We start from the raw sequence: 227,525 nt of genomic DNA, 5'->3' as shown, positions 1-227,525 counted from the left end.
TGTGCCCCAGCAGATCTGCCGGGCGCTCGATCGGGCTGCGCGCCAGCAACGCCGGTGCAGCCAGGACGGTTGCTTGTTCATGGCGGATGGTGCGCACCTCAAGGCTCGGCCAGTGCGGGTATCCGTGGCGGATATCGACGTCGATCTGATGGCGGCCAAAGTGCAGCGCTTCATAGGAGCATGACAGGTTGATCTGAATATCCGGGTGACTGCTGCGAAATCGCTCCAGGCGCGGCAACAACCACAGCAAACCGAAACTTGGCGCCGAGTGCAGGCGCAGGCAATCGAAGCTGACATCACTGCCAGCCCGTTCGGTGGCCGAGGCCAGGCTTTGCAGGATGCCGGATACCTCGCGCAAGTACTGCTCGCCAGCTGGGGTCAAGCTGACGCCCTTGGCGCTACGCAGGAACAGCGGGCGGCCGATCAAGGCTTCGAGATTGGCGATCTGGTGGCTGACCGCCGAGGGCGTCAGGTTGAGCTGCTCAGCAGCGCGGGCAACATTGCCGAAACGAGCGGCCTGCTCGAAGGCCTGGATGGCTTTGAGGGGTGGCAGTTGGAGGGGCTTTTTGCCTGGGTCGTAGTTCATGGCGTCCTGCTTGTCCCGCGATGAGGCCAGCAGTGGAAGAACCGCTGCGGTCCTGCGCAGTGCTGAATTTTTTTCAGCATAGGCTGAAAGCCACTGCGTTGCCCATCCCCCGCTTGCAGACCAAGCTGTGCCCATCGGTTCTGCCTGGACCGAATGCTCACAACAACAATCATCTGGAGCACTGCTCATGCTACTTGAAGGCAAGATCGCAATCGTCACCGGCGCCGCCTCTGCCCGCGGGATAGGCCGCGCCACCGCCCAGGCCTTCGCCGCCCACGGGGCCAAGGTCGCCATCCTCGACCTTGACCTGGATGCCGCCATTGCCGCTGCCGCCGAGCTCGGCGACAGCCACCTGGGCCTGGCCGCCAACGTCGCCGACGAGGCCCAGGTGCGTGATGCCGTGGCCCAGGTCCTGGCCCGGTACGGGCGGATCGACGTGCTGGTCAACAATGCCGGTATCACCCAGCCGGTGAAGACCTTGGAAATCACTGGCAAGGATTACGAGCGAATCCTCGACGTCAACCTGCGCGGCACCCTGCTGATGTCGCAGGCGGTGATCCCCAGCATGCGTGCCCAACGTGCGGGCAGCATCATTTGCATGTCGTCGGTTTCTGCCCAGCGTGGCGGCGGCATCTTTGGCGGACCTCACTACAGCGCGGCCAAGGCCGGCGTGCTCGGCCTGGGCAAGGCCATGGCGCGTGAGCTGGGCCCGGATAACGTGCGCGTCAATTCGATTACCCCCGGCCTGATCCAGACCGATATCACCGGAGGCCTGATGCACGACGAGCGCCGTCACGCGATCATCGACGGCATCCCCCTGGGGCGTCTGGGCCAGCCAGGCGATGTCGCCAATGCCGCGCTGTTCTTGGCCAGCGACCTGTCCAGCTATCTGACCGGTATCACCTTGGACGTCAATGGAGGCATGCTCATCCACTGAGGTCCTGCCCATTGTGTTCTGCATCTGAGCCCCGCCACGGCGGGGCAATCGATAACAACAAGAGATCAGATCGACATGACCACCCTAGCCCTCGACGCGGCCAGCGCCGCGCGCAGCAATGCCTACCGCAAGACCGCGTGGCGACTGATGCCGTTTCTCATGCTCTGCTACCTGTGCGCCTACCTCGACCGGGTCAACGTCGGCTTCGCCAAGCTGCAGATGATGGACGACCTGGCCCTGTCCGAAGCGGTCTATGGCCTTGGCGCCGGCATGTTCTTCATCGGCTACTTTCTCTGCGAGGTGCCGAGCAACATCATCCTGCACAAGGTCGGCGCACGGCGCTGGATCGCCCGCATCATGATCACCTGGGGGATCATCTCGGCGATGTTCGCCCTGGTCGAGACGGCCTGGCAGTTCTATACCCTGCGCTTTCTCCTGGGTATCGCCGAGGCCGGTCTGGCACCGGGCTTGCTGCTGTACCTGACCTACTGGTTCCCGTCTTATCGGCGGGCCAAGATGACCGCCCTGTGGTTCATTGCCATTCCCCTGTCGGGGATGATCGGCGGGCCATTGTCGGGCTGGATCATGGAGCGCTTTGCCGGCGTGCACGGCTGGGCCGGCTGGCAGTGGATGTTCCTGCTCGAGGCCATTCCCACGGTGCTGGTCGGCATCCTGGTCCTGAGCTACCTCAAGGACGGCGTCGACCAGGCCCATTGGCTCAACGACGAAGAGAAGGCGCTGGTGCGCAAGGAGCTGGCCGAGGATGAGCAACACAAGGTCCAGCACAGTTCGGTGGGCGACTTCATCCGTGATCGGCGCCTGTGGCTACTGGCGGGCATTTACTTCTGCGTGGTCATGGGCCAGTACGCGATCACCTTCTGGCTGCCGACCCTGGTGCGCAATGCCGGTGTCGCCGAGCCCCTGCACATCGGGTTGCTGACCAGCCTGCCGTACATCTGCGCCATCGGCGCGATGCTGCTGGCCGGGCGTAGCGGCGACCGCCACCGCGAGCGGCGCTGGCACCTGGTGATCCCGATGCTCGCCGGCGCCCTGGGCCTGAGCTTGGCGGCGCTGCTGAGCAACCATCTGAGCGGCTCGATCCTCAGCCTGTGCCTGGCGGCGGCGGGCATCCTCTCGGCATCGTCGCTGTTCTGGATGCTGCCTACCACCCTGCTCGGCGGTGTGTCTGCAGCAGCGGGAATCGCCGCGGTCAACAGCTTCGCCAACCTCGCCGGCTTCTGCTCGCCCTACCTGATCGGCTGGGTCACCACCAGCCTTGGCAGCAACGCCATTGGCATGTACCTGATCACCGCCGTACTGGTGTTCGGCGCGCTGCTGGTCTTGCGCGTCCCGGCCAACCTGGTCAACCGTTAACCAACAAGGAGTCACCCATGACTGCTGTGCCTACCCCACAAGGCGCACTGCCCCTGGCTGTGCGCGCCCACAATATCCGTCGCCATGCCCTGCGCATGGGTCAAGTCCAGGGCCAGGGTTATATTGGCCAGGCCCTGGGCGCCGCCGACCTGCTGGCGGTGGCCTACTTCCATGCCCTGCGCCTGGACCCGGCCAACCCCGAATGGGAGCAACGCGACCGCTTCTACCTGTCCATCGGCCATTACGCCATTGCCCTGTATGCGGCGCTGATCGAAGCCGGGGTCATCCCTGAAGAGGAGCTTGAAACCTACGGCAGCGACAACAGCCGCCTGCCGATGTCTGGCATGGCCGCCTACACCCCCGGCATGGAGATCACCGGAGGCTCGCTCGGCCACGGCCTGGGGATCGCCGTCGGCGCCTGCCTTGGACTCAAGCGCAAGGGCTCGGCCAGCTGGGTGTACAACCTGCTTTCCGATGGTGAGCTCAACGAGGGTTCGACCTGGGAAGCGGTGATGTCCGCCAGCCACTGGCAATTGGATAACCTGATCGCGATTGTCGACGTCAACAACCAGCAAGCCGATGGCCACTCCAGCGAAGTGCTGGCGTTCGAGCCGATCGTCGAGCGCTGGCAGGCGTTTGGCTGGCATGTGCAGCGGGTCGATGGCAATCACCTGGCGGCCTTGGTCGAGGCGTTCGATCAGGCTCGCAGCCACCCGGCCAGGCAACCGCGGGTGATCATCTGCGACACGCGCATGGGCAAAGGCGTGCCGTTTCTGGAAAACCGCGACAAGACCCACTTCATTCGCGTCGATGAACACGAATGGGACCTTGCCCTACACGCACTGGACGCCGGGAGCCACCTATGAACTTGCCAACCACCGCCAAGAAACGCCTGACCACCTCGGCGATGATCGCCTCGATCGCCAGCGAAGGCCAACCAACCCGGCCCGCGCCGTTCGGCCACGCCCTGGCCGCATTGGCCGAGCAACGCGCGGACATTGTCGGCTTGAGCGCCGACTTGTCCAAGTACACCGACCTGCACATCTTCGCCAAAGCCCACCCGCAGCGCTTCTACCAGATGGGCATGGCCGAGCAACTGTTGATGAGCGCCGCCGCCGGCATGGCCCGTGAGGGCCTGACGCCGTTCGCCACCACCTACGCGGTGTTTGCCTCGCGGCGTGCTTACGACTTCATCTGCATGGCCATTGCCGAGGAAAATCTCAACGTCAAGATCGTCTGCGGCCTGCCCGGCCTGACCACCGGCTACGGCCCCAGCCACCAGGCCACCGACGACCTGGCGATCATGCGGGCAATGCCCAACCTGATGATCGTCGACCCCTGCGATGCCTTGGAGATCGAACAAGCGGTGCCAGCCATCGCTGCCCACCAAGGCCCGGTGTACATGCGCCTGTTGCGCGGCAACGTGCCGTTGGTGCTGGACCGCTACGACTACCGCTTCGCGCTGGGCAAGGCGCAGGTGCTGCGTGGTGGCCGCGAAGTGCTGGTGATCGCCAGTGGCTTGATGACCATGCGCGCGCTGGAAGCAGCCGAGCAGTTGCAGGCCGACGGGGTGGACGTGGCGGTGTTGCATGTACCGACCATCAAGCCGCTGGATGAGGCGACGATTCTGGCCGAAGCGCGCAAGCCAGGGCGCTTGGTAGTCACGGCAGAGAATCACTCGATTGTCGGTGGGCTGGGTGAAGCGGTGGCCGGGCTGCTGCTGCGCAACGGCGTGACACCGACCTTCCGCCAGATCGCCCTGCCCGATGCATTCCTCGATGCTGGGGCATTGCCGACGTTGCATGATCGCTACGGGATATCGACTGAAGCGGTAGCCCGCCAGATCAAAGCCTGGCTGTAGAGTGACCGGGGCTGCCATGCAGCCCCCTTTGCTGTTTTTGCATCCACCGCATCACCCATAACACCAGCAGTACGTTGACCAACGCCAACCCACACAACGTGCCCAACACCCCCATCGCGCCAAAGTGCTCGAACAGATAGCCACCCAGCAACGGCGTCAATGCCTGGCCTATCAACGATGGCCGCGACATACGCCCCATCAGCAACACATAGTGCGCAGGTGGCATCAGTGCCAGCGGCAACAGCCCGCGAACGATGGCCCGCAGGCCGTTGCCACAACCGAAGATCAACAGCCCCAGCGCGGTCATGCCTGGCGCAAAGGCCACCAGCAACAGCCCCAACGCAACCAGCGACACGCAAAACAGCGCGGTCCAGATCGGATGACGCTTGCCAGCAAGGATCTGCAGAACCCGCGACGCCACCTGGCTCGGCCCCAGCATCGCCGCCAGGCCGATGGCCGCTGGCAGGGAGTGCCCCAAGCCCTGCAACACCGCCACCAATTGCACGGCCACTGCAGTCATGATGATTGCGCCAAGGGCAAAGATCGCCGTCAGCAACAGGTACAGGCGCCGGTCCACCACGGCGCCCTCGCTCGCTGTGGCGAGCTTGGCCTGTTCGCCCTGACCGCCCTTGGGCAGCACCTTCATGTACAGCGGCGCCACCACCAGCAGCAAGACCAGCGCGTAGGCCACACAGGCCACACGCCAACCGAACTGCTCGATGAGCAAGGCCACGGCCGGCCACGACAAGGTCGAGGCAAAGCCTGAAATCAGGGTGATGCCGGTGATCGCCCGCCCGGCGCCCTCGGCGTACAACGCACCGAGGGTGGAAAACAGCGCTTCATACAAGCCCATCGCCATGCCCACGCCGATCACCGCCCAGGCCAGCAGAAACAACGCCAGGCTGTGACTGGCTGCCATGATCAGCAGCCCCAGTGCGACCACCGCGCCGCTGCCAGCCAGCTGCGAGCGCCCGCCGTAGCGCGCCACCAGTCGGCTGGACAGCGGCGCCAGCAGGGCCGCGACCATCAGGCTCAGCGACAGCGCGCCGTATACCCACTGGCTGGCCCAACCGGTCTCGCGCATGATCGGCTCGGCCATCACCGCCAAGATGAAGAACGAACCGCCCCAGACCAGGATCTGCAGTACGCCCAGGCCGATGATGGTTTGCGTGCTGGGGTTAAGGGGATCAACTTTCACTATTGGACCTTGTACAAGAAAAGCAAAATGAAGCGGGATCTGATCCCGGCTTCGCGGTGTTGCTGCAATGTAGTAGCGCCGCATCGCAGGCAAGCCAGCGCCTACAGTCAACTGCAAGGCCAAGCACCATGCCCGCCATCGATGAAATATCGCGACATATCATTCTGCGTGATAATAACCTTCGCCGCGTTCGATTCGTTCCTTGCGCGCACGAGCCGCAGAATCCGCCCACTATCCAATAATTGGCGGAGTTCTCCATGGAACCATCACTCAAACCCCTGCGCTATCCCCTCGCTGCCCTGGCAGTGCTGGTGATCAGCGCTTGCGGTCGAACCCCCGACGCCGTGCAGGCCCCCGCCGCGCCCAAGGTCAGTGTGGCCAAGGTGATCGAGCAGCCGATCAACGAGTGGGACGAGTTCACCGGGCGCCTGGAAGCCCCGGAAACCGTCGAGGTGCGTCCGCGGGTGTCGGGCCAGATCGACCTGGTGGGCTTCACCGAAGGCGCCCAAGTGAAAAAAGGCGACCTGCTGTTCCAGATCGACCCGCGTCCGTTCCAGGCCGAAGTCCGCCGACTCGAAGCACAGCTGCAACAAGCCCGCGCCACCGCCGTGCGCAGCGAAAACGAAGCGCGTCGTGGCGAGCGCCTGCGCGACAGCAACGCGATCTCCGCCGAGCTTGCCGAATCGCGCACCAGCGCCGCTGCCGAAGCCCGTGCCGGTGTCGCTGCGATCCAGGCCCAGCTGGACCTGGCCCGCCTGAACCTGAGCTTCACCCGCGTCACCGCGCCGATCAGCGGCCGGGTCAGCCGCGCCGAGTTCACTGCCGGCAACATCGTCACTGCCGACGTCACCCCGCTGACCTCGGTAGTGTCCACCGACAAGGTGTACGCCTACTTTGACGCCGACGAGCGCGTGTACCTCAAGTACACCCAGCTGGCGCGCGAAGGCCAGCGCGGCCAGAGCACCCCGGTCTACCTGGGCCTGACCAACGAAGCTGGCAACCCACACCTGGGCCAGATGAACTTCGTCGACAACCAGGTCAACCCACGCACCGGCACCATCCGTGGCCGCGCCGTGTTCGACAACCGCGACGGCCAGTTCACCCCGGGGCTGTACGCCCGTCTCAAGCTGGTCGGCAGCGCCAAGTACGACGCCGTGCTGATCAACGACGAAGCGGTCGGCACCGACCTTGGCAAGAAGTTCGTGCTGGTCATGGACAAGGACAACAAGGCCGCCTACCGCGCGGTGGAGCTGGGACCGAAGCTTGAAGGCCTGCGCATCGTGCGCAGCGGCCTGGGCAAGGACGACCGCATCGTGGTCAAGGGCCTGCAACGGGTACGCCCAGGCTCGCCAGTGACCCCAGAAGAAATCGCCATGGCCAGTGAGCAGACCCTCGCCACCCTGGCCCGTCAGCGCCAGGCGCTCGAAGCCAGCAACCCGGCGCCGCGCGTGGCCGGCTCCAGTGAGAAAGTCGCCAGTGCCCAGGCACCGCGCGGTTAAGGGACGACACCGATGAACTTCTCGAAATTCTTCATCACACGGCCGATCTTTGCCGCCGTGCTCTCGCTGATCCTGCTGATTGCAGGCTCGATCGCGCTGTTCCAGCTGCCGATCAGCGAATACCCGGAAGTGGTCCCGCCCACCGTGGTGGTGCGTGCCAACTTCCCCGGCGCCAACCCCAAGGTGATCGGCGAAACCGTCGCCGCACCGTTGGAGCAGGCCATCACCGGGGTGGAGAACATGCTCTACATGTCCTCCCAGTCGACCGCCGACGGCAAGCTGACCCTGACCATCACCTTCGCCCTGGGCACTGACCTGGACAACGCCCAGGTGCAGGTGCAAAACCGTGTCACCCGCACCCAGCCCAAGCTGCCGGAAGAAGTCACGCGCATTGGTATCACCGTCGACAAGGCCTCGCCCGACCTGACCATGGTCGTGCACCTGACCTCGCCGGACCAGCGCTACGACATGCTCTACCTGTCCAACTACGCCATCCTCAACATCAAGGATGAGCTGGCGCGCCTGGGCGGTGTCGGTGACGTGCAGCTGTTCGGCATGGGCGACTACTCGCTGCGGGTCTGGCTCGACCCGAACAAGACCGCTTCGCGCAACCTGACCGCCAGTGATGTGGTGGCGGCGATTCGCGAGCAGAACCGCCAGGTCGCTGCCGGCCAGCTCGGCGCGCCGCCCGCGCCAGGTTCGACCAGCTTTCAGCTGTCGATCAACACCCAGGGCCGCCTGGTCAATGAAGAAGAGTTCGAGAACATCATCATCCGCGCCGGTGCCGATGGCGAAATCACTCGCCTCAAGGACATCGCCCGGGTTGAGCTCGGCTCCAGCCAATACGCCCTGCGCTCGCTGCTGAACAACCAGCCGGCGGTGGCGCTGCCGATCTTCCAGCGCCCTGGCTCGAACGCCATCGAGATCTCCGATGAGGTGCGGGCGAAGATGGCCGAGCTGAAGAAGGACTTCCCTGAAGGGATGGACTACAGCATCGTCTATGACCCGACCGTGTTCGTCCGTGGCTCGATCGAAGCGGTGGTGCACACCCTGTTCGAAGCGCTGATCCTGGTCGTGCTGGTGGTGATCCTGTTCCTGCAAACCTGGCGCGCTTCGATCATCCCACTGCTGGCTGTGCCGGTGTCGCTGATCGGTACCTTTGCCGTGATGCACCTGTTCGGCTTCTCGCTCAACGCCTTGTCCTTGTTTGGCTTGGTATTGGCGATCGGTATCGTGGTGGACGACGCCATCGTCGTCGTGGAAAACGTTGAACGTAACATCGGCCTTGGCCTGAAACCGCTGGAAGCCACGCAAAAAGCCATGGGCGAAGTGACCGGGCCGATCATCGCCACGGCGCTGGTGCTGTGCGCCGTGTTCGTCCCGGCGGCGTTCATCTCCGGCCTTACCGGGCAGTTCTACAAGCAGTTCGCGCTGACCATCGCCATCTCCACGGTTATCTCGGCGTTCAACTCGCTGACCCTGTCACCGGCCCTGGCCGCGGTGCTGCTCAAGGAGCACCATGCACCCAAGGACCGCTTCTCGCGGCTGCTCGAGCGGCTGTTCGGCGGCTGGCTGTTCGCCCCGTTCAACCGTTTCTTCGACCGCGCCAGCAATCGCTATGTCGGCGGTGTGGGTCGGGTCATCCGTTCCAGTGGTATCGCCCTGTTCGTCTACGCCGGCTTGATGGGCCTGACCTACCTCGGCTTCTCGTCCACACCGACCGGCTTCGTCCCGGCCCAGGACAAGCAGTACCTGGTAGCGTTCGCCCAGCTGCCGGATGCGGCCAGCCTGGACCGCACCGAAGCTGTGATCAAGCGCATGAGCGAGATCGCCCTGGAGCAGCCAGGTGTGGCCGATTCGGTGGCCTTCCCGGGCCTGTCGATCAACGGTTTCACCAACAGCCCCAACAGCGGCATCGTGTTCACCCCGCTCAAGCCGTTCGATGAGCGCAAGGACCCAAGCCAGTCGGCGGCGGCGATCGCTGCCGCGCTGAACGCCAAGTTCGCTGATATCCAGGATGCCTACATCGCGATCTTCCCACCGCCGCCGGTACAGGGCCTGGGCACCATTGGCGGCTTCCGCCTGCAGATCGAGGACCGCGGCAACCTGGGCTATGAGGCGCTGTACAAAGAAACCCAGAACATCATTGCCAAGAGCCACAACGTGCCGGAGCTGGCGGGTCTGTTCACCAGCTATCAGGTCAACGTGCCACAGGTCGATGCTGCCATCGACCGGGAAAAGGCCAAGACCCATGGCGTGGCCATCAATGACATCTTCGACACCCTGCAGGTGTACCTGGGCTCGCTGTACACCAACGACTTCAACCGTTTTGGCCGCACTTACCAGGTCAACGTCCAGGCCGAGCAGCAGTTCCGCCTCGACGCCGAGCAAATCGGCCAGTTGAAGGTGCGCAACAACCTCGGCGAGATGATTCCGCTGGCAACCTTCCTCAAGGTCAGCGACACCTCCGGGCCTGATCGGGTGATGCATTACAACGGCTTCATTACCGCCGAAATCAACGGTGCTGCGGCCCCCGGCTACAGCTCCGGCCAGGCCGAGGCGGCCATCGAGAAACTGATCAAAGAGGAACTGCCCAACGGCATGACCTTCGAATGGACCGACCTGACCTACCAGCAGATTCTGTCCGGCAACACCGCACTGCTGGTATTCCCGCTCTGCGTATTGCTGGCGTTCCTGGTACTGGCGGCCCAGTACGAAAGCTGGAGCCTGCCGCTGGCGGTGATCCTGATCGTACCGATGACCCTGCTGTCGGCGATTACCGGGGTGATCATCTCCGGGGGCGACAACAACATCTTCACCCAGATCGGCTTGATCGTACTGGTGGGCCTGGCGTGCAAGAACGCCATCCTGATCGTCGAGTTCGCCAAGGATAAACAGGCCGAAGGCCTGGATCCGCTGGCAGCGGTATTGGAAGCCTGCCGTCTGCGCCTGCGTCCGATCCTGATGACCTCGATTGCCTTCATCATGGGTGTGGTGCCACTGGTGTTCTCCTCCGGTGCCGGTAGCGAGATGCGCCATGCCATGGGTGTTGCGGTGTTCTCGGGGATGATTGGGGTGACGCTGTTCGGCTTGTTCCTGACCCCGGTGTTCTTCTTCCTGATCCGCCGATTCGTCGAGCGTCGCCAGGCCCGCAAGGCTGCGCACGCCAAGCCGCTGGAGAACCATGCATGAAGCTGCTCAAACCCCTGACCCCGAGCCTGCTGGCGTTGGCCTTGGCGGCCTGCGCAGTGGGCCCGGACTACCAGGCGCCGAACACCGAACCGGCAAGGCTGGACACTGACGTACAGGCCAAGGCGTTCGATCGCAGCCGCTTTGAAAGCGTGTGGTGGAAGCAATTCGACGACCCGGCGCTGAACCAGTTGGTGCAGGCCTCGCTGCAAGGCAACCGTGACCTGCGCGTGGCGTTTGCCCGCCTCAAGGCCGCCCGGGCGATTCGTGAAGATGCCGAGAACGACAACTTGCCGGTGGTCAGCAGCCGCGCCAGCAGCGAGCTGGGCAAGGGCCAGATTCCTGGCCAGACCGAGCGCCGGGTCAATAGCGAACGCTATGACCTGGGCCTGGACATGGCCTGGGAGCTTGACCTGTTCGGCCGCATTGCCCGCCAGATCGAAGCCAGCGAAGCCCAGGAAGCGGCAGCCGAAGCCGACCTGCAACAACTGCAGGTCAGCCTGATCGCCGAGCTGGTCGATGCCTATGGGCAACTGCGCGGTGCGCAACTGCGCGAGAAAATCGCCCTGGCCAACCTCAAGACCCAGCAGGACTCACGCAGCATCACCGAGACCCTGCGCGATGCTGGCGTGGGCAACGAGCTGGACGTGGTCCGCGCCGATGCCCGGTTGGCAGCCGTCGAAGCCACGGTGCCGCAGTTGCAGGCCGAGCAAGTGCGTGCCCGCAACCGTATCGCCACCCTGCTTGGGCAGCGGCCCGACGCGCTGAGCGTGGACCTGTCGCCCAAGCAGTTGCCGGCGATTGCCAAGGCCCTGCCGGTGGGTGATCCGGGTGAGCTGCTGCGTCGTCGCCCAGACATTCGTAGCGCCGAACGGCAGCTGGCAGCGGCCACGGCCAATGTCGGCGTGGCCACCGCCGACCTGTTCCCACGGGTCAGCCTCAGCGGTTTTCTCGGCTTCACCGCCGCCCGCGGCTCGCAGATCGGCTCGTCCGCCGCCAACGCCTGGGCGCTTGGCCCGAGCATCACGTGGGCAGCGTTCGATCTAGGCAGCGTGCGTGCGCGCCTGCGCGGGGCCAAGGCCGATGCCGATGGCGCGCTGGCCAACTATGAGCAGCAGGTATTGCTGGCGCTGGAAGAATCGTCCAATGCCTTCAGCGATTACGGCAAGACCCAGCAACGCTTGCAGGCGTTGATGCGCCAGAGCGATGCCAGCCGCAAAGCCGCAGAGCTCGCTTCAGTGCGCTACCGCGAAGGCACGGTGGATTACCTGGTACTGCTGGACGCCGAGCGTGAACGGCTCAGTGCCGAGGATGCCCAGGCCCAGGGCGAGGTCGAGCTGTATCGCGGGATCGTCGCGATCTACAAGGCCTTGGGCGGTGGCTGGCAGCCTGAGACGGTGGCCAGTGTGCGCTGATTCTTGATACTGATTTAACGACTCCTTTGGTTGGCTCCTCCCCCAACCGTTTGCCCCGCTGGCCTTGGTCCGTGGGGCTTTTTTATGGGGTGTAAAGCGCAGGTCGTCAGCCGCACCCGCTGCTGTAGCGACGTTGTCATTACGGTGTGTGGCTTGGGAGGCAGAGGCTGCCTGACGCAGAGTGATAGCTGCTGAATGAACGCAGGTCCAGCGGGTGCAGGACATGCCTTGGGTAAAGCGGCTGCTGAGCAGCCCTGTGAATCGCCACCAGGTCCGGCTAAGGGTTGCCAAGGCAAAGGGTGAATCAACACCTCAGATCGGCCTCATAGCCCCATAAAAGCAAAACGCCCGATGCGATGCACCGGGCGTTTGAGGGTTAAGGCCTAGTTTGAACTAGATAGACAGCGCTCAGGCTTGCCCCATGTCCAGCACCACACGACCACCGCATGGGCATTCGTCCATGTAACGGTGCGCCTCGACCACCTGCTCGAACGGGTAGACCTTGATGATCTGCGGCGTCAGCAGCTTGTCGGCGGTGAACTGGTTGATATCGCGCAGCGCCCGTTGCAGCGCCACCTGGTCCTGGCTGATGCCCAGCTCAGGCTTACCGGTGAAATTGCCGATGCAGTGCACGTAGAACTGAATATTCTTCTGGAACGCAGCGCACGCCGGAAATGGCGTCTGGTTGCCGCCCTGCAGCCCATACAGCACCAGGCTGCCACGTGGTGCCAGAACATCGCCAAGCAGCGACATCTGCGGGCCACCGAGGCCGTCCAGGACCATATCGACGCCACGCCCATCGGTGTATTTACCGATCTGCATGAGCAGGTCCTGCTCTTCGGTGACGATGACCTTGTCAGCGCCCAGGCTCAGCAGGTAATCACGCTGCTCCGGCTCTTTGGTGGCGGCAAATACCTTCAGCCCCAAGGCCTTGCCCAGCTGTACGAAGGCCGGCCCTGCGCAGTGGCTGGCATCGGTCACCAATGCAGTCTGCCCGGCCTTGGCCCGGGCCAGGTCGACATAGGCGAAATAGGCGATCAGCAGCGGCGTGTAGTGAACGCTGGCCTCGATCGGCGTCAGGTTATCGGGGTAACGGGTTATGGCCGTGCGCGGCAAGACGATGACATCGCCATAGACCGGGTGATCATTGGCGCTGGTGGCCGGGAAGCTGGCCACCCGGTCGCCGACAGCAATATCGTCGACGCCTTCGCCGACTGCCGTCACCACACCGGCCATTTCATGGCCGATGCCTGCCGGCAGGCGCGCCTTGGACGGTGCCAGGTTCTGTCGCCAGAGCACGTCGTACCAGCTGACGCCGATCGCCTCGACGCGGATCTGCAGCTCGCCGGCGGCGGGCGACGGCTCGCCCTGCTCCTCGCAACGGAGCACATCGGCCGCGCCGAACGTATGGAATCGGATCATGCGGGACATCGCATACCTCGCCTGTGTGAACCTCGTATTACCATGGACTTTATCCGGGCTTTGAGCGTTAGACCATCAGTGGCCGTTAATAGTCGACATGCTTGTCATTGATTGGGCCCCTGGCAATTTCGCACATTGGCCCCCGGAAATCGGTGCAGGGTAACAGCCTTTGGCCTTAAGATTCACCCCTGCCCCACCTTTGGCGAATAGGCTAAGCGCATCGATGAACCGTAACGACCTGCGTCGCGTAGACCTCAACCTGCTGATCGTGTTCGAAACCCTGATGCACGAGCGCAGCGTGACCCGCGCCGCCGAGAAGCTGTTTCTCGGCCAGCCGGCGATCAGCGCCGCCTTGTCGCGCCTGCGCAACCTGTTCGACGACCCGCTGTTCGTGCGGACTGGGCGCAGCATGGAGCCCTCGGCCCGCGCCCATGAAATCTTCGCCCTGCTGTCGCCCGCGCTGGACTCGATCTCCACCGCCGTCAGCCGCGCCGCCGAGTTCGATCCCGCCACCAGCACCTCGGTGTTTCGCATCGGCCTGTCGGATGACGCCGAATTCGCCCTGCTGCCGCAGTTGCTCAAACGCATCCGCGCCGAAGCGCCCGGCATCGTCCTGGTGGTGCGCCGGGTCAACTACCTGCTGATGCCCACCCTGCTCGCCTCGGGCGAGATCTCGGTGGGCGTCAGCTACACCAGCGACCTGCCTGCCAATGCCAAGCGCAAGGTGCTGCGCCGCAGCAAGCCCAAACTGCTGCGCGCCGACAGCATGCCCGGCAGCATCACCCTGGACGACTTCTGCGCCCGGCCGCATGCGCTGGTGTCGTTTGCTGGCGATTTGTCCGGTTTTATCGACGAAGCGCTGGACGAGATCGGCCGCAAGCGCCATGTCGTGCTGGCGGTGCCCCAGTTCAACGGCTTGGGCAGCCTGCTGGCGGGAACCGATATCGTCGCCACGGTGCCAGACTACACCGCCGCAGCCCTCACCGCTGGCGGCGGTTTGCGGGCGGAGGATCTGCCGATTGAAGTGCGCAGTTTCGAGCTGCATATGGCCTGGCGCGGGGCGCAGGATAATGATCCGGCGGAGCGTTGGTTGCGTTCGAGGATTCAGATGTTCTTCGGCGACCCGGACAGTCTCTGAATCGGCACAACGTATCAACGATGTGGCTTGAGTGTTCATTCTCTTCGCAGTTGATCCCCAGCGTGTGAGGGTGACGACCACGTGGTTGACGTGCCAGGAGATCAGCTGGGTTAATTGTCTGCCTCCGGCGCCCGGAAGGCTTTACTGTAATAGCCGGACTGGTCGAAACAGCAAACCTGCTTCTTGCCGGTTGCAAGCATATCGCAGGCATCACCCATTCGCTTTTCGCGTGTCTTGAGTTGCTTCGCTGAAGTAATCCAGTGGATCCAGTCTACGCGCGCGATGGTCGTTGTGTTGTTCCAACCTTTGCGAGCCTCAGGCCAGGCTGCCAGTGCTTGCTCAAAATCTGCCGGAATATCAGGCTCGGGTTCCTTCTTCACAGGGGTTAACTCGAGGGTAACGATATCTCCAACGGCCACACCTGCGGCGTCGAGTAACTCTCGACCTACCTTCAGCCAATGGCTCAGCTGACCATCGGGCTCAAGGGTTGCGCGGAAAGGGTGCCCATTGATTGTGCCTTCGGCTGTCGTCCTTCCACGCCTCGGGAACCGTTCACTCGCGTCTCTTGGAAGGACTGCAAAAGCCCACGACGGATCATCACCGGGCTTTGCCGGACGAAGAAGCTTTGCTTCGAATCGGGACTTCACAGCGTTCGTCGTCATTGCAAGTCCTCCAACTGAGCGTCTAGTTAACCATCACCTCGTCCAGTGCTTGCTCAAGGATGTCGACTGTGCGATCGATGTTGTGCAGCTTTTCGAGCCCGAACAGACCGATGCGGAAGGTCTGGAAGTCGGCCGGCTCGTCACATTGCAACGGCACACCGGCGGCGATCTGCAGGCTGTGGTCGGCAAACTTCTTACCGCTCTTGATATCGGCATCATCGGTGTAGCTCACCACTACGCCAGGGGCCTGAAAGCCGACTGCTGCCACGCTCTTGATACCTTTGCCGGCCATCATTGCGCGCACCCGATCACCCAGGGCCTGCTGTTCGTCGCGGACCTTGTCGAAACCGTAGGTTTGCATCTCCTTCATCACTTCGTTAAATCGCGCGAGAGAATCGCTGGGCATGGTCGCATGGTAAGCATGTCCACCCTGTTCATAAGCCTGCATGATCTGAAGCCACTTTTTCAGGTCGCAGGCGAAGCTGCTGCTTTGCGTCTGCCCGATGCGCTTGAGGGCCAAAGCGCTGAGCATCACCAGGGCGCAGCAAGGAGAGGCGCTCCAGCCCTTCTGCGGTGCGCTGATCAGCAGGTCGACCGCGCATTTGTGCATATCAACCCAAAGCGCGCCTGAGGCGATGCAGTCCAGCACGAACAGGCCACCCTGCGCATGCACCGCGTCGCCTACCGCCCGCAGGTACTCATCGGGCAGGATGATCCCTGATGACGTTTCAACGTGGGGGGCGAAGACAATCTGCGGCTTGTGCGCCTCAATGGCTGCCAGCACTTCGTCCAGAGGGGGCGGAGCGTAGGCAGCCTGGCGCTCGGTGTCGACCGGTCGGGCTTTTAGCACCGCAGTGGCCGCCGGGATGTTGCCCATCTCAAGGATCTGGCTCCAGCGGTAACTGAACCAGCCGTTGCGTATCACCAAACATTGCTGGCCGTTGGCGAACTGGCGCGCCACCGCTTCCATGCCGAATGTGCCACTGCCGGGGACTACCGCAACCGCCTTAGCGTTGTAGACCTGCTTCAGGGTGCTGGAAATGTTCTTCATCACACCTTGAAACGACTGCGACATGTGGTTGAGCGAGCGGTCGGTGTAAACCACCGAGTACTCGACCAGTCCCTCAGGATCGATATCGGGATATATCTTTGACATGGTGTGACTCCTTTGGCAGAGATGTCCGTGGTATCGACCCTGCCCTAAGCGATTGCAAATGACAAGATTACTTGGATTGAGGTGCGATTTCTGTCGACGCTAGGGTGCAGATTACGACACAACTCAGCCGGTACGCCGGCGATGAGCCCCTAGTGGACAGCAAGCTGCTTGGTCATCACCTGAGCACCAAACCATAGCGGGTGAGCGCAAGCGGCTCACTGTTCTCTTCAATGACCCGCTGGCTCGCAGCCTGTGCAGTGAAACCGTGCTTGAGGTAAAAACACCTGGCGCGTTCATTGCCATCGAGCACCCATGCGCTGACCTGCCCATATCCATCGTCCTGCATAACCTGCTGCGCGTCTGTCCACAACGCGCTGCCAATTCCACGCATCCAGAACGCTGGGTCCAGGTAGATCGCCATCAGTTCGGCGGTGCCCGCTGCGGCGTCCTCGTCACGACTATGGCCGAAGGAAATCCAGCCAACCACCCGCCCAGTTAGTTCGGCCACACGAATGGAAGGACTGCCCGCTTCGATTGCCTGAGTCAGGAAGGCCACACGGCGTTCGACAGTCGTGTCCAGGCCGCTCAGGTAGCGTGCCGATAACAGCCCGTTGTAGGCGCTTTGCCAGCTGCGAATATGAAGTGTGGCGATGGCAGCAGCCTCTTTGCTGTTGGGCTTGCGAATGAGGAGTTCGGGTAGTCGGCTGGCGCGATCCATGTGATCAGACCTTGAAGTGGCATTCAGCACGGTAATTGCACGGGCCATGCCAGGGAGTCTCCAACGGTAAACTGGCGCTTTTGATGCCTAGCGGGGGGCTTCGCCGTGCGCGCAGTGGCGCAAACTGTTGGAGCAGTGTCTGCAGGTAAACAGCAAAGGCAAGCACTGCCAACACAGAGCAGTTAACGCTGTACCCAGGGAGGTCAAAAAATTGAAGCTATCGATGGCAAAGCTGAAATCCATTATTCACTCATTGGAGGAGCGTCTGCTAGAACGCCAGACTCGCCTTGACCCCAATGCACTAAATAGCCTGCTGGCTGCGGACTTTGTCGAGTTTGGTGCCAATGGTATGGCGTGGAACCGAGCCCAAATCATCGACGGGTTACAGTCTCAGGCTTTCGTTCGCCGCCAGATCAGCGCTTTTGAGATACGCGTGCTGGCCGATGAGGTCGTGCTTGCCACCTATACCTGCACGATCCATGGGCCGGATAGCAGCAGTGAGTCGCTGAGAAGCTCAATCTGGCGACGGCAGGGCCAGCAGTGGCAGATGGCATTTCACCAAGGGACAGCGAAGGCTGGATAAGGTTGATCAACTGTCAGCGCCGCGCTTGTAGAGGAGACCCACATTGGGTCGAAAGCAGCTGGTCGCGACTGACCGCTATCGACCCATTGCAGCCCTTCGCAAAGGGCAACAAAATGCCAGAAGCGCACATACGATGCGGACAAGGACGGAGACAACCTCTGGCTCTCGATTTCAGGACAGCAACACAGCATGCAATCCCGTGAGCAAATCAACGGATCGTTTACTCGGGAATTCCGGTCAACGTATGCACTACACGCATTGCGCAAGGCGGTCGAGCCCCTTCCGGGTCGAGCTGTTCGCATTTCTTCAGCAGCGGATAGGCATCGGCAAACTTCATAGCCGCCACCTGTTCGGCGTGCTGCTGTGAAACAAAGCAGTGCTCGAACCGGAAGGCGGCATACACCTCGGGCTTGAGTGCCGGAAAATCGTAAACCTCGTCGACGATACTCTTTAGCATCTTGGACATCTGCCCATTGGCTGCGGGGGAAATCCTGCTGAGCAGATCATCCTTGGCAACGCCCGCTTGCCTGGCCGCAATAGCTTGTTTCGATGCACCGATGGATGCCTGCATTCCCTGCGGAAACGGACAATCAGACGCTGCCAATGCTGAGGCCGAAGCCATGCAACTGAGTAAAGTAAGAACAGCGGCCATCCTTGTCATGGAACTTCCTTGTTTATAAAAGCATTGTCGAAATAAGCTGCGAATTCTAACCGATGCCCGTTGATGATGCACTCCATTGACCGGGTCCGCGCCGGGTCTCTAGCCCTGTATGGCACTCGTACCTTGAGACGTACCAAGGCATCACTGATCTATCGCAGGATGAAGAACTGCGGGCGGTTCAACTGCTGCTCGGCCATGCGAAGCTTGAAAGATGCCAGGGCTCCCCCGCTCATTGAACTTCAGCGCACTATGATTTCGTCTGGAAAATAAACACCCATTGAACGATTGCTACGTATCCCCAGCACCTCCCCTTGCATGCTCTGCACCACCGTCTGCCCGCCCTCTATGAGCGTTCCAGTGCGTCGATCCTGGGCGTGTGCGTCCGGTGGCAGGCTGAACAGCATTTGGCCTTCATAACGGCTGACCTGGATGTCGGCAGGATAGTGAACAGGACCGAACTCGAAGGGTTGGTTCGAGTAGCCTTCCCACGCGCGACCTTCCCCATAAGGCCGGTCGAGGATCATGATCAGTGAACGCAGTTCGATCCCCAGCACCCTGACCGGGCTTTCCTCGGACCTGGCCTGCCAGCTAGTGGTGTTGGAGAACACCCTTACCGGGCCTGGCCAGACAATGCCGCCCAGCTCGGTACCTGGCGCCAGCGTGCATCGGCGCATTTTCCATTCGGAAAACGTGAAATGAGCACCGAACGGGAAGCCGAACTCGACCTCCCCAGGCTCACATTTCCATCCCGCCAGGTCATGGACCGACAGGGTCTCGACCGTCGCGAAACCGTGGCCCTGCGCCAGTTCCAGACGACGCACGGGCATGCCTAAGATGTGACCTGGCGCGCGCTCGAAATCGGCCTGCTCCAGGCTCTGCATGCCATAGGGCACGGGATCGCCGGACAGGTCGTTGAAAGGCTCCAGGTTTTGCAAATGGACCCGCGTACCGGCCGGAAGCACCAGGTCACCGAGCACTTGCTCGTGCTCGAGGCGGGGATTGTGCGCACGCCAGTCCTGCCAATGCTCGTAGATGAACTGGACATACAGTCCGCTGCCTGCAGCCAGCAGCACCATGAGAATGCCGAAGCGCCAATGCCTGGCCAGCATATAGCGCCGGCAACGGGGGATCAGCAGTGCCAGCAGGCAGGCGATCAGCAACCAGAGAAAGACTTCGGAAAAGAGGTAGATCATGTAGCCGAGCAGCATGGCCGGCATGGAGACAGGAATCATGGGACCGTCCTTGTGCACCCTGATGGAGACGGCGCAGAATAAATCAAGCTCGGGGCTGTCCCAAGCCCTGATCCTTCAAGGAAACCACTCGGCATGATGCCCCATGAGTCAAAAGCCCACGCCGCAAATGATCGCTACTGATAGCTTTGGGCATCACCGAACATAAGGCCCTGCTACCTCATCGAAGATTGCATGACTGCATGACTGATTGCTTTCAGTTGATTAAGTAACCCTTAACGAATCGCACTGTGTTTTCCAAGGTGCGTGTCATGTCCGGATGCGTTAGCTGATACCTTTGTTCCAGTTGCTTGCTATGGCGCATATCGAAGCGCTGCGTCTGAATGAAATTCAATGACTCGGCGCTGATCGCGAATCGGGCCGCCAGTCCAGGAATCGACAAAAGCCACCTAAGCAGACCTATCGCTACATGGCGTCGGGGGGCCTTGACCCCCAGCATGTTTGCCAGCTGGCCAAGCATTTCCTGCAGATTTGGTGTGCGCTCATAGAGTGCCAGCACCTGCTGGTTGGCCATCAAGGGGTCGAACGCCACGCAGGTTATCATCGCCACCAGATAGTCGACACTGACCACTGGCAACCAGTGCTCGGGGGAACCGGGGACAGCTTTGAACCTGCCTTGTGCCAGATTTCGAATGAGTTCGGCCAGGGGTTGTCCTTCCAGAATGTGCCCACTCTCACTGTGGCCACACACCGTAGCAGGATGAACGATGGTGTAATCGGCGCCCGCTTCCTGCATGTAGCGCATAACTGAGAAATGGGACTCAAGCTTGCTGCCTTCGTAGCCACCCACACGGTCGTAGACTGCGGGCCAGTTTGTGTTTTCAGGGCGCTCATGATCAACCCCGATACTGGCAAGGTGGGTAAGGTTTTGCAGCATGTAGCCGCCCACCATCAGTAATCGGATGCGCTGGTTTGCCGCAAGCCTGGCGACCCTCAGCGCCCCCTGCACATTGACTGCGCGGGCGTGCTCCATGCTTAGCCCCCAGGTAAATTGCGCCGCGAGGTGGAAGGCAACTGCGGCCGAAGACACGCGCTGCTTGTCTGCCTCGCTGAGCCCAAGCGCCTCCCTGCTCATGTCGCCCTCAACGGCATGAATATATCTAGGGTTACCGCCCAGTTGCTCCACTTGTTGTCTGAGCCGCCCAATGTTTTCAGGGCTGCGCATAAGTACCCAGGTCTTGTGCCCTGTCGCAGTGAGACGGGCCAGCAGATGTTGACCCACAAACCCAGTGCCGCCGGTTACGAAGCATTCCACACTCATGCCTGACTCCTTGTTTGGATGATGGGTGCAGGCTAAGGTGTAGAGTCTGCTCTACAGTCAAGGAAATTTACTGTGAACATTGGAGAGTTGGAGCGCCGAAGTGGGATTGGCCGCCATGCATTGCGCTATTACGAGAAACTCGGGCTTATCGTGGCCCAGCGGCAGGCCAACAACTACCGCAGCTACAGCGATCAGACCGTTGTCGACCTGGGGTTTATTCAAAATGCCCAAAGCATGGGTTTTTCCCTTTCGGCAATCGGGGAAATCCTCGCGGCCAAACGGGGTAATACCATCGATTGCGCACAAGGCGCTGCCTTGGTCGCTAGCAAGATGGCTGAAATTCAAGTGAAGATCAGCAATCTGCAAGCCACGTATGGTTTTCTCGATGCAGAGCGTGTGAAGCTTGAAGCCAGTGCCATTGCCCAGGGACTGACTATTTCTTACCCTCCCCTCACTGGGCATGCATCGAAGCCGTAGCACTGTCCATCCTTAGCTCTCGACGCGTTTTACTCCTTCTTTTGGGAGGTAAGCACTGAGGGTCGTTACTCGGCACGGCCAAGCCAATCAGCCGCGGACTCAGGTGCAAGTGCATTTGCTAGAGGTGAACGAGCTACGGCCAAGGTATGCGGGCGGGGTGAGATGGCGGGCAAAAGAAAGCCCGCTGCTAGGCGGGCAAGGTCTATCACACGTAGGGATGGTGATAATGTCTCCCAAGCGATGTGAAAAATTAGTCAAGGAAACGTCCAAGCAATCTCATCGCCGCAACATTGAGCTAAGGCCAGCTGTGCAGCGGCTGTTCTGAGTCGCGCTATGACGGTGTAAACGATAAGACGGGCTGCTACCGCGTCAGTGACTATTCACCCAGTACAGATCGCACACCGCGTGAGCTACAGAATCCTGAGGCCATGCGGTGTAAGGATGTAGGCCTTCAATGCGTATCGCTCACTGCGTAATACACTGACCGGCCCGGTAAAGCCGATAGATTGCAGCTCGCGTTCCACTACGCAGGGCTCGGGATGAGCAATTTCCAGACGTTGCAGTTGACAGCCTTTGTCATCGAGTCTCTTGGCGGGATGCTCCGACTCGCCCCAATCGATCAGGCTAGGGACAGCCCCTTGCAGAGGCAGATGCCCGTCAGGCTGAATCGAAATTTTCCACGACAGACCTCCCCTGCTCATCGGTTCGATCTCTCCAAAAACCTGCCTGAGGCTCTCGTCTGCGCTATCCAGACGCTCCGTACGCGCCACCCAGTGGGCTAAATAGGGCGAAGATTGCGCACTTAGCTCATCCAGACCGAACCACCTAGGTCGCGTAGGCAAAGGAGCCTCACTGTCAGGAGCAATGACTTCAAGATAAAACGACTCTCCTAATCGTAGGAGCAGATTGTGAGTGCTCATGCGCATGTGCTTACCACCTGGCTGCAACTGCACTGCGAGTTGACGCTCGACGAATTGGGCCCCCAACGGCAGGGTCGGTGACACAATGACCAGATGATCCAAGGTGGAACGCATCATAGCCTGCTATCTCCCTAATCAAAGAACTCCAAGCGTTGCCGCCTTTTCACCCGACATGCTCGATTGCAGTACAGCTTCACATACACTGGGCAAGCTCACACGGTGACGACGTGAAGCCCGCCACCGACCCAGATAGTTGAAACTTTCCCAAACCGCGTCAAGTCCAGACCCCTATCGACCAATCAACGGGAGAAGGCAATGACGGGCACGGTAGGCGATTTTCTGGTAGAGCGCTTGTATCAATGGGGGGTACGGCGCATCTTTGGCTACCCCGGCGATGGTATCAACGGTGTATTCGGTGCGCTGAGCCGGGCCAAGGGCAAGATTGAATTCATCCAGGCCCGCCACGAAGAAATGGCTGCATTCATGGCCTGTGCCCATGCCAAATTCACCGGTGAGCTGGGCGTCTGTATCGCGACCTCCGGCCCTGGCGCTTCGCACTTGCTCACCGGTCTCTACGATGCCCGTATGGACCATATGCCAGTGCTGGCCATCGTCGGCCAGCAAGCCAGGGCCGCACTGGGCGGGCACTACCAGCAGGAGCTGGACCTGCTGTCGATGTTCAAGGATGTCTCCGGGGCATTTGTCCAGCAGGCAGCCACGCCCTCGCAGGTGCGCCACCTGCTTGACCGCGCGGTGCGCACCGCCATCGGCGAGCGGCGGGTAACCACAGTGATTCTGCCCAACGACCTGCAGGACTTGCCCTACCAGCAACCGGCGCATGCCCACGGCACGGTGCATTCGGGCATTGGCTACAGCAAGCCCAAGGTGGTGCCCTATGACAGCGATCTGCGCCGCGCCGCCGAAGTCCTCAATGCCGGGCGCAAAGTCGCCATACTGGTAGGCGCCGGCGCCCTGCAGGCCACCGATGAAGTCATCGCCATCGCTGACACATTAGGCGCAGGCGTGGCCAAGGCTCTACTGGGCAAGGCCGCCATGCCCGATGACCTGCCGTGGGTCACCGGCGCCATAGGCTTGCTCGGCACCGAACCGAGCTATCAGCTGATGAGCGAATGCGACACCCTGCTGATGATCGGCTCGGGCTTTCCCTACTCCGAGTTCCTGCCCAAGGAAGGCCAGGCCCGCGCTGTGCAGATCGATCTGCAAGCAGACATGCTCAGCCTGCGTTACCCGATGGAGGTAAACCTGGTCGGTGACGCCGCAGAGACCTTGCGCGCATTGTTGCCTTTGCTCGAGCCCAAGACCGACCGCCGTTGGCGTAAAAAGGTCGAAGGCTGGCGCGCACGTTGGGATAAAACCTTGGCAAAACGTGCGATGGTCAAGACCGACCCGATCAACCCACAGCGCGTGGTGTACGAGCTCTCCCCTCGCCTGCCCGACAACAGCATCGTGACCAGCGACTCCGGCTCCTGCGCCAACTGGTTTGCCCGCGACCTGCAGATTCGCCGGGGCATGCACTGCTCATTGTCCGGGGGCCTGGCCTGCATGGGGGCTGCCGTGCCCTACGCCATCGCCGCCAAGTTTGCCCATCCGCAGCGCGCAGTGATCGCGTTGGTGGGTGATGGCGCGATGCAGATGAACAACCTGGCCGAGCTGATCACCGTGGCCAAGTACTGGCAGCAATGGGAAAACCCGCAATGGATCTGTGCGGTGTTCAATAACGAGGACCTCAACCAGGTCACCTGGGAGCAGCGCGTGATGGAAGGCGATCCCAAGTTCGAGGCGTCGCAGACGATTCCTGACGTGCCTTACCACTTGTTCGCCATTTCCATCGGCCTGCAGGGCATTTTCGTCGACCGCGAAGACGACGTCGCCGCGGCCTGGGAACGCGCCTTGAGCGCCGATAGGCCGGTCTTGATCGAGTTCAAGACCGACCCCAACGTGCCACCGCTGCCACCCCACATCAAGCTGGAGCAGGCGAAGAAATTTGCCGGCACTTTGCTCAAGGGCGACCCGGACCAGGCCGGGGTCATCGTGCAGACGGCCAAGCAAGTCCTCAGTTCGGTGTTACCCGGCAAGAAGTGATGCACGCCTCGGCGCACAGGCTGAACGTTTGCACAGTCGGGTCGGTCGCACCACAGAGACGCAGCCGACTGTGCCAACCCTGACCGTGAGAACCTACCATGAGCGAGATCTTTCCCGAAGGCGGCCAACAGCACCCAATCGACCTGACCATAAACGCTCAAGCCCGATCGCTGCAGGTCCATCCCTGGACCACCCTGCTCGACCTGCTGCGTGAACAGCTGGACCTGATAGGCACCAAGAAAGGTTGCGACCATGGCCAGTGCGGGGCCTGCACGGTGTTGCGCGATGGCAAGCGCATCAATGCCTGCCTGACCTTGGCCATCATGTGCGATGGGGCCGACCTGGTGACCATCGAGGGCCTGGCCAGCGGCGACCAACTGCATCCCATGCAGCGCGCCTTCATCACGCATGATGCCTTCCAATGCGGGTACTGCACGCCAGGCCAGATTTGCTCCGCGGTGGGTCTGGCCCGTGAAGGCCATGCCGCTACGCCAGATGTCATCCGCGAGCAAATGAGCGGCAATCTCTGCCGTTGTGGCGCCTACAGCAATATCGTCGCCGCCGTGCAAGAAGCGCTGCCGCTGATGCGCGCTGCGCCACAAGCGCAAGGAGACCAGCAGCCATGACGCCTTTCAGCTATCACAAGCCTGCATCGGTCAGCGAAGCCGTCAACCTGGCAGATCCTTCTTCGCGATTCATTGCAGGGGGTACCAACCTCGTCGATTTGATGAAGGAGAACGTGGTACGCCCCGAGCACCTGATTGATATCACCCATCTGGGGCTGAACCGCATTGAGAGAACCTCGAGCGGCGGTGTGCTGATAGGCGCGCTGGTCAGCAATGCCGAGCTGGCCGCCGATTCGACAATCGAACAGCATTACCCGTTGTTGTCCGAAGCCATCCTGGCGGGGGCGTCGCCGCAGCTGCGCAATATGGCCAGTACCGGTGGCAACCTGTTGCAACGCACCCGCTGTTACTACTTCTATGACACTGGCACCCCTTGCAACAAGCGCGACCCCGGCAGCGGATGCCCGGCGCGAACAGGGCTGAACCGTATCCACGCCATCCTCGGTACTAGCGATGCCTGCGTCGCCACCCATCCATCGGACATGTGTGTGGCGCTGGCAGCGCTAGAGGCTGTGGTCCATGTCGAGGGGCGGTCGGGTAAACGCCAGATAGCCTTTGCCGAGTTTCACCGCCTGCCCCAGGACGCACCGCAGCGCGACAATCAGTTGGCAGTCGATGAACTGGTGGTCGCCATTGAGTTACCGCCCCCGGCCTTCGCCGACCATTACCGTTATTTGAAAATTCGCGACCGCGCGTCCTATGCCTTCGCGCTGGTTTCGGTGGCCGCTGCCGTACGCCTGGACAACAACGTAATCCAGCTCGCCCGCTTGGCGCTGGGCGGCGTGGCGCACAAGCCGTGGCGAGACCCGGCTGTTGAACGGATGCTGATCGGCCAACCCCCGTCACAAGCGCTGTTCACCCGCGCGGCTCAAACCATGCTGCAAGGTGCAACGCCGTTGAGCCACAACGGTTTCAAGGTGACGCTGGCGCAGCGGGCCATTGTGCGGGCACTGGGCGATGCTGTGCTCGGTGCCGCGGCGCGGGGGGCACGCCCATGAACACCAAAGTGCTAGTCGGAACACCTCTGGACCGCGTGGATGGCGTAGCCAAGGTAACCGGGCAGGCGCGCTATGCGGGCGAGTACCCCGAGGCCGACCTGCTTCATGGCAGCGTGGTATCCAGTACCATCGCCCGGGGCCGGGTACTGCGGATCGACAGTTCCCGGGCCCTGCGCGTGCCTGGGGTGATCGCAGTGCTCGACCATAGTCATCGTCCGCACATTTCCAGTTACGACGACGATTACAGTGACGCCGACTCGGCCGAAGGTTCGCCATTTCGGCCCTTGTTCAACGATCAGGTGCTGTACAGCGGGCACCCCTTGGCACTGGTGGTCGCGCAAAGCCTCGAGCTGGCAAGGTACGCGGGGTCGTTGATCGACATCCACTACGTCGAACAGGCCCACGAGACGGATTTGCTCAATGTACGCAACCAAGCCCATCAGGCACCCGCCGAAACACCTGAACCGCGTGGCGACTTTGCCGGGCAGTTCGCCAGCGCGCCAGTGCAGATCGATGCCACCTACCTGACGGCCAACGAGCATCACAACCCGATGGAGCCGCATGCATCGACGGTGTTCTACAACCCCGACGGCACCTTGCACATTCACGACAAGACCCAAGGTACGCAGAATTGCCAGGACTACCTGCACAAGGTCTTCGGTCTGCCCAAGGAGCACATCAGGGTTCTGGCAGCCTTCGTCGGCGGCGCGTTCGGCTCAGGCTTGCGCCCGCAGTACCAGCTGCCATTGGCAGTAATGGCGGCGTTGCACTTGCAGCGTTCGGTGCGCGTCACCCTGACCCGCCAGCAGATGTTCAGCTTCGGCTACCGGCCCCGCACCGAGCAGCGTTTGCGCCTAGGTGCAGACGCGGACGGCCGGCTGTTGGCAATCGCCCACGATGCACTTGGCCAAACATCACGCTTCGAGGACTTTACCGAGCATCTGGTCGAGTGGAGCGGCATGCTCTATCAGTGTGACAACGTTGCCCTGAGCTATCGCCTGGCTCCGCTCGATGTGTACACCCCGCTGGACATGCGCGCACCCGGCGCCGCTTCCGGGATGATCGCCCTGGAGTGCGCCCTGGATGAACTCGCCTGGGCCGCCCGGATCGACCCGGTCGAGCTACGCCGACGCAATTTTGCCGCCAGCAATGGCAACGAAGGCAAACCCTACTCCAGCAAGCAACTGCTGGCGTGCTATACCCAAGGCGCCGAGCGTTTCGGCTGGGACCGACGCAGCGCCGCACCGAGGAGCATGCGCAAAGGCACGCAGTTGGTCGGCTGGGGCATGGCCGGCGGCGTCTGGGAAGCGATGCAGATGAAAGCCAGCGCCAAGGCGCGCATCGATGCCCAGGGGCACCTGACCGTCAGTAGCGCCACCACCGACATCGGTACTGGCACCTACACCGTCATGACCCAGATCGCAGCCGACGCAGCCGGCGCCCGACTACAGGACGTCACGTTCGTACTAGGTGACTCTTCGCTGCCTCCAGCGCCGCTTCAGGGTGGTTCTTTCACCGTGTCGTCGGTCGGTTCGGCAGTGCGCCAAGCTTGCCTTGAGCTACGGAGCAAAGTGCTGGAACACGCGCGCAGGACCTATCCCGCAGTTGCCAGCACAGCCCTGGAACAGGTCGTGTTCGCAGACGGCTACCTACACGCAGGCAATCATCGCTTTGCCCTGGCGGACATCGTCGCCAGCGCCCCCAATGGTGTTTTCGAAGTACAGGTCGATGCCGAGCCGGGCGCCAAGCGCAAGCCGTTCGCCACTGCCACACATTCAGCGGTATTCGTCGAAGTTCAGGTTGATGAAGAGCTTGGTTCGATCAAAGTCACCCGGGTGGTCAGCGCTATCGCGGCAGGACGTGTAGTCAATCCAAAGACCGCACGTAGCCAGATCCTTGGCGGCGTGGTGTGGGGGCTGGGCATGGCCTTGCACGAAGAAACCTTAACCGATCATCGGCTGGGCCGCATTCTCAATCACAACCTGGCGGAGTACCACATTCCGGTGAATGCCGACAGCGGTGAGATCGAGGTGATATTCGTTGAAGAGCAGGACGACATCGTCAATGAACTGGGCTCCAAAGGGGTGGGCGAAATTGGCATCGTGGGCGTGGCGGCGGCGATAGCCAATGCTGTCTTCCATGCCACCGGCATACGGGTAAGAGCGTTTCCGATCACCCTCGACAAGGTGCTCTAGGCGCTAAGCCCAGATTGACTCGCCCCCTGTGCGACTGAGACGGGCGTTTGGAACCTCGTGTGAACTTTCGCCGGTTTGCACTGGCCTTCCGTTCAGGGGGCGCGAGTTACCAGGCGTCTGGCGAAGGCACAGGTTCCGCGCTCAGCCCGCTGCACGCAGCTTCAGGCCGCAAGCAGTCCCAGTAACGCCAAGCTCATAGGAGATCAGCTGATGAAAGATCTTGCCATGTACTACTGGATTGCCGTCGCGGCAATTGTCTTGCTCGTTGACCTGTGGGCCATCGTCAGTGTGTTCAGAAGCGACAAATCCGATGCGACCAAAGCGCTCTGGGCCTTGGTGATTCTCGCGCTGCCCCTGGTTGGCCTGGGTATCTGGGGTGTCGCCGGTCCACGCGGGATCAAACGCGGCACCGGACCGACTTCGGATGAACACAGCAAGGGCTGAACAATGTCTGCCGCCTACTGAAGAGGGGTGCACCATGCTCGATAAAGCGACCGGTATGAAACCAGGGGAGCGCTACTGCGTCGATAACATCGAGCGCACCCATCAGTTTCCGGGGTTCTTCCTAGACGGCAAGTACTACCTGGGGCCCGAGCTGCTGACCGCTGTGGGCTGGCTCGAAGGTAGGCAGTTCATCTACGACAGCCTGGATGCCCAGGGAGACCCGGTTTTTCCTGATCGGATAGCCGGGACCCTCGACGACCTGAAGCTGACCCTGATAGATGGAACGCGCCTTGATCTTTCAAGGATCGAGGCCCGTGCCACGCTGGCGAGTCAGACTACGCACGGCCAGCCGCAGCGTGAGCCGGAAACCGCGCTGACGCACCGCGAAGAGCAAGATCCAAGTGTCATGGGCGGTTGGCCAAACCCTAAAAGCAAGGCACCACTCATCATCGGCGCGGCACTGCTGGGGCTCGTCGCTGGGCTGTTCATCAGACGCGTGCAACGCAAACAGCGGTAGCGCGCTGACCGCTCGGGCGTTGCGCAGGCACTTTGCCGGCTACCGTTGCAAGCGCTGGGGCAGATACTGACAGCGCTAGGTAAATCCGACGTGGACCAGTAGAGCGCCCTGACGGCTTATCGATTCTGGGTGTTTGAGTGCCGCGGCTTACCTCGATTCGAGGCGGTGCCAGTCTTGACCAGCTCATCGATATGGGCATGACACGGCCCGTCTCGAATAGGTGTCCGCCTCACGCCCTGATGAGGCTAGCCACTGCTGTCGATGTCGACTCAGATCCAGACGTCATTCAGCGCTGTTCGCTTCCCGCCTTCGTGACCGGTATTCAACACGCCTCGCGGCTCGATCATCATCAGTTTTGTTTCCGTCTGTGCCGCCGTTCTGTGCTCAACACCACGTGGTACGACATACAATTCGCCTGGTTTCACATGAACGCAGCCCTCGGGGAGATCGATGCGCAAGAGGCCTTCGAGCACAAGAAAAGCTTCATCGGTTTCCGGGTGTGAATGCCAGATAAATTCACCTTCGATGCGTACCACCTTGAATTGGTAGTCGTTCATTTCCGCGACGACCCTTGGACTCCATTGCTGCTCGATCAAAGACGCTTTTTGAGTCAGGTTCACAGGCTGTGCTGTCAATTGCTGATGCATGCTGGACATAGCTGATCCTCTCTAAATTGGAGTGACCAGCGTATCGAACGGGAAGCGCGCTGTTCTTGTACGATCCTGCAACTTAGCGAACAGTGCGTAAGCGTTCCAGCCAACGCAGAGGCGGCACGCCGTAGGTGCGCGTGAAGTGCCGGGTCATGTGGCTCTGATCGTGAAAGCCCGCGGCGAGGGCGGCATCGACCAGTGTGAAGCCATCCAGAATCAGTCTGCGGAAACAGTCCAAGCGCCTTAGCGTGACAAAACGGTATGGGCTGGTGCCATAGAGGGCCCGAAAGTCTCGCGACAAGCTCCATTGCTCACGCCCACTCGCCTGTTCCAGCATCTCCAGCGTGATGCCCACGTGAAGATGCTCCATGATGAACGCCCTGGCGCGCTCGGCAGAGCGGTAATCCAGACGTTTGCGGCCACGCGGCTTGCCGCCGACTGCACGAAGCGCCATTGCCAAGTCATAAACGGCGTCCTGTTCCTCTAGTGTTTCCAGAGGATGATCCAGTGCCTGCACGAAAGCCTCGCTGGCGTGGTACAAGCGCGGGTCGCAGGATACTCCGCCAGCAATGAAAGGCAGCGCTTCTCCCCCGAGAACGTTCTGTATCAGCGACGGGTCGATGTAGGCCATCCGGTAGCGAAAACCCACATCCGTGCCAGCCATGCCGTCATGCACTTCGTCGGGATGCAGCACAAGCGTGTTGCCTGGCATGCCGTGGCACAGCGCGCCCTTGTAATGAAAGCTCTGAACGCCGGCAAGGGTACGGCCTATCGAATAGGTATCGTGCCGATGCGGGTCGTAGCCATGGCCGCCAAACCATGCTTCGATGCGCTCTACACTGCCAGGTGTTGTGCTTCGTATGACCCAATCAGTGGTGGCTGACGAGATTGCTTTGCGCTCCATGAATTGCTCACTGCTCGTGCGCCATTTTGAGTGTGAATAGTCCACCCTATTTCAGGATTACGCGAGCACCCAATCCATTTCCGCTTCCCTTTGGATCGATAGCTGCCGTTCGCGACAGACCGCTATCGACCCATTGCGGCCATTCGCGGAGGGCAATGAACGGCCTATAGCGCCCCTTCGACCATACCGCTCGATGGGTGTTCATGGCGTACTTCGATACAGACATGGCCTAGTTCGAAGCTACCATCTTGGCCCTGTGGGGCTATTCCAAGCGTTGCTACAGTGGGCTCCAACAAACTCCACCCACTGCGAGCAACTACCCATGAACAACCGCCTTGATTACTTCAAGCTGTCTCCCCAAGCGTCCAACAAACTGGTGGAACTCACCCTACAACTGAGCAAGAAACCGCCACTGGCCGATCTTGCCCACCTGATCATGTTGCGCGCTTCGCAGCTCAACGGCTGTGCGTTCTGCGTGGATATGCATGTGAAAGAGGCCATGATCCATGGCGAGCGCGAGCTGCGTCTTCACCACGTGGCCGTATGGCGTGAGTCAGGGCTGTTTTCGCCAGTAGAGCGGGCGGCGCTGGAGTGGACTGAAGCCCTAACCCAACTGCCGCCTCATGGTATCTCCAACAGCCTGTATGCGAGTGCGCTTGAGCAGTTTTCCGAGCAGGAGCTGTCGGATTTGTCGTTCCTAATCGTCGCCATCAATGGCTGGAATCGCCTCAATGTGGCCTTCCAGGCGATCCCCGGCTCGTCCGATGAGCTGTTCGGCCTGAACAAGGCCAACCTCAACTGAGTAACTTGCTGATCAACGCGCCAAGCTGCTCGCCTGGAGCCGTCGTGGCGCAGTTGGTAAAACTCAGGAGCAGACCTGACTGACGCTGCGATGACGCAGCCCAGCGCGACAACGCTTGTACCGACATACCCCTGGCCAGCACCTGCTCGGCCAGGGCGGTGTCGCTTACGTCCTCCGGCAAACGCAGTACTAAGTGCATGCCGCCTGGCGAGCGTTCCACCTGCAGACCCTTCGGCAAACTCCGGTCCAGTGCTTCGATGGTCAATGCCCGTCGCTCGTTGTAGAGGCGGCGCATGCGTTGGATATGCCGAGCGAAGTGTCCCTCGGCAACGAACTCCGCCACCAAAGCCTGGGTAATTGACGGTGACCCGGCAGCAAACAAGGCCCGGCCGACGCGCTCGAACGCTGCCACCTGCGCCTGCGGCACCACCAGATAAGCCAGGCGAATACCGGGAAACAGCACCTTGCTGAAGGTGCCGGCATACAGCACGCGCCCATGGCGATCCAAGCTGGCCAGCGCTGGAAGTGGACGGCTGACGTAGCGGTACTCGCCGTCGTAATCGTCCTCGACAATCCAGCCACCGGTGCGGGCAGCCCAATCGAGTAGCAGTTGCCGGCGTGGCAGCGACAGTGCCATCGACAGCGGGCTCTGATGCCCTGGTGTCACCATGACGACCTGAGCAGTCCGAGAACCCGCGATGGGGTGTTCTACGTTCATGCCTTCGGCATCAACCGGCACCGCTTCCAGGTCCAGGCCGAACTGGCGAAGCACCTGGCGCGTAGTGGGATAGCCCGGGTCTTCCACCCAGGCGCACTCGCCTGGCTGCAACAGGGTATGTGCGACTAAGGACAGGCTATTGCGCCAACCGCTGGTGATAAACACCTGATGGGCACCGCAATCGATACCTCGGGACACCTGCAGATACGAAGCAATGGCGCTGCGCAACGCTGCCAGGCCGTGGGGTGCCGGATAGTCCAGATCTCCAAGACGCATCCCACGGAGATACCGAGCACCGAGACGCGCCCATATCTTGCGCGGAAATGCATCCAGCGCCGGTACCCCCATCTGGAACGGCAACAGCTGCGGTGGACGCCAGAGCGAATCAGGTGCGTCTTCGATCACTTGGCTGCTGACTGGTAATGCGGTGGCCTCCGACACGGGCTTCTGCAGTTCAGGATTGATTACGGTGCCTTTCTGCCCGAGCGCCAGGAGGTAACCCTCGCTGGCCAGCAGCGAATAGGCCAATTCGACGGTGCCACGGGCCACCCCCAGCTCCTTGGCCATGGCGCGCGCCGACGGCAAGCGGTCACCGGGGGACAACGTGCCTGCGGCAACGGCGGCCAGTACGCGGTCGTACAGTTGACGATACAGAGGCAAGGCAGACTGCTCTTCCAAGGGAGCAAAAGGCGGCTTAGGGGAGGTCATCATGGCCTAGTTCATATCCCATTTCTTGGCTCAATCAAGTGGGTCAATGGTAGTCCAATATAGCGCCATCACCTACTCATGAGGGCAACTCCCATGACATCCCCTTTGCACAACTTCATACCCAGCGTGCTCGACCTGGCCGACACGTCCCTGCGCCCCCTGGACAGCACCCATGACCTCTGCAGCGCATTCCCGGTAATGCAGCAATTGCGCCCTCATCTGACGAGCGAAGCTGACTTCGTCAGCCGCATCGAGCGTATGCGCGTTGAAGGCTATCGCCTGATTGGTGCTTATGACTTAGGCGTTCTTGTGGCACTGGCTGGTTACCGCTTACAGGAAAACCTGGTCTACGGCGCATTCCTGTATGTCGATGACCTTGTAACCGCCGAGGCTCAGCGGGGAGGTCAGTGGGGCTCGCGCTTATTGCAAGCCTTGGAGCGACTGGCCCGCGCCAGCGGTTGTGCACGCCTGGTGCTCGACACGGGTTTGGCCAACGCCCGCGCGCAACGCTTCTACTTCCGTGAAGGCCTGTTGACGGGTGCACTGCGCTTTCAGAAACAGTTCGATACGCCATAACCCGCACGCACATCCAAGGAGGCGAACCTCATGACATCGTCACAACAGCCACTTGCTCCTTTGCGCATTCTTCGCCTGGTCGCCAGCCCCAATGCAGAGGATTCGGAAAGTCTGAAACTGTCCCAGCAGATCCTGTTTGCCTTGGCCAGTCAGGCCGGCAGAAGGGGTATCCAGTTGACCGATTTAGACCTCAACTCCTTGGCCCCAGTCGATGCGCCTTACGCCCAGGCGTTAGCCAATCAGCGCGTAGTCATAGCAAGCGGTCAGGAGGGTACGTTGAGCCGTTCCGACGAGTTGATCGACCAACTGCAGGCATGCGACGTACTGCTGATTGCCACGCCGATGCACAACTACAGCGTGCCCGCCCCACTCAAGATGTGGATCGACCAGGTGGTACGCGTGGGCAAAACGTTTCTGGGCACCGCCAAAGGCAAAGTCGGATCGCTGACGGATCGTCCGGTTTACGTCGCAATAGCTTGCGGGGGCTACATCAGCGGCCAGCATGCCCGTCAACCCGACTTTCTGCGACCCTACCTGTCCGCCGTCCTCGCCACCATCGGTCTCAATCACGTGTACTACTTCACCGTTGAAGGTACCGCCAAGGGTGTGGAGTCACTGAATACTGGGAGGGAAACAGGGTACGGTGAGGTGCAGACGTTCTTTGGTAGGGATAGCCATGGTGTGGATCAAGTCTGCAGCCCGCTTTAAGAACATCATCGAATTCAAGCGTATAGGTTTGCACATTAGCTGGGCGGTGTGCCGTCAAGCGGCAATCCGCATGTCACCCTCTTCATTGCTCAAAGACAGGAAAAGAAATCATGAGTCGACTCAATTGGTTTGAAGCTTCGCCTGGTGCAGCCAAGGCCCTTGGCGGGCTGCATCATTTCGTGACCACCGCGACAAATTTGCCAGCCCCGTTGATTCACCTCGTGTTTCTCAGGGTGTCTCAAATCAACGGCTGCGCCCATTGCATCGATCTGCACTCACGCGATCTGATCAAAGCAGGTATTTCAGTGGACAAAGTGCTGTTAGTACCAGTATGGCATGAAGCGCACTATTTGTTCTCGGATCAGGAGCGCTCAGCATTGGCCTGGGCAGAAGAAGTCACGCGGGTAAGCGAGACACATGTATCCGACGAAGCTTACGCAGCAGCATCGGCAATGTTTGCCGAAAAGGACCTTGTCGACCTGACAGCGGCCATTGCCGCAATGAACGCTTTTAACCGTATGGGCGTCAGCTTCCGACTCAAACCTGCCGCTAAAACGTGATGACCTATGACTCAACATGCAAACGCAGTACTTCAGAGACCGCCCTAGTATTGCCTACAGTCTGTTTCAGGCCTTTGCGGCCCCTTCTGAACGACGGGTATGAGCCGAAAGTAGTCTCTGACGGACGTCCGCAATGGGTCGAAGGCGGACGCTCGCGATTGACTGCGTTCAAAATAAGCTGGCATATGTCTCGGATTGAATGAGTGTGACTTACTCCCAGAATGGTGGGCAGACTAATCCCCTTCTCGTATCATTGCTCCTCCTCATCTGGAATGATTTTCGTGAATCCTTCACCTGGAAGTGTCTCGCCGATCCAATCGAATTCTAATGGACCGAAATGGGATGCCGGAGAAGCTGTAAGCCAGCTTTCCTGGGACGACTTGCGTATCATCAAAACGCTGAGTGACTGTAGCAACCGCGCGGCCACGGCCAAGAAGCTCGGCATCAATGTGTCCACCGTCTCGCGCCGGGTCGCGCAGGTTGAGAAGACGCTTGGGGTCGCGCTGTTCGATCATCGTAAGGCGGGGTATCTTCTGACTGCCGAGGGTGCCGAACTGCGTGCACTGGCCGAGCGCGTTGAACTGGACATCGTCAGTGTCACCCGCAGGGTTTCTCGCGCCGGCCAAGGCCCGCTGGGGAAACTGCGAATCACCACCAGCGACTCGCTGCTGCTGTACTTTCTAACGCCTATCATCGCGGACTTCAAAGCCCTCAATGAGGGGATCACCGTTGAGGTATTAGTCGGCAACCAGACGTTGAGTTTGGCGAGGGACGAGTCGGACATTGCGATACGTGCGACCAAAAAACCGGCAGATACCCTAGTGGGTCGCAAGCTCGCCAACATCGCCTGGGCGCCGTATCGCAGCGTCAAGCAGGCAGCGATTGCCGACCCCTTCGCTGAGGGGCAGTCGTGGGTATCCTACTCGGGAGGCCTGTGCGGATTGAAGGCAACGAGCTACGTCGAATGTCGGGTGCCCTCTGAGTTCATCTCCTACCGCACCGATTCCGTGGCGGCTGCGAGCGCGGCTATTGCAGCAGGTCTCGGTTTTGGCTTCCTCCCCTGCATGCTGGGCGACATTACCCCAGGATTGGTTCGGGCAGGCCAAGTAGTTCAGGAGCTTCAGGATGAGCTATGGTTGCTTACCCACCAGGACATCAGGAAATCCTGGCGGGTGAAAGCATTCATGACGTTCTGCGCCGCTGCCGTGGCCGACCTCAAACCGCTGGTCGAAGGTCAGCAGGCCATCCCGGTTTCATAGCGGAAACCGGGAGCACCGTTCATTTGGCGTGGGCGCCGATGACAGCTCGACACACGATCTCAATCAGCTGGGGACGCTGGGCGAGCCGCGATACACCAATGATATTGCTGGCCGCCTGCGGGCGTTCTGTGCCGTAAGCTGCCTTACGCACCTTGCCGACGACCGCAAAAGCAGCGTCCATGTCCAGCACATACAGCGTTTCCTCAACGACATCCTGCATCGTGGCGCCATACAGGGCGAGCAACTTGGCAATGTTGTCGTAGGAAACCCGCATCTGTTCGCCCATTGACGAAAAATCGCTCGGACGACCGTCAGCATCCAGTGGCGCCGGCGCTACCAGGTTGCCTTCTTCGTCATGGTTGAACTGCCCCGAGATGAAAATCTCGTTCCCGACTCGCCGCGCCTGCGGATAGCCGTAGCCCTCTTCCCATGGAACGCCCCAGTAGGCGGTGTCGTCGTTGAAAGGTCGTGAAGCGGCCATTGGATTCTCCTTGGCGAAAAATGGATCGACGTGATCCGACTGGCCGAGATCCTAGCACCGGATTGGACGCTACCTGTGGTGCAGTTATGCTCCCTCAAGAGCGCAAAAATGCGCCACCGTTTCGCTGAGTGTTTCGCTATCTTGTGCTGGCACTCGGCGACAACCCGCCGGGGAAACTCTCGCCACCGTTCAACAAAAGGGAAGAACAATGAGCAATCCACACACTGAAGTCCTCACCCCGCTCAACAGCCAACTGATCTTCATCGATCAGCAACCGCAGATGGCTTTTGGCGTACAAAGCATTGACCGGCAGACGTTGAAGAACAATACCGTGGGCCTGGCCAAAGCAGCCAAGATCTTCAATGTCCCCACCATCTTCACCACGGTCGAAACCGAGAGTTTCTCCGGCCATACCTACCCCGAACTGCTCGCGGTATTCCCTGATGCGCCGTTGCTGGAGCGCACCTCCATGAACTCCTGGGACGACCAGAAGGTTCGCGACGCGCTGAAAAAGAACGGTCGGAACAAGATCATTGTTTCGGGCCTGTGGACTGAGGTCTGCAACACCACCTTCGCACTGTCCGCCATGCACGATGCGGGCTACGAGATCTACATGGTTGCCGACGCTTCCGGCGGCACGACCAAGGAAGCACACGACTACGCCATGCAGCGCATGATCCAGGCGGGCGTAGTGCCAGTAACCTGGCAACAGGTGCTGCTGGAGTGGCAGCGCGACTGGAAAAACCGCGACACCTACGATGCGGTCATGGAACTGGTCAAAGAGCATTCGGGTGCCTACGGCATGGGCGTCGACTACGCCTACACCATGGTGCACAAAGCGCCAGAGCGTGTTCAGCACGGCCCTACCTTGGCGCCCGAGGCCGCATCGATCTGAGACCTGATCAGCCCCAAAGTTGATTTTATGCTCAACAAGCGGGGCCGGAACGAACCGATCCGGGCGATCAGTCATGACGGAGTGCTTGAAGCTTCAGAAGATGCTTCACCGAATAGTGCCGCCCGGATCAATTCATCTTCAGATTTTTTCAGGACGAATTGATCTCCATGAACAGTGCTAAAGGCATCGTTATAGCCTACGTCGCGATTAAGTCGACGGGGCGGCTTAAACCATGGCAAGTCAAAACGGCCAAGCAGCTGATGTTGGATCATCTGGATATCGGCATTTCGGTCACCGCACTTGCGGAAGCATGCGGACTGTCGCGCAGCTATTTCTCGCGCAGGTTCAAGGAATCCACACAGGTCTCTCCTCAGCAGTGGTTGCGTGAGCAGCGGCTGAGGAAGAGTAAAGAACTGCTAGAGACATCGACGATGATGCTCGCCGAGATCGCCCTAGAGTGCGGCTTCTACGATCAGCCACATTTCTGCCGAGCGTTTATGAAATCCGAAGGCCTAACGCCTCAGGCATGGCAGCAACAGGTGGCTTAGCCGGAACTGTGTGCCGCTAAATTCGGCGTGTACTGCCTTCGTAGATTTCGCTCGCTAGCTCTCCTTTCCGGCATAGGTGGGGTACTAAGGTACTACGGCTCTCCAAGACAATTTCCTGAAGGACCGCTATGGGTCGGAAGCGGCCGTCGGGCGTTTACGAAACCAGGAGCAACTCACCATCTTCGGAAATAGCGTGCTGCTCGTCGCCTCAGATCGCACGCTCAAACGTCGATGATGGAGCTTAAAGAGCTCAGGGGGCCAGAACTCTGACGTACGCTTGGCACGCCCGCAGCGCAATCAATCCTTGGTCGCCGGCGTCGGTGATGGCGATAATTCGTTGAGCATGCGCTGGGGCACATTGAGTAGTGCGGGCTACTCGAGTAACGCTGACCATGCCGTGGGCAGTTTCGGCGCGCAGCTGTGAATCAATGACTCTCGCCAAGCCAGGAGCACTTGCTTTTCAAGTATCCTGCTCAACGTGATCATCTACAAATAGGATGCGTGATGAAGTACTTCGCCATATTGTTGTCGACTGCAATTGCTTTCTCAGTAACATCATTGGCGTCAGCCGCTGAACCATCGCTGCGTCTGCAACGCGCTTCAGGTTTGTGGAAGGTTACTCCGTCCACCTCGCCGTTTTCGTGGGAAATATGCGTCGACCATGAGAAAGACAGGCTTATAGATGACGACCTGTGGAGTGACTTCGAACAGGAGTGCAAAATCGAATCTAAAAGCGGTAACGTCGATAGCTATAATTTCAAATCACGCTGCCCTGAAGCGATTATGGCCGGATCTTTCAAAGGCGACCTTGCGAAATCCTATGTACTGACGGCCGATACGTCGTTTGAGCTAAATGGAAAAACTGAAAGACAACACACAGTGATTAATGGCAGCTTTCAGGGCGCGTGCCCGGCGGATATGGAGCCGGGTGTAAAAAAAATGCACGGGGGAATGAAGATTAATTCCCCATACTCTAATAGATGAAAGGTTTAAAGCGTCATCGCTTGACAGACCTCGTATGCAGCTACATCGCTTGCCACGTATAACGCTCAATTGTGGCTAAGGTCAGTACCGTCGCGGCTTCCAGGCGTTGCATATATCCTTCGGGATGATCTTGAGCTCGCTTTCTTAAGCGTTGGTCTGTTGGGGTGACTCCATCGTAAGCGAGTCTTCAGTCTTGGCTTTTGGCCGATTGCTGCCCTTCGCGAGAGGCAGCTATGGGTCGAAAACAGCCGATCGGCCAGAAGCAGCTGTCCGCCAAAAGACAGCATCCGGCAAAAGCAGACATCAACCTGCCGCGATGCTACGCTCGCCAGCCCCACTCAAGGCAACCTGATGGACATACCGTCTCGGCTCATCATCCATGAATCCAGGCACTGGATTGTCAACCACCGCATGGACAGCGCGTTGCCGGGCTACCTGATGCTCAGTGCAAAACAAATGACCAACTCGCTGGCGGCGCTACCGCCCGAAGCGCAATCGGAGTTGGGGGTATTGCAGGCGCGCATCCAGAAAACCATTGAAACGCATCTCGCGCCCAAACGCTTGTATATCGGGCGGTTTGGGCATGACGCCGGCCACTCCATTCACTTCCACTTCATTCCGGTGTATGACTGGGTTGAAGCGGGTTTCTGGCAGGACGAAAGGTACAGGCTGCTGCAAACCTTCGGCTCGCTCGACAGTGCCCTTGCGCAAACCGATGGCGCCGAATTGATGCTATTCGTCTGGCGAGAGTTTTGTGAACGCCCCCTGCCGCCACCGGTACAAGGCCCTGGCGTAGCTGAAGTCGTTGCCACCCTGCGCAGCGCGTTCGACTCAAAGCTGCCCGGCTAGGCTGCGGTCGGAATGATAAGCGGGTCGCAATTTCACACTATTGTGCAATGCGAGTGAACCTATTGATCCCATAGCGTTCTAGGATACCGGCCCGGGCTGGTGGCAATGTGGCAGCAACTGTCCCAGCACGCCTCGCCACGTCGCGAAATCAGCCTGGATGGCATCGTTCCACTCAACTCTACAGGGATGTAAAACCCTCATGCAGCAGACTTCTACTGAAGTGCCAGTGACCGGTCAATTGGTCGGCACTTACCGCTACGGCAAGGGCCTGAAAATCTTCACGATAGTTTTCAGCCTGGCGCTACTGATCCTGGCCGGCCTCATCGTTTACTTCGCCACCACCTTGCCGGTGAACAGCAGCGGGCCTGTCACGTTCACCACCCCGTCAGGCTCGACGATGCGCTTCAATGGCAACGTCTCGATGCTCTATTACACCGGCGCGTTGCTGGCGTTCATCGCGGTGGGCATCGCGGCGCTGTATGCGTGGCACAGTCGCTATCGGCACAGCAGCTACGAGCTGTATGAACAGGGCATCGCCTACACCACCAAGGGCGTGCGCACCTACGTGCCGTTCACTGAAATCGAGCATTTGTACCTGTTCGCCTCGGGGCAGACGATGTTCAGCGGCATGATCACCAACCTGGCGTTCCGTCGCAATGCCAGCGAGCCGTTCCACCGGGTGATCGAACCGCTCAAGCGCTTCTTCGAATTCCAGCAACTGTTTCGCGAGCTCTACCTCGACGCCAGGCAACCTGCGGTCCTGCAGACCTTGCACAGCGGTGGCACGGTGACGTTCGAGTACGCCGACACCAGCCAAGTCTGGCGCAAGCGTGTGAGCGGCAACTTCCTCGATATCAAGACCCTGCCGATCGTGGTTTCACGAGATTACCTGCAGGTCCAGGGCAGCCAGGTATCGATGGCTTCGCTACGCAGCGTGGACACCAGCGCCTGGAGCGAGAAGGTGGTGATCAAGGATGCTTCTGGCAAGCCAGTACTGTCGACCGTCGCCACCGGCATCCTCAACATGGACCTGTTCCTCAACACGTTAGCCCTGTTGATGGAAACGTCTGTCGAGCAGACCGCTGAACACACTGCCTGAACACACGGGGGGTAGGGCTCAACGCCCTGCCCCCCGTGGTTATAAGTGCCCTACCCCGGATCGTCCCCTCTGACAGCAATTCCCCGCCAGCCCCTGAACATACCCCGCACCTCCCGAACACGCCGAAAACTCTCGTTTGAGTGCGTAAAAGCGCGCGCCAGCTACACATCATCATTCGCTTAAGCCTGGACCGTTCGGGTTTTGCACATGAACTTTGCCCGGTGCTGATGGGCCTCCTACTTCAGGTCTACTGATAAAGGAGCTAACCCCATGAGTGCACAATTGAACGGTAAGCGCGTGGCGTTTCTGGTCACCGACGGGTTCGAACAGGTGGAACTGACCGGCCCGCGCGAAGCCCTGGAACAAAACGGCGCGGTCGTCGACATTCTGAGTGACAAGCCAGGTACGGTCCGCGGCTGGAATCATGACAAGCCCGCTGACCCATTCACGGTAGATGCCACATTCGACAACGCCCAGCTCGACCTATACGACGCGCTGGTGCTGCCAGGCGGGGTGCAGAACTCCGACACGATCCGGCTGGTCCCCGGCGCGCAAAAACTGGTGAAAAGCCATGACTCAGCCGGCAGACCGCTGGCGGTGATCTGTCACGGCGCATGGCTGCTGGTGTCCAGTGGCCTGGCCAAAGGCAAGCGCATGACCAGCTACAAGACCTTGCAATACGATATTCGCAACGCCGGTGGCACCTGGGCCGATGAGCAGGTGGTGGTCGATGGCAACCTGATCAGCAGCCGCCAACCTGATGATATTCCGGCCTTCAATGAGCAGTTGATCAAGGCCTTGGCAGGCTGATTTTTACTCTTCCAACGAATACCACTGCAGGAGCCTTGTTCCATGAGCGACTACCCTACTCCGCCATTCCCCTCACAAGCGCAAAGCGTTCCAGGTTCACAACGCAAGATGGAGCCGTACCCGGACTGCGGTGAACAGACCTACACCGGGCACAATCGGCTCGACGGCAAGATCGCCCTGATCACCGGTGCCGACAGCGGCATCGGCCGAGCGGTTGCGATTGCCTATGCCCGCGAAGGCGCAGACGTTGCCATCGCCTATCTCGATGAACACGACGATGCCCAGGAAACCGCGCGCTGGGTCGAGGCGGCGGGTCGCCAATGCCTGCTGCTACCCGGTGACCTGGCGCACAAACAGCACTGCTACGAGATCGTCGACAAGACCGTGGCGCAGTTCGGTCGCATCGACATCCTGGTCAATAACGCCGCGTTCCAGATGGCCCATAAGACCCTGGACGAGATTGACGATGATGAGTGGGTGAAGACCTTCGACACCAACATCACGGCGATCTTTCGCATCTGCCAACGGGCATTGCCGTCGATGGGCAAAGGTGCTTCGATCATCAATACCAGTTCGGTCAACTCCGATGATCCGTCACCTAGCCTGTTGGCGTATGCCGCTACCAAGGGTGCCATCGCCAACTTCAGCGCAGGCCTTGCCCAGTTGCTGGCCAAGCAAGGCATTCGGGTCAACAGTGTCGCGCCTGGGCCGATCTGGACACCGCTGATCCCCGCCACCATGCCGGATGAGGCAGTAAGGAACTTCGGCTCGGGCTACCCGATGGGACGACCAGGGCAACCGGTTGAGGTTGCCCCGATCTACGTCCTGCTGGCTTCTGATGAAGCGAGCTACATCTCCGGCTCGCGCTATGCGGTAACCGGCGGCAAACCGATTCTTTGAGCACGACGCTGAGGCCCGCGGGTGCGGGCCTCAGTGCTTTTTCGACGGTTCTTGGCGAGCCGTCTTCTGCGCGGTCGAATCATGCGCGGTACCTGACGAGCCATCCGGTCGATGGGCATCATTGTCCCGCTCCTGTTCACCCTGCGGCTTGGCCGGTGGCGGTGTTTCAACGCGGTCTTGGCTATGCTTTTTCATCGCTTGCCCTGCTCCCTCTCGGTGTCCCGTTGAACAAGTGATGCCCTGACAGTCAATAAAGTTCAGGCCACAGCGCAAGCCGGCATTGCCACGTTTTTCCTGATTCAGGCAGACGTCAGTGGCGCTCGCGTGTAGCCACTGTCGACGAGCCGCATGATGCCCAGCGGATTGGCATCCTTAAGCGCATCCGGCAACAGCGCATCTGGGTAGTTCTGGTAGCACACCGGACGCAGGAAACGGTCGATCGCCAGGCTGCCAACCGAGGTGCCACGGGCGTCCGATGTGGCCGGGTAAGGCCCGCCGTGAACCATCGCATCGCACACTTCAACGCCAGTTGGGTAGCCGTTGAGCAGCAGGCGCCCGGCTTTGCGCTCGAGCTCCGGCACCAGCATGGCGAACTGCTGCAGGTCCTCGGGTTCGGCAATCAAGGTCGCAGTGAGCTGGCCATGCAACGCCCGCACTACGTCCACCAGCTGTGGCTCATCGGCCACTTCGACGACGAGGGTGCAAGGGCCAAAGACCTCTTCCTGCAACCTGGCATCGCCATCGAGCAGCAGCTGCGCATCCGCCTGGAACAGTTGCGGCTGCGCCTGCTGGCCTTGTTGCGCGCGGCCGGCCAGATGGCGAACGCCAGGATGGCCGTGCAACGCGGCGACGCCGTTACAATAGCTGTCCAGGGTACCGGCATTGAGCATGGTCTGCGCCGGCTGGTCGGCCATGCGCGCGGCAAACTGCTCGAGAAACTGGGTGAAGGCCGGAGCGCGGATGCCGATGATCAACCCTGGGTTGGTGCAGAACTGCCCGCAACCTTGCACCACCGAGGCAGTCAGTTGCGTTGCCACCGCCTCGCCGCGCTGGGCGATGGCAGCGGGCAGCAGCAACACCGGGTTGATGCTGCTCATCTCGGCAAACACCGGGATCGGTTGTGGCCGCGCCGCCGCCATGTCACACAAGGCGCGCCCGCCTTTGAGCGAGCCAGTGAAGCCCACGGCCTGAATCGCGGGGTGCTTGACCAACTGCTCGCCCACGCCAGCGCCGTAGATCATGTTGAAGGTGCCGTCGGGCATGGCGCAACGCTGCACCGCCCGCATGATCGCATCGGCGACCAGCTCGGCTGTGGCCATGTGCCCGGAATGGGCCTTGAATACCACCGGGCAGCCGGCGGCCAAGGCTGCAGCGGTGTCGCCTCCGGCGGTGGAGAACGCCAGGGGAAAGTTGCTGGCACCGAAGACCGCGACTGGCCCGACGCCGGTTCGGCATTGTCGAAGGTCGACGCGCGGCAGCGGTTGGCGATCCGGCTGGGCCCGGTCGATGCGTGCGCCGAACCAGTCACCGCGGCGCAGCACCTCGGCGAACAGGCGCATCTGGCCGCTGGTACGCGCCCGTTCGCCTTTGATACGCGCCTCAGGCAGCGCCGTTTCGCGGCAGACCACGCTGACGAAGTTGTCGTCGAGCAGCTCGATTTCCTCAGCGATGGCCTCAAGAAATGCTGCACGTCGATCGGGTGATGTATTGCGGTAGGCGGCAAATGCAGTGGCTGCCGCCTGTGCAGCGGCATCCACCTCTTCAGCGGTGGCCTGGGTGAAACGGTACGGCAGCGCCTGCGCGGTATGCGCGTCGAAGCTTTGCAACACTACCGCACCGGCGGCGCAGCGCGCGCCGCCAATGTAGTTGTAACCGAGCAAGTTGAGCATAACGACCTCATAAGCGTGAGCCGGCCGAGCCCGAGCCGGGCCGGCTTTCTGGCAAGCAAGATAACCCTAGAGACGGGCGACAGACCCCGGCAGGATCGGCACTTCGCAAGCGACGATGCCGTTGCGCAAAGGCGCGCCAAATTCATCCATGGCGATTTCGAAGGTGTCGCCAGGCGCCGCCTTGATGCCGTCGGCGAAAGACAACGTGGCAGTGCCGAAGTAATGCACGTGGACATCACCGGGGCGCAGGAATTGGGCGTACTTGAAGTGATGAAACTCAAGGTTGGCCAGGCTGTGGCACATGTTGCCCTCGCCCGAGAGGAATTCACCCTCCCACAGCACTTGCCCGCCGCGCAGGATGCGGCTATGACCTTGCAGGTGCGCTGGCAGCTCGCCGACCCGCAGCTCCGGGCCAAAGGCGCAGGCACGCAGCTTGGAATGGGCCAGGTAGAGGTAGTTGCGCCGCTCCATCACATGGTCGGAAAACTCGTTGCCCAAGGCATAGCCCAGCCGATGCGGCAGGCCGTCATCGCCGATCACATACAGCCCGACCAACTCCGGCTCCTCGCCAGCGTCCTCGGCGAACGCCGGCAGCGGCAGGTCACCCCCGGGGCGGACGACGATGCTGCCGTCGCCCTTGTAGAACCATTCTGGCTGCGCCCCGACCTGCCCCTGCGCAGGCTTGCCGCCATCGAGCCCCCATTTGAAGATGCGCATGGTGTCGGTCAGGGTCGCCTCGTCTGGCTCGCCCTGCTGGTGCATCTTGTCGCGTGTCGCGGCGCTGCCCAGGTGGGTCAGGCCAGTGCCGCTGACCAGGCAATGGGCCGGGTCTTCATGGTCCAGCGGTGGCAATACCCTGCCCGCCTGCAGCAGGCCGGCATAGTCCGGGCCGGCGTCACTGCCACGGGCCAGCACTTCTTCGACCAGGCCATGGCCGCTGCGGATCGCCGCCAAGGCCAGTTCGCGGGTGCTGCTGGTTGCTCGCAGCGTGCGCACCTGAGCACCTTCGATTACCCCCACGCGGCGCTGGCCGGCCTGGTCTTCGAATTGAATCAACCGCATGTGTCATTCCCCTTGCGCAAGGCCGGGCGCCAGCGCGTGGCGGCGCCCGACGCGATCATTCGATGATGTTGAAGTCGTTGAGGTATTGCTCGGAAATCTCCAGCCCCAGGCCCGGCTTGTCATCGTCCAGCTGGATGTAGCCGTTGACCGGTTGCGGCTCGCCCTTGAACACGTAGTAGAACAACTCGTTGCCGACCTCGACGTCAAACACCGGGAAGAACTCGGCCATCGGCGAGGCGGTGCTGGCCATGGTCAGGTGATAGTTGTGCATCTGCCCGGCATGGGGAATGACCGGCACCGACCAGGCTTCGGCCATGGCGTTGATCTTGCGCGCAGCGGTGATGCCGCCAACGCGGTTGGTGTCGTACTGGATGACGTCCACGGCGCGGCGCTCGAGCAAGTCCTTGAAACCATGGCCGGTGAACTCGTGCTCGCCGCCCGAGATCGGCATGATGCCCATCTTCTTCAACTCGATATAACCTTCGATGTCATCGGCGATCACCGGCTCTTCCAGCCAGCGCGGCTCGAATTCGGCCAGCTTGGGCAGCATCCGCCGGGCGTACTCCAGGGTCCAGCCCATGTAGCATTCGAGCATGATGTCGACATCCGGGCCGGCCAGCTCACGCAGCGCGCGCACCTGCTCGATGTTGCGGCGCATGCCGGCCGGGCCATCCTTGGGGCCGTAGCCAAAGCGCATCTTCAGCGCGGTGAAACCTTGGTTCAGATAGCCTTGGGCTTCTTCCAGGAACAGGTCGAGGTTGTCATTGGCGTAGAGCTTGGAGGCGTAGGTCCAGATCTTTTCCTTGGTGCGCCCGCCGAGCAGCTTGAACACCGGTTTATTGACGGCCTTGCCCATGATGTCCCAGATCGCCAGGTCGATCGCCGAAATGGCGGCCATGCCGATGCCCTTGCGTCCCCAGGCATGGGTGCGGCGGTACATCTTCTGCCAGATGTACTCGCTGTCGAAGGGGTCTTCGCCGATGCAGATCGGTGCCAGGTACAGGTCGATGATTTCCTTGGCGACTCGCGGCGCCAGGGCGCAGTTACCGATGCCGACGATGCCGGTGTCGGTTTCGATTTCTACCACCAGCCAACCATGGAAGCGGAACGAGCCCATGGCATCGCCACGCTCGAAGAGGATGTCGCTGGCGTTGGTGCAAAAGTGCGCCTGGGGCGGCACGACCTTGCCCTTCCATTCAAAGACACGGGTACGGACAGATTTGATTTTCATGGGTGAAGGTCCTCTCACTACAAGGGATGATCAGCCGGCCCGGGCAACTTCGAGCGGGGCTGGGGTGGGTCGGGAAGCTTTCAGTCGAGACAGCAGGCAGGCCCCCAGCACGCCGACCACGGCCAAGGCGAACATGCCAGCGCGGGGGTCGGCGAACAGGGTTTCGGTCAGGGTCTTGAGGTTCGGCGCAACGAAACCGCCGAGATTGCCCAACGAGTTGATCAAGGCAATGCCACTGGCGGCGGCGGCGCCGCTGAGGTAGCCGGTGGGCAGGGTCCAGAACAGCGGTTGCACGGCAACGAAGCCGGCGGCGGCGAAACAGAAGGCGACAATCACCAGTGCCAGGCTGCCAGCCAGCGCCGAGGCGGCAATACCCGCCGCAGCCATGGCCAGCATGACCACCGCCAGCTGCCGATGCAGTCCGCTACGGTCGGCGTAACGGGTGACCAGGCGGGTCACCACCAAGGCGCACGCCCAAGGGATGGCGGTGTAGAGGCCGACATTCAGGCTGACCTGGCCGTCGAGGAAGCTGGCGATGCGGGTCGGCAGGTAGAACACCACGCCGTACACGCTCATCTGCACGGTGAAATACACCAGGCAGAACTTCAGTACCTGGCGATTGCGCAACGCACCGAAAAATCCATGTGGTCCGTGGCCCTGTTTCTGCGCATCTTCTTCGGCCAGCTGCTGCTCCAGCGCCTGTTTTTGCGCGTCATTCAACCAGCGGGCCTGGGCTGGACGATCAACCAGGTAGAAATAGGCCGCAATCCCGACCAGCGACGCCAGCAGCCCCTCGACGACGAACAGCCACTGCCAGTTGGCCATGCCGAACACCCCCTTGAACTCCAGCAGCCAGCCCGACAGCGGCCCGCCCAGCACCAGCGCCAAAGGCAGACCGAAGTAGAACAAGCCCAGGGCCTGAGCACGGCTGCGGGCCGGGAACCAGTAGGTGAGGTACAGGATAATCCCGGGGAAGAAGCCCGCCTCGGCAACGCCCAGCAGGAAGCGCAGCACATAGAAGGTGGTGGCGTTGTCGGCGAACATCATCGCCGCGCTGACCAGGCCCCAGGTGACCATGATCCGGCACAGCCAGACGCGGGCGCCGAGACGGTGCAGCATCAGGTTGCTGGGCACTTCGAAACAGGCATAGCCGATGAAGAAGATGCTTGCACCGAAGGCGAACGCGGCGTCACTCAAGCCGGTGTCGGCTTGCAGGTAGGCGCGGGCATAACCGACGTTGGCACGGTCGATGAAGGCCAGTACGTACATCAGGATCAAAAAAGGCAGCAGCCGCGCACGACTGGTGGAAATGGCCGAGGCCAGAGAGCTGGCAGGGTCGTTCATGGAGGAATCTCCGCGTTTGCCTGGAGCGCTGGGTGCAGCGGCCAGGCAGGTTTTTATTGTTGGTGTTGGGGGCGACTTTAGAGGGGCCTTGCCGGCCTGGATAATCACTTATGCGTATCCATCGATAGCCTGAGGTAATACCTTTCGCTTGGTTGGTCGCGTTGGGGTTATCACCTGGACGTGCGGGTAGCAGGCTGTGCAGCCAACTGGCTGGAGAAGTTAGGAGCGTTGTTAGAGGCGGCCCTCCACGGGGCCGCCGGATGATTAGCTGGGAGGGGGTGGTGCGGCCTTCGCGGGCAAGCCCGCTCCCACAGGGCCCCGTACAAACCGTGGGGATTGAGTTGTGTCAGGCAAAGCCGCCGGGCACTCAGCGGGCGTTGCGGCCCATGCGACAGGCAATTTCGAAGGCCTGGCGGGTGGCACCGACATTGGCCTTGCCCTGCCCTGCGATGTCGAAGGCAGTACCGTGGGCTGGGGTGGTGATGGCGATCGGCAGGCCGCCCTGTACGGTGACGCCGCGCGAGAAGCCCATCAGCTTGATGGCGATCTGGCCTTGGTCGTGATACATGGTCACCACCGCATCGAACGCCTTGGCATCGCCCTGCACCTTGAGGAAGATGGTGTCGCCAGGATACGGGCCATCGGCATCGATGCCCTGCTCACGCGCCCGCTGCACAGCCGGGCCGATAATGTCCAACTCTTCACGGCCAAAGCTGCCGTTGTCGCCATTGTGCGGGTTCAGGCCGCACACCCCGATACGCGGGCGGACGAGACCGCTGCGTTTGAGCGCGGTGTCGATCAAGCCAATCGCTTCGAGCACTCGCTGCTGGCTGAGCAGGCCCGGCACCTCGGCCAGGGCCACGTGCGAGGTAACCCGCGAGGTCCACAACGCATCGAGCACGTTGAACTCGCAGAACGGCCCGGTGAAGTCCAGGTGCTCGGCAAACCAGTGCAGCTCGTCACTGTGGCCCATGCCTGCCAGGTGCAGCGAGGTCTTGTTCAGTGGCCCGAACAGTATCGCGTCGGTCTTGCCTGACTGGGTTAGCTCGAGCGCCACGGCCAAGGTATCCAGGCTGTAGCGCCCGCCAATCACACTGGCTTCGCTGCGCGCAAAGGCGCCCTGGGCCTGGCCGCGATACGGGTAGAGCAACGGCGTGTCATCGGCGAAGTCCAGGGTCTGCAACGAGTCGACCCGCCGATAGGGGAACTCGCAACCGGCGATCTGCATACCGCGGCGCACTTCGTCCTCATCGGCGATCAACACCACATGCGCCTGGCTGCGTACCTGCGCTTCGGCCAGCAGCCGGGCGATCAGCTCGGGGCCGATACCGGCCGGGTCGCCGAGCACCATGGCCAGGCGTGGAAGGGTTTGCTTGCTCATACGGGAGTCCTCATGTCGGGCGATAGCTGGGCATGGCGCAGGGTGTCGGGCACAGTGCGGTAGATCCGCCGTGCATTGCGCAGAAAAAGTTGTTCCTGGGTGGTAGGCGGCAAGTCGGCAACGATGCGCTTGAAGCCGCGGTAGATATCATCGAAGCTGCCGCACAGGCCATCGACCGGGAAGTTGCTGGCGAACATCGCCCGTTCGCTGCCGAACAGGGCGATGACCTGGCGCACGATCCAGGCGTTGTCCTCGACGCGCCACGGCTTGCCGGCCTGGCCAATGCCGGAGATCTTCACCGCGACGTTGTCGCAACGGGCGAAGCGCGCCATGGCCGCCTGCCAGTCGGCCAGGCCCTGGGCGCTGCGATCGGACGGCAGCCCGGCATGATTGAGAATCAGCAAGGTATTGGGGAAATCCCGCGCCAGGCGCGCCGCCTCGTCGAGGTTCCACCACGGCGTCTGCAGGTCGAAGTGCAGACCATGGCGACCCAGCTCGGCGTAGCCACGGCGCCACTGCTCATCGCTCATCAAGCTGTGCGAACGGCCGACCTGGTCGGGCTGGGTGGGCCCACCCGGTTTGTGCCGAACGCTGCGTACCCGCGCAAAGCCCGCTTGGGCTGCCAGCACCTGCGGGGCATCGTCGGCATCCAGCCAGGCCTGGGCAACCACCGCATTGGGCGTGCCGTAGCGGGCAGCCAGAGCATGGATGAAGCGGGACTCGCCGATGGGGTCGTTTGGGTCCCACTCCGTTTCCACGTACACCGTCTCGACCACCTGGTGCTCGCCCGCATCGGCAAAATAATCCTGCGGGAAGTAACGGCGCTTGAGCGCGCTGTAGTCGCCGTAGCGAAACGGGATATTGGCACTCGCCGCCAACCACGGATGCGGGTTGTTCACGGGGTCCCAGAAATGATGGTGGGCATCGACGATTGGCCCGTCGTACAACTCAGCCATGGTTAACCTCGGTCTTGTCCAGAGCGATCAACAACGTGCCGACGATGAACAGCGCCGAACACAGGGCAAAGAAGCCGAGCACCGCCGGGTAACCGCCCAGGTGCTGCAGCAGAACGCCAACCAGAATCGGCACGACGATGCCGCCCAGGCTGCCGGCGAGGTTCATCACGCCGCCGATCAGGCCTACCCGCGAGGGCGCGGCGAGCAACGCTGGGAAGCTCCAGTAGAGGCTGCCCCACATGAGGAAGAACGCCGTCAGCGACAGCAGCGCTACAGCGGCATAGGCATTGCTCAGGCCAGGCAGCAGGAGTAACGCGCACAGCGCCACCAGGCCGGAAAAGGTCAGTAGCCCCTTGGCCGCCAGGCCTCGGCGCACGCCCTTGCGGATCAGCATGTCGCACAGGAAGCCGCCGACCAGCGAACCCAGCGCACCGCACAGGAAGATGATGAAGGTGGCAGCGCCGATGCCTTTGATATCAAAACCGCGGGCATGGGCCAGATAGCTCGGCCCCCAGGTCAACAGGCCGAAGAACACCATGGCCCAACTGGCGCGCCCGAGCAGGATGCCGGTCAGCGAACGTGGCGCGATGCCCAGGCCTTTAGCCTGTTGCTGCGCCGCTTCAGCGGCTGGTACGGCGCGCCCACCATTGATTTGCTCAAGCTCGGCGGCATTGACCGAGGCATGTTCGGCGGGGTTGTCGCGCAAGTAGTGCCAAGCCAGCCAGGCCATGGCCAGGGTGGCGATGCCGGCGACGAAAAAGGCGATGCGCCAGGAGCCGAGCACAGCAATCAGGTAGGCAATGATCAGCCCGCCAAGCGCAGCCCCCAGCGGGCCGCCGCAGTCCATCAGCACGGCGCCGCGGCTGCGCTCGCTGGGGCCGAGCCAGAGCGAATTGAGTTTGCCGCCGGAGGGAAACAACGGCGCCTCCGCAGCGCCCAGCGCCACCCGCGCGAACATCAGTGACAACCCGCCCGTGGCGAATGCCGCGAGGGTCTGGAAAGCCCCCCATAAACCCGTTGACCAGCCGATCACCCGGCGCGGACCAAAGCGGTCGATCAACCAGCCGCCAGGGATCTGCAACAACGCATAGGCCCAGAAGAAACTGCTCAGAATCAGCCCTTGCATGCTCGGCGAAAGTTCGAATTCGGCGGCAATGGTGGGCATGGCGATCGACAGCGATACACGGTCGATCAAGTTGATCACCGTCAGTGCAAAGATGATGGCGAAGATGCGCCAGCGCACGTTGCTGGCCTTCAGCGCGACTGCTTTATCGGCTGAACGCGCAGCTTGCAGCACAGCCGTTTGTGCCTGAGCCATAGGAGCTACCTCTGGTTGTTATTGTTGTGATCCGGTCGTTGCCGGCACAGCGACTATGGCCGGCGCAACGATAACCGTCTAATCAAAGCTGCTCATACAGCCATTGCCTGAGGTTATCGCTCAGCTATAACCCAGGGCTATCGATGTATGCCTAACTTTGAATAGACGCTTATCGGTTCCCTTCGCACACTGCGGCTACCCATAACAAAGACAACAAGAGGTCACCCATGCGATACGCCTACGCGCGTCACCTGTCGTCGTTCCTGGCCACCTGCGCCCTGCTCAGCGCCCCCGCCCTGCCCGCCCTCGCCGAGGCCTGGAAACCCCAGAAGAACGTGGAGATCGTGGTCGCCGGCGGCCCGGGCGGCGGCACCGATCAACTGGCCCGGCTGATCCAGTCGGCGATCAGCCAGCATCAGCTGCTGGACGTCAATACCGTGGTGCTCAACAAAGGTGGCGGCAACGGCGCCGAAGCCTTTCTCGACATGAAGCTGGCCCAGGGCGATGCGCACAAACTGGTGATCGGCACCAACAATGTGTACCTGTTGCCGCTGGTGGCCAAGCTCGGCTACCAGTGGACCGACCTCACGCCAGTGGCAGCGGTGGCCGAGGACGACTTCATTCTCTGGACCTATCAGGATGCACCCTGGGCCGATGCCGCAGCGTTCAAAGGCGCGTTGGCTGATGGCGGCAAGCTGCGCTTTGGTGGCAGCCAGTCGAAAGATGTCGACCAGACCCTGGCCCTGCTGATCGGCAAGCAGGTCGGCAGCAAGCTCACCTACATCCCGTTCAAGAGCGGCAGCGAGGCTTCGATCCAGTTGGCCGGCAAGCACATCGCGGCCAACCTCAACAACCCCGCCGAAAGCCTCAGCCAATGGCGTGGCGGCCAGGTCAGGCCGCTGTGCGTGTTCAGCCACGAACGCATGATCTACCAGGAAAAGGTCACCGCCGAGCAGTCCTGGGCCGACATCCCCACCTGCCATGAGCAGGGCCTGGGCATCGATCAGTACCGCTTCCCGCGCACGGTGTTCCTGCCGGGAGCGATCAGCGAGGCGCAACGCAGTTTCTATGTCGAACTGCTGCGCAAGGTCAGCCAGACCCCGGAGTTCAAGGCCTATATCGAGCGTTCGGCCCTGGCCCCGACCTTCCTTGAGGGGCAGGCGTTGGTCAGCTACATCGAACAGGACCGTGAGCGGGTCATCCCGCTGTTCCAGGATGCCGGCTGGCTGCGCCAGTGAACCTTGCAAGGGAGAGCACCATGTCCAGCCCCTCAGACACACCGCTGGTTGCCACCCGCTGGGTGGAAACCGGCCTTGCCCTGTTCACCGGCGCATTGGGCGCCATCCTCATGCACGGCAGCCTGGCGATCGGCATCGGCTGGGGCGATGCCGGCCCCGAGGCCGGCTACTTCCCCTTCTACATCGGCCTGCTGCTGAGCTGCGCCAGCCTCGGCAATCTGCTGCTGGCATTGCTGCGCCGCCCAGCGGTTGCTGAATCCTTCGTCGGCCGCCAGGCGTTTCGCCAGGTGCTGGCGGTGTTCCTGCCGATCGTGGGCTTTGTCGCCGCCATACCGTTCACCGGTATCTACCTGGCCTCGATCCTGTTCATCGCCTGGTTCATGTGGCGCGCACGGCGCGCAGGTCAGGGCCATCGCTGGCTGACCATGGTGCTGGTGTCCTGCGGCGCCGCACTGGCCAGCTACCTGATCTTCGCGTTGTGGTTCAAGGTGCCGCTGCCAGCTGGCCTGCTGGGTGACGTGGCCAATGTGCTGGGAGGGCTGCGGCCATGAGTGAAATCGACTCGTTGATGCAAGGCATGAGCCTGATCCTCAGCGCACATCACCTAGGCCTGATGGTGGTCGGCGTGCTGCTGGGGATTCTGGTCGGCGTGCTGCCTGGGCTGGGCGCACCGAATGGCGTGGCGCTGCTGCTGCCGCTGACCTTCACCATGGAGCCGGTGTCGGCGATCATCCTGCTGTCGTGCATGTACTGGGGGGCGTTGTTCGGCGGCTCGATCACCTCGATCCTGTTCAACATACCCGGCGAACCGTCGTCGGTGGCGACCACCTTCGACGGCTACCCGATGGCGCGCAACGGCCAGGCCGGCGAAGCGCTGACCGCCGCGTTCACCTCGGCGCTGCTCGGCGCGCTGGTCGGGGTGTTGCTGCTGACCTTCCTGTCGACCCATATCGCCCGCTTCGCCTTGCAGTTCAGCTCACCGGAGTTCTTTGCCGTCTATCTGCTGGCGTTCTGCACTTTCATCGGCCTGAGCAAGAACCCACCGCTCAAGACCCTGGTAGCGATGATGATCGGCTTCGGCATGGCCGCCGTCGGCATGGACACCGTGTCCGGCGAACTGCGCCTGACCTTCGAGCAACCCTGGCTGCTCTCGGGGCTCAGCTTCGAGGTGGCGGTGATCGGCCTGTTCGGCATCGGCGAAATCCTCTGCACGGTGGAGGAAGGGCTGGTGTTTCGTGGTGAGCGGGCGCGCATCACGCCGATGGTGATCCTGCGCACCTGGGCCAAGCTGCCGCGCTACTGGCTGACCTGGCTGCGCAGTGCGCTGGTCGGTTGCTGGATGGGCGTCACCCCAGGCGGGCCGACCGCCGCCTCGTTCATGAGCTACAGCCTGGCGCGGCGCTTCTCGAAAAACCGCGAGCGCTTTGGCAGTGGCGAGGTGGAAGGGGTGATCGCCCCGGAAACCGCCGACCACAGCGCCGGCACCAGCGCCCTGCTACCGATGTTGACGCTGGGCATCCCCGGCTCGGCAACCGCCGCGGTGATGCTCGGTGGCCTGATGATCTGGGGGCTGCATCCAGGGCCGACGCTGTTCGTCGAACAGCACGACTTCGTCTGGGGGCTGATCGCCAGCATGTACCTGGGCAACGTCGTCAGCCTGATCGTGGTGCTGGCCACGGTGCCATTGTTCGCCTCGATCCTGCGCATCCCGTTTTCGATCATCGCGCCGATCATCATCATGGTCTGCGCTATCGGTGCCTATTCGGTGCACAACTCGATGACCGATGTCGGCCTGATGCTGATCTTCGGTGCGCTGGGCTATCTGTTCAAGAAGCTCGGCTATCCGATCGCCCCGCTGGTGCTGGCGGCAGTATTGGGCGACAAGGCCGAGGACGCCTTCCGCCAGTCGATGCTGTTCTCCGACGGGCAGTTGGCGATCTTCTGGTCCAACCCACTGGTGGCCAGCCTGAGCAGCGCGGCCCTGGTAATGCTGTTCTGGCCGCTGTTGGCCAAGGCCATCGCCGGTCTGCGTAGCGTGCTCGGGCGCAAGCTGGCCCGGCGCCCGGCATAACCTTGCAGTCGCCACCGCCTTGAGGGCGCACCTGCCCCGCGGCGGTGGCGCCCTCCTCCATTTCTTGTCAATCTTGGCCTCCCCTATGCCCACGAGCCAGACCATGTCCCGCATCCCCGACGCCAACATCATCCACAGCCGGCTGCGCCTGCGGCAACTGCGCCTGATGCTGGCCCTGGACGAACTCGGCTCGCTGCGCCGCGCCGCCGAAGAGATCGGCATGACCCAACCGGCCGCCACCAAGATGCTCCACGAAGCCGAGGACCTGCTCGGCGTCGAGCTGTTCGAACGCCTGGCCCGCGGTATGCGCGCAACGCCGTTCGGCGAGACGCTGATCTACTATGCGCGGATGATCTTCGCCGAGCTGTCGGGCATGCGCGAAGAAATGGTCGCGCTGGAATCGGGCAACCTCGGCCGGGTCACCATCGGCGCCATTCCTGCACTGGCCTCAGGCTTGCTGACGCGTACCATCGCTACCCTCAAGCAGAGCCACCCACGGCTGTCGATGAGCCTGCAGGTGGACACCAGCGATGTCCTGGTACAGGCCCTGCAACAGGATCAGCTGGATGTGGTGCTGGGGCGCATCCCGAGCAATGCGCGTACCGACGATTTGCAGTTCGACAGCCTCGGCGAAGAGGAGCTGTGCGTGATCACCGGCGCCCAGCACCCGCTGGCCAAGGTGAAAAAGATCGCCTGGACCGAGCTGCAGGAAATGACCTGGGTGCTGCAACAGCATCCAAGCCCGATGCGCACCATCGTCAACCAGGCGTTCCACAACGCCCGGATCGACTTGCCCAGCAGCATCGTCGAGACCACCTCGATCATGACCTTGCTGTCGTTGCTGCAGCAGACCGACATGATCGGCATCACCCCGCGCTCGGTGGTCGACGACTACCCAGGGCGGCACTTGCTGGCGGTGCTGCCGATCCAGCTTGAGCCGCGCCTGCCGCCTTATGGGTTGATTACCCGGCGCAATCGCGTGCAGTCGTCAGCGATGCAGACGTTCATGGCGGCGGTGCGGGCTGAGCAAGGGCGTTCGACCTGATCTTGGTTCAGGCCAGGCACCACTTAGGGTCATCTTCACAGGCAACGTCCGCCGCGCTCTGTTTTGATGCATTTTCAATAATGCCCAAGGCGTGGCAAAGCCGGCGACGCCCGGCCATTGGCCAGTAATCCACTCAATAGGTCCGCTTTTTTGATAGCAAACAGCGCACATCGGCTGTTTGTTGCACGTTCTGCACTTATCACCCCTGCCCCAAGCGTTTCGGCATCGTCATTGCAGTGCTGACTTGCAGCGCCCTGCAATAGCGCCGCCGACGATAAGAATGCCGACTAGACGTGGCAAGGAGTGGGTATGTCCCGAGCGTTTTTCAATGAAATGTATGAGGCTAACGGAAGTTGCCGCCCACATTATCAAGCCTTCGCCCGCTGGCTGGCGAACACCCCACTGGAGCTGCTGGAGCAACGTCGGCGCGAGGCCGACTTGCTGTTTCATCGTGCCGGTATCACTTTCACGCTGTACGGCGACAAGCAAGACACCGAACGCCTGATCCCGTTCGACATCATCCCCCGCAGCATCCGCGCCAGCGAGTGGCGCACCGTCGAGCGCGGCTGCATCCAGCGGGTACAGGCGCTGAACCTGTTCCTGCAGGACATCTACCACGACCAGCGCATCCTCAAGGCCGGCATCATCCCGCCTGAGCAGGTGCTGGCCAACGAGGGCTACCAGGTCGCCATGCAGGGCCTGCATCTGCATCGCGGCCTCTATGCGCATATCACCGGGGTCGACCTGGTTCGCGACAGCGATGGCACCTACTACGTGCTGGAGGACAACCTGCGCACCCCCAGCGGGGTCAGCTACATGCTCGAAGACCGCAAGATGATGATGCGCCTGTTCCCCGAGCTGTTCGCCGCCCAGCGCATCGCGCCCATCGACCACTACCCCAACCTGCTGCTCGACACACTCAAGAGCGCCAGCCCGCTGGACAACCCTACCGCAGTAGTGCTCACCCCGGGGCGCTTCAACAGCGCCTACTTCGAGCATGCGTTCCTGGCCCGCGAGATGGGCATCGAACTGGTCGAAGGCGCCGACCTGTTCGTGCGCGACGACCATGTCTACATGCGCACCACAGCCGGGCCCCAGCAAGTGGACGTGATCTATCGGCGACTGGACGATGAGTACCTCGACCCCTTGTCGTTCAACCCCGACTCGATGCTCGGCGTGCCCGGGCTGATTGCCGTTTACCGGGCAGGCAACGTGATCCTGGCCAATGCCGCCGGCACCGGGGTCGCCGACGACAAGTCGATCTATCCCTATGTCGACGAGATGATCCGCTTCTACCTCAGCGAGGAGCCGATTCTGCGCAACGTGCCCACCTGGCAATGCCGCAAGCCGCAGGACCTGTCACACGTGCTGGCGCACTTGCCGCAGTTGGTGGTCAAGGAGACGCAGGGCTCCGGTGGCTATGGCATGTTGGTCGGGCCGGCGGCGAGCGCTGCGCAGATCGAGGATTTTCGGGCCCGCATCAAGGCCCGCCCGCACGCCTACATCGCCCAGCCCACGCTGTGCTTGTCGACCTGCCCGACCTTCGTCGAAAACGGCATCGCGCCACGCCACATCGACCTGCGCCCGTTCGTCCTGTCGGGCAGCGAAACCCGCCTGGTGCCGGGCGGCCTGACCCGGGTCGCCTTGCAAGAAGGCTCGCTGGTGGTCAACTCGTCGCAGGGCGGCGGCACCAAGGACACCTGGGTGGTGGAGGACTGACCGATGCTCTCAAGAACCGCTTCCGATCTGTACTGGATGTCCCGTTACCTGGAACGCGCCGAGAACCTTGCGCGCATGCTCGAGGTCAGCTATTCGCTGTCGCTGATGCCCCAGGCCGGGCGTAGCGATGGCCACGCCGAGCTGGCCATGTCGCTGCTAGCCTCCGGCACCCTGGACGACTACATCCGGCGGCATACCGAGCTCGACACCGAGCGCATGCTGCACTTCTTCGCGCTCGATGCGACCAACCCCAGCAGCATCTACTGCTGCCTGCAGGCCGCCCGAACCAACGCCCATGCCGTGCGTGGCCGGATCACCGCCGACATGTGGGAAAACATCAACGCTACCTGGATCGAGATGCGCAATATTGCCAGCAATGGCCTGGGGCGCTACGGCATCAGCCATTTCTGCGATTGGGTCAAGGAACGCTCGCACCTGTTCCGTGGCGCGACCTCCGGCACCATCATGCGCAACGACGCCTACAGCTTCATCCGCCTGGGCACCTTCCTCGAACGGGCGGACAACACCCTGCGCCTGCTCGATGCGCGCTACGAGATGTTCGGGGAAGCCTCCGAGGAAGTCAGCGACGACTCCGCCCGCGGCTACTACCAATGGAGCGCCTTGTTGCGCGCGCTGACCTCGTATGAAGCCTTCAATGAAATCTACCGCGCCCCACCCAGCGCCCGTCCGGTGTCCGAACTGCTGTTGCTGCGGGTGGACGTGCCACGTTCGCTGCACGCCTGTATCGAAGAGCTCGACCTGATCCTCGCAGGGTTGCCCGGCAGCACCGGGCGCGCCGCCCAGCGCATGGCCGCCGAACTCAATGCCCGCCTGCGCTACACCGCAATCGATGAAATCCTCGAAGCCGGCCTGCACCTGTGGCTGAGCGATTTCATCGAGCGCATCAACCGGCTCGGCCAAAGCGTGCATAACTCCTATCTGGAGGTCGTATGAAACTGTCCATTCGCCACGACACCACCTACAGCTACGCCAGCGACGTGCGCAACAGCATCCAGTTTCTGCGCCTGACCCCGCGCAGCAGTGAGCGCCAGCGCATTCTCGAATGGCAGCTGGACCTGCCCTGCAAGGTCAACAGCCAGATCGACCCCTATGGCAATATCCTGCATGTGCTGACCCTGGACAAACCCCATGGCCACCTCGCCCTCACGGCCAGTGGCCGGGTGGAGATCGACCCGGATTGCGAATGGGAGGCTGGCAGTCAGTCGCCCTTGCCGTTCCTGCGCAGCAGCCACCTGACCCAAGCCTGCGATGCCCTCAAAGCCTTCGCGGTGCAGCACTGCGGCGAGCAGCGCGACCGGGCCGCACTGACCGCGCTGATGCAGGCCTTGGCCGAGCACATGCCGTATAGCCCGGGGGCGACTTCGGTGGGCACCACGGCCATCGAGGCCTTTGCTGGCGCTGCCGGGGTCTGCCAGGACCATACCCATGCGTTTCTGGCCTGCGCACGCAGCCTGGGTATCCCGGCACGCTATGTCTCCGGTTATCTGTGCACCGAGGACCAAGACCACCTGGCCAGCCACGCCTGGGCCGAAGCCTGGGTTGACCAGGCCTGGTACAGCTTCGACATCACCAACCGGCTGACCCGACCGGAACGGCACCTGAAGCTGGCGATTGGCCTGGACTATCTCGATGCCTGCCCGATCAGGGGCGTACGCCGTGGTGGCGGGGTCGAATCGATGATGGCCAACGTCCAGGTGCAGCGCCAATAACCCTCTGTCGCTGCACAAACAGATCCCGTCGCATCGAGCGCGGCGGGATCATCCAATCCAGATAACAAGGGAAACAGCATGACGTACTGCGTCGCTATGCACTTGGCGGACGGGCTGGTTTTCATCAGCGACTCACGCACCAATGCAGGCATCGACCAGATCTCCACCTTTGGCAAACTGTTCGTGTTCAGCGTGCCGGGCGATCGGCTGATCGTGCTACAAACCGCTGGCAATCTGGCCACCTCGCAATCGGTGATCAACCTGCTCGAACAACGGACCCGCGCCACTGGCAGTCACCTGCTGAATGTCGCCACGCTCTATGACGCCACGGTACTGGTCGCCGAAACCCTGCGTGAAGTTGTGCTGCGCGATCGCAGCGTACTGACCGAGGAGATCGAGCTGAGCAGCTCGTTCATCGTCGGCGGGCAGATCGCAGGCGCGCCGATGGGCATCTACAACGTCTACGCGCAGGGCAATTTTTTCCAGGCCACGCCAGACACGCCGTTCCTGCAACTGGGCGAGAGCAAGTACGGCAGGCCGATTCTCGATCGTAACCTCAGCTATTGCACCCCGCTGGATGAGGCGCTTCGCTGCGGCCTGATCTCGTTTGACTCCACTATCCGCAGCAACCTCTCGGTGGGCATGCCACTGGATCTGCTGGTGTATCGCAAAGACCGCTTGCAGGCCATGGAGCGCTTGCGCATTACCAGCGACGACCCTTACTACCGGCAAATTCGCCAGCAATGGAGCGATGGCTTGAAACAGCTGCTAGCCGAGCTGCCCCCTCCGCCACGCGACTACCTGGCAGAGTGATGCGTTCAAGGCTGCGCCTTGAACGCGGTCATGTCCTGCAAAAGCATGCTCAATAAACGACTGGCGCCGACGCTCAACTGCCGGCCCAGGCGGCTGATCAAGTGGGTTTCCGGGGAGCTGAACACTTCGCTTTGCAGCGCCAGGGCGACCAGATGGCCGCTGCGAATCTCTTCTTCCATGACGAAAGTTGGCATCAAGGTCACCCCGCCGTACATCGAAAAGCGCTTGAGCATGGCGAAGGTGCCGCAGGTCAGCGTTGGCTTGAGGGTGATGCCCAGGCGATGCTCGGCCAGGGTGACGATCTGGCGAATGCCGTAGGACACCTCTGGCAGCGCCAAACGATAGTTGTCCAGGCCCTTGAGCGGTAGCGGCGCGGTTTCCTTGGCCAGCGGGTGATCGGGGCTGACGGCCACGCACACCGGTTGCTGGGTGTGGGCATGGGAGCGAATCTTCGGATCGCCTGGCGGGTTGAACACCAGGCCCAGATGCGCTTCGTCCTCGACCACCTGGCGAATCACTTCATTGGTGCCGCACACGTTCACCTGCAGGTCGATGCGCGGATATAGCTCGGAAAACCGGCTAAGCGGCGCCGCCAAGCCATCGATGAAGCCCTCGCCCGCCGCCAGCACCACAGAACCGCTCTGCAAGCCGCGCAGCGCCTGCAGCGAATCGAGCAACACTTCCTGCTGCGACAGGCGCTGACGGTAGTAATGCAGCACCCGATCGCCCGCCTCCGTGGGCTTGACCCCACGCCGATGCCGTTCCAGCAGCGGGCTACCGAGTTCCTGTTCGAGCTGGGCGATCTGCCGGCTGACCGCCGACGGCGCCACGTCCAGGTAATCGGCGGCGGCGCGCACGCTGCCCAGCTTGACGGCCTCGAAGAAGTAAAGAATGCGGCGATCCTGGACGACGCTCATAAGGCTCCTGTGTGTTGCGCTAAAGGCAACAGAATTTCATTTCAGTGATTATTGCTGCGATCACAGAGGGCTGTCCATACTCGACCCATCAGCCCAGGGCGACGTCGGCAGCGCTTGCACACCGGCCCGACGGGGTTGCTTCACCCAATGCGGGCACATATTCGAGGATGAGTATCTCCATGACTTTGAAAGTAGGTGTGATCGGGCTTGGCAACATGGGCCGTGGCATGGCCGCGACCCTGGCGGGGAAAGGCTTTGACGTGAGTGGTTTCGACCTGTCGGGCGCAGCCCTGGCCCAGGCGGAAAACCTCGGGGTGAAATCGGTCGGCGTATGCGCCGAGCTGATCCCGGCGGTCGATGTGCTGATCCTGTCGCTGCCTAAAGCGGAACACGTCGAAGCCGTGTGCCTGGGTTATGACGGCATCCTCGAGCTGGGCCGTGCCGGCCTGGTGGTGATCGACACCACCACTTCTACCCCCGAGACCAGCCGCAAGGTGGCCGCGGCCCTGCGCGAGCAGCGCATCGGTTTTATCGACGCACCGGTCTCCGGCGGCCCCAAAGGCGCTGCCACTGGCACCATGTCGATGGTGATCGGGGCCGAACCTGGCGACCTCGCCAAGGCCACGCCGGTGCTTGAAGCCATGAGCGGCACCCGCGTGCATATCGGCAGTGTCGGCGCCGGCAACGTTGCCAAGATCGCCAACAACATGCTCGCCGCCGCGCACCTGATCAGCACCGCCGAAGCCGTCAGCATGGCGGCCAAGGCCGGCGTCGATCCCGAGAAACTGCTGCAAGGCCTGAACGCCGGCTCCGGCCGTAGCGGCGCCAGCCAGGTGATGTTCCCGACCTGGGTACTGAACAAGGCCTATGACTCAGGCTTCACCATGGGCCTGATGCGCAAGGACGTCGGCTTGGCCAGCGACCTGACCGCCAGCCTGGACCTTGACCTGCCACTGTCGCGCCTGGTCGCGCAACTGTGGCAACAGAGCAGCCAGACCCTGCCTGATTCCGACGATTTCTGCTGCATCGTGCAGCGCACCGACAACGCTTTGTTTGGCCGTGGGGAATAACCGATGAGCACTGAAACAATCAGCCAACTGATGCGCCCGTTCTGGGGCGATCGGCAAGTGATCGCCAGCTACGTGGGCGGTGAGTTCATCGAAGGTCATGGCCAAGCGGTAGAGGTGCGCAACGCCCACGACGATAGCCTCATGCTGAGCTTCCCTGACGCTGACGAGGCCTTGGTAGCGCAGGCAGACAGCGCCGCCAAGGCCGCCCAGCAACAATGGTGGGGCATGACCGGCCAGGCGCGCGGGCGCGCCATGTACCAGATCGGCGCACTGATTCGCCAACACGCCGACAACCTGGCACTGATCGAATCGCTGACCGCCAACAAGCCGATACGCGACGCCAAGGTCGAAGTGGCCAAAGTCGCCGAGATGTTCGAATACTACGCCGGCTGGGCCGACAAGCTGCATGGCGAAGTGATCCCGGTGCCAACCTCGCACCTCAACTACGTGACCTACGAACCACTGGGCACCGTGCTGCAGATCACCCCGTGGAACGCACCGATCTTCACCTGCGGCTGGCAGATCGCCCCGGCGATTGCCGCCGGTAACGCAGTCATCCTCAAGCCATCGGAACTGACCCCGCTGTCCTCGCTGGTGGTCGCAGTGCTGATCGAACGTGCTGGCGTGCCCAAGGGCCTGGTCAACGTGGTGGCCGGCTACGGCCACAGCATCGGCCAGCAATTGATCGCCAAGGCCGATATTCGCAAGGTGGTGTTCGTCGGCTCGCCTGCTACTGGCCGCCACATCGCCGTCGCGGCGGCGCAGCGCTGCATCCCTGCGGTACTGGAGTTGGGCGGCAAGTCGGCCAATATCGTCTTCGCCGACGCTGACCTTGAGGTCGCCCTGCGCGGCGCCCAGGCGGCGATTTTCTCCGGTGCCGGGCAAAGCTGCGTATCTGGGTCGCGCCTGCTGGTACAAGCGTCGATCTTCGACAAGTTCACCCAGGCCCTGGCCAAGGCGGCCCAGCAGTTCACTGTTGGCGACCCGAGCGACCCACACACCCAGATCGGCCCGATCAACAACGCCAAGCAGTACAACCATGTGAAAAACATGGTCGAACGTGCCTTGGAAGATGGCGCCCGCCTGGTTGGCGCAGGCGCCGAGCCGATCCCGGCCAAGCCTGGCTACTACATCAACCCGACCGTACTGGCGGGCAACAACGCGCTGTACTGCGCCCAGGAAGAAATCTTCGGCCCGGTGGTGGTTGCCATCCCGTTCGAAGACGAAGCCGATGCCATTCGCATCGCCAACGACAGCCGCTTCGGCTTGGCCGGTGGCGTCTGGACCCGCGACGTAGGCCGTGCCCACCGCGTGGCCAAACAGGTGCGCGCCGGTACCTTCTGGATCAACGGCTACAAGACCATCCATGTCAGCTCGCCCTTTGGCGGCTACGGTGAAAGCGGTTATGGCCGCTCTTCGGGCCTGGACGCGCTGCGCGAGTACAGCGAAGTGAAAAGCGTCTGGGTGGAAACCGCTGCGGTTCCCGCCGCAAGCTTTGGCTACGGCGCGAGCCTGGAGTAACTAACATGAGCATTTCAGCCAACTTGATCAAAGACGCCACCAGCTGGCGGCGTCAGTTCCACTCGGCGCCGGAGCTGGGCTTTCAGGAAGTGCAGACCAGCGACAAGGTCGCCGAGCTGCTGACCAGCTTCGGCATCGAGGTGCATCGCGGCCTGGGCGGTACCGGCGTGGTCGGTACCCTGCGCAACGGCGAAGGCCCCAGTATCGGCATCCGCGCCGATATGGACGCGCTGCCGATCCAGGAGCTGGGCCAGTGCAGCCACAGCTCCAACCACAAAGGTTGTATGCATGCCTGTGGCCACGATGGGCACACGGCGATCCTGCTGGCCACGGCACGCCACCTGAGCGAAACGCGCAACTTCAGCGGCACCGTGTATTTCGTGTTCCAGCCGGCCGAAGAAAACCTCGGTGGCGCGCAGAAGATGATCGAGGACGGCTTGTTCGAGCGGTTCCCGATGCAGTCGATCTACGGCCTGCACAACTGGCCAGGCGTCCCGGCCGGCAAGGTGCTGGTCAATCCCGGGCCGATGATGGCTTCGCTGGATACCTTCGAGATCACCCTGACCGGCAAAGGCTCCCACGCCGCCATGCCCGACCGCGGCTTTGACCCGATCGTCGCCGCCGCAGAGCTGATCCTGGGCTTGCAGACCATCACCTCGCGGCGCCTGTCGCCACTGGACAGCGCGGTGATCAGCGTGACCCAGGTCAATGCCGGCGAAGCGATCAACGTCATCCCCGAGACCGCCACCCTGCGCGGCACCGTGCGCTGCCTGCAAACGCCGGTACGCGAGAAGGTACAGCAGCTGATTGGCGAGTTCGTCGCACAGATGCCGAGCGCCTTCGGCGTCCACGGCGCGCTGACCTACAATGTCGGCTACCCGGTGACTGAAAACCACGTGCAGCAGGCGCAGATCATCAGCCAGGCCGCGCAGTTGGCGCTGGGTGAAGACAAGGTGCAGTTCGGCTGCCAACCGTCGATGGCCTCGGAAGACTTCGCCTTCATGCTCCAAGCGTGCCCGGGTGCCTATATCTGGATGGGCGTGGACGGCGAGCAGCCATCGGCGGCCCTGCATAACCCGTACTACGATTTCAACGACCAGGTCATCGAGCCAGGCGTTGCCGTGTGGACCGCTTTGGTCGAACAGAACCTGCCGGCTCGCTGAGCCTTCTGCATCAGGGCATGCGGCGCATGCCCTGATGACATCTTCACTATCCCTCCTTGAAGCAACCGAAATTGCTGCGTAGATGCCTGTGCTTTTCGCAGCGTCGGCTGGACCTGCACGTACTCAGATCAACAGCCAGCAAATCACCGAGATCTGGCGCAAGCTAAAGCCAACTTTTGATTGTCTATTTAGTGTTGCTTGACCCGGCCTCTTCGCGGGCAAGCCCGCTCCCACAGGTAGCGCGCTGGCTTCGAGGTCAACGGGGTGCCTGTGGGAGCGGGCTTGCCCGCGAAGAGGCCGGTTAAGACACCACAAAACCTAGCGCTGAGCATCGTGTGCAGAACGCTTCAGTGCAGGCAGGATTCAATGATTGGCTTGCCCATAATCATAGATCTCACACAGGTACCGCTGCGCCCCTGAAAACGGCGCTATCCCTGTGGGAGCGGGCTTGCCCGCGAAGAGGCCAGAACATCCACCCTCACACTTTCAACAGATAACACCAGCCCAGGCGCCGCCACCCACTGCGCGACTTCAGCAGGGAAAGCGTGGCAACCTTCTAACCATTAACACGCAACACTTCTGGCCGCAGACCTTGGTATCGAGCATCGCCAGCAATTGGCAAATGGCAGATAGCAAAACGGCCGACAAAAGTCGGCCGTTAAGGTAGCCCGCGCACGTGGGCTAGCGGTTAACGCGCTGTCAGTGGAAGAACTCAGCAATCAGCACCGCGCCAATGAAGGTGCCGAAGTTGGCCAGGAACGATACCAGCACAATGCGCCAGCCCAGGCGGCGGAACGCTGGCAGGTCCTTGGCAATCGACAGACCGGCGAACGTCAGCATCGGCGTGATCACCGCCAGCATGTTGATCGAGTTGGTCAGGCGGGTCACTTCAGCGGCCCATGGGCACAGCGGCGAAGTCAGGAACATGGCAACCACCGAGACCGTGCACACCGCGGGGATTTTCCGGCCCAGCAGGCTGCACAGCATTTCACCGGCAAACACGGCACCGATCATGATCGCCATGCCGGCGAAAGCTTCTGGCGACAACACCTGGTAGCCGACGTAGTTGGCGATCAGCGCCAGGGCACCTGCGGCAAACCAGGCGCTGACGCGACCGACCCAGCCCAGCTCGTGGCTTTCCAGCGACACGTCGCTGCTGCTTGGACCCTGGTCGATCACCGAGGCCTTGGTGGTGCGGCCGATCAGCGGCTCCAGCACACGGTAGCCCCACACCGCCAGCGGCAGCGAGATGAACAGGGTGAAGTAGGTGCCCAAGGTGGTGGTGATCAGGTTGGCAGCGGCGGCCAGGGCCATGACTTCCTTGGCCACTTCCGGCGTTTGCTGGGCGGCGATGGCACCTGCCGCGGCAGCCATCATGCTGCCCGAACCGATGCCCGAACCCATGGCCAGCGAATTGGGGTGGAAGATCCCCAGGCTGGTGATGAAGCCGGCAACGATAGCGATGAACAGCGCGCCGAACAGGGTACCGGTGAGGTACTCGGCCAGCACGCCACGGCCCTCTGGGGAGTCCATGCCGTAGCGCTCGCCGATGATAGCCAAGCTTGGCTCGCGGCCGACCGAGAAGGTCGCGCCCACTGCTTCACGCTTGATCCCCAGCAGCAACGCGACCGGCAACCCGAGAATCACCGTGCCGACGAAGTGGCCAAATTCCTGAAACACCAGCGCCCAGCCCGAGGCGAATACCACCGGCAGCGAACCGCCGACGACCAGGCCGAGTTTGGCGATGAACACCAGCAGTGCAGGCTGCAAGATGGAGGCAGCGCGCACTTGCGCACCGGTGTCGACGCCGATGGTGCCTGGCATGCGTCGGCTCATGATGCCGATACCGGCGCCGATCAGCAGCGCCCAGACCATCGGCAACAACACCACTTTGCCGGGCCCCAGGGGAATACTGATAGCGCCGATCAGTTCAGCCGCGATCAAGATGATCGCGGCCCAGATGTACAGCTTGACCGTGGCGGAAGTCGCGCTGTTTTCGCGCATGGCGAGTGTGTCGGTGTGTTGCATGTGAGTCCCCTTGCCTGCTGAGCCCCCGGCGACGGCGGCCCAATAGTTGTGTTGTTGTCAGGGAGCACCTTTCGGTACCCAGGGCAGATCGCAAATCCATGGCAGGCATGGAGGTTGGTTGCTGACGAGCACTTTGTTTTTATCCGACTGTCCGCAGCGATCCCCAGTAAAACCGGGAGCCGCACCGCTGCGAGCGGTACGCAGCCAGTATGGCCAGCAGGTGAACCCACTCCAATATTCTGAAATGCATTTGTTGTTGCCTAAATCAGAACACACAACACTCGTTTATCGCAGGGCAGCTTCCTTCACACCGGCAACTCGGTGGTCAGCTTGATCTTCTCCATGGGCACCTCGGTCTTGACGTTCTGCACCACGCTCAAGCTGGTCAGGTGGGCGATCTGGAACCTGCGATAGGCCTCCAGATCCGCTGCCACTACCCGCAGCAGCAGATCGCAGTCACCGGCCATTACATGGCACTCGACCACTTCCGGCAGTTGCCGCACGGCTTCGACGAACTCATCAGTCGTCTCCTGATCCTGGCGCTTGAGCCAGACGCGGACGAACAAGGTCAGGCCCAGCGCTACCTTGGCCGGGTCCACCAATGCCACATAGCGCTCGATAACGCCCGCTTCTTCCAGCAAACGCACCCGCCGCAGGCATGGCGAAGCGGAGAGGCCGACTTGTTTGGCCAGTTCCTGGTTTTGCAACCTGCCGTCGCGTTGCAGCGCGCGCAGGATGCGTCGATCGATGGCGTCGAGCTTGATTGGCATATAAAACCCATGAATACGATTTAGTGGTAGCAGCTGCCAAATACTCACGCCCACAGCGCTACTACGCAACCCGATTTCAGCGATTCATTGGAATAATTCCCCTCCCTTGAGGTGACCATGAATACCCTTGAATCCCTACTGAACGATCCCCCCACAAGCACGCCGCACAGCGAACTGCGCCGTGGTGCGCTGGCTGCCCTGCCCGTCCTGCTGGGTTTCATACCGCTGGCGCTGGTGCTCGGCGCGCAAGCTTCGCAGCATCAGCTCAAGGCCGGCGAAGTGACGCTGATGACCGGGCTCAATTTCGGCGGTGGCTCGGAGTTCGCCGCCATCGAGCTGTGGACGTCGCCGCCAGCGCTGCTGGTGATTGTCGCCATGACTCTGCTGGTCAACAGCCGCCACCTGCTGATGGGCGCGACCTTGGCGCCACACCTGCGTCACCTGCCCCTGAAGAACGCGCTCGGCGCGCTGTTCTTCATGTGCGACGAGAGCTGGGCAATGGGCTTGGCCGACGCCCGCCAGCGCGGCGGCTTCAGCCTGCCTTACTTCATGGGCGTGTCGCTGTGCCTGTGGACCACCTGGGTCAGTTTCAGCACCCTCGGCGTACTGCTCGGGCCGCTGCTGGGTGACCTGCACAGCTATGGCTTGGACATGGCCTTCGCGGCGATCTTCCTGGTGCTGCTCAAGGGCATGTGGAAAGGCGTACACGCCGCCCTGCCCTGGTTGTTCAGCCTGATCACTGCGGGGCTGTTCTACCTGATGATTCCCGGCGGCTGGTATGTGCTCGCGGGCACCCTGGCGGGTTTGCTCAGCGCCTACTTGTGGGCCAAGCCATGATCGACATGACCACCTTGGTGACCATCCTGGGCATGGCCGTGGTGACCTACCTGACCCGCGCACTGGGCTTTGTGCTGTTGCGCAAGCGCACCTTGGGGCCGCAACTGAGCCAGGTGATCAACGCCGCACCCGGCTGCGTGCTGATCGCCGTAATCGCGCCCAAGTTCGTCTCTGGCCACCCAGCGGACCTGATTGCCCTGGCCCTCACCGGCTACGCCGCTTCACGGTATTCGATCCTGCCGGTGGTGCTGTTCGCCATCGTCGTGACCGCTGCGTTGCGGGCGGCGCTGCCTACCTGAGCAGGTGCGTTGGCTCGCGTGCCAAAACAACCAGGGGATACTCCTCTGGTCAGCGCAACCGGGGCGGCTGCAGCGCCCCGAGCCGTTGCGCACAGTTTGTCTGCGGCAGCTAGATGTGAAACCTCATGACGGGAAGCCCAAGCCTGAGGAAAGGTCGCTATCCCCTGTTCTGGGCGTTGCATTGGGTACGTCCTTGGCAGTGGCTTCTCTGACGGTCTCCTGGACAGCCTCCTTGGCTTGAGCACCCTTGGCCTTCAAGGTCTCGGTCAAGCGGTCACTGCTGGCGCCAAATAACTGATCCTCTTTTCGCGTGCCGGGTAACGCCGCTCCCAAAGCTGCCCCCAGCGCGATCCCTAGCGCGGCCAGGACCAACGGCTGTTCCTTGAGCAGATGATCGAATTGCCCCTTCAAGGCCGTGGCCTGGTCGCCGAGCTGATGTGCGCTACCGCGCAGACTGTCTGCCGAATCCTGCATCGAGTCGCGCGCGTCTTGGCCCAGTTCGCCGACCCGATCACGCAGATCATGGGCCTTGCTACGCATGCTGTGGCTGGCATCGTGCAAGGCCTCGCCTGCGTGGGCCAAGGCGCCTTTTACACTGTCGACCGCCTCGCCGAGCTTCTCGCCCAATCCCGGTCCGTTCTGTGCAGGGCCGGGGTTGAACGGGCGATTCTGATTAAGGCCTAGCCAAGCCAGCCCTAGGACCGTAAGGGCGGTTGGCACCGGGTTGTTCTTCAGCGTGGTGCCCAGGTTATGGAAAAATTCCCCGCCATTGCCCTTGCTGTAGGCAAGCACCTGATCCATCAGTTGCCCGGGGCTCAGACGCTGCTCCAAGGCATCGACCAGATCGCTGATGTGTTCGCGCTTGGCATTGATTTCCTGCTCGAGCACGTCAGGGTCTTTTTGCGTGTCCTGTTCGAATGAGCTATTCATGGCATTTTCCTCTTCAACGCATCCTTGTCCTGCTGCATGGCATGCAGCGTGCGATCAGGTGTCAGCTGCGAAGGCTCGAACTGTTTCTTGCCCGATTGCAGCATGATGAAGCCGATAATCACGGTCACGGCGCCGACGATAAGCGCCGCCAGCCAAGGCGCTACCACCATGGCCAGGGCATACACTGCGGCCAGCAGCAGGATGATCAGCCCTGCCAATAACACCATCGCACCTGCAGCGACCGCCGCAGTACCAGCCTTCAAGGTACTGAGGTTGTGCTGCAACTCCGCCTTGGCCAGGGCCAGTTCCTTGCTGAACAGCTCGGGGACTTCGCGCATCAGCTGGCGCAGCAAGCCGCCTACGCCGACCGGATCGTCAGCGGGGGTGTGCAACCCTGGGGTCGCCTGTAGAGGGTCCTTGTTCATCATTCACCTCCTTTGAGCGGATCACGCTCCAATGGTCCGCCGCTCACTGGCGTACCGGCGCCCATCCCGACTGGATCGACTGGGGTATAGGGTTTGTGGGTAGACACATCGCTGGCGTGGTCCGGGTGCGCAGCCGTGCTTTGATAGGGCTCGCTGGCACCATAGGCGGGAGTCGGCGCAGCGTTGGTTGTGGCAGGGTTGGCGCTGGCCCGGAGAAACCGCGACAAGGCAAAGCCGATCGCCACGCTGCCGGCGAGAAACAGCGCCGGATTATCCCGCGCCAACCGAGACCCTCGGTGCAGCAGGTCTTCGGCGCTCTCATGACGGATTTGTTCGGCGAAACTGCCAATGCACTCGGCGGCCTGACCCAAGTACTGGGAGAGCCCCAGGCTATCACCGCCTTGCAACGCCGACGCTGCCGAGCGTGCACCTTGCTTGAGTGAGTCGAGCTGGTCAGCGGCGGTGTCGCGGTAGTGCTCGAACTGCTCATTGCCTTGAGTCTTCGCCTCATTGAGCAGGGCCCCTGCTTCATCGGTAATGGCGTGCAGGTGATCCTGGGTGCTGCTCGGCGGTGCAGCCGAGCCTTGATCGCGTTCCATGGTCATGTCCCTCGCAAATGATCAGCCGGCGGCTGCCGGATGAAGTGCCTTCATTCGGGGGACGCAGCGCTGGTTCATGGAGTTCAGTCAGAGTGATCGGTAACCCTTAGCCCCAGCGCTAAGGGCTTGCGCGGGGTTTACTGGCGAGCAATACACTGGGTAGATACGCGGTTGCCGATACGCGGTTGCCGTCGATTGGCGTGAACCAAATCAGGGCGGCTACCGTCCACCGCTAAACAACCGGCGAGTACCTCAGATGCCTAAAGACACCGTCGTGGCCGCACTCGACTACCTCAGGCATAACGCGCTGCTATTGACCACGGCCGAATCCTGTACGGCCGGCTTCATGGTGGCCCTGCTGGCCGAGATTCCCGGGACCGGCGAAGTGCTCGAGAGCGGCTATGTGGTGTATTCGCCCAGCGCCAAGCAACGCCTGCTGGGGGTCAGCCCACAAACCATCGAGCGCTACGGACTGACCAGCGAAGCCGTTGCCTGGGAGATGGCGATCGGTGCCTTGAAAGACAGCACTGCCAATGTCGCTATCGCCACCACAGGGGTAGCCGGCCCGGAGCCTGAAGCCGGCATAGCGCCGGGAACGCTGTGTTTCGCTTGGGCATTTGCCGGTGAGCCGTTCGCAGTGTTCACCCGCAGCCGGCGTTTTTTCGGTGAGCGTGCCGAGGTGATGCACCAGGGGGCGGTGTTTGGTCTGACCCAATTGGCCCACTATCACCAACGCTGGCTGCGCGGCGAGCGCGCGTGAGGGCGTGGCAATGGACAACGATGAGCTCGTTTGCCGCCGACATGTGCGTGACACAACGCCAACCGTCAATGCTATTGAACGCTGTCGCTCAGTGCGGACTCCATCGAAGGTAATGCCTATTATCCCGCCTGCGATGAGGTCTTCGAATGAACGCTATCGAATTGCTGACGCAAGATCACAAGCTCGTGAAAAAGCTCCTGGAGGAGCTATCTACCACTACCGAGCGCGCGGTCAAGAAGCGCGGCGAACTGCTCCAACGCATCGAGCAGGAGCTGCAGATCCATACCGCGCTTGAAGAGCAGATTCTTTATCCGGCCATCAAGCAAGCCGGCGGCAGAGAAGAAGAGAAGTTGTATTACGAGGCCAAGGAAGAACACCGCACCGTCGATTCACTGGTACTCCCCGACCTGCTCCACACCGCCACCGACACCGTCGAGTTTGCTGGCCGGGTGAAGGTCATGAAGGAGCTGCTGGAGCACCACATCGAGGAAGAAGAGAGCGAGCTTTTCCCAACCGCGAAAAAGCTACTGGGCAAAGATGCATTGGAGAGCATGGGCCAGGCGATGCTGGCGCAGAAAAAATTGCTCAAGAACGAGCAACGCGCAGCTTGAGCGACGGCTTTAAGGTTGTGCGTGCGACTGATGCATAGGCGCACGCACAACCTGCGCTTCACCCACGCAATCTCGGCAGTTCGCGGTCTACAAGCGCTGCAGCAGTGGGTTTGCGCTAAGCGTGCTGCCTGTCAGCCATGCCGTCCTGCGTTTGGCCAATAATCCGCTCCGGCGATGGCAAGCAGGTAGTGTTGATCGGCCTCGATGCGCAAGTCGCGCCACTCTTGCCAACTCACCAGCCCGCATCGATCCATTTCGTCCGCGTGCCTGAGCAGTTGGTCGTGGTAGTCGTTCGGACACTCCATGCGCAGCTGCAAGTCTTCGAGCATTTGATACCAGGCAGCCAGCGCACGCAGTCGTGACTCGTCGTGTGCTGTGAATGATGCGCAGAAGACCTTCATTTGGACAGACCCTCAGAGTCAGTACATGCACTGTAGGCTGCGGGGCGTGTGAGCCGCACTTGCCTACATCCCCTTCTCAAGGCCGGTTTTTCTTCTCTGCTTCAGCCAGGCGCCGCTCGATTTCAAGTGTCTGCTGCTGTTGCTGCTTGATCGAAGTCGGCGTGATCACCTTGTCTACCGCTTCGGTATCTGGATCTGGCTGTTCCAGCACCGGATCGGGCGAAGGCTCGCCCTTTTGCGCCTGGTCTGAAGATATCGGCCGAGGCACTTTGTCTGCCAATTCACGATCAGCCAGATTGGGATCAGTGTGCTTCATGGCGGTTGTCCTTCAATGGGGTGTGTTATTCAGCAGAGCCCGACAGCGTGGAAAAGTTTGATTCAATTGCATCAGGTCCAGTAGCGTTCTGAGGTTTAAGCCCTTCCCGCGATCTGTCAGTGCCCGCTCCCGTGCTCGATAGTCGGCGCCAGGAGCGGTGCGCTGGCATTGAACTGGGCCAGCGCATCGCCGCAGCACCTTGACGCCCCAACAAGCACTTAGTAAATTCACCACCCCCTTCTTTTTCGGCCACCTCTTCAGTGCACCGCCCAGGCGTTAATTCGCGAAGCGGGCATACACGATGCCGAGTCCCCCACGGTCGCCAGGCACTGGCGCACCACGCTTCCGACATCCAGTGAATGAGGATGATTGCATGATCATTCGTCAGGCTAATGCTGCGGACCATCCGCTGCTGCTTAGCATTTGGCTGCGCGCCGTTCGCGCAACCCACCCTTTTTTGCAAGCGTCCGACATAGACGCCCTGCTCCCACAGCTACGCGATATCTACTTACCGGCAGTCGAACTGTGGGTTGCGGTTGATAGCGAAGATTCGCCACAGGGCTTCATTGGGCTCAACCAAGACCACGTGGAAATGCTCTTCATCGATCCGCATCTGCACGGTCAAGGCACTGGCCGTGCCCTGCTCGATTTTGTGCGCGAGTCGCGCAAAACACTGAGCGTCGATGTCAACGAGCAAAATCCGCAGGCAGTGGGTTTTTATCTGCATTACGGCTTCGTTCAGACTGGTCGCTCCCCCCTCGATGGTGAAGGGCGGCCGTTCCCGTTGCTGCACATGAAGCTGCCCGGTTGACGTCGTGACGGCCAATCGCCCCTCGCGTTGCGCGTACAAGCGACTCCTGAACACACGCCTGCGGGCGCTCTGCGCGGGGCGGTTCATCGATTGCGCTGATTATTACTATCGAGCCGCCTGCCTAATCGGCTGACAAGCCCGGCTCCTATAATCGCCGTCAATTTTCTGCGTTTTCTCGCCTGCTGCAGGCGACCTTGCACCTTGGAACTCTACACAATGCCAAGCGTCAACCAGGCCTCTGAAGGCCTTCTCGAACATAATCAACAGAGCGTCAGCCAGCAATGGCTGGCGATTCTCTCGGTCGCGGTGGGCGCCTTTGCCCTGGTCACCAGCGAGTTTCTCCCGGTGGGGGTGCTCAACGATGTCGCCAGCGACCTGGGCATCAGCGCCGGCCAAGCCGGCCTGATGGTTACCCTGCCCGGCATCATGGCCGCCCTCGCCGCGCCCTTGCTGTCGGTAGGCATTGGCGCGTTGGATCGGCGCTACCTGCTGATCGGCCTGACGTTGATCATGATCATCGCCAACGCGGTCGTGGCCTATGCCAGCGACTTCAGCCTGCTGCTGTTTGGCCGGGTACTACTGGGCATCAGCATCGGCGGTTTCTGGGCAACGGCAATTGCCCTTAGCGGCCGTTTGGCGCCCAAGGGGGTCGGCGTAGCCCAGGCCACTTCGATCATCATGGTCGGGGTGACCTTGGCCACCGTGCTGGGTGTGCCGGTGGGCACCTGGCTCAGTGGCTTGATGGGCTGGCGCATGACCTTCCTGGTCACCGCGTTGGTCGGTATACCGGTGCTGTTGGCGCAGATCTTCCTGCTGCCGCGGCTCAACCCCGACAAGGCGATTCGCATCAGTGACCTGCCAGCATTGTTCATCAACTCACAAGCGCGGGTTGGCTTGATCGCCGTGCTGCTGATTGGCCTGGCGCACTTTGCCGCATACACCTATGTCGCGCCGTTCTTCAAACAAAGTGCCGGCTTCGATGGGCCGACCATTGGCTCGCTACTGTTGCTGTATGGCGTGGCCGGGGTGTTGGGCAATATCTTCGCCGGTTTTGCCGCCAACCGCAGCGTGCGCCACACCTTGTTGCTGGTCGCGTTGCTGATCGGCGTGAGCACCGCGCTGTTCCCGTATTTCGCTACCGGCATGACTGGCGCTGCGATGCTGATCGCTTTGTGGGGCTTCGCCTTCGGCGCGTTCCCGGCCTGTGCAAGCATTTGGATGTTCGTCGTAGCGCCCAAGGACGTCGAACGCGGCATGCCGCTGTTCGTAGCCATGTTCCAGGTGATTATCGCGCTGGGCTCGTTCTTCGGCGGACAGATCGTCGACCAGCTGGGCAGCTCGGTGCTGTTGAGTTTGGCCACGGCGCTGGTCGGCTGCGGGTTTGTCACGGTGCTGGTGCTGGGGCGCAAGGTCAGTAACAGTCTGGCGGCCCAGCCCTGCTAGCAGCGACACCTCCCTAGGCTGCTGCGGCTCCATTCGCGGGACAGGTCGCAGCGGCTCCTCGGGCGCTGGCTTGCGCGTCGCGCTGACCACTCAGCCAACCCATGACCTGAAGCAGCTTTACCGCGCGCAACCCGCGCTATGCTGGCTAGCACCTTTATTGCAGCCAGTGAGCGAACCATGACGGACCATGCCTCACAGCAGCCCTCGCCTGCTGCTGTGCGCTTTCCACCCGGGCTGATCATCGCCTGCCTGGCGTTGGCCGGGGTCTTGTTCCTGCCGTTCCCCGACACCTTGCCTGTAGCAGGCCAGCGCATGCTGGCGATCCTGGTATTTGCCGTGATCGTGTGGATCACCGAGGCGGTTTCCTACGAAGCCAGCGCGATCATGATCACCTCGCTGATGGCCGTGCTGCTGGGCACCGCGCCGACCCTGGCCGACCCTTCGCTGAGCTACGGCTCTTCAGCGGGCGTGTCGATGGCGTTGTCGGGCTTTGCCAACCCGGCGTTGGCGCTGGTGGTCGGCGCATTGTTCATCGCCGCGGCGATGACCCATACCGGGCTGGACAAACGCATCGCCCTGGTCACCCTGACCAAGGTCGGTGCCAGCACCCGACGGGTATTGCTCGGGGCGATGATCGTCATCGTCCTGCTCAGCCTGGTGGTGCCCAGCGCAACGGCGCGCAGTGCCTGCGTGGTGCCGATCATGATGGGGGTGATCGCCGCATTCGGGGTGCCGGCGCGCTCCAACATCGCTGCCGGAATCATGATCATCGTCGCCCAGGGCACCAGTATCTGGAACGTCGGTATCCAGACCGCAGCGGCGCAGAACCTGCTGACTATCGGCTTCATGGACAAGATGCTGGGCGCGCGGGTGTCGTGGCTCGACTGGCTGATCGCCGGCGCGCCTTGGGCGCTGATCATGTCGGTGGTGCTGATCGTGCTGGTGTTGAAGCTGCTGCCGCCGGAAAGCGACAGCGTGCCCGGCGGCATGGCCGGGGTCAGCCAGAGCCTGGCCCAGCTGGGGCCGATGAGCGCCGCGCAAAAGCGCCTGGGTGTGGTCTCGCTGCTATTGCTGTTGGCCTGGGCCACTGAAGGCCGCCTGCACCCGTTCGATACCACGACCACCACCTACGCCGGCCTGGTGGTGCTGTTGCTGCCACGCTTTGGCGTGATGACCTGGAAGGATGTGCAAGCGCGCATCCCGTGGGGCACGGTGATCGTGTTCGGCGTCGGCATCAGCCTGGGTACCACCTTGCTCACCACCCAGGCCGGGCAGTGGCTGGGCGCGCAAGTGGTGCAGCACACAGGTCTGGATCAGCTCGGCTCGCTGGGCGTGCTGGCGGTGCTCGGCGCGTTTTTGATCGTCATCCACCTGGGGTTCGCCAGCGCCACCGCGCTGACCTCGGCGCTGCTGCCGATCTTGATCGCCGTGCTGCAAACCCTGCCGGGCGAGTTCAGCCGCATCGGCATGACCATGTTGCTCGGCTTTGTGGTCAGCTTTGGCTTCATCTTGCCGATCAACGCCCCGCAGAACATGGTCTGCCTGGGCACCGACACGTTCACCCCGCGCCAGTTTGCCCGGGTCGGCCTGTGGGTCACGGCGATCGGCTATGCGCTGCTGCTGGTGTTCGCCAGCACCTACTGGTCCTGGCTGGGGTGGATGTAAACCCGAGCAGGGTCATGCGCGCAGCCGACGCTTCACGGGTATTGGCTATGCTGACCCTGCAATAACTCAAGCTCACTCAGCATTACACGGAGGCATGTATGAAAGCTGCTGTTGTTGCCCAAGGGCGTCGCGTCGAGGTCGTGGACAAAACCCTGCGCCCGCTCAAACACGGTGAAGCGCTGCTGAAAATGCAGTGCTGCGGCGTTTGCCACACCGACCTGCACGTCAAGAACGGCGATTTCGGTGACAAGACCGGGGTGATCCTCGGCCATGAAGGCATCGGTATCGTTCAGCAAGTCGGCCCCGGCGTAACCTCGCTCAAGCCAGGCGACCGCGCCAGCGTGGCCTGGTTCTTCCAAGGCTGCGGCCACTGCGAGTACTGCAATAGCGGTAACGAGACGCTGTGCCGCGAGGTGAAGAACTCCGGCTATACCGTCGACGGGGGGATGGCCGAGTCGTGCATCGTGGTCGCCGATTACTCGGTCAAAGTCCCGGATGGGCTCGACTCTGCCGCCGCCAGCAGCATCACTTGCGCAGGTGTCACCACCTACAAGGCGGTGAAGATCTCCAACATCCGCCCCGGTCAATGGATCGCCATCTACGGCCTCGGCGGGCTGGGTAACCTGGCCCTGCAGTACGCCAAGAACGTGTTCAACGCCAAAGTCATTGCCATCGATGTCAACGATGAGCAACTGCGCTTTGCCAGCGAGATGGGCGCGGATCTGGTGATCAACTCACGGAGCGAGGATGCCGCAAAAATCATCCAGGAGAAGACCGGCGGCGCCCACGCTGCGGTGGTCACGGCGGTGGCCAAAGCGGCGTTCAACTCGGCGGTCGATGCCCTGCGTGCCGGTGGCCGCCTGGTCGCGGTAGGCTTGCCGCCAGAAGCCATGAGCCTGGACATTCCACGGCTGGTGCTCGATGGCATCGAAGTGGTCGGCTCGTTGGTTGGCACCCGGCAAGACTTGCTCGAGGCGTTCGAATTCGCCGCGCAAGGCAAGGTCGTGCCCAAGGTGACCCTGCGCCCGGTCGAAGACATCAATCAGATTTTCGACGAGATGCAAGAAGGCAAGATCAAAGGCCGCATGGTGATCGACTTCAGTCGCTGAACATGCCCTCGCCTCGGCATGGGTCAGCCAGCCTATGCCGGGGTATCGCTCGCTGCCTTACATGAACGAATCTTCATCTGGCCGGTAAAGCTACTGATAGCGGGCCGGACAGGCCAAACCTGCGCCCCGCCAGGCGGCGCGCGCCTTGAGCCTGGCGTATCGGTTGCGTAGCATCGCCGCCCCGGTCAACGTACCTGCCCTTTTGGTGGCGGTACTCAAGCTCAAGAGCGCGCATGCCCCAACCCATCCCCCTCAAAGACCACGAGAAAGAAAAACACCTGGTCAACCGCCGGTTGCTGGTCTGTGCCGGGCTAACCCTGGGCCTGGTGGCAGTGCTGGTCGGGCGGTTGTATGTGCTGCAAGTCCTGCAACACGACCAGCAGAGCGCGGTATCGGAAAACAACCGCGTGCACGTGCTGCCTATCGCCCCCGAACGCGGGCTGATCTACGACCGCAATGGCGTGGTGCTGGCCGACAACAAACCCAGCTTCAATCTGACCATGACCCGCGAACGCGCCGGTGATTCGGCCAGGGTGCTCGACGCCCTGGCGCAGATACTCGGGCTGGGCGAGGAAGATCGTGTGCAATTCGACAAGGACCTGCGCCGTGGCCGCAAGCCGTTCGAGCCGGTGACGTTGATGGTCGGGTTGTCCGAGGAGCAGATCGCGCTGATCGCCGTCAATCAGTTCCGCTTGCCGGGGCTGGAGGTCCAAGCGCAGTTCATCCGCGAGTACCCGCTAAATGAGCACTTTGCCCACTCGGTCGGTTATGTCGGGCGGATCAACGAGAAGGAGGCCAAGAGCCTCGACGCCACCGAGTATCGCGGCACCCAGTCGATCGGCAAGACCGGTATTGAGCGTTTCTACGAGCGCGAACTGCACGGCCAGGTCGGCTACGAGGAAGTCGAGACCAACGCCCAGGGCCGGGTCATGCGCGTACTGCGTCACCAGGACCCGACCCCCGGCAAGGACATCATCCTGACCCTCGACGCGCACTTGCAGCAGGCCGCTGAAAAGGCCCTGGGCGACCGACGCGGGTCAGTGGTAGCGCTCGACCCTGCCAGCGGCGATGTGCTGGCGATGGTCAGCAAGCCAAGCTTTGATCCCAACCTGTTCGTCAAAGGCATCAGCTTCAAGCAGTACGCCGCCCTGCGCGACTCGATCGACCGACCGCTGTTCAACCGGGTGCTGCGCGGGCTGTATGCGCCAGGCTCGACGGTCAAGCCAGAGGAGGCCATCGCAGGCCTGGACAGCGGCGTCATCACCCCGGCCAGCCGGGTGTTCGACCCCGGCTACTACGAGCTGCCCAACTATGCGCACAAATACCGCAACTGGAACCGCAGCGGCGATGGCTGGGTGGACATGTACAGCGCGATCATGCGCTCCAACGACACCTACTTCTACGACCTGGCGCACAAGCTGGGCATCGATCGCCTGCATGACTACATGGCCGAATTTGGCCTGGGCCAGAAGGTCTCGCTGGACATGTTCGAAGAAGCCGCAGGCTTGATGCCTTCAGCCCAGTGGAAACGTGCCACCCGCCGTCAGGCCTGGTTCCCGGGCGAAACGCTGATCCTCGGCATCGGCCAGGGCTACATGCAGGTCACCCCGTTGCAGCTGGCCCAGGCCACCAGCCTGCTCGCCAGCAAGGGTGTGTGGCACCGGCCGCACCTGGCAATGACCGTCGCCGGTGAGCAGCCGGTCGATCCGCATCCGATGCCTGATATCGTCCTGCGCGACAAGCGCGCCTGGGATCAGGTCAGCCAAGGCATGCAGATGGTCATGCACGACCCACGCGGTATTGCCCGGGCGTCCGCCGCCGGCGCGCAGTACCGGATTGCCGGCAAGAGCGGTACTGCACAGGTTGTCGCAATCCGCCAGGGTGAACGCTACAACCGCAACAAGACCCTGGAGCGCCATCGCGATAACGCGCTGTTCGTAGGTTTTGCCCCGGCTGATCATCCCTCGATCGTGGTGGCGGTGATGATCGAGAACGGTGAAGCCGGGGGCCGGGTTGCCGGGCCTGTGGTGCGCGAGGTGATGGATGCCTATCTGCTCGATGAGCAGGGGCATCTGAAGGCGCAGTATGCCGGTGGCGATCATACCTCGCCGCATAGCTGAACAACCTGGCGTGGGAGCGGGCTTGCCCCGCGAAGAGGCCGGTACATCTCAGCGCAAAATCCCTCACTGTTAAATCTCATAAACGAATAAGAATATGAATTCTTATTCTTTTTTATCCTGACGCAAATCCTCTATAACTCTCTGCACTGCACAGCCGCCAACACCAGGCCAACTGTTCGCAGCGCAACAGTTGATCAACATCCAGGCCCACAAGGCAACACCGGCTGCACAACGAAACGATGCAACCTGTTGATCTATATGGACATTTAAAATAGGCACGACGATTGCTCAAGCAAAGTCCCGCTCAACCTGACCTGGAGACTTGCCATGAGCACCCCGTTGAACGTCGTCGCTTTGTCCGGTGGCACCGGCCGCCCCTCGCGCACCTTGGCCCTGACCGAGGCCATCCTCGCTGAACTGAGCCAGCACCTGCACATCAAGGCGCAGCTAATCGAACTGGGCGATATCGCCCGCCCACTGGGCGCGGCGTTGTGGCGCAGCGAGCTGCCCGAGAGCGTCGAGCAACAACTGCGCCTGGTGGAAAAGGCCGACCTGCTGGTGGTGACCACGCCGGTCTATCGCGGCAGCTTCCCTGGCCACTTCAAGCACCTGTTCGACTTGATCGGCCAGGATGCGCTGGTCGACACGCCAGTACTGCTGGCAGCCACCGGCGGCAGCGAACGCCATGCGCTGGTCCTCGATCATCAGCTGCGGCCACTGTTCAGCTTCCTGCAAGCGCTGACCTTGCCCATCGGCGTATACGCCAGCCAGAACGAGCTGGCCGACTACCGGGTGACCAGCGAAGCTTTGGCTGCGCGCATCCGACTGGCCGCCGAGCGCGCCGTGCCGTTGTTCGCGGCTCACCATGCGCTGCGCAAAAGCGCCTGAGGAGCGGCCATGAATGCACCCGTGAAACCTGCCCAACGCCCTGCCCTGGCCATCGCCCAAGAACTGGCCGGGCAGTTTGCCCAGACCGCCGTCGAGCGTGACGAGCGCGGCGGCACGCCCAAAGCCGAGCGCGATGCCCTGCGCAGCAGCGGCCTGTTGTCGCTGGCCATCCCGAGCGCCTACGGCGGCCAAGGGGCCAACTGGCGCGACACCTTTGCAGTGGTACGCGAGTTTGCCCGCGTCGACAGCTCGATCGCCCACGTGTTTGGCTTTCATCACCTGATGCTGGCCACCGTGCGGCTGTTCTCCCGCCCTGATCAGTGGCAACCGTGGTTCGAACAGACCGCGCGCAAGCACTGGTTCTGGGGCAACGCACTGAACCCGTTGGATACCCGCACCCAGGTCAAGCACTTCGACGGCTGGTGTGAGTTTTCCGGGCAGAAGAGCTTTTGCTCAGGGGCCAGCGACTCGGAAATGCTCATCGCCTCGGCGGTGGACGAGCGTGCGGGCGGCAAGCTGCTGATTGCCGCGATCCCCAGCGGGCGCACCGGCATCACCCTGCACAATGACTGGAACAATATCGGCCAGCGCCAGACCGACAGCGGCAGCGCCACGTTCGAGCGTGTGCGCGTCGAGCATGACGAACTGCTGCTCGACCCCGGCCCGCTGAGCACACCATTCGCGGCCTTGCGGCCACTGATCGCCCAGTTGCATTTTGCCAACCTGTTCCTCGGCATCGCCGAGGGCGCCTTTGCCGAAGCACGCCAGTACAGCCTCAAGGAGAGCCGGCCGTGGTTCCGCTCCGAGGCCACCAGCAGCAGCGAAGACCCGTACATCCTGCGCCATTACGGCGAGTTCTGGGTCGGTCTGGAAACCGTGCGCCTGTTGATCGAGCGCGCCGCCGAACAGCTCGACCGCGCCTGGGCCAAGGAGCATGCCCTGACTGCCGAGGAGCGCGGTGACCTGGCCGTGGCCATTGGCACCGCCAAGGTCGCCGCCACCCGCCATGGCCTGGATATCTGCAACCGCCTGTTCGAAGTCACCGGAGCCCGCGCGACCCATGCCTCGCTGCGCTTCGACCGCCATTGGCGCAACCTGAGGACGCAAACCTTGCACGACCCTGTGGACTATCGCATCCATGAGCTCGGCGAGTGGGCCCTCAACGGCAAGCGTCCCGTCCCGTCTTTCTATTCATAAGGCACGCTCATGCAATTGCTGACCCTCCCCCCGTCACCGTCATTGGCTACCTCGATCAGGGCGACCGCACAGGTCTTCGAAGACCCCAGGTCGCAGGCGCTGCTCGCCCACTTGCAACAGGTCGCCCCCAGTGAGGCCAGCGTCCTGATCATCGGCGAGACCGGCACGGGCAAGGAGCTGGTCGCGCGCCACATCCACAACCTCAGTGGCCGACGCAACGGGCCGTTCGTCGCGGTCAACTGCGGCGCGTTCTCCGAGTCGCTGGTGGAAGCGGAGCTATTCGGCCACGACAAGGGCGCCTTCACCGGCGCCTTGGCAGCGAAGGCTGGCTGGTTCGAGGAAGCCAACGGCGGCACGCTGTTTCTCGATGAGATCGGCGACCTGCCGCTGCCGATCCAGGTCAAGTTGCTGCGCGTGCTACAGGAGCGAGAAGTCGTGCGCCTGGGCTCGCGCAAAAGTATCCCGATCAACGTGCGAGTGCTGGCAGCGACCAACGTACAACTGGAAAAGGCCATCAACGCCGGGCACTTTCGCGAAGACCTGTATTACCGCCTGAACGTGGTGACCTTGTCGCTGCATCCGCTGCGCGAGCGGCCGGGCGACATCCTGCCATTGGCGCGGCACTTCATCCGCAGCTACAGCGAACGCCTGAGCTATGGCCAAGTGGAGCTCAGCCCACGCGCCCAGGCCAAGCTGGTCGAATACAGCTGGCCGGGCAACATTCGCGAGCTGGAAAACGTCATTCACCACAGCCTGCTGACCTGCGGCAATGGCGAGATCCAGGCGCAAGACCTGCGTCTGTCGAACCTGCGCCTGGAACGTCAGGACGAGAGCACCGCGCGTGCATCCAGCGGCGATGCGGTCGAAGATCTGTTGCAACTGGCCTTCAGTCGGCTCTATGAAGAGCAGCCAGGCGAGCTTTACGAGAAAGTCGAGAACGCCCTGCTGCGCTCGGCCTATCGCTTCTGCCATTACAACCAGGTGCACACCGCGCAGTTGCTCGGCTTATCGCGCAACGTTACCCGCACCCGGCTGATCGCCATTGGCGAGCTGGTGGTCAACAAACGCCGCAATCAGGAGCAACCACTGGATAACCGCCTGGTGCGCTTGTCGATCTGACCGCTACCCCGGTGACTGGACACGTTGCACACTCACCGCGCTACGCGAAGCGCTTGTTGTTAGCGCTGGTGCAACACGCGATAAGCGCAAGGCCCGGCAGCCCGAGCCTGGAGTAACATAGGCACTCAACCTGATAGCCGCTCCGGACACCTGAGCATGACCCACGCAGCCAACGTTCCCGACACTGTCGCCACGTCCGTCAGCCAACCTCGCCTGGTGCTGTTCCTGGCCTATGCGCACATGGGCCTGCTCGACCTGACCGGCGCGCAAACGGTGTTCTGGGCCGCCAACAAGGCCTGCGCAGAACGTGGCCTGGCCGGTTATCGGGTGTGTACGGCCAGCGTGCCGGGTGGATTGATTGCAAGCGCCGAAGGTCTGCGGGTGCACACCGAGCCCCTTGAGCCACTACTGCTCGAACAGATCGACACCCTGGTAGTGCCCGGTGCGCCGGAGATCGTGCGCACCCTGCCTGAGCACGTCGAACTGGTCAGTTGCTTGCGTCAGGTCGCCGCCAAGGCACGGCGCACCGCCTCGGTGTGCAGCGGCACCTTCCTGCTGGCGGCCGCCGGTCTACTCGACGGACGCCGGGCCGCCACCCATTGGGCCATGTGCGATGCCCTGCGCCAGCGCTTTCCTGCCATCGAGGTGGATGCCGAGGCGATCTTCGTGCAGCAAGAGCAGGTCTGGACCTCGGCCGGGGTCAGCGCTGGCATCGACTTGGCGTTGGCCCTGGTCGAGGCTGATTGCGGCCGTGAGGTGGCGATGCAGGTGGCCCGCGAGCTGGTGGTTTTCCTCAAGCGCCCTGGTGGCCAGGCGCAGTTCAGCGAGTTGCTCAAGGCCCAGGGCGAGCACAGCGCCGCCTTCGATGAACTGCACCTGTGGCTCAATGAGCATTTGCACGATCCACAGCTGAGTGTCGAGCGCCTGGCTGGGCAAGCGTGCATGAGCCTGCGTAACTTCACGCGGGTGTACAAACAAAAAACCGGACGCACTCCGGCCAAGGCCATTGAAGTGTTTCGTCTGGAAGCGGCCCGGCGCCTGCTGGAAAACACTGACCTGCAGATCGAGCAAATCGCCCGTCAGTGCGGGTTCGGCAGCGAAGAACGCTTGCGCCTGGCGTTCCAGCGCCACTTGGCAGTGACCCCGCGCGACTACCGCGCACGTTTCGCCCGCAGCGTGCCCCTGGCCGAAATCCAGGGTTCTTTGGCCTAGGGCCAAACGCCCTGCGCGCCTAGCATCCAGCGCAACAAACTCAACACCTGCGTGGGCTGCTGCGTTTGTCGGAGCACGGCACGCACTTGCCAGGAGGGCCTATCATTTCCATCGGCCAGCCAACTGGAAAGGCGCCCCCTCTGCGTTTCGAGCGAGCTTTATGCGCGCCGTTCACGTGCCGTGCCCGAACTGATAATTCCAATAATCACCTGGAGCACAACGATGAAACAGATTCTTGTCATTGGCGCAGGCTTCGCCGGCCTATGGAGCGCCTTGGGTGCCGCGCGCCTGCTTGACCTGCAGGGCCGCGACGATGTGCAGATCAGCGTACTTGCGCCCAAAGCCGAGTTGCACGTGCGCCCGCGGTTTTATGAGCCCGACGTGCACACCATGGCCGCCCCCCTGCAAGCGCTGTTCGACGCGGTCAACGTGCGCTTTATCAAAGGCACCGCCTACCGCATCGATGAGGGCCGCCAGTCGGTGGCTTATCGTGATCCTTCCGGGGCTGAGCTGAGCATTGGCTATGACCGGCTGATCATGGCCTGTGGCAGCCTGCTTAACCGCCCTGCGCTGGAGGGTTTCGATCAACACGCCTTCGACGTCGACAAGATCGACTCGGCGACACGCCTGGAAGAGCACCTCAAGTCGCTCGCCTCCCAGCCTGACAGCCCAGCGCGCAATACCGTGGTAGTCGCCGGCGGCGGCTTTACCGGCATCGAGACCGCGACCGAATTGCCGACCCGGCTGCGCGCCATTTTCGGTGAGCAGGTGACCCCGCGCATTGTCGTGGTCGATCGCGGCGCGAAAATTGGCGCAGCGCTGGGCGCGGGGATCAGCCCGGCCATCGAGGCGGCTTCAACCGAGCTGGGCATCGAATGGATCTGCGGCGCCACCGTGGCCTCAGTCGATGGCGATGGGGTGCTGCTGGACAATGGCCAGCGCATCCCGGCCAAGACCGTGATCTGGACCGTGGGCTTCAAGGCCAACCCGCTCACCGAGCAGATCCGTGGCGAACGCGACCGCCAGGGCCGCCTGCATGTCGACGGCAACCTCAAGGTCAAGGGCAATGGCGCGGTCTATGCCGCCGGTGATGTGGCCTATGCGGCGTGCGACGAGGTCGGCAACTATGCGGTGATGTCCTGCCAGCACGCGATTCCGCTGGGGCGTTATGCCGGCAACAATGCCGCCGCCGAATTGATCGGCGAGGCGCCGATGACCTACAGCCAGCCCAAGTACGTGACCTGTCTGGACCTGGGCGCCTGGGGCGCGGTGTATACCGAGGGCTGGGATCGCCAGGTGGCGCCGCCTGAGGACCGATTCAAGGCCAAACAACTCAAGCAGCAGATCAACTCGGTGTGGATCTATCCGCCAGCGGCAGACAAGGTTGCGGCGTTGGCGGCGGCGGATCCGTTGATTCCGGTGGCGTGATCGATCCTGGGACCGCTGCGCGCTCCATCGCAGGCAAGCCCGCTCCTACAAAAGCCTGCGATGGAGCCTGCAGCGGTCCAGGGTCATAACTACGCTCACTGACGCCCCACCATCGCCACAATGGTCGCCTGCAACTCCTGCCTGGCCTGCTCCGCCGTCAACTCGCCCGCCGCTGCCGCCAGCGCCAACGCATCTGCCGCACCCACCAACACCCGCAACCCCGCCACGCCAACATCCCCACCTGGGGCAAACGGCGCCAGGGCCAGGCGACACTTTTCCAGAAACGGCCCTTCATAGACTCGTTTCAACGCTTCCATTTCCGGCGAACCCGCCAAGGCCGCGCTGACGCCCGGAATCTCTCGCCCTTGGCTCAGCACACAATCGACATAGGCCTGGGCAATCACCGCCGCTCGACTATGCACGTTCGGCTCGCAGTGCGCCAATGCCGCATCGAGCATGGTCGTCTGGCGCGCGTCGTACTCCTGATACAGCGCCGCCAACAAGCCGGTGCGGGTTTCGAAATGGTCATACACCACCGGCTTGGTGACCCCCGCCTGCTCGGCCAGGCGGCCCAGGCTCAGCGCATCGGTGCCCTCCTCGCGGACCAACTGCCAGGCCACCTCCAGCAACTGGCGGCGACGTTCGTCACGCGACAGGCGTTTACGCGGCGAGGTTTTTTCGGCGCTTGACATCGCTTACCTACCAAAAGTAACTTACTAATCGTAACTTACCTTGAGTATATAGCCCCTGTGGCTAGCGCGCACCCCTATCCTGGAGAATCGAGCATGAAAGCCTTGATCGTCATCGGCCACCACGACCCCGCCTCGCTGACCCACGCCCTCGCCGGGCAGATCGCCGAAGGCCTGGCCCGCGCCGGACACAGCAGTGAAATCGCCGACCTGGCCAGGGAAGGTTTCGATCCACGCTTCGGCCTGGCTGACCATGCGGTGCACCGCCGCTTGGCTGGGCCACCGGCCGATGTGCTGCTCGAGCAAGCACGGGTGGAACGCGCCGATGCCCTGGTGCTGGTGTACCCGATCTACTGGTGGTCGCTACCCGCGCTGCTCAAGGGCTGGGTCGAGCGGGTGTTCAGCAATGGCTGGGCGTTCGACTATCACCCCGACGGCAAATTGATCAAGAAACTGGGCGGGCTGCCGGTGCAACTGGTTGGGGTCGCCGGGGCCGATGCGGGGACCTTCGAACGCCATGGTTATGGGCAGGCGATGGTTACCCAGATCGAGCACGGCATTTTCGATTACTGCGGCGCGCGGGTGCTGGGTTCGACGCTGTTGGCGGACAGTGAGAGCGGGGACAATGCGGGCAATCTGCAGCGGGCGCGTCAGTTGGGGCTGCGGCTGTTCGAGGGGGTCGAGGCAGCGGCTTGAGCGCAGGAGCGCTGGGTCCGCTTTGCGGCCCCTATTGATTCCCATTGCGAGAGCACAACCTCCCCAGCTACCATTGAGAACGATTCACACTCACGATCGGATATCAATCGTTGGACAGCTCCTCGACCCGCAAGCTGGGCTTCTTTTTCAGCGACCATCACCGCTGGCTGCTCCAACACATCCACAAGCGCCTGCGCAATCGCGCCGATGCCGAAGACACTGCGGCCGAAGCGTTCTGCCAGATGCTCGGGGCGCGGGTCGATCCGGACAGCATCGAGCAACCACGCGCCTACCTCTCGACCATCGCCCGGCGGCTGATCTTCGACCGCCACCGCCGCCGTCAACTGGAACAGGCCTACCTCGAACGCCTGGCCCTGCTGCCCGAGCAGGTCGCCCCTTCGGCCGAAGAGCAGCTGCTCTTGATCGAAGCCTTGCTGACCATCGACCAAGTGCTCGATGGCCTGCCTGCAATCGTCAAGACCGCCTTCCTCTACAGCCAGCTCGATGGCATGAGCTATGTCGAGATCGCCAGCAAGCTGCAGCTGTCAGAGCGCACCGTCAGCCGCTACATGAAACAGGCCCTGCGCCAGTGCTACCTGTGCGAGCTGCAACCATGAGCGCGCGCACGCTGGACAGCATCAGCGAACAAGCCATCGACTGGATGGTCGAGCTCAATGCGCGCAGCCCCGATGCCGCCCTGTTGCAGCGCCTGCAGCAGTGGCTGGAGCAGGACCCACGCCACCAGCAGGCCTGGGATCGCCTGCAACAACGCCTGGCTCGCCCGTGCGCGGCGCTGCGCACGCTCGATCAACGCGCGCCGGGCCAAGCCAGTACCGCGCGTAACCTGCTGCTGCAGCCCACACAGTCGCGGCGCGAAGTACTGCGCGGCCTGGCCGGCCTTGGCCTGCTGGGTGGCGGCCTGTGGGCAGGCTGGCGCAGTGACACCGCCCAGGACTGGATGGCCGATCTGCATACCGGCGCCGGCGAGCGGCGCAGCTTCACCCTGGACGATGGCAGCCACCTGAGCCTGAACAGCGCCAGTGCCGTCGACCTGTTGTTCGACGCCGAACAACGTCTGCTGGTGCTGCGCCACGGTGAACTGGTGATCCAGGTGGCGCCCGATCCTAAGCGGCCGCTGCGCGTGCGCACTGCGCAAGGCCAGCTGCAGGCCCTTGGCACACGCTTTTTGGTCAGCCAGGAGCTCGACGCCACGCGGGTGGTAGTGCTTGAACACAGCGTGCGCGCCAGCCTTGTCGATGGCCGTCAGCTGGACGTGCAACAGGGCCAGGCTGCGCTGCTGCGCGCCACCGGCATCGAACCTCTGGCCAGCGAGCAACAGCAGCGCGCGGCCTGGCTCGATGGCCGCCTGGAAGTGCTCGACGAGCCGCTGCAGGCGGTGGTCGATGCGCTGCGCCCCTATCAGCGTGGCTACATCCGCGTGGCCCCGGATATCGCCACCTTGCGCGTACAAGGGGTATTCACCCTGGACCAGCCGCAACACGCCTTGGCCGCACTCAGCGAGGCCCTGCCGATCGAGGTCAAGCGCTATGGTCCGTGGCTGACCTTGATCGGGCCAAAACGCCAATAATGAAAATATTTTTGCAAATCATTCGTAATGGTGTCCGGTTTTCAAATTTCGTCCCACCTATCTCCTGACAGCCAACCTCTAAATCGGGAGTACACCGTGCACAACAACTGGCCCCGCGCCCTGCCCCTCGTCGTCGCTCTGAGCAGCTTCAGTGCCTTGGTCCAGGCGCAGACCCTGTCGTTCAACCTGCCGCCCGCGAGCCTGGCCACCACGCTCAATCGCATCGCCAGCCAGAGCGGCCACATCATTGCCCTGGAACCGGCGCTGGTGCGCGGCAAGCAGGCCCCGGCCGTGGTCGGCCAGATGAGCGCCGAACAGGCCATGCAGGCCGCCCTGGCCGGTAGCGGCTTGCAGTTGCGGGTGAGCGCCAGTGGCCACTTCAGCGTGGCCCCGGCCAGCGCTGGCGAGGACGTGATGGAGCTGGGCGCGACCAGTGTCACCGACAACTATCTCGACGCCACCAGCGAAGGCAGTGGCTCTTATGCGGCCCGCGCAGTGACCCTGGGCAAAGGCACGCACACCCTTAAAGAAATCCCCCAGTCGGTGACGGTGATCACCCGCAAGCAGCTCGACGATCAGGGCATCACCGACCTCAAAGACGCGCTCAACCACACCACCGGCCTGGTCGGTGCCCAGGGCATCGGCCCGGGCATGGTCATCACCTCGCGCGGCTTCCAGATCGATGACTGGCAGTACGACGGCGTACCCATCCCGCGCAACAACTACTCGCTGGGCAACTGGGCGACCCAGGACCTGGTGTTCTTCGACCGCGTCGAAGTCCTGCGCGGCGCCTCCGGCCTGTTGCAAGGCACCGGCAGCCCAGGTGGCGCGATCAACCTGGTGCGCAAGCGCGGCCAGGCCAAACCCACCGTGGCGATTACCGGCAAGGCCGGCTCCTGGGATCACTATGGCCTGCAGCTGGACGCTGGCGGTCCGTTGACCAGCGACGGCAAGGTGCGCGGGCGGATGGTGCTCGATGAAGACCAGAGCGACAGCTTCATCGATTACCAGTGGGGCAAGACCCACTCGCTGTATGGCGCCCTGGACATCGACCTGAGCGATGCCACTACCATCGGCGGCGGCATCAGCTACAGCCGCGAGCAATCCCGGCCGATGCTGCGTGGTATTCCCCGCTACGCCGACGGCAAGCCGGCCAACGTGTCGCGTTCGACCTACACCGGCGCCCGCTGGAGCCGCGCCGAGACCGACGTCACCACCTATTACCTGGACCTTGAGCACCGCTTCAACGACGACTGGACCTACAAGGCCGCGGCCATTCGCATGGACGAGACCAACACTTCGACCCACCAGCGCGTACAGACCACCGGCCAGGGCCTGAAGCCCGATGGTACTGGCATCACCTATGCCGACTGGATCACCGACTTCCACAACACCAAGATCGGCCTGGACATGAACCTGGTCGGGCACTTTGACACAGGCTCCGTGGCACACGAAGTGACCGTCGGTGGCAACTACTCCAAGCTGACCTCGGACGATGCCTACTGGCGCAACTTTGCCGCCGACCCCGATGACAGCATCTTCGACATCGACCATGGCCGCCCGGAACCCAGCCGTGACAGCTTGCTGGCAAGCAACATGGGCCGCGCCAACAAGGCCAGTTACGACATCCGCCAGAAGGGCCTGTACGGCGCCTGGCGCGTCAAGCCAGTCGAGGACCTGACCTTGGTACTGGGTACCCGCGTGAGCTGGTTCGACTACAGCTGGGACTCGATCGACTTCAATGGCCCGAACGATCCGGGCAATCGTTATCCCACCAGCCGCATGACCGAAACCGGGCAAGTCACCCCGTACGCGGGCTTTGTCTACGACCTGACTCGCGAGTGGGCCTGGTACGCCAGCTACACCGACGTGTTTATCCCGCAAACCGAACGCGCGGTCGGCAATACCCCGCTCAAGCCTGTGATCGGCAGTAACTATGAAACCGGCCTGAAGGCCGAGCTGCTCGACGGACGGATCAACACATCGATCGCGCTGTTCCGTTACGATCAGGAAAACCGCGCAGTCACCGATACCGCCTCGGGTTTTGCCTGTGACGACTGGTACTGCTCCACGGCCGCCGGCAAGGTCCGCAGCCAGGGCGTAGAAGCCGAGATCAGCGGCGAAGTGCTCAGCGGCCTGCAGTTGTTTGCCGGCTACACCTACAACACCACCAAATTCCTTGACGACCCGGACGAAGAAGGCCGCGTGTTCAGCCAGTGGACGCCCAAGCACATGCTGCGCGCCTGGGCCGACTATCAGCTACCGGTGGATGACCAGCGCTGGAGCACCGGCCTGGGCTTCACCACGCAAAGCCACACCCTCGGTTACGAACGTACCTACAGCGTGCCCGGCTACACCGTGTGGAGCGCACGCGTTGCCTATCAGCTGACCCCGGAAGTCAACCTGGCGGTCAACGCCAACAACCTGTTCGACAAGAAGTACTGGGTAGCGGGCTTCAACCAGCTCAATGGCAGCAACAACTACGGCGAGCCGCGCAACTTCATGCTGACGGTCAAGTACACGCCGCAGTTCTGAGGCCTGGGTCAGTCCAGCAAGGGCCACTGCGCCAGTGGCCAGTAGCGGCCCTTGCGTGACTCGTACAAGGTGAAGTGGCGCGCACTGAGGAAAAACTCCGGCGCGCTGGCGGCCTCTGGCAGCTGGCCGCGGAACTCCCGTGCCAAGGTCAGGTGCGGGCGGTATTCGCGCGACTCGCGGGCAATCCCCAACGCTAGCGCCGCCTGCTCCAGCGCATAGACCAGTTGGCGCAGCGCTGGGGGAGTTTGCTCAGCTTCGAGCACCAACACGCCAGGGCGCGGCCACACCTGCAACCGGTCCAGCACCAGGCGCAGCGGCGCCTGCGGACGGGCAATGCTATCGACTGCCGCACACAACGCCGGCAGCTGCGCCGCGTCGACATCCCCCAGAAACAGCAAGGTCAGGTGGAAGTTTTCTGCCGGCACCGGTTTACCGCTGCGTAAACCCAGCTCACGTCGCCATTGCGCAATTGCACGATGCTGCGCCTCGCTCAGTGACAGGGCGAAAAACAGACGTTTGAAAGGGCTGCCAGTGGGGCGTGCTTCCTTGGCCATGGGCATTCCTGATGGGTGAAGGCGAACCTGAGTGTACCGCTTCCCTAGTCTATAAATCGGCAAAAAACCAGTTGAAACGTTTGCGCAATCGGTAGGCCATTGAACCAAAGTCACCCCGATTGGATGTAACAAGAGGTACAAAGTCCTACGACGATTGTTTATGCTGGCGCGCTTACGCCATGGCGCATGGCCATTTTCGACAAGTATCCGTTCATGAAAATTGCACTCGTACTGATCTTCGTTCTCTCGATCGCCTATGTTCACCTACGCGGTCGGGTACGACACAAGTTGACTCGCCAACTGGGCGATCACTCAAGTTTCCTGGCTCCGGTCAACAGCTTCCTGTACCTGTTCTCCAAGCACCCGGCCAAGCCTTACCTGCCGGTGGAGTCTTTCCCCGAGCTGCAACCGCTCAAGGACCATTGGCAGGAAATCCGCGAGGAAGCCCAGCAGTTGCTGCACGTGGGCGAGATCAAGAAGTCCGATAACTATGACGATGTCGGTTTCAACTCGTTCTTCAAGACCGGTTGGAAGCGCTTCTACCTGAAGTGGTATGGCGAGAGCCACCCCTCGGCTATGAACCTGTGCCCACGGACCACCGAGCTGCTGCAGGGTATCGGCACGGTTAAAGCGGCGATGTTCGCCACCCTGCCGCCCGGCGCCAAGCTGGTGCGCCACCGCGACCCGTATGCCGGCTCGTACCGCTACCACCTAGGCCTGGACACGCCGAACGACGATGGCTGCTACATCGACGTGGACGGCGAGAAGTATTCCTGGCGCGATGGCGAGGCAGTAGTGTTCGACGAGACCTACATCCATTACGCCGCCAACACCACCGAGCACAACCGGATCATCCTGTTCTGCGACGTCGAGCGGCCGCTCAAGTACCGTTGGGCGACCGCGTTCAATCGCTGGTTCAGCCGCAATGTCATGGCCGCTGCTGCGGCGCCCAACAATGCCAATGACAAGACTGGCGGCATCAACCGCCTGTTCACCCGCATCTACAAGATCCGTGAACGCGGCAAGGCGCTGAAAAAGCGTAATCGCATGCGCTACTACCTGGAGAAATGGGCAGTGGTGGCAGCATTGCTGTTGCTGTTCATCTACATCTGAACCCCTGCTGGGCAACGTGGGAGCCAACTCAGACGCTCCCACGGTGTCGACAGGTTCGTAAGTCGTAGTTTTTTCCGACCATCTTCCCCCCTCCTCGCCGCGCACATTCGACTAGCCTGAAAGCTCCTGCCGTAAACCCCACAAGGTGAAGACAATGAGCATGATGGACTGGGACGCCTACCGTAAGCAGCTGATGGCCGGCATCGGCGATCTCAAGCAACTGTCGCCCGATACCGTGGCCGGCTACATGACCGCCAGCGGCGCCGGGGCCAAGACCAACCACCTGGACGCCAAGACCCGCGAACTGATCTCCCTGGCCGTGGCCGTGACGACCCGCTGCGACGGCTGTATCGCGGTGCATTCGCAACAGGCCGTCAAGCACGGCGCCAGCCGCGAGGAGATCGCCGAGGCGCTGGGCGTGGCGGTGGCGATGAACGCAGGGGCGGCGCTGGTCTACTCGGCGCGCGCGCTGGATGCGGTGGGCAAGACCAGCGAGTAAACCCCAGCCAGCGTCGCCGCCCTTGCGCGGCGACGCTGCGCCCACCAGACTTGGCGGCCAAGCCTGCGCAGGAACCGCCATGATTCACATCCGCCCCATGACCCCGGAAGACTTCGAACGCTTCTGGCCGACTTTCCAGAGCATCGTCCAAGCCCGCGAGACCTATGCCTACGACCCGCAGCTGAATGCCGAACAGGCACGCCAGTTGTGGCTGGAGCTGCCCCTGCGCACGTTGGTGGCAGAACAGGACGGTGAGTTGCTCGGGTCGTACTTTCTCAAGGCCAACGCCGCTGGCCCCGGCGCGCACGTGGGCAATTGCGGCTACATGGTCTGCCCGGCAGCACGCGGGCGCGGGGTGGCCAAGCTGATGTGCGAGCACTCGCAGAAGTTGGCGCGCCAAGAAGGTTTTCTCGCCCTGCAGTTCAACTCGGTGGTGGCCACTAACGAGGTGGCCGTGGCGCTCTGGCACACGCTGGGGTTCGAAACGGTCGGGCGCCTGCCCAAGGCCTATCGGCATGCCCGGCTGGGGTTGGTGGATTGTTTGGTGATGTACAAATGGCTGGCCGACGAGCCGGTGGTGGAGAAGCCTGCGCTGTTGATCGGGCGCAAGAATATCGAGGCGCGGGTGTCCCGGCGGCGCGGACGCTAACAGCAGCATTTTGCGCTGTCTGTACCGGCCTCTTCGCGGGCAAGCCCGCGAAGGGGCCGGTGCAGGCAACAGCTACCTGACGCCTAACTCAGAACGCCAGACCTACCTTGACACCAAACTCATCGCGCTTGAGCTTGGTGTTATCGGCTACCGGCGAATCCTCATCGAGCTTGTACTCGGTGCGGGTGTAGTAAACCCCGGCATAGATCGGCATGCCGCCTTGCTGGTTCATCAGCAGGCTGACCTCGGCATACGGATTGGTGCGGTCCTTCATGTCGACGGTGTCGCTGCCAAAATCATCCACCTTGAGCTTGGCGCGGCCATCGATCGTGTGCCGTGCGCCCACTTCAACGCGCAGGGTCGCGGCATCGAACTGATGGTTGTAGCCCAGCGCAGCCTTGGCGAACGGCGACTTGTAGGTCAGCTCGGTGTCCAGGTCGTTGAGCTCAGGCTCAAAGCGCGACCAGTCATAGCCACCGCCGACGGTGATGTCGACGAAGTTGCGCGCATCCAGCGCGGCGCGCCAACCCAGGTCGAGGTCGATCTGGGCTTCCTTGAGCTTGTTGTCGTTCTTCTTGCCATATTTGGCCTCGGCGCCAACCTGATAGATCAAGCCGGATTCAGCGGTCATCTTGTTGCCGAAGTTGGCGAATACACCGCCCTGGCCCAGGTGATCGGTCTCGGACTGCGAGCCGCCCTCATACTTGAACTTGTCGTAGCTACCCAGCACACCGAAGGTGAACAGTGGATCGGTGCTTGGCGCGGCAGAGGCCGCCAGGGGAGCGCCCAACAGGGCAAGCAGGCAAGAGTGACGCAGCAGATTACGGGTGGACATTCGCGGAAGTCTCCATGACGTGAATGTTGATGGGAATCGCTCGCTTCGAGGCACGCTGAATGTGAAAAGTTCGAAAAAAAATCAGTAAAAACTCATAAACCTGCGTCCCATCACAGAAATTTCCTACTGCGCTGCGTTGACGCCCCCTGCATTCGGTGGTCAGATGCGCGCCAGTTTCAGGTGTCCTGCGCCGCCGTGCGCAGGGTGAAACGGGAAGCCGGTGCGTCGTGTTCACGACAAGTCCGGCGCTGCCCCCGCAACGGTAAGCGAGCGAAATCTTCGACAGACCACTGTGCGCATGCATGGGAAGGTGAAGGTTTCTTGATCCTCGCAAGCCCGGAGACCGGCCTGAAGCTTCAGTTGGCAAACCCGCGGTGGGCGGGCGCAGGCCGGTTTGCGCGTGCGCGCCTGCGCCCGTGCGTGCTCGTCTTTGCGTTGTTTCCACCGGGAACCATTTCTTCCTGCAGCAGTGGAACGACATGTCCCGTACAAGCAAGCTTCACACCCTGGCGGCCTGCCTGGCCGTTTCCCTTCCGGCCCTGGCCGATGAACCTCAACGCGCAGTGCTGGCCCTGCCTTCGACAGCGATCACCGACGTGCGCGACGAACCGCGCGTCGACCTGGCCACGCCGACCCAAGCAGGCTCACGCCTGGGCCTGAGCGCCCTGGAAACCCCGGCCAGCACCAGCAGCATCAGCGCCGAACAGATCCAGCAACGCAGCAACCTCACCGTGCAAGACGCCGTCAGCCGTTCGCCCGGCATCACCTTCATCGGCAACCCAGGCGATGGCGGCACCGCGCTCTCGGCACGCGGCTTTACCGGCCACGGCTCGGTAATGACCCTGTTCGACGGTGCCCGGCTGTATACCGGCGCAGGCACCCAGACCTTCCCGGTCGATCCGTGGATGGTCGAGCGTATCGACGTGATTCGTGGCCCTGCCTCGGTGCTCTACGGTGAAGGCGCCACCGGTGCGGTGGTCAACGTGATGCCGAAAAAACCCTTCGCAGGCGAGATCCGCAATCACCTGCGCCTGGGCTATGGCTCCTGGGACCGCTCCCAGCTTGGCCTGGACAGCGGCGGCAGCCTCAGCGAGCGCTTGAGCTACCGGATGACCCTGAACAAACAACAGGGCAACGGTTACGTCGACCGCGGCGACTCGCGCAACCTGGCCCTGAGCGCCGCGCTGCGCTTCGATGCCACGGACGATTTGAGCTTCACCCTCGCCCACGAGCGCGGCGATGCCGAGCCGATGAACTACTTCGGCACGCCATTGATCGACGGTCATTACCGCGACAGCCTGCGCAAGAAAAACTACAACGTGCGCAACGACGTGCTGCGCTACCACGATGAGTGGACCCGCCTGAACACCGAGTGGACCCTCAGCGACAACGTCAGCGCCAGCAACCAGCTGTACTACATCAAGAGCCGTCGACACTGGCGCAATGCCGAGAACTACAACTGGGACGCAGCCCAAGGCCAGCTGCTGCGCAATGGTTTTCTTGAGATCAAGCACAACCAGGAGCAGATCGGCGATCGCCAAAGCTTCACCTTCGACCACTCGCTGTTCGGCCTGGCCAGCAAGACCGTGGTCGGCGCCGAGTACAACAAGATCCGCTTCAAGCTCACCAACAACGCCCCCTACAACGACATCGGCGGCGACTACATCGACCCGTGGGACCCAGCGCCCGGCTGGTTCGACAGCCAAAGCGCGCTGCGCCCGCGCACCCGAAGCACCACCCACACCTTCGCCCTGTTCGCCGAGAACCGCACCCAACTGACCGAGCGCCTGTCGTTGGTCACCGGGATTCGCCGCGACCAGAACCACATCGACCGCGACAACCTGCTCGATGGCAGCCGCAGCGACCGCAGCCTCAATGGCGGCAACTGGCGCGCAGGCTTGGTGTTCGCCGTCACCGACGACCTGTCGCTGTATGGCCAGTACTCCACCAGCGAGGACGGCGTGAACAACCTGGTCAGCCTCAGCCCGACGCAGATGGACTACGACCTGACCAAGTCCAAGCAAACCGAGCTGGGCCTCAAGCAGCGCTTCTGGGACGGCCGCGGTGAGTGGACCTTGGCGGCGTATCACATCGTCAAGAAGAAACTGTTGGTCGACAACCCGATCACCCACCAGCCACAACAGGCTGGCCAGCAAAGTTCGAACGGCCTGGAAGCCAGCGTGGAACTGGCCTTGGCCAACCAATGGCATGTCTCGGCCAACGCCTCGCTGGTGCGCGCCAAGTTCGATGACTTCGATGAAGTGGTCGCAGGGGTGGCGGTGGACCGCAGTGGCAACCGCCCGGACAACGTGCCACGGCGCAGTGCCAATGTGTGGTTGAGCAAAGGCTTTGGGCAGGCGCTGGATGCTGGTGTTGGCCTGCGTTATGTCGATGCGCGGTATGCCGACACGGCCAATAGCAAGCGCATCCCGGGGTATACCGTGGTCGATGCCAATCTGGGCTGGCAGGTGCTGCCGGATGTGCGCCTGGGGCTGCAGCTGAACAACCTGCTCAACCGCGATTATGTGGTGTCGGCGTACAGTGGCGAGCAGTGGTTGCTGGGGGCGCCGCGCTCGTACTTTGCGACGGTGGATTACAGCTTTTGATCGATTGAGGCAGTGCTGACGTCATCGCGGGCAAGCCCGCTCCTACAGAGGGTGCCGTTGGCCCTGTAGGAGCAGGCTTGCCCGCGATAGCGCCTGTCGCATCTCACCAACACCAGACCCGCACAAAAATCCTATCACTCTCAAACCAAATAGTTATAAGATAACGTTTCATTTGATATCCATTCCTGCCTGCGACCCCTCCCATGACAAGCGCCAGCGCCACCCCCACCCTGCTCACCCAGCGCCTGCAAAGCATCGATGCCCTGCGCGGCCTGGTAATCGTGTTCATGCTCCTGGATCACGTGCGTGAAACCTTCTTCCTGCATCGCCAGGTCAGCGACCCCATGGCCATCGACGCCACCGACCCGTCGCTGTTCTTCAGCCGGACCTTGGCTCACCTGTGCGCGCCGGTGTTCGTCCTGCTGACCGGTCTTTCCGCCTGGCTGTATGGCGAAAAATACCAGGGCCGGGGCGATGTCTCGGCGTTCCTGTTCAAGCGTGGGCTGTTCCTGGTGGTGCTGGAGTTCACCCTGGTCAACTTCGCCTGGACCTTCCAGCTGCCACCCAGCGTGATCTACATGCAGGTGATCTGGGCCATTGGCGTGAGCATGATCGCCCTGTCGCTGCTGGTCTGGCTGCCACGCCCTGCCCTGATCGCCCTGGGCGCGGCGATCGTCGCCGGGCACAACCTGCTCGACGGCCTGCACTTCGCGCCAGGGTCGTGGATGCATGTGCCGTGGGCGATCCTGCATGACCGCGGCTGGCTGGAGTTCTCTGACAGCCTGCGCCTGCGCACCTCGTACCCGGTTCTGCCGTGGATCGGGGTAATCGCCCTCGGCTATGGCCTGGGCCCATGGTTCACCCGCGCCAGCGATGCTGGCGAGCGTCAGCACCGGTTGTTGCTGGTCGGTGCGTTGGCCCTGCTGGGCTTTCTCGTGCTGCGCATGCTCAACGGCTATGGCGAAGCGCCGTGGAGCAGCTACCCGACGCTGACGCAAACGCTGATGAGCTTCTTCAACATCACCAAGTACCCACCGTCGCTGTTGTTCCTGACCCTGACCCTGGGCGCCGGCCTGCTGCTGTTGCGTGGTTTCGAGCGCGCCGGGCAGGCACGCTGGATCAGTGTCCTGGCGGTGTTCGGCGCCGCACCGATGTTCTTCTACCTGCTGCACCTGTACGTGCTCAAGCTGCTGTACCTGGCCAGCGTGGCCCTGTTTGGCCTGAACCACGGCGATTACTTCGGCTTCGACAGCATCGGCGCGGTGTGGCTGGCAGCGCTGCTGCTGGCGGTCTCGCTGTACTTGCCAGTGCGCTGGTTCGCCCGGCTCAAGGCGCGCCGGCGCGACATCGCCTGGCTCAAGTACCTGTGAAAAGCGTTTCACCCGGCGGCCTGATGGTCTACCATGCCGCCCGCCGGTTTCCACCACGGAAATAATAGGGAATCCCCGGCCTGCCCTCATGCAGGCCAACTGGAACTGCCCCCGCAACTGTAGGTGCCGAGCCCGCTCCATCGATGCCACTGGATCCGCTGATCCGGGAAGGCTGGAGCCGGGCGCAGACGCACCAGTCAGGAGACCTGCCGGCCTACATATTCCAACCGGCGGGGTGTCCGGGATGGTCATCTCCACCCTTGCCAGGGTGTGGCCTGTTGCCTTGCGCAACGGGCTCGGCGATGCCTGTCCGTGCGTTCATTCCGTGAACTGTTCGATAGGAGATCGCCCCATCATGCTGCCTCGTTTCGCCGCCCTGCTCGCCGGCCTGAGTCTGACCGGCCTGGCCCAAGCCGCCGCCACCCACTACCCGTTGACGGTCGACAACTGTGGCGCACCGCAGACCTTTGCCCAGGCCCCCGAGCGTGCCGTGACCATCGGCCAGGCGGGCACCGAGATGCTCTACGCATTGGGCTTGGGCGAAAAATTGGCCGGCACTTCGCTGTGGTTCAACAATGTCCTGCCTGAGTACAAAGCGCAGAACGACAAGGTCGAGCGCCTGGCTGACAACGACCCAAGCTTCGAGGCCGTGGTCGGCAAGCGCCCGCAACTGGTGGCGGTACAATTCGAGTGGATGGTCGGCGCCCAGGGCGTGGTCGGCACCCGTGAGCAATTTGCCGAGCTGAACATTCCCACCTACCTGTTGCCCTCCGATTGCGAAGGCAAGGACAACCTGGTCGGCGCCGACGGCACCCGCCTGCAACCGTTCCAGATCGACAGCATCTACAAGAGCGTCAGCCAGCTGGCCGAGATCTTCGACGTGCAAGCGCGCGGCAGCGCACTGAATGCCGAACTCAAGGCGCGCCTGGACAACGCCAAGCAGCAGTTGGCCGGCAAGGACCTGTCGCACACCTCGGCGCTGTTCTGGTTCTCCAGTGCCGACCTGGATATCGACCCGTACGTCGCCGGTCGCCAAGGCGTGGCCGACTTCATGCTGCAAACCCTGGGTGTGCGCAATGTGGTCGAGTCCACCGAAGAGTGGCCCACGGTCGGCTGGGAAACCCTGGCCAAGGCCAACCCGACCTGGCTGATCATCGCGCGCATGGACCGTCGCCGCTTCCCAGCCGATGACTACCAGAAAAAACTGGAGTTCTTGCGCAACGACCCGGTCACGCAGAACATGGATGCGGTCAAGCAAGGGCGGATCGTCGTTCTCGACGCCGACGCCATGCAGGCCGGTATTCGCCTGTTCCGTGGCCTGGAAACCCTGTCTAGCGCCTTCGCCTCCGGTAAAGCCGCGCAACCATGATCCGCCTGCTGCCCTACACCGCCCTGGCCCTGGCCGCGCTGGTCGCGGCCCTGTTGGCGGGCATCGCCATCGGTGAGACGCCATTGTCGCCAAGCGTGGTCTATCAGGTGCTGGCCAACCAGTTGTGGAGCGCCGGCTACCCGGTCGACCCGATCGATGCCGGCATCATCTGGAACTATCGCCTCACCCGCACCCTGGTCGCCGCGGCGTGCGGCGCCGGGCTGGCAACCTGCGGGGTGATCCTCCAGGCATTGCTGCGCAACCCGCTGGCCGAACCCTATTTGCTGGGTCTGTCGGCCGGGGCCTCGACCGGCGCGGTGGCAGTCGGCCTGCTCGGTCTGGGCGGTGCGGCGCTGACGATGTCCGGTGGCGCCTTTATCGGCGCCCTCGCCGCCTTTGGCCTGGTCTTGCTGCTGTCGCGTGCCAGTGGCCCCACTAGCAGCAACGCCCAGGTGATTCTTGCCGGTATCGCAGGCTCGCAGCTGTTCAGCGCGCTGACGGCATTTCTCATTACCAAGTCGGCAACCGCTGAACAGGCGCGGGGCATTCTGTTCTGGCTGCTGGGCAACTTAAGCGGTGTGCGCTGGCCTTCGGTGTGGCTGGCGTTGCCAGTCGCCCTGCTGGGGCTGGCGGTGTGCTTGTGGCATCGGCGCGCCTTGGACGCGTTCACCTTCGGCGCCGACTCGGCTGCCTCGCTGGGCGTCCCGGTCCGGCGCACGCAATTGCTGCTGATCAGCTGCGCAGCACTGGTGACCGCAGTGATGGTGTCGATCGTCGGCGCCATCGGCTTTGTCGGGCTGGTCATCCCGCATGCCCTGCGCCTGCTGCTTGGCCCCGGGCATAGCCGCCTGCTGCCAGCCAGTGCCCTGGGCGGGGCGCTGTTTCTGATCAGCGCCGATATCCTTTCGCGCACGCTGATCAGCGGCCAGGTGATCCCGGTGGGCGTGGTCACGGCGCTGATTGGCGCGCCGGTGTTCGCGTTGATTCTGGTCAGCCGCAGGGGGCGCCCATGACGATAATGACAGCCTTGCAGGTGGCGCCGTTGTCCTGCCTGGGCCTCAGTTTGCGCCTGGGCGGGCGCACGGTGCTGCAAGACATCGACCTGGCAGTGATCCCTGGCGAAACCCTGGGCGTGGTCGGCCCCAACGGTTCGGGCAAGTCGACCCTGCTCAAACTTCTGGCCGGCTTGCTCAAACCCAGTAGCGGCACGGTGCAATTGCTTGGCGAGCCCCTGGCGCAGATGCCCCGGCGCCGGGTTGCACAGGGCCTGGCCCTGGTCGAGCAACAAGCCGACACCAGCGACGCCATCAGCGTCTACGATGCCGTGGCCCTCGGCCGCACGCCGTGGTTGTCGGCCCTCGCGCCGTTCTCTAAAGACGACCGCAGCATCGTCGAACAGGCCTTGCTCAACCTCGATGCGCTGCACTTGCGCGAGCGGCTCTGGCATAGCCTGTCGGGTGGTGAGCGTCAGCGCGTGCACATCGCCCGCGCCTTGGCGCAACGACCGCAGGTGCTTTTGCTCGACGAGCCGACCAACCACCTGGATATCCAGCACCAGTTGAGCCTGTTGCAACAGGTGCAGGCGCTGCAGGTAACGACCCTGGTCGCGCTGCACGATCTCAACCAGGCACTGACTTGCGACCGTCTGGCAGTGCTCGACCAGGGCCGTCTGGTCGCGCTTGGCAAGCCACTTGAGGTGCTCACCCCTGAGCGTCTGCTGAGCACCTTTGGCGTGCACGCCCACTACCTCACCGACCCTTACGACGGCGCGCGCATCCTGCGCTTTCGCGCCCCCTGAACCTGGAAGTTCTCGCTATGCTGTTGCGCCCGTTTGCCCTGCTGCTTTCTAGCGCCCTGCTCGCCCCGCAGGCCTTGGCTGAAGTCCATGAAGTGAAAATGCTCAACCGTGGCGCCGACGGCGCAATGGTCTACGAGCCGGACCATCTGCGCATCGCGCCGGGCGACAGCGTGCGCTTCTTGCCTACGCAGAACGGGCACAACGCAGCCAGCATCGCCACCCTGCTGCCCACCGGTGCCGAGCCGTTCAAGAGCAAGCTCAACCAGCCCGTCGAGCAGACCTTCAGGGTACCGGGGCTGTACGGCATCCAGTGCATTCCACACCTGGCCATGGGCATGGTCATGCTGATCCAGGTCGGCGAGCCGACCGGGCATACTCAGTCGCTGCCAGACAACCTCCCCGCCCGCGCCAAAGCCCGCCTGCAGGTGCAACTGGAGAAACTGGAGGCTGGTCAATGAGCCCTTTGCTACGCATGACCCTGGCGCTGCCCTGGCTGGGCATCAGCGCCCTGGCCGCGGCTGAGTCTGCCCAGTCGCAGTCCAACGGCTTTGTCCAAGACAGCACCTGGAGCCTGCTCAACCGCAGCGTGTTCGACCAGCGCGACTACCGTCATGGGGGCAGCAACAGCAGCGCGCGCAACGCCTACAAGCCGCGCAGCGAACGCAACGGTAAAGCCGAGGAATGGGCCTACGGCCTGATGGGCAGCGTGCAGTCCGGCTTCACCCAAGGCCTGATCGGCGTCGGCGTCGATGCCCATGCCTACCTCGGCGTGCAGCTCGACAGCGGCGGCGGCCGCGCCGGCAAAGCGCGCCTGCTGGGCGTGGACAATCAGGGCCACCCGAAGAACGAGTACAGCCGTGGCGGCGCGGCGCTCAAGCTGCGCCTGTCCAACACAGTGCTGTCCTATGGCGAGCAGCGAGTCAAGACGCCCGTTTTCAGCTCCTCGGACAGTCGCCTGCTGCCCGAGACCGCGACCGGACTGTTCCTTACCAGCAACGAGATCGACACCCTCAAGCTGGTCGCCGGGCATTTCACCGAAAGTACCGACCGCAACGCCTCCAGTCACAATCAAGGCTTCGTGGTGAATTATTCCAATGCACGCAAGGGCAACAGCTTCGACCTGGCCGGTGCGGTGTGGAACCCGAGCAGCGCAGTCAGCGCCAGTCTCTACACTTCGCGCTATGAGGACAGCTGGAACCAACACTACCTGGGCAGCACCCTCAGCCATGCCCTGGATGATCGGCGCAGCCTGAGCCTGGATCTCAACCTGTACCGCACCAGCGACACCGGCAAAGCCCTCTCCGGGCAGATTGACAACACCACCTGGAGCCTGGTCTCGCGCTACAACCACGGGCCGCACGGCTTCAGCCTCGGTTGGCAGCAGGTCGATGGCAACACCCCGTTCGACTATGTCACCCGCGGCGCGATCTTCATCAGCAACGCCGTGCAGCTGTCCGACTTCAACGCCCCCAACGAGAAGTCGTGGCAGGCGCGCTATGACCTGAACATGGGCGCCTATGGCGTGCCCGGGCTGAACCTGACCGCGCTGTATGTACGCGGCTTCGATATCGATGGCAGCCATGTCGATCAGCATGGCGGCTATGCGTACCTGGGCTATGGCAAGGGCGGCAAGCACTGGGAGCGTGATCTGGAAGCGCGCTACGTAGTGCAAAGCGGCAAGGCCAAAGGCACTGCCTTCTCGCTGCGTCACAACATGCATCGGGGCAATACCGCGCAAGCCGAGCTGGATGCCGATCAGATTCGCTTGGCGGTCGAGTTCCCTTTGACGGGTGGGTTCTGAAGCGCAGCGCTAGCTTAGCGACAACTGCATATGGGTGGTACGCCAAAGCGGATCCTGTTCGACATCGATTATCTCGAACCCCTGGCGCTCCCAGAAGCTGATCGCCCCCGGCAAGAACGGATGAGTATGCAGGTACAGCAGCTCGACCCCGGCGTTCACCGCGCATTCGCGCAACGCCTGGAACAGCGCCTGAGCCAGACCACAGCGGCGATAGTCCGGCAGGACGAACAATCTGACGATCTCAACCGTGTTCACCCCGCGATAATTGAGTTGGGCAAAGCGCTGGTCGTAAGGCAGATAGCCAATGGCTGCGACCAAGCGAGCTTGGTCACGAGCGATCAGAAAGTGGCCGTCGCCGTCCAGGTAAGTTGCGGCAAAACGCCCGAGGTCAGCAGGCAGTGGTGCTCCCGCCAGCATGGGAAAAAGCGCACGGCGGGCGCTATCGACAAAGGACACTACCTCATCGATGGCATCAGGGTTTACCGAGGTGATCGTCCAGCTATTCATTGCACTCTAGGCCGTGGGCAAAGGCGGTTTTCTACGCGATTGGCAGGGCCTTGGCAAATCACCTGATTCCAGGCGGCACCTCGGCCCTGGTTGGCGCCTACTTGAAGTAATAACCATCAAGGCTGCCCTTGCCGAAATACCGCTCGTATTCCTGCATGGCGTAAAGGTCCATCATGCCGGCGATATAGTCAGTCACCAGACGTTTGCGGTCCCCTTGGACCGAGCGCAGCTCTGGCGGCAGGAGCATGTTGTCCTTGTTGTAGCGTTCATCGGTATAGACCTCGAACAGCCTGCGAATAACCTGCTCGCCGCGCTTTTCGTAGAGTTGCACGTCCTTCTTGCGCAAGATGGCCTTGAACAGCAGTTTCTTCAGGCCCTCGGCCAGTTTACCGTGCTGCTTGTAGCCAAGTTTGCCGCCGACCAGTCCGATATCTTCACACAGGGTATTGACGATCTTGGAGGTCAATTCCTTCTTCAACACCATGGCGTATTCCTCTGACGACCCGGAACGGCGAGCCTGCATGGCATCGTTCTGGACCTCCTTGGCCAGGCGCTCGATCGTGTCGTAGGCGTCGGAAAACTTTTCACTGATCTTGAACTCGTGCAGGATCTCGCCAAGGCTGATCAACCCGAAACTCAAGGCGTCTTCCAGATCATGCGCGGCGTAGGCGATCTCGTCGGCCAGGTCCATGATTTCGGCATCGATGCTTTTGACGATCTGCACATCGTGCTTGGCCAGCTCGCCAGTTAAAAACGCATGATCGTCGTCATAGAGAAATTTCTTCGGGTCGTCTTGGCGAAGATGGAAGTACTTGGTCACTCCCATCAGGGTGCGCACATTCAGGTTCAATCCGTCGTAGGCATGGTGCTTGCGCTCCAAGGTGCGCAGGATGCGAAACGCCTGGGCGTTGCCTTCATAGCCGCCACAGCTCTGGCACAGCTCATTGAGCACGGTTTCACCGTGATGGCCAAACGGCGGGTTGCCGATATCGTGGGCAAGTGCTGCGGCTTCGGCGACCACCGTGTCCTTGAGTTCCAGGTCGCTGGCGATCGAGCGGGCGATCTGCGCGACCTCAAGGCTGTGGGTCAAGCGATTGCGATTGAAGCGCCCGGCGTCGATCCACAGCAGCTGCATCTTGCCTTGCAGGCGACGGAACGACGAAGAATAGAGAATCCTTGCATAGTCGCGCATCAGACCCTGGCGACCGCCAGAACGGCCATCGTTGTGCGAAACCACGCGGTATTCCAGCCGCGATACCCGCTGTTCCTGCTCGCGGGCATAGTCTTTGACATCTTTCTCATACATGGGCTCATCCTTAGCTAATCAATCAAACCGTCGCGTGCCAATCACGCCGGCAGGCGAAAAGGCAGCCGCGATACATCACAGGCGGCCACATCACGTTCGAACTGCGCATGGCTGTAATCGCGTGGGTAATAGGAAAAACACTTCAGATCAAAGTAGTCGCTTTGCGTCATGTAGCGCCTGGACAATGCCAGGCTCTCAAGCTCGGCCTGCTCGGAACTGAGCTCAGCGCTCAGGTGCATCTGGGTCACGCCACCGGCCTGGGCACTGGCAGGGTCAACCGGCGATGCGCCGAGCAAACGCAGCTCTTGTAGAAAATCTGCGCAATGGCTGTTCGGCCCATAGACCACCACCGGCCCCACCGACAGGCCTTTGAAGTACTGGGCGTGGGCATCCAGCCAGCGCCGCGTTTCATCCAGCGTGCGCGCCGTTTCCCCGGCATACAGCAGCACGTTGAGCTTGACCCAGATGCCGTGGCTGGCGCAGGTTTCGAGCAGCTCGCTGGCCGCGTCGAGATAGCGCCTTGGCTCAGGCGCCTTGTTCATGTGCCTAAGCTGCTGCAGCGAGGCCGACTCAAGCCCCAGGTCGATCACTTTCATGCCGGCCGCCGCCAGAGCAGCCACCGCATTGGGCTTGACGCTGTCGACCCGACTTTCGCAGCGCCAGGCGACGTCGATGCCCGCGCGCTGGACCTGATCGGCAAGCTGCTCGGCCCAGCGTCGCTTAGGCACCAGGTAGGATGATTGAAAGTACGGACGCACCGTTTGATCACCATAGTCGGCGATGATGCGTTGCAGCTCCTTGACGATCAGCGTTGGCGCCTTGAGGTCTTCCAGTGGTATCGCTCGTTCTTCGCAGAACGCGCAGCCGCGGCCACAGCCGCGAGAGGTTTCAATGCTTGGCTGATAGCGTGCAAAGCCTTCGACCAGGCGATGATTCAGACCGCAATCAGCGGGTGCCTGCCATTGCCCCTGGAAATCCAGCAGGCCGGGCAGGAGCTGCTCGCCTACCCCCTGAACGATCAGATCCGCGTGCGGCAGCACTCCCTGCAGCCAAGCCTTGTCCGGACCTGTGACCCAACGTCCACCGACCACAATCCGTGCCCCCCGGTCGGCACGCTTGACTGCCTCACAGAACAGACGCGACCACTCCAGGGCATAGAAACTTGGGATCGACAGCAGCACCTGGGTATCGGCACTGATCCGCCCCTGCTGGTGCAGGCGCTGCACCAGCGCCGAGGGGTGTTCATGCTCGCCATGCACCATCAGCGTATCCAGGCCATTGACCTCACACAGCGTGGCCAGGCCCAGGGCACCGTAGTTCAAGTACAGTTGCCGCCGCGCCAGCGAGTGATCGCGTTTTTTCGGCTGCAGCAGGCCTGCAGAAACGAACAGCACCGAGCGCTGGCGGCCCTGCCTGGCGATCAGCCGCGCACCGTCAGCGCCACCGAAAATGGTTGGGCTCATGCTGGGTGGCCGCACCATTCACAGGTGTCATCGAGCGCGCCGTCGCTGGCGCCTTCGACTACAAGAATTTGCCGGTTTGGCCCTGACTGCTCGTCCTCGCGAATGCACGCCTCGCACAACGTAACCGTCGGATACTGCTCGCACGTGCGATCTGCAAGCATGTCGCCCTGCACCATGCACCTTTTCATAACGTTTCTCCCCGATTGCCAGACAAGGGCCTAAGCCCCTGATTCCCGGTCTATTCAGGTGTATGCGGGCAGGTCGTGTCAAAAACCATGCGTTTAATCAAAGTCGGGAAAAAGGCCTGATTCCGACAGGCTGGCGTGTGCTGCTAGCGAGGGAAAAACCGGTAAACTGGCCGCCTCTACCGCGCCCAAGGCCTGCCTGTCGATGATCCGCCTGCCCAAACTGCTGCTGCCCCTGCTCCTGCTCGGCGCCCTCGCCGCTTGCGACCAGAAACCGACTCGTGAAGAGCAGATCCTTGCCAACCTGCCCCTGCAGGATGCCTATGAGCACAACATCGGCCGCATGGCCGCGTTGCTCGCCATGACCCATCCGCAGGTGCCGCAAGAGCAGATCAAGGTCGTGCTGCGCAAACACCTGACCGTCGAAGACCAGCGCAACGACCTGTTCAAGCTGTACAGCGAACAGAACTTCAGCGATGCCGAGTTCGACACCATCGTCCAGGCCACCCAGGATCCAGCCAAGGCCAAGGCACTGGGGGAAACTGCCGAGGGCAAGCGGCTGAGCGAGAAGCTCACCGGGCTGATGCGCGAAAGTGCCCGGGATGAAAAGGTCCAAGCACTGGCGCAGGAGCGCATGCAGCAAGTGGAAGATGAATTGAACCAGAGCCAGTGACGTGGGAGCTTTCTGAAAGCCGCTGTTCACGCGCCCCGTCAGTTTGTTCCCGTTTCACCGTCCACATAGCTGCGATGGCGCAGAGCGAGTAAGGTTATCGCTCGCTCTGCCTGTCAGTGAGGTCAGGATTGCCACACGCCAAAAAAGGACTGCGCCTGGATCTGCGCACACTCATCCTCGTGCTCTCGGCGCTTACCGCCGTGCTCATGTTGCTGACCAGTTACTTCGCCAGCTACCGGGTGCAGCGCCAGCTGTTGATCGACCACTCACTGGAATCCAACCGGGTGTATGCCGCAAAGCTTGCGGCGATTACCGACACTTTCCTGGGCAATGGCCTACAACAGCTGAGTTTCAGCGCCGGGGTTCAAGCGTTGCAACTGAACCACAGCGCAGCGCTGCTGGCAGAAACTGAACGTTTGCTGCGCCAAAGCAGCGCCTTCAACTCAACGTTCGTCATCGACGCCCAAGGCGTGTTGCGCGCAGTGTCGCCCGCCTCACTGCGCCACTTGCTCGGCGCCAAGGTTCATTCTCCAGGCTCGCAAGAGGCATTGCGTGAGCGCCGGGCGCTGGTCTCCACGCCGTTCCTGTCATCAGCCAACAATCTGGTGGTGGCGCTGTCGCAGCCGATGTTCGACAGCCAAGGCACTTACCTGGGCTATGTCGGCGGCAGTCTGTACCTGCGCGAGCACAACATCCTCAATAGCTTGCTCGGCGAGCACTATTACCAGGATGGCTCCTACCTTTATGTGGTCGACCGCAACCGGCGCCTGCTCTATCACCCTGATGCGCAGCGGGTGGGTACGGTAGTCAGTGGCAATGAACTGATCGACCAACTCGCCACCCTCAAGGACGGGACCCGTCAGCTGACCAACAGCGTCGGCGTGCAGATGCTAGCCGGTTTTGCCACGGTGCCCAGCACTGGTTGGGGCGTGGTGGCGCAACAGCCGTTGGCGCAAACCATAGCGCCGCTGCGCCAGCTGATCCTCAATGTGATCTTCATCTCTGTCCCGCTGGCACTGGTCGGCAGCCTGTTGCTGTGGTGGCTGGCGCTGACCATCACCCGCCCGCTCTGGCAATTGGCCGCCGGCGCGCGGGCACTGGACCGCGCCGAAACCGCAGAGCGGCTGCACCGGGTCAAGGCTTGGTACTTCGAAGCTGCCGAGCTCAAACGCGCCTTATTGTTTGGTCTCAATTTGCTGCAAGAGCGCATCGGCCGGCTCAACCGCGACGCCCAGACCGACCCGCTGACCGGGCTGGGCAACCGCCGTAGCCTGGAGTTCAGCCTGTCGCTGCTGGAGGCTGAGGGGCGTGATTTCTCGGTCATCGTGATGGATGTCGATCACTTCAAACGGATCAACGATGGTTTTGGCCACGATGTTGGCGACCAGGTGTTGCGCCGCTTGGCCGAGCTGATGCGCCGCTGCTGCCGCGAAGGTGATGTACTGTGCCGTACAGGTGGTGAGGAGTTCCTGATACTGCTGCCCGGCGCGCCGCTGGAAATCGCCAGTACCGTCGCCCAGCGGCTGCGAATCTGCGTACAAGACAGCGCAATTGCACCGGTTGGCGCGGTGACCGTTTCGCTGGGTGTGGCGCAGTGGCAGGTCAGTGGCGATGAGCAACCGGCAACTACCCTAAGCAAGGCCGATCGGGCGCTGTACGCAGCCAAGCGTGCTGGGCGCAATCAGGTGAGCGTAAGCCAAGCTGACGATTGACCACCGTGCGGCACAATGTAACAAGGCTTGTCTTAATACTGTCATGTTTCCTTCATAGGATTGTCTCTGATCTGACATTTCAGCGCGCCGCCCGAGCGGCGCATCTCAGGGATGAACTGCACCATGCGTCGTGTCGTATTCAATCAGAAAGGTGGCGTCGGCAAGTCCAGCATCGCCTGCAACCTGGCCGCAGCCAGCGCTGGCGAGGGTTACCGAACGTTGCTGGTCGATCTCGACCCCCAGGCCAATGCCACCTACTACCTGACCGGGCTGGCCAACGACGACATTCCAGCGGGCATTGCCGACTTCTTCCGCCAAACCCTGTGCGCCACGCCAGAAGGCAAGAAGAACCGCGTCGCCATCACCGAGACGCGCTACCCCAACCTGCACCTGATCACCGCTAGCCCTGACCTTGCCGAGCTACAGAGCAAGCTTGAAAGCAAGTTCAAGATCAACAAGCTGCGCAAGTTGCTGGTGGCGCTGTCGGACGACTATGAGCGGATCTACATCGACACCCCGCCTGCGCTTAACTTCTACACCTTCAGCGCCATGCTGGCGGCCGAGCGGCTGCTGATCCCGTTCGACTGCGACAGCTTCTCGCGCCAGGCGCTGCTCAGCGTCATGGCCGAGGTTGAGGAGCTGCGCCAGGACCACAACGCCGCGCTGCACGTCGAAGGGATCGTGGTCAACCAGTTCGCCGCACGCACGGCGTTGCACCAGACGCTGGTCGACCAGCTGCGCGCTGAAGGCCTGCCGGTGCTGCCGGTGTACTTGAGCACTTCGATCAAGATGCGTGAGTCGCACCAGGCCTCAGTGCCGTTGGTGCACCTGGCGCCGGGGCACAAGTTGTCGCGCGAGTTCGTCGATTTGCTGGATGTGCTGGAGCGGGCCGCCTGATGGATTGATCAGCGCTTGTCCCGCGATTGGGCCAGCGCAGGCAGCACAGCAACTGCGACAATCGACCACACCCATTGCAGCGCCCATAGAATCCACCCAAATGGTAGATTCCTCGGCATGAAAACCACCCGCCAGACGCGTTCGCTGACTGCCTGGGCGCTGTATGCCAGCGTTCTGTTCAGCCTATTGCTGTGCGGCCTGCACCACGGCCAGATGAGCGGCTTGCGCCTGGCTGGGCTGGAAGGTGGTTTCTGCTCGATCACAAGCGAACATGGCCCGGCCATCGACCTGGATCATGCCGGCGGCGATCAGCACATGGCCCAGCTCGACTGCCCGGTGTGCTCCTCGTTCGCCCTCGCCGTGCCGCTGACCAGCAGCGGCTGGTCGTTCAGCCGAGTGCAGGGCAATGCCCCTTCACCCATCGTCGTGCGCAGCTGGGCACAACCGCCACCGCGCTACCTACGCCCTGCCATCAATCCCCGCGCCTCCCCCGCCGTATTCCTCGCAGCTGCAACCTTCGTCTGACCCCGTTCGGGTACGCTTGCCCGTGCGCGTGCGGTCAGCCATGACCTTTGCGTGGAACCTACAACAACATGATCCGTAATACCTCCCTGGTGCTTCTGGCAAGCACCTGCACCGTCGCCTGGGCGGACCACTCGCCCGTTGAACTCAGCGCCACCACCATCGATGCCGAGCGCGCCGCGCCTTCCGGGGTGCAACTGGACGAACCGATCCGCACCGGTTCCAAGCTGGGCCTGACCGCCCGGCAAACGCCGGCCTCGGTGAGTGTCTCGGACCGGCGCGTGATCGAAGAGCGTGGTGCCAAGGACACCCAGGACGTGATCAACGCCATGACCGGCGTGAACGCCTCGGCCAACCCCGGTTACGGCGGTTTCGTCGCCTACCGCGGCTTTACCCAAAACCAGGTCACCCAGCTCTACAACGGCATCAACCTGGGCTACAGCAGCGCCACCCGGCCGGTGGACGCCTGGGTGATCGACCGGGTCGAGCTGATCGGCGGGCCGTCATCGTTCCTGCATGGCGCAGGCGCCGTGGGCGGCTCGATCAACTACATCACCAAGCTGGCCAGCCGCGATGAGCAGATCATCGATGGGCGGATTCGCTATGGCAGCTTCGATGACTCGGAAGTCGCTTTTGGCATCAACCAGGCGCTGGCCAGCAACCCGGCAGATGCCCATCACTTCCTGCGCCTGGATTTCAGCCGTGGCCACAGCAACGGCTACATCGACCGCAATGAACGCGACACCGACAGCCTGGCGATATCCCTGCTCAGCGACCTGAACCCTAACCTGACCCACACCCTCGCCTTCGAGTACCAGCAGGACAAGGAACGCAGCCCTTACTGGGGCTCGCCGATTCTGCCAGGTCGCAGCACGATGAAGATCGACAACAGCCGCCGCTTCGAGAACTACAACGTCGCCGACGGGCGCTATGAGCAGCGGGTGCGCTGGCTGCGTTCGATCCTCGACTATCAGATCAGCGACAGCACCAGCGTGCAGAACACCCTCTATCACTACGACGCCCAACGCGACTACCGCAACCTCGAGCGCTACAGCTACAACGCAGACGGCAACGTACTGCGCTCAAGCCCTTACCTGCAGCGCCACGAACAAACCGTGCTGGGCGATCGTATCGAACTGCGGCACAACAACAGCCTGTTCGGCCTGGCCAGTCAATGGGCAGTTGGCCTGGACTACTCACGCATGCGCCAGGACCTCTACCCAACCTCCGGCAGCTGGAATGATGTGGTCGACCCGGACCACTTCGACCCTGGCAGCTTCGAGGATATTCCTGGGGTCAACGCCGGCTTGACCAAGCAGCGTCACCACCAGGTCACCAACCGCGCCCTGTTCGCCGAGAACCGTCTGCAGCTGACCGATCGCCTGGCCCTGCTGACTGGCCTGCGTTACGACTACCTGGATATGCAGGTGACCAACTATGGCGCCGTCACGCCAACCAGCCCGGCCTACTTCGAACGCCGCTGGGAGCCACTGAGCGGGCGCATTGGCCTGACCTACGAACTGACCCCAAGCGCCAGCGTCTACGTGCAGTACAGCACCGCCGCCGACCTGCCGGCCGGTTCACTGGCCGGGGCGACCTACTCCAACGTCGGCCTGTTCGACCTGTCCAAAGGCGAGCAGTGGGAAGCGGGGAGCAAGTTCGACTTCCTCGATGGCCGCGGTGCGGCAACCGTGGCGCTGTACCAGATCGTGCGCAAGGACTTTGCCGTACGCGACTCGAGCAACCCCAACCTGACCGTGCAAGCTGGCCAACAGACCTCGCGTGGCATCGAGTTGTCCGGCCGTTTTCAGGTCACGCCCAAGCTGCTCGCCGAGGCCAACTATGCCTATGTCGATGCGCAGTACGATGAGTTCAACGAAGCGGTCAACGGCGTGTCGGTCTCGCGCAAAGGCAACGCGCCAGTGAACGTGCCGGCCAACGTTGCCAACCTGTGGCTGACCTACAGCTTCAGCCCGGCGTGGTCGGCCGGGGTGGATGGCCGCTATGTCGACTCGGTGTATGCCGACAACGCCAACACCCTCAAGGCGCCGGCCTACACCTTGTTCGGCGCGTTTGCCCGCTACCGCCTGGATGAGCACACGGCGATCACCGCGCGGGTGCGCAACATGACCGATGAGGTGTATGCCAAGCAGGCCTATGGCTTGCAGTACTACATGGGTGCGCCGCGCACATTCGAGGTGGCGATGGATATGCGTTTCTGATTGCTGGTTGTTGGTAGGGTTTCATCTGCCCTCATCGCGGGACCAGCTGTTATGGGGCTGCTGTGCAGCCCTTCGCGGCGGTTCGGCGCCCCGACCAGCCCGCTCCCACAGGTACCGCAGTGGCTTCGAGGTCAACGGGGTGCCTGTAGGAGCGGGCTTGCCCGCGAAGAGGCCCGTGTTGCCACCACCACACCTGCTGCCCGTCATCCGCGCTGGGCTGCAACCAGCAACATCATCGGCCGCTCCAGCTCTTCGGCCAGCACCGGCATGGCCAGGACCTGTTCACTGCTGGGGGCGAATTCCTCTATCCGGCTGATCTGGAACCCCGTTTCGATCAGGGCATTGAGGGTGCTGGCCAGGGTCCTGTGGTACTTCAGCACGCCTTTGGCGAACCAGTCGGTACGCCGCTCGCCCTCTTGCGCGTAGCCATTGACCGGCCAGGTCTTGCGCCCGTCTTGGTCGAGGCTGAAGTGCGGATGCGCGGCAGCCATGTAGATCGGGTGTTCACAGGTAAACACCAGGTGCCCACCCGGGGTGAGGGACTGGTGAAGGGTGCGCAGCAAGCGGGCGAAGTCCTCGATGTAGTGGAAGGTCAACGCGCTGTAGGCCAGCTCGAATGCGGCAGGCGGCAGTTGCAGCGTCTCCAGATCGGCAATGCGGTATTCAATAGCTTGATCCTGGGTGTCACGACGGGCTCGCTCGATCATATTGTTTGAAATGTCCAAGCCCAGCACCGAGGCTGCACCCTGCTCACGCAGCCAGCGCGAGGCCCAGCCGAAGCCGCAGCCCAGGTCGACCACCCGCTTGCCGCCAAGCTCAGGTAACAAAGCGCGGATTGCCGGCCACTCAGGCGCACCGTCCAGGCCGAGCACCTGACGCGGCAATTGACTGTAACCTGCGAAGAAATCGCTGTTGTCGTAGATGTTCTGGGCCATGTTCCTGCTCCGTGCTCGCCTGGAAGGCGAACTCTAGCGTATTCGCGCAGGCCCACAGCAGTTAAACGTAAGCATCGGCGACATCGGCTGAAAAACACTCCCGAACGATCACCCTGCTAAACAGGAATGAATTGCATTATCCTGTCGCGCCCTCACTACTGGCACATGAAAGTCCCAGTGCGCTCATTCAAGGAAGTCTTCGTGTCAAAGCACCACTGCATCGCTCGTCTGCCTGTCATCCTGCTCGGCGTTCTTGCCTTGAGCGCCTGCAAGACCTCTGGCGTGGTCGGCAACAATGTCGACAAAGTCGATGACAAGGTCATGCAGCAGTTCACCGCCGACGTGCAACACAATCTACAGCTCAACATCCTCAGCGCCTCGCGCGGCAAACTGGTCGGCGCGGCCAGGCTGCATGTGACCTTGAACAAACGCTCCGAGCCGGTAGCCTGTAAAGTCACCGCTGCCGCACCCAAGCATTCGGCCATGTTGCCAGCCGATGTGGTGCGCTCGGACTTCGCCACCCTGGCCAAGGTCATCAAGGCGCAGTGCTGGATGACCGTGTACCCACAGGTGCCTGAACCGTTGTTTGGCGAGGACGACAGCGTCGAAATGGTCGCCCCGGTGATCGTCATGCTGCCGGCGCACTGGAAGAATGCCCACGCCAGCTGGGACTTGCGCCAGCAGCAACGCCAGTACTTCTGGCACCAGCTGATGCGCACGCAACCGGTCGACAGCATCGGCACCGCGGTGATCCGTTATCAGGCCAATGCCCAGGGCAAGGTCCAGGGCTGCCTGATCGACTTGCAGCCTACGCGCTTGCGCACTGATGCTTTTCGCCTCGACAGCGCCTTGCAGGCGCGCTTGAACAGCGCGTGCCTGGGGCTTGATCTGCAAGCGATGCCTGGCTTTGCGCCTGATCCACACGGCCGGGTGGAAGGGTATGCGTTGGTCGAATACGCGCCTTGGAAGGTGGGCCGGCCCTAAGCCGGGAGATATTGGGGCTGCTGCGCAGCCCCAATCATAGCGAACCCCCTGCTAACCCACCTGCGCCACCGCACCAATGAAGTTGGCCAACTCCGGCGTCTGCGGCGCGGCGAACACCTCGCGTGGATTGCCCATTTCATGCACCTTGCCCTGGTGCATGAACACCAGTTTGTCCCCTACCTCGCGGGCAAAGCGCATCTCGTGGGTGACCATGATCAAGGTCATGCCCTCCTTGGCCAGCTGGCGCACTACGCCGAGCACTTCGTTGACCAATTCCGGGTCGAGCGCCGAAGTGATCTCGTCGCACAGCAGCACTTTGGGCGACATCGCCAAGGCGCGGGCGATCGCCACGCGCTGCTGCTGGCCGCCTGACAAACGATCCGGATAGGCATCGAACTTCTCGCCCAGTCCGACTCGTTCGAGCATCTGGTGAGCCAGTTGCCGGGCCTCGGCCTTGCTGGTCTCTTTCACCACTTGCGGCGCCAGCATAACGTTCTCGCCAACCGTCAAGTGCGGGAACAGGTTGAACTGCTGGAACACCATGCCGACCTTCTGGCGCAGCGAGCGCAGGTCGGCGCGGGCAGCGTCGAGGTACTCGCCATCAACCTCGATCACCCCGTCACTGATTGACTCCAGGCCATTGAGGGTGCGCAGGAAGGTGCTCTTGCCAGAGCCGCTGCGGCCGATGATGGCGACCACCTCACCTTCCTCGATGCTCAGGTCGACGCCCTTGAGCACATGGTTATCGCCGTAGTACTTGTGCAGCGCGGACACTCTAAGCAGGGGCATGCAGCCTCCTTTCCAGATAACGGGCGCTCAGCGAGAGCGGATAACACAGGATGAAGTAACCCAAGGCCACCAAGCCGTAGGTCAGGAACGGTTCGAAGGTGGCGTTGGCCAGCATGCCGCCCGTCTTGGTCAGCTCGGTGAAGCCAATGATCGAGGTCACCGCCGTGCCCTTGACCACCTGCACCGAGAAGCCCACCGTCGGCGCAATGGCAATGCGCAGGGCCTGCGGCAGAATCACATGACGTAACTGCTCAAGCCGGCTCAACGCCAAGCTGCCGGAAGCTTCCCACTGCCCGCGCGGGATCGACTCGACGCAGCCGCGCCAGATCTCGGCCAGAAACGCACTGGTGAACAAGGTCAGGGCGATGGCTGCCGCCATCCAGGCCGAAACGTCGATACCGAACAGGGCGATGCCAAAGAACACCATGAACAACTGCATCAGCAGTGGCGTGCCCTGGAACAATTCGATATAGCCCCTGGCCAGAGCGCGCCACAGGCCGCTATCGGAGATCCGCGCCACCAGCAGCAACAGCCCGGCGATCCCGCCGCAGACAAACGCCACCAGCGACAGCAGCACTGTCCACTGCAAGCCGATCAGCAGGTTGCGCACGATGTCCCACAAGGTGAAATCCATTCAGCGTCTCCCCATCAGCAAGCGCTGACCGAGCCAAGCCAGCAACTGGCGCACGACAATCGCCATGACCAGGTACAGCAGCGTGGTCAGCAGGTAAGTCTCGAAGGCGCGAAAGTTGCGCGACTGAATGAAGTTGGCAGCAAACGACAGCTCTTCGGTGGCGATCTGCGAACACACCGCCGAGCCGAGCATGACGATCACGATCTGGCTGCTCAGCGCTGGCCAAACCTTGGCCAGCGCAGGCTGCAGCACCACATGGCGGAACGCTTCGAAGCGGCTCATGGCCAGTGCCGCGGCCGCCTCCAACTGCCCCTTGGGGATTGCCACGATACCTGCGCGGATGATCTCGGTGGAGTAAGCACCCAGGTTGATCACCATCGCCAGCACCGCTGCCTGCCATTCCGTCAGGCGCACCCCCAGCGCCGGCAGACCGAAAAAGATGAAGAACAATTGCACAATGAACGGTGTGTTGCGGATCAGCTCCACATACACCCCAAACAGTGCATCGAACGGCCGCAGCCGCCAGGCGCGCACCACCGCGCCAAGCACCCCGATGGCCAGCCCGAGCACGGTGCCAACCACGGTCAGTTGCAGGGTGAACAGCGCCCCTTTGAGCAACAGGTCGGCCTGGGCCAAGACCGGGGCGAAATCAAATTGGTAAGCCATCGATCAACAACTCCAGGTGCCGCTCAAAGATCGGCCGGCAGTGGCTGCTTGAGCCATTTCTCGGCATTGCGATTGAGGCTGCCATCGGCCTTGGCCGCATCCAGGGTGGCGTTGACCTTGTCCAGCAGCGCCGGCTCTTGTTTGGCCAGGCCGACATACACCGGCGAGTCCTTGAGCTTGACCTTCATCACCGGCACTTTGGCCGGGTTCTTCTCAGCGATCGCCGACATCACCACGCTGCCGCTGGCGATCAGCTCGACCTGGCCGGCCAGGTAAGCGGCAATGGTCGAGTTATTGTCTTCAAAGCGCTTGATGGTGGCGCCCTTGGGGGCCACGGCGGAGAGTTCCATGTCTTCGATCGAGCCACGGGTGACGCTGATGGTCTTGCCAGCGATGGCTTCAATGGTATCGATGCTCGCTTCAGCCGGACCGAACACGGCCAGGTAGAACGGCGCGTACGGCCGGGAGAAATCGATCACTGCAGCGCGCTCGGGGTTCTTGCCCAGGCTTGAGATGACCAGGTCGACCTTGCCGGTGGTGAGAAACGGAATACGGTTGGTGCTGTTGACCGGGGTCAGGGCCAGCTTGACGCCCAGTTTGTCGGCCAGCAGCTGCGCGGTGTCGATGTCCAGGCCGCGCGGCTTGAGGTCTGGGCCTACCGAGCCGAATGGCGGAAAGTCTTGCGGCACGGCCACTTTCAACACGCCACGGGCAGTGATGTCGGCGAGGGCGTCGGCCTGGGCCTGGGTCACAGCCAGGGCACCGGCGCAGAACAGGGAAGCCAGGAACAGGGAGCGGAAGGTAGTCATGCAATAGCCTCGCGTGGGTCCGGGGTGATCAGTCCTGGTGACCAGTGCACGGGGCATGCCAGAGTGAAGAAAAACCTGTTGAAACACGCACAAGGCGCGGCGCTACACGGTCTTACTGGTCTGAACAGTTGCACCTTCATACGCCCTGTCATCGTCAGCGGGCGCCCCGCATTCGTGCAACCGACACACCCTCTGCGCCAGGCCAGGGCAAGGCTTGCCAGCGCGCCTCAGAGCCCGTAAAAGGATCGGACATCGCCCCTACCGGTCTGAACAGCATGCTCGACACCCTCCCCCGCGCCGTCCCGGAGATCGCCCTGCAGGCGATCCGCAAACTGATCGAGGACGGCGGCTACCTGCCTGGCGATGCCCTGCCCTCGCAGCGCGATCTCTCCGAACAGCTGGGGGTGAGCCGCGCCTCCTTGCGCGAGGCGTTGTCATCGCTGAGTGCCTTGGGCGTGGTCAGTGTCCAGCCAGGTAAGGGCGTGTTCGTCCAAGAGCCTGCTGCCCAGACGCCAGCGGGTTTTAGCTGGCCCTATGCCGAGCAGGTCTCGGCGGCCGACACCTTCCAGCTGCGCTATGCCCTGGAAGGCTTCGCTGCCGGGCAAGCGGCACTGAACCTGACCGCCGATGACATCGACCGCCTGCAAGACAATGTCGACGCCATGCGCCAGGAGTTACGCGCAGGCAATTTCGAAGCAGCGGCGCGGCTTGATTTCGCCTTTCACCAGGCGCTGCTGCAGGCCAGCGGCAACCGCGCGATGCTGCATGTGATCACCGCCAGCCAGGATATTTTCCTGGAAAGCCAGAAGCTGCCGTTCATACGGCCTGAGCGGGCGATGGAGACCTGGCAGGAGCACAGCAAGATCCTGCGCGCCCTGGCGCGCCGCTCGCAGGTGGGGGCACAGCGAGCGATGCAGGAGCACATTCGCAATGCTGCATCACGCACTGGGGTGGTGTTTTGCGTTTAGGACAGCGGTGAGCCTGTCCCGGCCTCTTCGCGGGCAAGCCCGCTCCCACAGTGGCCCGCGTAGACAGGTAGAGCTTTGCTATGCCTAGGCGCATGGCGCATGGCCCTGAATACACAAATGCCTAAGATCACCGCTAACCCTGTGGGATCGGGCTTGCCCGCGAAGAGGCCGGTGCTGTCGCCACAGCAGCAATGGTTGAAATAGATATCTCCCACAGGGGGCCGCGTGGACAGGTAGAGCTTTGCTATGCCAAGGCATATGGCGCAAGCCTCTGAATACACAAATGCCTAAGATCCGCCAACCCTGTGGGAGCGGGCTTGCCCGCGAAGAGGCCGGTGCTGTCGCCACAGCAGCAATGGTTGAAATAGATATCTCAATGTCGCCCACAACCAAGCGCACCGGGCCACCTCTCGGTCTACTGGCAGCCACAACAACGATGACGCGGCGCGACCGCGGCACTCTCATCCAGGCTGCCAATGGAAACCGGAGCGTATCGGTATGTCCACACCCCATGAGGTCTCCCCCGCCACTTTGCGCCGAGTAATCGCCGCATCGGCCGTCGGCAATTTCGTCGAGTGGTTCGACTTCGCCGTCTATGGCTTTCTCGCCACCCTCATCGCCAGCCAGTTCTTCGACAGCTCCGACCCCAGCGCCGGCCTACTCAAGACCTTTGCCGTGTTCGCCGTGGCATTTGCCCTGCGGCCATTAGGCGGCATCGTGTTCGGCGCACTGGGTGACCGACTAGGCCGCAAGCGCGTATTGTCGATGACCATTTTGCTGATGGCAGGCTCCACCACGCTGATCGGCCTGTTACCCACCTACGCCAGCATTGGCCTGGCGGCGCCGATCTTGCTGACCCTGGCGCGCTGCCTGCAGGGCTTCTCCGCTGGCGGTGAATACGCTGGTGCCTGCGCCTACCTGATGGAGCACGCACCCAACGACAAACGCGCCTTCTATGGCAGCTTCGTGCCAGTCTCGACCTTCTCTGCATTTGCTTGCGCCGCCGTGATCGCCTACTCCCTGGAAGCCAGCCTGAGCGCAGAAGCGATGAATGCCTGGGGTTGGCGTGTGCCGTTTCTGGTCGCAGCGCCGCTGGGCCTGGTCGGCCTCTACCTGCGCTGGCGCATGGAAGAAACCCCAGCCTTTCGCGCGGCCATGGCCGAGGGCAAGGAGCACGCCCATTCGCCACTCAAACAGACGCTGCGCAATCATGGCCGGGCCATTCGCAACCTCGGCGCGTTCATTTCGCTGACGGCGTTGTCGTTCTACATGTTCACCACCTACTTCGCCACCTACCTGCAGATGGTTGGCAACCTGACTCGCGCCCAGTCGCTGCTGGTGTCCACCGTCGCGTTGCTGTTCGCCGCAGCCGGGTGCCCGTTGGCCGGGGCCTTCTCCGACCGCGTGGGGCGGCGCAAGACCATCGGCTTTACCTGCCTGTGGGTAATGATTGCGGTGTTCCCGGCCTACTGGCTGGCCAGTTCCGGGTCGATGACCGGGGCGTTGCTTGGGGTGATTCTGCTGGCCATCGGCGCGCTGATGAGTGGCGTGGTGACCGCCGCACTGCTGTCGGAGAGTTTCCCGACGCGCACGCGCTATACCGCCTCGGCGATCACCTACAACGTGGCCTACACCTTGTTCGGCGGGACCGCACCCCTGGTGGCAACCTGGCTGATCGGCCAGACCGGCAGCAGCCTGGCGCCAGCCTTCTACTTGGTGGTGATTGCCCTGATTGCGTTGCTAGGCGGGTTGGCATTGCCGGAAACATCACGCATCTCGTTGCATGATGAAGTGCCGTGCGCACAGCCCAGCCCTGCGCTGTAGTTGCAAAATGCTTTGGCCTCATCGCAGGACAAGTAGCAGCGACGTGTCCCGCGATGAGGCCAGATCAAACAGCACAAACAGACAGTCTTACTCTTCGCGTCGATGCACCCACTGATACAGCGCTGGCAACACCAGCAGGGTCAACGCGGTGGACGACAGGATCCCGCCGATCACCACGGTCGCCAGCGGTCGCTGCACTTCGGCACCCGTGCCGGTCGCCAAGGCCATCGGAATGAACCCCAACGACGCCACCAGCGCGGTCATCAAGACTGGCCGCAAGCGGGTCAGCGCGCCCTCTTCGATGGCCACGCGCAGGGGTCGGCCTTCCTCGCGCAGGCTGCGGATGAAGGCAATCATCACCAGGCCATTGAGCACTGCCACCCCAGACAGGGCGATAAAACCCACCCCAGCCGAGATCGACAGCGGGATATCCCTAAGCCACAGCGCCAACACCCCACCAGTCAAGGCAAACGGAATCCCGGTGAACACGATCAGGCCGTCCTTGAGGTTGCTGAACATCATCAGCAGCAGTGCCATCACCAGCAGCAGCGCCACCGGTACCACCACTTGCAACCGCTCGGCAGCCGACTGCAGCTGCTCGAACTGCCCGCCCCAGCGGGTCCAGTAGCCGGGCGGGATCTGCACCTTGTCGATCAGGGTCTGCTGGGCTTGCTCGACGAACGAGCCCAGGTCACGCCCACGCACGTTGGCGCTGACCACCACCACCCGCTTGCCGTCTTCGCGGCTGATCTGGTTCGGTCCCAGTTCCAGGTTCAGGCTCGCCACCTGCGACAGTGCAATGAAGCCAATCTGCCCCGCCGCAGCGTTCGCCGGCACTGGAATGAGCAGGTCCTGCAGGCCATCGACATCGGTGCGCAATGTTTCCGATAAGCGCACCACCATGTCGAAACGGCGGTCGCCTTCATACAACGTGCCGGCCGTGCGCCCACCCACGGCGATGGCGATGGCGTCCTGCACATCGCCGACGTTCAAGCCATAACGTGCGGCCTTGTCGCGCTCGATAGCGATGGTCAGCACCGGCAGGCCGGTGGTCTGCTCGGTCTTCACTTCCGATGCGCCGGGCACCTGTTGCAGGGTCGCGGCGATCTGCGCGGCGGTGCGGTTGAGGGTGTCCATGTCGTCGCCGTAGACCTTGACCGCGACATCGCTGCGCACCCCGGAGATCAGCTCGTTGAAGCGCAGCTGGATGGGCTGGGACAGCTCGTAGTTACTCCCCGGGATACCGGCAGCGGCGCGTTGTACCTGGGCGATCAGTTCATCTCGCGGCTTGCCAGGGTCGGCCCACTGCTCACGCGGCTTGAGCATCACATAGGCATCGGAGATGTTCGGCGGCATCGGGTCGGAGGCAATTTCGGCGGTACCGGTACGGGCGAACACGCGCTCAACCTCCGGCACCTGCTGGATGATGGCTTGTTCCAGACGCTGCTGCATCTGCACTGACTCGCTCAAGCTGGTCCCCGGCACGCGCAGGGCTTGCAGGGCGAAGTCGCCCTCGCTAAGGCTGGGGATGAACTCGCTGCCCATGCGGCCAGCCATCACCCCCGACAGCAGCACCAAGGTCGCAGCGCCAGCAAACGCCAGGTTGCGATGGCCCAGTACCCAACTCAGCACCGGGGCATAGCGCAAGCGCGCAGTGCGCATCAGCACGCCCTCTTCTTCCTTGACCTTGCCGGTGACGAACAGCGCGATGGCCGCCGGCACGAAGGTCACCGAGAGGATCATCGCCCCGAGCAGCGCCAATACCACGGTGAACGCCATGGGGTGGAACATCTTGCCCTCGACCCCGGTCAGGGCAAAGATCGGCAGGTACACCACCATGATGATCAACTGGCCGAAGATCAGCGGCCGACGCGCCTCGCGGGCGGCGGCGAACACTTCATGGAAGCGCTCGCTGCGGCTCAGCATGCGGCCATGGCGCTGCTGGGCATGGGCCAGGCGGCGAATGGCGTTCTCAACGATCACCACCGCGCCATCGACGATGATGCCGAAGTCCAGCGCGCCCAGGCTCATCAGGTTGGCACTGACCTTGTTGCTGAACATGCCGGTGAAGGTGAACAGCATCGACAGCGGGATGACCATGGCGGTGATCAGCGCGGCGCGGATGTTGCCCAGGAACAGGAACAGCACGGCGATCACCAGGATCGCGCCTTCGACCAGGTTCTTCTTGACCGTGGCAATCGCCTTCTCGACCAGGTTGGTGCGGTCATAGACCGTCACTGCGACCACGCCCTTGGGCAGGCTACGGTTGATCTCGACCAGCTTGGCTGCCACGGCCTGGGACACCGCCCGGCTGTTTTCGCCGATCAGCATGAACACCGTGCCCAGCACCACTTCGCGGCCATTCTCGGTAGCCGCGCCTGAGCGCAGCTCCTGGCCCAAGCCGACTTCGGCGACGTGACTGACCCGGATGGGCGCGCCATCGGCGCTGGAGATCACCACATTGGCAATGTCCTCGGCCGAGGCCACTTGCCCCGGCGCACGAATCAGCAGTTGCTCGCCGTTGCGCTCGATGTAGCCTGCGCCGACGTTGGCATTGTTGCGCTCCAGGGCGCCGATCAGGTCATTGAGGGTCAGCTTGTAGGTGGCCAGGCGCTTGAGGTCCGGGGCAATCAGGTACTGCTTGGCATGCCCGCCAATGCTGTTGACCTCGGCCACCCCTGGCACGTTGCGCAGTTGCGGCTTGATGATCCAGTCCTGGATCACCCGCAGGTCGGTGGCGCTGTACGGCGTACCGTCGTCCTTGAGCGCGCCCTCCTGGGCCTCGATCGTCCACAGGAAGATCTCACCTAAGCCGGTGGAGATTGGCCCCATGGCTGCCTCGATGCCCTCGGGCAACTGTGCGCGAGCCACTTGCAGGCGCTCGTTGACCAATTGCCGGGCGAAGAAGATATCGGTGTTGTCAGCGAAAATCACCGTCACCTGCGACAGGCCCGAGCGCGACAGCGAACGGGTCTGCTTGAGCCCAGGCAAGCCGGCCATGGCCGTCTCGATGGCAAAGGTGATGCGCTGCTCGGTTTCCAGCGGCGAATAACCGGGGGCAGCGGTATTGATCTGCACCTGGACGTTGGTGATATCGGGTACTGCGTCGATCGGCAGCTTCTGGTAGCTGTGGATGCCCACCGCCGCCATCAGCAGCACAGCGAGCATCACCACCAAGCGCTGCTCGATGGCGAATTGGATGATGCGTTCAAACATGCTGGCGTCCCCGAATCAATGGCTGTGCTCGGCCGAACCCTTGCCGAGTTCGGACTTCAGAACGAAGCTGCCAGCGGCGGCCACTTGGGTCCCTGCGCTCAGCCCCTCGGTGATTTCCACCTGGCCGGCGTCACGTCGGCCGGTCTTCACCGGGCGGGCCTCGAAGCCTTCTTCAGTGCGGGCAAACACCACGGTTTGCTCCTCCCAGGTTTGCAGGGCGCTGTCCGGAACCACCACGGGTGCGTCGAAGCGCTCGACGTTGACCGCGATGTTGACGAACAACCCTGGGCGCCAGGCGCCATTGGGATTGGCCAGGGTGGCGCGGACAGTGGCGGCGCGGTTCTGCTCGCCGAGCAGGCTGCCCACGTAATTGACCGTGCCTTCGACCTGGGCGCCCAAGTCTGGCGCGCTGACCGTGACCGTACGGCCGCTGACGACCTTGTCCAGATCACGCGGCGCCACGGCAAAGGTGGCCCAGACGCGGCTCAGGTCAGACAGGGTGAAGGCATTGCTGGTCTCGTCGACCACCTCGCCCATGGTCAGGTGCTTTTCCACCACCATGGCATCGAAAGGTGCGCGCAGTTCGTAGCGATTACCGGCGCCGGCCGGGGCCACTGCGGCGACTTTCTGCCGGGCATTGGCCAGGGCAATCTGCGCCTCTTGCAGCGCTTGACGCGCTTGCAGGTAGTCCTGCTCGGCGCTGATGCGTTCCTGCCACAGCTGCTGCTCACGCTTGAAGGTCAGCTGCGCCAGCTCCAGTCGGCGCTGTGCGGCCTGCTGTTCGCTACGTAGCTCGGAAATCTGCTGGCTGGCGATCACCGCCAAGACCTGGCCACGCTTGACTGCCTGGCCCAGATTGGCATGCACCGACTGCACCACCCCCGCCACCCTGGGTACCACGTGGGCAGTACGATCTTCATCGAAGCGAATCTCTCCGGGGAAGCTGATCGCCGTGCCCAGCGCGCGTGGGCCAGCGTCAACCAATTGCACGCCGGCGGCGCTGATCTGCGCCGCGCTGAGGTGCAACCTGCCCTCCTCTTCATGCCCTTTGCCGCCTTCCTCGCCGTGGGCATGGCCCGCCTCTTCCTCGTGGCCATGGCCCTGTTGGCCATGCTCATCGTGGCCAGCCTGGCTGCTGGCTGCCGGGCTGAGGTTACCGGTCCAGGCCAGGCCGCCGATGCCGAGCACAGCGACGGTGGCGACCAGGATGGCGATCTTGCGTGTATTGTCCATTGTCACTCCCAAGGCATTGATTCAATCGTTCAGGGCTGTGCCGATCCGCCAAGCGCATCGAGGTCGCCATAGATGCGCTCGACCTGGGCCCGCGCATCGGTCGCCGCCGCCAGCGCATCCAGGTACAACCCGCGCGCTTCGATCAGCGTGCGCTGGGCATCGAGCACATCGAGGAAGGCGAACTTGCCCATCTCAAAGCCACGGGTCGCGGTGTCTACCGCTTGTTGGGCCGAGGGCAGGATGGTGCGGTCGTAGGCCTGCACTTCGTGCATGGCGGTGGCCCACTGGCTCAGCGCATTGCGCGTGTCGCTGCGCAGGCGCAGCTCGGTGGCGTTGCGTAGGTCGCGGGCTTGGTCGGCACGGCGTGCCGCAGCGAGGACATTGCCTTGGTTGCGGTCGAACAATGGCAGCGGCATCGACAGCCCCACCACATTGACCCGCTCGCGGTCCTCGCGGCTGTATTGGCTGCCGACGCTGACGGTGAGGTTGGGGATGCGCTGGGCCTTTTCCGAGCCGAGCGCGGCATCACCGCGACTGATCTGGGCCTGGGCCTGGCGCCATTCGGCGGTTTGCTCGACTTTTGCGAGCAAGGCTTCGGCCTGGGGTGCCGGCCCCGGCGATAGGCTCGCGGCATCGAGCGTGTCGAAATCAGCCAGTGGACTGCCGATCAAACGTGCCAGCAACTGGTAGGCCACCCGCTGCTCGGACTCGGCGCGGCGTGCCTGGGCCTGCGCCTGGGCGAGCTGAACCTGTGCGCGGGTGGCTTCGACCGGCGATGACTGGCCCGCCTTGACCCGCCCCTCGACTACCCGCAGGCCACGCTCGGTCAGGCGCTGCGATTGCTGCGCCAACTCCAGCGCCGTCTGCGCCCGCAGGGCGGCATGAAACGCCTGCACCACATCGGCGCGCAAGCCGTTGCGCTGGCGTTCGAGCTCCAGTTGGGCAAGGTGTTGCCCGGCGCTGGCGACATCGATGCGCGCGCCGCGCTTGCCGCCCAACTCCAGGGGTTGGCTAAGGGTAACGGTGGTGGTGCTGGTGTCGCGACGGGTGTCCTCGACTTCCCAGGACAGCTCCGGGTTGGGCAGCAATCCGGCCTGACGGCGCTCGCCCTCGGCGATGCCGATCTCGCGCCCAGCGGCAGCTAAATCCGGGTTCTGCGCAAAGGCAGCATCGAGCGCCTGCGACAGGCTCAGGCTCTGCGCCTGCACCGCTGTGGCGGCAAAGCCGCTAAGCAGCAGGCAGAGCAAAAGGCGCTTGTGGGGGGTGGCACGGATCCACGGCACGGTACAGGTCCTCGTCGGCAAGTGGCGAAGGACTGTAGGGAGGCACGGTTATCGGCGCGGTGGCGGCAACATTACAATTTTGTAATGCAGTGGTTTATCCGGATGTTGGCGTCATCGACGCAGCGCAGCTGACAGCGAATGATCCATTAGAGATGTGGAAGTGGACCTGCCCGGGACGCCGAATCGCCGTGAAGGACCGCAAAGCGGCCCCAACACTGACAGTTCAGGCAGAAGTATTACTCCACCGCCTCAAACGGCAACCCCACATAGTTTTCGGCAATGTTCACCAACCCCGCCGGCGAATTGAGGAAGTACTCGCGATCCGCCTCCTGCATCTTGCGGTCCCAGTCATCCTTGTGCTCGCCAAAATCATGCAGCAGTTGGGTCATGAACCAGCTGAAGCGCTCGCCCTTCCACACCCGGCGCAAGGCCAGCGGCGAGTATTGCTCCAGCAGATCGGTACGCCCCTCGCGGTAGACCTTGAGCAGAATCCGGTACAGGTAATTGACGTCCGAGGCGGCCAGGTTGAGGCCTTTGGCGCCAGTCGGCGGGACGATGTGCGCGGCATCACCGACCAGAAACAAGTGACCATACTGCATGGGCTCAACCACCAGGCTGCGCAGCGGTGCGATGCTTTTTTCCAGGGCAGGCCCCGTGACTAGCCGATCTGCCACATCCTGCGGCAGGCGCGCCTTGAGTTCGCTCCAGAAACGCTCATCGCTCCACGCTTCGACACGCTCATCCAGCGGCACTTGCAGGTAATAGCGGCTGCGGGTTGCCGAGCGCTGGCTGCACAGGGCGAAGCCCCGTTCGTGATGGGCGTAGATCAGTTCATGATTGACCGGCGGGGTATCTGACAACAGCCCCAACCAGCCGAACGGATAGACCCGCTCGTACTGTTTGATGACCTCCTGCGGAATGCTCTGGCGCGAGACGCCGTGAAAACCGTCGCACCCGGCAATGTAGTCGCAGTCGATGCGCTGCACCTGGCCATCCTTCTCGAATGTCAGGTAAGGCTTTTCGCCCTTGAGCTCATGGGGTTGCACATTGTTGGCGCAATAGATGATCGGCGCGCCGCAGTCTTGCCGCGCTTGCATCAGGTCACGGGTGACTTCGGTCTGGCCATAGACCATAACCGTCTTGCCGCCGGTCAGCGCCTTGAGGTCCAGGCGCTGGCGGCGACCGCCCACCAGCAGTTCGACGCCATCGTGCACCAGCCCCTCGCGATCCATGCGCTCGGCGACCCCGGCCTCGCGCAGCAAGTCGACGGTGCCCTGTTCGAGCACGCCGGCGCGAATCCGGCCGAGCACGTAGTGCGGGGTATGGCGCTCGACGATCAGGGTGTCGATGCCGGCGTTGTGCAGCAACTGACCGAGCAGCAAGCCAGACGGACCTGCGCCGATGATTGCAACCTGAGTTTTCATTGTTTTTATCTCGTGATATCGATGCCGACCCGCTAGTGGCAGGGATCGCGCATCTGCTGTTAGGGTATGCCCCTGCATTTTTACTCGCTAAAAACCGGTAAAAAGTGTGCTATCCAATGGATAACCTGCACTTTTACAAAATTAGTTCGATTAACGGACAGGCGTTGCGATGAAAACCAGCCTTGGCGGCGTGCCGCTGTTTCAGCTTTATGGCGAAAACCAGGCCTGGCCCGGCACCGACCTGTTGCACTGCGAGTCGATTCCCGCGCGTAGCCGCCTGCACCACTGGGAAATCAAGCCACACCAGCATGCCGACCTGTTCCAGTTGCTGTACGTCCAGCGCGGTCAGGCGCAGGTCGAGATCGAAGGCCAGCGCCGCCAGATCAGCGAGGCGGCGCTGCAAGTGGTGCCGCCACTCACCGTGCATGGCTTTCGCTTCAGTGCCGACATCCAAGGCCACGTGCTGACCTTTGGCCCGGCCCTGGTGGCAGATGTGGAACAGCGCCTGGGGGCGCCACTGGCTGTGCTGACCGCGGCCGGGTGCTACCCGCTGGGCAGGGACCGTCACCACGTGCACGCACTGATCGCCACGCTGCAACAGGAGTACCAGGGCAATGCGCCGGCCCGTGGGGCGATGTTGCAGGCGCTGGTCACCGCGCTGATGGTGTGGATCAGCCGCCGCCAGCAACTGGGCCAGGCACCACGCAATCGTGACGAGCGTGATCAGCAGTTGCTCGGCCAGTATCTGCGCCTGGTCGAGGCGCATTATCGCGAGCATTTGTCGGTAGAGACGTTCGCCACGCGCTTGGGCATTACCAGCCTGCAGCTTAATCAGCTGTGTCGCGAGCTTACTGGCCAGAGCGCCTTGCAAGTGATTCATCAACGCCTGCTGCTCGAGGCGCGGCGCAGTCTTGTGTACACGCGCATGAGCATTGGCCAGCTGTCGGACAGCCTGGGGTTCAGTGATCCGACCTACTTTGCGCGGTTCTTCAAGCGCTTGAGTGGGAAAACGCCCAATGGCTACAGGCGCTCGCTGCAGGGCCACTGAATGGGTGATGGCTTGACGTAAACGTCAACCTGCCTTTAGCTTACTGCTATTCATCTTCCGAGCCCGAGCATGAGCAGCCAGACCTACAGTATCTCCGACCTGTCCCGCGAGCTGGACATCACCACCCGCGCCATCCGCTTCTACGAGGAGCAGGGTTTGCTCAGCCCCGAGCGTCGTGGCCTTGAGCGCATCTACACGGCGCGCGACAAGGTCACCCTCAAGCTCATCCTGCGCGGCAAGCGTATCGGCTTCTCGCTGGCCGAGTGTCGCGAACTGATCGAGCTGTACGACCCCAGCGGCGGCAACTTCAAGCAGCTCAATAGTATGCTTGCCAAGATCGCCGAACGCCGCGCCCAGCTTGAGCAGCAGATGCTCGACATCCAGCAGATGCACCTGGAGCTGGACACCGCTCAAGAGCGCTGCGAACAGGCCCTGGCCGCCACGCTCAATACCCCGCACAACGCCAACCGTTGATCCGCCACAGGAACCTTGCCATGTCATTGCCCAAGAACGTCCGCCTGGTCGAAGTCGGCCCGCGTGACGGCCTGCAAAACGAAGCCCAGCCGATCAGCGTCGCCGACAAGGTGCGCCTGGTCGATGACTTGACCGAGGCTGGCCTTCGCTACATTGAAGTCGGCAGTTTCGTCTCGCCCAAATGGGTGCCGCAAATGGCAGGCTCGGCCGAGGTGTTCGCCGCCATCCGCCAGCATCCAGGAGTTACCTACGCGGCCCTGGCGCCGAACTTGCGCGGTTTTGAAGATGCGCTGGCAGCTGGGGTAAAAGAGGTAGCGGTGTTTGCTGCTGCTTCCGAGGCCTTCTCCCAACGCAATATCAGCTGCTCGATCAGCGCAAGCCTGCAGCGTTTCGAACCCATCATGGACGCGGCGCGCAGCCACGGCGTGCGCGTGCGCGGCTATGTTTCCTGCGTACTCGGCTGCCCTTATGAAGGCAAGGTCAGCGCCGAACAGGTCGCGCCGGTGGCCAAGGCGCTGCATGACATGGGCTGCTATGAGGTGTCGCTGGGGGACACCATCGGTACCGGCACCGCCGGTGACACTCGGCGTCTGTTCGAAGTGGTCGCCGCACAGGTGCCGCGTGAGCAACTGGCTGGACACTTCCATGACACCTACGGTCAGGCCCTGGCCAACGTCTACGCCAGCCTGCTCGAAGGCATCCAGGTGTTCGACAGCTCTGTGGCCGGCCTTGGCGGCTGCCCTTATGCCAAGGGTGCGACCGGCAACATCGCCACTGAAGACGTGTTGTACCTGTTGCAGGGCCTGGGCATCGAAACCGGTATCGACCTGGACAAGCTGATCGCCGCCGGTCAACGCATCAGCCAGGTGCTGGGCCGTGCCAACGGCTCGCGGGTGGCCCGGGCACGCAGCGCACAATGAGTCACACTAATGTCATCAATGTGTGGGCCTGGTGTTACCGCTCCCACACTTGCCAGCAATAAATCGGGTAACAGGGAAACATTTCGACAGATTTTCCCGAGCGCCGCTCATCACGAAAAACATCAAGCCTTTGATTTTAAAGGGTTTTACAAAGTTGGCACGGCACCTGCTTTATCTCTGGCATAACAAGAACAAAAACGAGACACCCAATAAAAACAACAGGTAACGGCTCTGACATAACAAGAACAACACGGCAGAGGCGTAGCAAGCAGATTTTTTTGGAGTAGACGTGCCTTCCAGGGGGTTTGCCCCGCGGCCTGACACAGAACAATAAAACTACCTTCAGGTAGCAACGGTCAGGATCGGATCAGTCATGATGAAAGCAGGTCAGCGCTCAAAAAAATACGTTTGCTCTTGACCCCGGATGGGGGTCGGCTCGCAACACCAAGACAGGCTTACAAAAACAACAAAAAGCCAGTCTTCAATAATAAAAAAAGAGCAGGCAGCAACGATTTGAGGGGAGCTTCGGCTCCCCTCAGTGCTTCTCACTGCCCTCCTCCTGCTGCTTCTCGTCATTCTCGCCCTCGACTTTGTCTACCAACATCGGCATCGTCGCCAACACCAGCAGCGCCAGCACCGTGCTAATCAGCGCCGTCGCTTCACGCCCCATCCCGGCCGCCGTGCCAATCGCTGCGGTCATCCATAAACCCGCTGCGGTGGTCAGCCCTTTGACATGGCTGGTGTCCTTGCCATTGCCCTTGAGAATAGTCCCCGCGCCAAGAAAACCGATCCCCGCAACGATGCCCTGAATCACCCGGCTCAAGGCCTGCTCATCAGCCCCGGCCATGCTCGGTGCCAGCACGAACAACGCCGCGCCCATCGACACCAGCATGTGTGTACGCACCCCTGCCGACTTGCCCTTGTGCTCGCGCTCGAAACCCAGCACCGCGCCGAGCATCGCTGCCATCAGCAAGCGCAGGAGGATCCGCGTCACTTCTTCTTCGTTGGTGACATCGGCGAACTCGGCCTGCACGGTTTGCCAGATCTTTTCCCAGCCACTGTCCATCGAGACTCTCCGCTGCCAATCCACTAGAAGATTGACCTGCGCGCACCTGACTAAGTGCAATGCGCTCCGCTGGACGGAACGATGCAGCAACCGGCGCGCCGCTGAGGTCACAACCAATGACCCCACCTGGAGGAACTCATCATGCCTGTCGAAGTGAACGAAAGTACCGGCCATTGCACCCTGATTGGCGATCATGCGCGCATTGAGGGCACAGGGCCCGAAGTCGAGATCTTCACCGATGAGCAGTTGCGCATGTCGGTCGCGGTGCTCGCCGGAGAGCGCGTGCCAATCACCGAAGCGGAGGCCGATGCGTTGACGGTGGTAGGTGCGGTGGATAGCCGCAGGCATCTGAAAGCCAGCGAGCCAGGCTCGGTAATCTGAGGGCTGGAGGGCCACTGCCGATAATCTGATACGGTTTTTATCACGCTAGCTGAGTCTGTGCTGAAAACAGACCGAGGGCCATAGTGCCCGGGTCCGATGAAGCCTGATGAGCAACGCGACATGAGCGAGAAAATTGCCTACCGAGTTATCGAAGTGACCCCGCCCGCCGTCAACAAGAGCAAAAGCCACAGCGACGGCGCTATCCACACCCGCAGCTTCACCGGCCTGTACCGCAACTTGCGCATCGGTTTTGCCGGCTTGCTGTTCGCCCTGTTCTTCGGCACAGCCTGGCTGAACTGGAACGGTCGTCAGGCGGTGCTGTGGGACTTGGCTGAAAGCAAGTTCCACATCTTTGGCACCACCTTCTGGCCGCAGGACTTCATCCTGCTGTCGGCGCTGCTGATCATCTGCGCCTTTGGCCTGTTCGCCATCACCGTGTTCGCCGGGCGCGTTTGGTGCGGCTACAGCTGCCCGCAAAGCACCTGGACCTGGCTGTACATGTGGTGTGAAAAGATCAGCGAGGGCGATCGCAACCAACGGATCAAGTTGGCAGCCGCGCCGTGGAGCCTGGAGAAAATCGGCCGACGCACGCTCAAACACACGCTGTGGCTGGCTATTGCGGTGATGACCGGGTTGACCTTCGTCGGCTACTTCACACCGATCCGGCCATTGGCCGCAGAGCTGTTCACCTTGCAGTTGGGCGGCGTCGCGCTGTTCTGGGTGCTGTTTTTCACCGGGGCTACCTACCTCAACGCAGGTTTTCTGCGCGAAGCGGTGTGCATGCACATGTGCCCGTACGCCCGCTTCCAGGCGGTGATGTTCGATAAAGACACCTTGGCCGTAGCCTACGATCCGGCGCGGGGCGAGTCGCGCGGCCCGCGCAAGAAAGGCAGCGAGCCTCGCGCACAGAACCTCGGTGACTGCATCGACTGCACCCTGTGCGTGCAAGTCTGCCCCACCGGCATCGATATCCGCGAAGGCCTGCAGATGGCCTGCATTGGCTGCGCCGCCTGCATCGATGCCTGTGACGAGGTGATGGACAAGATGGGCTACGCCCGCGGACTGATCGGCTACAAGTCCGAGCACACCCTGCAAGGGGGTGTCACCCATTGGCTGCGTCCGCGCCTGCTCGGCTATGCCTGCGCGCTGGTGGTGATGATCGGCGCGCTGGTACTGGCCTTGCAGTGGCGACCGATGGTCTCGTTGGACGTGATCAAGGACCGCGGCCTGTTCCGTGAAAACGCCCTGGGGCAGATCGAGAACATCTACCTGCTCAAGGTCATCAACAAGACCCAACAAGCCCAACGCTACCACCTGCGCCTGGTGGATGCCGACGGCTTCGAGCTGCACGGCAAGACCGAGTTCACCATCGCTGCTGGCGAAATGAGTGAGATGCCAGTGTCGGTGGCCCTGCTTGCCGAGCGCCCGACCAGCAGCTCACAAGACCTGGTATTCCAGGTCCAGGACAGCGACCAAGCCGAGGTCAGCAGCACTGCGCGCAGCCGTTTCGTCGCGCCGTTGAACCGCTGATCCCTTACACTGACCCATTACCTTGCCTGCCAAAACATAATGAAACGTTACGAACGATTCGCCGATGACATTGCCGAACTGATCCGCTCCGGGGTGCTCGGCCCCGGCCAACGGGTACCCTCGGTGCGCTACGCCAGCCAGACCCACGGCGTCAGCCCCTCCACGGTGTTCCAGGCCTACTACCTGCTGGAGCGCCGCGGGCTGATCCGCGCCCGGCCGCGCTCAGGGTATTTCGTCAACGCCCATGCCCCACGCCAGTTCAGCGAGCCGCAAGCGTTGCAGCCGGTCAGCGAATCGACTGATGTCGACGTCAGCGGCCTGGTGTTTTCCATTCTCGATTCGATCAAGGATCCGCACACCATCCCGTTCGGCTCGGCTTTCCCCAGCCCCACCCTGTTTCCGCTACAACGCCTGGCGCGCTCGCTGGCCAGTGCCAGCCGCGCCATGGACCCACGCATGGTGGTCACCGACCTGTCGCCGGGCAACCCGCAGCTGCGCCGACAGATTGCCCTGCGCTACATGGTCGGCGGCCTGATGCTACCGATGGAAGAGCTGCTGATCACCAATGGCGCCCTGGAGGCGCTGAACCTGTGCTTGCAGGCGGTGACCGAACCCGGCGACCTGGTGGCAATCGAGGCGCCCGCGTTCTATGCCTGTTTGCAGGTGCTGGAACGGCTCAAGCTCAAGGCGGTGGAGATCCCGGTACACCCACGCGAAGGCATGGACCTGGGCGTGCTGGCGCAAACCTTGGACAAGCACCCGGTCAAGGCCGTGTGGTGCATGACCAACTTCCAGAACCCGGTGGGCGCGAGCATGCCTGATGCCAAGAAACAGGAGCTGGTCGAACTGCTGCGCCGCCACCAGGTGCCGCTGATCGAGGACGATGTCTACGCCGAGCTGTACTACGCGCAGCAAGCACCAAAACCTGCCAAGGCCTACGATACCGAGGGGCTGGTGATGCACTGCGGCTCGTTCGCCAAAAGCCTGGCCCCGGGCTACCGCATCGGCTGGGTCGCGGCCGGGCGCTTTGCGCAGAAGATCGAACGGCTCAAGCTGATGACGTCGCTGTGCGCCTCGATGCCGGCCCAGGCGGCCATTGCCGACTACTTGCAACATGGCGGCTATGATCGCCATCTGCGCAAACTGCGCTACGCCCTGGAAGGCCAGCAGGCCAGCATGCTGGCGGCAATCGCCCGGCACTTTCCGGCGCAGACGCGCGTCAGTCAGCCCTCAGGGGGTTATTTCCTATGGCTGGAACTGCCCGAACAGATGGACGCGCTGAAACTGTTCCACCTGGCCCTGGCCCAAGGCATCAGCATCGCCCCCGGGCCGATCTTCTCGCCAACCGGGCGCTTCGCCAACTGCATCCGCCTGAACTATGGCAGCCCATGGGCGGACAGCTCGGAACAGGCCATGGAAACCCTGGGGCGTATCGTAAGGTCGTTCTAGCTTAAGGGGGTCGAGCAGGCTACAGTTGCGCCGTGATGCCTTGCGCAGGATGCCCGCATGCCCGACGCCGAACTGCACGCCTTGCGTCAGCAGCTACAAGCGCTTGAACGCCGCAACAGCGAACTCGAAGCACAACTGGCGCTCAGCCAGAACCTCGACGACGGCCTGTACCGCTTTTTGTTCGACACCATGGACGAAGGCTTTTGCATCATCGAGTTCTTCGATGGCCCCCACGGGCCATTGAGCGACTACGTGCACATCATGGCGAACGCCGCCTATGCCAAACATGCCGGGATTGCCAACGTGGTCGGGCAGAAGTTGCGTGAAATGGTGCCTGATGAGGCTGATGACTGGATTGCACGCTATCGGCCAGTGCTCTACAGCGGAGAACAGCTGCACTTCGAACAGGAGTTGATCGCCACCGGGCGCGTGCTGTCGATTACCACGTTTCGTATCGAGCCTGCGCACAAGCGCCAAGTGGCCGTGCTGTTCAAGGATATTACCGAGCGTCACCGCGCCGAACACGCGCTGCAAGCATTGAATGCACAGCTTGAGCATCGCTCCAGCACAGCGCTGGCTGAACGGCGGCTATTCGCCGAGCTGGTCGATCACAGTATCGCCAATGTGCATGTAATCGATATGGGCCTACGCTGGCTGGCCATCAACCGAACAGCCAGGCTCGAGATTCTCCAGCTGTACGGCCGCGTTCCGCAGGTTGGCGACTACATGCCGGATGTCATGCGCGAGCACGCCATCGATAGTCAATTGATCCTACCGATGTGGCAACGGGCGTTGGCGGGTGAGCGCTTCACTGCGATCGAGGCCTTCGGCGAGGGAGCGCACCGACGCCATTTCGAACTGCATTTCCATGCCCTGCGCGATCAGGCCGGCGCTGTGCAAGGTGCCTATCTGTTTGCCTACGACATCAGTGAACGCATGGAAGACCAGCAACGCTTGCTGCAGGCCGAGCAAGCCCTGCGCCAAGCGCAAAAGATGGAAGCTGTGGGCCAACTCAGTGGAGGTGTTGCCCATGACTTCAACAATCTGCTGGGAGGCATTCTCGGCGCTCACGAACTGATTCAACAACGCCTTGAAAAGGGCAGCTACGATGATTTGGCCCGTTTGCTGGAGACCGCCAACGGCTCTGCCCACCGCGCATGTGCCCTGGTCCATCGCTTGCTGGCCTTCTCACGCAAGCAAACCTTGCAACCCCAGCCTACCGACGTGGGCCGGTTGATCGATGGCATCGAGGAATTACTGCGCCGCAGCATCGGTCCAGGCATCGAATTGCGCAGCCGTTTCAGTCAAGAGCTGTGGCCAACCTTCATTGATCCGCCACAGCTGGAAAGCGCCTTGCTCAATCTCTGCATCAATGCCCGCGACGCCCTGCCCATGGGTGGGCTGATCACTGTACGAGGTGAGAACATCGCGCTTGATCATGATCGAGCCCGCCCGCTTGATCTGTATGCGGGTGATTATCTGTGCCTGGCAGTCGAAGACAACGGCCACGAGATGTCAGCCGAAGTAGCGCAACGGGCCATCGACCCGTTTTTCACCACCAAACCGCTGGGCCAGGGTTCGGGCCTTGGGCTGTCGATGGTCTACGGTTTCGTGCGCCAATCGGGTGGCCAGTTGCGGATCGACTCGCATGCTGAACAAGGCACCTGTGTACGCCTGTTCCTGCCCCGACATGTCGCCCAGATACCACCCTTGCCCTCAACCGTCAGCACTGGCACACGCCCTGCCCCGGCGCAGGTTTCGCAGCAGATCATGCTGGTCGAAGACCAGGCCGCCATGCGCATGTTGCTGTGCGATGTGCTTGAGGAACTTGGTCATCAGGTGTATGTGTTCGAGTCAGGCGCGGCCGCTATCGAAGCACTTGCCCAGGGTATCCGCCCAGATCTGCTGATCAGTGACATAGGCCTGCCCGGTGGAATCAACGGTTACCAGGTGGCGAACGCCTGCAGGGACACGCTCCCGGATACCGCGATTCTGTTCATCACAGGGTATGAGCCGAGCACATTGACCGGCGGCAAGCCGCCAGCTGACGCGCAAATGCTGCTCAAACCTTTCGAGCTTGCCACACTAGCCGAACGGGTAAGCCAACTGTTGCAGGGCTGATTCAGACCTGCCTAGCTCGACCAACATAGGGATGGAGACACGGATGTCGACACAGACGTCTAGCGAACTGAACCACCTGCGCCAACAGCTGATGACCTTGCAGCGCGACAATGCCCGCCTCACCCGCGAAGCTGGGTTGTTTCGCGAGCGCATGCAGGAAGCCGAACGATACCGCTTCTTGTTCGAGACCATGGAAGAAGGCTTTTGCGTCATCCAGTTCATCGACGGCCCCAATGGGCCGATGAGCGACTATGTGCACCTGATGGCCAACCCGGCCTATTCGCGTCACGCTGGCCTGCCTGACGTGGTGGGGCGAACCTTGCGCCAGGTCATCCCGGACGAAGCCGAGGTTTGGCTCAAGCACTTCGGTGAGGTAGCGCGTACTGGTGAGCCGGTCTACTTCGAGCATGACCTGTACGCCACTGATCGCTGCCTGGCCCTCAGCGCGCTGCGCCTTGAACCCGCCGAGCAACGGCTGGTTGCAGTGATCTTTCGCGACGCGACTGCGCGTAAACGTGCCGAAAACGCCCTGCAGAAGCTCAACGAGCAGCTTGAGCAACGCGTCAACCAAGCGATGGCCGAGCGTATAAAAGCTGAAGAGGCCCTGCGCCAGGCACAAAAAATGGAGGCGGTCGGCCAACTCACCGGAGGCGTCGCCCATGACTTCAACAACCTGCTTGGCGGCATCCTCGGCGCACTGGAGCTGGCCCAAGCGCGGCTGGCGGACGAGCGCCCTGATGCCCTGCCTGAGCTATTGCACAGCGCCCACGGCGCGGCCCATCGTGCAGCCGCCCTGGTCCATCGACTGCTGGCCTTCTCCCGACGGCAGACGCTGCTACCGAGCCTGACGTGCGTCGCTGAATTGGTCGCCGGCATGCACGAGCTGATTGGCCGTAGCGTGGGCCCGCACATCCGTCTGCAAAACTGCTGCGCCGCTGACCTCTGGCCGGTACGCATCGATCCACCGCAACTGGAAAGCGCCCTGCTCAACCTCTGTATCAATGCCCGCGATGCCATGCCCGATGGCGGCGACATCGTCATTCGCTGCAACAATATCGAGCTGCTCGAGGCCCAGGCCAAATCACTCGATCTAGCTGCCGGGGCTTATCTTTGCCTAAGCGTGGAAGACAGCGGCCGAGGGATGTCGGCTCAGGTCGTGGCCCGCGCTGTCGAACCCTTTTTCACCACCAAGCCGCTGGGGCGCGGAACCGGGCTGGGCTTATCGATGGTGTATGGCTTCGTACGTCAATCAGGCGGTCAAATCCACATCGACTCCACGCTTGGCCAGGGTACCGTGGTGAAGCTGTTCATACCGCGTCATGTGCCGACGGCAGGGTCGCTTGCAGTGCAGCCTGAGCTGGTCTTGTGCACGACAAAGCCACCTGCCGCAGGTTGCCGGGTGGTTGTGGTAGAGGACGAAGCGGCGATGCGCCTGGTCATGGCCGAAATGCTGGAAGACCTGGGGCATCAAGTTGAGATGTTCGAGGATGGGCCAATTGCACTCAGTGGCCTGCAAGACACATCGCGCCCTGATCTGTTGGTCACTGACGTTGGCCTGCCGGGTGGGCTCAACGGCCGCCAGGTAGCTGACGCACTGCGGGCGCGCTATCCAGGGCTGAAAGTGCTGTTCGTCACCGGCTACGACGAAACCGCCGTGTTGAGCAATGGCGAGCTGGAGCCAGGCATGAGCGTACTGACCAAGCCATTCACCCTCCAAGCCCTGGCCGAACGGGTCGGCCAGATGCTTGAGCAGTGAGATAGCGTGCGCTCAGCGTCCGCCGCTGAGGTCGATAAAGCTGCCAGTGGAATAGGAAGCTTTGTCCGACAGCAGCCAAAGGATCGCCTCAGCCACCTCTTGCGGTTGGCCACCGCGGCCCATCGGCAGCCCAGGCTCGAGCTTGCTGACCCGCTCAGGATCGCCGCTCAGGGCATGAAAGCCGGTGTGGATGTAGCCCGGGCGCACGCCATTGACCCGCACGCCCTCGCCCGCCACTTCCTTGGCCAGGCCAATGGTGAAACTGTCCAAGGCGCCCTTGGAGGCGGCGTAGTCAACGTACTCGTTAGGCGAGCCCAGGCGCGCGGCCATCGATGACACGTTGACGATCGCCCCACCCTGACCGCCATGCCTGCGGGCCATGCGCAGCAGCGCATGCTTGGTGCACAGTATCGGCCCGACTACGTTGGTCTTCATCACTTTGAGCAGACGAAACTCGGACATTTCCTCGACCCGGCTCTGTTGACCAATAGTGCCGGCATTGTTGACCAATGCGCTGACTGGCCCCAGCTCCTGATCGACGCGGTGGAACAGCTGCACCACCTCGTCCTCGACGCTGGCATCGGCGCGCACGGCAATCGCCTCGGCGCCCAGCTCGCGGACCTGGGCCAGGATGCGCTCGGCAGCCTGGTCGTCCGCGTGGTAGTTGATGCAGATGCGATAGCCCTGTTGCGCAGCCAGCAGTGCGGTGGCGGCACCGATGCCACGGCTGGCACCGGTGATGACGATTACCTTGTCCATCCATTCCCCCTTGGAAATTGATGGCACAAGGCTAACGCCTGCCTCACTGGATTGACAACTAGTGCCCTGCCGAAGCCGGCGCCGCCTTGGCGGTGAACGGCGGTTTGGCGAACCACACCAGCAGGATCAACCCGGCAAATATCCAAGTCATCAGGGTGAAGTAGTCGACCGTCGACATCATGTAGGCCTGGCCATTGAGGATCTGCTCAAGCTGCGCATAGCTCTGCGGGCTGGCGCCGCCCAGCTGTTCCAGGGCGTGCCGGGTGGCCGGGTCGTACTGGCTGATGTGCTCGCTCAAGTAGGCATGGTGCTGGTCGGCGCGGCGAATCCAGATCCAGGTGGTCAAGGACGCGGCAAAGCTGCCGCCCAAGGTCCGCAGGAAGGTGGCCAGGCCCGAACCATCGGCAATTTGATGGGGCGGCAGGTCCGACAACAGGATGCTCAAGGTCGGCATGAAGAACAGCGCCACACCAATACCCATGAACAGCTGCACCAGGGCGATATGCTGGAAGTCCACCTCATTGGTGAAGCCTGCGCGCATGTAGCAGCTGGTGCCGATGGCCAGGAAAGCCAGGCCAGCCAGCACGCGCAAGTCGAAGCGGTGCGCGTACTTGCCGACAAACGGCGACATCACCACCGGCAGCAAGCCAATCGGCGCCACGGCCAGCCCAGCCCAGGTGGCGGTGTAACCCATCTGCGTCTGTAGCCACTGCGGCAAAATGAGGTTGATGCCGAAAAAGCCTGCATAACCGCCGACCAGCACCAGGGTGCCGATGCGGAAATTGCGGTGCGCGAACAGCCGCAGGTTGACCACCGGATGGCGGTCGGTCAGCTCCCAGATGATGAAGATCGCCAGGAAGACCAGCGAAATCAGGCTGCCGACGATGATGAACGACGACTCGAACCAGTCCAGGTCGTTGCCCTTGTCCAGCACCACCTGCAATGCACCAACGCCGATGATCAAGGTGATCAGGCCGATGTAGTCCATCGGCTGGCGGCTGGTCACCACGGGCCGACTACGCATCTGCTGACGCACCACGGCGGCGGCGAACAGGCCGATCGGCACGTTGATGAAGAAGATCCACGGCCAGCTATAACTGTCGGTGATCCAGCCGCCGAGAATCGGCCCGGCAATCGGCGCGACCACCGTGACCATGGCCAATAACGCCAAGGCCATCCCTCGTTTGGCAGGCGGATAAACCGCAATCAGCAGGGTCTGGGTCATCGGGTACAGGGGGCCGGCGACCACCCCCTGGAGCACGCGAAAGCCCACCAACTCCGGCATCGACTGGGCAATGCCACACAGGAACGACGCCACCACGAACAGCAGCGTGGCCCAGATGAACAGCTTCACTTCACCGAAACGCCGGCTCAGCCAGCCAGTCAGCGGCAAGGCGATGGCGTTGCTCACGGCAAACGAGGTGATGACCCAGGTGCCCTGCTCGTAACTGACCCCCAGGTTGCCCGAGATGGTCGGCAAGGCAACGTTGGCGATGGTGGTGTCGAGCACCTGCATGAAGGTCGCCAGCGACAGGCCGATGGTGGTCAACAGCAGGCTCGGCGGGGTGAACTGCGCGGGCGCTGGGTTGCTCATCGCTGGGCCGTCTTGCCGCTGGCGCTGTTGTCATGGATCAGCCGGGCGATCAGGTGGTCGGCCTCGACCAGCTGGCGGTCGTACACCTGGGTGGTGTAGCTGGCCTGCTGCGGTGGCTGCTGGGCCAGGGCCGGGCCGCTCTGGTCGTGCAGGTCGACCTCGACCAGGGTGGACAGGCCGATGCGCAGCGGATGCTCCTTGAGCTGCTCGGGATTGAGGTGAATACGCACTGGCACCCGCTGGACGATCTTGATCCAGTTGCCGGTGGCGTTCTGCGCAGGCAACAAGGCAAAGGCGCTGCCGGTACCGGCGCCGAGGCTGTCGATGGTGCCGGTGTACTTGACCTCGCTGCCGTACAAGTCGGCGCTGATTTCCACCGGCTGGCCAATGCGCATCTGGCGCAGTTGGGTTTCCTTGAAGTTGGCATCGATCCACACCTGATCCAGGGGAATCACGGCCATGGTCGCCGTGCCCGGTTGCAGGCGCTGGCCCAATTGCACGGTGCGCTTGGCCACGTAGCCAGTGACCGGCGCCACCAGGATGGTGCGGGCGTGGTCCAGATAGGCCTGGCGCAGGTCAGCCGCTGCCGCCATCACCTCAGGGTGCGAGGAGACCACCGTGTCGTCGATCAGCGCAGTGCTGGTATTGAGCTGCTGACGGGCGTTGTCCAGCGCGCTTTGCGCCGAGGTCAGGTCATCGTGGGCATGGGAGATTTCTTCGGCAGCAATCGCCCCGCTGTCAGCCAGTACCTTGCGTCGATTGTAATTGTCACGGGCCTTTTTCAGCTCGGCCGTACGGCTCTGCAACTGGGCCTTGAGCGCATCGACATTGCTGTACAGCCCACGTACCTCGCGCACGGTGCGCGCCAGTTTGGCTTCAGCGGCCTGCAAGGCCACCTCGCTGTCGGCCGGGTCGAACTGCAGCAGTACCTGGCCGGCATGCACCAGGTCGCCGTCATCGGCGCCGATGCTGGTCACCGTGCCGGTGACCAGTGGGGTGATTTCCACCACGTTGCCGTTGACATAGGCGTCGTCGGTGCTTTCGTGCCAGCGCCCGACCAGGCTGTACCAGGCCCAGGTGCCAGCACCGGCAAGGATCACCAACAGCAGCAAAGCGAGCAGCCACGCCTTGCGCTTGCCTGAGCCCTGGGCTGGCGAGGTGGATGGAGAGGTGTCCGTGGGAGTGGCCATGACAATACCTTGGATAATGCGTAACAGGGATCAACGATCGCCAAAGCGGCGGATCGTCAGGGGGTCGCCAGCGCTGAGCAGCACCTTGGCCAGTAGGCCTTCGAGGGTCTTGAGCTCTTCGGGCTGCAGCACACCGACCAGCTCGTTCATCGCCGCCGCGCCGATCTCAGGCAGGCGGTCGGCCAGCCGTTGACCATCAGCGGTCAAGGCCAGGCGCACTTGGCGCCGATCATCCGGGCAGCGGTTGCGCAGGATCAGGCCTTTGTGTTCGAGGCGATCGAGCATGCGCGTCATCGAACCGCTATCCAGGCCCAGGTAGCGACACAGCTCGGCTGGGGTGTCGACCTGATACTGGGTGACGATGATCAGCACCTTGAATTGCGCGGCGGTGACCCCCTCGCTCTCCAGGTGCCAGTCGAGGATGCGGTCCTTGAGGATTGCGGCGCGGCCCAGCAGCATGCCGATGGCGCAGGTCTGGAAGTTTTCCGGGTTGAAATGAGACATCGGCAGCCGCTCGGACAATTGTGTGAAAATATTACTGCCTAGGCAGTGAATGTCAAAGCTTTGATTAGCGGGCTATGTAAATTAGCCTTCATGCCTGCCAGTTAGTTCACTTCAATTGCGCCCAGCCCCAGCGCCTGCACCTGGCCACAGGCAATCGCCATCCCCACCAACTGCGCCAGGCTGCTGGCCTGCATGCGTTTCATCACCCGTCCTCGATACAGATCGACGGTTTTCACGCTAACCCCCAGTTGCTCGGCGACTTGCCGATTGCTCAGGCCTTGCACCAGCGGGATGAACACGTCGCGCTCACGTGGCGTCATGCCGTCGATACGGGCCTGAATGGCGACCAACTCAAGACTGCCCTGCTGCGCCTGACGCGCGTGGCTCAATGCCGCTTGGACGCTGTCGAGCAACAGCTGCTCGTTGTAGGGCTTTTCGATGAAGTCGCAGGCACCAGCCTTGAACCCCCGTACCACGATCGGTACATCGGCATGGCCGCTGACAAAGATCACCGGCATCAGTACCCCGCGATCACGCAACGCCTGCTGGACCGCCAGGCCGCCCAGGCCAGGCATCCGCACATCGAGCAGGACGCAGGCCGGCTCATCGCCTACACAGGCATCCAGAAACGCCTGGCCACTGCTGAATGGCAACGCCTGCAACCCCACCGACTCGAGCAACCAGACGGTCGAATCGAGCATGCCCTGGTCATCATCGACCACATAAACCTTCGCCTGCATCACTGCCCTGTCCTTCATAGTTTGATCGCCGCCAAGCGGCAGCACAGCACCAAGCCACCCGCCTCCCCCAAGCGCGCCTGCAGGCTGCCGCCAAAGCCTTCAATAAGGCTGCGGCTCATACTCAGGCCCAGGCCCAGACCGTCTGCCTTGCTGGTGGTGAACGGGGTAAAAATATCATCCAGGCGCTCGCAGGCCACGCCCGGCCCTTGATCGCTGACCTCGACCTGCAGCCAGTCGCCCTCGCGGCGCGCCGCCAGGACGATACGCGACGGCTGGCCCCGACGCTGCTCACGGTTGGCGTCGATGGCGTTGCGCAGCAGGTTGAGCAGTACCTGCTCCAGCAGCACCCGGTCGGCGTATACCTGGGGCAAGGTGCTGGGCAGGCGCAGCTCGATCTCGACCTGATCGCGGTCCGCCTCCCACGCGCATAGACGCACCGCTTCGCCGGCGATATCGGCGATCGCCAGCGCCTGCAGGCGACGTGGCCCCTTGCGCAGAAAAGCGCGCAAGCGGCGGATCACCTCGGCGGCGTGGGTCGCCTGCGCAACGATGCGTTGCAAGCCCTGGCCGACCCGATCCCGAGCCTGTGGGTCATGCTCCACCGCGTGCAGGTAACGCTGGCTGGCGTTGGCGTAATTGACCACTGCGGCGAGCGGCTGATTGATTTCGTGGGCAATGCCTGAGGCTAGCTCGCCCAGGGTCGCCAGCCGGGCACTGTGCGCCAGGTTCTGCTGGGCCTCGATGCGCAGGCTGATGTCGCGAGAGACACTGACGATCTCCACCACCGCCCCGGTATAGGTTTCGCGAATCGCCCGGCTGGCGATCTCGAACCAGCGATAGCCGCCATCGGCGTGACGCACGCGGCAGGTCATGAGGTGATAGCCATCCGCGTCCAACGCCGCAGCCGCCTGACGCAGCGCCTGGCGGCGCTCGTGCGGGTGCAGCAGGTTGCGCACCGGGGTGCCGCGCAACTGCTCTGGCCACACCCCAAGCAGGCGAAAGGCCGCTGGAGTGGCATCGAGAAAGCGCCCGTCCGGGCTGTGCCGGGAGATCAGGTCGGTGGTGTTCTCGGTAATCAGGCGGTACAGCCGGCGCGATTGATTGGCTTCGCGCGCGGCGTGGCGCTCGTCGCTGGCATCGCGACAGCGCGCCAAGACCTGCTGGCCACGGGCATCGGGGATGAAGGTCCAGAGCAAGATCCGCTGGCCAACCTGCGCCTCGACCTCGGCAATCGCCCGGTCTTGGCGCAGGCAAGCGCGAACCAGCGCTGCACAATTGGCCGGCAGCCACTGCGCCAGCGCCGGCCCTTGGGCAATCATCGCCTGCAAGGCGCGATTGGCACTGATCAATTGAGCGTTGGCCGCTAGCAGCGCGCTGGGCTGCGGGTCTTTGGCCAGCAACGGTGATGAGGTGTCGTCCACGGCTTGAGCTCGCTTTTTATAGTATTTCTACCATATTGCTATAGTCGATCTTCCAGCTAACATAGCGGTTCGCGTAAAAATGCGACAGGGCAAGCGAGCCATTTTTCGCTGCCCCTTCCCTGATCAGAGCTAACAATCAGCCACCGGGAGCCCAGCGCACAGGCTGCGCCTGCCTCCCACACAGGACCACCGCATGTCGATATTCTCCCAGGGCCTGATGCCCGCTGCTGTCAATCATGTTCCCCTCACCCCGCTGAGCTTCATCGAGCGCACCGCCTCGGTCTACGGCCAATACCCGGCCGTGATCCACGGCGCTATCCGGCGCAACTGGCAGCAGACCTATCAGCGCTGCCGACGCCTGGCCAGTGCCCTGGCCGAGCGCGGCATCGGCCAGGGCGACACCGTTGCGGTGATGCTGCCGAACATCCCGGCGATGCTTGAAGCGCATTTTGCCGTGCCCATGCTCGGCGCGGTGCTCAACACCCTCAACGTGCGCCTGGACGCCGAAGCCATTGCCTTCATGCTGGAACATGGCGAAGCCAAGGTGCTGATCGCTGACCGCGAGTTTCACGCGGTGATCCACGGCGCCCTGGCGCTGCTGGCCCAGCCCCCCCTGGTGGTCGACGTCGACGATCCGGAATACGGCGAAGGCCAACCGGTCAGTGACCTGGACTATGAAGCGCTGCTGGCCGAGGGTGACCCTGAGTTCGCCTGGCAGTGGCCTGAGGACGAATGGCAGGCCATTTCGCTGAACTACACCTCCGGTACCACCGGCAACCCCAAAGGCGTGGTCTACCACCACCGCGGCGCCTACCTCAACGCTATCGGCAACCAGATGACCTGGGCGATGGGCAACCATCCGGTGTACCTGTGGACCTTGCCGATGTTCCACTGCAACGGCTGGTGCTACCCGTGGACCGTCACTGCCTTGGCCGGCACCCATGTGTTCCTGCGTCGGGTCGATCCGCAAAAGATCCTCACCCTGATCCGCGAACACCGCGTCAGCCACCTGTGCGGTGCGCCGATCGTGCTCAACGCGCTGGTGAATATGCCGGATACCGCCAAGGCCGCCATCGAGCACCCGGTGCAGGCGATGGTGGCCGGTGCGGCACCACCGGCCAAGGTGATCGGCGCGGTCGAGGAAATGGGCATCGCGGTCACCCACGTCTACGGCCTGACCGAGGTCTATGGCCCGGTCACGGTGTGCGCCTGGCACGCCGAATGGGACCAGCAGCCGCTGGCGGAGCGTGCACGCATCAAGTCGCGCCAGGGCGTGCGTTACCCAACCCTGGAAGGCTTGATGGTGGCCGACTCGCAGACCCTGCAGCCAGTACCGCGTGACGGCAACACCCTGGGCGAGATCTTCATGCGCGGCAACACGGTGATGAAGGGCTACCTGAAAAACCCCGAAGCCACCGCCGAGGCCTTCCGCGGCGGCTGGTTCCACACCGGCGACCTGGCGGTGTGGCATGCCGACGGTTACGTCGAGATCAAAGACCGCCTCAAGGACATCATCATCTCCGGTGGCGAGAACATCTCCACCATCGAAGTCGAAGACACCCTGTACAAGCACCCCGCCGTGCTCGAAGCCGCAGTGGTCGCCCGCCCGGATGAGAAATGGGGCGAGACCCCGTGCGCCTTCGTCGCCCTCAAGCAAGGCCATGGCGCCACCCGCGAAGCAGAGATCATCGCCTGGTGCCGCGAGCACCTGGCGGCCTTCAAGGTGCCCAAGACCGTGCTGTTCGGCGAGCTGCCGAAGACCTCCACCGGCAAGATCCAGAAATACCTGCTGCGCGACCGGGCCAAGGCCCTCTGAACCGACGAGCTTCGATATGACCGACTACAACGCTCCACTGCGCGACATGCGCTTCGTGCTTCATGACGTGTTCCAAGGCCCTGCCCTGTGGGCGCGCCTGCCGGCCCTGGCCGAACGGGTCGATGCCGACACCGCTGACGCCATCCTCGAAGAGGCGGCGAAGATCACCGGCCAATTGATCGCCCCGCTCAGCCGCAACGGCGATGAGCAAGGGGTGCGCTTCGAAGCGGGCCAGGTCAGCACCCCAGACGGCTTTCGCGAGAGTTGGCACACCTACCGCGAAGGCGGCTGGGTCGGCTTGGGCGGTAATCCTGACTATGACGGCATGGGCATGCCAAAGATGCTCGGGGTGCTGTTCGAAGAGATGATGTACGCCGCCGACAGCAGCTTCAGCCTGTATTCGGCCTTGAGTGCCGGGAGCTGCCTGGCGATCGATGCGCATGCCAGCGAAGCGCTCAAGGCCGCTTACCTGCCACAGCTGTACAGCGGCCAATGGGCCGGCACCATGTGCCTGACCGAACCCCACGCCGGCACCGACCTGGGGCTGATCCGCACCCGCGCCGAACCGCAGGCCGATGGCAGCTACCAGATCAGCGGCAGCAAGATCTTCATCACCGGCGGCGAGCAGGACCTGACTGAAAACATCGTCCACCTGGTCCTGGCGAAATTGCCCGACGCCCCCGCAGGCGCCAAAGGTATTTCACTGTTTCTGGTGCCCAAGTTCTTGCCCGAGGCCGATGGCAGCCTAGGCGCACGCAATGGCGCTCACTGCGGCTCGATCGAGCACAAGATGGGCATCAAGGCCTCGGCCACCTGCGTGATGAACTTCGATGCCGCCACCGGCTTTCTGGTAGGCGAGCCGAACAAGGGCCTGGCAGCGATGTTCACCATGATGAACTACGAGCGCCTGTCGATTGGCATCCAGGGCATTGGCTGCGCCGAGGCGTCCTACCAGAACGCCGCACGCTACGCCAACGAGCGCCTGCAAAGCCGCGCCGCCAGCGGCGCGCAAGCCCAGCAGCGGATCGCCGACCCGATCATCGCCCATGGCGATGTGCGGCGCATGCTGTTGACCATGCGCAGCCTCACCGAAGGCGGTCGCGCCTTTGCCACTTACGTGGGCCAGCAGCTGGACCTGGCGCGTTATGCCGAGGATGCCGGTGAGCGTGAGCATGCCCAGCGCCTGGTCGCCCTGCTGACGCCAGTGGCCAAGGCCTTCTTCACCGACAACGGCCTGGAGAGCTGCGTGCTCGGCCAGCAGGTGTTCGGCGGCCATGGCTACATTCGCGAGTGGGGTCAGGAGCAGTTGGTGCGCGATGTGCGCATTGCCCAGATCTATGAAGGCACCAATGGTATCCAGGCGCTGGATCTGCTGGGGCGCAAGGTGGTGGCCGATGGCGGCCAGGGGCTAGCAGCCTTTGCCGCCGAAATTCGCGCGTTCGCGGTCGATGCGCCCGTGCATCGCGAAGCGTTGCTCGAGGCCTTGGTGCGACTGGAGAACACCACCCGCTGGTTGCTGGCCGGGGTGGCCAGCGACGCCAACCTGATCAGTGCCACGGCGGTGGAATACCTGCACCTGTTTGGGCTGACGGCCTATGCCTACATGTGGGCGCGGATGGCCGCGGTAGCGCAGGCCAAATTGGCTGAAGATGCCGAGTTCTGCGGGGCCAAGCTTGCCTGTGCGGCGTTCTTCTTCGAACGAATCTTGCCGCGGGGGTTGGCGCTGGAGGCCAGTGTGCGGGCGGGGAGTTCGAGTTTGTATGGGATGGAGGCAGGCCAGTTCTAGGTTGAATCATCCGGCCTTATCGCGCGACACGTCGCAGCGATAGGGCCGGAATCGACAAACCGCTCAATCAGGCAATGGCCGCATCCACCAACGCCTGAGCTTCTTCAACCAGCCGCTGCAGGTGCGCCTCGTCGACAAAACTCTCGGCGTAGATTTTGTAGATGTCCTCGGTGCCCGATGGCCGCGCCGCAAACCAGCCATTGCGGGTCATCACCTTCAGCCCACCGATGGCCTGGCCATTGCCCGGCGCATGGCTCAAGACCTGTTCGATCGGCTCACCGGCAAGCTCGGTCGATTTGACCTGCTCCGGCGCCAACTTGCTCAGCAGGGCTTTCTGCCGCGCATCGGCCTTGGCCTCAACCCGCGTGGCAAAGGGCTTGCCCAATGCCTCGGTCAGGTCAGCGTAGGCCTGGCTCGGGTTACGCCCGGTGCGCGCGGTCATCTCCGCCGCCAGCAACGCAGGGATCAGCCCGTCCTTGTCGGTAGCCCACACCGAGCCATCCCGACGCAAGAACGACGCGCCGGCACTCTCCTCGCCGCCAAAGCCCAGCGAGCCGTCGAACAGCCCCTGGGCGAAATACTTGAAGCCCACTGGCACTTCGTACAGGGTGCGCCCCAGTTGCGCGGTGACGCGGTCGATCAAGCCGCTGCTGACCACGGTCTTGCCCACTGCCGCATCACTGCGCCACTGCGGGCGGTGGCGGAACAGGTAGTCGATGGTCACCGCCAGGTAGTTGTTCGGCGCCAACAAGCCATCGGCGGTGACGATGCCATGGCGGTCGTGGTCAGGGTCACAGGCGAAGGCCACATCGAAGCGCTCACGCAGGCCGATCAGGCCCTGCATGGCGTAAGGCGAGGATGGGTCCATGCGAATCTGCCCGTCCCAGTCGACGGTCATGAAGCGGAAGGTCGGGTCGACCTCGGTGTTGACCACTTCCAGATTCAGCTGGTAGTGCTCGGCGATGGCCTGCCAGTAACGCACCCCGGCACCGCCCAGCGGGTCGACGCCCAGGCGCAGGTTGGCGGCGCGGATGACGTCGAAGTCGATGACGTTGGCCAGGTCCGCGACATAGTTGCCGACATAGTCATGACGCTGGGTGGTCGGCGCCTTGAGGGCCTGGGCGTAGTCCATGCGCTTGACCCCGGCCAGGCCTGCAGCCAGCAGTTCGTTGGCCTTGGCCTCGACCCACTTGGTCACGTCGCTGTCCGCAGGGCCGCCGTTGGGCGGGTTGTACTTGAAGCCGCCGCTTTGTGGTGGGTTGTGCGATGGGGTGATGACGATGCCGTCGGCCAGGCCAGCCTGGCGGCCACGGTTGTAGCAGAGAATGGCGTGGGACACCGCCGGGGTCGGGGTGTACTCGTCGTCCTTGGACAGCATCACCTGCACACCATTGGCCGCCAGCACTTGCAGGGCACTGGCCGCAGCCGGTGCGGACAGTGCATGGGTGTCGGCGCCAATGAACAGCGGACCATCGATGCCCTGGGCCTGGCGATACAGGCAGATCGCCTGGGTGATGGCCAGCACGTGGTCCTCGTTGAAGCTCAGCTCAAGGGAGGTCCCCCGGTGCCCGGAGGTGCCGAAGGCAACCCGCTGGGCAACCACGGACGCATCAGGGCGGCCGGTGTAGTAGGCGGTCAGCAGGCGGGGAATATCAACCAGTACGCTGGCCGGAGCCAACTTGCCTGCCAAAGGACTGAGCGTCATGCAAGAACCTCGAGTTCAACGAATGTAGGTGTTTGAACGCGCAGTGTACTGGGAGTTGCAACGCCGTGCGATGGGCCGAGCGGGGATTATTGACTGGCCGTCTGCCACCAGGCGGGAAACATCTGCTGCACCCGTGGCTCGGCGAAGCGCTCGTCGATCAGCAGCAGCACGCCACGGTCGTCATCACCGCGGATAACCCGCCCGGCGGCCTGGATCACCTTGCGCACGCCCGGGTACAGGTAGGCATAGTCGAACCCCGCGCCAAACTGACGACCCAGGCGTTGTTTGAACTGCTCATTGATCGGGTTGACCTGAGGTAGGCCGAGGGTAGCGACAAAGGCGCCGATCAGGCGCGTGCCCGGTAAATCCACCCCTTCGCCGAACGCCCCGCCCAGCACGGCAAAACCGATGCCCTGCCCGTCCGGCACAAAACGCGCGAGAAATGCCTCGCGCGCGGCTTCATCCATACCCGCCGCCTGCTCCCAGCGCGGCAGCTCAGGGTAACGTTCGGCCAGCAGCCCGGCGACCTGCTGCAGGTATTCAAAGCTGCTGAAAAATGCCAGGTAGTTACCCGGCCGGTTGCGATACTGCTCGGCGATCAATTCGACGATCGGCGCCAGCGAAGCCTGCCTGTGCTGATAGCGGGTCGACACTTGGCTGACAATGCGTACATCCAGTTGCTCTGCCTTGAACGGCGCCGCGACCTCAAGCCAAGCAGTGTCACCGGGCATGCCCAGCAGGTCGGCATAGAAATGCCGTGGGCTGAGGGTGGCGGAAAACAACGTGACACTGCGCGCGGCACTCATGCGCGGGCCAAGCAAGCGTGCCGGCACCACATTGCGCAGGCACAAGGTGGCCAGGCGCCGCTTGCGCGGGCCATTGCGCTGGCTGATGTCGAAGATGAAATGCTCATCGAACAGCTCCGCCACCCGGCTGAACTGCAAGGCCTGGTGGAAGAACTGCAACAGCAGCGGGTCGACTTGCGCAGGCGCCTGGTTCAGGCGCTCTTGAATCAAGCCAATGCACTGCTGCAACGCGCTGAGCAAGCCATCGGGCAACCGCTCACTGGCCTGGTACGGCGCATGCTGGTCTTTGTACAGGGCGTTCCACTGGCGGTTCAGCCGATCCAGCGCGCTGACCAACCCTTCAGGCTTGCTCTGGCGCAACGCCTGCAGTTGGCCTTGATCCAGGCTGGCGCTGTACATGCCTCGCCCCCGCTCGACCAGGTTATGCGCCTCGTCCACCAACACCGATACCCGCCACTGGTTGGCTTGGGCCAGGCCAAACAGCAAGGCGTGCGCATCGAAGTAGTAGTTGTAGTCGGCGATCAGCACATCAGCCCAACGCGCCATCTCCTGGCCCAGGTAGTAAGGGCACACGTGATGTTCCAGGGCCACCTCACGCAGCGCCTGGCGATCGAGCAGTGGCCGCGCCCCAGCCGCCTCGCGTGCGCCAGGCAGGCGGTCGTAGAACCCCTTGGCCAATGGGCAGGACTCGCCATGGCAGGCGCTGCCGGGGTGCTCGCAGGCCTTGTCGCGGGCGATCAGTTCCAACGTACGCAAAGCTGGCTGGGGCGTGGCCTGGTCGATCTGGCGCAGGGCATCGAGTGCCAGCGCCCGGCCGGGCGTCTTGGCCGTCAGAAAATACAGCTTGTCGAGGCGCTGCGGCGCCATCGCCTTGAGCTGCGGGAACAGCGTGCCAAGGGTCTTGCCGATGCCGGTACTGGCCTGGGCCATCAGGCAGCGGCCGGTACTCACCGCCTTGTACAAGGTCTCGGCCAGTTGGCGTTGGCCCTGGCGGAACTGCGGATAGGGGAAGCTCAGCGCCTGCAAGCCCTGGTCACGCTCGGCGAGGCGCTGTTCCTGCATCTGCGCCCAGGCCAGAAAACGTTGGCACTGAAGCGCAAAGAAGCGCTGCAACTCTGCCGCCGTGTGCTGCTCGCTGATCACGGTTTGCCGATCGCTGTCGACATCCAGGTAGACCAGCGCCACCTCGACCTCTGCGAGTTGCCGCGCCTGACACAGCAGCCAGGCGTAGACCTTGGCCTGGGCCCAGTGCAGTTGGCGGTGGTTGTCGGGTTGCCGGGCCAGCTCACCGCGGTGGGTCTTGATCTCTTCCAGGCGATTGAGCTGCGGGTCATAGCCGTCGGCACGCCCGCGCACGCGCAAGCTTTCATAGTGCCCTTCGAGGGCGACTTCCGCCTGGTAATCGTCAGCGCGCCGCGCCACCACCCGCCGATGCCCGGCGATGCCTTCCTGGGCGGTGGGCGACGGGGTGAAGCGCAAGTCCAGATCACCGACCTTGGCGCTGAACTCGCACAACGCACGCACCGCCACGCTGTAGCTCATGCCAGCGCCTCACGCCAACGCACGTGGCAGACGGCGACCGGCAGACCGTGCTCACGACAGAATTCAAGCCAGCGCAGCTGGTTGTCCTGCAAGCGATCCCCCGGCCCCTTGACCTCGACCATCAGGTAACGCCCCTGCTCAGGCCAGAACTGAATCAGATCCGGCATGCCGGCGCGGTTGCTGCGGATGTCCTGCAGCAAGCGCATGAAGCACTGCTTGAGGTGCGCGGCAGGCACACAGGCCAGCGCCTGCTCGAGCAACTGCGGGGTGAGCATCTGCCAGAACACGAACGGTGACTGCAGCCCCTGCTTGGCGGCAAAGCAGGCCAGGATGGCCTGGGCATGGCTGCCATCATCCAGGCGCGCCAGGCAGGCCTCGAACAGGGCACTGCGCCGCTGCTGAAAATCTTCGTCGTGCAGGTCCTGAGGGGCCATTTGAAACGGGTGAAAGAATGCCCCCGGCACCGGGGCGAAGATCGCCTCCCAGCAGAGCAGGCCGAACAAGCTGTTGAGCAGCGTGTTCTCCACGTAATGAACCTGTCCACCTTGCTGCGCCAAATGCACGCGCACGGCCTCTTCGACCCCAAGTTCGGCCATCTCTACGGGTAGTTGCAGCTCGATCGGCGTGACCACCGTCGCGCGGCGCCTAGCGGCGGGTGGCCCGCCCAACTTGCGCGTCAGGCGCGGCAGCATGCGCGCCAGCGCCTGCACCTCATGGGCGTTGTCGGGCGCTGCGGCCATCTGCTCGGCCAGTCTCTTGGCCTGCGCCCACTGTTCGCTGCGCTCCAATACCCGCACCTGGCGAATCCGCGCCTCAGGGTGGCGGCTTTGGCCATAGACCTTCAGCGCCAAGTCCCACTCGGCCAGGCGTTCGCACTGCTGGCCGATGCTGAACAGCACCCGCGAGCGGCGCCGCGCCAGCCAGGGGTTGTCGCTGTGCAGGCCCTCAAGCGTGGCCAGCAGCAGAGCGGGCGCCTCGCCCTGCTCCAACCGCTCGGCACACTGGTGCAAGGCCATGGCCAGGTCGATCTCGGCGCGTTGGCGCAGCGCTCGGCTGTCATCGCTGAACGGGACCTTTTCAAAACGCAGCATGCCCAGGTCGGCCAGGACGAAATCCGACCAGTCCTGGTAGAGATTGCCGAAGAACAACAAGCGCAAGCGGTCGCACAAGGGTTGCAGGCGCCAGTGAATAATCTGCACGGGGCTGTCGGCAAACCACTGCGCGAAAGGCCTGGGGGGTAATGACAAGGCCTGCAACTGCGCCAGCAGATCCGGCTTGGCCGCACGCGGGCGGCTCAGTTGCCCAGCGAAGCACTGCACCAGCTCCTCCTTGCGCAGCACGCTGAACAGTTGCTCCAGCGACAAGGGCGCCTGCGTGCTGACCCAGCCCAACGCCGTCAACGGCCGCAAGGCGCAGTGACTGTCACCGATCTCGACATAGTTGAGTTTGTCGCTGCGAAACAGCTCGCCCTTGCGCATGACCATGCGCACCAACAGCGCCTGGGCAGGCTGCTGCAACTGCTCGAACGCGCTGATGAACGCCTGCTCGTGGTCGTCGAGCAGATCGGCATAGCGCAAAGCTACCCACGCCAGGACCTGACGGAAGTTATGCAGATAGTAGAGGGGGTCATCGACAGAATGAGCGATCACGGCAAGAGGTCGGGCAGCGGCAACGAACACTGGTTATACATACAGATATCAGTACCTGGCAAGCGCAGCGCCCGGCCACCTAACGCCAGCGAGCAGCGGCAAAGGCCCGCCCTGCCTGTGCTGCATGCCTTTGCTACTCGTCGACTGGCACTGGCAACAGCCGACGAGTGGCGCAGATTATCCGGGCCAGGGGCTAGCGATTTCGACTGCGCTCGTAAGCCGCCAGCACGATGCGTTCCGACTGCACCAGGTAGGCATCGAGCATTGCCGTGGCCTCATCGGGCCGGCCTTCCTCGACACAACGCAAGATCGACGCATTCATATCGACATAAGGCAGGTGGAGAAACTCCGGATCGTTGAGCACGCCGAAGGCCAGGCGCAACTCAGCCGCGATCTGCCCGTAGAACACCACCATCCGCGGGCTGTCAGCCAGCTCGACGATGCCCTTGTGGAACATCATGTTGGCGGTGCCGACCGCTACCCAGTCCTTGGCCTCGCGCGCGCGCATGCCGGCCTCGACCGCCTCGCGCATCTGCAGGGTGCCTGGGTGCATGGGAAAGCCCTGGGCAATGGCCTTGCACTCGATGAAACGGCGCACCCGATAGATGTCGATGATCGACGCCATGTCTGGCTCGGCCACGGTTACGCCACGGTTGGGCTCGTGCTTGAGCAGGCCCTCGCGGGTCAGCACACGGAAGGCCTCACGCAAGGTATTGCGGGAAATCTGCAGGCTCTCGGCCAGCGCTGCTTCGGACAGGCGCTGGCCGGGTACCAGCTCGCCTTCCACCAGCATTCTGCGGACTTCATGGGTGATGGACTCGCCCAGCGTGCGTGGCAGGGAACAAGCAGCGTCGTTCATAAGCAATCCAGAATGAGATAACCGTGCAGATGTTCCATCAGCACCTTGTGCTTGGCAAGACGCAGCGTCACGGCTGCTCCGTTAGGTAACACTGCCAGCGTCGATTGTTACAATCTGGTGCACATTGACCACTCATCACCAAAACATTGTTGAACAATCTGTTGGCGATATACCTACATTGCAGCGTTTTTATTTGAGTTTGGCATGCACATTGCTCTACCCAGGCACCTCTCATTGTAGGAATGATGCCGTGACACAGCTCGCTCATGACTTCACCAAGGCGCGACGGTCTTCGCTGATTGCCGCGATCTTCATGATGGCGACTTCCGCCATCGGGCCAGGCTTCCTCACCCAGACCACCACCTTTACCGCCACCCTGGGTGCTGCGTTTGCCTTTGGTATCCTGGCCTCGATCCTGATCGATTTCGTCGTGCAGCTGAACGTCTGGCGCATCGTTACCCTGACCCGCATGCGCGCCGCGGAACTGGCCAATACCGCCATTCCCGGCAGCGGTTATCTGCTCACGGTACTGGTGGTGTTCGGTGGCCTGGTGTTCAGCCTGGGCAACATCGCCGGCGCCGGCCTGGGCCTGAACGCCCTGACGGGTCTCGATCCCAAATGGGGTGGCGCGTTCAGTGCGCTGGTGGCCATTGCGATCTTCTCCTCGCACCGCGCAGGGATTGCCATGGACCGCATCATGATGGTGCTCGGCACGCTGAAAGTCGGCCTGATCGTGTTCGCCGCCTTCGCCACCCACCCGCCGTTGGGCGAGGCACTGCGCCAGGCGGTCTGGCCTGACTTCATCGACTTCGCCTCGATCACCACCATCGTCGGTGGCACCGTCGGTGGCTACATCACCTATGCCGGTGCGCACCGCCTGCTCGATCGCGGCGTGGTCGGGGTGCAGAACATCGAGGTGGTGTCCAAGGCTGCGCTGACCGGCATTCTGGTCACCGGCATTGCCCGTTACGTACTGTTCCTGGCCGTGCTTGGGGTGGTCGCCAGCGGCGTGGTCATCGACGTTTCCGGCCAAGGCGCCAACCCGGCTGCGCAAGCGTTCAAAGCCGCTGCCGGCGACATCGGCATGATGGCCTTCGGCTTGGTGCTGTGGGCGGCCGGGATCAGCAGCGTGATCGGCGCCTCATACACCTCGATGTCGTTCATCACGGTGTTCTCCAAGCGTATAGATGAACGCGTACGCAACCTGAGCACGGTGGCGTTCATCCTGATCGCCTTGGTCCTGTACATGATGCTGGGCAAGCCACCTGCGGCGCTGCTGGTGTTCGCCGGCGGCTTCAATGGCTTGATCCTGCCGCTGGGCCTGAGCATTTTCATGTACGTTGGCTGGCGTCGCGCCGACCTGATGGAAGGCTATCACTACCCTCGCTGGCTGCTGGTGCTGGGCGTGGTGACCTGCCTGTTGTCGTGGTTCATGGCATTCAAGTCGGCAGGTGCCATCTTTGCCTTTATCAACGCAGCCTGATTACCGCGGAGACTTCAACATGCGTTCCATTGATCTGAACAGCGACTTGGGGGAGAGCTTCGGCGCCTGGAGCATGGGCGACGATGCGGCGATCCTCGAAGTGGTCAGCAGCGCCAACGTCGCCTGTGGCTTTCATGCCGGCGACCCGCTGGGCATCCTGCACACGCTGGAGACCGCCGCAGCGCGCGGCGTAGCCATCGGCGCCCACGTGGCCTACCCGGACCTGGTCGGTTTTGGCCGGCGCAACATGGATATCCCCGCCGAGCAACTGCGCGCCGATGTCATCTACCAGATCGGCGCGCTCATGGGCCTGGCGCGCAGCGCCGGCACCCGGGTCAGCTATGTCAAACCGCATGGTGCGCTGTACAACACCATCGCCCATGACCGCACCCAGGCAGACGCGGTGATCCAGGCCGTACTGCGGATCGATCCGCAACTGAAACTGGTGTGCCTGGCCAACTCGCCGCTACTGGACTGGGCCGGCGAGGCGGGCCTTGCGTGTGTCGCCGAGGCCTTCGCCGACCGCGCCTACACCGCCCAGGGCACGCTGGTGTCACGCTCGCGACCGGGCGCTGTGCTGCACGACCCTGAACTGATCGCCCAGCGCATGCTGCGCCTGGTGCGTGAAGGTGTGATCGAAGCCGAGGACGGCCAGGTGATCAGCCTGCAAGCCGAGTCGATCTGTGTGCATGGCGACAGCCCCGATGCGGTGAACATCGCCCGCGACCTGAAAACCCGCCTGCTCGAAGCCGGCGTCACACTCCGCGCATTTTCCTGAGGTTGACCATGACGCCATTGCAGCAGGCCCGCCAAGCCGCCGTCGACGCCCGCGCCCGTTATCGCGCAGGGCTGGTAGCACCGAGCGCCGGCCAGGCGCCTGGTTTGACCCAGGCCAACATGATTACCCTGCCCCGCGAATGGGCCTACGATTTTCTTCTGTTTGCCCAACGCAACCCACAGGCCTGTCCGGTGCTCGACGTCACCGAGCCAGGCAGCTACAGCACGTTTCTGGCCGAGGGCGCCGACCTGCGGACCGACCTGCCCGCCTACCGGGTCTGGCGCGACGGCCAACTGGCCGAGGAAGTCAGCGATGTCCGCGAGCAGTGGGCGCAACACGACGATCTGGTCAGCTTCCTGATCGGTTGCAGCTTCACCTTCGAGGCCGACCTGATCAACGCCGGCATCGACGTGCGCCACATCAGCCAAGGCTGCAACGTGCCGATGTACCGCACCAACAAGCTGTGCCGCCCCGCCGGGCGCCTGCATGGCGAAATGGTGGTGTCGATGCGTCCGATCGCTGCCGAGCGGGTGGCGGATGCGGCCAGGATCACCGCGCGCTATCCAGGCGTGCATGGCGCGCCGGTGCATGTGGGCGAGCCGGCTCTGCTCGGCATCGACGATCTGGGGCGTCCCGACTTTGGCGACGCGGTCACCCTCAAACCCGGCGAGATCCCGGTGTTCTGGGCATGTGGGGTAACACCGCAGGCGGTGGTGATGGCTTCCAAGGTGCCGTTTGCCATCTCCCATGCACCCGGGCACATGTTCATTACCGACATTGCCGACAGCTACTACCACGTATAGGAGTGGAGCATGCGTTTCTATCCGGTCAGCCTGGACGCGCTCCTGGTTGAATTGGCGAACCTGGACGAGACCCTGGTCTTGTTCGACTCGCTCCAGCATGAGCCCATCGTCGGCGTGAGCGAGATCATTCCGGCAGCGCGCACGCTGCTCGTGCACTTTTGCCCCTTGACCCTCAGCCGCGAGGCGCTGGCCGCACGAATTGCCTCGCGCCAGCTGCACGGCCAAACGCGCACGGCCGGCAAGCTGGTCGAGATTGCCGTGCACTACAATGGCGAAGACCTCGAAGAGGTGGCGCGGGCGCTGGATATCAGCGTCGAGGAGGTAATACGCCGCCATACCGGCAGCGATTACAACGTCGCCTTCTGCGGCTTCGCCCCAGGCTTTGCCTACCTCAGCGGCGGCGCCGAATTCGTCGTGCCGCGGCGCAGCACCCCTCGTACCCGCATTCCTGCCGGAGCCGTAGCCCTGGCCGGCGGTTTCAGTGGTGTTTATCCGCAAGCCAGCCCCGGTGGCTGGCAGATCATCGGCATCACCGAGCAGAAGATGTGGGATTTGCAGCGCGAGCAACCGGCCTTGCTCCAGCCGGGCTATCGCGTGCGCTTTCACGATGCCGGACCGCTACCAGCAGCGCGGGTCTCGGTTGCCGTAGCCACCCCTCAAGCGACAGCGCCCGCCGTTGGCCAGGCCTTGGAGATTGTCTCGCCTGGGCTGCAAACGCTGCTGCAAGACCTTGGCCGCCCAGGCCTCGCCGGACAAGGCGTATCGGCTTCGGGGGCGATGGACAGGGGCGCCTTGCGCGCCGCCAACCAGGCCGTGGGCAACGCTGCGGCAAGCGCCTGCCTGGAAATCCTCATGGGCGGCCTGAAGCTCATTTGCCATGGCCAGGCAGTGGTCGCCGTTACCGGCGCTACAGCGGCGCTGCAAGTGCGCACAGCTGACGGCCAACTGCTGCAACCGCAGCTGTACATGCCCTTTGCCTTGCACGATGGCGATCAACTGAGCATCGACGCGCCTACGGCGGGCCTGCGCAATTACCTGGCCATTCGCGGCGGTTTCGATCACGCGCCAGTGCTGGGCAGCCTGTCGACCGACACCCTCGCCCAGGTTGGCCCCGCGCCCCTGGCGGCGGGGACTCGCCTGGGCTTCCGGCAGCGCAGTGGCGGCGCCGCAGTGTCGCTCAGCGAGCAAGCAGCGTTCGCCATGCCGCGCGCCGATCAAGTCATTACCCTGGATGTACTGATGGGCCCGCGCAGCGATTGGTTCACGCCCCACGCGCAGACACTGCTGGCCGAGCAACTGTGGCAGGTCACGCCGCAATCGAACCGGATCGGTATCCGCCTGGCCGGCGCGCAGCCCTTGGCGCGTGCCATCGATGGCGAGCTGCCCAGCGAAGGCACCAGCGTCGGCGCCATCCAGGTGCCGCCCAGTGGCCAGCCGGTGCTGTTCTTGGCTGACCATCCGTTGACCGGCGGCTACCCGGTGATCGGCGTGGTTGCGCCCTATCACCTGGACCTGGCCGGGCAAATTCCGGTCAACGCACATATTCGCTTCAACCCGCTGGGCACATTCGAGCCCGTGTGCCCTGCCCTTTCTGACGAGATCCAACAGCGATGAAAAAGGTTCTGATTGCCAACCGCGGCGAAATCGCCGTCCGTATCGCCCGCGCTTGCCGCGACTATGGGGTGGCATCGGTGGCGGTGTACGCCGATGCCGATATCGATGCGCTGCATGTCCGTCAGGCCGACGAGGCTTATGCGCTGGAGGGCCAACGGCCCGCCGACAGCTACCTGAACATCGACAAGCTGCTGGCGGTGGCGGCACGTGCCGGCGCCGACGCCGTGCATCCCGGTTATGGGTTTCTCTCTGAACGCGCCGACTTCGCCCGTGCGGTGATCGCCGCAGGCCTGACCTGGATCGGCCCAGACCCCAGCACCATCGATGCACTGGGCGACAAGGTGCAGGCTCGGCGCATTGCCCTGAAAGTCGGCGCGCCCCTGGTGGCCGGCACTGAAGACCCGGTCAAGGATGCCAGCGAAGTTGTCGCGTTCGCCCAGCAGCACGGCCTGCCGATTGCCATCAAGGCCGCGTTCGGCGGTGGTGGGCGTGGCCTCAAGGTGGCGTGGAAGCTCGAAGAAGTCAGCGAGCTGTATGAGTCGGCGGTGCGCGAAGCGGTTGCCGCCTTCGGTCGTGGCGAGTGCTTCGTCGAGCGCTTCCTCGATCGCCCTCGGCACATCGAGGCGCAGATCATCGCCGATCGCCACGGCCGGGTGGTGGTGGTCGGCACCCGGGACTGCTCGCTGCAGCGACGTAACCAGAAACTGATCGAAGAGGCGCCTGCGCCGTATCTGACAGATGAGCTGCGCCAGCGCATCCATGCCTCGGCGCGCGACATCTGCGCCGAGGCCGGTTATGTCGGCGCCGGTACGGTGGAATTCCTGCTCAGCGGCGATGGCACGCTGTCGTTCCTGGAGGTCAACACGCGTTTGCAGGTGGAGCACCCGGTCAGCGAAGAAACCAGTGGTATCGACCTGGTCATCGAGCAGCTACGCGTTGCCCAAGGGCTGGCGCTGTCGTTCAGCGATACGCCAGTTCCGCGCGGCCACAGCTTTGAGTTTCGCATCAACGCCGAAGATGCCGGCAACGGCTTTTTGCCAACACCCGGCGCCATCACCCGCTTCCAGCCGCCCTCCGGACCTGGCGTGCGTGTGGATAGCGGGGTGGTCGAGGGCTCACGGGTTTCGCCCAATTTCGATTCGATGATCGCCAAGCTGATCGTGACTGGCGCGACCCGCGAGCAAGCCATCGCCCGTGCCCGGCGCGCCTTGGCCGAGTTCGAGGTGGAGGGCGTCGCCACCGTGCTGCCGTTCCATCAGGCGGTGATGGCGCATGCCGATTTCACCGCCGCCGATACCTTCGCGGTGCACACCCGTTGGATCGAGACCGACTTCGCCGATCAGCTAGCAATTGCCCCGCGCAGTGCCAATGCTGCCGACCCCGGCGTGCTGCGCAGCTTCGTCGAAATTGACGGCAAGCGCCACCAACTGGGCTTGCCAGCGGCGCTTCTGGGCGGTTTGAGCCTGAACTCGGCCGCACAGAGCACAATTGGCCAAGCCCAGGTGGAACTCTTAGACCCACAGGCGATAGTCACCCCGGTTGCGGGCAACCTGCATACCTGGCTCGTTGCCAACGGTGAAGCGGTGCAGGCTGGGCAAGTGGTGGCGGTGATGGAAGCGATGAAAATGGAGACGTCCATCCTCGCACCCTGTGCAGGTCAGTTGCAGATTGGCCAGCAGCCTGGCGCCTACTTTGAAGCCAGGTCGGTGATTGGCCGTATCCAAGCGCCAGACTGAGGCCCGGGCAAAATCTGCGTAACGTGCACGGTAGCTGGGTAGCAACCCGGTTGCCGCGCCGCATTCAGGTGAACACCACTGCGCGCCAGCCTGACGTTCACCCTTGATCTTCTGGAGGCACTTGCTCTTGCAACACATGGTCGAGCAGGCGGAGCGCATGCTGCAGGTTTTGCTCGTTGCTGCCCTCCCAGACCAACAACAGGCACTGATGAAAGCGCCCCTGCAAACTGAACCGATCACCGGGGACAATCAGCAGGTCGCTGCCCGCCAGTACCTCAAATGCACGATTACTGGCCAACGGCTGGTGCAAGCGTACCCACAATGCCTGCCCTCCCTGCGGCATACAAAAAACCACCCGTTCACCCAAATGCAGCTGGACCTGCTGACAGAGCAATTGCATGCGCGCCTCGCGTTCCCTGCGCAAGGGCGCCAGATGGCAATCCACCTCGCCTTTCACGTACAACTGGGCCAACGCCTGCTGGCGCAGTGGCGGCAGCAAAAAACCTCGCTGGGCAAACTTTTCAGCGACGCCTGCATGTCGGCACAAGACAAAGGCATAGGGTGCCTCGGCCCCCACGGCAGCTTCCAACGACCCCAGCACCAGCACGCCCTTAGGCTCTAGCCAATCGCGCAGGCGTCGGTTCGCGGGCGCCGCGAAGCACAGCTCACTGTCTAGGTCGTTCTCCAGCAACCAGGCCGGATGCTCAGCCAGCAGCGCGGCAATCTTGCGTTGTTCAAGCTCAGTCACCAGCCGCCCGGTCGGCAAGCTCAGGTACGCAGGCATGACCACCAGTCGCACCGGTTCACGCGCCAACAGCCGCGAAAATACCTCCAGGTCCAAGCCACACTCGGCGTCCAGCGGAACCTCCAGCACACGCAGGCCGGCCAACTGCAACCCGCGCAGCAGTCGCCAGCAACAGGGCGATGCGACCAGCGCTGTGGCGCCACGCAGGTGCAAGGCGCAGAGCAGGGTTTGCAGCAGTGCTTGGACGTCGGTGGCCAGGTGCACATCCTCTGAGCTCCAGCACAGGCGCGAAGAGCGGGTATAGCGCGCCGCCAGCGCGTTACGCAGTTGCGCGCCCCCCACCGCTCGCCGTAGTCCACTTTCTTCGCACGCGCTTTGGCGCGACAAGCGACGCTCCTGCAGCAGCAACGCGCGTTCCAGCGCAGCTGAACAAGACAGCGGCACGTGCAATGCCGACAACGGCTGCGGGCGTGGGTTAGCCGCCTGAGCTTCGTCCTTCAGACAAGCACGTACGAAATAACCCGACTTGGGCACTGAACGTACCCGCCCCTCATGCTCGAGCAGGCTGTAGGCACTTTGCACCGTCGCCAGCGACACGCGCAGACGACGTGCCAAATCGCGTAGCGAGGGCAAACGCCCCTCACCGTTGCGGTCTGCTTCACCAATCAAGCGCTCAAGATAGCGATAAACCGTCTGGTAGGCGAACTCACCACGGGCCGACCGGCTCATCAGGTCGCGACCTGAGGCACCGCTCTAGCGCTCGTTTGCAGACGCAGGGCCAGGTCACGCCGCGCCAGATTGGCCACTACGCGTCTGGCCGGCTGGCCCATGCGCCGGGCATAGATTGCCTTGAGCTGCGCCAAACTCAGACCGCTGATATCCATCAACCACTGCTGCACCGGCTCTGGGCAGGTTTTGCCCTGCAAGGCCCGATGCAGATAGGGCAAGGCGACCCGCATACCGGGATGGCAATACTCAACGAAACCCTCAAGCCCGCACCCATGATCGGCGAACGGGGCATGAATCAGGCAAACCAACTGCTGCTCGGTCAACCCGGCCAGGTTCAGAAAGCGCGCCTGGGCCGAGTCATTCGCCTGCGTGGAATGAGCACGATCGCGCACCGCCAGCCCCAGGCGCCCTTCTTTGTGCCTCTTGCGCTGCTGACGGCCGCGCAATTGGCGCAGGTGCAGCAATGCGTCAAGATCAAAGTAAGCCATCAGGGCTGCCTGGGGCCTGGAAGGTTCGAGGTGCACGCCGAGCATCTGCTGCAACTGGCTGTCGTCGAGCCTGTCCTGTAGCAAGTCGTCCACCGCGATCACCCGCAGTGGGCTGTCTGGATTTGCCATGGTCGCAGGGCTGCGGGGGGCGTCCAAAGGTGCGTCTGCCAATGCTTGCAGCCAGCCAAGCGCCTCAGCCAGCGTCGCCAGATTCAGATACGTGCCATGCAGGCCCGACTCCCCCGCCAGACGCAGGCAGCGCCGACTCCACGCCAGATAGAGCAGGCGCTGGCGCTCAGGGATGAGCGTGATCAGGGCGCTCGCACCTTGACTATTCTCCAGCACCAGGCAAAAAGCATTGGCCAGCTGCAGGTGCAGGCGGCTACCGAACATGGCTTCAGGCTGGCCTGCGGTCAGGTGGCCAAAAACCAACAACGCTTGGCGCGATTGCGCCCAAGTCTCTATCGACATCGTTGGGCGGACGCGAAAGGGCACCACCGCTTGCCCTTCGATCATCAGCAACTCCACCCGCGCATCATCTTGCATAAACAGCTTGCCGAAGCTGCGCTCGTGGTTGATCAGAGTCTTCTGGCTGATGGCCGGCAGCGCGGCGACCACCACGCGCAGTCGAAAGGTGGCAGGCGCACGCAAGGCGATGGTCAACTGCGCAGCACGCAAGCAGGCTAGCAAATGGGCGCTTCGTCGGTCCTCCCCGTGCACCACTAGCAACTGAAACTGGCCAATGTACTCAACGCCTCCAGCCGCCACTAGCAGTCGTTGGATCAATAACTGCATAGATGCACGCTGGGCCTGGGACATATGTTTCAACAAGCGCTCCAGCACTTGCTGATAAATGTATTGCATGGCTTGGTCATGAATATCACTCATGGGCACCCCTTCCTTTCGAGGACTTCTGCTCACCACTAAATAGCGCGCAAAATCAAGTTAGCTTCCCGCTTATCGGACATTTCTTACATCTATTTAGGAGCCAGGCAAGTGACAACTTACTGCCGCCAAACCATTGAAAAAAATCCGCACCACCATCGCCCTCAACCGCCCTCTACCCTGCTGCATATCGACGTGCATGCTCATTCAGCGCTCCCCGGAACTGACTATCACCGGGCCATTATCAATCCTTGCCCGACGAATAAAAGATACAGATCTCGGTAAAAAAACCATTCAGCAAGGAACAACCAAGGATCTGCCCATAAAATTGACCGAACAAAACAAACGCACAAATAGAAAAAGTAGACTTGCAACTTACGAAAACACAAACAACCGTAATCCGTTACTTCGAAACATGTAGGAAGCATCCGAAAAAACGCATACATCTCCGCATACTTGATCACTTAGCGTGTCGTGGTCGGTCAAGCGGCCCTGCGGCTGCAGAGAGCCATTGGCGCTACGGCCCTTCACGCAACACACCCTCCCCAAGATTGCAATTCACCTCAAGCTCGCCCAAGCTCAGCCCCTCTGCCTCAACGGACTCGCCGATGCCCCGACACCGTCACTACCTGATCGCCGTGCTGTTGCTGATTCTGGTATCGGTGGTGATCGGCTATTTGTCGCGCAGCGAGGCGCCTACCGCACCCACCCTGCCGCCACATAGCTACGCCAAAGCCCTTCGCATGGCCCATAACGGCCAACCGGGCGCCGCCCGCGTGCTCTATCAGCAATTGCAGCGCAACGACCTGGCGCCCATTCGTCGCGCGGCGTTGTATGCCGAACTGGCCAACTACCCTTCACCCAAAGCGCTGGAGCTGGCCAAGCTTGATCTGCAGCACGACGAACCGCTGGTGCGCCGCGCCGCCATTGCCAGCATTCGCCAGCTATTGCCCGCGACGCAGCGCAGCCTGGTGCTAGGGCCACTGCTTGATGACGATGACCAGAGTGTTCGCTTTGCCGCAGTGGACGCCTTGCTGGGCCTGGATCCCGATGCGATTGGCCTGTACTTCGGTCCACTGCAACAGGCCCTTGACCAATTCCAGCAAGCACTTGAAGCACAACCGGAAGATCCCGCCGCGCAAATCCACCTGGCACGCCTGTATTTGCACGAACACGACTACCAGCGTGCTGACGCAGCCCTGCAACGCAGCCTGAAAGCGTCGCCGGAGAGTCTGGAGGCGTTAGCCACCCAAGTTCGTTTGTTGGAGCGCCAGGGTCAGCACGATGCTTCTCGGCAGGTGCTGGGCAAGGCCCTGGCCTTGCAGCCAGACTCAGCTTTTCTGCAGCACCAACTAGGCCTCTGGCTGACTCGCCACGATCAGCACGAGTACGCATTGTTGGCGTTCTCCCGCGCAGTGGAACTGCAGCCTGACGACCCCGACTATCGCTATGCGCTGGCGCTAACCCTGCACCAGTTGGAGCAGGTTGAGGCCGCGCAAAAACAGCTGGAGACGGTATTGAGTCGACAGCCGGCCAATCGCAAGGCGCGGCTATTGCTGATCCAATACTGGAAAGAAACCGGGCAGTTGCAAAATGTTCAGGTGCTACTGGCCGAACTTGAGCGACAAAACCCGGATGATCCAATACTCCAGCAAGGCCTTTAGAGAAATCCTGAAACAGTTTGAACCCCAGTCCCGGCACCATGGTCCAGTGGATATCGGCAGGGTCACTTGCGACCCGCCAACTGTTTCGGGAGAGCTGCCTTGGCCGCTTCGTTGTCACTGGACGAGCGTGCACTGATCTTGGCTCCAGCACGTCTGGGGGCAGAGACCAGCAGAATGCTTGCGGCTGCAGGAATCGGCTGCCAACGTACAACCGATCTGGCGCGCTTGTGTGGCTGGCTGTCTGAGGGTGTTGGCCTGGCAATCGTCGCTGAAGAGAGCCTGTCCGACGATCAGAAGTCGCCTTTGCATCAATTCATAGATGGCCAACCTGAATGGTCCGACTTGCCCATTGTGTTGCTGGCCAATGTCCACTCGCCGACCACCGGTCCACCGCGAGAGCGCTTGGGTAACTTGCTGTTGCTGCAGCTTCCTTTTGATGATTGCCAGCTACTAAATCTCAGCCAATCGGCCCTTCGTGCCCGACGCCGTCAGTACGTTGCTCGCGACCAATTGCTCGAGTTGCAGCAGCAATTGCACAATCAGACACAGCAGCGGCAAAAAGAAGTCCAGGCACTGCACCAAACGCGCAAGATGGAAGCCATTGGTCAATTGGCCGGCGGCGTTGCCCACGACTTCAATAATCTGTTGACCAGCATCGGCGGAAGCTTCGAGTTAATTGACCGGTACCTGCAACAGGGCCGCACCGACAAGCTTGGCGGGGTGTTGCGCATGGGCCAGGAAGCCGTTACGCGTGCCGCCCGCCTGACCCATCGATTATTGGCGTTTTCCTCCCGGCAATCACTGGACAGCCGCAGTGTCGACCTGAGCGCCTTGCTCGAGTCGAGGCCATTGACTGACTTAGGCGGCGCAATCAACGTGCAAGTACGCCTGCCGAAGAACCTCTGGCGGGTGCAGGCGGATGATCAGCAGCTGCGCGAAGCGTTGGACAATCTACTGACCAACGCTGCGGAGGCGATGCCCAGCGGCGGCGAAATGACCATCGAGGCGAGCAACCTGCGCGTTGACAAGGCACGCTTGGCCCATGAAGGCCTGGCCAGCGGTGATTATCTGCGCATCAGCATCAGCGATAACGGCCAAGGGATGTCGCAAAGCACCCTGGAGCGGGCTTTTGAGCCGTTTTTCAGCACCAAACCGGTTGGCCAGGGCATCGGCATGGGGTTGTCGATGGTCTATGGCTTCAGTAAGCAGTCGCATGGCCACGTAGCGCTGCACAGTGAAATTGGCCGAGGCAGTAGAGTTGACCTGTATCTGCCACGCGATCCAGGCAATGTGCAGCCTCAAGCCAAGGCCAATCACCCACCCGCCCCCACTGCCAAGGCTGATCAGCATGTGCTGATAGTCGAAGACGACGAACATGTGCGCCTGCTGGTGTGCCAGGCACTTGCCGAAGATGGCTTGGATTGCCAGGTAGCGAGCAACGCCAACGAGGCGCTGCGCGTGCTGCACTCCCCTCGCCCCTTGGCCTTGCTGATCAGTGATGTCGGGCTCCCCGGAATGAACGGCAGGCAATTGGCCGAAATTGCCCAGCAGTTGCGCCCGGACCTGCCTGTGCTGTTCATCACCGGTTACGCAGAAACGGCGATGGCCAGGGAAAACTTTCTTGGGCCAGGCATGCAATTGATCTGCAAGCCGTTTGAACTCAACCACCTGCAACAGAGGGTTGCCGGGATGCTGGGCAAACGCTCAAGCGGCGCTAACAACTAATCATGCGTTGGGCCTGCTCTACCAAGCTCTCCAGGGTGAAGGGCTTGAGCATCAGCGCAGTTCCTGACTGGCTGAGCAATTGCTGCTCTATGGGTTGTTCGGTAAATCCGGTAATGAATAGAATTTTCTGTTCGGGGTTGAGCAGACGCATGGCCTTGGCTACCTGACGTCCACTGAATCCTCCCGGAAGCCCAATGTCGGTGATGACCAAATCAAATGTGCCAGCGAGCTGGTACTGCCCCAAAGCAGAATTGGCATCGGTAGCATCGCTGACATCAAAACCAAAGTCCGCCAATGCCTCTTTCATCAAATTGCGTAGATTGGCCTCATCGTCGATCAACAGCACGCGCTCGCCGCGTCCACGTGCGGTGCTTGCTGGTAACGCTGCTGAGGTCTGTTCTGGTTCCGGCAACGCCTCACCACGCGGAAACATCATTGACACCCGGGTGCCCTTACCCAAGGTCGATTCAACCCAAGCGTGGCCACCAGACTGCCTGACAAAACCGTAGACCATCGGCAACCCAAGCCCCGCCCCTCGACCAGCCGGTTTGGTGGTGAAAAACGGTTCGAACGCACGTGTCACGTCTTCTCTCGACATGCCATGGCCATTGTCCTCGACATGAATGGTCACATAATCGCCGTTGGGCAAACCGCTATCGCTGGCCTGCGAGCCCGTCAGACGCTGGTTGACACTGCGAATCGTCAGCTGGCCGCGGTCCCGGCAGGCATCGCGGGAATTGGCGCACAGATTGATCAATGCATTTTCCAATTGCGCGGCATCCAGATAGACCGGCCATGGCGCCGTATCCAATTGCCACTGCAAGCGCATCTCCGGCCCCAGTGCCTGCAGCAGTAACGGCTCGGCGGCTTCCAGCAAGCGGTTGATATCCACGTTGTCCGGTGACAGTGGTTGGCTTCTGGAAAAGGCCAACAATCGATGGGTGAGGGTCATCGCCCGCTGGACTGAATCACGCGCCAATAGCACATAGTTGTCGACCCGCTCTAAACGCCCTTGCGCCAAGCGCCGTTGCAACAGCTCAAGGCTACCGCCGATACCCGACAACAGGTTATTCATCTCATGGGCCATACCACCCGCCAACTGCCCTACAGCTTGCATTCGCTGACTGTTGCGCAGGAGCATCTCACTCTGGCGAATGGCGTCTTCGCGCTCTTGGCTGATATCGCGCCCCACCGCCGTCAACACATCGCCTTCCAGCCTGCCGCTCCAGCTGAACCAACGGTAATGCCCTTCTTTGTGGCGTAGCCGGGTTTCGATCTGCTCGACCCCTTTGCCATGCAGGACATCCAGGACCGCACTACGGATTTGCGGGCGGTCGGCTGGATGCACCAGCTCCAGGATCGGCATGCCCGCCACTTCATCCTCACTCCAACCCAATATCTGCTGCCACGCAGGATTGGCCGCGTGCAGACGCATGTCGCGCTTGAGCATGACCATGGCATCGCGCGAAAGCTGCCAGATGTGGTCTCGGTCCGCCATGTAGCGAGCGATCTGCTTTTCGAAGGTTGTCGCCAGTTCTCGCCACTGGCCAATGGTCTCCATGCTCGCGGTGGTATCGATGACCGTATGCAGTACGCCCGCTACTGCCCCCTGATCATCCCTGATGGGGGTGTAGCTGAAGGCATACCAGGCTTGGCCCATGCCGTTGCCAGGGTCTATGCGAATGGGGGTGTCTTCAACGAAACTGGCCTGACCTTGCAGCGCTTTGAACACACAAGGGCCGATCACCTGCCAGTGTTCGTCGCTCCACAACGCATCGAAAGAACAGCCCAAGGTCTGCCGTTTTGCCGACAATAGGCCTCGATACCCCTGGTTATGGATCACCGTCAGCTCCGCACCCCATGCCAGTGCGCTGGGGAACGGCGAATGCTGCATCATGTCGACGGCAATGCGTAGGGCCGGCGGCCATTGGGGTAAGGCCCCCAAGGATGTTGTGCTCCAGTCGAACTGGCTAATCGACTTGTCCATGCTTTCAGCAAAGGGGACGGCTGGCGTAAGGCTAATTACCTGGAGTCCAGGCTCGGATGACTTACCTTTCGCGACCAATTTGTTCATTCCTTGACGTGGCTGGCTGCCCAGCATCATCTGCCTGGACAAGGCGTACTGCAACATTTGGTTAACCACTGACTAAGCCGACCTTAATCGCCTCAATCGTGCATAGATCCAAGGCTAGCACATTGCCACTATCACACCGATGGCATCGTGCTCAGTGCCAGCTATGCTGATTAGGCTTTGCCATGCGTTCCCGGAGTCACCGGGCCCTTTCCTGTCGATGGAGTGAGGTCATGAGCAAGAAAATCCTAGTCGTGCTGACCAACACCGCCAAATATCCCACCCTTAAACGCGCAACCGGCCTGTGGCTGGGCGAGGCGGTCCACTTTGTCGAGGTGGTCGAAAAAAGTGGCTACGCCGTTGACTATGTCAGCCCCAACGGCGGATACATTCCCATTGATCCGCACAGCCTGCAGATGGCGCCTGATCTGGATTGGCAGTGGTATGACGACAAGCAGTTCATGAACCGCTTGGGCACTACCCTCAGCCCAGGCCAGGTAAAACCTGATGATTACAGCGCGATTTACTACACCGGCGGCCATGGGGTTATCTGGGATTTCCCGGATAACGCGGCGCTGCAAGAGCTGGCGCGGCGCATCTATGAAAAAGGGGGTGTGGTCGCGGCGGTGTGCCATGGAGCAGTCGGCTTGTTGAATATCAAACTTAGTGACAACACGCTGTTGATCAAAGACCGTGAAGTCACCGGTTTTTCCAATACCGAAGAAAAGCTCGCTGAGCTGGATAAGGTAGTTCCCTATCTGACTGAGAACGAGCTGGGCGCACGAGGCGGTAGATACACCAAGCACGATGAGCCGTGGGCTGAGTTTGTCGTGTGCGATGGGCGGTTGATTACCGGCCAAAACCCAGCTTCTAGCGCCTTGGTGGCGGAAAAAGTTGTAGAAACGCTCGGCAAGAAGAGCTGACTCCCACAGCGCGCGACCACATTTACCAGAGTTAAACCGGCTCAAGACTACAGCTCAGAGAGGATGTCCCCCGTACCCTCCCCCAGCATCTGTCCAACAATGGACAGCTCTGACAAGGAGGGTAAGCCGATGTCGAAACTCAAGTATGCAGCACGAAGCCTGTTGCAGCTTTTGCTGATTATGGGGGTTGGGCTGGTGCCTGTGGCTTCCGGGCTGACAGTGATGGTATATCAGCTGGAGAACAATCTTGACGAGCACGCTCGGGTAACGGCCAGCGAAGCCGTGGTGGTCATTGATCGGGTGTTAGACAACTTGCTTAGCGCCGCCAGCGACACCTTGGCATATGCCGGTAGACCCTGCGACCGCGTGATCGGTGCGTTGAAAGCCCGCACAGCCAAGGACTCGCGAATTAGTTCACTGATGTTGACGCGCAACAACATAGGTTATTGCAGCACTTTACCGCCTCCCTATCCAAAGCTGCACCACTCTGACACCCAAAGCCCGAATGTCAGGCTTAATTTGACCTCTCCTAGCACCCCGAATGGGGTGGTCGTGGAGTATTGGTTAGCAGCTAACAACTCAGGCGTCGTCGCCACCGCCTATGGCCTTGCGCTGCGCAACGCATTGTATGGCTTCCAGGGTGACTTGGTGATGCTGCTGGAGTTCGATGACAAGTACATCTGGGCCCGAGGAGACAGTCGGGAGCCGACGCGGCCATCGCAATCGGAGTTCTTCCAGAGTGCGCGATCAGTCAAACACGGCTACACGCTTAAAGCAGGCTATCCCACCGGTCACACGGCTCACGAGATACACCATTCCCTACTGGGAACGCTCCCGTCACTGGCGCTGGTAGGCGTGCTGACCGCTGCGATGGCCTATTGGGGAATTCACAGGAAAAGGCATAAAACCAGGGCAACCCCCGCCCTGAACACAAGACGGGGGCGTGCCAGTAGTTAATCGGTGCTGAGCACACCGCGACGCACCTGATCGCGCTCGATCGATTCGAACAGGGCTTTGAAGTTACCCTCGCCAAAGCCATCATCGCCCTTGCGCTGGATGAACTCGAAGAACACGGGCCCCAGCAAGGTTTCCGAGAAGATCTGCAGCAGCAGTCGCTTGTCATCGGCCTCGGAGGCACCATCGAGCAGGATACCGCGGGCCTGCAACTGATCGACCGGCTCACCATGACCAGGCAGACGCTCTTCGAGCATCTCGTAGTAGGTTTGCGGCGGGGCGGTCATGAAGCGCATGCCCAAGCCTTTGAGGGCGTCCCAGGTCTTGATCAGGTCATCGGTGAGGAAGGCGACATGCTGGATGCCCTCGCCGTTGAACTGCATCAGGAACTCTTCGATCTGCCCCGCGCCCTTGGACGACTCCTCGTTGAGCGGGATACGAATCATGCCATCGGGCGCGGTCATGGCCTTGGAGGTCAGGCCGGTGTATTCGCCCTTGATGTCGAAATAGCGGATCTCGCGGAAGTTGAACAGTTTCTCGTAGAAGCCTGCCCAGTACGCCATGCGCCCACGATAGACGTTATGGGTCAGGTGATCGATGAGCTTGAGGCCTGCGCCAACCGGATTGCGATCGACCCCGTCGATGAACTTGAAGTCGATGTCATAGATCGAGCTGCCTTCTTCATGGCGGTCGATCAGGTACAGCGGCGCGCCGCCAATGCCCTTGATCGCGGGCAGGCGCAGCTCCATCGGGCCGGTTTCGATCTCGACCGGCTGGGCGCCCAGTTCCAGGGCGCGGGCATAGGCTTCATGGGCATTGCGCACGCGAAATGCCATGCCGCACACCGACGGGCCATGCTCGGCGGCAAAGTAGGAAGCGATGCTCTTGGGTTCGTTGTTCAGAATCAGGTTGATACCGCCCTGGCGGTACAGGTGCACGTCCTTGGAACGGTGCGACGCCACCTTGGTAAAGCCCATGATCTGGAATACAGGCTCCAGCACACCCGGGGTCGGCGAGGCGAGCTCGATGAACTCAAAACCCATCAGACCCATTGGATTGTCAAAGATATCAGCCATGTTCGTGTCCTCATCTACAGCGCATTAACGGTTGGTCAGGTGCTTGGGATGTCGGACAGACGTGGTGGTGAGCAGGGGATGCCCCGCACGCTGCGGGCGAGGAAGCCACCTATGATCAACGTGAACCCATGATATGTCATATGGACCCATTCTCGGCGGGCTTGATCCTCCGGGAGGGAGAACCTTATTGTTGTATTCGTAAACCGATTCTATCTGGCGTAAATCGGTTTGTCGCGTTTTAAGTGCGTCAAGCCAACCGACAAACGGCTATCCTGTGCGTATTCCTTCCTCAAGATTAGGTCAGCATGCCCCTTTCCGTTAAACGTCCCGCCCGCTGGAGCTGGCGCGCCCTGCTGCCCTGGGTGGTCGGCGCACTGCCCCTGGTGTGTGGGGCGGCGGTGATGAACTGGCAGGCGCAGCGTGAGTTGCGCGAGAGCAGCCAGGCCACCACCGAGCAGGTGGTGCAGCACATCGAGCAGATCCTGGACAGTTTGTCGGCCTCTGCCAGGTCGTTGTTTCCCCTGGTCGGCAAGCCCTGCGCTGAGGTCGAGGTGGCCTTGCGCAGCCAGGTGACGCGCAATGCGTTCGTGCGCTCGACCAACCTGTTCGAACGCAACACGCTCTACTGCAACTCGCTGTTTGGCGAATTTGACGAACCCGTCAACGCGGCTGACTACACCGAAGGCCGGTTGTGGCTGATGGATGGCAACTCGGTAACACCTGGCCACCCGCTGCTGGTCTATCGCGCCAGTGAAGGCGCACGCGGCGCCATCACCACGGTGGACGGCGATCACCTGCTCACGGTACTGCGCATGCTCGGCAGGGACGAGGACCTGCAGATCCAGGTGGGCAATAATTGGATGGGCAAGGACGGCGTGGTTCGTCACGGTACCCCGCCGACGGCCGCGACCGCAGCAGTGCTGCAAGCCTCGGCGCGCTATCCGTTCAGTGTGCATGGCGGCTATGGCGCACATAAACAAGCTGAGCTGATGCGCGATCATTATCCTGCGCTGCTCAGTCTGTTGCTGCTGCTTGGGGTAGTGGCCGGGAGTGTCGTGCGCTGGCAGATCCGCCGCGCCTCGTCGCCGCGCAGCGAGTTGGATCGCGCCCTGGAAGCAGATGAATTCCTGCCCTATTTCCAGCCCGTAGTACGCAAAGGCGACTATCGCTGGGCCGGCGCCGAAGTGCTGATGCGCTGGAATCACCCGCGCGAAGGCCTGGTGCGCCCTGATTTGTTCATCCCGTATGCCGAGCACAGTGGCCAGATCGTCGCCATGACCCGCGCACTGATGCTGCATACCGCCCAAGGCTTGGCGCCGTACGCAGCGCTGCTCGAAGACGGTTTCCATATTGGCATCAATATCACTGCCGATCATTGCCGCGACCTGCGCCTGCTCGATGACTGCCGGACCTTCTTGCAGCACTTCGAGCCAGGCCGGGTGAAGCTGACCCTGGAGCTGACCGAGCGCAAGTTGATCGAAGCCACGCCAGTGACCCTGGAGTTGTTTGAAAAACTCCACGAAATGGGCGTGATGATTGCCCTGGATGACTTCGGCACCGGCCAGTCCAGCCTGAATTATCTGCGCCAGTTCAACGTCGACTACCTGAAGATCGACCAAAGTTTCGTCGCCATGATCGGCGGCGATGCGCTGTCCCAGCACATCTTGGACAGCATCATCGAGCTGTCGACCAAGCTAGGCCTGGGCATTGTCGCCGAAGGGGTGGAAACCCAGACCCAACGCGACTACCTCGAACAGCGCCAGGTAGATTTCCAGCAAGGCTTCCTGTTTGCCCGGCCGATGCCGCTGGAGGAGTTCCTGCGTGCCTTGGCCGCACAAAGCTCGCGGTTGCCGCAACCAGCGCGCCCTGAGATCATGCGCGGCTGATCCACCCGCTCATCTCCTGTAACCGAGGCATTCGTGTCAAAAGGCATTCTTTCGTCGGTCATGGCGTCGTGTTTGTTCGCCGTGATGTATTTCTACACCTCCTTGTTGGCACCGCTGGACGGTGAGGAGATCTTTGGCTGGCGGACCCTGCTGACCCTGCCTTGCCTGACCTTGTTCATGCTGGTCAGCAAAGACTTCAAACGGGTCGGCGAGCTTTTGGCCAGGGTGCGACAAACGCCGATGCTGCTGCTCGGCATGGTCGGCACCTCGTGGTTGATGGGCGTGCAGCTGTGGCTGTTCCTCTGGGCGCCGCTGCATGGGCGTAGCCTTGAGGTGTCGATGGGCTACTTCCTGTTGCCGCTGGCCATGGTCATGACCGGGCGACTGGTGTACGGCGAGCGTCTGTCTCGCTTGCAGAAAGTGGCGGTGAGCTGCGCAGCCCTGGGGGTGGGCCATGAGCTGTATCAGAATGGCAGTTTCGCTTGGGAAACCCTGCTGGTGATGATCGGCTACCCGATCTACTTCGTGCTGCGCCGACGCTGCCGCACCGATCACCTGGGCGGGCTGTGGTGCGACATGTGCCTGTTGCTGCCTTGGGCGCTGTACTTCGTGATCCAGGGGCCGCTGTCGGCGGCTGACCTGGTCGAACACCCAGGCTTGTACGGCTTGATCCCGCTGCTCGGGGCGATCAGTGCCTGCGCCCTGATCGCCTACGTGCTGGCCAGTCGGCTGTTGCCCTTCAGCCTGTTCGGGCTGCTCAGCTATGTAGAGCCGGTGTTGCTGGTGGGCGTGGCCCTGCTACTGGGCGAGACCATCGGCCCCGACCAGTGGCTGACCTACCTGCCGATCTGGGCCGCAGTCCTGGTGCTAGTGCTTGAAGGCTTCAAGCACCTGCTGCGTCAACGTCGGCGTTCGGTGTAAGGCGCACCTGACGCACGCGGCGCTCCTCCACCGCCACCACGGTCATGCTCCAGCCGTTCCAGGCCAGGCGGTCGCCGACCACCGGCAGCCGATCCAGCAGACTCATCACCAGGCCCGCCAGGGTCTGGTAGTCCTCAGTGGCACGCGCGCTGAAGCCAATGCGCGCCTGCACCTGGCTGAGGTTCAAGGCGCCACTGACGACGAAGCCACCCTCCTCCTCGATGATCGCCGGCCCCTCGACCTCGCTGGCGTCGGGTAGCTCGCCCGCAATCGACTCAAGGATGTCGGTCATGGTCAGCACGCCGGTGAAATCACCGAACTCGTTAACCACGAAAGCAATGTGCGTCGACTGGTTGCGCATCTGTTCCAAAGCGTTGAGCAGGGTGAAGCTTTCGAGCAGGTTCAGCGGCGCGCGGGCCATGCGTTCCAGGTCCGGCTGATTGCCGTCGAGCAGCTCCTTGAGCAACTCCTTCTTGTGCACAAAGCCCAACGGTTCCTCGATACGCCCATTGCGAATCAACGGCAGGCGCGAGTATGGCGAGTTGGCCAGGGCCTGGGTAATGGCTTCGGGCGCTTGCGCCAGGTCGATCGCATCGACTTCGGCACGCACCGTCATCACCGTGCGAATCGGCCGCTCGGCCAGGTTCAGCACGCCGCTGATCATCACCCGTTCGCGGCGATCGAACAGCACCTGCTCTTCGCCACCCTCGACCAGATCGGCGATCTCTTCACCGACCTCGTCGGCCTCGACCCGGCGACCGCCCATCAGGCGCAGTACCGCATGGGCGGTCCGCTCACGCAGCGGCCGATGCTGCTGCAAGCTGCGCTTGCGGCGGGCACGGGCCAACTGGTTGAACAGCTCGATCAGGATCGAGAAGCCAATTGCCGCATACAGGTAGCCTTTCGGGATGTGGAAGCCCAGGCCTTCGGCGGTCAGGCTGAAGCCGATCATCATCAAGAAGCCCAGACACAGCATGATCACGGTGGGGTGGGCGTTGACGAAGCGGGTCAGCGGTTTGCTGGCGACGATCATGATGCCGATCGAGAAGATCACTGCAATCATCATCACCGACAGGTGCTCGACCATACCTACCGCAGTGATTACCGCATCGAGCGAGAACACCGCATCGAGCACCACGATCTGCGCCACGATGGGCCAGAACGCGGCATGACGCAGGGCGCCACTGGATTGGGTGACATGGCCCTCAAGCCGTTCATGCAGCTCCATGGTCGCCTTGAACAACAGGAACACACCACCAAACAGCATGATCAGGTCGCGGCCCGAGAAGCTCTTGTCGAAGATCTCGAACAGCGGCGCGGTGAGGGTAACCATCCACGAGATGCTCGCCAGCAAGCCCAGGCGCATGACCAGCGCCAAGGTCAAGCCGATTACCCGCGCGCGGTCGCGCTGATGCGGGGGCAGCTTGTCAGCCAGAATGGCGATGAATACCAGGTTGTCGATGCCCAGTACCAGCTCGAGGACGATAAGCGTCAGCAGGCCCAGCCAGGCCGTGGGGTCGGCTAGCCATTCCATTAGCGGGTACTCACGAAGCAAGCGTCACGAGGACGGGGGGAGAAGGAAGGCCAGGATGGCCTGAAACTGGGGGGCTCCGAGAAGGTGCTCATACATACCTTGATAGAAAATACGGATGGAGATCCTACAATCACAGACGCTTTTTCTCACAGCGCGAAACTATTACAAAACCTGTAACAGCTGTGCATGCAGCGACCCTATCAGGGCACTTTTATTCAATACGCCGCCGCGCTTGCTGATCAGGATAGCGGACATCTTCCAACACGAGATGTCATCCATGAGCCTGTCATTGTCCATGGCCGCCTTCGCCCTGGCGGCTTCGATTTCACCGGGGCCGGTCAATATCGTCGCGCTTGGCAGCGGGGCACGGCATGGCCTGCGCGCCAGTCTCAGGCATGTGGTCGGAGCCAGCTTGGGCTTTTGCCTGCTGTTGATCGTGGTTGGCCTGGGCCTGCATGAACTGTTAGTACGCTGGCCCCTGATCGGTCTGGGACTGCACTGGGGTGGAGTGCTGTTCTTGCTGTACCTGGCGTGGCGACTGGCAAGTGACAAGGGTGGGCTCGGCAACCAGGGGGAGTTGCGCGCACCGTCGGCCTGGCACGGTGCGGCGATGCAATGGCTCAACCCGAAAGCCTGGCTGGCGGCGCTGGCTGGGGTGGGTGCCTATACCGGCGGTGAACAGCAGCTGTTGTGGCTGTTTATCTGGATCTATGGGCCGATCTGCTTCGTGTCGATCGCCAGCTGGGCCTGGGCTGGGAGTGTGATTGGCCAGTATCTGGGCAATCCAAGGTACATGAGGGTGTTCAATCGTACGCTGGCCGCGCTACTGGTTGCCAGTGCCCTGTATCTGGTTATGGAGTGATGAACGTATTGTCTGTACCGGCCTCTTCGCGGGCAAGCCCGCTCCTACAGGGATCGCGCTGTAGCGGTAGTTGTGGGATCGGTTCAACTGCGAACAGGCGACCTTACCTGACAGCCTGCCGATAATGCCCAGGCGTTGCCGCCAGATGCTGCTTGAACGCCCGCTGCAAATGCGCCTGGTCAGCAAACCCCGCCTCCAGCGCGACCTCGGCAATCGGCCGGCCCACACGCAGTTGAGCACGCGCATGCTGCACGCGCTGATCCAGCAGATAACCATGCGGAGTGAGGCCAAAACGCTGGCGGAACGCACGGATCAAGTAAGCACGCGACAGTCCGGCTGCAGCGCAGATTTCTTCAAGGCTCAACGGATCCAGTCGATGTGCGCGGATGAACGCAGCTGCGGCCTCAAGGCGCGGATGCTGCACAGATCGAGTGACCGAGGGGCGATCCAGATAGCCCGGCAATACCTGAAAGAAACCCGCTAACAGCGCCTCACGACCTGGCGTGTCGCCATCGAACAACCCCGCCAGCACTTGCAACAAGTGGCTGTACAGGGCTGGCGAGGTGCTCAGCGTTGCATCCGGCAGATTGATCCCCTGGGCCTGCAACCACGGCACATCGACGAACAACATCACATACGACCAAGGCTGGCCCTCGATCGGATTGCAGGCGTGCACCACGCCCGGCTTCATCAGCACCGTCGCCCCTGCTGCGACTTCATGACAGCTGTCGCCGGTCACATAGGTACTGCGCCCGCCGGTGATCACACCCATGGAAAAACTCTCATGAGAATGTGCGCCATAGCAGACCTGGCGCCCATCACCGACACGCCGCGCTTCGACGAATGGCAAAGCCGGATCACGCCAGAACCGCGACACCTCGATCATCGCCCTGCCCTCACTCGCCGCTGCCTTGCACCACCACCAGCAACTGCGCCTGCTGTGGCCCGACCGAACGCAGGCGGTGCGGCGTCTGGGCATTGAAGTGCAAGGCATCGCCCTGCTCCAGCAGCAGCCGCTCGGTCATGAAATCCACCTCGACCTGGCCTTGGTGGACGAACAGAAACTCTTCACCCTCATGCGCCTTGAAGGTCGGGTCGCTGAATTCGCTCGGCGGCTGGATCATGAACGGCAACAAACTGCGCAGGCCGACCTGCGAGGTCAACACCGCGTAGCCCGGCCCCTCACCGCTGCCCACCAGGGCCTGGCGCTCAGTGCCGCGCACCAGGCTGTAACGCGCCTCGCCTGAGGGATCATCGGCGAACAGCTCTTCGACATTGACGTTCAACGCCCGGGCAAGCTTGAGCGCCGTGGCGATGGACGGGGTATTGAGCCCCCGCTCGACCTTGGACAGGTAGCTCTTGGTCATGCCGGCCTTGTCAGCCAGCACCTCCAGGGTAATCCCCAGTTTTTTTCTCAGCAGTTTCAGTCGGATAGACATGTGACGCAGCTTTCCCAGGCAAAACGCAGTTGCGCATGACACTTTGTGTCATATAAGATCATTTGTGTCATCTGATTGACCGCCCTTCCACCGACCAAAGCAGTTAGGCGGGCAAGCAGTGACCTCTACCATCACGCCACCGAGGACCTTCCCCATGGCAACGACCCTGACTCACAGCAAAGACCAACTGGTGCGCCAGGCCCTGACGCAGATGCAAGGCTCGCTCGCCGATAATACGTGGACTGTACGGGAAAAGCTGGCCCTGACCTGCCGAATTCTGTTCGAGCATGGCCATGACTCGGGCCTTGCCGGACAGATCAGCGCCCGCGGCCCGCAGCCAGGCACCTTCTACACCCAGCAGTTGGGCCTGGGTTTCGACGAAATCACCGCCAGCAACCTGCTGCTGGTCAACGAAGACCTGCAAGTGCTCGAAGGCCAGGGCATGCCCAACCCGGCCAACCGCTTCCACAGCTGGGTGTACCGCGCCCGCCCAGACGTCAATTGCATCATCCACACCCACCCCACTCACGTCGCCGCATTGTCGATGCTGGAAGTGCCGTTGCAGGTCTCGCACATGGACCTGTGCCCACTGTATGACGACTGCGCGTTTCTTGAAGCCTGGCCAGGCGTGCCGGTTGGCAACGAAGAAGGCGAGATCATCAGCCAGGCGCTGGGTGACAAACGCGCCATCCTGCTCTCTCACCATGGCCAACTGTCGACCGGCAGCAGCGTCGAGCAAGCCTGCGTGTACGCCCAATTGATCGAACGCGCCGCACGCCTGCAACTGCTGGCGATGGCGGCTGGCACCATCAAGCCCATCGCCCCGGCGCTGGGCCGCGAAGCTCACGATTGGATCGACCGACCCAAGCGTCACGCCGCTGCGTTCAACTACTACGCGCGCCAAACCTTGCGTATCCATGCCGATTGCCTGAACTGACCTTTCAATGCCTTGCCTGCGGAGCCCACAACCATGACTACAGAATTTCACGGCATCATCGGCTACACCATCACCCCGTTCAGCAACGACGGCGAACAACTCGACCTGCCGGCACTGGGCCAGTCCATCGAGCGCCTGATCGCCTCTGGTGTGCACGCTATCGCCCCGTTGGGCAGTACGGGTGAAGGCGCCTACCTCAGTGACACTGAGTGGCAGCAAGTGGCCGAGTACAGCCTGGCGCAGATTGGCAAGCGGCTGCCGAGCATCGTCAGCGTCTCCGACCTCACCACTGCCGGCGCCATTCGCCGCGCGCGCTTCGCCCAGGCCCATGGCGCCGATGCCGTCATGGTCTTGCCGTCTGCCTACTGGAAGCTCAGCGCCACGGAAATCCTCCAGCACTACCGGGCGATTGGCGCTGCCGTCGACCTGCCGATCATGCTCTACAACAACCCTGCCACCAGTGGCACCGACATGCCGGTGGAGTTGATCTTGCGCATCGTGCGCGAGGTGGAGAACGTCACCATGGTCAAGGAAAGCACCGGTGACATTCAGCGCATGCACCAGTTGCAGCTGCGCGGCGAAGGCCAGGTACCGTTTTATAACGGCTGCAACCCGCTGGCGCTGGAGGCGTTCGTGGCGGGCGCCACAGGCTGGTGCACGGCGGCGCCCAACCTGATACCAGCGCTCAACCTGGGCTTGTACCAGGCGATTCGAGCGGGTGAGCTGGAGCAGGCCAAAGCGCTGTTCTACCAGCAATTGCCGGTGCTCGATTTCATTCTCAAGGGTGGTTTGCCGGCCACTATCAAGGCCGGTTTGGCGCTGACGGGGCTGGCAGTGGGCGAGCCGCGGCGGCCGGTGTTTGGCTTGGATGAGCAAGGGCGGGCGACGTTGCGCGGAATGTTGGATGAGCTTGGCGTAGCGCTTTAAGATTTTGGGGCCGCTTTGCGGCCCCAGAATCTAACTCACAAGGTCCAATCCAAGCTCAGCATCATGGTCCGCGGCTCCCCGTGGTACACACCGTTATAGAAACCGACGTTGTTGAAGTAGTGCTGGTCAAAAAGGTTCTTGACGTTCAGCGACGCAGACAGATGCTCATCGAACTGGTAGCGCCCCATCACCCCAACCACGGCGAATGCCTGCTGGGTGATACGGTCGTCGACGGTAACGATCTCACCCGCAGCATTGCGCCCCACCGGCCGTGAACCCTCGCCAAAGGTATCGCTCTGCCAGTCCAGGCTAGCCCCCAACGTCAGCTTTGGCAGCACCTTGTAAGTGCTGGAAAAGCGCACCAGGTTCAACGGCTGCTCGGTGTTCTTGCGTTGCTTTTCGCCATTGACCGCGTGGGTGTAGGTGTAGCCCAGTGTCAGTTGCCAGTCCGGCATCACCTCACCGGAAATCTCTGCCTCGAAGCCCTCGACGACTACCCCCTTGCCGCCAGACTTGTAGTACTGCTCGCCATTGGGCCCGCGTGGAATCGAGTCGTCGAGTTCGGGAACGTTGTCTTGCTTGCTGCGAAACACGGCGGTGCTCACGTTGGCGCGATCATCGAACACACTGCCCTTCAGGCCCACCTCATAGACCTTGCCAACGATAGGCTCCAGGTACTTGTCGCTGACATCCTTGAGCGTCTGCGGGTTGAAGATATCGGTGTAGCTGACATACGCGGTGAACTGCTCGCTCAGGTCGTACAGCACCCCGGCGTACGGCGTCCATTGATCATTCTGGGTTTGTTGGCTGCGAGTAGAACGGGTCACATTGAGGTCGGCGTCGTACTTCCACGACTTGCTCTCGCTCTGCCAACTGCCATAGCGGCTACCGAGAACGAAATGCAGGCGGTCAGTCGGGTTCAGCCGGGTCGCGATGTAACCGGCTTTCTGCTTGGTGCTCGAACGCGACGAGTCCAGGCCGGTGTCGTAGTCGCTGAACTTGGGCACCGAGCCTAGGTATTTCCAGTAAGGGATCACATCGTAGCCGGGTGGAACAGTACTACCGGCAAAGTGCGGTGAACGGTTGCGCCGTTCCGAAACGCCATAGCCGACCATGAAGTCGTGGCTGCGCCCCAGCAGTTGGTAAGGGCCGGCCAGGTTGAGGTCCAGCGCGTCCATTTTTTCCTCGCCGGCAAAGTGCGAGTACCAGGCGCGCATGCCGCTGCGGTCCGCTGCGGGAAAGCCATTGCCGCCGTAGTACACCTTGCCGTCGGTGTCGCTCTGGCGATGGGTGTAGGCAGCCTTGAGTTTCCAGTCGTTGGCCAGCTGCTGGTCGAGGGTGATGAAGGCCGTCTGGTCTTTCAGCGGCCAGGACGACCAAGGCGCGGCCAGGTTGGTCGAGCGCGGCAGATGGGCCTTGCTGCCATCGGCGTTCCAGTAAGGCACCGTGCCCCAGGAGGAGCCCTGGACATGCTTGTTCTGGTAGTCATAGCCCACCGCCAACACGGTGCTGTCGGTCAGGTCCGCTTCAAGGATGCCGTACGCCACTTCACGCTGGGTGGCGTAGTTGTTCATATGTGACTTGGCATCCCGGTAAGCCAGCACCGTCCGCCCGCGCAGGCGGCCATCCCAGCCCAGCGGCCCGCCGACATCCAGGTAGCTGTAGTAGTTGTCAAAACTGCCAGCGCTGACGCCGCTCTTGACCGCCAGCTGATGGGTCGGGCGTTTGCGCACCATGGCGATGGTCCCGGAGGGATCCCCGGCGCCAGTGGTCAGGCCGGTAGCCCCGCGCACCACCTCGATGCGGTCATAGATGATGGTGTCCGAGTCCGACTTCAGGCCCGAGAAGGTGTTGAGCATCCCATCGATCTGGAAGTTGTTGATGGCGTAGCCGCGCGCGTAGTACGCCGGCCGCTCGGAGTCGTTGCGCTGCACCGTGACGCCCGTGACGTGGGCCATGGCTTCGGACAGGGTGCTGAGCTGGAAATCGTCGAGCTGCTGGCGCGTCAGCACCGAAACCGACTGTGGGGTTTCCTTGATCGACAGGTTCAAACGGGTGGCAGCGCTCATGCTACCGGTGGTGTAGGAGCCGGTGTGCTCAGTGGTGCTGCCCAGGCCCTGGGCGAGAATCTCGGTGGAGCCGAGCTCCAGCACCCCGTCCGCAGACCTCGGCTCGGTCTGCTCAGCCTGTGACAACGGGCTGATGGCGGTGGCACATAGACCCAGGGTGAGGGTCATGGAACGGCTAAGGGGCGCGAACATCGCTGCCATACTCCTTGTTCGATTTGATGAATGTCCTTGGCTGCCGGGTTGATCGGCATTCCAGTGATAACGATTCTCGGTTGAGAATAGTTATCGACAGATCAGCAAAATTCGAACACGAGTGGACTTTCTTCTGCGCCCCCTCTTGCGATCGCGTCCGGCCCCCTGTAAGGAGGCCGGCGCGTTAAATCAAGGCATCACAGGCGGCACATAATGCAGCGTCGTGCCCAGCGCCCAAAGCAAGACCAGGACCAATGGCACATGCACCAACAGCTGGACGAACGAGAAGCCGATCAGGTCGCGCGCCTTGAGTCCCAGCACCCCGAGCAGCGGCAGCATGTAGAACGGGTTGATCAGGTTCGGCAGCGCCTCGGCGGCGTTGTAGATCTGCACGGCCCAGCCCAGGTGATAGTGCAGGTCATTGGCCACCAGCATCACGTAAGGCGCCTCGATGATCCACTTGCCGCCACCGGACGGGATGAAGAAGCCCAGCACTGCCGAGTACACCCCCATGAGCACGGCATAGGTGTCGTGCGAGGCGATCTGCACGAAGAAGGTCGAGATGTGGTGGGCCAGGGTCTGCTCATCCACACCCTTGACCTGGGTGAGGATGGCGGCGATCGAGCCATACAGCGGGAACTGGATCAGCACCCCAGTGGTGGTCGGCACGGCGCGGGTCACCGCATCGAGAAAGCTGCGCGGACGCCAGTGCAGCAAGGCGCCGAGCATGATGAACAGCAGGTTGTAGGTGTTCAGGCCGGAGATAGCGGTGATCGCAGGTTTGGTCGCGAACTCCTGGTACAGCCAACCGGCGGCCAGCGCCACCAACAGCAGGATCAGGATCGGGCTGTATTCCAGCCATTCGCCAGGACGGGTGCGCTGCGGCGGTGGCGGCGCGCTAAAGCTTGGGTCGACGCCGCACGCCTCGGCGCTGCGGGCGCTGCCTGGGCCAGGCGCGGTGGCATAGGCGACCACCAGCGAGACGATCACCAGCGCCGCCAGCAGCACGCCGGATTGCCAAAGGAAAATGGTTTCGGTGAACGGGATCACCCCGGTAATGGACAAGATCGACGGTGGCAGGCTGGCAGGGTTGGCCTGCAGCTGCGCCGCCGAGGACGACAGGCCCAGCGCCCACACCGCGCCCAGGCCCAGGTAGGCTGCTGCGCCGGCTGCGCGGTAGTCCATCTTCAGGTCGGTACGACGGGCCAACGCGCGCACCAGCAAACCGCCGAACACCAGCGACAAGCCCCAGTTGAGCAACGAGGCGAGCATCGAGATCAGCGCCACCCAGCACACCGCCGAGCGACCATTTTTGGGGATGCGCGCCAGGCGATCGATCAGCCGCGCCGCCGGTGGCGAGCTGGCGACCACATAGCCGCCGATGACCACGAAAGCCATCTGCATGGTGAACGGGATCAGGCTCCAGAAACCATCACCAAAGGCCTTGGCGGTGTCGGTCGGCTTGGCGCCCATCACCAGTGCGCCGATACACACCAGCACCACCGCCAGGGCGGCGAACACCCAGGAATCAGGGAACCAGCGTTCAGCCCAGTTCGAGCAACGCAGGGCAAAGCGAGCGGAGCGGCTGTCTTGGATTTCAGCGGCCACGGGATTTTCCTTTTATTGATTTTATTGGCTGTAACAAACGCAAAAACCGTGGAAGCGGGCTGGCCCCGCGATAGCGTGCCGACAGACAACCCAGTTGTCCCGATCAAGGCTATCGCGGGGCCAGCCCGCTCCCACGGTATTCAAGCGGCTATCAGAAGGTCATTTCCTTCACATCATCGGCCACGATCAGCTTGCCTGCGGTCTTCTCGATGATTTCCTCGACGCTCACCCCAGGCGCCGTCTCGCGCAGGATGAACGCGCCGTTTTCGATCTCAAGGTAAGCCAGGTCGGTCAACACCTTGCGAATGCAACCAGCACCGGTTAGCGGCAGGCTGCAGCGCGACAGCAACTTGGACTCGCCATCCTTGGAGGCGTGGGTCATGGTGACGATGATGTTGTCGGCACCGGCGACCAGGTCCATCGCCCCGCCCATGCCCTTGACCAACTTGCCGGGGATCATCCAGGAGGCGATGTTGCCCTCCACGTCCACTTCGAACGCGCCCAGCACGGTGAGGTCGACGTGGCCGCCACGGATCATGGCGAACGATTGCGCCGAATCGAAGATCGAGGCACCGCGGCGGGCGGTGACCGTTTGTTTGCCGGCGTTGATCATGTCGGCGTCGAGGGTGCTTTCGGTGGGGAATTCGCCCATGCCGAGCAGGCCGTTTTCCGATTGCAGCATCACGTCCATGTCGGCGGGTACGTAGTTGGCCACCAGGGTCGGGATACCGATACCGAGGTTGACGTAGTAGCCGTCCTTCAGTTCACGGGCAACGCGTTGAGCCATCTGTTCGCGGGTCAGTGCCATGGTCTGGATCTCTTTGTTGTTCTGTGGACGGCGCTCAGGCCTTGACGGTGCGCTTTTCGATGCGCTTCTCGAAGGTGCCGACGATGACCCGATCGACATAGATGCCTGGGGAGTGGATCTCGCTGGGCAACAGCACGCCAGGCTCGACGATTTCCTCGACTTCGACCACGGTGATCTTGCCGGCGGTGGCCGCCAGTGGATTGAAGTTTTGCGCAGTGTTGCGGTACACCACGTTGCCGTAGTGATCGGCCTTCCAGCCTTTGACGATGGCGAAGTCGCCGGTGATGGCTTCTTCGAGAATGTACTTGCGCCCGTTGAACTCGCGCACTTCCTTGCCTTCGGCAACCGGGGTGCCGTAGCCGGTGGCGGTATAGAACGCCGGGATGCCAGCACCACCGGCGCGCATTTTCTCGGCCAGGGTACCTTGTGGGGTTAGCTCGACCTCCAGCTCGCCGCTGAGCAGCTGGCGTTCGAACTCGGCGTTCTCGCCGACGTAGGAGGCGATCATCTTGCGGATCTGCCGGTCTTCGAGCAGCACGCCCAGGCCAAAGCCATCGACGCCGCAGTTGTTGGAAACCACGGTCAGGCCCTTGACGCCCAGACGCTTGATTTGCGCGATGAGGTTCTCGGGGATGCCGCACAGGCCGAAGCCGCCGGCCAGTACCGTCATGTTGTCGGTCAGGCCTTCGAGGGCCTGTTCGTAGGTTGCAACGCGCTTGTCCAGTCCGGCCATGCTGATCCGCCTTTGTAGTTGTTTGTGCGTGCAGCCATCTTCACCGCTGGCGACTGATTTGTTAATTTTGTTTTCGTCATCGATTGATAACTTTTCCAAAACAAAGGTCGAGCCCCGCATGAACGTCAAGCAGCTACGCGCCTTCATCACCGTGGCCAAGTATCAAAGCTTCGCCCAGGCCGGCGAGCACCTGCACGTCTCGCAACCGGCGTTGAGCTTGACCATCAAGGCGCTGGAGGACAACCTCGGCGGCGCCCTGCTCACCCGCACCACCCGCAGCGTCAGCCTGACCCCAGAAGGCGAGGTGCTGCTGCCGCTGGCCCGGCGCCTGCTGGCCGATTGGGACGACACCGAAGAAATGCTGCGCCAGCGCTTTACCTTGCAGCTTGGCCGGGTGTCGGTCGCGGCCATGCCAGCCTTTGCTGGCAACCTGCTGCCACAGTCGCTGAAAGTGTTCCGCCAGCGCTATCCGAAGGTGAACGTTACCGTCCATGACGTGATCAACGAACAGGTGCTGGAACTGGTGCGCCACCGGCGCGTCGAACTGGGCATTGGCTTCGAGCCGGACAACCTCGATGGGCTACGCTTTCATCCGCTGTACCTGGATCGCTTCGTCGCCGTGGTACCTGGCGACTCGCCGCTGGCCCGGCAGCCGCAAGTCACCTGGCAGCAACTGCTGGCCGAAGATTTCATCGCCTTGCAACGCCCGTCGGCGGTGCGCTTGCTGCTGGAGCAGAACATTGCCGCCGGGCACGGCAAGCTGACAGTGGCGTTCGAGAGCCATCAACTGTCGACCATCGGCCGCATGGTTGCCAATGGGCTGGGGGTCAGCGCGGTGCCGGCGCTGTGCATCAACCAGATGCAAGAGCTCGGTGCGCGCTGCGTGGCCCTGGTCGAGCCGAGCGTTGAGCGGCGCATCGGCGTCATGGCACTAAGCGACCACAAGCTGTCCACCGCAGCCGAGGCGCTGCTCGAGGTCGTGTTGTGCAATACCCATCTACCGGAGGTGACATGCGTTCAGTAAAGCTTGCAGGCATAAGCGTTCCGGCCATTGGCCAGGGCACCTGGTACATGGGCGAAGATCCTGCTCGGCGCAGCGCCGAGGTGGCCGCCCTGCAGCAAGGCATCGAGCTGGGGCTGAGCCTGATCGACACCGCAGAGATGTACGCCGAGGGTGGCGCCGAGGAGGTCGTCGGCCAAGCCATGCTCGGCCGTCGCGAGCAGGTGTTTCTGGTCAGCAAGGTCTACCCGCACAACGCCAGCCAGCGTGCTCTACCGCTGGCCTGCGAGCGCAGCCTCAAGCGCTTGGGCACCGACTGCATCGACCTGTACCTGTTGCACTGGCGCGGCCAGTATCCGCTGGCAGAAACCGTGGAGGCCTTCGAGCGTCTGCGCGAGCAAGGCAAGATTCGCCGCTGGGGGGTGTCCAACTTCGATCTCGACGATTTGCATGAACTGGATAACAGCGACTGCGCCACCAACCAGGTGCTGTACAACCCAGCTGAGCGCGGCATCGAATTCGACCTGCTGCCCTGGAGCCAGGCCAATGGCTTGCCGACCATGGCCTACTGCCCACTGGCGCAGGCCGGGCGATTGCTCAAGCATCCGCTTTTGGCCGAAATTGCCGAGCGCCATGGGGCAACTCCCGCGCAAGTCAGCTTGGCCTGGGTGACCCGCACCGATGGGGTGATTGCCATCCCCAAGGCGGTCAACCCACGGCATGTGCAGCTCAATGCGGGGGCGGCCTCATTGAAATTGAGCGAAGAGGATCTGCGGGCGATTGACCAGGCGTTGCCAGCGCCGACACGCAAGCAGCGGTTGGCGATGGTTTGAGCGAGTAGTTGTTTGTCAGTGCCGGCCTCATCGCGGGGCAAGCCCGCTCCCACAAAACCCCGCGATGAGGGCGGTACTATAGAGCACAAGACCTCAATGAAAATCCCGGCTACGCACATCCAGCCCCAGCAACAGCGGGCTGACGTCCTCCAGCTTGCGCGCAATCAGGTGCCTGACGCCATTCTCCTGCTCCAGCCTGCCGCTGACCTTGAGTAACTGCGACCCCACCAGCGCCCGCCGTTGGCGCTCGGCCAGCTCGCGCCAGACCACCACATTGACCATCCCCGACTCATCTTCAAGGGTGACGAACGTCACCCCGCTGGCCGTCTGTGGCCGCTGGCGGCCCACCACCAAACCCGCCACGGCAATGTGATCGCCATGCTCGAGCTCGGCCAGCTCACTTGAACTACGGCAGCCTAACGCCCGCAAGCGTGGCCTGAGCAAAGTCAACGGATGGGGGCCAAGCGTGGTGCCGAGGGTGTCGTAGTCCGCCAGCAGATCCTCGCCCACTGTCGGCTCGGGCAGCGCCACCGCGCGCTCAGGGCTGGCCTGCACCTCTGCGAACAAGGGTAATTGCGCCTGCACCGCAGCCACCTGCCAGCGGGCTTGATGGCGATCCTGGGCCAGCGCTCGCAATGCCCCGGCATCGGCCAGCCGGGTGCGCGCCCGGCTGTCGAGCTCAGCGCGCAGGCATAAGTCTTCGACATCGCGCCAGGGCCGCTGCGCCCTGGCCTGCTCAAGCCTGCGGGCATCGACTTCGGCAAACCCACGGATCTGCCGCAGCCCCAGGCGAATCGCCAAAGCGCCCTGCCCCAACGGCTCCAGCGTGCAATCCCAGTCACTGTGAAAGACATCCACCGGACGCACCTCGATGCCCTGGCGACGGGCTTCTTGCAGCAACTGATCAGGGCTGTAGAAGCCCATCGGCCAGCTGTTGACCAGGGCGCAGGTGAAGATCGCCGGTTCGTGACATTTCAACCAGCTGCTGGCATAGCAGAGCAAGGCAAAACTGGCCGCATGCGACTCGGGGAAGCCATAACTGCCGAAGCCTTTGATCTGTTCGAAAATGCGCTCGGCGAACGCCAGCTCGTAACCATTGCGCAGCATGCCCTTGAGCAGCCGCTCGCGGTGCGGCTCCAGCCCGCCATGGCGCTTCCAGGCGGCCATGCTGCGGCGTAGCTGATCGGCCTCGCCAGGGCTGTAGTCGGCGGCGACCATGGCCAGCTCCATCACCTGTTCCTGAAACAGCGGAACGCCCAAGGTGCGCTCGAAAACCGCTTTCAAGGCTGGCGAGGGATAGGTAATCGGCTCTTGCTTGAGACGTCTGCGCAGGTAAGGGTGGACCATGTCGCCCTGGATCGGCCCTGGGCGGACGATGGCCACTTCAATGACCAGATCGTAAAACGTGGTTGGTTTCAGACGCGGCAGCATGGCCATCTGTGCCCGCGACTCGATCTGGAACACGCCCATGGTCTCGGCGCGGCTGATCATGGCGTAGGTGGCGGGGTCTTCGCTGGGAATGGTGGCCAAACTCAACTGCCGACCACGATGCAGCTCGATCAGATCGAAACAGCGACGCAAGGCACTGAGCATGCCCAAGGCGAGCACATCGACCTTGAGCAGCCCGACCAGGTCCAGATCGTCCTTGTCCCACTGGATTACAGTGCGCTCAGGCATGGCGGCATTTTCCACAGGCACCAGCTGGTCCAGCGGTTGCTCGCAGATGACGAAGCCACCGGGGTGCTGCGACAGGTGCCTGGGAAAACCAATCAACTCCCCGGCCAGCACCAGAATGCGCCGCAGCGACGGGCTTTGGGCCTCGAAGCCGGCCTCGGCCAGGCGCTCGGCATCGGGGATGCGATCACTCCAGCGGCCACAACACTTGGCCAACGCGTCGACCTGATCGGCGGGCAGCCCCAGCACCCGGGCCACATCGCGCACCGCCCCGGCAGCATGATAGGTGCTGACCACCGCAGTCAGTGCGGCGCGGTGCCGGCCATAACGACGGAACACGTACTGGATGACTTCCTCGCGGCGGTTGTGCTCGAAGTCGACGTCGATGTCCGGCGGCTCGTTGCGCTCGCGAGACAGAAAACGCTCGAACAACAAGTGGTGCTCCATCGGATCGAGTTCAGTGATACCGAGCACGAAACACACGACCGAGTTGGCCGCCGAACCGCGGCCCTGACAAAGGATCGACTGCTTGCGGGCAAAATCGACGATGTCGTGAACGGTAAGAAAATAGCTCTCGTAACCCAGCTCCTCGATGAGCGCCAACTCTCGCTGCAAAGCCTCGAACACCTTGGCGCCTGGGCCATTCGGCCAACGCTTGGGCACGCCTTGCTCGCACAGGTGACGCAGCCAACTGGCCGGGCTCTGCCCTGCTGGTACCAGCTCGCGGGGGTACTGGTACTTGAGCTGGCCCAGGTCGAACTGGCAGCGCTCGGCGATGACCAGGCTTTCAGCGAGCAGCTCGGGCGAATACAGCTCGCTCAATTGCGCCAAAGGACGCAGGTGGCGTTCACCATTGGCGAACAGATAACGGCCCGCCTCAGCCATGCTGCAATGCTGGCGCACGGCGGTCATGCAGTCTTGCAGGGCGCGCCGACCGCGGCTATGCATGTGCACATCGCCGCAGGCCACCGCGCCAATCCCTAGCCGAGCGGCCAGTGCACGCAGGCGCGCCAGCCGGCCAGCATCATCACTGCCCCGATGCAGGTGCACCGCTAGCCACAGGCGCTCGGCAAACAACGACTGCAGCCATTGACCCGCTGCAGGCTCATCTGGATCGTCTGGGATCCACAGCGCGAGCAAGCCCTTGGCGTGGGCCTGAAGGTCATCGGCCAGTACCTGATACTCGCCTTTCTGTGCACGCCGACGAGCGCGGGTGATCAGCGCACACAGGCTTTGATAGCCACTGAGATCCTCGACCAGCAACACCAGCTTGGGGCCATCCTGCACGCGCATCTCACTGCCGACGATCAAGCGCAGTTGATGCGCCTTGGCCGCCTGCCAGGCGCGCACGATACCTGCCAAGGTGCATTCGTCGGTAATGGCCAAGGCTTGATAACCTTGCTCACGGGCCCGTCGAAACAGTTCATCGGCGCTGGAAGCACCGCGCTGGAAACTGAAGTTGGACAGGCAGTGCAGTTCGGCGTAAGCCAGCGCAGTCATGCGAACCAGCCTTGCAGCCACAGCGGGCCGGGGGCGGCGAGGTCTTGATAAGCCCAGCCGCGCAAGCCTTCGCGGGTTTCGATGCGGTAATAGTCTCGGCGCACATCGCCACCATCCCACCAACCCGACTCGATGCGCTCGGCCTGCCCCAACAGTTGAACGCCAGACTCCGGCAGCCGCTGTGGTGCCGCCAATAACCAGCCCGGACGACTGCCTGGAGTGACTTGCAATGCCCCGCACGTTCCCAGGTCGTTCAACTGCCAGGCGCACTCAGGACGATGATCGGCTTCGGCGCGCAGGCCCTTGACCGCCTCGTCGCCCAGACGTGCGCGCAACCGCTCGCGCAGTTGCGGCCAAGCTTGGGTCTGCTGCGCCCTGGGGTCGAACAGGGCCTGATGCTGAGGCACGAACGCTGGCAGGTCTTCGGCCAGCAGGCGCAGGTTACGCACCGGTGCCGGGATGCGCAGCGGCTCCAGCCGACCCCGCGCCAGCTCAAAGAGCATGGCTGCATCGCGTTCGGCCGATAGCAGGCCAACCATGAGCCGCGTGTCTGGCCCTTCGACGTGCTCCAGGTGCAGCTCGAAACGCTGCACGCCGCAGTCGCGGCCGGCCAGAAACGCAGCCAGGTCGCCGATCATCCGCCGCAAGGGGAACAATAAGGCCTGATGGGATTCGACGTCGAAATTCAGCTCTAGCCGCGTTTCGAAGCGATCCGGTGGTTGATAGAAATCCAGGCCCACGCTGCGCACACCCAACAATTGATCCAGATGCAACTGCACCTGAGCGGCGAAGCGTCGAGCCAGCGCCTCACGCGGCAAGGCCAAGACCTCGCCCAGGCGGCGCAAGCCCATGCGGGCGAAGGCCTGGGCGGTATCAGCGGGAAGACCGATCTTGCCAATAGGCAGCTGCAACAAGGCGGCGCGGGTCTGCTCGGCGCAGGTCACCGCCAAGCCATCATGGGCATTGGCGAGCATCCGTGCCGCCACCGGGTTGCTGGCAACGACAATCCGGTGACGCAGGCCCAACGCCTCCAGCTCCTGACGCAGGCGCGCTTCGAACAGCGGCCACGGCCCGAACAATTGCAAGCTCGAACCCACTTCCAGGAGCAAGGCGCGTGGATAGTGCAAACTCACCTGGGCACTGAAGCGATAGGCCCAGGCGGCCAACAGTTGCTGGACCTGATCAACCCGCGCAGGATCGACCTCAACGCAAGTAAAGCCATCGGCCAGTGCCCGTGCGGCGGTCAGCGTCTGCCCGGCGCGCAGGCCCAGCTTCGCTGCTGCGCAGTTGACCGATTGCAGCACCCGGCGCTGGCTCGGGCCACCCATCAAGACCAAGGCGCAGTCGGGCTCATCACGCTCGCGCAATACCGTATCCAGCGCCAGCTGAGGAAAGACAATGCAGGCCCAAAGCATACTTCACCCTCAGTGAGCTGAGCTGGCGATGGGCGCAGCAGGCGGCATGCCACCCCGGCACTTGAGCACCCGCCATTGGGCCGGACGGGTATCGATCGCCAGGCGCAGCGCCGCAGGTGAAGGGTTGTGCGCAGCCTGCTGCGGTCGGCAGGCAAAGGCCAGCGCCTGGCCGGTTTCGGCGGCCACCTGCAAACGGCGCAAGGCCCGGTCATCAGCACGCTCGGGCCAGCACAGCACCGCTGCGCAACTGCCGGAGCGCAAACATTGCTCGGCAGCCCACAACGCGTCTGCGGGCTCGGCCTCGATCTGCACCAACCAGCGCAAATCCACCCCCGCCGCTTGCCAGGCAGGTGCGTAGGGTATGAACGGCGGCGCTACCAGCACCACCCGGCCACCTTCAGCAGTCAACCGCGCCAGGCTTGGCCAAAGCAACTGCAGCTCACCACAACCGGGGCTGGCCAGCAGCAACTCACTCAGCGCCGAAGCGGGCCAACCGCCTTCCGGCAGCCGCTGGTCCAGGCTCATATGCCCGGTCGGTTGCAGGCCGAGCGGGCGTGCCTGGGTTTGCCGACCACGCCAAATCCGCCGCTGATCGAGCAAGCCGTCCAGATCGACTACCGCGCCCATCAGTCACGCCTCAACAGGCCGCAGAACACACCTTCGATAACCAACTCACGCTCAGGCCCTACCTCGATCGGAGCGTACGCCGGGTTACGCGGCAGCAACCGATAGCCGCCGGGCGTACGTTGCAGGCGCTTGATGGTCACCTCGCCGTCCAGCCGGGCGACGACGATCTGCCCATCGCGGGCCTCGCCTTGTTGGCGGATGCCGACCAGGTCGCCATCGAAGATGCCGTCATCGATCATCGACTCCCCGCGCACCTTGAGCAGGTAATCGGGGGTGCGACGAAACAGGCTGGGGTCGAGCAGCAGCTGTTCGTGGATGTCCAGGTCAGGGCCGATCGGCGCACCGGCGGCCACTTGCCCGAGCACGGGCAGTTCGAGAATTTCCGGGCGGCGCAACGGCTCGGCCAGGCGAATGCCACGCGCCTGGTTGGGCGTGACGTCGATGTATCCAGCCTGGCACAGGGCGGTGATGTGCTTGCGCGCCACGCTGCGCGAGGCAAAACCGAAGCGCTCGGCGATATCGGCCAGGCTCGGCGGTTGGCCATGATCGGTGATGCGCTCACGGATGAAGGCCAGGATGGCGCGGCGTTTGGGGGTCATAGTGTCCATGGAACACATTTGTACTCTTTTTGGAGAACACTGAACAGCCCCCTTCGTCGTCGGCTTTGGCTATGATGCTCAGGATTAAACGTTTAAGCCCTTGGAAGCCCCATGCTCAATGCCCTGCTGTTCGACCTCGATGGCACCCTCACCGATACCGACACCTTGCACCTGCAAGCCTTCCGCCAGCTGTTGCACGAGTACGACGGGCGCCAGCTGAGCCAGGCCCAGTTCGATGACCAGGTCAGTGGGCGGGCCAATGGCGCGCTGTTCAAGGAGTTGTTTCCACAGGCCACGAGCCAGCAGTGCCAGGCACTGGCCGACCGCAAGGAAGCCTTGTTCCGCGAGATGTCGCCGCAGTTGCAACCGCTGCCAGGCCTGTTGCGCCTGCTCGCACATGCCCAGGCGCAGCACATCGGCATGTGCGTGGTGACCAATGCGCCACGCCTGAACGCTGAGCACATGCTCAATGCCATGGGTTTGGGCGAGCGCTTCGAGCATGTGCTGGTGGCCGAGGAGCTGGCCCGTCCCAAGCCTGATCCGCTGCCCTACCTCACTGGCCTGCAGCAGCTCAATACCAGTGCCAGCCAAGCGTTGGCGTTCGAAGATTCCCTGCCCGGCGTACAGGCTGCCAGCGGCGCCGGGATCTTTACCGTGGGCATTGCCACCACGCAGACCCAAGAGCGCTTGCTGGCTGCTGGGGCGCAATTGGTGATCGAGGATTTCAATGATCCGCGGCTTTGGGCGTTGATTGAATCCATGCATCCTTGAACATTTAACTCACAATCGTGATTGCAATTTGTCACCCTGCGCCAGGGCTACTCAGCCAAATCATATAGGCCCATGTGGGGGGGGCGGCGGCGCTCGATCTCGACGGCGTTTTCGGGCGCCGCCACTCCAATACCCGTCCGTCGCTTAACCAAGCCCAACCTGTCGAATCCCCCGTTCGCCGCTCGACCAGTGCTGAACCCCACAGCCTGGAGCCCACGCCATGAGCAACTCAGATCCCAAGCACGAGGTGGTCTCGCGCAGCCAATGGCTCGCCGCGCGCCGCCAACTGTGGCTGCATGAGAAGGCCTTCACTCACCAACGCGATGAACTCAGTGCCGCCCGCCAAGCCCTGCCCTGGGTCAAGCTCGAACACGACTATCGCTTCCATGGCCCCGAGGGCGAAGTCGATCTGGCCGCGCTGTTCGGCGGGCGCAGCCAGTTGCTGCTGTACCATTTCATGTTCGTCGAAGGCTGGAGCGAAGGCTGCCCTGGCTGTTCATTCCTTGCCGATCACTTCGACGGTGCCAACCTGCACCTGGCCCACCACGATGTCGCGCTGGTCGCCGTGTCTCAGGCGCCCTATCCCGAGTTTCAGGCGTTTCGCAGGCGCATGGGCTGGCAGTTCCCCTGGTACTCATCACACGGCAGCAGCTTCAATCGCGACTTTGCGGTCAGCGTCGCCACCGATGGCAGCGAGCAGTACAACTATGAACCCTACCAGGGCGATGAGAGCGAGCTGCCTGGCCTGAGCGCGTTCTACCGGGCGGCTGATGGCCAGCTGTATCACACCTACTCGACCTACGCCCGTGGGCTGGACATCCTGGTCGGGGCGTACAACTTCCTCGACCTGGCCCCGCTAGGGCGCAATGAAGGCGGGACGATGGACTGGGTGCGTCACCATGATCGCTATGAGCAGCAGCCGGGTAAGCCACACTGCTGCCATGACTGATTCACAAACTCACACCCAACACCTGGCGCAGCGACTCGCTGCGCTGATCGTCCGCCGCACTGACCAAGGCGAAGTTATAGGCGCCATGCGACCAATAGCGCGCCTCCAGCTGGCCATCGGTGCGTTGGCCGCTGGGCATCTTGTCAAAACGCTCACCGGGCGAGCGCAGGAACAGGCTGATGCGCTGGCCCTGGCGGTCCTGGAACACCAATAGCGCCGCAGGCCCCTGCTCGTTGCTCAAAAGCCGCGCGCCCACCGGCTGGAAGCCATAGCCTGCCAAGTCAGGTAACTGGCCAACGCGGTTGAAGTGCCGGCCCAGCCACGCCTGCAACTGGGCCGGATCGCTGGCCTGGATGTCCAAGGCGCTGGTGCCGACGAACAAGCGGTGGGCCTGGACCGCATCGGCCATCGGCAGGTCACTGGCAACCAACGTGGCCTGGCGCGCCTGCCAGCCCCCCAGCCCACCTACCCCGAGCGCCAGCAGCAGCACCGCGGCACTGGCCAGCCGGCGTTGACGGCGCTGACGCACACGCCGGCGTACCTGAGCAAGATCCAGGTGCGGCCCTGGTGCCAGCTCGCCCATCCCCGCCAAGGCTGCCCGTAAGCGGCGGGCGTCGCTGCGCCAGGCTTCGATCCGCGCAGCCTCGTGTGGATTGGCCGCCAGCCACGCCTGCACTGCCGCCCGACGGGCAGGCTCCAGGCGCTCGTCGACGTAGGCATGCAACTCGTCCTCGGTGGGGATCAGGCGTGTCATTTGAGTCTCCGCAAGGCCGGGGGCGTCGGGTTGCCCTCGGTCAGGTCACGCAGCGCGGCGCGGGCGCGCGACAAGCGCGACATCACCGTACCGATGGGAATGTTCAAGGCCACGGCGGCCTCTTTGTAGCTCAGCCCCTCGACGCTCACCAGCAACAGCAAGGCGCGCTGCTCGGCCGACAATTGGCCGAAGGCCTGCAGATCGGCCTGGGCGAGGATGATGTCTTCGGTGTTGTCGCCCAGCGGCTCACTGCCCTGCTGCGCCCGGCCGAACCACGCCAGCCAGCGGGCGTGCAGGCGATCACGGCGTTTACCATCGAGAAACAGCCGGTACAGGATGGTGAACAGCCAGGGCCGCAGGGCGTCGGCCTCGCGCTGCTGGCGGCCACGGCTCAGGGCGCGCTCGACCGTAGCCTGGACCAGGTCGTCAGCGCTGGCCGATTCGCGGGTCAGCCACAAGGCGAAGCGGCGCAGACGCAGGAGCAGCTCGCGCCACTGATGTTCGTCCAGATCGTGCATGGTGAGGTCCCGGCCCATGGGCTGTCAGTGTAAGGGGCAGACGCTTTGCGACGAAATCTATTCCCAGGCCGGTGGAATAAATTTCCCCCTGCCACGTCGTACCGGCACATTCACCCACCCGGACCTTGCACATGAACACACCCCTGAGCGGCCCGGCCAAGGCCTGGCGCCTGGCCGGCATTGGAGCCGGCCTGCTGGCCGTGAGCGCCGGCTTTGCCTATGCCGCTGGCTGGATCGGTAGCCCCGCGCTAACGCCGCAACGCATCATCGACACCTTCGAAGCCCAGGCCGGACATCATCCGGGTTATCGCAAGAACCACGCCAAGGGCGTGTGCGTCAGCGGCTATTTCCAGAGCAGCGGCCAGGCCGCATCCCTGTCCAGCGCGCGAGTATTCGCCCAGCCGCGAGTGCCGGTGATCGGCCGCTTTGCCATTGGCGGCGCCAACCCCTCCACCCCCGATACCGGGGTGCCGGTGCGTAGTCTGGCGCTACAGTTTTCCAGCGATGATGGCCAGGTGTGGCGCACCGGCATGAACAATCCGCCAGTGTTGGCGGTGAGTACTCCCGAAGCCTTTTATGAGCAGGTCTTGGCCATGACCCCCGACCCTGCCACGCGCAAGCCCGATCCTGCGCGGATGCAGGCGTTCTTCGCCGCACATCCCGAGAGCACGGCGTTTCGCCAGTGGGCGGCTGGATACAAGCCCAGCGACAGTTTCGCCAGCACGAACTATCACAGCATCAATGCCTTTCGCCTGATCGACGCGAACGGCACATCCCAGCCGGTGCGCTGGCAGGTCGAGGCGCAGACGCCGTTCGCCGCCCTGCCCGCCCAGGTCGAGGACAACCGCTACCTGCAGCACGACCTTGCCCAGCGCCTGAAGCAAGGCCCGCTGCGCTGGACCTTGCGCCTGGTGCTGGCCGAGCCTGGCGATGCGGTGGACGACCCTGCCCGGCCTTGGCCTGCCGAACGGCGCAGCATTGATGCCGGCACCCTGGTCATCGAAACCGTCGATGCCCCCGAACAAGGTGCCTGCCGCGACCTGAACTTCGATCCGCTGATCCTGCCCCATGGCATCGAGCCTTCCGCCGATCCGATCCTGGCCGCTCGCTCTGCCGCGTATTCAGAATCCTTCAATCGGCGCAGCCGCGAATCGCTCGACACCGGAGCCCGCCCATGAAACCGACCACCTTCCACCCCCTAGCCCGCCTGCTGCATTGGCTGATGGCCGTACTGATCGTGGCCATGCTGTTGATCGGCGTGAGCATGGTCGGCGACCTGTCCTTGCGCCACCCGGTCATGGTCGAGTTGCACAAAGCCACGGGCCTGGCCTTGCTGGCCTTGGTGCTACTGCGCATTGCCCTGCGCCTGACCCTGCCGCACCCACCACTGCCCAGCGATATACCGCCATTCCAGCGCCTGGCAGCCGGCGCTTCGCATCTGCTGCTGTATGCACTGATGCTGGCGATGCCGCTGCTGGGCTGGGCGATGCTCTCGGCCGGCGGCTATCCACGCCCGTTGCAATTGCCAGCGATTGCCCCGCATGACCTGCAGCTGTACGCGATCTTGCGCACTGCGCACGGCTGGGCCGGCTATCTGTTGTTCGCCACCGTCGTGCTGCATTTGGGCGCGGCGTGGGTGCATGCCCTGGTGCGCCGCGATGGCGTGTTGCGTAGCATGTGGCCAGGACCTGTACGTCGCAGCGAATGAGCGCTGAGTGAGCGGCCAGGGTCGACAGATGTAAATAATTATTACTAACATCGACGCTCATTTCGTCGTATCGCCCTGGACTGCCCATGAATGCCGCAAAGGATCCTGCTTCTCTGAAACCCGCCAGCACCCTGGATTTGCGCCCACTGTTGCTGGTCAACATGGCCTGCACCATGTCGATGATGGCCTTCGTCGCCCTGATCGGCCCGATCGCCCGCTTGCTCGGCCTGGCCACCTGGCAAGCCGGCGCCGCGGTGACCGTGGCCGGGGTGGTCTGGGTGATGCTCGCCCGGCCCTGGGGGCGCGCCGCCGACCGTTATGGCCGGCGCCGGGTGCTGCTGCTGGGCAGTGCTGGTTTTACCCTGGCCTATTGGCTGCTGTGCCTGTTCATCGACGGCGCCCTGCGCTGGCTGCCGGGGGCGTCACTGGCGTTTCTCGGCCTGATGCTGGCGCGCGGCATGATCGGCGCCTTCTACGCGGCCTTACCGGTGGCGGCTAACGCCCTGGTTGCCGACCACGTCGAACCGCAGCAGCGCGCCCGCTCCATGGCTGCGCTGGGCGCGGCCAATGCCGTCGGCCTGGTGCTCGGCCCTGCCGTGGCGGCCCTGCTGGCCCGGCACAGCCTGAGCATGCCGTTCTGGATCATGTCGCTGCTACCAGCGACGGCGTTCGTGGTGCTGCTGTTCAAGCTCAAGCCCCAGCCGTTGGCGCAGGTCCATGCGCCAAATCCGGTGCGCCTGGCCGACCCACGCCTGCGCCGGCCACTGTTGGTGGCGTTCAGCGCCATGCTCAGCGTGACGGTGTCGCAGATCACCGTCGGCTTTTTTGCCCTCGACCGCCTGCAACTGGGCTCGACCGAAGCCGCCCAGGCCGCTGGCATCGCCCTGACCACGGTCGGCGTGGCGCTGATGCTGTCGCAGATCCTCCTGCGCCGGCTGGAGTGGCCGCCGCTGAAGATGATCCGAGTGGGCGCCAGCATCTCAGCCCTGGGCTTCGCGACCGCGGCGCTGGCGGGCAGTGCCGAGTGGCTGTGGGTCTCGTTCTTCATCGCCGCCGCCGGCATGGGCTTTGTCTTCCCGGCGTTCTCGGCGTTGGCCGCCAATGCCATGCACGCCTCTGAACAAGGCGCCACTGCCGGCTCCATTGGCGCCGCCCAAGGCATGGGCGCGGTGATCGGGCCGCTGGCCGGAACCCTGGTCTACGCCCTTGATCCACGCCTGCCGTTCGTCGCCGTGGCGGTGTTGTTGCTGCTGGTCGGGCTGTGGCCAATGCCCGCTGAGCCGCGCCGCTGACAAGCACTGCGCGTGACCGCCAAGAGTGTGTTTTAATGCGTCGCTTATTATTTTTTACACCTGTGAAAACACTTCACCTGCACACTCTTTCAGTTAAAAAAGGCGGCTATGGACACGGGGACACGACTCAAACTGGTGCGTGAACGCAACAACCTCTCCCAGCGGGAGCTGGCTCGTCGCAGCGGCCTGACCAACTCGACCATCTCGCAGATCGAGCAGAACCGCGTCAGCCCTTCGGTCAGCTCCCTGAAAAAACTGCTCGAAGGGATCCCCATGTCCCTGGCCGAGTTCTTCAGCTTCGACGAGCCGGTGCGCGAAGAGCGCTTCGTGTTCCGTGGTGGCGAGCAGCCCGACCTGGGTCGCAACGGTCTGCGCATGCTGCTGGTCGGCGCCAGCGTCGAGGGCCGGCAGATGCGCATGCTGCGTGAGCTGTATGCCCCAGGTGCGGACTCGGGCGAGCCGATCGTTCACGCCGAAGGCGAGGAATGTGGCCTGGTGACCCGTGGCACCATCGAGCTGTGGGTCGATGGCCAGGTCAGCGTGCTCAACTCTGGCGATGGCTACTACATCCCCACCACCTTGGCGCACAGCTTCAAGAACATCGGCCAGGACGAGGCCGAGATCATCAGCGCCAACACCCCGGCCAACTTCTGACCCAAGCCATGGATGCGCCGACCAGCCGCGAGGTCTATCAATGCCTGCGTGATGCTGCGCTTGGCGTACAGCCTGTCGACATCCGCGCCCGCCACCCCAGCGGGCAAATCGAGATAGAGAGCGGCGGCTGGCAGTTGACCCTGGTGCTCGACCGCGAAGGGCTTGCCCATTGCCTGAATTGCCGCAGCCCGCAAGGGGTTGAAGGGTCGGTCGAGCGCTGGCAGCGCTACGGCACCAATCCAGTCGACCTGCTGAGCCTCTGGGAGCGCACCCAGATCGAGCGCCTGTTAGCCCAGGCTTGAACCGCCAGCGCCGGGCGCTTATAGTCGCCAGCGGCGCACTCCGACGCCTCCCGTCCGCGGAAAGGGCTGCGCCCAGGAACCTGCTTGGAACATCGCCCATGACGACTCCAGCCTGACAGCGGACAAGGCTCGCCAAGGAGTTCGCATGTCTGTTACTACCCAGCCCGACAACGGCCGTCTCAACCTCGAACAACAACGCAAACGTGCCAAAGAACTGCTGCAGCGCCTGCGCAGCGGCCAGGCCGATGAGCGTCTGCGCAGCCTCGACCCGCAGCGTCCGCCGCGCCTGGCCGATGCCCAATACTTGATCGCGCGCGACCTGGGTTTTGCCAGCTGGCCCAAGCTCAAGGCCCACTGCGACGCCCTCGCCTTTGCCCTCAAGCACCCTGGCTTCGTCGCCAGCGATACCCCCGACACCTGCCATTGGCGCTGCGGCAACGACATCCAGCACAGCCTGCAAGTGGCCGGTTTCAAGGGCCAGTTGCAGATGTACGCCGACCCGCTGTGCATGGGCCCAGTGCCACAGCTCGATGGCCCCAGCTACCGCGCCGTACGGGCAAATTTCATCAGCCACGCGTTCAATATTGCCCCTGAGCAAGCCCGCCAGCGCCAGGATAATGAGTACGCCGCCCTGGCCCGCTTGAGTCAGCGCATGCCCGGTGTGCTCTGGTGTGAAGCCGACGCCTATGACCAGCTGTTTTTGCTGCGGGTGCTGGCCCAGCTTGAGCAGGTGCCGGAGAACCTCAGCCTGATCGCCATCGACCAGGTGCCCGGGGTGCAGCGTTTTATCGGCATTGGCCAACTGGCGCCCGAAGTGCTGGCTTGGCTGTGGCCCCAGCGCCGGCCGGTGGATGCCGCCATGCTGATATTGGCCCGTGACGCTTGGGCTGCGTATCGCGCCCCCTCACCACAGGCGTGGGCGGCACTCGCCCATGCTCGCCACGCCGCCCTGCCGCTGCTCGGCCCAGCGCTGCTGCGCCAATTACAGGAGTTGCCCGGGATCAACGACGGGCTGTCGTTGACTGAGCGCCTGACCCTGCAGATTCTGCGCGATCAAGGACCGATGCCGATGGGCAAGGTGTTTGCGGTACTGATGATGGAGCGCGAACCGCTGCCGTTTCTCGGTGACATGATGTTCAATGCCTTGCTGCGGCCACTGATCGACGGCCCTCGACCGCTGATTGACCAGGCCGATGCCCAGCTCGCCTGGCCGCAGCGCACCATCAGCCTTACAGCCCTGGGTGAGCAGGTCTTGGCCGGGCAAGCCTATGGCCTGGACCTGATCGGCTGCGAGCGCTGGGTGGGCGGTGTGCGGTTACAGCCCGGTGAGGGCCACTGGGCTTTGGATGAAGCCCTGCAACCGGTTTGGCGCGGCTGATTTGAGTTGATTCAGCAGCGGCCTCTTCGCGGGCAAGCCCGCTCCTACAGGTTGCCCGCTAGCCTACAGATCAGCGCGGGCCCTGTGGGAGCGGGCTTGCCCGCGAAGAGGCCGCCACTGACAGACCAGCCCAAGCAGCTCAAGCCAACGCTTGCTCTACAAAATCCAAGCGATCCTGACCAAAGAACATCTGCCCCTCGACAAAGCAGGTCGGCGCGCCAAATACGCCACGCGCCACCGCTTCTTCGGTCACCTGCTTGAGCGCCTGTTTGACCTCGACCTGACTGGCCAACGCGCGGAACTGCTGCGGATCGAAGCCAGCGGCGTCCAACGTGGCATCGAGCACCGGCGCATCACCCAGATTGAGCCGCTGCGCCCAGAGCGCCTTGAACAGTACCGCCAGCAGCGCCTCGAATCGCTCAGGTGCATGCAACTGGGTGGCAACCAGCCCACGCATCAAGCCCAGGGTATTGATCGGGAAACCCGGCGGCAGGCCAAACGGCACGCCATAGCGCTCGGCATAACGCTGCAGGTCGACGAACATATATTTACCCTTGGCTGGCACCATCACCGGCGAGGCATTGCCGGTTGCCTGGAACACCCCGCCCAGAAGCATTGGCCGATACACCAACTCGGCGCCATGCCGCGCACAGAGTGCCGGCAGCTGGGTCCAGGCCAGATAACTGGCCGGGCTGCCCAGATCGAAGAAAAACTCGACACGTTTGCTCATGCTGCTGTCCTTGTACGGGAGAAGGGTTTACCAGCGCTCGACCCACGGACGCAGGTCGAGCTCGAAGGTCCAGGCATCACGCGGCTGGGCATGCAGGAACCAGTAGCTGTCGGCGATATGGGCAGGATCGAGGATGCCGTCCTGGTCCTTGAGGGCGTAGCGCTCAGGGAAGTTGTCGCGGATGAACGCGGTGTCGATCGCACCATCCACCACCACATGGGCGACATGGATATTGCGCGGCCCCAGCTCCCTGGCCATGCTCTGGGCTAGCGCCCGCAAGCCGTGCTTGGCCGTCGCGAAGGCGGCAAAGCCGGCAGCGCCACGGGTGCCGGCGGTGGCGCCGGTAAACAGGATAGTGCCGCGCTCGCGGCTGACCATCCGCTTGGCCACCGCCTGGGCGGTGAGGAATCCGGCAAAGCAGGCCATCTCCCAGATCTTGAAGAACTTGCGCGGGGTCTCTTCGAGAATGCTGCATGGCACATTGGCGCCGATATTGAAGACAAACGCTTCGATGACACCGATATCGCGCTCGATGGTTTCGATCAGCGTCGCCACCTGCTCTTCGTTGCGCGCATCAGAGCTAAACCCATGCGCCTGACCGCCGCTAGCGCGGATCTCGTCCACCAAGGGCTGCAGCTTGTCGGCGCTGCGCCGGGTGACACAGGCAATGTAGCCCTCGCGGGCAAAACGCTTGGCGATCTCGCCGCCCGTGGCATCACCGGCACCGATCACCAGCACGACTTTTTGTTGTTCTGTCACGCACACCTCCATTGATGAACGATCATTTAGTAAACGAACGCTATGTTATGATCGGCCCCATCGTCAAGCCCGCGCGCTGAGGTTTTCACATGCGCTACTCCACTGAACACAAGCAGCAAACCCGCGAGAAGTTGCTGGCCAGCAGCGGCGCGCTGGCCAAGCGCGGCGGCTTTGCCACCACGGGCGTTGCCGGGCTGATGAACGCCATCGGCCTGACCGGCGGCGCCTTCTACAACCACTTTGCCTCCAAGGACGATCTGTTCACCGAAGTGGTGCGCCGCGAGCTGAGCAACAGCCCCCTCGCCCGCCTGGCCGAGCGCGGCGCCGACCGCCAGCGCTTGGCCCGCTGCCTTGAGCAGTACCTGAGCCTGGCCCACTTGCGCGATGCCGAGGGCGGCTGCCCATTGCCGCCGCTTGGCGTGGAGATCGCCCGCGCCGAGCTGCCGGTACGCGAACAAGCCGAGCATTGGCTGGTGGCCCTGCACAGCGCCTGGAGTAGCACCCTGGAAGACCCCGAGCTGGCCTGGGCACTGATCAGCCAATGCGTCGGTGCGCTGGTGGTCGGGCGCATGCTGGCCAGCGCAGAGGTCCAAGGCCAGGTCCTGGAGGCCAGCCGCAGCTTGGTTGGCAGGGCGCTGAATGAAACCCGCTAGCCTGCTGCTGGGCCTGGCCCTGGCGTTGCCCGCCGCAGCCGATGACGCGTGCCCGCCAGGACAGTACCAGGTGTGCCTGATGGGCTGTTTCTGCGCACCGATCGACCCTGGGCAGGCCGGCCAGATCCTCAAGGATGTCGAGCTGATGGCCTCCTCCAGCCTGGTCTTCGCCCTGCGCCAGGCGCGTGATGAAGCCAACGCCCAGGGCACCGAGCCGATCCCGCTGCATATCCGCGCCCAGCTCGAAAGCTGGTACGACTTCGCCGTGCTCGATGCTGCGCGCTTTCGGGTCGGCAATGAACAGCAAATCAGCGCCGCCAATGCCCTGCTGCAAAACCCTGATGTCAACGCGGTGACCCTAATCGACACCATCATTTTTCGCCATGCCCAGGACGCCGACGACAATGTCGCGCTGTGGGCCCACGAGCTCAAGCATGTGCAGCAGTACCAACAATTGGGCGTCGAAGAGTTCGCCCGACGTTACACGCGCAACTACGACGCGCTGGAGGCGCCGGCCTACCAGGTCGAGGCCGAAGTCGCCAAGGCCTTGCGCGAGCGGCGCTCGGGGCAGGCGCGCTGAGCGCCAGCCCGTCGCAGGCTGCCGTCAGCTGGCGCTGAAACGGGGAATCGCAAGCCCCAGGCTCTCGCGCAGGGTCGTTCCTTCATAGGCCGTTCGGTACACGCCACGCTCTTGCAGCAATGGCACCACCTCCTGGGTAAAGCGGCGCAACTGCCCCGGATGGCCGATGTAGATGTTGAAGCCATCCAACGCCCGCGCCTCGAACCATTCGGCCATCTTCGCCGCCACGCTCTGCGCCGAACCGACGAACGCCCCGGGGCGCAGCTGGCGACCGAACTCGACCGCCTGGCGCAGGCTCAAGCCCTTGTCCCGGGCCTGCTCGGCAATGCGCTTGGCATTGGTGAAGAAGCTGCTGCGCGCGTACTCCAGGCTCTGTTGCGGAAAAGGTGCATCCAGCTCGTACTGGCTGAAGTCGTGCCAGCCGAAATTGCGCCCGAATTCCTTGAGCGCCAGTTCGAAGCTGTGATCGAGCTGATGGTAATGCCGCTCGATTTCGCGGGCATGTTCATCGGTGTCGCCGACATAGATTTCCGCGCCGGGCAACACCAGCAGTTGCTCCGGATCGCGCCCCAGGCGCTGGGCGCGGGCTTTGACATCGCGATAGAACGCCTGCCCCTGCTCGATGCTCGCGGCGTGGGTGAAGATGACATCGGCCGTGGCCGCGCCCAGCGCCCGCCCCTGCTCGGAGTCGCCAGCCTGGAAAATCACCGGCTGGCCCTGGGGTGAGCGCTGGATGTTCAGCGGCCCCACGACCGAAAAGTGCGTGCCCTTATGATTCAAGGCATGCAGCTTGCTCGGATCGAGAAACTGGCCGGTGCGCCGATCACGGGGAAACGCATCGTCCTCGTAGGAGTGCCACAGCCCCTGCACCACCTCGACATGCTCCTGCGCCCGCGCGTAGCGGGTGTCGTAGTCATAGTGCTCGTCGCGGCCATAGTTGCCTGCCGTGCCGGCATCGCCACTGGTGACCACGTTCCAGCCTGCGCGGCCCTTGCTGATCAGGTCCAGCGAGGCCAAGCGCCGGGCGACATTGTACGGCTCGTTGTAGGAGGTGGTCAGGGTGCCGACCAGGCCCAGGTGACGGGTGCTCACCGCCAGCGCCGAGAGCAGGGTCAGCGGCTCCAGGCGGTTGAGGTAATGCGACGGCGAGCCGGGGGTGATGTACTGGCTGTCGACGATGAACATCAGGTCGAACAAGGCCGCTTCGGCCTGGCGGGCAATGTCGATGTACCAGTCGATGTTGACGCTGGCATCGGCTGGCAGCTCAGGGTCGAGCCATAGATTGTGCCGGCCCGGGCCGCCACAACCCATGGTCAGGGCGCCCAGTTTGATCTGTCGGTTGCGCATGGCTGATCGGCTCCTGATGCTTATTCGATATGAACCTGGGCGGTGCGAATCACCTCGCCCCAGCGCGCCTTGTCGGCGGCGATCACTTGGGCAAAACCGGCCGGGCTGCTGCGCTCGACGCTGATGCCCTGCTGGCCGAAGCGCTCGGCGGTTTCTGGCTTGTCGGCGATCACCTCGATGGCGTTGTTCAGGCGTTCGACCAGTGCCGGCTCGGCGCCTTTGGGCAGGACGATACCGAACCAGCCGGAAGCGACGAAGCCAGGCAGGCCGACTTCGTTGGCACTGGGTACCGAGGGCAGCAGCGGTGAGCGTTCGGCACTCGTCAGCACCAGGCCCTTGAGCTTGCCAGCCTGGATCTGCGGGGCGAGCACGGTCAGGGTGTCGACGGCGACATCCACCTCACCACCGAGCAACCCAGTCACGGCCGGAGCACTGCCTTTGTACGGCACGTGCAGCAGGTCGACCCCGGCCAGGTTCTTCAGCAGTTCGCCAGACAGGTGGCAGAGCGTGCCATTGCCGCAGGAGGAATAGCTCAGTGCGCCGGGCTTGGCCTTGGCCTGGTCGATCAGCGCCTGCAGGCTGTCGATCTTGGTTTGTGGCCCTACCGCGACCACATTGGGCACCGAGGCCAACACGGCCACTGGGGTGAAGTCCTTGATCGGGTCGTAACGCACTGCCTGCAAGTTGGGCAGGATCGCCAACTGGCCAGCGGTGGCCAATGACAAGGTGTAGCCATCGGGCTTGGCTTTGGCGACGGCTTCAGCGGCGATCGCGGTGCCGGCGCCGGGCTTGTTGTCGACTACCACCGGTTGGCCAAGGGAAGTCGAGAGCTGTTCGGCGTAGTAGCGGCCAACAGTGTCGGCGGCCCCGCCTGGGGGGAATGGCACGATCAGGGTGAGCGGGCGGCTGGGCCAGTTGTCGGCCTGGGCCAGGGTGGCGGCGCTTAGGGCCAGGGTGGCGAGGATGAGTTTCTTTAGGTTCATGGCTGGCTCATTTTTTGATCATTTTCTGATGTGGTTTGATGGTCTGTTACAGCCCTTCTGGCGCTATCGCGGGGCAAGCCCGCGCCCACACCGCGCGGCTTGCGTAGGAGCGGGCTTGCCCCGCGATAGCGCCCTAGCAGCCCCCTCAGTCCTCACTGAAAGCCACCTTGCGCGTTGCCCGCAGCCGCGGCGACAGCAGCAGCAACACCAACAGCGCAGTGATGACCAGCAGGGTCAGGCTCAAGGGACGGGTGAAAAACACCGTCGCATCGCCGCGCGACAACAGCATCGCGCGGCGCAGGTTCTCTTCCAGCAATGGCCCGAGGATGTAGCCCAGCAACAGTGGCGCCGGTTCGCAGCGCAGCTTGATGAACAGATACCCCAGCAGGCCAAAGGCCATGCTCAGCACCACGTCGAACAGGCTGTTGTTGAGGCTGTACACGCCGATGCAGCAGAACAGCAAAATCGCCGGATACAGCAGGCGATATGGCACCCGCAGCAGCCGCACCCAAATGCCCACCAACGGCAGGTTGAGCACCAGCAGCAACAGGTTGCCGATCCACATGCTCACCACCAGCCCCCAGAACAGCTCTGGGCGCTCGTCGATCACCTGCGGGCCGGGAACGATGCCGTGGATCATCATCGCCCCCGCCATCAGCGCCATCACCGCGTTGGAGGGCAGGCCCATCACCAGCATCGGAATGAACGAGGTCTGTGCCCCGGCGTTGTTGGCCGACTCTGGCGCGGCGACGCCTTCGATGGCGCCTTGGCCGAAACGCGACGGATCCTTGGCCAGGCGCTTTTCCACCAGGTAGGCGGCGAACGCGCCGAGCATGGCGCCACCCCCAGGCAAGATCCCCAGCAGCGCGCCCAAGCCCGTACCACGCAGGATCGGCTTCCACGAGCGGCGATAGTCGTCGCGGCTCGGCAACAAGCGGCCAACCGGGGCCACCTGGCTGCTACCGGCCTGTTCGCGCTCAAGGTTGGCGATGATCTCGGCGATGCCGAACAGGCCCATGGAGATCACCACGAAACTGATGCCGTCAGACAACTGCGGCAGGCCGAAGGTGAAGCGCTCCACCCCGGAATTGACGTCGCTACCCACCAGCCCCAGCAGCAGGCCGAGGATGGTCATGGCCAAGGCCTTGAGCAAATCGCCCTGGGCCAGCACGATGGCCGCGACCAACCCCAGTAGCATCAGCGAGAAGTACTCGGCTGGGCCGAATTTCAAGGCGAAGGCGGCCAACGGCGTGGCCGCCGCCGCCAGCAACAGGATCGCCAGGCTGCCGGCCACGAACGAGCCGATCGCGGCAATCGCCAAGGCCGCCCCGGCCCTGCCCTGACGCGCCATGGCGTGGCCGTCCAGGCACGTCACCACCGACGACGACTCGCCCGGCAGGTTGACCAGAATGGCCGTGGTCGAACCGCCGTACTGGGCGCCGTAATAAATCCCCGCCAGCATGATCAGCGCCGCTGCGGGGCTCAGGCCATAGGTGATCGGCAGCAACATGGCGATGGTCGCCACCGGCCCCAGGCCCGGCAGAACACCGACCAGGGTGCCAAGAGTGACGCCAATCAGGCAGTACAGCAGGTTGTTCAGGGTAAAGGCGGCCTCAAAGCCCAGGCCGAGGTGGTTGAGCAGTTCCATATCGGTCTCTCAAGTCGGCAGCACGGGCAGGTTCAAACCCAGGCCGTAGGCGAACACCAGCACGCTGAATACACCGAGCGCCATGCCCAGCAGCGCCAGCTCGCCGACGCGCGCCTGGCGTCGGGCCAGGCCGCTGAGTACGGTCATCAGCAGCGTTGCCAGGGCCAGGCCCAGGCTTGGCAGCAACCAGGCAAAGGCCAGGATGCTGCCGCTGACCAACAGCCCCGGCCGCCAGCTGAACAGCCGGTCGCCTGCCTGCGCCTCGACGCGCACGGTCAACCCGCGCAGCAGCAGGGCTACGCCCAGCACGCCCAAGGCCGCCGACACCAGCAATGGAAAGTAACCTGCGCCCATGCGCATGGCCGAGCCCAGCGGATAATCGCTGGCCAGCACCACGCCGAGCGTGGCGAAGGACAAAAACAGCCCACCGGCGATCACCTCGCGGGCATCGCCAAGCCCCAGGCGCAGGCTGTTCATGGCTTGGCCTGCGCGGTGGCCGGTTGCAGTGCGGCGGCAAACGAGCTGTCAAACAGGTCGGCCGCAGGATAGGCCTTGATCAGCCCAAGACCTGCGAAGAAGTCCACGGTCTTCTGCGCATCGACGATCACCTGTGGGCTAAGTGGCGCTAGCTCAGTACGCGCACGGGCGAACCAGACCCGGGCAATATCGCGGTCGGCGCGGGTGCGCTTGGCCCAGGCATCGGCATAGGCTTCGGTATTGGCCGGATCCTTCAAGGTCCAGTCACGGGCCTTTTTCATCCGTTGGAGAAAATCGTTGATCTGCGCCCGCTTGCTGTCGACTGCCTTGGCATTGGCGACCACGAAGCTCTGCGCCGGGATCAGCCCTTCGGCGGTCGCCAGCACCCGCGCGCCCTGGCGCTCCTGCTGGGTGACATAGGGCTCCCAGGTGGCAATCACATCCACCGAGCCGCCATCGAGTGCGTGCGAGGCGTCCAGCGCGCTGAGGTAGCGCAGCTCCAGCGAGTCACGCGGTACGCCGGCGTTGTCCAGCGCGCTGAACAGTAGCTGCTGGCTCCACGAACCTTTCCAGATCGCCGCACGTTTGCCGCGCAGGTCTTGCAGGCTGTGGATCGAGGAGTCCTTGCGCGCCAGGATGGCCACCCCGCCAAGGTTCTGCCGGGTCACTGCAATCACTTTGATCGGCGCGCCCAAAGCGCCGAGAAACAGCGGCGGCGCATCGCCCAGCAGGCCGATATCGAGGCTGCCGACGTTGAGCGCCTCGGCCACCGGCGAGCCTGCGGTGAACTGCTTCCATTCCAGGGTATACGGCAAGTCGTCGAGCACCCCGGCCGCTTCCATCACGGCGCGGGCATTGAAGCTCTGATCGCCGACGACCAGGGTCTGCGCGGCGGCGCTGACACTCAGGGTGGTGGCCAGCACAGCGGCGGCCCAGGTTTTCAGGTAACGCACGTTCGTCTCCAGGTGTCGCTTGCGACACAGCAGGTGGCGATCCGCGCGTGCGGTCTCGTCGCTATCGATTGGAAAAAGGGCTCAGGCGTTGCGTGCAGCGACTTTGGCGCGGGTCAGCGGAATCAGCTCGCGGCCATATTCCTCGGCATCGCTAAGCGGATCGAAGCCGCGGATGAGGAAGGTGCTGACGCCCAGCTCGTAATAAGCGAGCAAGGCATCGGCCACCTGTTCAGGCGTGCCGACCAGCGCGGTGGAGTTGTGCCCACCGCCGACCAATCCGGCGATGCCGGTCCACAGCCGTTCATCGACCCGATCACCCTTGGCCACGGTCTCGAGCAGGCGCTGGGCGCCGACGCTCTGCGGTTTGTTGGCAATCACCGGCCCGGCCTGCTCGATGCGCTGGCGCGCCTGGCCAAGGATGGTTTCGGCCTTGGCCCAGGCAGCCTCCTCGGTGGCGGCAATGATCGGCCGGAACGACACGCTGAACTGCACCTCGCGGCCATGCTGCGCAGCCTGCTGGCGCACTGCGGCGATGGTCTCGGCGGTCTGCTCCAGCGACTCGCCCCACAGGGCGAACACATCGGCGTGCTTGCCGGCCACCGCCAGGGCGGCGGGGGACGAGCCGCCAAAGTAGATTGGCAAGTGTGGCTGTTGCAGCGGCTTGATCGCCGAGAAGGCATTCTGCGCCTGATAGTGAGTGCCGGCGTGATCGAACGGCGCTTCACTGGTCCAGACCTTGCGCACCACATCGAGGAACTCGTCGGTGCGCGCGTAGCGCTGATCATGCTCCAGGTAGTCGCCGTCCTTGCGCTGCTCGACGTCGTTACCACCGCTGATCACATGCACCGCCAAGCGACCATCGAGCAGATGTTCAAGCGTCGCCAGCTTGCGTGCGGCCAAGGTCGGCGCGACGAACCCTGGGCGATGGGCCAACAGGAAGTGAATGCGCGAAGTCGCCTGGCCGGCTAGTGCGGTGACCAAAAAGCCGTCCGGCTGATCCGACCAGTAGCCGACCAGAATACGGTCAAAGCCGGCCTGTTCGTGAATGCGCGCAGACTGGGTGATGTAGGCCTTGTCGAAGATCGGCCCTTGCGGGGCGAAGATCTCCGAGGACAGCCGATGGCCAATCATGCCGATGAATTGAACGCTCATGGGAAGGACCTTAGCTTGGCGAAAGAGAGATATGCTTTTTAAATCTAAATAATCGAATGCTTATAAGTTATCGACTTGGTCTTGCCTTGTGAAATTCGTTTTAGGCATAACCTCATGCATTCGACATGCGTAGATTTCAGAACAAAATCGCCTCGCTGTAAATGCAGTATTTGCATATTAGCTTATGCACATTTTGCATTTTGAGAATATCAAGAGGGTTTGCTAGGGTTACCTTCAACCGTCAGAGCGAGCCTGAACCATGAGCCAACCGTTACGCCTGGAGCGCCTGCGTCAGTTCATCGGCGCCCTCTCCGAGCTGCTCGAACAACACCCCGACGAAGCCACCCTGCTCGACCAGGGCCAAGCCTTGCTACGCAGCTTGGTCGCCCACGACGACTGGCTGCCCGAGGCGCTGGCCCAGCCTGACCCGGACCGTTACCAGCAATACTTGCTGCATTGCGATTCGCGCCAGCGCTTCTCGGTAGTCAGCTTCGTCTGGGGCCCGGGGCAGCGCACGCCGATCCACGACCACCGGGTGTGGGGCCTGATCGGCATGCTGCGCGGCGCCGAGTACTCCCAGGGTTTTGCCCAAAGCGAACAGGGCCCCCTGGTAGCTGTGGGGGCGCCGATACGCCTGGACCCAGGCCAGGTAGAAGCGGTCTCGCCGCGCATTGGCGACATCCACCAGGTGAGCAATGCCTTCGCCGACCAAGTGTCGATCAGCATCCACGTCTACGGCGCCAACATCGGTGCGGTGCATCGTGCTGTGTACGCCGTGGACGGCGCCGAGAAAGCCTTCATTTCCGGCTATTGCAATAGCCAACTGCCCAATATCTGGGACCTGTCCAAAGAGAACTCCGCCCCATGAGCACAATCGCCACCCGCAGTTACCCTGACATCCGCCGTGCGTTGCTGGCCTTCGAAGAGCTGGCGCTGATCGACGTGCGCGAAGAGGATCCATTCGCCCAACACCACCCGCTGTTCGCCGCCAACATCCCGCTGTCGAAGCTGGAGCTGGAGATCTACGCCCGCGTGCCGCGCCGCGATACCGCCATCACCCTCTACGACAACGGCGAAGGGCTGGCCGCCATCGCTGCCCAGCGCCTGCGGACGCTCGGCTACAGCGATGTCGCCCTGCTCGAAGGCGGCCTGGCCGGCTGGCGCGAGGCGGGTGGTGAGCTGTTTCGTGACGTCAACGTGCCGAGCAAGGCCTTTGGCGAACTGCTAGAGAGCGTTCGGCACACGCCGTCGCTGGGCGCCGAACAGGTCCAGGCACTGCTCGATGCCAAGGCCGATGTGGTGGTGCTCGACGCCCGCCGCTTCGATGAGTACCAGACCATGAGCATTCCTGGTGGCATCAGTGTGCCGGGAGCAGAGCTGGTGTTGCGCGTCGCTGAGCTGGCGCCCAATCCCAATACCCAGGTCATCGTCAACTGCGCAGGGCGCACGCGCAGCATCATTGGCACTCAATCCCTGCTCAATGCCGGCATCCCCAACCCGGTAGCCGCCCTGCGCAATGGCACCATCGGCTGGACCCTGGCCGGGCAACAGCTGGCCCACGGCCAAGCGCGGCAGTTCAGCGAAGTGAGCGACAGCACCCGCCGCAACGCAGCGCAGCGAGCGCGCCAGGTGGCTGACAAAGCGGGCGTGCTGCGCCTCGACCTGCAGGGCTTGCACATCTGGCAGGCTGAAACCGCGCGCACCACCTACCTGTTCGACGTGCGCACCCCAGAGGAATATGCAGCGGGGCACCTGCCCGGCAGCCGCTCGGTGCCAGGTGGCCAGCTGGTGCAGGAAACCGATCATGTCGCCAGCGTGCGTGGGGCGCGGATCGTGTTGCTGGACGATGACGGCGTGCGCGCCAACATGAGCGCCTCGTGGCTGGCGCAGCTGGGTTGGCAGGTGGCCGTGCTCGATGACCTTCGCCCAGCCGATTTGAGCGAGTCCGGCGATTGGCAAGCGCCCTTGCCTGCCCTGCCCCAGGTCAACGAGATTGGCGTCGACCAGCTGGCCAGCTGGCTTGAAGAGGCAGGCACCGTGGTGCTCGACTTCACCACCAGTGCCAACTACGTCAAGCGGCACATCCCCGGCGCCCATTGGGCCATCCGCGCCCAACTGCCGGCAGCGCTGGAGCAACTGCCGGTCGCCGAGCGCTATGTTCTGACCTGCGGCAGCAGCCTGCTGGCGCGCTTCGCTGCGGTCGACCTGCAAGCACTGACGCGCAAGCCAGTCTATCTGCTCGAAGGCGGCACCGCCCGCTGGATCAGCGCAGGGTTGGCGCTGGAAAGCGGCGAAAGCCATCTGGCCGTGCCCCGCACCGATCGCTATCGCCGCCCCTATGAAGGCACCGATAACCCGCGTGAAGCCATGCAGGGCTACCTGGATTGGGAGTTCGGCCTGATCGCGCAACTGGAGCGCGATGGCACCCACGGCTTCCGCGTGCTGCAAGCCTGAAAAAGAACGGGCCGCTAATGCGGCCCGTTGCGCTTACTCGACGACACCGCAGGCAACCCGCGCGCCCCCTCCACCGAGTTTTTCCGGATGGTCGCTATGGTTGTCGCCGCCGGCATGCACCATCAGCGCATGTCCCTTGAAATCGGCAAGCTTCAGTCGCGGCGCCAGTACCGGGTAGGTGGCCTTGCCATCGGCGCCGACATACAGCGCCGGTAGGTCTCCGCGATGGCCGCTGTCATCGTACGGCCCCTTGTGCGCATTGGTTGCCTCTGGATCCCAGTGGCCACCGGCTGCACCTGCAGCAACCGCCTTGCCGTTTTCTTCTGCCGGCGCGCAGGAGGCCTTTTGATGCAGATGGAAGCCATGCACGCCTGGCGGCAAGTCCTTGAGGTCGGGGGTGAGCACCGCGCCATACTTGCTCTGCTCGATGCTCACGGTGCCAATCGACTTACCCGGGCCATCGGCTCCGGCGAGCTTGAGCTCTACGGTCTGTGCCGCCTGGGCCAGGCCTGCGCTGGCGAGCAATGCAGTCATCAACAGGGTTTTCATCAGTCTTCTCCATGGCTGGGATGGCGTTGGGCATGATCGCCGCAAGCGTTAGCAGTGAGACTGCAACGCTGTGCCGCGATTCCATCGAGCTACAGTCTGAAACACTTAACCCATGCGCTGGCTGACTCAGAAGCCAACGGTGGCCGATACCAGCCAGGTCCGTGGCGTGGACAGGGTCAGGCCGGTGGCGGTGCCCTCCGGAACGTTGGCCGAGGCCCAGTAGGCCTTGTCCAACACGTTTTCGACGCTGGCGCGCAGGGTCACATCCTTGTCGCCGAGCTTGAGGGCATAACGCGCGCCGAGGTCGTAGCGCTGCCAGGCCTCGGCTTTCTGCTGGTTGGCCGCATCCAGGTACTGGCTGCTGGTGTGAATCGCCCGCGCACTGAGGGTCAGGCCTTGGACGTAGGGCAAATCCCACTCCACGCCCAGGTTGGCATTGACCACTGGCGCACCAATGGCGCGATTGCCGTCGAAGCGCCCCTCAACGGTGCGGGTCTGCTTGGCATCGAGCAACATGGCGCCGCCGAGCAGGCGCACACCGGCTAGCGGCTCGCCGAACACATTCAACTCCAGGCCCTGGTTGCGCTGCTCGCCGTCGTCGCGCAGGTTGTTCTGGCTGTCGGTGTAGTAGGACGGCTTGTCGATGCGAAACAGGCTGAGCGTAGCGCCGAAGCTGCCCAGGTCGTACTTGGCGCCGAGCTCGACCTGCTTGCTGCGATAAGGCGCAAATACCTTGCCGTAGTTGGCTGCCGTTTCCGGTGCCTGCTGGCCTTGGGTCAGGCCTTCCATATAGTTGAGGTACAGCGACAGTTGCTCGCTGGTGCGCCAGACCAGCCCCAGCGCCGGCGAGGTAGCGCGCTCATCGTAGACCTGGTCTTGTTCGCCAGGCTCGGAGCTGTTCACCTCCACCCGCTGCAGGCGGGCGCCGAGGGTCAGCAGCACGCTGTCATCGGCAAAGCTCAAGGTATCGGCCAAGGCCAGGCTGGAAAGCACAGTCTCGGTGTGTGTCGGATTATCGGCGCGAGTCGGCGTGCCCGGCTCGGGCAGGGTCACCGGGTCGAACAGGTTGCTCACGCCATTGCGGTAGCGGGCGCCGCTGTTGTCGAAGGTCATGTCGAAGCGATTGAGGCTGACATTCACGGTATGGCCCACCGCACCGGTGTTGAACCAGCTGCGCGCACCGACAGTACCAGTGACCACCTCCTCTTCGCGCTGGAAGGTCCTGGGGCTGACGGTAAAGCGCCCGGCATCGTTGACCAGCTGCACAGCGTGACGCAAAAAGTCATAGTCGCCTTTGCGCGCACCCAGCGCGCCGTAGAGCATCAAGTTGTCGTTGACATCGAACTCGCCCCGCAAGGCGCCGAAGGTGTCCTTGGCCCGCGAATAGGTCCATGGCTGGGCGAAGTTACTGTGAACGTCCTCGGCATCCGGCACCTTCACCCCTGCATTCAAGCTGACGCGTTCCATCGTGCCGTCGACATCGCGCTGCTGATGGCCAACATCCAGCGACAGCCGGGCTCGCTCCCCGCGAACATCGAAACCGAGCACCGACGCCTCGCGCTCGACGGACTGATGATCCCACTCGGTATCGCCCGACTGGCGCACGCCGTTGAAACGCAGGCCAAAGCGCTGCTCTGGGCCGAAGCGGCGGCCGATGTCGATATGGCCGCCCCCTTGGCCAGTCGAGGCGTACAGCGCGGTGATCTCGGTCAGCGGCGCGTCGCCGGCGCGCTTGGGTTCGATGTTGACCCCACCGCCGACACTGCCATTGGGCGCCAGGCCACCAAGCAAGGCGCCGGGGCCTTTGAGAATATCGACCCGCTCGACCATCTCCATGTCGATCGAATAGGTCGGCAGCACGCCATACAGGCCACCGTAGGCAACGTCACTGTTGTACAGGCTGAAGCCACGTACCGAGAATTGCTCGAAGCGCCCGCCAGAGGGGTTGGTGGTGCGCACCGAGGGGTCGTTGGCCACCGCGTCCGCCAGGGTCCTGGCCTGCTGGTTCTGCAGCACCTCGCTGGTGTACGAGGTCATGCTGAACGGGGTTTCCATGAAATCGCGCTCGCCCAACATGCCCAGCTTGCCGCGCCGTGACACCTGCCCGCCGGCGTAGGCATCGTCGCCAGCGCCCTGGCCCTGGCCATTGATGGTGGTGCTGGGCAGCACATGCGCGGGGTCATCCTGCAGCGCTTGACGGGCCAGGGTATAGCTACCCGGACCCGCCGCGACCAGCATCAGGCCCGAGCCGCGCAGCAGTGCATTGAAGCCCTCCTCCACGGCGAACTCGCCCTGCAACCCGGCGCTGCTGCGCCCGGCCACCAGCGCCGGGTCCACCGACAGACTAACCCCGGCCTGGCCGGCAAAGCGGGTCAAGGCATTGCTCAGGCTGCCCGCCGCAATCTGATAACTGCGCCGCGGCGCGTCCTCTGCCCAGCCTGCGCCAGGCAGGCCGAGGACAAGCACGAGGCCGGCGCGCAGCAGTTGCGCGGTCAAGGGGCGAAGCAGGGGCGTGAGGGACATCCGAAGCGCTCTTGTTGGAGGAGTGATGCCACTGATGACAAGCGAGTCGGAAAAAGGGGACAGGCGTCAGGCAAGTTTTTTGCGCGCCGTCAGCGACACCCAATAACGGCTGCGGTAATGCACCTCGAGCGGCAGGCTGGCGGCCAGCAGGGCGAGGATCCGCTCGCTGTCGTCCAGTTGGAAGGTGCCGGTCACCGCCAGGCGCTCGAGCAGCGGGTCCCACCGCAGCAGGCCGGGCCGGTAGCGGTCAAGCTCCCGCAAAAAGTCGCCCAACGGCTGGTTGTCGACGATCAACAGGCCCTGGCGCCAACCCGGCAACTGCGCATCGAAAGCTCGCGTCGGGCCGACCCCGCTGCTCGACAACAGCGCCTGCTGCCCGCTCTGTAGTTGCACCGGCGCGCCACGCAGCGGCTGCAAGCTGACGTGCCCCTGGCTAACCGACACCAGGCAGCCCTGTGCTTGCAGCCTTACACAGAAGCTCGCGCGGGTAGCCACTGCCAAGCCTTGCGGCAGGCTCACCTGCACAGGGCCAAGGCTGTCGAGGGCGATTTCGCCCTCCAGCAGTTGCACGCGGGCAAGCCCTTCGCCGACCTCGAGGTTGACCGCACTGGCAGTATTGAGCTGCAGCCGACTGCCATCGGCCAACTGCAAGGTGCGTCGTTCGCCAGTGGCGGTGTGCAGGTCGGCGCGCCAGCGCTGCATCGGCAGCTGCTGGTAGCCGAACCAGGCCAACGGTGCCAGCGCGCCCAGGGCCAACGCCTGGCCGAGCAGCTTGCGGCGATCGAGCTGCGGGCGGTCAAGGCAGGCCACCGCCAGCGGCGCTGGCACTGCGGCAAAGCGCTGGCGCAGCGCCTCGGCTTTTTGCCAAAGCGCCTCATGTGCAGTGCTGCGGCCACGCCATTGCGCCAGCGCCGCAGCCCGCTCGGCGTCCAGCTCGCCGGCATCGCACAGGGTCAGCCAGTGCGCGGCTTCACGGGCCAGCTGACGCGCCTGGGCATCGACCTGGGCGCTCACAGGTCCACCAGCAGGCAATGCTCGTAGGCCTTGGCCATGTAGCGTTTGACGGTACGCTCAGAGACGCCCAGACGCTCGCCGATGGTGCTGTAGTCGATACCTTCGAGTTGCGACCAGAGAAACGCCTGACGCACTGCGCGTGGCAGGCCATCGAGCAGTTCATCCAGCGCGTGCAAGGTCTCCAGCAGCAACCAGCGCTGCTCCGGCGACGGCGCTAGCGCCTGCGGCAGGTTGGCCAGCGCTTCCAGGTAAGCTCGCTCAAGACTACGGCGCTGGTAATGATTGACCAGCAGCCGCTTGCCCACGGTCAGCAGATAGGCCCGCGGCTCACGCAGACTCGGCAGGGTTTGCGTGTGCTGGGCGGCCAGCACCCGGACGAAGGTGTCCTGAGCCAGGTCGGCAGCCTCCCAGCTGTCGCCCAAGCGCCTGCGCAGCCAGCTTTCCAGCCAGCTGCGGTGGTCGCGATAAAGTGTGCTGAGGGACGCTTGGGGTGCCGCGGCAGAGTCAGGCATTCGTTGGCACGCTAGGGGCTGGAAACATGAATGCGAGTGATTCTAATTGCTTGTCGCGCTAGCGCCAATAGCCTACGCGCACGTGCGAGACTGCTACTGGCTGTCGTGCACCCCCGCAGCATGCCGCCCGGCGATATAACCGAAGGTCATCGCCGGCCCCAGGTTGATCCCGCCGGAGGGATAGAAGCCGGCCATGACGCTGGCCATGTCGGTGCCCACGGCGTAAAGGCCGGCGATTGGCGCTGAGTTGCGGTCCAGCACTTGCGCATGGCCGTTGGTTTTTAGCCCCGCGAAGGTGCCAAAGCTGCCGGGCCGCACTTTTACCGCGTAGAACGGAGCGTGCTCGATAGGCGCCACACAAGGGTTCCCCTCGGTGATCAGTGGATCGCCCTGCTTGCGGTTATACGGCGTCGAACCGCGGCCAAATTGCGGGTCTTCCCCCCTGCGCGCATGGGTGTTGAAGTCGCGCACGGTCTCTAGCAAACCTAGCGGATCGATGCCACAGGCCTTGGCCAGGGCTTGGATGCTGTCTGCGCGCTGCAAATAGCCGCTGCGCACAGCAGGCCCAACCGGTAGCGGGAACGGGCGCGAATGGCCCAGGCCAAAGCGGCGCTGGAACCGGTGATCGCAGATCAGCCACGAGGCCACCTCTTCATCCGCCGGTGCTGCGGCGACCATGGCCGCGGTGTAGTCGTAGTAGCCGTCGGCCTCATTGACGAAGCGCTTGCCGGTGGACAGCACGCCGATCAGGCCGGGTTTGGCCCGGTCGATGATGTGTGGGAAATGTCCGCTGCTGCCATCGACGTGGCGTACCAGCGAAACCGGCGCCCACGCCGCTGGCGAGGCGACATCGAGCTCTAGCACCGCACCGACTGACTCGCCCAGGCTGATGCCATCACCGCAGCATTCTTCTGGCGGCAAGGCAAGATGGTCGCTCGCTGCAAAGGTGCGCGGGAACAGGGCCTGGCGCCGTGCCTTGTCGTTGGCAAAGCCGCCCGCCGCCAGCACCACACCCTTGCTGGCATGGATGCGCAGTGGGCCGTCCGGGCTGTCGACCAGCGCGCCCAGCACCCGGCCTTGTTCGAAAATCAGTTGGCGCGCCGGCGCGGATTCGATCAGCTCAACCCCCAGGTCAACCGCTGACTTGGCCAGGCGCCCCACCAGCGCAACGCCATTGACCAGGTGCATGGCGCGGCCATGCACGGCTAGATCGCGCAGGTGCCTGATCAAGCGTTTGCTCACATGCAGGAACGCTTTGAACGAACGGGTCATGCTCAGAAACGCCGCCAGGTCGGCGCCGGCCATGATCGGCATACCCAGGAATGACGTCTCGCGCAGGGTCTTGCGCATACGGCGGATCAGCGTGCCCATCTGCCTGGCGTCATAAGGCGCAGCGATCACTTGATGGCCCTGCAGCGCTGCGCCCGGTACGTTGCCGTGGATATCAGGAATGGCATTGCCATCGAGCCATTTCACGCAGGTGTGCTGCTCGAAGAACGCCACCATGCGCGGTGCATTGTCGAGAAAGGCATCGATTCGCTCAGCATCGTAGCGCGCGCCCAATTCATGCTTGAGGTAAGTGCGCGGCTGCTGCGGGTCTTCATCGATGCCGGCGCGCTTGGCCAGCGGGTTGCCAGGCACCCACAGCCAGCCACCCGACCAGGCGCTGGCGCCGCCGAACGTTGCGTGCTTTTCCACCACGATGACCTTTAGCCCCTGGTGAGCAGCGGTTACCGCTGCGGCCAAGCCCGAGGCGCCCGAGCCGATCACCAGCAAGTCACACTCCAGACGCTTCACGCTTGAGTCCCCTGTTGGGCGTTGATGGCCGTAAGCCCTGGGCTCATCAGGGCGGGCGAGCCGGGAATCAACTGCTGGATTTCGGCGGCCGCCGCGAGCAACGCCGGGGCGATCTGGTGCAAGCGCGCTTCGCCAAGGCGAAACACCGGCCCGGCAACGCTGAGCACGCCAATCGCCTTGCCACTGCGCGGATGCATCAACGGCACGGCGATAGCCGCCATCCAATCGGCGAAGGTCTGAATCGCCAGCGCATAGCCCAAGGTGCGCGCCGATTCGATTCGCGGCAGCAGCGTTTCTACGCTCTGGGGCGCGTTAGGACCGTAGTGTTCTGCCCGACCAAAACCCTGCTGCTCGACCAGTGCCAATGCGCGCTGGTTATCCAGGGTCGCCAGCCACGCGTAGCCACTGGCCGAACAGGAGAGCTTGGCCTCCATGCCCATGTCAGGGTCATAGCGCAGCCCGGCGCGGGCGCCTTGGGCGCGGGCCACCCAGGTCAAACAGTCCTCGTCCACCACCGACAGACGCACCAGCTCGCCCACCTCGGCGGCCAGGCGATTGAGCACCGGCTGCACCGCATCGACCGTGCCATCGGCGCCCAGGTGAGTGAACGCCAGCACCTGCAGCTTGCAAGTCAGCACATAGGTGCCACGCTCCTGTTGCTGACGCACGTAGCCGTTTTCACACAGGGTGTTCAACAGCCGGTGGGTGGCGCTGCGGGGAATATGCAGGGTGTCCGAGATGTCGCTAAGGGCGATGCCTTGAGCGCTGCTGGCGAGCATTTCGAGGATCGCCAAGCCACGCTCGAGCAAGCCTGCGTGGGTCGATTCGGTGTTACTCACAGCGCTTGGCATAACGGTCTCCTGCTTGGCGCATAGGGCGCCGGGGATTGACTGGCAGAGGTTTTTTGCGAAGTGACTGGAAAACTATTCCAGTTTCGCTCGCAGTGTCAATTAGCCCGTTTTTGCTGGGCGAAACGGCTGCAAGTCAATCCGCCAAGTGCAGTTGAGTGCGGTTACCGAACGCAAAAAAGGGCCGAAACCGGCGTTTACCCTGCGACGGGTTTTTTCCCTTGATTTGAAACTGGAACTCAGTTCTAACTAAAAAGACAACCGCTCCTGGCACCTCCTGGCAGGGCCCGGGCGAAGCGCATTTCTGCGAACCGAGAACGAGAGTCGAGCATGAGCGATCGCGTATTTTCCCTGGCTGCCCTGACCGTCCTGGAGCTGTCCCCACCTGACATGGTCGAGGTCGCCGCCCGCGCCGGGTACAGTCACGTAGGCTTGCGCCTGGAGCCGGCAACCGCCCAGGAGCAGCACTTTGCGTTGATGGCCGATGCCGGCTTACGCCGCCAGACCCACCAGCGCCTGAGCGACACCGGGGTGAAGGTGTTGGACGTGGAAATCCTGCGCTTGAAAGCAGACACGCAAGTGGCAGATTTTCGCGCCCTGCTCGAAGTCGGCGCCGAGTTTGGCGCGAGCGAACTGCTGGTCGCGGGCAACGATGCCAATGAACAGCGGCTGGCGGAGAACTTCGCCGCGCTGTGCGATCTGGCCAAGCCCTTTGGCATTTACCCGCACCTGGAGTTCATGCCCTGGACCGACGCCCGCGATCTGGCCCAGGCCTTGCGAATTGTCGAATGCGCCGGGCGCAGCAACGCCGGAGTACTGGTCGACGCCTTTCACTTCGATCGCTCCGGCTCGTCACTGGCGCAGCTGGCAAACGCCGTAGCACAACAGCCGCAACGCTTTCGCTATGCGCAGTTGTGCGATGTGGCCGGCCCACGCCCGGATGACATGGATGAGATCCTGCGCCAGGCACGTAATGAACGGCGCTTCCCCGGCGACGGCGATTGCGACCTGCACGGGTTGTTGAGCGCCCTGCCTGAGGCCATCGCGCTGAGCCTTGAGATCCCCACCCGGCAGTTGCTCGAACAAGGCGTCAGCGCCTTCGAGCGGGCGAAGATGGCACTCGACAAAACCCGCGCGCTGCTGCAAAGCCGCTGAGCCACCGCGCTGGCTTCTTCGCGGGCAAGCTCGCTCCCACAGTGTCCGAGCCGATCACAGCCGTTGCGGCGCACATGATCCTGTAGGAGTGGGCTTGCCCGCGATGAGGCCGGGATAGCCACACAAGATAACTGCGCCCCTTCGCTCACTGTCATGCGCACCGCGCCACCTGCCCTCGCATCTGTCGATAGCCTAAAAGCGCCACCAGTAAAACCGCTGCGCCAGCCACCAACGCCAGCTGAAAACCGGCATTGGCACCCCGCAGATCCACCATCTGCCCCGCCCCCGCCGCGCCGAACGCCACGCCGACATTCAGCCCTGCCAGCAACCAGGTCATGCCCTCGGTCAGTTGGCTGTCAGGCACGATGCGTTCGACCAGCGACATCGCCACGATCATGGTCGGTGCAAAAAACACCCCTGCAACCAGTACTGCCACGGCCAGGCCCGCGATGTTCCCCGCCCACAACAAGGGCAAGGTGGTCACCGCCGTGGCCAACCCACCGAGCAAAAGCAATCTGGGCAACGGCGATTGCAGCTCGAGTGCACCGAACACCAGCCCAGCCGCGCACGAGCCAATGGCGTAACACGACAACACCAGGCTGGCCGCAGCCGGCCTGCCCTGCTGCTCGGCGAAGGCCACACTGACGATGTCGACAGTGCCTACGATCACCCCCATGGCGACCATCAACAGCGCCAACAGCTGCACACCGCCAAGACGCAAGACCGAGGCTTGCCGCTGAGCTGTCGCCGCCCTTGGCTGTAGCGCTGGCTCAGTACCCACCTGGGCTACCAGCGCGAACACGCCGATAGCCAACAACAGGGCGGCAACCAGCGGACCTGCTTGGGCAAACAGCACCACACTGAAACCGACCGACAACGGCGGGCCGGCGATGAAAGTCACTTCATCGAGGACGGTCTCTAACGCGTAGGCCGTCTGTAGATTGGCCTGGCCGCGATACAGCGCCGTCCAGCGCGCGCGCACCATGGCCGACATGCTCGGCATGCAGCCGGCCAACGCCGCGCTGGCCAGCAGCGCCCAGACCGGCGCCTGCCAATAGCTGAAAGCCAGCAGCAGCAAAATCCCCAGCACGCTCAGCGCAGCAGCCAGCGGCAACACCCGCCGCTGGCCGTGTTGATCGACCAAGCGTGAAACCTGTGGCGAGAGCACGGCAAAGGTCAGCACAAAGGTGGCCGACACCGCGCCGGCCAGGGCATAACTGCCGCGCAGTTGCGACAGCATGGTGATGATGCCGATGCCGGTCATGGGCAATGGCAGACGGGCCAACAGCCCGGCCAGGGTAAAGCCCTTGGCGCCCGGCACTTGAAACAACTCGCGGTATGGATTTGCCATGCCCGATGATCCTTATCGATAGGGCCCGAAACGCAAGGCCGAGTTATACATACACACCGTATGTTTAAAAACTCTATTATCATACGAATCGTATGTAAAGCCCTTCACCCAGGAGACAGCATGGTCAGACGCACCCGCGCGCAGATGGAACAGACCCGCGCCCTACTCATCGAAACCGCACGCCGGGTATTTAGCGAGCAGGGTTATAGCGAGGTCTCACTGGATGACCTGACCGCCCAAGCCGGGCTGACCCGTGGTGCGCTGTATCATCATTTCAGCGACAAAAAGGGCTTGTTCCAAGCAGTGGTCGGGCACATCGACGCCGAGATGGACGCCCGCCTGCAAGCCATATCGGACCACGCCCAAGACCCTTGGGCCGGGTTCAGCAACCGTTGTCGCGCCTACCTTGAGATGGCCCGCGAACCTGAGATTCAACGCATCGTGCTACGTGATGCGCGCGCCGTGCTTGGCGCCCCCACGCCAGCGGCGCAGTTGCACTGCGTGAGTTCTTTGCAGGTGCTGCTCGAAGGCTTGATGGCCGAAAACATCGTCGTCGCGACCGCCCCTCAAGCCTTGGCATCGATGATTCAAGGCGCCTTGGCGGAAACCGCATTGTGGATTGCCAATGGCGCTGACCAACCTGAGCGACTTGAGCAAGGGTTGGCTGCGGTGCAGTTGCTGCTCGACGGCATTCGGCGACCATTGCCAACCGCTCACGCTTAGAGCGAAACAGAATAATACCGTCGGTCGCCCCAGCATGAGCCTTCTTGCGAGCTTGCATGTCCGAAGCTAATAGTTAATTCAATTGCCTGGGGAGGCACTTAACATGCGACCGCGTTTCGTTGTAGTTCCGGCTGTGCCTATGGAAAAGCCATACCTTGAGCGAGGGGTGCGTTTCTATTCAGGCCTGTGCACCGGCTTCGACCTCTACGACAACGTTGAGAAAATGAGGCTCAAGCCAACCTTCAACTTGCGCGCCGATGCCGAAGCCGAATGCTTGCGGCGAAATCAGGCGGGGATCGGTTGAGTTCAGCGCTGGGGCTCGGCTCGCGGTGGCTGCTGGCGCTGCCACACTTGCAGATTTCGCTGCAGCCATTGCTGGGGTAAGTCGCTGGCGACGATCTCTGTCATCTTCTGCGCCAGCTGCTCGCGCAGCCGTGGCTGGTTGCAGGGCGATGCCTGCGACAGCGCCAGGTACAATCCTTCACTGGAAACCGCCGGCTGCAGGACCTGCAACCCCTTGTCCAAGCCCAATGTCTGCGCCAGCGCCATGCCTGGATACTGCTCATAGATCAGGTAGTCGTTGCGCTTGTGCACCAATTTCAGAAACGCCTGGCTGGCGCTGGGCACCGCTTCGAGGTTGAGGTTGGCCTTGGCGTAGTCGTCGAAGGCCTGGCCATGGCTGTTGTTGACCAAGGTGCCGCCATTGCGCCCTTTGAGGTCAGCCCAACCGTGATAGGCAAAGCCTTCACCCCGGCGCACCCAAACCACGCTGGGGGTCGAGAGAAACGCGGGTTTGATGAAGTCCATGGTCTGTTGCCGGGCTTGGGTGATGAAGTAGCCGGCCATCATGTCGATGCTGCCGGTACGCACATCTTCCTGGGCCCGTGACCAGGGGCCGCTATAGACCACCTGCACCTCAAGCCCAAGCGTTTTGGCCAGGTGCTTGAGCAAGTCGGCATTGGCGCCGATCAGCTGCTCTGGGTTGTCTGGGTCACGCCACAGATAGGGGGGATATTCAGGATTGCCTGTGGCGGTCAGGTGTCGACAGTCGTCGGCTGCCAGGGCCAGCTTGGGGGTCAACACCCAACACAGCACCAGCAACCACAACCGCCCGGGGCGGCGCTCGATCATGTGCGAGCCTACGTCATCAATGACAGGGGAGTTCAGCCAGTCTGGACCAGAATCTGCCGGCCGCCAGCGTAGCGTGCACAGCCCTTGAAGCCCCTAGCGACTTCGAGAATCAAGACCATTACCTTGAAGCCAATTAAATGAAAGCTTCTGTGGGTATGAAAATCGAACAGATATTTGCAGCGTTCAACACCCGCAGCAGGCTTTTATGAAATGTCTGGGCGCTAAGGCCAGACAGGTGAATGCGGCGATGAACCGCAGGAATGTGCATGGCCGTTAGAAGCTAACGGCCCGCGCCAAGGCTAATGGCTACACCGCCCACGGCGGATTGACAATTACTGAGGCCACGGCAATTGTCATGCCCACGACTGCGATCATCCGAACCAAGCGAACGTTCTTAGCGAGCAGAGACACCGGTATCAAAAAGATCCCGACAGTAGCCAGGAAAAAATTGAAGGCGGTAAGTGTATTGACGCCAACCAGATGCAGTGTCAAGCAAACGATGAACGTCAGCAGTCCACACAGCATCAGAATTATCGTTTCATGATAGGCACTCGGCGCTTGTGAGCTAGCAGCTTTACTCATTTGTCTTCCTTCAGTGGGAGGCCGCTTTAACGACCACTCATAACGTACGACTGTCGAGAGCCTTTCAGGGCCTCACGATGTCGCAGGTATCCATCGCAAACCTATGCGATAGCTGCGCTATCGGCTGCAAGGGCAGTTTTCTTGAACTTCGGACAACCGCTGATGTTTACAAACCGTACAGTGCTGGGGGCGATCTCGGGCCTGACAAAACTGCTAGTTCTGGCACGGCGGCCGGTCGGCGATGGCGATGTAGCCCTTTGCGCTCGCTCGCCAGCGCTCAGCTCAAAAGTCATAACGCACATTCATCATCACGTTACGCGGCGCGCCATAGTGCCCGTAGCTGCCGGAAAAGCCGGAGTAGTACTTCTCATCGAACAGGTTGTTCAGGTTCAAGGTGGTCGACAGATGATCGCTCAGGCGATAGCGCGCCATCAGGTTGAACACGGCGTAATCGTCTTGGCCGACGCGGCTGTTGTAGCGGCTGAAGTACAGC

At 62.6% G+C, this 227,525-nt stretch carries 205 protein-coding genes, 3 pseudogenes and 2 riboswitches (2 of these 210 cut by a window edge); of the genes and pseudogenes, 117 read left to right on the top strand and 91 right to left on the bottom strand.

From position 1 onward, the window contains the following. Positions 1-586: the 5' portion of a LysR substrate-binding domain-containing protein gene (locus tag HU737_RS08645; RefSeq protein ID WP_186553302.1), read on the bottom strand. Its footprint begins 335 nt before the window's first position; only the first 586 of its 921 coding nucleotides appear in the window; it begins with the start codon at positions 584-586; the stop codon falls past the left edge of the window. A gap of 187 nt (positions 587-773) precedes the next feature. Here HU737_RS08645 and HU737_RS08640 point away from each other — a divergent pair, with 187 nt between their 5' ends. The 4 genes from HU737_RS08640 (at position 774) to HU737_RS08625 (ending at position 4,758) form a co-directional block, all read left to right on the top strand. After that, entirely contained in the window at positions 774-1,523 is a 750-nt protein-coding gene (locus HU737_RS08640) for an SDR family NAD(P)-dependent oxidoreductase (protein ID WP_186553303.1), read from the top strand. Positions 1,524-1,598: 75 nt separating this feature from the next. Further along, positions 1,599-2,897 (top strand): MFS transporter, encoded by a 1,299-nt coding sequence (locus HU737_RS08635; protein WP_186553304.1) that lies wholly within the window; start codon positions 1,599-1,601, stop codon positions 2,895-2,897. 17 nt (positions 2,898-2,914) lie between these two features. Next, complete coding sequence (locus HU737_RS08630) at positions 2,915-3,763, top strand: transketolase (protein ID WP_186553305.1); 849 nt, start codon at positions 2,915-2,917, stop codon at positions 3,761-3,763. Further along, the gene (locus HU737_RS08625; RefSeq protein ID WP_186553306.1) at positions 3,760-4,758 is read left to right on the top strand and encodes a transketolase family protein; all 999 of its coding nucleotides are present in this window, start codon (positions 3,760-3,762) and stop codon (positions 4,756-4,758) included. Before HU737_RS08630 ends, HU737_RS08625 begins: the two co-directional genes overlap by 4 nt. On the opposite strand, the gene HU737_RS08620 is transcribed toward HU737_RS08625, so the two are convergent. Next, entirely contained in the window at positions 4,742-5,956 is a 1,215-nt protein-coding gene (locus tag HU737_RS08620; RefSeq protein WP_367616013.1) for an MFS transporter, read from the bottom strand. The two genes, HU737_RS08625 and HU737_RS08620, sit on opposite strands and share 17 nt — an antisense overlap. Before the next feature lie 257 nt (positions 5,957-6,213). Between HU737_RS08620 and mexE the strand changes: the two genes are divergently transcribed. The 3 genes from mexE to HU737_RS08605 are packed head-to-tail and all read left to right on the top strand — an operon-like array spanning position 6,214 to position 12,059. Beyond that, positions 6,214-7,455 (top strand): multidrug efflux RND transporter periplasmic adaptor subunit MexE, encoded by a 1,242-nt coding sequence (gene mexE, locus HU737_RS08615; protein WP_186553307.1) that lies wholly within the window; start codon positions 6,214-6,216, stop codon positions 7,453-7,455. A gap of 12 nt (positions 7,456-7,467) precedes the next feature. Continuing rightward, positions 7,468-10,647 carry an efflux RND transporter permease subunit gene (locus HU737_RS08610; protein WP_186553308.1) on the top strand — a complete coding sequence of 1,060 codons (3,180 nt, stop codon included), beginning with the start codon at positions 7,468-7,470 and terminating at the stop codon, positions 10,645-10,647. Further along, the gene (locus HU737_RS08605) at positions 10,644-12,059 is read left to right on the top strand and encodes an efflux transporter outer membrane subunit (protein ID WP_186553309.1); all 1,416 of its coding nucleotides are present in this window, start codon (positions 10,644-10,646) and stop codon (positions 12,057-12,059) included. The genes HU737_RS08610 and HU737_RS08605 overlap by 4 nt, the downstream gene beginning before the upstream one ends. Positions 12,060-12,467: 408 nt before the next feature. Here HU737_RS08605 and HU737_RS08600 read toward each other — a convergent pair whose 3' ends face one another. After that, positions 12,468-13,490 (bottom strand): zinc-dependent alcohol dehydrogenase family protein, encoded by a 1,023-nt coding sequence (locus HU737_RS08600; RefSeq protein WP_186553310.1) that lies wholly within the window; start codon positions 13,488-13,490, stop codon positions 12,468-12,470. Between the two features lie 214 nt (positions 13,491-13,704). Between HU737_RS08600 and HU737_RS08595 the strand changes: the two genes are divergently transcribed. After that, positions 13,705-14,619 (top strand): LysR family transcriptional regulator, encoded by a 915-nt coding sequence (locus HU737_RS08595; RefSeq protein ID WP_225915595.1) that lies wholly within the window; start codon positions 13,705-13,707, stop codon positions 14,617-14,619. Positions 14,620-14,729: 110 nt separating this feature from the next. Here the strand turns inward: HU737_RS08595 and HU737_RS08590 are convergent, their stop codons facing one another. From HU737_RS08590 to HU737_RS08580, 3 genes are all read right to left on the bottom strand, one after another. After that, positions 14,730-15,281, bottom strand: a complete 552-nt coding sequence (locus HU737_RS08590) for a YdeI/OmpD-associated family protein (RefSeq protein ID WP_186553311.1) — start codon at positions 15,279-15,281, stop codon at positions 14,730-14,732. A gap of 22 nt (positions 15,282-15,303) precedes the next feature. Beyond that, positions 15,304-16,437, bottom strand: coding sequence for a pyridoxal-phosphate-dependent aminotransferase family protein (locus HU737_RS08585; protein WP_186553312.1), 1,134 nt, complete (start codon positions 16,435-16,437; stop codon positions 15,304-15,306). A 175-nt stretch (positions 16,438-16,612) separates the two neighbouring features. Next, positions 16,613-17,203: a GNAT family N-acetyltransferase gene (locus HU737_RS08580; RefSeq protein WP_186553313.1), complete on the bottom strand. Its 591-nt coding sequence runs from the start codon at positions 17,201-17,203 to the stop codon at positions 16,613-16,615. Between the two features lie 175 nt (positions 17,204-17,378). Between HU737_RS08580 and HU737_RS08575 the strand changes: the two genes are divergently transcribed. Then, entirely contained in the window at positions 17,379-17,738 is a 360-nt protein-coding gene (locus tag HU737_RS08575) for a nuclear transport factor 2 family protein (RefSeq protein WP_186553314.1), read from the top strand. 220 nt (positions 17,739-17,958) lie between these two features. Here HU737_RS08575 and HU737_RS08570 read toward each other — a convergent pair whose 3' ends face one another. Further along, a complete protein-coding gene (locus tag HU737_RS08570; RefSeq protein WP_186553315.1) occupies positions 17,959-18,399 on the bottom strand; it encodes a hypothetical protein in 441 nt (146 codons plus the stop codon). Between the two features lie 102 nt (positions 18,400-18,501). On the opposite strand from HU737_RS08570, the pseudogene HU737_RS26550 reads away from it, so the two are divergent. Further along, positions 18,502-18,608, top strand: a pseudogene (locus tag HU737_RS26550) (integrase); the annotation flags it as partial. Between the two features lie 30 nt (positions 18,609-18,638). Here the strand turns inward: HU737_RS26550 and HU737_RS08565 are convergent. Continuing rightward, positions 18,639-19,631 (bottom strand): hypothetical protein, encoded by a 993-nt coding sequence (locus tag HU737_RS08565; RefSeq protein WP_186553316.1) that lies wholly within the window; start codon positions 19,629-19,631, stop codon positions 18,639-18,641. A 214-nt stretch (positions 19,632-19,845) separates the two neighbouring features. Further along, entirely contained in the window at positions 19,846-20,910 is a 1,065-nt protein-coding gene (locus tag HU737_RS08560) for an SDR family oxidoreductase (protein ID WP_186553317.1), read from the bottom strand. A 72-nt stretch (positions 20,911-20,982) separates the two neighbouring features. Here HU737_RS08560 and HU737_RS08555 point away from each other — a divergent pair, with 72 nt between their 5' ends. Further along, positions 20,983-21,387 (top strand): MerR family transcriptional regulator, encoded by a 405-nt coding sequence (locus tag HU737_RS08555; RefSeq protein WP_186553318.1) that lies wholly within the window; start codon positions 20,983-20,985, stop codon positions 21,385-21,387. Positions 21,388-21,797: 410 nt separating this feature from the next. On the opposite strand, the gene HU737_RS08550 is transcribed toward HU737_RS08555, so the two are convergent. After that, positions 21,798-22,424, bottom strand: coding sequence for a VOC family protein (locus HU737_RS08550; protein WP_186553319.1), 627 nt, complete (start codon positions 22,422-22,424; stop codon positions 21,798-21,800). Between the two features lie 198 nt (positions 22,425-22,622). Here HU737_RS08550 and HU737_RS08545 point away from each other — a divergent pair, with 198 nt between their 5' ends. The 6 genes and pseudogenes from HU737_RS08545 to HU737_RS08520 form a co-directional block, all read left to right on the top strand. Further along, positions 22,623-24,410 (top strand): thiamine pyrophosphate-requiring protein, encoded by a 1,788-nt coding sequence (locus HU737_RS08545; protein WP_186553320.1) that lies wholly within the window; start codon positions 22,623-22,625, stop codon positions 24,408-24,410. 98 nt (positions 24,411-24,508) lie between these two features. Beyond that, the gene (locus HU737_RS08540; protein WP_186553321.1) at positions 24,509-25,036 is read left to right on the top strand and encodes a (2Fe-2S)-binding protein; all 528 of its coding nucleotides are present in this window, start codon (positions 24,509-24,511) and stop codon (positions 25,034-25,036) included. Next, on the top strand, positions 25,033-26,034 hold the full coding sequence (locus HU737_RS08535) for an FAD binding domain-containing protein (RefSeq protein ID WP_186553322.1): 1,002 nt from the start codon (positions 25,033-25,035) through the stop codon (positions 26,032-26,034). The genes HU737_RS08540 and HU737_RS08535 overlap by 4 nt, the downstream gene beginning before the upstream one ends. Further along, complete coding sequence (locus tag HU737_RS08530) at positions 26,031-28,229, top strand: xanthine dehydrogenase family protein molybdopterin-binding subunit (protein WP_186553323.1); 2,199 nt, start codon at positions 26,031-26,033, stop codon at positions 28,227-28,229. The genes HU737_RS08535 and HU737_RS08530 overlap by 4 nt, the downstream gene beginning before the upstream one ends. Before the next feature lie 210 nt (positions 28,230-28,439). Next, complete coding sequence (locus HU737_RS08525) at positions 28,440-28,673, top strand: PLD nuclease N-terminal domain-containing protein (protein ID WP_186553324.1); 234 nt, start codon at positions 28,440-28,442, stop codon at positions 28,671-28,673. A gap of 34 nt (positions 28,674-28,707) precedes the next feature. Next, a pseudogene (locus HU737_RS08520) lies at positions 28,708-29,034 on the top strand (SDR family oxidoreductase); the annotation flags it as partial. 425 nt (positions 29,035-29,459) lie between these two features. Here the strand turns inward: HU737_RS08520 and HU737_RS08515 are convergent. Together HU737_RS08515 and HU737_RS08510 are read right to left on the bottom strand one after the other, a co-directional pair. Next, entirely contained in the window at positions 29,460-29,846 is a 387-nt protein-coding gene (locus HU737_RS08515; RefSeq protein ID WP_186553325.1) for a cupin domain-containing protein, read from the bottom strand. Between the two features lie 73 nt (positions 29,847-29,919). Continuing rightward, positions 29,920-30,744: an AraC family transcriptional regulator gene (locus HU737_RS08510; protein ID WP_186553326.1), complete on the bottom strand. Its 825-nt coding sequence runs from the start codon at positions 30,742-30,744 to the stop codon at positions 29,920-29,922. Between the two features lie 322 nt (positions 30,745-31,066). Between HU737_RS08510 and HU737_RS08505 the strand changes: the two genes are divergently transcribed. Next, complete coding sequence (locus HU737_RS08505) at positions 31,067-31,546, top strand: carboxymuconolactone decarboxylase family protein (protein ID WP_186553327.1); 480 nt, start codon at positions 31,067-31,069, stop codon at positions 31,544-31,546. Here HU737_RS08505 and pdxR read toward each other — a convergent pair. Then, entirely contained in the window at positions 31,539-32,975 is a 1,437-nt protein-coding gene (pdxR, locus tag HU737_RS08500; protein ID WP_186553328.1) for a MocR-like pyridoxine biosynthesis transcription factor PdxR, read from the bottom strand. The genes HU737_RS08505 and pdxR overlap by 8 nt on opposite strands. Positions 32,976-33,065: 90 nt before the next feature. Here pdxR and HU737_RS08495 point away from each other — a divergent pair, with 90 nt between their 5' ends. From HU737_RS08495 to HU737_RS08480, 4 genes are all read left to right on the top strand, one after another. After that, the gene (locus HU737_RS08495; RefSeq protein ID WP_023532427.1) at positions 33,066-33,548 is read left to right on the top strand and encodes a GNAT family N-acetyltransferase; all 483 of its coding nucleotides are present in this window, start codon (positions 33,066-33,068) and stop codon (positions 33,546-33,548) included. Between the two features lie 30 nt (positions 33,549-33,578). Beyond that, positions 33,579-34,256 (top strand): FMN-dependent NADH-azoreductase, encoded by a 678-nt coding sequence (locus tag HU737_RS08490; protein ID WP_023532703.1) that lies wholly within the window; start codon positions 33,579-33,581, stop codon positions 34,254-34,256. Positions 34,257-34,366: 110 nt separating this feature from the next. Continuing rightward, positions 34,367-34,816, top strand: coding sequence for a carboxymuconolactone decarboxylase family protein (locus HU737_RS08485; RefSeq protein ID WP_023532827.1), 450 nt, complete (start codon positions 34,367-34,369; stop codon positions 34,814-34,816). Between the two features lie 272 nt (positions 34,817-35,088). Next, positions 35,089-36,075: a LysR family transcriptional regulator gene (locus HU737_RS08480; protein WP_177408881.1), complete on the top strand. Its 987-nt coding sequence runs from the start codon at positions 35,089-35,091 to the stop codon at positions 36,073-36,075. A gap of 19 nt (positions 36,076-36,094) precedes the next feature. Here HU737_RS08480 and HU737_RS08475 read toward each other — a convergent pair whose 3' ends face one another. Beyond that, complete coding sequence (locus tag HU737_RS08475) at positions 36,095-36,556, bottom strand: RidA family protein (RefSeq protein WP_058133611.1); 462 nt, start codon at positions 36,554-36,556, stop codon at positions 36,095-36,097. Positions 36,557-36,764: 208 nt separating this feature from the next. Here HU737_RS08475 and HU737_RS08470 point away from each other — a divergent pair, with 208 nt between their 5' ends. Beyond that, the gene (locus HU737_RS08470) at positions 36,765-37,451 is read left to right on the top strand and encodes a hydrolase (RefSeq protein ID WP_084296595.1); all 687 of its coding nucleotides are present in this window, start codon (positions 36,765-36,767) and stop codon (positions 37,449-37,451) included. A 167-nt stretch (positions 37,452-37,618) separates the two neighbouring features. After that, positions 37,619-37,999, top strand: a complete 381-nt coding sequence (locus HU737_RS08465; protein WP_089230371.1) for a helix-turn-helix domain-containing protein — start codon at positions 37,619-37,621, stop codon at positions 37,997-37,999. A gap of 250 nt (positions 38,000-38,249) precedes the next feature. On the opposite strand, the pseudogene HU737_RS26160 reads toward HU737_RS08465, so the two are convergent. Beyond that, positions 38,250-38,360, bottom strand: a pseudogene (locus HU737_RS26160) (lysis protein); the annotation flags it as partial. A 143-nt stretch (positions 38,361-38,503) separates the two neighbouring features. On the opposite strand from HU737_RS26160, the gene HU737_RS08460 reads away from it, so the two are divergent. The 5 genes from HU737_RS08460 (at position 38,504) to HU737_RS08440 (ending at position 42,641) form a co-directional block, all read left to right on the top strand. Next, positions 38,504-38,983 carry a DUF3617 domain-containing protein gene (locus HU737_RS08460; RefSeq protein WP_189661701.1) on the top strand — a complete coding sequence of 160 codons (480 nt, stop codon included), beginning with the start codon at positions 38,504-38,506 and terminating at the stop codon, positions 38,981-38,983. Between the two features lie 351 nt (positions 38,984-39,334). Beyond that, entirely contained in the window at positions 39,335-39,832 is a 498-nt protein-coding gene (locus tag HU737_RS08455; protein WP_186553330.1) for an HIT family protein, read from the top strand. Between the two features lie 199 nt (positions 39,833-40,031). Beyond that, on the top strand, positions 40,032-40,931 hold the full coding sequence (locus HU737_RS08450; RefSeq protein WP_186553331.1) for a hypothetical protein: 900 nt from the start codon (positions 40,032-40,034) through the stop codon (positions 40,929-40,931). A 270-nt stretch (positions 40,932-41,201) separates the two neighbouring features. Further along, positions 41,202-41,741, top strand: coding sequence for a type 1 glutamine amidotransferase domain-containing protein (locus HU737_RS08445; RefSeq protein WP_186553332.1), 540 nt, complete (start codon positions 41,202-41,204; stop codon positions 41,739-41,741). Positions 41,742-41,783: 42 nt separating this feature from the next. Continuing rightward, positions 41,784-42,641 (top strand): SDR family oxidoreductase, encoded by an 858-nt coding sequence (locus HU737_RS08440; RefSeq protein WP_186553333.1) that lies wholly within the window; start codon positions 41,784-41,786, stop codon positions 42,639-42,641. 299 nt (positions 42,642-42,940) lie between these two features. Here the strand turns inward: HU737_RS08440 and HU737_RS08435 are convergent, their stop codons facing one another. From HU737_RS08435 to HU737_RS08405, 7 genes are all read right to left on the bottom strand, one after another. Further along, positions 42,941-44,530, bottom strand: coding sequence for an aldehyde dehydrogenase (NADP(+)) (locus HU737_RS08435; protein WP_186553334.1), 1,590 nt, complete (start codon positions 44,528-44,530; stop codon positions 42,941-42,943). A 66-nt stretch (positions 44,531-44,596) separates the two neighbouring features. Then, positions 44,597-45,592 (bottom strand): AraD1 family protein, encoded by a 996-nt coding sequence (araD1, locus tag HU737_RS08430; RefSeq protein WP_186553335.1) that lies wholly within the window; start codon positions 45,590-45,592, stop codon positions 44,597-44,599. Between the two features lie 55 nt (positions 45,593-45,647). Next, entirely contained in the window at positions 45,648-46,823 is a 1,176-nt protein-coding gene (locus tag HU737_RS08425; protein ID WP_186553336.1) for an L-lyxonate dehydratase, read from the bottom strand. A 30-nt stretch (positions 46,824-46,853) separates the two neighbouring features. Next, positions 46,854-48,167: an MFS transporter gene (locus HU737_RS08420; protein ID WP_186553337.1), complete on the bottom strand. Its 1,314-nt coding sequence runs from the start codon at positions 48,165-48,167 to the stop codon at positions 46,854-46,856. Positions 48,168-48,534: 367 nt separating this feature from the next. Next, entirely contained in the window at positions 48,535-49,548 is a 1,014-nt protein-coding gene (locus HU737_RS08415; RefSeq protein WP_186553338.1) for a 4-hydroxythreonine-4-phosphate dehydrogenase PdxA, read from the bottom strand. Next, a complete protein-coding gene (locus tag HU737_RS08410; RefSeq protein WP_186553339.1) occupies positions 49,545-50,504 on the bottom strand; it encodes an amidohydrolase family protein in 960 nt (319 codons plus the stop codon). Before HU737_RS08410 ends, HU737_RS08415 begins: the two co-directional genes overlap by 4 nt. Further along, positions 50,497-51,822, bottom strand: coding sequence for an MFS transporter (locus tag HU737_RS08405; RefSeq protein WP_186553340.1), 1,326 nt, complete (start codon positions 51,820-51,822; stop codon positions 50,497-50,499). Before HU737_RS08405 ends, HU737_RS08410 begins: the two co-directional genes overlap by 8 nt. Before the next feature lie 227 nt (positions 51,823-52,049). On the opposite strand from HU737_RS08405, the gene HU737_RS08400 reads away from it, so the two are divergent. The 8 genes from HU737_RS08400 to HU737_RS08365 all read left to right on the top strand — a co-directional run bounded on the left by HU737_RS08400 (position 52,050) and on the right by HU737_RS08365 (position 60,438). Further along, on the top strand, positions 52,050-53,060 hold the full coding sequence (locus HU737_RS08400) for a tripartite tricarboxylate transporter substrate binding protein (protein ID WP_186553341.1): 1,011 nt from the start codon (positions 52,050-52,052) through the stop codon (positions 53,058-53,060). A 20-nt stretch (positions 53,061-53,080) separates the two neighbouring features. After that, a complete protein-coding gene (locus tag HU737_RS08395; protein WP_186553342.1) occupies positions 53,081-53,611 on the top strand; it encodes a tripartite tricarboxylate transporter TctB family protein in 531 nt (176 codons plus the stop codon). Then, a complete protein-coding gene (locus tag HU737_RS08390) occupies positions 53,608-55,131 on the top strand; it encodes a tripartite tricarboxylate transporter permease (protein ID WP_186553343.1) in 1,524 nt (507 codons plus the stop codon). Before HU737_RS08395 ends, HU737_RS08390 begins: the two co-directional genes overlap by 4 nt. 103 nt (positions 55,132-55,234) lie before the next feature. Beyond that, positions 55,235-56,176 (top strand): LysR family transcriptional regulator, encoded by a 942-nt coding sequence (locus tag HU737_RS08385; RefSeq protein ID WP_186553344.1) that lies wholly within the window; start codon positions 55,235-55,237, stop codon positions 56,174-56,176. Between the two features lie 309 nt (positions 56,177-56,485). Next, positions 56,486-57,895 carry a circularly permuted type 2 ATP-grasp protein gene (locus HU737_RS08380; protein WP_186553345.1) on the top strand — a complete coding sequence of 470 codons (1,410 nt, stop codon included), beginning with the start codon at positions 56,486-56,488 and terminating at the stop codon, positions 57,893-57,895. Positions 57,896-57,898: 3 nt separating this feature from the next. Further along, complete coding sequence (locus tag HU737_RS08375) at positions 57,899-58,849, top strand: alpha-E domain-containing protein (protein WP_186553346.1); 951 nt, start codon at positions 57,899-57,901, stop codon at positions 58,847-58,849. Then, the gene (locus HU737_RS08370) at positions 58,846-59,625 is read left to right on the top strand and encodes a transglutaminase family protein (protein WP_186553347.1); all 780 of its coding nucleotides are present in this window, start codon (positions 58,846-58,848) and stop codon (positions 59,623-59,625) included. Before HU737_RS08375 ends, HU737_RS08370 begins: the two co-directional genes overlap by 4 nt. A 78-nt stretch (positions 59,626-59,703) precedes the next feature. Beyond that, the gene (locus tag HU737_RS08365) at positions 59,704-60,438 is read left to right on the top strand and encodes a proteasome-type protease (RefSeq protein ID WP_186553348.1); all 735 of its coding nucleotides are present in this window, start codon (positions 59,704-59,706) and stop codon (positions 60,436-60,438) included. A 5-nt stretch (positions 60,439-60,443) separates the two neighbouring features. Here the strand turns inward: HU737_RS08365 and HU737_RS08360 are convergent, their stop codons facing one another. Continuing rightward, positions 60,444-61,355: a LysR family transcriptional regulator gene (locus HU737_RS08360; protein WP_186553349.1), complete on the bottom strand. Its 912-nt coding sequence runs from the start codon at positions 61,353-61,355 to the stop codon at positions 60,444-60,446. Between the two features lie 179 nt (positions 61,356-61,534). Here HU737_RS08360 and HU737_RS08355 point away from each other — a divergent pair, with 179 nt between their 5' ends. The 3 genes from HU737_RS08355 to HU737_RS08345 are packed head-to-tail and all read left to right on the top strand — an operon-like array spanning position 61,535 to position 65,109. Beyond that, positions 61,535-62,425: an NAD(P)-dependent oxidoreductase gene (locus HU737_RS08355; protein WP_186553350.1), complete on the top strand. Its 891-nt coding sequence runs from the start codon at positions 61,535-61,537 to the stop codon at positions 62,423-62,425. Positions 62,426-62,428: 3 nt separating this feature from the next. After that, complete coding sequence (locus tag HU737_RS08350) at positions 62,429-63,946, top strand: aldehyde dehydrogenase family protein (RefSeq protein WP_186553351.1); 1,518 nt, start codon at positions 62,429-62,431, stop codon at positions 63,944-63,946. Positions 63,947-63,951: 5 nt separating this feature from the next. Beyond that, positions 63,952-65,109, top strand: coding sequence for a M20 aminoacylase family protein (locus tag HU737_RS08345; RefSeq protein ID WP_186553352.1), 1,158 nt, complete (start codon positions 63,952-63,954; stop codon positions 65,107-65,109). 699 nt (positions 65,110-65,808) lie between these two features. Here the strand turns inward: HU737_RS08345 and HU737_RS08340 are convergent. Together HU737_RS08340 and HU737_RS08335 are read right to left on the bottom strand one after the other, a co-directional pair. Beyond that, positions 65,809-67,137, bottom strand: a complete 1,329-nt coding sequence (locus HU737_RS08340) for a DUF3100 domain-containing protein (RefSeq protein WP_186553353.1) — start codon at positions 67,135-67,137, stop codon at positions 65,809-65,811. 305 nt (positions 67,138-67,442) lie between these two features. Then, a complete protein-coding gene (locus HU737_RS08335; protein WP_081742284.1) occupies positions 67,443-67,907 on the bottom strand; it encodes an Lrp/AsnC family transcriptional regulator in 465 nt (154 codons plus the stop codon). A gap of 117 nt (positions 67,908-68,024) precedes the next feature. Between HU737_RS08335 and HU737_RS08330 the strand changes: the two genes are divergently transcribed. Both HU737_RS08330 and HU737_RS08325 read left to right on the top strand, forming a co-directional pair. Further along, positions 68,025-68,744: an AzlC family ABC transporter permease gene (locus tag HU737_RS08330; protein ID WP_186553354.1), complete on the top strand. Its 720-nt coding sequence runs from the start codon at positions 68,025-68,027 to the stop codon at positions 68,742-68,744. Beyond that, complete coding sequence (locus HU737_RS08325; protein WP_186553355.1) at positions 68,741-69,043, top strand: AzlD family protein; 303 nt, start codon at positions 68,741-68,743, stop codon at positions 69,041-69,043. Before HU737_RS08330 ends, HU737_RS08325 begins: the two co-directional genes overlap by 4 nt. A 123-nt stretch (positions 69,044-69,166) precedes the next feature. Here HU737_RS08325 and HU737_RS08320 read toward each other — a convergent pair whose 3' ends face one another. From HU737_RS08320 to HU737_RS08310, 3 genes are read right to left on the bottom strand one after another with little or no spacing between them, the layout of a single operon-like run. Continuing rightward, complete coding sequence (locus HU737_RS08320) at positions 69,167-69,973, bottom strand: DUF3618 domain-containing protein (RefSeq protein ID WP_186553356.1); 807 nt, start codon at positions 69,971-69,973, stop codon at positions 69,167-69,169. Then, positions 69,970-70,398, bottom strand: coding sequence for a phage holin family protein (locus HU737_RS08315; protein ID WP_186553357.1), 429 nt, complete (start codon positions 70,396-70,398; stop codon positions 69,970-69,972). The genes HU737_RS08320 and HU737_RS08315 overlap by 4 nt, the downstream gene beginning before the upstream one ends. Continuing rightward, positions 70,398-70,997, bottom strand: coding sequence for a hypothetical protein (locus HU737_RS08310; protein WP_186553358.1), 600 nt, complete (start codon positions 70,995-70,997; stop codon positions 70,398-70,400). The genes HU737_RS08315 and HU737_RS08310 overlap by 1 nt, the downstream gene beginning before the upstream one ends. Positions 70,998-71,253: 256 nt before the next feature. On the opposite strand from HU737_RS08310, the gene HU737_RS08305 reads away from it, so the two are divergent. Continuing rightward, on the top strand, positions 71,254-71,757 hold the full coding sequence (locus tag HU737_RS08305; RefSeq protein ID WP_186553359.1) for a CinA family protein: 504 nt from the start codon (positions 71,254-71,256) through the stop codon (positions 71,755-71,757). A 146-nt stretch (positions 71,758-71,903) separates the two neighbouring features. Continuing rightward, complete coding sequence (locus HU737_RS08300) at positions 71,904-72,368, top strand: PA2171 family ribosome-binding persister protein (RefSeq protein ID WP_186553360.1); 465 nt, start codon at positions 71,904-71,906, stop codon at positions 72,366-72,368. A 131-nt stretch (positions 72,369-72,499) separates the two neighbouring features. Here HU737_RS08300 and HU737_RS08295 read toward each other — a convergent pair whose 3' ends face one another. Both HU737_RS08295 and HU737_RS08290 read right to left on the bottom strand, forming a co-directional pair. Beyond that, a complete protein-coding gene (locus tag HU737_RS08295; protein WP_186553361.1) occupies positions 72,500-72,769 on the bottom strand; it encodes a hypothetical protein in 270 nt (89 codons plus the stop codon). 76 nt (positions 72,770-72,845) lie between these two features. Next, positions 72,846-73,085: a hypothetical protein gene (locus HU737_RS08290; protein WP_186553362.1), complete on the bottom strand. Its 240-nt coding sequence runs from the start codon at positions 73,083-73,085 to the stop codon at positions 72,846-72,848. Positions 73,086-73,458: 373 nt separating this feature from the next. On the opposite strand from HU737_RS08290, the gene HU737_RS08285 reads away from it, so the two are divergent. The 10 genes from HU737_RS08285 to HU737_RS08240 all read left to right on the top strand — a co-directional run bounded on the left by HU737_RS08285 (position 73,459) and on the right by HU737_RS08240 (position 86,077). Continuing rightward, positions 73,459-73,896, top strand: coding sequence for an acetyltransferase (locus HU737_RS08285; RefSeq protein WP_186553363.1), 438 nt, complete (start codon positions 73,459-73,461; stop codon positions 73,894-73,896). A gap of 216 nt (positions 73,897-74,112) precedes the next feature. Further along, the gene (locus HU737_RS08280) at positions 74,113-75,339 is read left to right on the top strand and encodes an MFS transporter (RefSeq protein ID WP_186553364.1); all 1,227 of its coding nucleotides are present in this window, start codon (positions 74,113-74,115) and stop codon (positions 75,337-75,339) included. Positions 75,340-75,516: 177 nt separating this feature from the next. Beyond that, positions 75,517-77,004 (top strand): DASS family sodium-coupled anion symporter, encoded by a 1,488-nt coding sequence (locus tag HU737_RS08275; protein WP_202885247.1) that lies wholly within the window; start codon positions 75,517-75,519, stop codon positions 77,002-77,004. Positions 77,005-77,102: 98 nt separating this feature from the next. After that, positions 77,103-78,113, top strand: a complete 1,011-nt coding sequence (gene adhP / locus HU737_RS08270; protein WP_186553366.1) for an alcohol dehydrogenase AdhP — start codon at positions 77,103-77,105, stop codon at positions 78,111-78,113. A 233-nt stretch (positions 78,114-78,346) separates the two neighbouring features. After that, the gene (gene mrdA, locus HU737_RS08265; protein ID WP_186553367.1) at positions 78,347-80,233 is read left to right on the top strand and encodes a penicillin-binding protein 2; all 1,887 of its coding nucleotides are present in this window, start codon (positions 78,347-78,349) and stop codon (positions 80,231-80,233) included. 327 nt (positions 80,234-80,560) lie between these two features. Continuing rightward, a complete protein-coding gene (msuE, locus tag HU737_RS08260; RefSeq protein ID WP_186553368.1) occupies positions 80,561-81,121 on the top strand; it encodes an FMN reductase in 561 nt (186 codons plus the stop codon). A 9-nt stretch (positions 81,122-81,130) separates the two neighbouring features. Next, positions 81,131-82,318, top strand: coding sequence for an acyl-CoA dehydrogenase family protein (locus HU737_RS08255; protein WP_186553369.1), 1,188 nt, complete (start codon positions 81,131-81,133; stop codon positions 82,316-82,318). 9 nt (positions 82,319-82,327) lie between these two features. Further along, a complete protein-coding gene (locus HU737_RS08250) occupies positions 82,328-83,437 on the top strand; it encodes a sigma-54 interaction domain-containing protein (protein ID WP_186553370.1) in 1,110 nt (369 codons plus the stop codon). A 156-nt stretch (positions 83,438-83,593) separates the two neighbouring features. After that, entirely contained in the window at positions 83,594-84,649 is a 1,056-nt protein-coding gene (locus HU737_RS08245) for a GlxA family transcriptional regulator (protein WP_186553371.1), read from the top strand. Positions 84,650-84,871: 222 nt separating this feature from the next. Next, positions 84,872-86,077 carry an NAD(P)/FAD-dependent oxidoreductase gene (locus HU737_RS08240; RefSeq protein WP_186553372.1) on the top strand — a complete coding sequence of 402 codons (1,206 nt, stop codon included), beginning with the start codon at positions 84,872-84,874 and terminating at the stop codon, positions 86,075-86,077. A 95-nt stretch (positions 86,078-86,172) separates the two neighbouring features. Here HU737_RS08240 and HU737_RS08235 read toward each other — a convergent pair whose 3' ends face one another. Beyond that, positions 86,173-86,769: a TetR/AcrR family transcriptional regulator gene (locus HU737_RS08235; protein ID WP_186553373.1), complete on the bottom strand. Its 597-nt coding sequence runs from the start codon at positions 86,767-86,769 to the stop codon at positions 86,173-86,175. A gap of 93 nt (positions 86,770-86,862) precedes the next feature. Between HU737_RS08235 and HU737_RS08230 the strand changes: the two genes are divergently transcribed. From HU737_RS08230 to HU737_RS08215, 4 genes are all read left to right on the top strand, one after another. Further along, the gene (locus HU737_RS08230) at positions 86,863-87,462 is read left to right on the top strand and encodes an NAD(P)H-dependent oxidoreductase (RefSeq protein WP_186553374.1); all 600 of its coding nucleotides are present in this window, start codon (positions 86,863-86,865) and stop codon (positions 87,460-87,462) included. A 110-nt stretch (positions 87,463-87,572) separates the two neighbouring features. Further along, a complete protein-coding gene (locus tag HU737_RS08225) occupies positions 87,573-88,079 on the top strand; it encodes a sigma-70 family RNA polymerase sigma factor (protein WP_186553375.1) in 507 nt (168 codons plus the stop codon). Next, a complete protein-coding gene (locus HU737_RS08220) occupies positions 88,076-89,050 on the top strand; it encodes a FecR family protein (RefSeq protein WP_186553376.1) in 975 nt (324 codons plus the stop codon). Before HU737_RS08225 ends, HU737_RS08220 begins: the two co-directional genes overlap by 4 nt. Before the next feature lie 96 nt (positions 89,051-89,146). Beyond that, the gene (locus HU737_RS08215; RefSeq protein ID WP_186553377.1) at positions 89,147-91,585 is read left to right on the top strand and encodes a TonB-dependent siderophore receptor; all 2,439 of its coding nucleotides are present in this window, start codon (positions 89,147-89,149) and stop codon (positions 91,583-91,585) included. A gap of 8 nt (positions 91,586-91,593) precedes the next feature. Here the strand turns inward: HU737_RS08215 and thpR are convergent, their stop codons facing one another. Continuing rightward, positions 91,594-92,139, bottom strand: a complete 546-nt coding sequence (gene thpR / locus HU737_RS08210) for an RNA 2',3'-cyclic phosphodiesterase (RefSeq protein ID WP_186553378.1) — start codon at positions 92,137-92,139, stop codon at positions 91,594-91,596. A 213-nt stretch (positions 92,140-92,352) separates the two neighbouring features. Here thpR and lpxO point away from each other — a divergent pair, with 213 nt between their 5' ends. The 3 genes from lpxO to HU737_RS08195 all read left to right on the top strand — a co-directional run bounded on the left by lpxO (position 92,353) and on the right by HU737_RS08195 (position 94,400). Then, entirely contained in the window at positions 92,353-93,252 is a 900-nt protein-coding gene (lpxO, locus tag HU737_RS08205) for a lipid A hydroxylase LpxO (RefSeq protein WP_186553379.1), read from the top strand. 154 nt (positions 93,253-93,406) lie between these two features. Next, a complete protein-coding gene (locus HU737_RS08200) occupies positions 93,407-93,751 on the top strand; it encodes a carboxymuconolactone decarboxylase family protein (RefSeq protein ID WP_186553380.1) in 345 nt (114 codons plus the stop codon). A gap of 79 nt (positions 93,752-93,830) precedes the next feature. Continuing rightward, the gene (locus tag HU737_RS08195; RefSeq protein ID WP_186553381.1) at positions 93,831-94,400 is read left to right on the top strand and encodes a GNAT family N-acetyltransferase; all 570 of its coding nucleotides are present in this window, start codon (positions 93,831-93,833) and stop codon (positions 94,398-94,400) included. An 88-nt stretch (positions 94,401-94,488) separates the two neighbouring features. Here the strand turns inward: HU737_RS08195 and HU737_RS08190 are convergent, their stop codons facing one another. Next, entirely contained in the window at positions 94,489-95,235 is a 747-nt protein-coding gene (locus HU737_RS08190; RefSeq protein ID WP_186553382.1) for an outer membrane beta-barrel protein, read from the bottom strand. A gap of 161 nt (positions 95,236-95,396) precedes the next feature. Then, positions 95,397-95,601: riboswitch (cobalamin riboswitch) on the top strand. Positions 95,602-95,714: 113 nt separating this feature from the next. Between HU737_RS08190 and HU737_RS08185 the strand changes: the two genes are divergently transcribed. The 7 genes from HU737_RS08185 (at position 95,715) to HU737_RS08155 (ending at position 104,179) form a co-directional block, all read left to right on the top strand. Continuing rightward, positions 95,715-97,841 carry a TonB-dependent receptor gene (locus HU737_RS08185; protein WP_186553383.1) on the top strand — a complete coding sequence of 709 codons (2,127 nt, stop codon included), beginning with the start codon at positions 95,715-95,717 and terminating at the stop codon, positions 97,839-97,841. Positions 97,842-98,044: 203 nt separating this feature from the next. Then, on the top strand, positions 98,045-99,211 hold the full coding sequence (locus HU737_RS08180) for an acetyltransferase domain-containing protein (RefSeq protein ID WP_186553384.1): 1,167 nt from the start codon (positions 98,045-98,047) through the stop codon (positions 99,209-99,211). Positions 99,212-99,238: 27 nt separating this feature from the next. Beyond that, positions 99,239-99,439, top strand: a riboswitch (cobalamin riboswitch). Between the two features lie 127 nt (positions 99,440-99,566). Beyond that, positions 99,567-100,580 carry an ABC transporter substrate-binding protein gene (locus HU737_RS08175; RefSeq protein ID WP_186553385.1) on the top strand — a complete coding sequence of 338 codons (1,014 nt, stop codon included), beginning with the start codon at positions 99,567-99,569 and terminating at the stop codon, positions 100,578-100,580. Further along, entirely contained in the window at positions 100,577-101,593 is a 1,017-nt protein-coding gene (locus tag HU737_RS08170; protein ID WP_186553386.1) for a FecCD family ABC transporter permease, read from the top strand. The genes HU737_RS08175 and HU737_RS08170 overlap by 4 nt, the downstream gene beginning before the upstream one ends. Next, positions 101,590-102,378, top strand: coding sequence for an ABC transporter ATP-binding protein (locus tag HU737_RS08165; RefSeq protein ID WP_186553387.1), 789 nt, complete (start codon positions 101,590-101,592; stop codon positions 102,376-102,378). Before HU737_RS08170 ends, HU737_RS08165 begins: the two co-directional genes overlap by 4 nt. A 17-nt stretch (positions 102,379-102,395) precedes the next feature. Beyond that, complete coding sequence (locus tag HU737_RS08160) at positions 102,396-102,836, top strand: pseudoazurin (protein WP_186553388.1); 441 nt, start codon at positions 102,396-102,398, stop codon at positions 102,834-102,836. Continuing rightward, positions 102,833-104,179, top strand: a complete 1,347-nt coding sequence (locus tag HU737_RS08155) for an OprD family porin (protein ID WP_405128897.1) — start codon at positions 102,833-102,835, stop codon at positions 104,177-104,179. The genes HU737_RS08160 and HU737_RS08155 overlap by 4 nt, the downstream gene beginning before the upstream one ends. Positions 104,180-104,188: 9 nt before the next feature. Here HU737_RS08155 and HU737_RS08150 read toward each other — a convergent pair whose 3' ends face one another. The 3 genes from HU737_RS08150 to HU737_RS08140 form a co-directional block, all read right to left on the bottom strand. Further along, the gene (locus HU737_RS08150; RefSeq protein ID WP_186553389.1) at positions 104,189-104,686 is read right to left on the bottom strand and encodes a GNAT family N-acetyltransferase; all 498 of its coding nucleotides are present in this window, start codon (positions 104,684-104,686) and stop codon (positions 104,189-104,191) included. A gap of 97 nt (positions 104,687-104,783) precedes the next feature. Beyond that, positions 104,784-105,992: a dGTP triphosphohydrolase gene (dgt, locus tag HU737_RS08145; RefSeq protein WP_186553390.1), complete on the bottom strand. Its 1,209-nt coding sequence runs from the start codon at positions 105,990-105,992 to the stop codon at positions 104,784-104,786. A gap of 41 nt (positions 105,993-106,033) precedes the next feature. After that, positions 106,034-107,455, bottom strand: coding sequence for a B12-binding domain-containing radical SAM protein (locus tag HU737_RS08140; protein ID WP_186553391.1), 1,422 nt, complete (start codon positions 107,453-107,455; stop codon positions 106,034-106,036). Between the two features lie 390 nt (positions 107,456-107,845). Between HU737_RS08140 and HU737_RS08135 the strand changes: the two genes are divergently transcribed. From HU737_RS08135 to HU737_RS08115, 5 genes are all read left to right on the top strand, one after another. After that, complete coding sequence (locus tag HU737_RS08135; protein WP_186553392.1) at positions 107,846-108,313, top strand: hypothetical protein; 468 nt, start codon at positions 107,846-107,848, stop codon at positions 108,311-108,313. A gap of 128 nt (positions 108,314-108,441) precedes the next feature. Then, the gene (locus HU737_RS08130; RefSeq protein WP_186553393.1) at positions 108,442-110,025 is read left to right on the top strand and encodes a sensor domain-containing diguanylate cyclase; all 1,584 of its coding nucleotides are present in this window, start codon (positions 108,442-108,444) and stop codon (positions 110,023-110,025) included. Between the two features lie 123 nt (positions 110,026-110,148). After that, on the top strand, positions 110,149-110,922 hold the full coding sequence (locus HU737_RS08125) for a ParA family protein (RefSeq protein ID WP_186553394.1): 774 nt from the start codon (positions 110,149-110,151) through the stop codon (positions 110,920-110,922). A gap of 117 nt (positions 110,923-111,039) precedes the next feature. After that, positions 111,040-111,447, top strand: coding sequence for a DUF2946 family protein (locus HU737_RS08120; RefSeq protein ID WP_186553395.1), 408 nt, complete (start codon positions 111,040-111,042; stop codon positions 111,445-111,447). Between the two features lie 68 nt (positions 111,448-111,515). After that, positions 111,516-113,666 (top strand): TonB-dependent receptor, encoded by a 2,151-nt coding sequence (locus HU737_RS08115; RefSeq protein ID WP_186553396.1) that lies wholly within the window; start codon positions 111,516-111,518, stop codon positions 113,664-113,666. A gap of 203 nt (positions 113,667-113,869) precedes the next feature. On the opposite strand, the gene HU737_RS08110 is transcribed toward HU737_RS08115, so the two are convergent. Beyond that, the gene (locus HU737_RS08110; protein WP_186553397.1) at positions 113,870-114,601 is read right to left on the bottom strand and encodes a class I SAM-dependent methyltransferase; all 732 of its coding nucleotides are present in this window, start codon (positions 114,599-114,601) and stop codon (positions 113,870-113,872) included. 201 nt (positions 114,602-114,802) lie between these two features. Here HU737_RS08110 and HU737_RS08105 point away from each other — a divergent pair, with 201 nt between their 5' ends. Next, positions 114,803-115,585 (top strand): hypothetical protein, encoded by a 783-nt coding sequence (locus HU737_RS08105; protein WP_186553398.1) that lies wholly within the window; start codon positions 114,803-114,805, stop codon positions 115,583-115,585. A 51-nt stretch (positions 115,586-115,636) separates the two neighbouring features. On the opposite strand, the gene HU737_RS08100 is transcribed toward HU737_RS08105, so the two are convergent. Genes HU737_RS08100 through HU737_RS08085 form a run of 4 tightly spaced genes read right to left on the bottom strand, consistent with a single transcriptional unit; the run spans position 115,637 to position 118,483 of the window. Further along, the gene (locus HU737_RS08100) at positions 115,637-116,374 is read right to left on the bottom strand and encodes an amino acid ABC transporter ATP-binding protein (protein WP_186553399.1); all 738 of its coding nucleotides are present in this window, start codon (positions 116,372-116,374) and stop codon (positions 115,637-115,639) included. Further along, the gene (locus HU737_RS08095) at positions 116,361-117,008 is read right to left on the bottom strand and encodes an amino acid ABC transporter permease (RefSeq protein WP_186553400.1); all 648 of its coding nucleotides are present in this window, start codon (positions 117,006-117,008) and stop codon (positions 116,361-116,363) included. The genes HU737_RS08100 and HU737_RS08095 overlap by 14 nt, the downstream gene beginning before the upstream one ends. After that, positions 117,009-117,674, bottom strand: a complete 666-nt coding sequence (locus tag HU737_RS08090; RefSeq protein ID WP_186553401.1) for an amino acid ABC transporter permease — start codon at positions 117,672-117,674, stop codon at positions 117,009-117,011. 23 nt (positions 117,675-117,697) lie between these two features. Continuing rightward, on the bottom strand, positions 117,698-118,483 hold the full coding sequence (locus HU737_RS08085; RefSeq protein ID WP_186553402.1) for a transporter substrate-binding domain-containing protein: 786 nt from the start codon (positions 118,481-118,483) through the stop codon (positions 117,698-117,700). A gap of 275 nt (positions 118,484-118,758) precedes the next feature. Between HU737_RS08085 and HU737_RS08080 the strand changes: the two genes are divergently transcribed. Together HU737_RS08080 and HU737_RS08075 are read left to right on the top strand one after the other, a co-directional pair. Next, positions 118,759-119,451 (top strand): FadR/GntR family transcriptional regulator, encoded by a 693-nt coding sequence (locus HU737_RS08080; RefSeq protein WP_186553403.1) that lies wholly within the window; start codon positions 118,759-118,761, stop codon positions 119,449-119,451. Positions 119,452-119,949: 498 nt separating this feature from the next. After that, entirely contained in the window at positions 119,950-121,275 is a 1,326-nt protein-coding gene (locus tag HU737_RS08075; protein WP_186553404.1) for an MFS transporter, read from the top strand. A gap of 87 nt (positions 121,276-121,362) precedes the next feature. Here HU737_RS08075 and HU737_RS08070 read toward each other — a convergent pair whose 3' ends face one another. The 4 genes from HU737_RS08070 to pobA all read right to left on the bottom strand — a co-directional run bounded on the left by HU737_RS08070 (position 121,363) and on the right by pobA (position 128,431). Beyond that, entirely contained in the window at positions 121,363-124,491 is a 3,129-nt protein-coding gene (locus HU737_RS08070) for an efflux RND transporter permease subunit (protein ID WP_186553405.1), read from the bottom strand. 15 nt (positions 124,492-124,506) lie between these two features. Beyond that, positions 124,507-125,724: an efflux RND transporter periplasmic adaptor subunit gene (locus tag HU737_RS08065; RefSeq protein WP_186553406.1), complete on the bottom strand. Its 1,218-nt coding sequence runs from the start codon at positions 125,722-125,724 to the stop codon at positions 124,507-124,509. Positions 125,725-125,753: 29 nt separating this feature from the next. Then, on the bottom strand, positions 125,754-126,998 hold the full coding sequence (locus HU737_RS08060; protein ID WP_437182254.1) for a TolC family protein: 1,245 nt from the start codon (positions 126,996-126,998) through the stop codon (positions 125,754-125,756). Between the two features lie 245 nt (positions 126,999-127,243). Next, positions 127,244-128,431 carry a 4-hydroxybenzoate 3-monooxygenase gene (gene pobA, locus HU737_RS08055; protein ID WP_186553407.1) on the bottom strand — a complete coding sequence of 396 codons (1,188 nt, stop codon included), beginning with the start codon at positions 128,429-128,431 and terminating at the stop codon, positions 127,244-127,246. Positions 128,432-128,600: 169 nt separating this feature from the next. Here pobA and HU737_RS08050 point away from each other — a divergent pair, with 169 nt between their 5' ends. The 3 genes from HU737_RS08050 (at position 128,601) to HU737_RS08040 (ending at position 130,873) form a co-directional block, all read left to right on the top strand. Continuing rightward, positions 128,601-129,479, top strand: coding sequence for a helix-turn-helix domain-containing protein (locus HU737_RS08050; protein ID WP_186553408.1), 879 nt, complete (start codon positions 128,601-128,603; stop codon positions 129,477-129,479). Positions 129,480-129,548: 69 nt separating this feature from the next. Next, positions 129,549-129,953: a MerR family transcriptional regulator gene (locus tag HU737_RS08045; RefSeq protein ID WP_186553409.1), complete on the top strand. Its 405-nt coding sequence runs from the start codon at positions 129,549-129,551 to the stop codon at positions 129,951-129,953. Between the two features lie 20 nt (positions 129,954-129,973). After that, a complete protein-coding gene (locus HU737_RS08040; RefSeq protein ID WP_186553410.1) occupies positions 129,974-130,873 on the top strand; it encodes a hydroxymethylglutaryl-CoA lyase in 900 nt (299 codons plus the stop codon). Positions 130,874-131,408: 535 nt separating this feature from the next. On the opposite strand, the gene HU737_RS08035 is transcribed toward HU737_RS08040, so the two are convergent. Further along, positions 131,409-131,939, bottom strand: coding sequence for an MgtC/SapB family protein (locus HU737_RS08035; protein ID WP_186553411.1), 531 nt, complete (start codon positions 131,937-131,939; stop codon positions 131,409-131,411). Positions 131,940-132,080: 141 nt separating this feature from the next. On the opposite strand from HU737_RS08035, the gene HU737_RS08030 reads away from it, so the two are divergent. The 5 genes from HU737_RS08030 to HU737_RS08010 all read left to right on the top strand — a co-directional run bounded on the left by HU737_RS08030 (position 132,081) and on the right by HU737_RS08010 (position 139,176). Beyond that, positions 132,081-132,320, top strand: coding sequence for a DUF3203 family protein (locus tag HU737_RS08030; protein ID WP_186553412.1), 240 nt, complete (start codon positions 132,081-132,083; stop codon positions 132,318-132,320). Between the two features lie 120 nt (positions 132,321-132,440). After that, positions 132,441-133,850 (top strand): cytochrome c oxidase accessory protein CcoG, encoded by a 1,410-nt coding sequence (gene ccoG, locus HU737_RS08025; protein WP_186553413.1) that lies wholly within the window; start codon positions 132,441-132,443, stop codon positions 133,848-133,850. Positions 133,851-133,889: 39 nt separating this feature from the next. Then, entirely contained in the window at positions 133,890-135,299 is a 1,410-nt protein-coding gene (mapR, locus tag HU737_RS08020) for a GntR family transcriptional regulator MpaR (RefSeq protein WP_186553414.1), read from the top strand. 57 nt (positions 135,300-135,356) lie between these two features. Further along, on the top strand, positions 135,357-137,420 hold the full coding sequence (locus tag HU737_RS08015) for a PAS domain-containing protein (protein ID WP_186553415.1): 2,064 nt from the start codon (positions 135,357-135,359) through the stop codon (positions 137,418-137,420). A gap of 43 nt (positions 137,421-137,463) precedes the next feature. After that, complete coding sequence (locus HU737_RS08010; protein WP_186553416.1) at positions 137,464-139,176, top strand: ATP-binding protein; 1,713 nt, start codon at positions 137,464-137,466, stop codon at positions 139,174-139,176. Between the two features lie 12 nt (positions 139,177-139,188). On the opposite strand, the gene HU737_RS08005 is transcribed toward HU737_RS08010, so the two are convergent. The 6 genes from HU737_RS08005 to HU737_RS07980 all read right to left on the bottom strand — a co-directional run bounded on the left by HU737_RS08005 (position 139,189) and on the right by HU737_RS07980 (position 145,384). Next, a complete protein-coding gene (locus tag HU737_RS08005; RefSeq protein WP_186553417.1) occupies positions 139,189-139,935 on the bottom strand; it encodes an SDR family oxidoreductase in 747 nt (248 codons plus the stop codon). A 58-nt stretch (positions 139,936-139,993) separates the two neighbouring features. Beyond that, positions 139,994-141,529 carry a DHA2 family efflux MFS transporter permease subunit gene (locus tag HU737_RS08000; protein ID WP_186553418.1) on the bottom strand — a complete coding sequence of 512 codons (1,536 nt, stop codon included), beginning with the start codon at positions 141,527-141,529 and terminating at the stop codon, positions 139,994-139,996. Continuing rightward, the gene (locus HU737_RS07995) at positions 141,526-142,719 is read right to left on the bottom strand and encodes an HlyD family secretion protein (RefSeq protein ID WP_186553419.1); all 1,194 of its coding nucleotides are present in this window, start codon (positions 142,717-142,719) and stop codon (positions 141,526-141,528) included. Before HU737_RS07995 ends, HU737_RS08000 begins: the two co-directional genes overlap by 4 nt. 30 nt (positions 142,720-142,749) lie before the next feature. Continuing rightward, a complete protein-coding gene (locus tag HU737_RS07990) occupies positions 142,750-143,223 on the bottom strand; it encodes a MarR family winged helix-turn-helix transcriptional regulator (RefSeq protein WP_186553420.1) in 474 nt (157 codons plus the stop codon). Positions 143,224-143,324: 101 nt separating this feature from the next. Next, positions 143,325-143,963, bottom strand: coding sequence for a response regulator transcription factor (locus tag HU737_RS07985; RefSeq protein WP_186553421.1), 639 nt, complete (start codon positions 143,961-143,963; stop codon positions 143,325-143,327). A gap of 14 nt (positions 143,964-143,977) precedes the next feature. Continuing rightward, positions 143,978-145,384: a sensor histidine kinase gene (locus HU737_RS07980; protein WP_186553422.1), complete on the bottom strand. Its 1,407-nt coding sequence runs from the start codon at positions 145,382-145,384 to the stop codon at positions 143,978-143,980. Positions 145,385-145,577: 193 nt separating this feature from the next. Here HU737_RS07980 and HU737_RS07975 point away from each other — a divergent pair, with 193 nt between their 5' ends. Both HU737_RS07975 and HU737_RS07970 read left to right on the top strand, forming a co-directional pair. After that, positions 145,578-147,200, top strand: coding sequence for an acyl-CoA synthetase (locus tag HU737_RS07975; protein ID WP_186553423.1), 1,623 nt, complete (start codon positions 145,578-145,580; stop codon positions 147,198-147,200). Positions 147,201-147,216: 16 nt separating this feature from the next. Further along, entirely contained in the window at positions 147,217-148,986 is a 1,770-nt protein-coding gene (locus HU737_RS07970) for an acyl-CoA dehydrogenase C-terminal domain-containing protein (RefSeq protein ID WP_186553424.1), read from the top strand. Between the two features lie 67 nt (positions 148,987-149,053). Here the strand turns inward: HU737_RS07970 and pgm are convergent, their stop codons facing one another. From pgm to HU737_RS07950, 4 genes are all read right to left on the bottom strand, one after another. Next, complete coding sequence (gene pgm, locus HU737_RS07965; RefSeq protein ID WP_186553425.1) at positions 149,054-150,691, bottom strand: phosphoglucomutase (alpha-D-glucose-1,6-bisphosphate-dependent); 1,638 nt, start codon at positions 150,689-150,691, stop codon at positions 149,054-149,056. A gap of 86 nt (positions 150,692-150,777) precedes the next feature. Further along, complete coding sequence (locus HU737_RS07960) at positions 150,778-153,039, bottom strand: ATP-dependent DNA helicase (RefSeq protein WP_186553426.1); 2,262 nt, start codon at positions 153,037-153,039, stop codon at positions 150,778-150,780. Beyond that, positions 153,036-154,688, bottom strand: coding sequence for a VRR-NUC domain-containing protein (locus HU737_RS07955; RefSeq protein WP_186553427.1), 1,653 nt, complete (start codon positions 154,686-154,688; stop codon positions 153,036-153,038). The genes HU737_RS07960 and HU737_RS07955 overlap by 4 nt, the downstream gene beginning before the upstream one ends. A 193-nt stretch (positions 154,689-154,881) precedes the next feature. Then, a complete protein-coding gene (locus HU737_RS07950) occupies positions 154,882-155,547 on the bottom strand; it encodes a GntR family transcriptional regulator (RefSeq protein WP_186553428.1) in 666 nt (221 codons plus the stop codon). Positions 155,548-155,797: 250 nt separating this feature from the next. Between HU737_RS07950 and HU737_RS07945 the strand changes: the two genes are divergently transcribed. From HU737_RS07945 to HU737_RS07925, 5 genes are read left to right on the top strand one after another with little or no spacing between them, the layout of a single operon-like run. Continuing rightward, positions 155,798-157,030, top strand: a complete 1,233-nt coding sequence (locus HU737_RS07945; RefSeq protein ID WP_217838525.1) for an NRAMP family divalent metal transporter — start codon at positions 155,798-155,800, stop codon at positions 157,028-157,030. A gap of 19 nt (positions 157,031-157,049) precedes the next feature. Then, positions 157,050-157,808, top strand: a complete 759-nt coding sequence (locus HU737_RS07940) for a LamB/YcsF family protein (RefSeq protein ID WP_186553429.1) — start codon at positions 157,050-157,052, stop codon at positions 157,806-157,808. Positions 157,809-157,816: 8 nt separating this feature from the next. Next, the gene (locus HU737_RS07935; RefSeq protein WP_186553430.1) at positions 157,817-158,611 is read left to right on the top strand and encodes a putative hydro-lyase; all 795 of its coding nucleotides are present in this window, start codon (positions 157,817-157,819) and stop codon (positions 158,609-158,611) included. Between the two features lie 9 nt (positions 158,612-158,620). After that, positions 158,621-160,225, top strand: coding sequence for a 5-oxoprolinase subunit B/C family protein (locus HU737_RS07930; protein WP_186553431.1), 1,605 nt, complete (start codon positions 158,621-158,623; stop codon positions 160,223-160,225). After that, positions 160,222-161,961 (top strand): acetyl/propionyl/methylcrotonyl-CoA carboxylase subunit alpha, encoded by a 1,740-nt coding sequence (locus tag HU737_RS07925; protein ID WP_186553432.1) that lies wholly within the window; start codon positions 160,222-160,224, stop codon positions 161,959-161,961. The genes HU737_RS07930 and HU737_RS07925 overlap by 4 nt, the downstream gene beginning before the upstream one ends. Positions 161,962-162,058: 97 nt before the next feature. On the opposite strand, the gene HU737_RS07920 is transcribed toward HU737_RS07925, so the two are convergent. After that, a complete protein-coding gene (locus tag HU737_RS07920; RefSeq protein ID WP_186553433.1) occupies positions 162,059-163,435 on the bottom strand; it encodes an aminotransferase class I/II-fold pyridoxal phosphate-dependent enzyme in 1,377 nt (458 codons plus the stop codon). Further along, a complete protein-coding gene (locus HU737_RS07915) occupies positions 163,435-164,811 on the bottom strand; it encodes a hypothetical protein (protein ID WP_186553434.1) in 1,377 nt (458 codons plus the stop codon). The genes HU737_RS07920 and HU737_RS07915 overlap by 1 nt, the downstream gene beginning before the upstream one ends. Positions 164,812-165,416: 605 nt before the next feature. On the opposite strand from HU737_RS07915, the gene HU737_RS07910 reads away from it, so the two are divergent. Beyond that, the gene (locus tag HU737_RS07910; protein ID WP_186553435.1) at positions 165,417-166,472 is read left to right on the top strand and encodes a tetratricopeptide repeat protein; all 1,056 of its coding nucleotides are present in this window, start codon (positions 165,417-165,419) and stop codon (positions 166,470-166,472) included. 99 nt (positions 166,473-166,571) lie between these two features. Then, complete coding sequence (locus tag HU737_RS07905; RefSeq protein ID WP_186553436.1) at positions 166,572-168,197, top strand: ATP-binding protein; 1,626 nt, start codon at positions 166,572-166,574, stop codon at positions 168,195-168,197. On the opposite strand, the gene HU737_RS07900 is transcribed toward HU737_RS07905, so the two are convergent. Next, positions 168,187-170,301: a PAS domain-containing hybrid sensor histidine kinase/response regulator family protein gene (locus HU737_RS07900; protein ID WP_186553654.1), complete on the bottom strand. Its 2,115-nt coding sequence runs from the start codon at positions 170,299-170,301 to the stop codon at positions 168,187-168,189. The genes HU737_RS07905 and HU737_RS07900 overlap by 11 nt on opposite strands. 200 nt (positions 170,302-170,501) lie before the next feature. Here HU737_RS07900 and HU737_RS07895 point away from each other — a divergent pair, with 200 nt between their 5' ends. Both HU737_RS07895 and HU737_RS07890 read left to right on the top strand, forming a co-directional pair. Beyond that, a complete protein-coding gene (locus tag HU737_RS07895; protein WP_186553437.1) occupies positions 170,502-171,191 on the top strand; it encodes a type 1 glutamine amidotransferase domain-containing protein in 690 nt (229 codons plus the stop codon). 129 nt (positions 171,192-171,320) lie between these two features. Then, the gene (locus HU737_RS07890; protein ID WP_186553438.1) at positions 171,321-172,148 is read left to right on the top strand and encodes a CSS-motif domain-containing protein; all 828 of its coding nucleotides are present in this window, start codon (positions 171,321-171,323) and stop codon (positions 172,146-172,148) included. On the opposite strand, the gene hppD is transcribed toward HU737_RS07890, so the two are convergent. Beyond that, on the bottom strand, positions 172,145-173,221 hold the full coding sequence (gene hppD, locus HU737_RS07885; protein ID WP_186553439.1) for a 4-hydroxyphenylpyruvate dioxygenase: 1,077 nt from the start codon (positions 173,219-173,221) through the stop codon (positions 172,145-172,147). The genes HU737_RS07890 and hppD overlap by 4 nt on opposite strands. 305 nt (positions 173,222-173,526) lie before the next feature. On the opposite strand from hppD, the gene HU737_RS07880 reads away from it, so the two are divergent. After that, positions 173,527-175,107 carry an EAL domain-containing protein gene (locus tag HU737_RS07880; RefSeq protein WP_186553440.1) on the top strand — a complete coding sequence of 527 codons (1,581 nt, stop codon included), beginning with the start codon at positions 173,527-173,529 and terminating at the stop codon, positions 175,105-175,107. A gap of 33 nt (positions 175,108-175,140) precedes the next feature. Further along, a complete protein-coding gene (rarD, locus tag HU737_RS07875; protein ID WP_186553441.1) occupies positions 175,141-176,028 on the top strand; it encodes an EamA family transporter RarD in 888 nt (295 codons plus the stop codon). Here the strand turns inward: rarD and HU737_RS07870 are convergent. Further along, complete coding sequence (locus HU737_RS07870; RefSeq protein ID WP_186553442.1) at positions 175,991-177,562, bottom strand: TerC family protein; 1,572 nt, start codon at positions 177,560-177,562, stop codon at positions 175,991-175,993. The genes rarD and HU737_RS07870 overlap by 38 nt on opposite strands. Before the next feature lie 277 nt (positions 177,563-177,839). Here HU737_RS07870 and HU737_RS07865 point away from each other — a divergent pair, with 277 nt between their 5' ends. Continuing rightward, positions 177,840-178,424 (top strand): LysE family translocator, encoded by a 585-nt coding sequence (locus tag HU737_RS07865; RefSeq protein ID WP_186553443.1) that lies wholly within the window; start codon positions 177,840-177,842, stop codon positions 178,422-178,424. Between the two features lie 103 nt (positions 178,425-178,527). On the opposite strand, the gene HU737_RS07860 is transcribed toward HU737_RS07865, so the two are convergent. Together HU737_RS07860 and HU737_RS07855 are read right to left on the bottom strand one after the other, a co-directional pair. Beyond that, positions 178,528-179,310, bottom strand: a complete 783-nt coding sequence (locus tag HU737_RS07860; RefSeq protein WP_186553444.1) for a helix-turn-helix domain-containing protein — start codon at positions 179,308-179,310, stop codon at positions 178,528-178,530. A 10-nt stretch (positions 179,311-179,320) separates the two neighbouring features. Next, positions 179,321-179,863, bottom strand: a complete 543-nt coding sequence (locus tag HU737_RS07855) for a helix-turn-helix domain-containing protein (RefSeq protein WP_186553445.1) — start codon at positions 179,861-179,863, stop codon at positions 179,321-179,323. 154 nt (positions 179,864-180,017) lie between these two features. Here HU737_RS07855 and HU737_RS07850 point away from each other — a divergent pair, with 154 nt between their 5' ends. Together HU737_RS07850 and HU737_RS07845 are read left to right on the top strand one after the other, a co-directional pair. After that, positions 180,018-180,800 (top strand): aldolase, encoded by a 783-nt coding sequence (locus tag HU737_RS07850; protein ID WP_186553446.1) that lies wholly within the window; start codon positions 180,018-180,020, stop codon positions 180,798-180,800. A gap of 33 nt (positions 180,801-180,833) precedes the next feature. After that, positions 180,834-181,727: a dihydrodipicolinate synthase family protein gene (locus HU737_RS07845; RefSeq protein WP_186553447.1), complete on the top strand. Its 894-nt coding sequence runs from the start codon at positions 180,834-180,836 to the stop codon at positions 181,725-181,727. Between the two features lie 35 nt (positions 181,728-181,762). Here HU737_RS07845 and HU737_RS07840 read toward each other — a convergent pair whose 3' ends face one another. The 4 genes from HU737_RS07840 to HU737_RS07825 all read right to left on the bottom strand — a co-directional run bounded on the left by HU737_RS07840 (position 181,763) and on the right by HU737_RS07825 (position 187,137). Beyond that, on the bottom strand, positions 181,763-183,988 hold the full coding sequence (locus tag HU737_RS07840) for a TonB-dependent siderophore receptor (protein WP_186553448.1): 2,226 nt from the start codon (positions 183,986-183,988) through the stop codon (positions 181,763-181,765). A 189-nt stretch (positions 183,989-184,177) separates the two neighbouring features. Then, entirely contained in the window at positions 184,178-185,596 is a 1,419-nt protein-coding gene (locus tag HU737_RS07835; RefSeq protein ID WP_186553449.1) for a short-chain fatty acid transporter, read from the bottom strand. Between the two features lie 151 nt (positions 185,597-185,747). After that, on the bottom strand, positions 185,748-186,404 hold the full coding sequence (locus tag HU737_RS07830) for a CoA transferase subunit B (protein WP_186553450.1): 657 nt from the start codon (positions 186,402-186,404) through the stop codon (positions 185,748-185,750). 34 nt (positions 186,405-186,438) lie between these two features. Beyond that, the gene (locus HU737_RS07825) at positions 186,439-187,137 is read right to left on the bottom strand and encodes a CoA transferase subunit A (protein WP_186553451.1); all 699 of its coding nucleotides are present in this window, start codon (positions 187,135-187,137) and stop codon (positions 186,439-186,441) included. A gap of 118 nt (positions 187,138-187,255) precedes the next feature. Between HU737_RS07825 and HU737_RS07820 the strand changes: the two genes are divergently transcribed. Both HU737_RS07820 and HU737_RS07815 read left to right on the top strand, forming a co-directional pair. Continuing rightward, positions 187,256-188,161 (top strand): LysR family transcriptional regulator, encoded by a 906-nt coding sequence (locus HU737_RS07820; RefSeq protein ID WP_186553452.1) that lies wholly within the window; start codon positions 187,256-187,258, stop codon positions 188,159-188,161. Further along, on the top strand, positions 188,149-188,970 hold the full coding sequence (locus tag HU737_RS07815) for an aldo/keto reductase (RefSeq protein ID WP_186553453.1): 822 nt from the start codon (positions 188,149-188,151) through the stop codon (positions 188,968-188,970). Before HU737_RS07820 ends, HU737_RS07815 begins: the two co-directional genes overlap by 13 nt. A 93-nt stretch (positions 188,971-189,063) precedes the next feature. On the opposite strand, the gene HU737_RS07810 is transcribed toward HU737_RS07815, so the two are convergent. The 4 genes from HU737_RS07810 to lexA are packed head-to-tail and all read right to left on the bottom strand — an operon-like array spanning position 189,064 to position 194,794. Continuing rightward, positions 189,064-192,144 carry an error-prone DNA polymerase gene (locus tag HU737_RS07810; RefSeq protein WP_186553454.1) on the bottom strand — a complete coding sequence of 1,027 codons (3,081 nt, stop codon included), beginning with the start codon at positions 192,142-192,144 and terminating at the stop codon, positions 189,064-189,066. After that, on the bottom strand, positions 192,141-193,559 hold the full coding sequence (locus tag HU737_RS07805) for a Y-family DNA polymerase (protein WP_186553455.1): 1,419 nt from the start codon (positions 193,557-193,559) through the stop codon (positions 192,141-192,143). Before HU737_RS07805 ends, HU737_RS07810 begins: the two co-directional genes overlap by 4 nt. 9 nt (positions 193,560-193,568) lie before the next feature. After that, positions 193,569-194,186 carry a translesion DNA synthesis-associated protein ImuA gene (gene imuA / locus HU737_RS07800; protein ID WP_186553456.1) on the bottom strand — a complete coding sequence of 206 codons (618 nt, stop codon included), beginning with the start codon at positions 194,184-194,186 and terminating at the stop codon, positions 193,569-193,571. Beyond that, positions 194,186-194,794: a transcriptional repressor LexA gene (lexA, locus tag HU737_RS07795; protein ID WP_455567061.1), complete on the bottom strand. Its 609-nt coding sequence runs from the start codon at positions 194,792-194,794 to the stop codon at positions 194,186-194,188. The genes imuA and lexA overlap by 1 nt, the downstream gene beginning before the upstream one ends. 102 nt (positions 194,795-194,896) lie before the next feature. On the opposite strand from lexA, the gene HU737_RS07790 reads away from it, so the two are divergent. Both HU737_RS07790 and HU737_RS07785 read left to right on the top strand, forming a co-directional pair. After that, on the top strand, positions 194,897-195,556 hold the full coding sequence (locus tag HU737_RS07790) for an HAD family hydrolase (RefSeq protein WP_186553458.1): 660 nt from the start codon (positions 194,897-194,899) through the stop codon (positions 195,554-195,556). Between the two features lie 220 nt (positions 195,557-195,776). Next, a complete protein-coding gene (locus HU737_RS07785) occupies positions 195,777-196,505 on the top strand; it encodes a DUF899 domain-containing protein (protein WP_186553459.1) in 729 nt (242 codons plus the stop codon). Position 196,506: 1 nt separating this feature from the next. Here the strand turns inward: HU737_RS07785 and HU737_RS07780 are convergent, their stop codons facing one another. Both HU737_RS07780 and HU737_RS07775 read right to left on the bottom strand, forming a co-directional pair. Further along, complete coding sequence (locus HU737_RS07780) at positions 196,507-197,259, bottom strand: anti-sigma factor family protein (RefSeq protein WP_186553460.1); 753 nt, start codon at positions 197,257-197,259, stop codon at positions 196,507-196,509. Continuing rightward, complete coding sequence (locus HU737_RS07775) at positions 197,256-197,777, bottom strand: sigma-70 family RNA polymerase sigma factor (protein ID WP_186553461.1); 522 nt, start codon at positions 197,775-197,777, stop codon at positions 197,256-197,258. The genes HU737_RS07780 and HU737_RS07775 overlap by 4 nt, the downstream gene beginning before the upstream one ends. A gap of 125 nt (positions 197,778-197,902) precedes the next feature. Here HU737_RS07775 and HU737_RS07770 point away from each other — a divergent pair, with 125 nt between their 5' ends. From HU737_RS07770 to HU737_RS07745, 6 genes are all read left to right on the top strand, one after another. Further along, positions 197,903-198,955, top strand: coding sequence for a catalase family peroxidase (locus tag HU737_RS07770; RefSeq protein WP_186553462.1), 1,053 nt, complete (start codon positions 197,903-197,905; stop codon positions 198,953-198,955). Next, the gene (locus tag HU737_RS07765; RefSeq protein ID WP_186553463.1) at positions 198,952-199,485 is read left to right on the top strand and encodes a cytochrome b; all 534 of its coding nucleotides are present in this window, start codon (positions 198,952-198,954) and stop codon (positions 199,483-199,485) included. Before HU737_RS07770 ends, HU737_RS07765 begins: the two co-directional genes overlap by 4 nt. An 86-nt stretch (positions 199,486-199,571) precedes the next feature. Beyond that, positions 199,572-200,777 (top strand): MFS transporter, encoded by a 1,206-nt coding sequence (locus HU737_RS07760; protein WP_186553464.1) that lies wholly within the window; start codon positions 199,572-199,574, stop codon positions 200,775-200,777. Positions 200,778-200,885: 108 nt separating this feature from the next. Further along, positions 200,886-201,431, top strand: a complete 546-nt coding sequence (locus tag HU737_RS07755; RefSeq protein ID WP_186553465.1) for a cupin domain-containing protein — start codon at positions 200,886-200,888, stop codon at positions 201,429-201,431. Positions 201,432-201,439: 8 nt separating this feature from the next. Continuing rightward, positions 201,440-201,733 (top strand): DUF7693 family protein, encoded by a 294-nt coding sequence (locus tag HU737_RS07750; protein ID WP_186553466.1) that lies wholly within the window; start codon positions 201,440-201,442, stop codon positions 201,731-201,733. A 145-nt stretch (positions 201,734-201,878) separates the two neighbouring features. After that, positions 201,879-203,111 (top strand): DUF1835 domain-containing protein, encoded by a 1,233-nt coding sequence (locus tag HU737_RS07745; protein ID WP_186553467.1) that lies wholly within the window; start codon positions 201,879-201,881, stop codon positions 203,109-203,111. A gap of 139 nt (positions 203,112-203,250) precedes the next feature. On the opposite strand, the gene HU737_RS07740 is transcribed toward HU737_RS07745, so the two are convergent. After that, positions 203,251-203,841 (bottom strand): 2-hydroxychromene-2-carboxylate isomerase, encoded by a 591-nt coding sequence (locus HU737_RS07740; protein WP_186553468.1) that lies wholly within the window; start codon positions 203,839-203,841, stop codon positions 203,251-203,253. Between the two features lie 27 nt (positions 203,842-203,868). Continuing rightward, positions 203,869-204,600 carry an SDR family oxidoreductase gene (locus tag HU737_RS07735; RefSeq protein ID WP_186553469.1) on the bottom strand — a complete coding sequence of 244 codons (732 nt, stop codon included), beginning with the start codon at positions 204,598-204,600 and terminating at the stop codon, positions 203,869-203,871. Positions 204,601-204,689: 89 nt separating this feature from the next. Here HU737_RS07735 and HU737_RS07730 point away from each other — a divergent pair, with 89 nt between their 5' ends. Both HU737_RS07730 and HU737_RS07725 read left to right on the top strand, forming a co-directional pair. Further along, positions 204,690-205,253 carry a TetR/AcrR family transcriptional regulator gene (locus HU737_RS07730; RefSeq protein ID WP_186553470.1) on the top strand — a complete coding sequence of 188 codons (564 nt, stop codon included), beginning with the start codon at positions 204,690-204,692 and terminating at the stop codon, positions 205,251-205,253. Further along, the gene (locus tag HU737_RS07725) at positions 205,240-205,833 is read left to right on the top strand and encodes an eCIS core domain-containing protein (RefSeq protein ID WP_186553471.1); all 594 of its coding nucleotides are present in this window, start codon (positions 205,240-205,242) and stop codon (positions 205,831-205,833) included. The genes HU737_RS07730 and HU737_RS07725 overlap by 14 nt, the downstream gene beginning before the upstream one ends. A 24-nt stretch (positions 205,834-205,857) precedes the next feature. On the opposite strand, the gene HU737_RS07720 is transcribed toward HU737_RS07725, so the two are convergent. The 6 genes from HU737_RS07720 to HU737_RS07695 all read right to left on the bottom strand — a co-directional run bounded on the left by HU737_RS07720 (position 205,858) and on the right by HU737_RS07695 (position 212,393). Further along, positions 205,858-207,180: an LLM class flavin-dependent oxidoreductase gene (locus HU737_RS07720; protein ID WP_186553472.1), complete on the bottom strand. Its 1,323-nt coding sequence runs from the start codon at positions 207,178-207,180 to the stop codon at positions 205,858-205,860. Between the two features lie 20 nt (positions 207,181-207,200). Continuing rightward, a complete protein-coding gene (locus HU737_RS07715; RefSeq protein WP_186553473.1) occupies positions 207,201-208,163 on the bottom strand; it encodes a Bug family tripartite tricarboxylate transporter substrate binding protein in 963 nt (320 codons plus the stop codon). A 145-nt stretch (positions 208,164-208,308) separates the two neighbouring features. Beyond that, positions 208,309-209,811, bottom strand: a complete 1,503-nt coding sequence (locus HU737_RS07710; RefSeq protein ID WP_186553474.1) for a tripartite tricarboxylate transporter permease — start codon at positions 209,809-209,811, stop codon at positions 208,309-208,311. Positions 209,812-209,820: 9 nt separating this feature from the next. Next, positions 209,821-210,288, bottom strand: a complete 468-nt coding sequence (locus HU737_RS07705) for a tripartite tricarboxylate transporter TctB family protein (RefSeq protein ID WP_225915594.1) — start codon at positions 210,286-210,288, stop codon at positions 209,821-209,823. Next, complete coding sequence (locus HU737_RS07700; protein ID WP_186553475.1) at positions 210,285-211,241, bottom strand: ABC transporter substrate-binding protein; 957 nt, start codon at positions 211,239-211,241, stop codon at positions 210,285-210,287. The genes HU737_RS07705 and HU737_RS07700 overlap by 4 nt, the downstream gene beginning before the upstream one ends. An 81-nt stretch (positions 211,242-211,322) precedes the next feature. Next, entirely contained in the window at positions 211,323-212,393 is a 1,071-nt protein-coding gene (locus tag HU737_RS07695; protein WP_186553476.1) for an LLM class flavin-dependent oxidoreductase, read from the bottom strand. Positions 212,394-212,652: 259 nt separating this feature from the next. On the opposite strand from HU737_RS07695, the gene HU737_RS07690 reads away from it, so the two are divergent. Next, the gene (locus HU737_RS07690) at positions 212,653-213,261 is read left to right on the top strand and encodes a cysteine dioxygenase family protein (RefSeq protein WP_186553477.1); all 609 of its coding nucleotides are present in this window, start codon (positions 212,653-212,655) and stop codon (positions 213,259-213,261) included. After that, the gene (locus tag HU737_RS07685; RefSeq protein ID WP_186553478.1) at positions 213,258-214,847 is read left to right on the top strand and encodes a rhodanese-related sulfurtransferase; all 1,590 of its coding nucleotides are present in this window, start codon (positions 213,258-213,260) and stop codon (positions 214,845-214,847) included. Before HU737_RS07690 ends, HU737_RS07685 begins: the two co-directional genes overlap by 4 nt. A 33-nt stretch (positions 214,848-214,880) precedes the next feature. On the opposite strand, the gene sodC is transcribed toward HU737_RS07685, so the two are convergent. From sodC to HU737_RS07655, 6 genes are all read right to left on the bottom strand, one after another. Beyond that, the gene (gene sodC, locus HU737_RS07680) at positions 214,881-215,396 is read right to left on the bottom strand and encodes a superoxide dismutase family protein (RefSeq protein WP_186553479.1); all 516 of its coding nucleotides are present in this window, start codon (positions 215,394-215,396) and stop codon (positions 214,881-214,883) included. A gap of 126 nt (positions 215,397-215,522) precedes the next feature. After that, positions 215,523-217,919, bottom strand: coding sequence for a TonB-dependent receptor (locus HU737_RS07675; protein ID WP_186553480.1), 2,397 nt, complete (start codon positions 217,917-217,919; stop codon positions 215,523-215,525). A gap of 66 nt (positions 217,920-217,985) precedes the next feature. Further along, the gene (locus tag HU737_RS07670) at positions 217,986-218,933 is read right to left on the bottom strand and encodes a FecR domain-containing protein (protein WP_186553481.1); all 948 of its coding nucleotides are present in this window, start codon (positions 218,931-218,933) and stop codon (positions 217,986-217,988) included. Further along, the gene (locus HU737_RS07665) at positions 218,930-219,445 is read right to left on the bottom strand and encodes a sigma-70 family RNA polymerase sigma factor (protein ID WP_186553482.1); all 516 of its coding nucleotides are present in this window, start codon (positions 219,443-219,445) and stop codon (positions 218,930-218,932) included. Before HU737_RS07665 ends, HU737_RS07670 begins: the two co-directional genes overlap by 4 nt. Before the next feature lie 93 nt (positions 219,446-219,538). Further along, on the bottom strand, positions 219,539-221,242 hold the full coding sequence (locus tag HU737_RS07660) for an FAD-dependent oxidoreductase (RefSeq protein ID WP_186553483.1): 1,704 nt from the start codon (positions 221,240-221,242) through the stop codon (positions 219,539-219,541). Beyond that, positions 221,239-222,093 carry an IclR family transcriptional regulator gene (locus HU737_RS07655; protein WP_186553484.1) on the bottom strand — a complete coding sequence of 285 codons (855 nt, stop codon included), beginning with the start codon at positions 222,091-222,093 and terminating at the stop codon, positions 221,239-221,241. The genes HU737_RS07660 and HU737_RS07655 overlap by 4 nt, the downstream gene beginning before the upstream one ends. A gap of 327 nt (positions 222,094-222,420) precedes the next feature. On the opposite strand from HU737_RS07655, the gene HU737_RS07650 reads away from it, so the two are divergent. Then, a complete protein-coding gene (locus HU737_RS07650) occupies positions 222,421-223,245 on the top strand; it encodes a sugar phosphate isomerase/epimerase family protein (RefSeq protein WP_186553485.1) in 825 nt (274 codons plus the stop codon). 151 nt (positions 223,246-223,396) lie between these two features. Here HU737_RS07650 and HU737_RS07645 read toward each other — a convergent pair whose 3' ends face one another. Next, on the bottom strand, positions 223,397-224,596 hold the full coding sequence (locus HU737_RS07645) for an MFS transporter (RefSeq protein ID WP_186553486.1): 1,200 nt from the start codon (positions 224,594-224,596) through the stop codon (positions 223,397-223,399). A 120-nt stretch (positions 224,597-224,716) separates the two neighbouring features. Between HU737_RS07645 and HU737_RS07640 the strand changes: the two genes are divergently transcribed. Continuing rightward, a complete protein-coding gene (locus HU737_RS07640) occupies positions 224,717-225,319 on the top strand; it encodes a TetR/AcrR family transcriptional regulator (RefSeq protein ID WP_186553487.1) in 603 nt (200 codons plus the stop codon). A 139-nt stretch (positions 225,320-225,458) separates the two neighbouring features. After that, positions 225,459-225,623, top strand: a complete 165-nt coding sequence (locus HU737_RS07635; RefSeq protein WP_225915593.1) for a hypothetical protein — start codon at positions 225,459-225,461, stop codon at positions 225,621-225,623. Positions 225,624-225,625: 2 nt separating this feature from the next. Here the strand turns inward: HU737_RS07635 and HU737_RS07630 are convergent, their stop codons facing one another. The 3 genes from HU737_RS07630 to HU737_RS07620 all read right to left on the bottom strand — a co-directional run. Continuing rightward, positions 225,626-226,450 (bottom strand): substrate-binding periplasmic protein, encoded by an 825-nt coding sequence (locus tag HU737_RS07630; RefSeq protein WP_186553489.1) that lies wholly within the window; start codon positions 226,448-226,450, stop codon positions 225,626-225,628. A 306-nt stretch (positions 226,451-226,756) separates the two neighbouring features. Further along, the gene (locus HU737_RS07625; protein ID WP_186553490.1) at positions 226,757-227,032 is read right to left on the bottom strand and encodes a hypothetical protein; all 276 of its coding nucleotides are present in this window, start codon (positions 227,030-227,032) and stop codon (positions 226,757-226,759) included. A 282-nt stretch (positions 227,033-227,314) separates the two neighbouring features. Continuing rightward, positions 227,315-227,525: the 3' portion of a TonB-dependent siderophore receptor gene (locus HU737_RS07620; protein WP_186553491.1), read on the bottom strand. It continues 2,228 nt past the right edge of the window; only the last 211 of its 2,439 coding nucleotides appear in the window; the start codon falls outside the window, past its right edge — the gene reads right to left on this strand; the stop codon is at positions 227,315-227,317.

This window comes from Pseudomonas urmiensis, assembly GCF_014268815.2.
Taxonomy (GTDB): Bacteria; Pseudomonadota; Gammaproteobacteria; order Pseudomonadales; family Pseudomonadaceae; genus Aquipseudomonas; species Aquipseudomonas urmiensis.
This window is presented reverse-complemented; position numbering and strand designations above follow the sequence as displayed.

Excerpts from the sequence above, each read along its gene's own strand:
- HU737_RS08390 (WP_186553343.1), top strand. The coding sequence starts at position 53,608 with ATGAGTGAAATCGACTCGTTGATGCAAGGCATGAGCCTGATCCTCAGC.
- HU737_RS08200 (WP_186553380.1), top strand. The coding sequence starts at position 93,407 with ATGAGCATGATGGACTGGGACGCCTACCGTAAGCAGCTGATGGCCGGC.
- HU737_RS07995 (WP_186553419.1), bottom strand. The coding sequence starts at position 142,719 with ATGGCCACTCCCACGGACACCTCTCCATCCACCTCGCCAGCCCAGGGC.
- HU737_RS07855 (WP_186553445.1), bottom strand. The coding sequence starts at position 179,863 with ATGTCTATCCGACTGAAACTGCTGAGAAAAAAACTGGGGATTACCCTG.
- HU737_RS07895 (WP_186553437.1), top strand. The coding sequence starts at position 170,502 with ATGAGCAAGAAAATCCTAGTCGTGCTGACCAACACCGCCAAATATCCC.
- HU737_RS08485 (WP_023532827.1), top strand. The coding sequence starts at position 34,367 with ATGAGTCGACTCAATTGGTTTGAAGCTTCGCCTGGTGCAGCCAAGGCC.
- HU737_RS08090 (WP_186553401.1), bottom strand. The coding sequence starts at position 117,674 with ATGGCTTACCAATTTGATTTCGCCCCGGTCTTGGCCCAGGCCGACCTG.
- HU737_RS08405 (WP_186553340.1), bottom strand. The coding sequence starts at position 51,822 with ATGGCTCAGGCACAAACGGCTGTGCTGCAAGCTGCGCGTTCAGCCGAT.
- thpR (WP_186553378.1), bottom strand. The coding sequence starts at position 92,139 with ATGGCCAAGGAAGCACGCCCCACTGGCAGCCCTTTCAAACGTCTGTTT.
- dgt (WP_186553390.1), bottom strand. The coding sequence starts at position 105,992 with ATGTATGAGAAAGATGTCAAAGACTATGCCCGCGAGCAGGAACAGCGG.
- HU737_RS08595 (WP_225915595.1), top strand. The coding sequence starts at position 13,705 with ATGAACCGTAACGACCTGCGTCGCGTAGACCTCAACCTGCTGATCGTG.
- HU737_RS07810 (WP_186553454.1), bottom strand. The coding sequence starts at position 192,144 with ATGACTGCGCTGGCTTACGCCGAACTGCACTGCCTGTCCAACTTCAGT.
- HU737_RS07630 (WP_186553489.1), bottom strand. The coding sequence starts at position 226,450 with ATGATCGAGCGCCGCCCCGGGCGGTTGTGGTTGCTGGTGCTGTGTTGG.
- HU737_RS08495 (WP_023532427.1), top strand. The coding sequence starts at position 33,066 with ATGACATCCCCTTTGCACAACTTCATACCCAGCGTGCTCGACCTGGCC.
- HU737_RS08085 (WP_186553402.1), bottom strand. The coding sequence starts at position 118,483 with ATGACTACCTTCCGCTCCCTGTTCCTGGCTTCCCTGTTCTGCGCCGGT.
- HU737_RS08320 (WP_186553356.1), bottom strand. The coding sequence starts at position 69,973 with ATGAATAGCTCATTCGAACAGGACACGCAAAAAGACCCTGACGTGCTC.
- HU737_RS07625 (WP_186553490.1), bottom strand. The coding sequence starts at position 227,032 with ATGAGTAAAGCTGCTAGCTCACAAGCGCCGAGTGCCTATCATGAAACG.
- HU737_RS07805 (WP_186553455.1), bottom strand. The coding sequence starts at position 193,559 with ATGCTTTGGGCCTGCATTGTCTTTCCTCAGCTGGCGCTGGATACGGTA.
- HU737_RS08545 (WP_186553320.1), top strand. The coding sequence starts at position 22,623 with ATGACGGGCACGGTAGGCGATTTTCTGGTAGAGCGCTTGTATCAATGG.
- HU737_RS08605 (WP_186553309.1), top strand. The coding sequence starts at position 10,644 with ATGAAGCTGCTCAAACCCCTGACCCCGAGCCTGCTGGCGTTGGCCTTG.
- HU737_RS08325 (WP_186553355.1), top strand. The coding sequence starts at position 68,741 with ATGATCGACATGACCACCTTGGTGACCATCCTGGGCATGGCCGTGGTG.
- HU737_RS08165 (WP_186553387.1), top strand. The coding sequence starts at position 101,590 with ATGACGATAATGACAGCCTTGCAGGTGGCGCCGTTGTCCTGCCTGGGC.
- HU737_RS08630 (WP_186553305.1), top strand. The coding sequence starts at position 2,915 with ATGACTGCTGTGCCTACCCCACAAGGCGCACTGCCCCTGGCTGTGCGC.
- HU737_RS07780 (WP_186553460.1), bottom strand. The coding sequence starts at position 197,259 with ATGACACGCCTGATCCCCACCGAGGACGAGTTGCATGCCTACGTCGAC.
- HU737_RS08515 (WP_186553325.1), bottom strand. The coding sequence starts at position 29,846 with ATGTCCAGCATGCATCAGCAATTGACAGCACAGCCTGTGAACCTGACT.
- HU737_RS08045 (WP_186553409.1), top strand. The coding sequence starts at position 129,549 with ATGAGCAGCCAGACCTACAGTATCTCCGACCTGTCCCGCGAGCTGGAC.
- HU737_RS07865 (WP_186553443.1), top strand. The coding sequence starts at position 177,840 with ATGAGCCTGTCATTGTCCATGGCCGCCTTCGCCCTGGCGGCTTCGATT.
- HU737_RS08415 (WP_186553338.1), bottom strand. The coding sequence starts at position 49,548 with ATGAGCAAGCAAACCCTTCCACGCCTGGCCATGGTGCTCGGCGACCCG.
- HU737_RS07900 (WP_186553654.1), bottom strand. The coding sequence starts at position 170,301 with ATGATGCTGGGCAGCCAGCCACGTCAAGGAATGAACAAATTGGTCGCG.
- HU737_RS08305 (WP_186553359.1), top strand. The coding sequence starts at position 71,254 with ATGCCTAAAGACACCGTCGTGGCCGCACTCGACTACCTCAGGCATAAC.
- HU737_RS07740 (WP_186553468.1), bottom strand. The coding sequence starts at position 203,841 with ATGAGCAAACGTGTCGAGTTTTTCTTCGATCTGGGCAGCCCGGCCAGT.
- HU737_RS07720 (WP_186553472.1), bottom strand. The coding sequence starts at position 207,180 with ATGCGCAACCGACAGATCAAACTGGGCGCCCTGACCATGGGTTGTGGC.
- HU737_RS08370 (WP_186553347.1), top strand. The coding sequence starts at position 58,846 with ATGAAACTGTCCATTCGCCACGACACCACCTACAGCTACGCCAGCGAC.
- HU737_RS08285 (WP_186553363.1), top strand. The coding sequence starts at position 73,459 with ATGATCATTCGTCAGGCTAATGCTGCGGACCATCCGCTGCTGCTTAGC.
- HU737_RS08440 (WP_186553333.1), top strand. The coding sequence starts at position 41,784 with ATGAGCGACTACCCTACTCCGCCATTCCCCTCACAAGCGCAAAGCGTT.
- HU737_RS08245 (WP_186553371.1), top strand. The coding sequence starts at position 83,594 with ATGACCCACGCAGCCAACGTTCCCGACACTGTCGCCACGTCCGTCAGC.
- HU737_RS07710 (WP_186553474.1), bottom strand. The coding sequence starts at position 209,811 with ATGGAACTGCTCAACCACCTCGGCCTGGGCTTTGAGGCCGCCTTTACC.
- HU737_RS07745 (WP_186553467.1), top strand. The coding sequence starts at position 201,879 with ATGTCTGTTACTACCCAGCCCGACAACGGCCGTCTCAACCTCGAACAA.
- imuA (WP_186553456.1), bottom strand. The coding sequence starts at position 194,186 with ATGGGCGCGGTAGTCGATCTGGACGGCTTGCTCGATCAGCGGCGGATT.
- HU737_RS08625 (WP_186553306.1), top strand. The coding sequence starts at position 3,760 with ATGAACTTGCCAACCACCGCCAAGAAACGCCTGACCACCTCGGCGATG.
- HU737_RS07775 (WP_186553461.1), bottom strand. The coding sequence starts at position 197,777 with ATGCACGATCTGGACGAACATCAGTGGCGCGAGCTGCTCCTGCGTCTG.
- HU737_RS08610 (WP_186553308.1), top strand. The coding sequence starts at position 7,468 with ATGAACTTCTCGAAATTCTTCATCACACGGCCGATCTTTGCCGCCGTG.
- HU737_RS08290 (WP_186553362.1), bottom strand. The coding sequence starts at position 73,085 with ATGAAGCACACTGATCCCAATCTGGCTGATCGTGAATTGGCAGACAAA.
- HU737_RS07970 (WP_186553424.1), top strand. The coding sequence starts at position 147,217 with ATGACCGACTACAACGCTCCACTGCGCGACATGCGCTTCGTGCTTCAT.
- HU737_RS08575 (WP_186553314.1), top strand. The coding sequence starts at position 17,379 with ATGGCAAAGCTGAAATCCATTATTCACTCATTGGAGGAGCGTCTGCTA.
- HU737_RS08410 (WP_186553339.1), bottom strand. The coding sequence starts at position 50,504 with ATGGCTGAGTTGTACGACGGGCCAATCGTCGATGCCCACCATCATTTC.
- HU737_RS07825 (WP_186553451.1), bottom strand. The coding sequence starts at position 187,137 with ATGGCCGGACTGGACAAGCGCGTTGCAACCTACGAACAGGCCCTCGAA.
- HU737_RS08420 (WP_186553337.1), bottom strand. The coding sequence starts at position 48,167 with ATGAACGACCCTGCCAGCTCTCTGGCCTCGGCCATTTCCACCAGTCGT.
- HU737_RS08450 (WP_186553331.1), top strand. The coding sequence starts at position 40,032 with ATGCAGCAGACTTCTACTGAAGTGCCAGTGACCGGTCAATTGGTCGGC.
- HU737_RS08230 (WP_186553374.1), top strand. The coding sequence starts at position 86,863 with ATGAAAGCCTTGATCGTCATCGGCCACCACGACCCCGCCTCGCTGACC.
- HU737_RS07820 (WP_186553452.1), top strand. The coding sequence starts at position 187,256 with ATGAACGTCAAGCAGCTACGCGCCTTCATCACCGTGGCCAAGTATCAA.
- ccoG (WP_186553413.1), top strand. The coding sequence starts at position 132,441 with ATGAGCGAGAAAATTGCCTACCGAGTTATCGAAGTGACCCCGCCCGCC.
- HU737_RS08195 (WP_186553381.1), top strand. The coding sequence starts at position 93,831 with ATGATTCACATCCGCCCCATGACCCCGGAAGACTTCGAACGCTTCTGG.
- HU737_RS07845 (WP_186553447.1), top strand. The coding sequence starts at position 180,834 with ATGACTACAGAATTTCACGGCATCATCGGCTACACCATCACCCCGTTC.
- HU737_RS07760 (WP_186553464.1), top strand. The coding sequence starts at position 199,572 with ATGAATGCCGCAAAGGATCCTGCTTCTCTGAAACCCGCCAGCACCCTG.
- HU737_RS08310 (WP_186553358.1), bottom strand. The coding sequence starts at position 70,997 with ATGGAACGCGATCAAGGCTCGGCTGCACCGCCGAGCAGCACCCAGGAT.
- HU737_RS07815 (WP_186553453.1), top strand. The coding sequence starts at position 188,149 with ATGCGTTCAGTAAAGCTTGCAGGCATAAGCGTTCCGGCCATTGGCCAG.
- HU737_RS08180 (WP_186553384.1), top strand. The coding sequence starts at position 98,045 with ATGACAAGCGCCAGCGCCACCCCCACCCTGCTCACCCAGCGCCTGCAA.
- HU737_RS08540 (WP_186553321.1), top strand. The coding sequence starts at position 24,509 with ATGAGCGAGATCTTTCCCGAAGGCGGCCAACAGCACCCAATCGACCTG.
- HU737_RS08480 (WP_177408881.1), top strand. The coding sequence starts at position 35,089 with ATGATTTTCGTGAATCCTTCACCTGGAAGTGTCTCGCCGATCCAATCG.
- HU737_RS08030 (WP_186553412.1), top strand. The coding sequence starts at position 132,081 with ATGCCTGTCGAAGTGAACGAAAGTACCGGCCATTGCACCCTGATTGGC.
- HU737_RS08035 (WP_186553411.1), bottom strand. The coding sequence starts at position 131,939 with ATGGACAGTGGCTGGGAAAAGATCTGGCAAACCGTGCAGGCCGAGTTC.
- HU737_RS07910 (WP_186553435.1), top strand. The coding sequence starts at position 165,417 with ATGCCCCGACACCGTCACTACCTGATCGCCGTGCTGTTGCTGATTCTG.
- HU737_RS08175 (WP_186553385.1), top strand. The coding sequence starts at position 99,567 with ATGCTGCCTCGTTTCGCCGCCCTGCTCGCCGGCCTGAGTCTGACCGGC.
- HU737_RS08080 (WP_186553403.1), top strand. The coding sequence starts at position 118,759 with ATGCTCGACACCCTCCCCCGCGCCGTCCCGGAGATCGCCCTGCAGGCG.
- HU737_RS07665 (WP_186553482.1), bottom strand. The coding sequence starts at position 219,445 with ATGCCTGACTCTGCCGCGGCACCCCAAGCGTCCCTCAGCACACTTTAT.
- HU737_RS07830 (WP_186553450.1), bottom strand. The coding sequence starts at position 186,404 with ATGGCACTGACCCGCGAACAGATGGCTCAACGCGTTGCCCGTGAACTG.
- HU737_RS08355 (WP_186553350.1), top strand. The coding sequence starts at position 61,535 with ATGACTTTGAAAGTAGGTGTGATCGGGCTTGGCAACATGGGCCGTGGC.
- msuE (WP_186553368.1), top strand. The coding sequence starts at position 80,561 with ATGAGCACCCCGTTGAACGTCGTCGCTTTGTCCGGTGGCACCGGCCGC.
- HU737_RS07860 (WP_186553444.1), bottom strand. The coding sequence starts at position 179,310 with ATGATCGAGGTGTCGCGGTTCTGGCGTGATCCGGCTTTGCCATTCGTC.
- HU737_RS08050 (WP_186553408.1), top strand. The coding sequence starts at position 128,601 with ATGAAAACCAGCCTTGGCGGCGTGCCGCTGTTTCAGCTTTATGGCGAA.
- HU737_RS08550 (WP_186553319.1), bottom strand. The coding sequence starts at position 22,424 with ATGATGCGTTCCACCTTGGATCATCTGGTCATTGTGTCACCGACCCTG.
- HU737_RS08140 (WP_186553391.1), bottom strand. The coding sequence starts at position 107,455 with ATGAGCCCAACCATTTTCGGTGGCGCTGACGGTGCGCGGCTGATCGCC.
- HU737_RS08315 (WP_186553357.1), bottom strand. The coding sequence starts at position 70,398 with ATGAACAAGGACCCTCTACAGGCGACCCCAGGGTTGCACACCCCCGCT.
- HU737_RS08040 (WP_186553410.1), top strand. The coding sequence starts at position 129,974 with ATGTCATTGCCCAAGAACGTCCGCCTGGTCGAAGTCGGCCCGCGTGAC.
- HU737_RS08335 (WP_081742284.1), bottom strand. The coding sequence starts at position 67,907 with ATGCCAATCAAGCTCGACGCCATCGATCGACGCATCCTGCGCGCGCTG.
- HU737_RS08275 (WP_202885247.1), top strand. The coding sequence starts at position 75,517 with ATGACGGACCATGCCTCACAGCAGCCCTCGCCTGCTGCTGTGCGCTTT.
- mapR (WP_186553414.1), top strand. The coding sequence starts at position 133,890 with ATGAAACGTTACGAACGATTCGCCGATGACATTGCCGAACTGATCCGC.
- HU737_RS08475 (WP_058133611.1), bottom strand. The coding sequence starts at position 36,556 with ATGGCCGCTTCACGACCTTTCAACGACGACACCGCCTACTGGGGCGTT.
- HU737_RS08065 (WP_186553406.1), bottom strand. The coding sequence starts at position 125,724 with ATGGACAATACACGCAAGATCGCCATCCTGGTCGCCACCGTCGCTGTG.
- HU737_RS07690 (WP_186553477.1), top strand. The coding sequence starts at position 212,653 with ATGAGCCAACCGTTACGCCTGGAGCGCCTGCGTCAGTTCATCGGCGCC.
- HU737_RS08365 (WP_186553348.1), top strand. The coding sequence starts at position 59,704 with ATGACGTACTGCGTCGCTATGCACTTGGCGGACGGGCTGGTTTTCATC.
- HU737_RS08375 (WP_186553346.1), top strand. The coding sequence starts at position 57,899 with ATGCTCTCAAGAACCGCTTCCGATCTGTACTGGATGTCCCGTTACCTG.
- araD1 (WP_186553335.1), bottom strand. The coding sequence starts at position 45,592 with ATGCGGTTGATTCAATTCGAAGACCAGGCCGGCCAGCGCCGCGTGGGG.
- HU737_RS07990 (WP_186553420.1), bottom strand. The coding sequence starts at position 143,223 with ATGTCTCATTTCAACCCGGAAAACTTCCAGACCTGCGCCATCGGCATG.
- HU737_RS07960 (WP_186553426.1), bottom strand. The coding sequence starts at position 153,039 with ATGAGCTACAGCGTGGCGGTGCGTGCGTTGTGCGAGTTCAGCGCCAAG.
- HU737_RS08490 (WP_023532703.1), top strand. The coding sequence starts at position 33,579 with ATGACATCGTCACAACAGCCACTTGCTCCTTTGCGCATTCTTCGCCTG.
- HU737_RS07930 (WP_186553431.1), top strand. The coding sequence starts at position 158,621 with ATGCGTTTCTATCCGGTCAGCCTGGACGCGCTCCTGGTTGAATTGGCG.
- HU737_RS08115 (WP_186553396.1), top strand. The coding sequence starts at position 111,516 with ATGATCCGTAATACCTCCCTGGTGCTTCTGGCAAGCACCTGCACCGTC.
- HU737_RS07765 (WP_186553463.1), top strand. The coding sequence starts at position 198,952 with ATGAAACCGACCACCTTCCACCCCCTAGCCCGCCTGCTGCATTGGCTG.
- HU737_RS08135 (WP_186553392.1), top strand. The coding sequence starts at position 107,846 with ATGATCCGCCTGCCCAAACTGCTGCTGCCCCTGCTCCTGCTCGGCGCC.
- HU737_RS08070 (WP_186553405.1), bottom strand. The coding sequence starts at position 124,491 with ATGTTTGAACGCATCATCCAATTCGCCATCGAGCAGCGCTTGGTGGTG.
- HU737_RS08185 (WP_186553383.1), top strand. The coding sequence starts at position 95,715 with ATGTCCCGTACAAGCAAGCTTCACACCCTGGCGGCCTGCCTGGCCGTT.
- HU737_RS08235 (WP_186553373.1), bottom strand. The coding sequence starts at position 86,769 with ATGTCAAGCGCCGAAAAAACCTCGCCGCGTAAACGCCTGTCGCGTGAC.
- HU737_RS08505 (WP_186553327.1), top strand. The coding sequence starts at position 31,067 with ATGAACAACCGCCTTGATTACTTCAAGCTGTCTCCCCAAGCGTCCAAC.
- HU737_RS07645 (WP_186553486.1), bottom strand. The coding sequence starts at position 224,596 with ATGGCAAATCCATACCGCGAGTTGTTTCAAGTGCCGGGCGCCAAGGGC.
- HU737_RS07975 (WP_186553423.1), top strand. The coding sequence starts at position 145,578 with ATGTCGATATTCTCCCAGGGCCTGATGCCCGCTGCTGTCAATCATGTT.
- pgm (WP_186553425.1), bottom strand. The coding sequence starts at position 150,691 with ATGACGCTCAGTCCTTTGGCAGGCAAGTTGGCTCCGGCCAGCGTACTG.
- lexA (WP_455567061.1), bottom strand. The coding sequence starts at position 194,794 with ATGGACACTATGACCCCCAAACGCCGCGCCATCCTGGCCTTCATCCGT.
- HU737_RS07920 (WP_186553433.1), bottom strand. The coding sequence starts at position 163,435 with ATGAGCCGGTCGGCCCGTGGTGAGTTCGCCTACCAGACGGTTTATCGC.
- HU737_RS08640 (WP_186553303.1), top strand. The coding sequence starts at position 774 with ATGCTACTTGAAGGCAAGATCGCAATCGTCACCGGCGCCGCCTCTGCC.
- HU737_RS08590 (WP_186553311.1), bottom strand. The coding sequence starts at position 15,281 with ATGACGACGAACGCTGTGAAGTCCCGATTCGAAGCAAAGCTTCTTCGT.
- pdxR (WP_186553328.1), bottom strand. The coding sequence starts at position 32,975 with ATGATGACCTCCCCTAAGCCGCCTTTTGCTCCCTTGGAAGAGCAGTCT.
- HU737_RS08100 (WP_186553399.1), bottom strand. The coding sequence starts at position 116,374 with ATGCCCCTGCTTAGAGTGTCCGCGCTGCACAAGTACTACGGCGATAAC.
- HU737_RS08110 (WP_186553397.1), bottom strand. The coding sequence starts at position 114,601 with ATGGCCCAGAACATCTACGACAACAGCGATTTCTTCGCAGGTTACAGT.
- HU737_RS08350 (WP_186553351.1), top strand. The coding sequence starts at position 62,429 with ATGAGCACTGAAACAATCAGCCAACTGATGCGCCCGTTCTGGGGCGAT.
- HU737_RS07750 (WP_186553466.1), top strand. The coding sequence starts at position 201,440 with ATGGATGCGCCGACCAGCCGCGAGGTCTATCAATGCCTGCGTGATGCT.
- HU737_RS07655 (WP_186553484.1), bottom strand. The coding sequence starts at position 222,093 with ATGCCAAGCGCTGTGAGTAACACCGAATCGACCCACGCAGGCTTGCTC.
- HU737_RS08460 (WP_189661701.1), top strand. The coding sequence starts at position 38,504 with ATGAAGTACTTCGCCATATTGTTGTCGACTGCAATTGCTTTCTCAGTA.
- HU737_RS07675 (WP_186553480.1), bottom strand. The coding sequence starts at position 217,919 with ATGTCCCTCACGCCCCTGCTTCGCCCCTTGACCGCGCAACTGCTGCGC.
- HU737_RS07650 (WP_186553485.1), top strand. The coding sequence starts at position 222,421 with ATGAGCGATCGCGTATTTTCCCTGGCTGCCCTGACCGTCCTGGAGCTG.
- HU737_RS07715 (WP_186553473.1), bottom strand. The coding sequence starts at position 208,163 with ATGAACCTAAAGAAACTCATCCTCGCCACCCTGGCCCTAAGCGCCGCC.
- HU737_RS08580 (WP_186553313.1), bottom strand. The coding sequence starts at position 17,203 with ATGGCCCGTGCAATTACCGTGCTGAATGCCACTTCAAGGTCTGATCAC.
- HU737_RS08220 (WP_186553376.1), top strand. The coding sequence starts at position 88,076 with ATGAGCGCGCGCACGCTGGACAGCATCAGCGAACAAGCCATCGACTGG.
- HU737_RS07925 (WP_186553432.1), top strand. The coding sequence starts at position 160,222 with ATGAAAAAGGTTCTGATTGCCAACCGCGGCGAAATCGCCGTCCGTATC.
- HU737_RS08190 (WP_186553382.1), bottom strand. The coding sequence starts at position 95,235 with ATGTCCACCCGTAATCTGCTGCGTCACTCTTGCCTGCTTGCCCTGTTG.
- HU737_RS07785 (WP_186553459.1), top strand. The coding sequence starts at position 195,777 with ATGAGCAACTCAGATCCCAAGCACGAGGTGGTCTCGCGCAGCCAATGG.
- HU737_RS08445 (WP_186553332.1), top strand. The coding sequence starts at position 41,202 with ATGAGTGCACAATTGAACGGTAAGCGCGTGGCGTTTCTGGTCACCGAC.
- HU737_RS08535 (WP_186553322.1), top strand. The coding sequence starts at position 25,033 with ATGACGCCTTTCAGCTATCACAAGCCTGCATCGGTCAGCGAAGCCGTC.
- HU737_RS08300 (WP_186553360.1), top strand. The coding sequence starts at position 71,904 with ATGAACGCTATCGAATTGCTGACGCAAGATCACAAGCTCGTGAAAAAG.
- lpxO (WP_186553379.1), top strand. The coding sequence starts at position 92,353 with ATGAAAATTGCACTCGTACTGATCTTCGTTCTCTCGATCGCCTATGTT.
- HU737_RS08095 (WP_186553400.1), bottom strand. The coding sequence starts at position 117,008 with ATGGATTTCACCTTGTGGGACATCGTGCGCAACCTGCTGATCGGCTTG.
- HU737_RS08380 (WP_186553345.1), top strand. The coding sequence starts at position 56,486 with ATGTCCCGAGCGTTTTTCAATGAAATGTATGAGGCTAACGGAAGTTGC.
- HU737_RS08075 (WP_186553404.1), top strand. The coding sequence starts at position 119,950 with ATGTCCACACCCCATGAGGTCTCCCCCGCCACTTTGCGCCGAGTAATC.
- HU737_RS08005 (WP_186553417.1), bottom strand. The coding sequence starts at position 139,935 with ATGGACAAGGTAATCGTCATCACCGGTGCCAGCCGTGGCATCGGTGCC.
- HU737_RS08280 (WP_186553364.1), top strand. The coding sequence starts at position 74,113 with ATGCCAAGCGTCAACCAGGCCTCTGAAGGCCTTCTCGAACATAATCAA.
- HU737_RS08565 (WP_186553316.1), bottom strand. The coding sequence starts at position 19,631 with ATGATTCCTGTCTCCATGCCGGCCATGCTGCTCGGCTACATGATCTAC.
- HU737_RS07755 (WP_186553465.1), top strand. The coding sequence starts at position 200,886 with ATGGACACGGGGACACGACTCAAACTGGTGCGTGAACGCAACAACCTC.
- sodC (WP_186553479.1), bottom strand. The coding sequence starts at position 215,396 with ATGAAAACCCTGTTGATGACTGCATTGCTCGCCAGCGCAGGCCTGGCC.
- HU737_RS07640 (WP_186553487.1), top strand. The coding sequence starts at position 224,717 with ATGGTCAGACGCACCCGCGCGCAGATGGAACAGACCCGCGCCCTACTC.
- mrdA (WP_186553367.1), top strand. The coding sequence starts at position 78,347 with ATGCCCCAACCCATCCCCCTCAAAGACCACGAGAAAGAAAAACACCTG.
- HU737_RS08435 (WP_186553334.1), bottom strand. The coding sequence starts at position 44,530 with ATGCTCAACTTGCTCGGTTACAACTACATTGGCGGCGCGCGCTGCGCC.
- HU737_RS08395 (WP_186553342.1), top strand. The coding sequence starts at position 53,081 with ATGTCCAGCCCCTCAGACACACCGCTGGTTGCCACCCGCTGGGTGGAA.
- HU737_RS07695 (WP_186553476.1), bottom strand. The coding sequence starts at position 212,393 with ATGAGCGTTCAATTCATCGGCATGATTGGCCATCGGCTGTCCTCGGAG.
- mexE (WP_186553307.1), top strand. The coding sequence starts at position 6,214 with ATGGAACCATCACTCAAACCCCTGCGCTATCCCCTCGCTGCCCTGGCA.
- HU737_RS07940 (WP_186553429.1), top strand. The coding sequence starts at position 157,050 with ATGCGTTCCATTGATCTGAACAGCGACTTGGGGGAGAGCTTCGGCGCC.
- HU737_RS08600 (WP_186553310.1), bottom strand. The coding sequence starts at position 13,490 with ATGTCCCGCATGATCCGATTCCATACGTTCGGCGCGGCCGATGTGCTC.
- HU737_RS07915 (WP_186553434.1), bottom strand. The coding sequence starts at position 164,811 with ATGAGTGATATTCATGACCAAGCCATGCAATACATTTATCAGCAAGTG.
- HU737_RS08525 (WP_186553324.1), top strand. The coding sequence starts at position 28,440 with ATGAAAGATCTTGCCATGTACTACTGGATTGCCGTCGCGGCAATTGTC.
- HU737_RS08010 (WP_186553416.1), top strand. The coding sequence starts at position 137,464 with ATGTCGACACAGACGTCTAGCGAACTGAACCACCTGCGCCAACAGCTG.
- HU737_RS08510 (WP_186553326.1), bottom strand. The coding sequence starts at position 30,744 with ATGGAGCGCAAAGCAATCTCGTCAGCCACCACTGATTGGGTCATACGA.
- HU737_RS08170 (WP_186553386.1), top strand. The coding sequence starts at position 100,577 with ATGATCCGCCTGCTGCCCTACACCGCCCTGGCCCTGGCCGCGCTGGTC.
- HU737_RS08385 (WP_186553344.1), top strand. The coding sequence starts at position 55,235 with ATGTCCCGCATCCCCGACGCCAACATCATCCACAGCCGGCTGCGCCTG.
- HU737_RS08255 (WP_186553369.1), top strand. The coding sequence starts at position 81,131 with ATGAATGCACCCGTGAAACCTGCCCAACGCCCTGCCCTGGCCATCGCC.
- HU737_RS08340 (WP_186553353.1), bottom strand. The coding sequence starts at position 67,137 with ATGCAACACACCGACACACTCGCCATGCGCGAAAACAGCGCGACTTCC.
- HU737_RS08360 (WP_186553349.1), bottom strand. The coding sequence starts at position 61,355 with ATGAGCGTCGTCCAGGATCGCCGCATTCTTTACTTCTTCGAGGCCGTC.
- HU737_RS08125 (WP_186553394.1), top strand. The coding sequence starts at position 110,149 with ATGCGTCGTGTCGTATTCAATCAGAAAGGTGGCGTCGGCAAGTCCAGC.
- HU737_RS08155 (WP_405128897.1), top strand. The coding sequence starts at position 102,833 with ATGAGCCCTTTGCTACGCATGACCCTGGCGCTGCCCTGGCTGGGCATC.
- HU737_RS08465 (WP_089230371.1), top strand. The coding sequence starts at position 37,619 with ATGAACAGTGCTAAAGGCATCGTTATAGCCTACGTCGCGATTAAGTCG.
- HU737_RS08635 (WP_186553304.1), top strand. The coding sequence starts at position 1,599 with ATGACCACCCTAGCCCTCGACGCGGCCAGCGCCGCGCGCAGCAATGCC.
- HU737_RS08150 (WP_186553389.1), bottom strand. The coding sequence starts at position 104,686 with ATGAATAGCTGGACGATCACCTCGGTAAACCCTGATGCCATCGATGAG.
- pobA (WP_186553407.1), bottom strand. The coding sequence starts at position 128,431 with ATGAAAACTCAGGTTGCAATCATCGGCGCAGGTCCGTCTGGCTTGCTG.
- HU737_RS07935 (WP_186553430.1), top strand. The coding sequence starts at position 157,817 with ATGACGCCATTGCAGCAGGCCCGCCAAGCCGCCGTCGACGCCCGCGCC.
- HU737_RS08250 (WP_186553370.1), top strand. The coding sequence starts at position 82,328 with ATGCAATTGCTGACCCTCCCCCCGTCACCGTCATTGGCTACCTCGATC.
- HU737_RS07950 (WP_186553428.1), bottom strand. The coding sequence starts at position 155,547 with ATGAACGACGCTGCTTGTTCCCTGCCACGCACGCTGGGCGAGTCCATC.
- HU737_RS07725 (WP_186553471.1), top strand. The coding sequence starts at position 205,240 with ATGAAACCCGCTAGCCTGCTGCTGGGCCTGGCCCTGGCGTTGCCCGCC.
- HU737_RS08425 (WP_186553336.1), bottom strand. The coding sequence starts at position 46,823 with ATGAAAATCAAATCTGTCCGTACCCGTGTCTTTGAATGGAAGGGCAAG.
- HU737_RS08240 (WP_186553372.1), top strand. The coding sequence starts at position 84,872 with ATGAAACAGATTCTTGTCATTGGCGCAGGCTTCGCCGGCCTATGGAGC.
- HU737_RS07705 (WP_225915594.1), bottom strand. The coding sequence starts at position 210,288 with ATGAACAGCCTGCGCCTGGGGCTTGGCGATGCCCGCGAGGTGATCGCC.
- HU737_RS07730 (WP_186553470.1), top strand. The coding sequence starts at position 204,690 with ATGCGCTACTCCACTGAACACAAGCAGCAAACCCGCGAGAAGTTGCTG.
- HU737_RS07890 (WP_186553438.1), top strand. The coding sequence starts at position 171,321 with ATGTCGAAACTCAAGTATGCAGCACGAAGCCTGTTGCAGCTTTTGCTG.
- HU737_RS07985 (WP_186553421.1), bottom strand. The coding sequence starts at position 143,963 with ATGCAGGCGAAGGTTTATGTGGTCGATGATGACCAGGGCATGCTCGAT.
- HU737_RS08585 (WP_186553312.1), bottom strand. The coding sequence starts at position 16,437 with ATGTCAAAGATATATCCCGATATCGATCCTGAGGGACTGGTCGAGTAC.
- HU737_RS08455 (WP_186553330.1), top strand. The coding sequence starts at position 39,335 with ATGGACATACCGTCTCGGCTCATCATCCATGAATCCAGGCACTGGATT.
- HU737_RS08400 (WP_186553341.1), top strand. The coding sequence starts at position 52,050 with ATGCGATACGCCTACGCGCGTCACCTGTCGTCGTTCCTGGCCACCTGC.
- HU737_RS07635 (WP_225915593.1), top strand. The coding sequence starts at position 225,459 with ATGGAAAAGCCATACCTTGAGCGAGGGGTGCGTTTCTATTCAGGCCTG.
- HU737_RS08120 (WP_186553395.1), top strand. The coding sequence starts at position 111,040 with ATGAAAACCACCCGCCAGACGCGTTCGCTGACTGCCTGGGCGCTGTAT.
- HU737_RS08530 (WP_186553323.1), top strand. The coding sequence starts at position 26,031 with ATGAACACCAAAGTGCTAGTCGGAACACCTCTGGACCGCGTGGATGGC.
- HU737_RS08570 (WP_186553315.1), bottom strand. The coding sequence starts at position 18,399 with ATGACAAGGATGGCCGCTGTTCTTACTTTACTCAGTTGCATGGCTTCG.
- HU737_RS08015 (WP_186553415.1), top strand. The coding sequence starts at position 135,357 with ATGCCCGACGCCGAACTGCACGCCTTGCGTCAGCAGCTACAAGCGCTT.
- HU737_RS07850 (WP_186553446.1), top strand. The coding sequence starts at position 180,018 with ATGGCAACGACCCTGACTCACAGCAAAGACCAACTGGTGCGCCAGGCC.
- hppD (WP_186553439.1), bottom strand. The coding sequence starts at position 173,221 with ATGGCTGATATCTTTGACAATCCAATGGGTCTGATGGGTTTTGAGTTC.
- HU737_RS08560 (WP_186553317.1), bottom strand. The coding sequence starts at position 20,910 with ATGAGTGTGGAATGCTTCGTAACCGGCGGCACTGGGTTTGTGGGTCAA.
- HU737_RS08345 (WP_186553352.1), top strand. The coding sequence starts at position 63,952 with ATGAGCATTTCAGCCAACTTGATCAAAGACGCCACCAGCTGGCGGCGT.
- HU737_RS07870 (WP_186553442.1), bottom strand. The coding sequence starts at position 177,562 with ATGGAATGGCTAGCCGACCCCACGGCCTGGCTGGGCCTGCTGACGCTT.
- HU737_RS07880 (WP_186553440.1), top strand. The coding sequence starts at position 173,527 with ATGCCCCTTTCCGTTAAACGTCCCGCCCGCTGGAGCTGGCGCGCCCTG.
- HU737_RS07840 (WP_186553448.1), bottom strand. The coding sequence starts at position 183,988 with ATGTTCGCGCCCCTTAGCCGTTCCATGACCCTCACCCTGGGTCTATGT.
- HU737_RS08295 (WP_186553361.1), bottom strand. The coding sequence starts at position 72,769 with ATGAAGGTCTTCTGCGCATCATTCACAGCACACGACGAGTCACGACTG.
- HU737_RS07685 (WP_186553478.1), top strand. The coding sequence starts at position 213,258 with ATGAGCACAATCGCCACCCGCAGTTACCCTGACATCCGCCGTGCGTTG.
- HU737_RS08330 (WP_186553354.1), top strand. The coding sequence starts at position 68,025 with ATGAATACCCTTGAATCCCTACTGAACGATCCCCCCACAAGCACGCCG.
- adhP (WP_186553366.1), top strand. The coding sequence starts at position 77,103 with ATGAAAGCTGCTGTTGTTGCCCAAGGGCGTCGCGTCGAGGTCGTGGAC.
- HU737_RS08160 (WP_186553388.1), top strand. The coding sequence starts at position 102,396 with ATGCTGTTGCGCCCGTTTGCCCTGCTGCTTTCTAGCGCCCTGCTCGCC.
- HU737_RS07790 (WP_186553458.1), top strand. The coding sequence starts at position 194,897 with ATGCTCAATGCCCTGCTGTTCGACCTCGATGGCACCCTCACCGATACC.
- HU737_RS08000 (WP_186553418.1), bottom strand. The coding sequence starts at position 141,529 with ATGAGCAACCCAGCGCCCGCGCAGTTCACCCCGCCGAGCCTGCTGTTG.
- HU737_RS08470 (WP_084296595.1), top strand. The coding sequence starts at position 36,765 with ATGAGCAATCCACACACTGAAGTCCTCACCCCGCTCAACAGCCAACTG.